Source organism: Mesorhizobium bavaricum (assembly GCF_056781655.1).
This window is the reverse complement of sequence record NZ_CM165566.1, coordinates 6,568,690-6,799,375: the sequence shown is the minus strand read 5'-3', so window position 1 is coordinate 6,799,375 and position 230,686 is coordinate 6,568,690. Positions and strand designations below refer to the sequence as shown.

184 protein-coding genes, 3 tRNA genes and 6 pseudogenes (2 of these 193 running past the window's edge) are annotated in these 230,686 nt (G+C 61.5%); 119 read left to right on the top strand and 74 right to left on the bottom strand.

Annotated features, from left to right (window positions below; all coding sequences use genetic code 11):
* Together AC1RZR_RS32785 and AC1RZR_RS32780 are read left to right on the top strand one after the other, a co-directional pair.
* Window positions 1-1,269, top strand: the 3' portion of a protein-coding gene (locus AC1RZR_RS32785) for a type I secretion system permease/ATPase (protein WP_481827235.1). It extends 501 nt beyond the left edge of the window; the window shows 1,269 of its 1,770 coding nt (coding positions 502-1,770); the start codon falls outside the window, past its left edge; it ends in the stop codon at window positions 1,267-1,269.
* Complete coding sequence (locus AC1RZR_RS32780; RefSeq protein WP_481827234.1) at window positions 1,256-2,602, top strand: HlyD family type I secretion periplasmic adaptor subunit; 1,347 nt, start codon at window positions 1,256-1,258, stop codon at window positions 2,600-2,602. Before AC1RZR_RS32785 ends, AC1RZR_RS32780 begins: the two co-directional genes overlap by 14 nt.
* A 465-nt stretch (window positions 2,603-3,067) precedes the next feature.
* Here the strand turns inward: AC1RZR_RS32780 and AC1RZR_RS32775 are convergent, their stop codons facing one another.
* From AC1RZR_RS32775 to AC1RZR_RS32765, 3 genes are all read right to left on the bottom strand, one after another.
* A complete protein-coding gene (locus tag AC1RZR_RS32775; RefSeq protein ID WP_481827233.1) occupies window positions 3,068-20,065 on the bottom strand; it encodes an Ig-like domain-containing protein in 16,998 nt (5,665 codons plus the stop codon).
* Between the two features lie 870 nt (window positions 20,066-20,935).
* Window positions 20,936-22,279 (bottom strand): alpha/beta fold hydrolase, encoded by a 1,344-nt coding sequence (locus AC1RZR_RS32770; protein WP_481827232.1) that lies wholly within the window; start codon window positions 22,277-22,279, stop codon window positions 20,936-20,938.
* Window positions 22,280-22,511: 232 nt separating this feature from the next.
* Window positions 22,512-27,326, bottom strand: coding sequence for an nSTAND1 domain-containing NTPase (locus tag AC1RZR_RS32765; RefSeq protein ID WP_481827231.1), 4,815 nt, complete (start codon window positions 27,324-27,326; stop codon window positions 22,512-22,514).
* 181 nt (window positions 27,327-27,507) lie between these two features.
* Here AC1RZR_RS32765 and AC1RZR_RS32760 point away from each other — a divergent pair, with 181 nt between their 5' ends.
* A complete protein-coding gene (locus AC1RZR_RS32760) occupies window positions 27,508-28,368 on the top strand; it encodes a DUF1194 domain-containing protein (RefSeq protein WP_481827230.1) in 861 nt (286 codons plus the stop codon).
* Window positions 28,369-29,061: 693 nt separating this feature from the next.
* On the opposite strand, the gene AC1RZR_RS32755 is transcribed toward AC1RZR_RS32760, so the two are convergent.
* Window positions 29,062-29,244, bottom strand: a complete 183-nt coding sequence (locus AC1RZR_RS32755; protein ID WP_481827229.1) for a hypothetical protein — start codon at window positions 29,242-29,244, stop codon at window positions 29,062-29,064.
* Between the two features lie 88 nt (window positions 29,245-29,332).
* Between AC1RZR_RS32755 and AC1RZR_RS32750 the strand changes: the two genes are divergently transcribed.
* The 9 genes from AC1RZR_RS32750 (at window position 29,333) to AC1RZR_RS32710 (ending at window position 35,364) form a co-directional block, all read left to right on the top strand.
* Complete coding sequence (locus AC1RZR_RS32750; RefSeq protein WP_481827228.1) at window positions 29,333-29,713, top strand: ATP-dependent DNA ligase; 381 nt, start codon at window positions 29,333-29,335, stop codon at window positions 29,711-29,713.
* Window positions 29,700-29,930 (top strand): hypothetical protein, encoded by a 231-nt coding sequence (locus AC1RZR_RS32745; RefSeq protein WP_481827227.1) that lies wholly within the window; start codon window positions 29,700-29,702, stop codon window positions 29,928-29,930. Before AC1RZR_RS32750 ends, AC1RZR_RS32745 begins: the two co-directional genes overlap by 14 nt.
* A 120-nt stretch (window positions 29,931-30,050) precedes the next feature.
* On the top strand, window positions 30,051-30,275 hold the full coding sequence (locus AC1RZR_RS32740; RefSeq protein ID WP_477279711.1) for a hypothetical protein: 225 nt from the start codon (window positions 30,051-30,053) through the stop codon (window positions 30,273-30,275).
* A gap of 193 nt (window positions 30,276-30,468) precedes the next feature.
* Window positions 30,469-30,921 carry a hypothetical protein gene (locus tag AC1RZR_RS32735; RefSeq protein WP_481827226.1) on the top strand — a complete coding sequence of 151 codons (453 nt, stop codon included), beginning with the start codon at window positions 30,469-30,471 and terminating at the stop codon, window positions 30,919-30,921.
* 600 nt (window positions 30,922-31,521) lie between these two features.
* Window positions 31,522-31,989 (top strand): hypothetical protein, encoded by a 468-nt coding sequence (locus AC1RZR_RS32730; protein ID WP_481827225.1) that lies wholly within the window; start codon window positions 31,522-31,524, stop codon window positions 31,987-31,989.
* Between the two features lie 4 nt (window positions 31,990-31,993).
* Window positions 31,994-32,167, top strand: coding sequence for a hypothetical protein (locus AC1RZR_RS32725; protein ID WP_481827224.1), 174 nt, complete (start codon window positions 31,994-31,996; stop codon window positions 32,165-32,167).
* A 104-nt stretch (window positions 32,168-32,271) separates the two neighbouring features.
* Entirely contained in the window at window positions 32,272-32,739 is a 468-nt protein-coding gene (locus AC1RZR_RS32720) for a BA14K family protein (RefSeq protein ID WP_481827223.1), read from the top strand.
* A 1,570-nt stretch (window positions 32,740-34,309) separates the two neighbouring features.
* A complete protein-coding gene (locus tag AC1RZR_RS32715; RefSeq protein WP_481827222.1) occupies window positions 34,310-35,167 on the top strand; it encodes an ATP-dependent DNA ligase in 858 nt (285 codons plus the stop codon).
* The gene (locus tag AC1RZR_RS32710; RefSeq protein WP_481827221.1) at window positions 35,164-35,364 is read left to right on the top strand and encodes a hypothetical protein; all 201 of its coding nucleotides are present in this window, start codon (window positions 35,164-35,166) and stop codon (window positions 35,362-35,364) included. Before AC1RZR_RS32715 ends, AC1RZR_RS32710 begins: the two co-directional genes overlap by 4 nt.
* Window positions 35,365-35,397: 33 nt before the next feature.
* Here AC1RZR_RS32710 and AC1RZR_RS32705 read toward each other — a convergent pair whose 3' ends face one another.
* Window positions 35,398-35,622, bottom strand: a complete 225-nt coding sequence (locus tag AC1RZR_RS32705) for a polymerase (protein WP_481827220.1) — start codon at window positions 35,620-35,622, stop codon at window positions 35,398-35,400.
* A gap of 446 nt (window positions 35,623-36,068) precedes the next feature.
* Window positions 36,069-36,269 carry a hypothetical protein gene (locus tag AC1RZR_RS32700; protein WP_481827219.1) on the bottom strand — a complete coding sequence of 67 codons (201 nt, stop codon included), beginning with the start codon at window positions 36,267-36,269 and terminating at the stop codon, window positions 36,069-36,071.
* 59 nt (window positions 36,270-36,328) lie between these two features.
* Between AC1RZR_RS32700 and AC1RZR_RS32695 the strand changes: the two genes are divergently transcribed.
* The 3 genes from AC1RZR_RS32695 to AC1RZR_RS32685 all read left to right on the top strand — a co-directional run bounded on the left by AC1RZR_RS32695 (window position 36,329) and on the right by AC1RZR_RS32685 (window position 37,968).
* A complete protein-coding gene (locus AC1RZR_RS32695; RefSeq protein WP_481827218.1) occupies window positions 36,329-36,622 on the top strand; it encodes a hypothetical protein in 294 nt (97 codons plus the stop codon).
* A gap of 171 nt (window positions 36,623-36,793) precedes the next feature.
* Entirely contained in the window at window positions 36,794-37,603 is an 810-nt protein-coding gene (locus AC1RZR_RS32690) for an alpha/beta hydrolase (protein ID WP_481827217.1), read from the top strand.
* A 176-nt stretch (window positions 37,604-37,779) separates the two neighbouring features.
* Window positions 37,780-37,968: a hypothetical protein gene (locus tag AC1RZR_RS32685; RefSeq protein WP_481827216.1), complete on the top strand. Its 189-nt coding sequence runs from the start codon at window positions 37,780-37,782 to the stop codon at window positions 37,966-37,968.
* Window positions 37,969-39,067: 1,099 nt separating this feature from the next.
* Here the strand turns inward: AC1RZR_RS32685 and AC1RZR_RS32680 are convergent.
* A complete protein-coding gene (locus AC1RZR_RS32680; RefSeq protein ID WP_481827215.1) occupies window positions 39,068-39,256 on the bottom strand; it encodes a hypothetical protein in 189 nt (62 codons plus the stop codon).
* A 585-nt stretch (window positions 39,257-39,841) separates the two neighbouring features.
* Here AC1RZR_RS32680 and AC1RZR_RS32675 point away from each other — a divergent pair.
* From AC1RZR_RS32675 to AC1RZR_RS32660, 4 genes are all read left to right on the top strand, one after another.
* On the top strand, window positions 39,842-40,003 hold the full coding sequence (locus AC1RZR_RS32675; RefSeq protein ID WP_481827214.1) for a hypothetical protein: 162 nt from the start codon (window positions 39,842-39,844) through the stop codon (window positions 40,001-40,003).
* A gap of 541 nt (window positions 40,004-40,544) precedes the next feature.
* Window positions 40,545-40,874, top strand: coding sequence for a hypothetical protein (locus tag AC1RZR_RS32670; protein WP_481827213.1), 330 nt, complete (start codon window positions 40,545-40,547; stop codon window positions 40,872-40,874).
* A gap of 461 nt (window positions 40,875-41,335) precedes the next feature.
* Window positions 41,336-41,653 carry a hypothetical protein gene (locus AC1RZR_RS32665; protein ID WP_481827212.1) on the top strand — a complete coding sequence of 106 codons (318 nt, stop codon included), beginning with the start codon at window positions 41,336-41,338 and terminating at the stop codon, window positions 41,651-41,653.
* Between the two features lie 101 nt (window positions 41,654-41,754).
* Window positions 41,755-43,284, top strand: a complete 1,530-nt coding sequence (locus AC1RZR_RS32660) for a sensor histidine kinase (protein WP_481827211.1) — start codon at window positions 41,755-41,757, stop codon at window positions 43,282-43,284.
* 12 nt (window positions 43,285-43,296) lie between these two features.
* On the opposite strand, the pseudogene AC1RZR_RS32655 reads toward AC1RZR_RS32660, so the two are convergent.
* From AC1RZR_RS32655 to AC1RZR_RS32645, 3 genes and pseudogenes are all read right to left on the bottom strand, one after another.
* Window positions 43,297-43,778 (bottom strand): annotated as a pseudogene (locus AC1RZR_RS32655) (homoserine dehydrogenase); the annotation flags it as partial.
* A gap of 357 nt (window positions 43,779-44,135) precedes the next feature.
* Window positions 44,136-45,173: a sensor histidine kinase gene (locus AC1RZR_RS32650; RefSeq protein ID WP_481829173.1), complete on the bottom strand. Its 1,038-nt coding sequence runs from the start codon at window positions 45,171-45,173 to the stop codon at window positions 44,136-44,138.
* Window positions 45,173-46,660: an ATPase domain-containing protein gene (locus AC1RZR_RS32645; RefSeq protein WP_481827210.1), complete on the bottom strand. Its 1,488-nt coding sequence runs from the start codon at window positions 46,658-46,660 to the stop codon at window positions 45,173-45,175. The genes AC1RZR_RS32650 and AC1RZR_RS32645 overlap by 1 nt, the downstream gene beginning before the upstream one ends.
* A 301-nt stretch (window positions 46,661-46,961) precedes the next feature.
* On the opposite strand from AC1RZR_RS32645, the gene ligD reads away from it, so the two are divergent.
* Together ligD and AC1RZR_RS32635 are read left to right on the top strand one after the other, a co-directional pair.
* The gene (gene ligD / locus AC1RZR_RS32640) at window positions 46,962-49,607 is read left to right on the top strand and encodes a DNA ligase D (RefSeq protein ID WP_481827209.1); all 2,646 of its coding nucleotides are present in this window, start codon (window positions 46,962-46,964) and stop codon (window positions 49,605-49,607) included.
* On the top strand, window positions 49,604-50,638 hold the full coding sequence (locus tag AC1RZR_RS32635; protein WP_481827208.1) for an ATP-dependent DNA ligase: 1,035 nt from the start codon (window positions 49,604-49,606) through the stop codon (window positions 50,636-50,638). Before ligD ends, AC1RZR_RS32635 begins: the two co-directional genes overlap by 4 nt.
* Before the next feature lie 136 nt (window positions 50,639-50,774).
* Here AC1RZR_RS32635 and AC1RZR_RS32630 read toward each other — a convergent pair whose 3' ends face one another.
* Complete coding sequence (locus AC1RZR_RS32630) at window positions 50,775-51,224, bottom strand: GFA family protein (RefSeq protein WP_481827207.1); 450 nt, start codon at window positions 51,222-51,224, stop codon at window positions 50,775-50,777.
* 527 nt (window positions 51,225-51,751) lie between these two features.
* Window positions 51,752-51,955, bottom strand: coding sequence for a CsbD family protein (locus AC1RZR_RS32625; RefSeq protein WP_091586081.1), 204 nt, complete (start codon window positions 51,953-51,955; stop codon window positions 51,752-51,754).
* Window positions 51,956-52,249: 294 nt separating this feature from the next.
* Between AC1RZR_RS32625 and AC1RZR_RS32620 the strand changes: the two genes are divergently transcribed.
* On the top strand, window positions 52,250-52,543 hold the full coding sequence (locus tag AC1RZR_RS32620) for a hypothetical protein (RefSeq protein ID WP_481827206.1): 294 nt from the start codon (window positions 52,250-52,252) through the stop codon (window positions 52,541-52,543).
* Window positions 52,544-53,026: 483 nt separating this feature from the next.
* On the opposite strand, the gene AC1RZR_RS32615 is transcribed toward AC1RZR_RS32620, so the two are convergent.
* Complete coding sequence (locus AC1RZR_RS32615) at window positions 53,027-53,251, bottom strand: hypothetical protein (protein ID WP_481827205.1); 225 nt, start codon at window positions 53,249-53,251, stop codon at window positions 53,027-53,029.
* Window positions 53,252-53,451: 200 nt separating this feature from the next.
* Here AC1RZR_RS32615 and AC1RZR_RS32610 point away from each other — a divergent pair, with 200 nt between their 5' ends.
* The 3 genes from AC1RZR_RS32610 (at window position 53,452) to AC1RZR_RS32600 (ending at window position 57,330) form a co-directional block, all read left to right on the top strand.
* On the top strand, window positions 53,452-54,687 hold the full coding sequence (locus AC1RZR_RS32610; protein ID WP_481827204.1) for a putative DNA modification/repair radical SAM protein: 1,236 nt from the start codon (window positions 53,452-53,454) through the stop codon (window positions 54,685-54,687).
* Window positions 54,688-54,689: 2 nt separating this feature from the next.
* Window positions 54,690-56,156, top strand: coding sequence for a UdgX family uracil-DNA binding protein (locus tag AC1RZR_RS32605; protein ID WP_481827203.1), 1,467 nt, complete (start codon window positions 54,690-54,692; stop codon window positions 56,154-56,156).
* Window positions 56,157-56,466: 310 nt separating this feature from the next.
* Complete coding sequence (locus AC1RZR_RS32600) at window positions 56,467-57,330, top strand: PRC-barrel domain-containing protein (RefSeq protein WP_481827202.1); 864 nt, start codon at window positions 56,467-56,469, stop codon at window positions 57,328-57,330.
* 174 nt (window positions 57,331-57,504) lie between these two features.
* On the opposite strand, the gene AC1RZR_RS32595 is transcribed toward AC1RZR_RS32600, so the two are convergent.
* The 6 genes and pseudogenes from AC1RZR_RS32595 to AC1RZR_RS32570 form a co-directional block, all read right to left on the bottom strand.
* Window positions 57,505-58,656, bottom strand: coding sequence for a sugar ABC transporter substrate-binding protein (locus tag AC1RZR_RS32595; RefSeq protein WP_481827201.1), 1,152 nt, complete (start codon window positions 58,654-58,656; stop codon window positions 57,505-57,507).
* A 99-nt stretch (window positions 58,657-58,755) separates the two neighbouring features.
* Entirely contained in the window at window positions 58,756-59,793 is a 1,038-nt protein-coding gene (locus tag AC1RZR_RS32590) for a sensor histidine kinase (RefSeq protein ID WP_481827200.1), read from the bottom strand.
* A 5-nt stretch (window positions 59,794-59,798) separates the two neighbouring features.
* Window positions 59,799-60,245, bottom strand: a complete 447-nt coding sequence (locus AC1RZR_RS32585) for a response regulator (RefSeq protein WP_481827199.1) — start codon at window positions 60,243-60,245, stop codon at window positions 59,799-59,801.
* Window positions 60,242-61,756: a sensor histidine kinase gene (locus AC1RZR_RS32580; RefSeq protein ID WP_481827198.1), complete on the bottom strand. Its 1,515-nt coding sequence runs from the start codon at window positions 61,754-61,756 to the stop codon at window positions 60,242-60,244. The genes AC1RZR_RS32585 and AC1RZR_RS32580 overlap by 4 nt, the downstream gene beginning before the upstream one ends.
* 272 nt (window positions 61,757-62,028) lie before the next feature.
* Window positions 62,029-62,622, bottom strand: a complete 594-nt coding sequence (locus AC1RZR_RS32575) for a BA14K family protein (protein ID WP_481827197.1) — start codon at window positions 62,620-62,622, stop codon at window positions 62,029-62,031.
* A 127-nt stretch (window positions 62,623-62,749) separates the two neighbouring features.
* Window positions 62,750-62,971, bottom strand: a pseudogene (locus AC1RZR_RS32570) (DUF72 domain-containing protein); the annotation flags it as partial.
* Between the two features lie 560 nt (window positions 62,972-63,531).
* Between AC1RZR_RS32570 and AC1RZR_RS32565 the strand changes: the two are divergent.
* Window positions 63,532-64,149, top strand: coding sequence for a DUF2062 domain-containing protein (locus AC1RZR_RS32565; protein ID WP_481829172.1), 618 nt, complete (start codon window positions 63,532-63,534; stop codon window positions 64,147-64,149).
* A 291-nt stretch (window positions 64,150-64,440) separates the two neighbouring features.
* On the opposite strand, the pseudogene AC1RZR_RS32560 reads toward AC1RZR_RS32565, so the two are convergent.
* Window positions 64,441-64,563: pseudogene (locus AC1RZR_RS32560) on the bottom strand (DUF3604 domain-containing protein); the annotation flags it as partial.
* Window positions 64,564-65,032: 469 nt separating this feature from the next.
* Between AC1RZR_RS32560 and AC1RZR_RS32555 the strand changes: the two are divergent.
* Window positions 65,033-65,260: a hypothetical protein gene (locus AC1RZR_RS32555; RefSeq protein WP_481827196.1), complete on the top strand. Its 228-nt coding sequence runs from the start codon at window positions 65,033-65,035 to the stop codon at window positions 65,258-65,260.
* Window positions 65,257-65,415: a hypothetical protein gene (locus AC1RZR_RS32550; RefSeq protein WP_481827195.1), complete on the top strand. Its 159-nt coding sequence runs from the start codon at window positions 65,257-65,259 to the stop codon at window positions 65,413-65,415. The genes AC1RZR_RS32555 and AC1RZR_RS32550 overlap by 4 nt, the downstream gene beginning before the upstream one ends.
* Window positions 65,416-65,627: 212 nt before the next feature.
* Here AC1RZR_RS32550 and AC1RZR_RS32545 read toward each other — a convergent pair whose 3' ends face one another.
* The gene (locus AC1RZR_RS32545; protein ID WP_481827194.1) at window positions 65,628-65,768 is read right to left on the bottom strand and encodes a hypothetical protein; all 141 of its coding nucleotides are present in this window, start codon (window positions 65,766-65,768) and stop codon (window positions 65,628-65,630) included.
* A 650-nt stretch (window positions 65,769-66,418) separates the two neighbouring features.
* On the opposite strand from AC1RZR_RS32545, the gene AC1RZR_RS32540 reads away from it, so the two are divergent.
* Window positions 66,419-66,640, top strand: coding sequence for a DUF768 domain-containing protein (locus tag AC1RZR_RS32540; RefSeq protein WP_481827193.1), 222 nt, complete (start codon window positions 66,419-66,421; stop codon window positions 66,638-66,640).
* Between the two features lie 16 nt (window positions 66,641-66,656).
* Here the strand turns inward: AC1RZR_RS32540 and AC1RZR_RS32535 are convergent, their stop codons facing one another.
* A complete protein-coding gene (locus AC1RZR_RS32535) occupies window positions 66,657-66,878 on the bottom strand; it encodes a hypothetical protein (RefSeq protein ID WP_481827192.1) in 222 nt (73 codons plus the stop codon).
* A gap of 435 nt (window positions 66,879-67,313) precedes the next feature.
* Between AC1RZR_RS32535 and AC1RZR_RS32530 the strand changes: the two genes are divergently transcribed.
* Window positions 67,314-67,580 (top strand): hypothetical protein, encoded by a 267-nt coding sequence (locus AC1RZR_RS32530; protein ID WP_481827191.1) that lies wholly within the window; start codon window positions 67,314-67,316, stop codon window positions 67,578-67,580.
* 302 nt (window positions 67,581-67,882) lie between these two features.
* Here AC1RZR_RS32530 and AC1RZR_RS32525 read toward each other — a convergent pair whose 3' ends face one another.
* Window positions 67,883-68,146 carry a YMGG-like glycine zipper-containing protein gene (locus AC1RZR_RS32525; protein WP_481827190.1) on the bottom strand — a complete coding sequence of 88 codons (264 nt, stop codon included), beginning with the start codon at window positions 68,144-68,146 and terminating at the stop codon, window positions 67,883-67,885.
* 186 nt (window positions 68,147-68,332) lie between these two features.
* Window positions 68,333-68,584, bottom strand: coding sequence for a GlsB/YeaQ/YmgE family stress response membrane protein (locus AC1RZR_RS32520; RefSeq protein WP_481827189.1), 252 nt, complete (start codon window positions 68,582-68,584; stop codon window positions 68,333-68,335).
* A 249-nt stretch (window positions 68,585-68,833) separates the two neighbouring features.
* On the opposite strand from AC1RZR_RS32520, the gene AC1RZR_RS32515 reads away from it, so the two are divergent.
* The 3 genes from AC1RZR_RS32515 (at window position 68,834) to AC1RZR_RS32505 (ending at window position 69,716) form a co-directional block, all read left to right on the top strand.
* Window positions 68,834-69,040, top strand: coding sequence for a hypothetical protein (locus tag AC1RZR_RS32515; protein WP_481827188.1), 207 nt, complete (start codon window positions 68,834-68,836; stop codon window positions 69,038-69,040).
* A 12-nt stretch (window positions 69,041-69,052) separates the two neighbouring features.
* Entirely contained in the window at window positions 69,053-69,316 is a 264-nt protein-coding gene (locus AC1RZR_RS32510; protein ID WP_481827187.1) for a hypothetical protein, read from the top strand.
* 79 nt (window positions 69,317-69,395) lie between these two features.
* Window positions 69,396-69,716: a hypothetical protein gene (locus AC1RZR_RS32505; RefSeq protein ID WP_481827186.1), complete on the top strand. Its 321-nt coding sequence runs from the start codon at window positions 69,396-69,398 to the stop codon at window positions 69,714-69,716.
* A 365-nt stretch (window positions 69,717-70,081) separates the two neighbouring features.
* On the opposite strand, the gene AC1RZR_RS32500 is transcribed toward AC1RZR_RS32505, so the two are convergent.
* The gene (locus AC1RZR_RS32500) at window positions 70,082-70,993 is read right to left on the bottom strand and encodes a DUF72 domain-containing protein (protein ID WP_481827185.1); all 912 of its coding nucleotides are present in this window, start codon (window positions 70,991-70,993) and stop codon (window positions 70,082-70,084) included.
* Between the two features lie 106 nt (window positions 70,994-71,099).
* On the bottom strand, window positions 71,100-71,576 hold the full coding sequence (locus AC1RZR_RS32495) for a YidB family protein (protein WP_481827184.1): 477 nt from the start codon (window positions 71,574-71,576) through the stop codon (window positions 71,100-71,102).
* A gap of 496 nt (window positions 71,577-72,072) precedes the next feature.
* Here AC1RZR_RS32495 and AC1RZR_RS32490 point away from each other — a divergent pair.
* The 3 genes from AC1RZR_RS32490 (at window position 72,073) to AC1RZR_RS32480 (ending at window position 76,372) form a co-directional block, all read left to right on the top strand.
* A tRNA-Thr gene (locus AC1RZR_RS32490) sits at window positions 72,073-72,147 on the top strand.
* A gap of 1,453 nt (window positions 72,148-73,600) precedes the next feature.
* Window positions 73,601-75,823, top strand: a complete 2,223-nt coding sequence (locus tag AC1RZR_RS32485) for an alpha/beta fold hydrolase (protein ID WP_481827183.1) — start codon at window positions 73,601-73,603, stop codon at window positions 75,821-75,823.
* 255 nt (window positions 75,824-76,078) lie between these two features.
* Window positions 76,079-76,372: a GYD domain-containing protein gene (locus AC1RZR_RS32480; RefSeq protein ID WP_481827182.1), complete on the top strand. Its 294-nt coding sequence runs from the start codon at window positions 76,079-76,081 to the stop codon at window positions 76,370-76,372.
* 106 nt (window positions 76,373-76,478) lie between these two features.
* On the opposite strand, the gene AC1RZR_RS32475 is transcribed toward AC1RZR_RS32480, so the two are convergent.
* Window positions 76,479-77,513, bottom strand: a complete 1,035-nt coding sequence (locus tag AC1RZR_RS32475; RefSeq protein ID WP_481827181.1) for a LysR family transcriptional regulator — start codon at window positions 77,511-77,513, stop codon at window positions 76,479-76,481.
* Window positions 77,514-77,779: 266 nt separating this feature from the next.
* On the opposite strand from AC1RZR_RS32475, the gene AC1RZR_RS32470 reads away from it, so the two are divergent.
* On the top strand, window positions 77,780-79,186 hold the full coding sequence (locus AC1RZR_RS32470; protein WP_481829171.1) for a pyridoxal phosphate-dependent decarboxylase family protein: 1,407 nt from the start codon (window positions 77,780-77,782) through the stop codon (window positions 79,184-79,186).
* A gap of 85 nt (window positions 79,187-79,271) precedes the next feature.
* Here the strand turns inward: AC1RZR_RS32470 and otnC are convergent, their stop codons facing one another.
* The 3 genes from otnC to AC1RZR_RS32455 are packed head-to-tail and all read right to left on the bottom strand — an operon-like array spanning window position 79,272 to window position 81,879.
* Window positions 79,272-79,910: a 3-oxo-tetronate 4-phosphate decarboxylase gene (gene otnC, locus AC1RZR_RS32465; protein WP_481827180.1), complete on the bottom strand. Its 639-nt coding sequence runs from the start codon at window positions 79,908-79,910 to the stop codon at window positions 79,272-79,274.
* Window positions 79,907-81,160: a 3-oxo-tetronate kinase gene (gene otnK, locus AC1RZR_RS32460; protein WP_481827179.1), complete on the bottom strand. Its 1,254-nt coding sequence runs from the start codon at window positions 81,158-81,160 to the stop codon at window positions 79,907-79,909. Before otnK ends, otnC begins: the two co-directional genes overlap by 4 nt.
* Complete coding sequence (locus AC1RZR_RS32455; RefSeq protein ID WP_477271474.1) at window positions 81,157-81,879, bottom strand: FCD domain-containing protein; 723 nt, start codon at window positions 81,877-81,879, stop codon at window positions 81,157-81,159. The genes otnK and AC1RZR_RS32455 overlap by 4 nt, the downstream gene beginning before the upstream one ends.
* Window positions 81,880-82,080: 201 nt before the next feature.
* On the opposite strand from AC1RZR_RS32455, the gene AC1RZR_RS32450 reads away from it, so the two are divergent.
* The 11 genes from AC1RZR_RS32450 to AC1RZR_RS32400 all read left to right on the top strand — a co-directional run bounded on the left by AC1RZR_RS32450 (window position 82,081) and on the right by AC1RZR_RS32400 (window position 94,018).
* Window positions 82,081-83,019, top strand: a complete 939-nt coding sequence (locus tag AC1RZR_RS32450) for a ketopantoate reductase family protein (RefSeq protein WP_481827178.1) — start codon at window positions 82,081-82,083, stop codon at window positions 83,017-83,019.
* A 4-nt stretch (window positions 83,020-83,023) separates the two neighbouring features.
* Window positions 83,024-84,556, top strand: coding sequence for a sugar ABC transporter ATP-binding protein (locus AC1RZR_RS32445; RefSeq protein ID WP_481827177.1), 1,533 nt, complete (start codon window positions 83,024-83,026; stop codon window positions 84,554-84,556).
* A complete protein-coding gene (locus tag AC1RZR_RS32440) occupies window positions 84,553-85,569 on the top strand; it encodes an ABC transporter permease (protein WP_379093582.1) in 1,017 nt (338 codons plus the stop codon). The genes AC1RZR_RS32445 and AC1RZR_RS32440 overlap by 4 nt, the downstream gene beginning before the upstream one ends.
* An 87-nt stretch (window positions 85,570-85,656) precedes the next feature.
* A complete protein-coding gene (locus AC1RZR_RS32435; RefSeq protein ID WP_184872170.1) occupies window positions 85,657-86,676 on the top strand; it encodes a substrate-binding domain-containing protein in 1,020 nt (339 codons plus the stop codon).
* A gap of 129 nt (window positions 86,677-86,805) precedes the next feature.
* Window positions 86,806-88,002, top strand: a complete 1,197-nt coding sequence (locus AC1RZR_RS32430; protein ID WP_481827176.1) for a cytochrome P450 — start codon at window positions 86,806-86,808, stop codon at window positions 88,000-88,002.
* Window positions 88,003-88,004: 2 nt separating this feature from the next.
* A complete protein-coding gene (locus tag AC1RZR_RS32425; protein WP_481827175.1) occupies window positions 88,005-88,820 on the top strand; it encodes an MBL fold metallo-hydrolase in 816 nt (271 codons plus the stop codon).
* Between the two features lie 4 nt (window positions 88,821-88,824).
* Window positions 88,825-89,841 carry a zinc-binding alcohol dehydrogenase family protein gene (locus tag AC1RZR_RS32420; RefSeq protein ID WP_481827174.1) on the top strand — a complete coding sequence of 339 codons (1,017 nt, stop codon included), beginning with the start codon at window positions 88,825-88,827 and terminating at the stop codon, window positions 89,839-89,841.
* On the top strand, window positions 89,842-90,696 hold the full coding sequence (locus AC1RZR_RS32415; protein ID WP_477271461.1) for a fumarylacetoacetate hydrolase family protein: 855 nt from the start codon (window positions 89,842-89,844) through the stop codon (window positions 90,694-90,696). It begins immediately after the preceding gene.
* 3 nt (window positions 90,697-90,699) lie between these two features.
* Window positions 90,700-91,779 carry a Gfo/Idh/MocA family protein gene (locus AC1RZR_RS32410; protein WP_481827173.1) on the top strand — a complete coding sequence of 360 codons (1,080 nt, stop codon included), beginning with the start codon at window positions 90,700-90,702 and terminating at the stop codon, window positions 91,777-91,779.
* Window positions 91,776-92,150, top strand: coding sequence for a putative quinol monooxygenase (locus AC1RZR_RS32405; RefSeq protein ID WP_481827172.1), 375 nt, complete (start codon window positions 91,776-91,778; stop codon window positions 92,148-92,150). Before AC1RZR_RS32410 ends, AC1RZR_RS32405 begins: the two co-directional genes overlap by 4 nt.
* On the top strand, window positions 92,147-94,018 hold the full coding sequence (locus tag AC1RZR_RS32400) for a D-apionate lactonase family protein (protein ID WP_481827171.1): 1,872 nt from the start codon (window positions 92,147-92,149) through the stop codon (window positions 94,016-94,018). Before AC1RZR_RS32405 ends, AC1RZR_RS32400 begins: the two co-directional genes overlap by 4 nt.
* Before the next feature lie 166 nt (window positions 94,019-94,184).
* Here the strand turns inward: AC1RZR_RS32400 and AC1RZR_RS32395 are convergent, their stop codons facing one another.
* Window positions 94,185-94,958: an SDR family NAD(P)-dependent oxidoreductase gene (locus AC1RZR_RS32395; RefSeq protein ID WP_481827170.1), complete on the bottom strand. Its 774-nt coding sequence runs from the start codon at window positions 94,956-94,958 to the stop codon at window positions 94,185-94,187.
* 278 nt (window positions 94,959-95,236) lie between these two features.
* Between AC1RZR_RS32395 and metH the strand changes: the two genes are divergently transcribed.
* From metH to AC1RZR_RS32380, 3 genes are all read left to right on the top strand, one after another.
* On the top strand, window positions 95,237-99,046 hold the full coding sequence (metH, locus tag AC1RZR_RS32390) for a methionine synthase (RefSeq protein ID WP_481827169.1): 3,810 nt from the start codon (window positions 95,237-95,239) through the stop codon (window positions 99,044-99,046).
* Window positions 99,047-99,224: 178 nt separating this feature from the next.
* On the top strand, window positions 99,225-100,619 hold the full coding sequence (locus AC1RZR_RS32385; protein WP_481827168.1) for a multicopper oxidase family protein: 1,395 nt from the start codon (window positions 99,225-99,227) through the stop codon (window positions 100,617-100,619).
* Window positions 100,620-100,771: 152 nt separating this feature from the next.
* Window positions 100,772-102,088, top strand: a complete 1,317-nt coding sequence (locus AC1RZR_RS32380; protein ID WP_481827167.1) for an NAD(P)H-dependent oxidoreductase — start codon at window positions 100,772-100,774, stop codon at window positions 102,086-102,088.
* Between the two features lie 4 nt (window positions 102,089-102,092).
* Here AC1RZR_RS32380 and proC read toward each other — a convergent pair whose 3' ends face one another.
* The 3 genes from proC to AC1RZR_RS32365 form a co-directional block, all read right to left on the bottom strand.
* Window positions 102,093-102,908, bottom strand: coding sequence for a pyrroline-5-carboxylate reductase (gene proC, locus AC1RZR_RS32375; protein ID WP_477271443.1), 816 nt, complete (start codon window positions 102,906-102,908; stop codon window positions 102,093-102,095).
* 132 nt (window positions 102,909-103,040) lie between these two features.
* Window positions 103,041-104,369 (bottom strand): O-antigen ligase family protein, encoded by a 1,329-nt coding sequence (locus AC1RZR_RS32370; RefSeq protein WP_481827166.1) that lies wholly within the window; start codon window positions 104,367-104,369, stop codon window positions 103,041-103,043.
* The gene (locus AC1RZR_RS32365; RefSeq protein WP_477271439.1) at window positions 104,338-105,336 is read right to left on the bottom strand and encodes a glycosyltransferase family 2 protein; all 999 of its coding nucleotides are present in this window, start codon (window positions 105,334-105,336) and stop codon (window positions 104,338-104,340) included. Before AC1RZR_RS32365 ends, AC1RZR_RS32370 begins: the two co-directional genes overlap by 32 nt.
* Before the next feature lie 172 nt (window positions 105,337-105,508).
* On the opposite strand from AC1RZR_RS32365, the gene AC1RZR_RS32360 reads away from it, so the two are divergent.
* Genes AC1RZR_RS32360 through AC1RZR_RS32350 form a run of 3 tightly spaced genes read left to right on the top strand, consistent with a single transcriptional unit; the run spans window position 105,509 to window position 108,392 of the window.
* Window positions 105,509-106,681 (top strand): glycosyltransferase, encoded by a 1,173-nt coding sequence (locus AC1RZR_RS32360; RefSeq protein ID WP_481827165.1) that lies wholly within the window; start codon window positions 105,509-105,511, stop codon window positions 106,679-106,681.
* Window positions 106,678-107,472 (top strand): WecB/TagA/CpsF family glycosyltransferase, encoded by a 795-nt coding sequence (locus AC1RZR_RS32355; protein WP_481827164.1) that lies wholly within the window; start codon window positions 106,678-106,680, stop codon window positions 107,470-107,472. Before AC1RZR_RS32360 ends, AC1RZR_RS32355 begins: the two co-directional genes overlap by 4 nt.
* Complete coding sequence (locus tag AC1RZR_RS32350; RefSeq protein ID WP_481827163.1) at window positions 107,469-108,392, top strand: DUF6492 family protein; 924 nt, start codon at window positions 107,469-107,471, stop codon at window positions 108,390-108,392. Before AC1RZR_RS32355 ends, AC1RZR_RS32350 begins: the two co-directional genes overlap by 4 nt.
* Window positions 108,393-108,415: 23 nt before the next feature.
* Here AC1RZR_RS32350 and AC1RZR_RS32345 read toward each other — a convergent pair whose 3' ends face one another.
* A complete protein-coding gene (locus AC1RZR_RS32345; RefSeq protein WP_481827162.1) occupies window positions 108,416-109,711 on the bottom strand; it encodes a lipopolysaccharide biosynthesis protein in 1,296 nt (431 codons plus the stop codon).
* A gap of 198 nt (window positions 109,712-109,909) precedes the next feature.
* Here AC1RZR_RS32345 and AC1RZR_RS32340 point away from each other — a divergent pair, with 198 nt between their 5' ends.
* From AC1RZR_RS32340 to AC1RZR_RS32325, 4 genes are all read left to right on the top strand, one after another.
* Window positions 109,910-112,591, top strand: coding sequence for a Wzz/FepE/Etk N-terminal domain-containing protein (locus AC1RZR_RS32340; protein WP_481827161.1), 2,682 nt, complete (start codon window positions 109,910-109,912; stop codon window positions 112,589-112,591).
* A 249-nt stretch (window positions 112,592-112,840) separates the two neighbouring features.
* On the top strand, window positions 112,841-113,740 hold the full coding sequence (gene folD / locus AC1RZR_RS32335; RefSeq protein ID WP_481827160.1) for a bifunctional methylenetetrahydrofolate dehydrogenase/methenyltetrahydrofolate cyclohydrolase FolD: 900 nt from the start codon (window positions 112,841-112,843) through the stop codon (window positions 113,738-113,740).
* Window positions 113,741-113,796: 56 nt separating this feature from the next.
* Complete coding sequence (locus AC1RZR_RS32330; protein ID WP_013530232.1) at window positions 113,797-114,759, top strand: GlxA family transcriptional regulator; 963 nt, start codon at window positions 113,797-113,799, stop codon at window positions 114,757-114,759.
* Between the two features lie 125 nt (window positions 114,760-114,884).
* A complete protein-coding gene (locus AC1RZR_RS32325; protein ID WP_481827159.1) occupies window positions 114,885-116,543 on the top strand; it encodes a vWA domain-containing protein in 1,659 nt (552 codons plus the stop codon).
* Window positions 116,544-116,612: 69 nt separating this feature from the next.
* Here AC1RZR_RS32325 and edd read toward each other — a convergent pair whose 3' ends face one another.
* The 3 genes from edd to zwf form a co-directional block, all read right to left on the bottom strand.
* Window positions 116,613-118,436: a phosphogluconate dehydratase gene (gene edd / locus AC1RZR_RS32320; protein WP_481827158.1), complete on the bottom strand. Its 1,824-nt coding sequence runs from the start codon at window positions 118,434-118,436 to the stop codon at window positions 116,613-116,615.
* A 73-nt stretch (window positions 118,437-118,509) separates the two neighbouring features.
* A complete protein-coding gene (gene pgl, locus AC1RZR_RS32315) occupies window positions 118,510-119,226 on the bottom strand; it encodes a 6-phosphogluconolactonase (RefSeq protein WP_481827157.1) in 717 nt (238 codons plus the stop codon).
* On the bottom strand, window positions 119,208-120,677 hold the full coding sequence (gene zwf, locus AC1RZR_RS32310; protein WP_477271420.1) for a glucose-6-phosphate dehydrogenase: 1,470 nt from the start codon (window positions 120,675-120,677) through the stop codon (window positions 119,208-119,210). The genes pgl and zwf overlap by 19 nt, the downstream gene beginning before the upstream one ends.
* 296 nt (window positions 120,678-120,973) lie before the next feature.
* On the opposite strand from zwf, the gene AC1RZR_RS32305 reads away from it, so the two are divergent.
* Window positions 120,974-121,720: an SDR family oxidoreductase gene (locus tag AC1RZR_RS32305; RefSeq protein WP_477271418.1), complete on the top strand. Its 747-nt coding sequence runs from the start codon at window positions 120,974-120,976 to the stop codon at window positions 121,718-121,720.
* A 107-nt stretch (window positions 121,721-121,827) separates the two neighbouring features.
* Here AC1RZR_RS32305 and AC1RZR_RS32300 read toward each other — a convergent pair whose 3' ends face one another.
* The 3 genes from AC1RZR_RS32300 to AC1RZR_RS32290 all read right to left on the bottom strand — a co-directional run bounded on the left by AC1RZR_RS32300 (window position 121,828) and on the right by AC1RZR_RS32290 (window position 125,891).
* Entirely contained in the window at window positions 121,828-122,694 is an 867-nt protein-coding gene (locus AC1RZR_RS32300; protein WP_481827156.1) for an SH3 domain-containing protein, read from the bottom strand.
* A gap of 371 nt (window positions 122,695-123,065) precedes the next feature.
* Window positions 123,066-124,352, bottom strand: a complete 1,287-nt coding sequence (locus AC1RZR_RS32295; protein WP_481827155.1) for an NAD(P)/FAD-dependent oxidoreductase — start codon at window positions 124,350-124,352, stop codon at window positions 123,066-123,068.
* Between the two features lie 105 nt (window positions 124,353-124,457).
* Window positions 124,458-125,891 (bottom strand): glutamine synthetase family protein, encoded by a 1,434-nt coding sequence (locus AC1RZR_RS32290; RefSeq protein WP_481827154.1) that lies wholly within the window; start codon window positions 125,889-125,891, stop codon window positions 124,458-124,460.
* A 183-nt stretch (window positions 125,892-126,074) separates the two neighbouring features.
* Here AC1RZR_RS32290 and AC1RZR_RS32285 point away from each other — a divergent pair, with 183 nt between their 5' ends.
* Window positions 126,075-126,791: an HAD family hydrolase gene (locus AC1RZR_RS32285; RefSeq protein WP_481827153.1), complete on the top strand. Its 717-nt coding sequence runs from the start codon at window positions 126,075-126,077 to the stop codon at window positions 126,789-126,791.
* Window positions 126,792-126,820: 29 nt separating this feature from the next.
* On the opposite strand, the gene AC1RZR_RS32280 is transcribed toward AC1RZR_RS32285, so the two are convergent.
* The 3 genes from AC1RZR_RS32280 to aceA all read right to left on the bottom strand — a co-directional run bounded on the left by AC1RZR_RS32280 (window position 126,821) and on the right by aceA (window position 129,095).
* On the bottom strand, window positions 126,821-127,228 hold the full coding sequence (locus AC1RZR_RS32280; protein ID WP_481827152.1) for a response regulator: 408 nt from the start codon (window positions 127,226-127,228) through the stop codon (window positions 126,821-126,823).
* 276 nt (window positions 127,229-127,504) lie between these two features.
* Complete coding sequence (locus AC1RZR_RS32275) at window positions 127,505-127,747, bottom strand: SMc00767 family acetate metabolism repressor (protein ID WP_111546723.1); 243 nt, start codon at window positions 127,745-127,747, stop codon at window positions 127,505-127,507.
* Window positions 127,748-127,805: 58 nt separating this feature from the next.
* Window positions 127,806-129,095 (bottom strand): isocitrate lyase, encoded by a 1,290-nt coding sequence (aceA, locus tag AC1RZR_RS32270; RefSeq protein WP_481827151.1) that lies wholly within the window; start codon window positions 129,093-129,095, stop codon window positions 127,806-127,808.
* Between the two features lie 237 nt (window positions 129,096-129,332).
* Here aceA and AC1RZR_RS32265 point away from each other — a divergent pair, with 237 nt between their 5' ends.
* The 6 genes from AC1RZR_RS32265 to AC1RZR_RS32240 all read left to right on the top strand — a co-directional run bounded on the left by AC1RZR_RS32265 (window position 129,333) and on the right by AC1RZR_RS32240 (window position 136,344).
* Window positions 129,333-130,775: a helix-turn-helix domain-containing protein gene (locus AC1RZR_RS32265; RefSeq protein ID WP_481827150.1), complete on the top strand. Its 1,443-nt coding sequence runs from the start codon at window positions 129,333-129,335 to the stop codon at window positions 130,773-130,775.
* A 150-nt stretch (window positions 130,776-130,925) separates the two neighbouring features.
* Window positions 130,926-131,879 carry a DMT family transporter gene (locus tag AC1RZR_RS32260; protein WP_481827149.1) on the top strand — a complete coding sequence of 318 codons (954 nt, stop codon included), beginning with the start codon at window positions 130,926-130,928 and terminating at the stop codon, window positions 131,877-131,879.
* Between the two features lie 350 nt (window positions 131,880-132,229).
* Window positions 132,230-133,327 (top strand): polyamine ABC transporter substrate-binding protein, encoded by a 1,098-nt coding sequence (locus AC1RZR_RS32255; RefSeq protein ID WP_477271398.1) that lies wholly within the window; start codon window positions 132,230-132,232, stop codon window positions 133,325-133,327.
* An 81-nt stretch (window positions 133,328-133,408) separates the two neighbouring features.
* Complete coding sequence (locus AC1RZR_RS32250; RefSeq protein ID WP_481827148.1) at window positions 133,409-134,548, top strand: ABC transporter ATP-binding protein; 1,140 nt, start codon at window positions 133,409-133,411, stop codon at window positions 134,546-134,548.
* Window positions 134,549-134,557: 9 nt separating this feature from the next.
* Window positions 134,558-135,529, top strand: coding sequence for an ABC transporter permease subunit (locus AC1RZR_RS32245; protein WP_477271394.1), 972 nt, complete (start codon window positions 134,558-134,560; stop codon window positions 135,527-135,529).
* On the top strand, window positions 135,526-136,344 hold the full coding sequence (locus tag AC1RZR_RS32240; RefSeq protein ID WP_481827147.1) for an ABC transporter permease: 819 nt from the start codon (window positions 135,526-135,528) through the stop codon (window positions 136,342-136,344). Before AC1RZR_RS32245 ends, AC1RZR_RS32240 begins: the two co-directional genes overlap by 4 nt.
* A gap of 75 nt (window positions 136,345-136,419) precedes the next feature.
* Here the strand turns inward: AC1RZR_RS32240 and AC1RZR_RS32235 are convergent, their stop codons facing one another.
* On the bottom strand, window positions 136,420-138,273 hold the full coding sequence (locus tag AC1RZR_RS32235; RefSeq protein WP_481827146.1) for an AsmA family protein: 1,854 nt from the start codon (window positions 138,271-138,273) through the stop codon (window positions 136,420-136,422).
* A gap of 200 nt (window positions 138,274-138,473) precedes the next feature.
* Here AC1RZR_RS32235 and AC1RZR_RS32230 point away from each other — a divergent pair, with 200 nt between their 5' ends.
* Window positions 138,474-140,432 carry an acetoacetate--CoA ligase gene (locus tag AC1RZR_RS32230; RefSeq protein ID WP_481827145.1) on the top strand — a complete coding sequence of 653 codons (1,959 nt, stop codon included), beginning with the start codon at window positions 138,474-138,476 and terminating at the stop codon, window positions 140,430-140,432.
* A 367-nt stretch (window positions 140,433-140,799) separates the two neighbouring features.
* On the opposite strand, the gene AC1RZR_RS32225 is transcribed toward AC1RZR_RS32230, so the two are convergent.
* Complete coding sequence (locus AC1RZR_RS32225; protein WP_481827144.1) at window positions 140,800-144,678, bottom strand: PAS domain S-box protein; 3,879 nt, start codon at window positions 144,676-144,678, stop codon at window positions 140,800-140,802.
* A 249-nt stretch (window positions 144,679-144,927) separates the two neighbouring features.
* Here AC1RZR_RS32225 and AC1RZR_RS32220 point away from each other — a divergent pair, with 249 nt between their 5' ends.
* Both AC1RZR_RS32220 and AC1RZR_RS32215 read left to right on the top strand, forming a co-directional pair.
* Window positions 144,928-145,386 carry a phasin gene (locus AC1RZR_RS32220; protein ID WP_477271384.1) on the top strand — a complete coding sequence of 153 codons (459 nt, stop codon included), beginning with the start codon at window positions 144,928-144,930 and terminating at the stop codon, window positions 145,384-145,386.
* 347 nt (window positions 145,387-145,733) lie between these two features.
* Window positions 145,734-145,810: transfer RNA gene (locus tag AC1RZR_RS32215), tRNA-His, on the top strand.
* Between the two features lie 335 nt (window positions 145,811-146,145).
* On the opposite strand, the gene AC1RZR_RS32210 is transcribed toward AC1RZR_RS32215, so the two are convergent.
* From AC1RZR_RS32210 to AC1RZR_RS32175, 8 genes are all read right to left on the bottom strand, one after another.
* On the bottom strand, window positions 146,146-147,246 hold the full coding sequence (locus tag AC1RZR_RS32210; protein ID WP_481827143.1) for a class II histone deacetylase: 1,101 nt from the start codon (window positions 147,244-147,246) through the stop codon (window positions 146,146-146,148).
* An 8-nt stretch (window positions 147,247-147,254) separates the two neighbouring features.
* Window positions 147,255-148,838: a GMC family oxidoreductase gene (locus tag AC1RZR_RS32205; RefSeq protein ID WP_481827142.1), complete on the bottom strand. Its 1,584-nt coding sequence runs from the start codon at window positions 148,836-148,838 to the stop codon at window positions 147,255-147,257.
* Between the two features lie 11 nt (window positions 148,839-148,849).
* Window positions 148,850-149,917: a branched-chain amino acid ABC transporter permease gene (locus AC1RZR_RS32200; protein ID WP_481827141.1), complete on the bottom strand. Its 1,068-nt coding sequence runs from the start codon at window positions 149,915-149,917 to the stop codon at window positions 148,850-148,852.
* A gap of 26 nt (window positions 149,918-149,943) precedes the next feature.
* Entirely contained in the window at window positions 149,944-150,831 is an 888-nt protein-coding gene (locus AC1RZR_RS32195; RefSeq protein WP_481827140.1) for a branched-chain amino acid ABC transporter permease, read from the bottom strand.
* Window positions 150,832-150,835: 4 nt separating this feature from the next.
* A complete protein-coding gene (locus AC1RZR_RS32190) occupies window positions 150,836-151,558 on the bottom strand; it encodes an ABC transporter ATP-binding protein (protein WP_477271370.1) in 723 nt (240 codons plus the stop codon).
* Window positions 151,555-152,373: an ABC transporter ATP-binding protein gene (locus AC1RZR_RS32185; RefSeq protein WP_477271368.1), complete on the bottom strand. Its 819-nt coding sequence runs from the start codon at window positions 152,371-152,373 to the stop codon at window positions 151,555-151,557. Before AC1RZR_RS32185 ends, AC1RZR_RS32190 begins: the two co-directional genes overlap by 4 nt.
* A gap of 68 nt (window positions 152,374-152,441) precedes the next feature.
* A complete protein-coding gene (locus AC1RZR_RS32180) occupies window positions 152,442-153,740 on the bottom strand; it encodes an ABC transporter substrate-binding protein (RefSeq protein ID WP_477271366.1) in 1,299 nt (432 codons plus the stop codon).
* 54 nt (window positions 153,741-153,794) lie between these two features.
* The gene (locus AC1RZR_RS32175; protein ID WP_481827139.1) at window positions 153,795-155,228 is read right to left on the bottom strand and encodes an amidase; all 1,434 of its coding nucleotides are present in this window, start codon (window positions 155,226-155,228) and stop codon (window positions 153,795-153,797) included.
* A 131-nt stretch (window positions 155,229-155,359) separates the two neighbouring features.
* Here AC1RZR_RS32175 and AC1RZR_RS32170 point away from each other — a divergent pair, with 131 nt between their 5' ends.
* Window positions 155,360-156,328: a LysR family transcriptional regulator gene (locus AC1RZR_RS32170; protein ID WP_481827138.1), complete on the top strand. Its 969-nt coding sequence runs from the start codon at window positions 155,360-155,362 to the stop codon at window positions 156,326-156,328.
* A gap of 209 nt (window positions 156,329-156,537) precedes the next feature.
* Here AC1RZR_RS32170 and AC1RZR_RS32165 read toward each other — a convergent pair whose 3' ends face one another.
* Window positions 156,538-157,752, bottom strand: a complete 1,215-nt coding sequence (locus AC1RZR_RS32165) for a LacI family DNA-binding transcriptional regulator (protein ID WP_481827137.1) — start codon at window positions 157,750-157,752, stop codon at window positions 156,538-156,540.
* Between AC1RZR_RS32165 and AC1RZR_RS32160 the strand changes: the two genes are divergently transcribed.
* The 11 genes from AC1RZR_RS32160 to AC1RZR_RS32110 all read left to right on the top strand — a co-directional run bounded on the left by AC1RZR_RS32160 (window position 157,739) and on the right by AC1RZR_RS32110 (window position 169,481).
* Complete coding sequence (locus AC1RZR_RS32160; protein ID WP_477271358.1) at window positions 157,739-158,956, top strand: CaiB/BaiF CoA transferase family protein; 1,218 nt, start codon at window positions 157,739-157,741, stop codon at window positions 158,954-158,956. The two genes, AC1RZR_RS32165 and AC1RZR_RS32160, sit on opposite strands and share 14 nt — an antisense overlap.
* On the top strand, window positions 158,956-159,786 hold the full coding sequence (locus AC1RZR_RS32155) for a 3-ketoacyl-ACP reductase (RefSeq protein WP_477271356.1): 831 nt from the start codon (window positions 158,956-158,958) through the stop codon (window positions 159,784-159,786). Before AC1RZR_RS32160 ends, AC1RZR_RS32155 begins: the two co-directional genes overlap by 1 nt.
* 51 nt (window positions 159,787-159,837) lie before the next feature.
* Entirely contained in the window at window positions 159,838-161,331 is a 1,494-nt protein-coding gene (locus AC1RZR_RS32150) for a sugar ABC transporter ATP-binding protein (protein ID WP_481827136.1), read from the top strand.
* An 8-nt stretch (window positions 161,332-161,339) separates the two neighbouring features.
* Window positions 161,340-162,809 carry an aldehyde dehydrogenase family protein gene (locus AC1RZR_RS32145; protein ID WP_481827135.1) on the top strand — a complete coding sequence of 490 codons (1,470 nt, stop codon included), beginning with the start codon at window positions 161,340-161,342 and terminating at the stop codon, window positions 162,807-162,809.
* An 8-nt stretch (window positions 162,810-162,817) separates the two neighbouring features.
* Window positions 162,818-163,660: a Cof-type HAD-IIB family hydrolase gene (locus AC1RZR_RS32140; RefSeq protein ID WP_477271350.1), complete on the top strand. Its 843-nt coding sequence runs from the start codon at window positions 162,818-162,820 to the stop codon at window positions 163,658-163,660.
* A complete protein-coding gene (locus AC1RZR_RS32135; protein ID WP_436251445.1) occupies window positions 163,648-164,643 on the top strand; it encodes an ABC transporter permease in 996 nt (331 codons plus the stop codon). The genes AC1RZR_RS32140 and AC1RZR_RS32135 overlap by 13 nt, the downstream gene beginning before the upstream one ends.
* Before the next feature lie 83 nt (window positions 164,644-164,726).
* Window positions 164,727-165,674 carry a substrate-binding domain-containing protein gene (locus tag AC1RZR_RS32130; RefSeq protein ID WP_477271347.1) on the top strand — a complete coding sequence of 316 codons (948 nt, stop codon included), beginning with the start codon at window positions 164,727-164,729 and terminating at the stop codon, window positions 165,672-165,674.
* A gap of 66 nt (window positions 165,675-165,740) precedes the next feature.
* The gene (locus AC1RZR_RS32125; protein WP_481827134.1) at window positions 165,741-166,703 is read left to right on the top strand and encodes a dihydrodipicolinate synthase family protein; all 963 of its coding nucleotides are present in this window, start codon (window positions 165,741-165,743) and stop codon (window positions 166,701-166,703) included.
* A gap of 3 nt (window positions 166,704-166,706) precedes the next feature.
* Window positions 166,707-167,483 (top strand): enoyl-CoA hydratase-related protein, encoded by a 777-nt coding sequence (locus AC1RZR_RS32120; protein ID WP_481827133.1) that lies wholly within the window; start codon window positions 166,707-166,709, stop codon window positions 167,481-167,483.
* 77 nt (window positions 167,484-167,560) lie between these two features.
* Window positions 167,561-169,174, top strand: coding sequence for a GMC family oxidoreductase (locus AC1RZR_RS32115; protein WP_481827132.1), 1,614 nt, complete (start codon window positions 167,561-167,563; stop codon window positions 169,172-169,174).
* Window positions 169,175-169,193: 19 nt separating this feature from the next.
* On the top strand, window positions 169,194-169,481 hold the full coding sequence (locus AC1RZR_RS32110; RefSeq protein ID WP_477271339.1) for a hypothetical protein: 288 nt from the start codon (window positions 169,194-169,196) through the stop codon (window positions 169,479-169,481).
* 308 nt (window positions 169,482-169,789) lie between these two features.
* Here AC1RZR_RS32110 and AC1RZR_RS32105 read toward each other — a convergent pair.
* Window positions 169,790-170,052: pseudogene (locus tag AC1RZR_RS32105) on the bottom strand (3-keto-5-aminohexanoate cleavage protein); the annotation flags it as partial.
* A gap of 589 nt (window positions 170,053-170,641) precedes the next feature.
* Entirely contained in the window at window positions 170,642-171,670 is a 1,029-nt protein-coding gene (locus tag AC1RZR_RS32100; RefSeq protein WP_481827131.1) for a LacI family DNA-binding transcriptional regulator, read from the bottom strand.
* A gap of 339 nt (window positions 171,671-172,009) precedes the next feature.
* Here AC1RZR_RS32100 and AC1RZR_RS32095 point away from each other — a divergent pair, with 339 nt between their 5' ends.
* The 9 genes from AC1RZR_RS32095 (at window position 172,010) to AC1RZR_RS32055 (ending at window position 179,987) form a co-directional block, all read left to right on the top strand.
* Window positions 172,010-172,975, top strand: coding sequence for a substrate-binding domain-containing protein (locus AC1RZR_RS32095; protein ID WP_477271335.1), 966 nt, complete (start codon window positions 172,010-172,012; stop codon window positions 172,973-172,975).
* A gap of 98 nt (window positions 172,976-173,073) precedes the next feature.
* Window positions 173,074-174,129, top strand: coding sequence for an ABC transporter permease (locus AC1RZR_RS32090; protein WP_481827130.1), 1,056 nt, complete (start codon window positions 173,074-173,076; stop codon window positions 174,127-174,129).
* An 11-nt stretch (window positions 174,130-174,140) separates the two neighbouring features.
* Window positions 174,141-174,965 (top strand): ATP-binding cassette domain-containing protein, encoded by an 825-nt coding sequence (locus AC1RZR_RS32085; RefSeq protein WP_481827129.1) that lies wholly within the window; start codon window positions 174,141-174,143, stop codon window positions 174,963-174,965.
* An 89-nt stretch (window positions 174,966-175,054) separates the two neighbouring features.
* A complete protein-coding gene (locus AC1RZR_RS32080; protein ID WP_481827128.1) occupies window positions 175,055-176,056 on the top strand; it encodes a Gfo/Idh/MocA family oxidoreductase in 1,002 nt (333 codons plus the stop codon).
* Entirely contained in the window at window positions 176,053-177,012 is a 960-nt protein-coding gene (locus AC1RZR_RS32075; protein WP_477271327.1) for a sugar phosphate isomerase/epimerase family protein, read from the top strand. Before AC1RZR_RS32080 ends, AC1RZR_RS32075 begins: the two co-directional genes overlap by 4 nt.
* Window position 177,013: 1 nt before the next feature.
* The gene (locus AC1RZR_RS32070; RefSeq protein WP_481827127.1) at window positions 177,014-177,787 is read left to right on the top strand and encodes a TIM barrel protein; all 774 of its coding nucleotides are present in this window, start codon (window positions 177,014-177,016) and stop codon (window positions 177,785-177,787) included.
* 37 nt (window positions 177,788-177,824) lie between these two features.
* On the top strand, window positions 177,825-178,826 hold the full coding sequence (gene iolG, locus AC1RZR_RS32065) for an inositol 2-dehydrogenase (RefSeq protein WP_481829170.1): 1,002 nt from the start codon (window positions 177,825-177,827) through the stop codon (window positions 178,824-178,826).
* Between the two features lie 416 nt (window positions 178,827-179,242).
* Window positions 179,243-179,542: a MurR/RpiR family transcriptional regulator gene (locus AC1RZR_RS32060; protein ID WP_477271323.1), complete on the top strand. Its 300-nt coding sequence runs from the start codon at window positions 179,243-179,245 to the stop codon at window positions 179,540-179,542.
* 250 nt (window positions 179,543-179,792) lie between these two features.
* Window positions 179,793-179,987 carry a hypothetical protein gene (locus AC1RZR_RS32055; protein WP_477271321.1) on the top strand — a complete coding sequence of 65 codons (195 nt, stop codon included), beginning with the start codon at window positions 179,793-179,795 and terminating at the stop codon, window positions 179,985-179,987.
* Window positions 179,988-180,429: 442 nt separating this feature from the next.
* Here AC1RZR_RS32055 and AC1RZR_RS32050 read toward each other — a convergent pair whose 3' ends face one another.
* Window positions 180,430-181,251 (bottom strand): helix-turn-helix domain-containing protein, encoded by an 822-nt coding sequence (locus tag AC1RZR_RS32050; protein ID WP_481827126.1) that lies wholly within the window; start codon window positions 181,249-181,251, stop codon window positions 180,430-180,432.
* 104 nt (window positions 181,252-181,355) lie between these two features.
* Here AC1RZR_RS32050 and AC1RZR_RS32045 point away from each other — a divergent pair, with 104 nt between their 5' ends.
* On the top strand, window positions 181,356-182,918 hold the full coding sequence (locus AC1RZR_RS32045; RefSeq protein WP_481827125.1) for an ABC transporter substrate-binding protein: 1,563 nt from the start codon (window positions 181,356-181,358) through the stop codon (window positions 182,916-182,918).
* Between the two features lie 76 nt (window positions 182,919-182,994).
* On the top strand, window positions 182,995-184,986 hold the full coding sequence (locus AC1RZR_RS32040) for a CocE/NonD family hydrolase (protein ID WP_481829169.1): 1,992 nt from the start codon (window positions 182,995-182,997) through the stop codon (window positions 184,984-184,986).
* Between the two features lie 265 nt (window positions 184,987-185,251).
* Here AC1RZR_RS32040 and AC1RZR_RS32035 read toward each other — a convergent pair whose 3' ends face one another.
* The gene (locus tag AC1RZR_RS32035; protein WP_481827124.1) at window positions 185,252-185,992 is read right to left on the bottom strand and encodes an SDR family NAD(P)-dependent oxidoreductase; all 741 of its coding nucleotides are present in this window, start codon (window positions 185,990-185,992) and stop codon (window positions 185,252-185,254) included.
* Window positions 185,993-186,394: 402 nt separating this feature from the next.
* Entirely contained in the window at window positions 186,395-187,288 is an 894-nt protein-coding gene (locus AC1RZR_RS32030) for a LysR family transcriptional regulator (protein WP_481827123.1), read from the bottom strand.
* A 154-nt stretch (window positions 187,289-187,442) separates the two neighbouring features.
* Here AC1RZR_RS32030 and AC1RZR_RS32025 point away from each other — a divergent pair, with 154 nt between their 5' ends.
* Window positions 187,443-188,096, top strand: a complete 654-nt coding sequence (locus AC1RZR_RS32025; RefSeq protein WP_481827122.1) for a hydrolase — start codon at window positions 187,443-187,445, stop codon at window positions 188,094-188,096.
* Window positions 188,097-188,283: 187 nt separating this feature from the next.
* On the opposite strand, the pseudogene AC1RZR_RS32020 reads toward AC1RZR_RS32025, so the two are convergent.
* Together AC1RZR_RS32020 and AC1RZR_RS32015 are read right to left on the bottom strand one after the other, a co-directional pair.
* Window positions 188,284-188,458: pseudogene (locus AC1RZR_RS32020) on the bottom strand (transposase); the annotation flags it as partial.
* 95 nt (window positions 188,459-188,553) lie between these two features.
* Window positions 188,554-188,841 (bottom strand): hypothetical protein, encoded by a 288-nt coding sequence (locus AC1RZR_RS32015; RefSeq protein WP_477271302.1) that lies wholly within the window; start codon window positions 188,839-188,841, stop codon window positions 188,554-188,556.
* Between the two features lie 519 nt (window positions 188,842-189,360).
* Here AC1RZR_RS32015 and AC1RZR_RS32010 point away from each other — a divergent pair.
* Window positions 189,361-189,642 (top strand): hypothetical protein, encoded by a 282-nt coding sequence (locus AC1RZR_RS32010; RefSeq protein ID WP_477271300.1) that lies wholly within the window; start codon window positions 189,361-189,363, stop codon window positions 189,640-189,642.
* 49 nt (window positions 189,643-189,691) lie between these two features.
* Here the strand turns inward: AC1RZR_RS32010 and AC1RZR_RS32005 are convergent, their stop codons facing one another.
* On the bottom strand, window positions 189,692-190,096 hold the full coding sequence (locus tag AC1RZR_RS32005; RefSeq protein ID WP_477271298.1) for an MAPEG family protein: 405 nt from the start codon (window positions 190,094-190,096) through the stop codon (window positions 189,692-189,694).
* Between the two features lie 479 nt (window positions 190,097-190,575).
* Here AC1RZR_RS32005 and AC1RZR_RS32000 point away from each other — a divergent pair, with 479 nt between their 5' ends.
* Entirely contained in the window at window positions 190,576-191,967 is a 1,392-nt protein-coding gene (locus tag AC1RZR_RS32000; RefSeq protein WP_477271296.1) for an FAD-binding oxidoreductase, read from the top strand.
* 291 nt (window positions 191,968-192,258) lie between these two features.
* Here the strand turns inward: AC1RZR_RS32000 and AC1RZR_RS31995 are convergent, their stop codons facing one another.
* Complete coding sequence (locus AC1RZR_RS31995) at window positions 192,259-194,244, bottom strand: BTAD domain-containing putative transcriptional regulator (protein ID WP_481827121.1); 1,986 nt, start codon at window positions 194,242-194,244, stop codon at window positions 192,259-192,261.
* Window positions 194,245-194,399: 155 nt separating this feature from the next.
* On the opposite strand from AC1RZR_RS31995, the gene AC1RZR_RS31990 reads away from it, so the two are divergent.
* The 17 genes from AC1RZR_RS31990 to AC1RZR_RS31910 all read left to right on the top strand — a co-directional run bounded on the left by AC1RZR_RS31990 (window position 194,400) and on the right by AC1RZR_RS31910 (window position 213,390).
* A complete protein-coding gene (locus AC1RZR_RS31990) occupies window positions 194,400-195,335 on the top strand; it encodes a DMT family transporter (RefSeq protein WP_481827120.1) in 936 nt (311 codons plus the stop codon).
* A gap of 1 nt (window position 195,336) precedes the next feature.
* On the top strand, window positions 195,337-196,239 hold the full coding sequence (locus AC1RZR_RS31985) for a DUF1194 domain-containing protein (protein ID WP_481827119.1): 903 nt from the start codon (window positions 195,337-195,339) through the stop codon (window positions 196,237-196,239).
* A gap of 371 nt (window positions 196,240-196,610) precedes the next feature.
* Window positions 196,611-198,599 carry an ABC transporter ATP-binding protein/permease gene (locus AC1RZR_RS31980; protein WP_481827118.1) on the top strand — a complete coding sequence of 663 codons (1,989 nt, stop codon included), beginning with the start codon at window positions 196,611-196,613 and terminating at the stop codon, window positions 198,597-198,599.
* A gap of 129 nt (window positions 198,600-198,728) precedes the next feature.
* Window positions 198,729-200,813, top strand: coding sequence for a sensor histidine kinase (locus AC1RZR_RS31975; protein ID WP_481827117.1), 2,085 nt, complete (start codon window positions 198,729-198,731; stop codon window positions 200,811-200,813).
* A gap of 339 nt (window positions 200,814-201,152) precedes the next feature.
* Window positions 201,153-201,863, top strand: coding sequence for a GntR family transcriptional regulator (locus tag AC1RZR_RS31970; protein ID WP_477272074.1), 711 nt, complete (start codon window positions 201,153-201,155; stop codon window positions 201,861-201,863).
* A complete protein-coding gene (locus AC1RZR_RS31965) occupies window positions 201,860-202,771 on the top strand; it encodes a dihydrodipicolinate synthase family protein (protein WP_481827116.1) in 912 nt (303 codons plus the stop codon). Before AC1RZR_RS31970 ends, AC1RZR_RS31965 begins: the two co-directional genes overlap by 4 nt.
* The gene (locus AC1RZR_RS31960) at window positions 202,764-204,281 is read left to right on the top strand and encodes an aldehyde dehydrogenase (RefSeq protein ID WP_481827115.1); all 1,518 of its coding nucleotides are present in this window, start codon (window positions 202,764-202,766) and stop codon (window positions 204,279-204,281) included. The genes AC1RZR_RS31965 and AC1RZR_RS31960 overlap by 8 nt, the downstream gene beginning before the upstream one ends.
* Window positions 204,278-205,609 carry an NAD(P)/FAD-dependent oxidoreductase gene (locus AC1RZR_RS31955; protein ID WP_481827114.1) on the top strand — a complete coding sequence of 444 codons (1,332 nt, stop codon included), beginning with the start codon at window positions 204,278-204,280 and terminating at the stop codon, window positions 205,607-205,609. Before AC1RZR_RS31960 ends, AC1RZR_RS31955 begins: the two co-directional genes overlap by 4 nt.
* Before the next feature lie 82 nt (window positions 205,610-205,691).
* Complete coding sequence (locus AC1RZR_RS31950) at window positions 205,692-206,543, top strand: glycine betaine ABC transporter substrate-binding protein (RefSeq protein ID WP_477271278.1); 852 nt, start codon at window positions 205,692-205,694, stop codon at window positions 206,541-206,543.
* Window positions 206,544-206,633: 90 nt separating this feature from the next.
* Entirely contained in the window at window positions 206,634-207,713 is a 1,080-nt protein-coding gene (locus AC1RZR_RS31945) for a quaternary amine ABC transporter ATP-binding protein (RefSeq protein ID WP_481827113.1), read from the top strand.
* Window positions 207,714-207,729: 16 nt separating this feature from the next.
* Window positions 207,730-208,584: an ABC transporter permease gene (locus AC1RZR_RS31940; RefSeq protein WP_481827112.1), complete on the top strand. Its 855-nt coding sequence runs from the start codon at window positions 207,730-207,732 to the stop codon at window positions 208,582-208,584.
* Window positions 208,574-209,434 (top strand): ABC transporter permease, encoded by an 861-nt coding sequence (locus AC1RZR_RS31935; RefSeq protein WP_481827111.1) that lies wholly within the window; start codon window positions 208,574-208,576, stop codon window positions 209,432-209,434. Before AC1RZR_RS31940 ends, AC1RZR_RS31935 begins: the two co-directional genes overlap by 11 nt.
* 17 nt (window positions 209,435-209,451) lie before the next feature.
* On the top strand, window positions 209,452-210,450 hold the full coding sequence (locus tag AC1RZR_RS31930) for a 4-hydroxyproline epimerase (RefSeq protein WP_481827110.1): 999 nt from the start codon (window positions 209,452-209,454) through the stop codon (window positions 210,448-210,450).
* A gap of 166 nt (window positions 210,451-210,616) precedes the next feature.
* Window positions 210,617-211,657: a proline racemase family protein gene (locus AC1RZR_RS31925; protein WP_481827109.1), complete on the top strand. Its 1,041-nt coding sequence runs from the start codon at window positions 210,617-210,619 to the stop codon at window positions 211,655-211,657.
* Entirely contained in the window at window positions 211,658-211,927 is a 270-nt protein-coding gene (locus tag AC1RZR_RS31920) for a hypothetical protein (RefSeq protein ID WP_481827108.1), read from the top strand. It abuts the gene before it with no gap.
* Window positions 211,928-211,997: 70 nt separating this feature from the next.
* Window positions 211,998-212,987, top strand: a complete 990-nt coding sequence (locus tag AC1RZR_RS31915) for a GlxA family transcriptional regulator (RefSeq protein ID WP_477271264.1) — start codon at window positions 211,998-212,000, stop codon at window positions 212,985-212,987.
* 329 nt (window positions 212,988-213,316) lie between these two features.
* Window positions 213,317-213,390, top strand: a tRNA-OTHER gene (locus AC1RZR_RS31910).
* Window positions 213,391-213,713: 323 nt separating this feature from the next.
* On the opposite strand, the gene AC1RZR_RS31905 is transcribed toward AC1RZR_RS31910, so the two are convergent.
* From AC1RZR_RS31905 to AC1RZR_RS31895, 3 genes are all read right to left on the bottom strand, one after another.
* Window positions 213,714-214,904 carry an ROK family transcriptional regulator gene (locus AC1RZR_RS31905; RefSeq protein WP_477271262.1) on the bottom strand — a complete coding sequence of 397 codons (1,191 nt, stop codon included), beginning with the start codon at window positions 214,902-214,904 and terminating at the stop codon, window positions 213,714-213,716.
* Between the two features lie 166 nt (window positions 214,905-215,070).
* On the bottom strand, window positions 215,071-216,102 hold the full coding sequence (locus AC1RZR_RS31900; protein WP_477271260.1) for an SIS domain-containing protein: 1,032 nt from the start codon (window positions 216,100-216,102) through the stop codon (window positions 215,071-215,073).
* Between the two features lie 13 nt (window positions 216,103-216,115).
* Window positions 216,116-217,036, bottom strand: a complete 921-nt coding sequence (locus AC1RZR_RS31895) for a BadF/BadG/BcrA/BcrD ATPase family protein (protein ID WP_477271258.1) — start codon at window positions 217,034-217,036, stop codon at window positions 216,116-216,118.
* Between the two features lie 148 nt (window positions 217,037-217,184).
* Here AC1RZR_RS31895 and AC1RZR_RS31890 point away from each other — a divergent pair, with 148 nt between their 5' ends.
* The 5 genes from AC1RZR_RS31890 (at window position 217,185) to AC1RZR_RS31870 (ending at window position 222,358) form a co-directional block, all read left to right on the top strand.
* Complete coding sequence (locus AC1RZR_RS31890) at window positions 217,185-218,435, top strand: sugar ABC transporter substrate-binding protein (RefSeq protein WP_481827107.1); 1,251 nt, start codon at window positions 217,185-217,187, stop codon at window positions 218,433-218,435.
* A gap of 1 nt (window position 218,436) precedes the next feature.
* On the top strand, window positions 218,437-219,372 hold the full coding sequence (locus AC1RZR_RS31885) for a carbohydrate ABC transporter permease (protein ID WP_477271254.1): 936 nt from the start codon (window positions 218,437-218,439) through the stop codon (window positions 219,370-219,372).
* A gap of 43 nt (window positions 219,373-219,415) precedes the next feature.
* Window positions 219,416-220,246 carry a carbohydrate ABC transporter permease gene (locus tag AC1RZR_RS31880; RefSeq protein WP_481827106.1) on the top strand — a complete coding sequence of 277 codons (831 nt, stop codon included), beginning with the start codon at window positions 219,416-219,418 and terminating at the stop codon, window positions 220,244-220,246.
* A 78-nt stretch (window positions 220,247-220,324) separates the two neighbouring features.
* Entirely contained in the window at window positions 220,325-221,257 is a 933-nt protein-coding gene (gene kce / locus AC1RZR_RS31875; RefSeq protein WP_477271250.1) for a 3,5-dioxohexanoate:acetyl-CoA acetone transferase, read from the top strand.
* Between the two features lie 45 nt (window positions 221,258-221,302).
* Window positions 221,303-222,358, top strand: coding sequence for an ABC transporter ATP-binding protein (locus AC1RZR_RS31870; RefSeq protein WP_477271248.1), 1,056 nt, complete (start codon window positions 221,303-221,305; stop codon window positions 222,356-222,358).
* A 172-nt stretch (window positions 222,359-222,530) separates the two neighbouring features.
* On the opposite strand, the gene AC1RZR_RS31865 is transcribed toward AC1RZR_RS31870, so the two are convergent.
* Together AC1RZR_RS31865 and AC1RZR_RS31860 are read right to left on the bottom strand one after the other, a co-directional pair.
* The gene (locus AC1RZR_RS31865; protein WP_481827105.1) at window positions 222,531-222,983 is read right to left on the bottom strand and encodes a LysR substrate-binding domain-containing protein; all 453 of its coding nucleotides are present in this window, start codon (window positions 222,981-222,983) and stop codon (window positions 222,531-222,533) included.
* Window positions 222,984-223,132: 149 nt separating this feature from the next.
* Window positions 223,133-223,219 (bottom strand): annotated as a pseudogene (locus AC1RZR_RS31860) (helix-turn-helix domain-containing protein); the annotation flags it as partial.
* Window positions 223,220-223,368: 149 nt separating this feature from the next.
* Between AC1RZR_RS31860 and AC1RZR_RS31855 the strand changes: the two are divergent.
* Window positions 223,369-223,803, top strand: a complete 435-nt coding sequence (locus tag AC1RZR_RS31855) for a DUF4260 domain-containing protein (protein WP_481827104.1) — start codon at window positions 223,369-223,371, stop codon at window positions 223,801-223,803.
* 140 nt (window positions 223,804-223,943) lie between these two features.
* Here the strand turns inward: AC1RZR_RS31855 and AC1RZR_RS31850 are convergent, their stop codons facing one another.
* Window positions 223,944-224,603 carry a MarR family winged helix-turn-helix transcriptional regulator gene (locus tag AC1RZR_RS31850; RefSeq protein WP_477271242.1) on the bottom strand — a complete coding sequence of 220 codons (660 nt, stop codon included), beginning with the start codon at window positions 224,601-224,603 and terminating at the stop codon, window positions 223,944-223,946.
* Window positions 224,604-224,719: 116 nt separating this feature from the next.
* Between AC1RZR_RS31850 and AC1RZR_RS31845 the strand changes: the two genes are divergently transcribed.
* Window positions 224,720-226,249 (top strand): MDR family MFS transporter, encoded by a 1,530-nt coding sequence (locus AC1RZR_RS31845; RefSeq protein WP_481827103.1) that lies wholly within the window; start codon window positions 224,720-224,722, stop codon window positions 226,247-226,249.
* A gap of 189 nt (window positions 226,250-226,438) precedes the next feature.
* On the opposite strand, the gene dhaL (AC1RZR_RS31840) is transcribed toward AC1RZR_RS31845, so the two are convergent.
* From dhaL (AC1RZR_RS31840) to AC1RZR_RS31825, 4 genes are all read right to left on the bottom strand, one after another.
* Window positions 226,439-227,092: a dihydroxyacetone kinase subunit DhaL gene (gene dhaL / locus AC1RZR_RS31840; protein ID WP_477271238.1), complete on the bottom strand. Its 654-nt coding sequence runs from the start codon at window positions 227,090-227,092 to the stop codon at window positions 226,439-226,441.
* A gap of 60 nt (window positions 227,093-227,152) precedes the next feature.
* Window positions 227,153-229,249, bottom strand: a complete 2,097-nt coding sequence (locus AC1RZR_RS31835) for a bifunctional sugar-binding transcriptional regulator/dihydroxyacetone kinase subunit DhaK (protein WP_481827102.1) — start codon at window positions 229,247-229,249, stop codon at window positions 227,153-227,155.
* Window positions 229,250-229,481: 232 nt separating this feature from the next.
* Complete coding sequence (dhaL, locus tag AC1RZR_RS31830; RefSeq protein WP_481827101.1) at window positions 229,482-230,135, bottom strand: dihydroxyacetone kinase subunit DhaL; 654 nt, start codon at window positions 230,133-230,135, stop codon at window positions 229,482-229,484.
* 11 nt (window positions 230,136-230,146) lie between these two features.
* Window positions 230,147-230,686 carry the 3' portion of a dihydroxyacetone kinase subunit DhaK gene (locus AC1RZR_RS31825; RefSeq protein WP_481827100.1) on the bottom strand. The gene runs 453 nt beyond the window's last position, so 540 of the gene's 993 nt are visible here — the last part of the coding sequence; the start codon falls outside the window, past its right edge; the stop codon is at window positions 230,147-230,149.

The window sequence follows — 230,686 nt, the reverse complement described above, 5'->3', positions numbered from 1 at the left end:
GCCAGTTCGCGACCTGGCAAGGAGGCGGCGGAGAATCTTGGCGCCTCAATGAATTCGGCGCAGGCCTTCGCGCGAAACTTCGAAACGGTCCGTGCACTCGGCATGGTATCCAACGCCATTGAGTTCTGGGGGACCCGTTTCTCCGGCTCTCTGCAGGCCTCGGATGGGCTTGCTCGCACCAACGCATTTTATGGCGGTGTGTCTCGCACCACACGATCGGTGCTGCAAATCGCGATATTGGGTGTCGGCGCTTATCTGGTTCTGCACAACGAGATGACCGCCGGTATGATATTTGCGTCGTCGATGATTTCGGCGCGCGCTCTCCAGCCGCTTGATCAGATCATTGGAAGTTGGCGCCAAATCATCGACGCCAATCTCGCATGGAAGCGGCTTTCAAGTGTCCAATCGCGGTCCGGACCAAAGGAAAATGTTGCATTGCCAACACCTGCAGGGGCGTTGAGCGCAGATCAAATTGTCTACTATCTTCCAGGGTCTGCCGACGGCGCTCTGCCGCTGATAAAGCGCTTGACCTTTGATGTGCCCGCCGGCGAAACAGTTGCGATCGTTGGGCCAAGCCAGGCCGGCAAGTCGACTCTGGCGCGCCTCATAGTCGGTGCCATTGAGCCCCGCTCCGGGGTGATCCGTCTCGATGGCGGGGATATTCGAAACTGGGATCCGGAGGAACTCGGCCGTCATATTGGCTATCTTCCGCAGGATGTGGAACTTTTCCCAGGGACCATCGGCCAGAACATCGCACGTTTTGAGCCAAATGCGCCTGATGAGAAATTGGTTCAAGCAGCCCAGCAGGCGCAGGTGCATGAGCTTATCCTGGGTCAGAGGGACGGATATTCGACGGTGATCGGCCCGACCGGCGTTCGCCTCTCGGGTGGCGAGCGTCAGCGCATTGGGCTCGCACGCGCTTTTTATGGCGATCCCAAGGTCCTGGTTCTCGACGAGCCCAATGCGAATCTTGATTCCGACGGCGAAGCCGCACTCGAGCGGGCGATCATCCAGGCGCGTTCACGAAAAACGACCGTGCTCGTCATAACCCACCGTCCCTCCCTCGCTTCCAAATGCGATCGCATACTCATGCTGCGCAATGGCCAGGTCGAGATCTACGGTTTGACCAAGGACGTGCTCGACCAACTTGCCCAGCGACGGGGCCAAGCGGCGGCGGCCGCGGCCACTCAGGCGCGTGACAACGAAGGAGTGGTGCCTTTCCCATCAGCGGCTCGCGTGGAGGTAAAGGTCGTAAATGACGGTTCCTAGCCAACCCATTCAGACGGGCGCCAAGACGTATCGCTGGCAGCGCAACATCGATACACGCACGGATCGGATCACGCTGGCGGGATATGCAAGTGTGGCCGTTTTCGTGCTCGGCTTCGGGTTCTGGGCAGCCACTGCACCAATTGCCGGAGCAACGATCGCGCCGGGTGTGGTCGCAGCAGCAGGGCAGAATGTCATGATTCAGCACCTCGAAGGAGGTGTTGTCGGCAGCATTAGAGTTCGCGAGGGTGACAGGGTCTTGAGAGGCCAGGCCCTGATCGTGCTCGATCCGACGGTGGCGCAGTCCCAGCTCAACCGCGTTCTCAAGCAGTGGGTTGCACAAAAAGCTGAAATGTCTCGGCTCGAAGCGGAGCGCGACGGCCTCGATAAAATTGTTTTGTCCAGTGACCTCGGAGCCTATTCAGGCGCCTCCGAATATAGCGGTGTCTTCGGAGAACAAAACAAGGAATTTCAGGCGCGGTTGGCGCGTTATGGCGCGGAACAGGAGATTCTGAAACAAAGGGTGGCAGCCCTTCAGGACGCCGTTGTCGGGTTAAAGGCTCAGAAGAAGGCAGCGGAAAATCAGCTTGCGATCGTCAACGAGGAGACGGAAAGAAAAAAAGAGCTTCTGAAAAAAGGACTCACGAATCGTTCCGAATATACTGATCTCCTGCGCAGCACTGCCGAGCTGGTGGGCCAGGCGGGATCTCTGGAAGCGCAGATCGCTAGTTCGGCGACCCAGACGGTGGAAGCGCGTCAGCAGATTGAAAGGCTTACAACCAGCCGGGTCGAGGATGCCGTCACGGAACTGAACAAAGCCCGGGCACAGGTCGCGGACCTCGAGGAACAAATCAACGCTGCTCGATCGGTCCTGGACCGGACGATCATCCGGGCACCGGTGGACGGGATCATCGTTCGATCGCTCTACAATTCCGAAGGCAGCGTCATCCGACCAGGCGAGGTCGCTATGGAGCTTCTGCCGACCACGAACGAGCTGATCATCGAGGCAAAGATCAAGCCTGAAGACATCGACTCTATCCGGATAGGGCAGGACGCGAATATGATGTTCACAGCGCTCAATGCGCGCACGACGCCGAAAGTGCCCGGAAAGGTGTTCTACATTTCGGCGGACCGGCTGATAACACCCAGCACGGGACTGCCTTACTTCACCGTCCGGCTGAAAATGGCCGACAAGCTGCCACCGCAGGTCAAGCCCGAGCAGATCTATCCAGGCATGCCGGTCGAAACATTCATTTCAACCGGCGAACGCACGTTTCTGGCCTATCTTACTAAGCCGCTGGTGGATTCGTTCCAACGTGCCTTCCGGGAGCGATAGACCGGCCCCTCGTCTCGTACATCGGCCGCACTGTAAGCGGGGGTGCCCGCCCATCATTCATCGGTCAAATAGTCAGACGAAGTGGACGTCGTGTCCGCTTGGATGATTGGGCAACCACGTCCCGGACAGTTTCGTCATCGGCTGCTTTGGTAGAAGCGTTATCCAAACCGGCGATGAGCCAGACCAATGACATCGTTGCGGTCAGTCTTGCCCGATATGCCCTGCTGGCTCTCGATGCAGGCGACGGGCAAGCCACGTTCACGCAAGCAGGAGTATAGCATCGGAACCATGCGACCCGTTTCGAACACGATCCTCCGGCAATCGGGCGCCATCGCCAGCGAAGCAGTGGTCGCCTCAGCCGTCGAAATATCATCGCTTCGTGATGGCTGCTCCCTTGCAGTCGAGCACGCAGACATGCGTCTCTCCATTGAGCACGGCGTATCGTCGTCACGGCGCTTCAGACCTTTAGGTCAACCCGAAATCGCTTGCCGAGAGCAAGGGGTGGTTGTTGAGCGTTGCGAACTGGATCGCGGCGCCGGCACCGTTGCCGTCCGGATCGTAGTACAGCGCGCCTGACGCCTGGTCGTAGACTATGTAGTCGTTGGCGTCGTGCGCGGCGCCTCCGACGAAGAAGAAGTCCGCGTTGAGCGGCCCAACAGCAGCCAACTTCGTAAAGACTGCGTTCTCGAGCTGGAAGCTATCATTGCCATGGGTGAAGTCGGTCACGATGTCGAGATTGGTTGCGCCGTTGGGGGCCGTGTTGAAGACAAATATGTCGTTGCCAGTTCCGCCGGTCAGGGTGTCGTTGCCGGGTCCGCCATTGATCGTGTCATTGCCGCTACCACCGTCCAGTAGTATATCGTTTCCTGTGCCGCCGAGAAGGAAATCCTGGCCGGCACCGCCGAGCAGGGTGTCTGCGCCGGCTCCGCCTGCTAGGCTGTCGTTGCCATCGGCGCCGGTCAAGGTGTTGTTGCCGGAATTACCGACGATGATGTTGGCGTCGCTGTTGCCGGTGCCGGAAATATTACCGCTCCCGGTCAGCACGAGGTTTTCAACGTTGTTGGCAAGCGTGTAGGTGACCGACGCGCGTACCTCGTCGGTTCCGCCGTTGTTTGATTCCATGGTCTGGTCGCCGGCATTGTCGACTACGAATACGTCATTGCCATTGCCGCCATCCATGGCGTCGGCGCCGGCGCCGCCATCGAGCAGATCGTGGCCGTTTTTGCCGTTCAAAGTATCATTGCCGCCTAAACCGCGCAGCCAGTCGTTGCCGTTGCCTCCGTTTAGCGAATTTGCACTGCCGTTGCCGTCGACCGGCGCCGACAGATCGTTGTCGTTAGTTACCGACACGGTTATGGCTTGCGTCGTACTTCCCGCGGAATTGCTGGCCTGCACGACGAGATTGTACTGATTGCTGGCGCTATCGTCATGCGAACTCTCGAAATCCGGAGCAAGCTTGAACGTGACGATGCCGGTGCTGGCGTTGATGTTGAACATCCAGTCGTCAGCGCCACCCGCCAGCGAATAAGTTGGCGACGGCGTTGCAGTGGCGTTGACGTCAACTACGGTCCCGGTGCCATTTTCCAGGAAACTGACACTCGACGCCGACGTGAATATCGGCGCGGCCACGATATTGACAGCCAGGGAACCCGAGGCTGCGCTGATGTTGCCAGCGGCATCGGAGGCTTTGGCCGTGATCGAACGGACGCCGTTGGGCAAGGTCGAGGTGGTGATCTGGTATGAGCCGCCAGCCACCACGGCCGACCCAACCGCACTGGTCCCGTCATAGAGCGTCACGGTGGTGCCGTTGACGCCGGTCCCGGTGAATGTCGGCGTGTTGTCGGTCGTTAGATTGTCGGTGTCCGAAGTGCCAGTATCGGAGCTGCTGGCCAGGTCGGGGACGCCCGGCGTGGCAGGCGCAGTGGTGTCGATAGTGACGTGGAACGCCGTCGACGCTCCGCCCTGGTTGCCGGCTACATCCATCGCCTTGGCGGTCAGCGTATGACCGCCCTCGCCAAGCGCGGAGGTGGTGATCGTGTAGTTTCCCCCGGTCGCCACACCGGTGCCGAGCACCGTGGTGCCGTTGGTATCGTAGATAGTGACGGTGCTGCCGGCCTCTGCCGTACCGCTTAGCGTTAGCGTCGTGTCGTTTGAGCTGCCATTGTCCGAAACCGGCCCGGTCACCGGTGCTACGTTGTCGTTCACCGTGGCGATCGTCGGCGCACCCGGCACCGTCGTATCGACTGTTATCGAGAGTGCATTGGACGTCGAGGCCACACTCTGGTTGCCGGCTACGTCAGTCTGCACCGCCCGCACATTGTGCGTACCCTGCGCAAGGGAAATGTCCAGGCTGAACGTTCCGCTGCTCACCGTTGTAGCGCCCAGACTCTCACCACCATCGACTACGCCGTTATTGTTGACGTCATCGAAAAGCGTGACCGTCGCACCATTTTCGCCGGAGCCACTGATGGTCAGTCCGGAGGCATTCTTAGTGATGTTGTCAGTGGAGCTCGGGCCGGTATCGTCGGCCGCCGCCAGGTCGAGGCCCGTCGGCGTGGCAGGCGCAGTGGTGTCGATAGTGACGTGGAACGCCGTCGACGCTCCGCCCTGGTTGCCGGCTACATCCGTCGCCTTGGCGGTCAGTGTATGAGCGCCCAGGCCAAGCGCGGAGGTGGTGATCGTGTAGTTTCCCCCGGTCGCCACACCGGTGCCGAGCACCGTGGTGCCGTTGGTATCGTAGATAGTGACGGTGCTGCCGGCCTCTGCCGTACCGCTTAGCGTTAGCGTCGTGTCGTTTGAGCTGCCATTGTCCGAAACCGGCCCGGTCACCGGTGCTACGTTGTCGTTCACCGTGGCGATCGTCGGCGCACCCGGCACCGTCGTATCGACTGTTATCGAGAGTGCATTGGACGTCGAGGCCACACTCTGGTTGCCGGCTACGTCAGTCTGCACCGCCCGCACATTGTGCGTACCCTGCGCAAGGGAAATGTCCAGGCTGAACGTTCCGCTGCTCACCGTTGTAGCGCCCAGACTCTCACCACCATCGACTACGCCGTTATTGTTGACGTCATCGAAAAGCGTGACCGTCGCACCATTTTCGCCGGAGCCACTGATGGTCAGTCCAGAGCCATTCTTAGTGATGTTGTCAGTGGAGCTCGGGCCGGTATCGTCGGCCGCCGCCAGGTCGAGGCCCGTCGGCGTGGCAGGCGCAGTGGTGTCGATGGTGACGTGGAACGCCGTCGACGCGGTGCTCTGATTCCCGGCACTGTCAGTTGCTTCGGCCGTCAGTGTATGCGGGCCATCCGTCAGTGTGGAGGTGGTGAGCGTATAGGCACCGCCGGTAGCTACAGTAGTGCCGATCACGGTCGTTCCGTTCGTGTCGTAGATCGTGACGGTGCTGCCGGATTCTGCCGCGCCGCTGATTGTCAAGGTCGGGTCATTGGAGCTGCCATTGTCGGAGACAGATCCGGTTACGAGGGGCACGTTATCGCTGACCGAAGTAATCGACGCCGAAGGCGCAACGGTGTCGACGCTGTAGGCCTGGTCGTCGCTCGCCGAGGCGCTGTTGCCGGCCGCATCGGTGGTGGTGACGCTGGCATGCACGCTGCTGTCGGCATCGGCCGCCAGGTCGGAGCCGGCGACGTCGATGCTGAAGCCGCCGCTCGCCGCCGCGCCGGTATAGGTGGCGCCGTTGATCGTCAGGGTGACGGTGTCGCCGTCCTGGACATCGCCGCCGACCGTGCCGGTCACCGCAACCGTGCCGCCGGCTTCCGCCGCGTTGACGACGTTGTCCGCCGTGATGGCATCGAGGCTGATGGAGGCCGCAACCGTGGTGTCGACGCTGTAGGCCTGGTCGTCGCTCGCCGAGGCGCTGTTGCCGGCCGCATCGGTGGTGGTGACGCTGGCATGCACGCTGCTGTCGGCATCGGCCGCCAGGTCGGAGCCGGCGACGTCGATGCTGAAGCCGCCGCTCGCCGCCGCGCCGGTATAGGTGGCGCCGTTGATTGTCAGGGTGACGGTGTCGCCGTCCTGGACATCGCCGCCGACCGTACCGGTCACCGCAACCGTGCCGCCGGCTTCCGCCGCGTTGACGACGTTGTCCGCCGTGATGGCATCGAGGCTGATGGAGGCCGCAACCGTGGTGTCGACGCTGTAGGCCTGGTCGTCGCTCGCCGAGGCGCTGTTGCCGGCCGCATCGGTGGTGGTGACGCTGGCATGCACGCTGCTGTCGGCATCGGCCGCCAGGTCGGAGCCGGCGACGTCGATGCTGAAGCCGCCGCTCGCCGCCGCGCCGGTATAGGTGGCGCCGTTGATCGTCAGGGTGACGGTGTCGCCGTCCTGGACATCGCCGCCGACCGTGCCGGTCACCGCAACCGTGCCGCCGGCTTCCGCCGCGTTGACGACGTTGTCCGCCGTGATGGCATCGAGGCTGATGGAGGCCGCAACCGTGGTGTCGACGCTGTAGGCCTGGTCGTCGCTCGCCGAGGCGCTGTTGCCGGCCGCATCGGTGGTGGTGACGCTGGCATGCACGCTGCTGTCGGCATCGGCCGCCAGGTCGGAGCCGGCGACGTCGATGCTGAAGCCGCCGCTCGCCGCCGCGCCGGTATAGGTGGCGCCGTTGATCGTCAGGGTGACGGTGTCGCCGTCCTGGACATCGCCGCCGACCGTGCCGGTCACCGCAACCGTGCCGCCGGCTTCCGCCGCGTTGACGACGTTGTCCGCCGTGATGGCATCGAGGCTGATGGAGGCCGCAACCGTGGTGTCGACGCTGTAGGCCTGGTCGTCGCTCGCCGAGGCGCTGTTGCCGGCCGCATCGGTGGTGGTGACGCTGGCATGCACGCTGCTGTCGGCATCGGCCGCCAGGTCGGAGCCGGCGACGTCGATGCTGAAGCCGCCGCTCGCCGCCGCGCCGGTATAGGTGGCGCCGTTGATCGTCAGGGTGACGGTGTCGCCGTCCTGGACATCGCCGCCGACCGTGCCGGTCACCGCAACCGTGCCGCCGGCTTCCGCCGCGTTGACGACGTTGTCCGCCGTGATGGCATCGAGGCTAATGGAGGCCGCAACCGTGGTGTCGACGCTGTAGGCCTGGTCGTCGCTCGCCGAGGCGCTGTTGCCGGCCGCATCGGTGGTGGTGACGCTGGCATGCACGCTGCTGTCGGCATCGGCCGCCAGGTCGGAGCCGGCGACGTCGATGCTGAAGCCGCCGCTCGCCGCCGCGCCGGTATAGGTGGCGCCGTTGATCGTCAGGGTGACGGTGTCGCCGTCCTGGACATCGCCGCCGACCGTGCCGGTCACCGCAACCGTGCCGCCGGCTTCCGCCGCGTTGACGACGTTGTCCGCCGTGATGGCATCGAGGCTGATGGAGGCCGCAACCGTGGTGTCGACGCTGTAGGCCTGGTCGTCGCTCGCCGAGGCGCTGTTGCCGGCCGCATCGGTGGTGGTGACGCTGGCATGCACGCTGCTGTCGGCATCGGCCGCCAGGTCGGAGCCGGCGACGTCGATGCTGAAGCCGCCGCTCGCCGCCGCGCCGGTATAGGTGGCGCCGTTGATCGTCAGGGTGACGGTGTCGCCGTCCTGGACATCGCCGCCGACCGTGCCGGTCACCGCAACCGTGCCGCCGGCTTCCGCCGCGTTGACGACGTTGTCCGCCGTGATGGCATCGAGGCTGATGGAGGCCGCAACCGTGGTGTCGACGCTGTAGGCCTGGTCGTCGCTCGCCGAGGCGCTGTTGCCGGCCGCATCGGTGGTGGTGACGCTGGCATGCACGCTGCTGTCGGCATCGGCCGCCAGGTCGGAGCCGGCGACGTCGATGCTGAAGCCGCCGCTCGCCGCCGCGCCGGTATAGGTGGCGCCGTTGATCGTCAGGGTGACGGTGTCGCCGTCCTGGACATCGCCGCCGACCGTGCCGGTCACCGCAACCGTGCCGCCGGCTTCCGCCGCGTTGACGACGTTGTCCGCCGTGATGGCATCGAGGCTGATGGAGGCCGCAACCGTGGTGTCGACGCTGTAGGCCTGGTCGTCGCTCGCCGAGGCGCTGTTGCCGGCCGCATCGGTGGTGGTGACGCTGGCATGCACGCTGCTGTCGGCATCGGCCGCCAGGTCGGAGCCGGCGACGTCGATGCTGAAGCCGCCGCTCGCCGCCGCGCCGGTATAGGTGGCGCCGTTGATCGTCAGGGTGACGGTGTCGCCGTCCTGGACATCGCCGCCGACCGTGCCGGTCACCGCAACCGTGCCGCCGGCTTCCGCCGCGTTGACGACGTTGTCCGCCGTGATGGCATCGAGGCTGATGGAGGCCGCAACCGTGGTGTCGACGCTGTAGGCCTGGTCGTCGCTCGCCGAGGCGCTGTTGCCGGCCGCATCGGTGGTGGTGACGCTGGCATGCACGCTGCTGTCGGCATCGGCCGCCAGGTCGGAGCCGGCGACGTCGATGCTGAAGCCGCCGCTCGCCGCCGCGCCGGTATAGGTGGCGCCGTTGATCGTCAGGGTGACGGTGTCGCCGTCCTGGACATCGCCGCCGACCGTGCCGGTCACCGCAACCGTGCCGCCGGCTTCCGCCGCGTTGACGACGTTGTCCGCCGTGATGGCATCGAGGCTGATGGAGGCCGCAACCGTGGTGTCGACGCTGTAGGCCTGGTCGTCGCTCGCCGAGGCGCTGTTGCCGGCCGCATCGGTGGTGGTGACGCTGGCATGCACGCTGCTGTCGGCATCGGCCGCCAGGTCGGAGCCGGCGACGTCGATGCTGAAGCCGCCGCTCGCCGCCGCGCCGGTATAGGTGGCGCCGTTGATTGTCAGGGTGACGGTGTCGCCGTCCTGGACATCGCCGCCGACCGTGCCGGTCACCGCAACCGTGCCGCCGGCTTCCGCCGCGTTGACGACGTTGTCCGCCGTGATGGCATCGAGGCTGATGGAGGCCGCAACCGTGGTGTCGACGCTGTAGGCCTGGTCGTCGCTCGCCGAGGCGCTGTTGCCGGCCGCATCGGTGGTGGTGACGCTGGCATGCACGCTGCTGTCGGCATCGGCCGCCAGGTCGGAGCCGGCGACGTCGATGCTGAAGCCGCCGCTCGCCGCCGCGCCGGTATAGGTGGCGCCGTTGATCGTCAGGGTGACGGTGTCGCCGTCCTGGACATCGCCGCCGACCGTGCCGGTCACCGCAACCGTGCCGCCGGCTTCCGCCGCGTTGACGACGTTGTCCGCCGTGATGGCATCGAGGCTGATGGAGGCCGCAACCGTGGTGTCGACGCTGTAGGCCTGGTCGTCGCTCGCCGAGGCGCTGTTGCCGGCCGCATCGGTGGTGGTGACGCTGGCATGCACGCTGCTGTCGGCATCGGCCGCCAGGTCGGAGCCGGCGACGTCGATGCTGAAGCCGCCGCTCGCCGCCGCGCCGGTATAGGTGGCGCCGTTGATCGTCAGGGTGACGGTGTCGCCGTCCTGGACATCGCCGCCGACCGTACCGGTCACCGCAACCGTGCCGCCGGCTTCCGCCGCGTTGACGACGTTGTCCGCCGTGATGGCATCGAGGCTGATGGAGGCCGCAACCGTGGTGTCGACGCTGTAGGCCTGGTCGTCGCTCGCCGAGGCGCTGTTGCCGGCCGCATCGGTGGTGGTGACGCTGGCATGCACGCTGCTGTCGGCATCGGCCGCCAGGTCGGAGCCGGCGACGTCGATGCTGAAGCCGCCGCTCGCCGCCGCGCCGGTATAGGTGGCGCCGTTGATCGTCAGGGTGACGGTGTCGCCGTCCTGGACATCGCCGCCGACCGTGCCGGTCACCGCAACCGTGCCGCCGGCTTCCGCCGCGTTGACGACGTTGTCCGCCGTGATGGCATCGAGGCTGATGGAGGCCGCAACCGTGGTGTCGACGCTGTAGGCCTGGTCGTCGCTCGCCGAGGCGCTGTTGCCGGCCGCATCGGTGGTGGTGACGCTGGCATGCACGCTGCTGTCGGCATCGGCCGCCAGGTCGGAGCCGGCGACGTCGATGCTGAAGCCGCCGCTCGCCGCCGCGCCGGTATAGGTGGCGCCGTTGATTGTCAGGGTGACGGTGTCGCCGTCCTGGACATCGCCGCCGACCGTGCCGGTCACCGCAACCGTGCCGCCGGCTTCCGCCGCGTTGACGACGTTGTCCGCCGTGATGGCATCGAGGCTGATGGAGGCCGCAACCGTGGTGTCGACGCTGTAGGCCTGGTCGTCGCTCGCCGAGGCGCTGTTGCCGGCCGCATCGGTGGTGGTGACGCTGGCATGCACGCTGCTGTCGGCATCGGCCGCCAGGTCGGAGCCGGCGACGTCGATGCTGAAGCCGCCGCTCGCCGCCGCGCCGGTATAGGTGGCGCCGTTGATCGTCAGGGTGACGGTGTCGCCGTCCTGGACATCGCCGCCGACCGTGCCGGTCACCGCAACCGTGCCGCCGGCTTCCGCCGCGTTGACGACGTTGTCCGCCGTGATGGCATCGAGGCTGATGGAGGCCGCAACCGTGGTGTCGACGCTGTAGGCCTGGTCGTCGCTCGCCGAGGCGCTGTTGCCGGCCGCATCGGTGGTGGTGACGCTGGCATGCACGCTGCTGTCGGCATCGGCCGCCAGGTCGGAGCCGGCGACGTCGATGCTGAAGCCGCCGCTCGCCGCCGCGCCGGTATAGGTGGCGCCGTTGATCGTCAGGGTGACGGTGTCGCCGTCCTGGACATCGCCGCCGACCGTACCGGTCACCGCAACCGTGCCGCCGGCTTCCGCCGCGTTGACGACGTTGTCCGCCGTGATGGCATCGAGGCTGATGGAGGCCGCAACCGTGGTGTCGACGCTGTAGGCCTGGTCGTCGCTCGCCGAGGCGCTGTTGCCGGCCGCATCGGTGGTGGTGACGCTGGCATGCACGCTGCTGTCGGCATCGGCCGCCAGGTCGGAGCCGGCGACGTCGATGCTGAAGCCGCCGCTCGCCGCCGCGCCGGTATAGGTGGCGCCGTTGATCGTCAGGGTGACGGTGTCGCCGTCCTGGACATCGCCGCCGACCGTGCCGGTCACCGCAACCGTGCCGCCGGCTTCCGCCGCGTTGACGACGTTGTCCGCCGTGATGGCATCGAGGCTGATGGAGGCCGCAACCGTGGTGTCGACGCTGTAGGCCTGGTCGTCGCTCGCCGAGGCGCTGTTGCCGGCCGCATCGGTGGTGGTGACGCTGGCATGCACGCTGCTGTCGGCATCGGCCGCCAGGTCGGAGCCGGCGACGTCGATGCTGAAGCCGCCGCTCGCCGCCGCGCCGGTATAGGTGGCGCCGTTGATCGTCAGGGTGACGGTGTCGCCGTCCTGGACATCGCCGCCGACCGTACCGGTCACCGCAACCGTGCCGCCGGCTTCCGCCGCGTTGACGACGTTGTCCGCCGTGATGGCATCGAGGCTGATGGAGGCCGCAACCGTGGTGTCGACGCTGTAGGCCTGGTCGTCGCTCGCCGAGGCGCTGTTGCCGGCCGCATCGGTGGTGGTGACGCTGGCATGCACGCTGCTGTCGGCATCGGCCGCCAGGTCGGAGCCGGCGACGTCGATGCTGAAGCCGCCGCTCGCCGCCGCGCCGGTATAGGTGGCGCCGTTGATCGTCAGGGTGACGGTGTCGCCGTCCTGGACATCGCCGCCGACCGTGCCGGTCACCGCAACCGTGCCGCCGGCTTCCGCCGCGTTGACGACGTTGTCCGCCGTGATGGCATCGAGGCTGATGGAGGCCGCAACCGTGGTGTCGACGCTGTAGGCCTGGTCGTCGCTCGCCGAGGCGCTGTTGCCGGCCGCATCGGTGGTGGTGACGCTGGCATGCACGCTGCTGTCGGCATCGGCCGCCAGGTCGGAGCCGGCGACGTCGATGCTGAAGCCGCCGCTCGCCGCCGCGCCGGTATAGGTGGCGCCGTTGATCGTCAGGGTGACGGTGTCGCCGTCCTGGACATCGCCGCCGACCGTGCCGGTCACCGCAACCGTGCCGCCGGCTTCCGCCGCGTTGACGACGTTGTCCGCCGTGATGGCATCGAGGCTGATGGAGGCCGCAACCGTGGTGTCGACGCTGTAGGCCTGGTCGTCGCTCGCCGAGGCGCTGTTGCCGGCCGCATCGGTGGTGGTGACGCTGGCATGCACGCTGCTGTCGGCATCGGCCGCCAGGTCGGAGCCGGCGACGTCGATGCTGAAGCCGCCGCTCGCCGCCGCGCCGGTATAGGTGGCGCCGTTGATCGTCAGGGTGACGGTGTCGCCGTCCTGGACATCGCCGCCGACCGTACCGGTCACCGCAACCGTGCCGCCGGCTTCCGCCGCGTTGACGACGTTGTCCGCCGTGATGGCATCGAGGCTGATGGAGGCCGCAACCGTGGTGTCGACGCTGTAGGCCTGGTCGTCGCTCGCCGAGGCGCTGTTGCCGGCCGCATCGGTGGTGGTGACGCTGGCATGCACGCTGCTGTCGGCATCGGCCGCCAGGTCGGAGCCGGCGACGTCGATGCTGAAGCCGCCGCTCGCCGCCGCGCCGGTATAGGTGGCGCCGTTGATCGTCAGGGTGACGGTGTCGCCGTCCTGGACATCGCCGCCGACCGTGCCGGTCACCGCAACCGTGCCGCCGGCTTCCGCCGCGTTGACGACGTTGTCCGCCGTGATGGCATCGAGGCTGATGGAGGCCGCAACCGTGGTGTCGACGCTGTAGGCCTGGTCGTCGCTCGCCGAGGCGCTGTTGCCGGCCGCATCGGTGGTGGTGACGCTGGCATGCACGCTGCTGTCGGCATCGGCCGCCAGGTCGGAGCCGGCGACGTCGATGCTGAAGCCGCCGCTCGCCGCCGCGCCGGTATAGGTGGCGCCGTTGATCGTCAGGGTGACGGTGTCGCCGTCCTGGACATCGCCGCCGACCGTGCCGGTCACCGCAACCGTGCCGCCGGCTTCCGCCGCGTTGACGACGTTGTCCGCCGTGATGGCATCGAGGCTGATGGAGGCCGCAACCGTGGTGTCGATCGTCACCGACAGATTGCTCGAAGCCGCACTTAAATTGCCCGCCGCGTCTGTCGCAGTCGCCGTGATGCTGTGAGTCCCTTGGCTCAGTCCCGAGGTCGTGATGTTGTAGTTGCCGCTGGTCGCAAGGCCCGACCCAACAACCACGCCGTCGCTGAAGATTGTGACGGTACTGCCGGACTCAGCCACACCGGTAAATATCGGCGTCGTGACGTTTGTGACATTGTCCGTGCTCGACGAACCGGAATCGGCGGCGGCAAGCAGATCAGGCGTTGACGGCGCAGACGGAGCGGTCGTGTCGATCGTCACCGTGAACGGGCCCGAGGCGTTACTGAAGTTGCCGGCTGTGTCGGTGATCCGCGCCGTTAGGGCGTAAGTGGTGCCGTCGGTCAGCGCCACAGTCTCCAAGCTAACGGAACCAGCAGTGATCTCAGCAGCAGTGAGGACGTGGACGTCGCTTAGCGCGTTAAAGTTGGCGTTCGTGTGAAGTTGGATGGTGTCGCCGGCGACTGCGTTGGTGCCGCTCAGGCTCACCGTCACCGTCAAGTTGATGTCGTTGGTCCGGGCGCCGCTCGTTAGACTGCCGGTCACCGGCGACACATCATCCGTCACCGAGGTGATCACCGGCGCTTCGGGAGCAGTCGTGTCTTCGGTAACCGTGAACGAGTTGGTGGAGACGACGCTCTGGTTGCCGGCAGTGTCAGTGATGCGGGACGTTATTGTATAGGTCGTGCCGTCGGTCAGCGTCCCGGTCTGGACATTGGCAAAGCCGTTCGTGATGTCGGTTGCGGTGATTGTGTACGAAGTGCCAAGTTGGCTGCCCGTCCCGGTCCCGTTGTAGAGCTGCACCGTGTTGCCCACCACCGCACCGGTGCCTGTCAGGCTTACCCTCACCGTCAGATCGGTATCGTTGGTGCTCGCCCCGCTCGGCAGCGGCGACACGTCATCCGTCACCGAGGTGATCGACGGCGCAGACGGCGCCACGGTATCAACCGCCTCGATATCTCCGGGGCCGCCCGGATCGGTAGGCGCTCCGGCGGTCGTGGCCACATTGCCTTGCGTGTCCCTGACCGTCGCTCCGCCGGCCGTCAGATTGTACGACGTCACCGTGATGTCGGAAGTGTCCTCGCCGGAGGCGGCCGTGTAGTGGAAGGTGAGAGTGTTGGTTCCAGAGCCGCCGGTGAGAGTGGCGATCGTGCCGTTGTTCAGAGTCAGTGTCGGCGTTCCGGTGACGTTCACGGCCTCGCTGAACGTGACGACCAGGTCGACCGACTCGCCCGCCTTAAGCGTTCCGTCGTGAGTGCCAAAGGCAACGGACGAAACTGTTGGAGCAGTAAGATCGAGCTGACCCGCTGTAAGGGTCCCGGTTGAGAACTGGAAGTTCTCAACATTGGTCACACTATCCGTGCCGTCCAGAGAGCCGCCACGGTTGTCGACAACCGTATAGGTCGACCCGGAAAGTGAGATCGTGTAGTCGGCGCGTGCGCCACTGAAGACTGCCGTATCGCCTGTTCCGGCCCCGCCATCGATCGTGTCATTGCCTGCACCGCCGGAGAGCGTGTCGTTTGCAGCCCCGCCGGTCAGGATGTTCGCACCGCTGTCGCCGCTGACGCTGACCGCCGCGCTCGAGCCGCTTGCATCCACGTTCTCGAAGCCGGTGATGTTCGCCGTGTCGCCAGAACTCTGGTCCGCCGACGACAGGTCAATCGTCGCCGCGCCGACAACCAACAGGGTGTCGCTATCCGCCCCGCCGGCGACCGAACCGTCAGAGCCGTCATAGGTGATGGTGTCGTTGCCTGCGCCGCCGCTCAGAGTGTCGGCATTTGCACCGCCATCAATAGTGTCGTTTGACGCGCCTGCCGATATCGCGTCGGCTCGCGAGCTTCCCGTGATGAAATCGGCGCCCGCCGTCCCATTGATGTTAATCGTGTCGTCACTTCCCCAGCCGGTAAATGTCCACCCGTTCGCCGTAAAATTACTTGCATTTACTACGTTTATATTACGGGCTCCGCCCAAATCCTGAACGGCCAGATTTCCGGGAAACTGATCGGCGCCAAACGTTACCGTGGAAGGACCAGAATTATAAAAGCGCAATCCCTCTATGCCGGAAATTGTGGCAACAGTGAAATCCACGTTAATGGGACCCCAAATCAAGATGGTATCGGTGCCTGATGATCCAGTGTCGTTGATTGTCTCCCCAGCCACCACATCGCCACCAGATGGCAGATAATAGGAGTCGCTGCCATCGCGTCCATCCAGTGTGTCGGCGCCGCCAGCTCCCTGAATCGTATCGTCGCCAGAGCCCCCTGTAATCGCATCGGCGCCAGTGAGGCTGCCCGCGATAAATAGCCCCTCTGTTTGATTACTAACGTTGATCGTGACACCAGTAGCGGCAAAATACGCAGTAACATTCTCGATATTGGCTATCTGGTTATTTGTGGCACTATTGAGATCATTTGACGTTGCTGTCAGGCGAATATAATCGCCGCCCAGTCCGCCGTTGACCGTATCGGCGCCAGCGAAACCAACGAATTCGTCACCATTGCTGCCTCCGGTCAGGACGTTCGCCCCGCTGTCACCGGTGAGGCTAACACTCCCGCTTGAGCCGCTTGCATCCACATTCTCGAAGCCGGTGACAATCGCTGTGTCGCCGGAACTCTGGTCCGCCGACGACAGGTCGATCGTCGCCGCGCCGTTGACCACAAGCGTGTCGGTATTCAACCCCCCAGCGATCGACACGTCCGAGCCGTCGTAGGTGATGCTGTCGTTGCCCGACCCGCCATTCAGCGTGTCGGCGCCTGCGCCGCCGACAATCGTGTCGGCGCCAGACCCGCCGGTCAGAACGTTCGCGCCGCTGTCACCGGTGAGGCTGACCGCCGCGCTCGAGCCGCTGGCATCCACATTTTCGAAGCCGGTGACATTCGCCGTGTCGCCGGAACTCTGGTCCGCCGACGACAGGTTGATCGTCGCCGCCCCGTTGACCACGAGCGTGTCGATATCCGTCCCGCCGGCGATCGAAACGTCCGAACCGTCATACGTGATGCTATCGTTGCCGGCTGCGCCGCTCAGCGTGTCGGCCCCTGCACCGCCGGTGATCGTGTCGGCCCCTGCACCGCCGCTGATCGTATCGGCCTGCCCGCTACCAGTGATGATGAAGGCTTCGGTCTGGCCGCTTAGCGTGATCGTCACTCCGGCAAGAGCGGTGGAGGCCGAGATAACTTCCACGCCGCTTATGGAGGTGTCTCCAAGCGTATTCAGTTTGCTAGAAGTTGACGTCAGATTAATGGTATCGCCGGAGCCCGCGCCGAGGCCGATCGCAGTCAGTGCTATTGCGTCTAGCTGGGCCCCGGTAAGCGTAATCGTGTCCGTGCCGGCGGTTCCCTCCAGACCGCTCGAAACAACGTTTGTGACAGTCGGGAGGCCAAGAGCCGAAATGTCGCCTGCGGCGACAACATGCAGGCGATTAATACCACCGCCAAGGTCTATGGAGTTAAACCCCGCCCATTGTGTTGCAGTCAGGAAAACCGACTCACTGTTGCCGCTGCCTGTCAGCGTCTCCACGCCCGAAACTGTGCCTAAAGAGAAATCAACCACGGTTCCGGTGAACGAGATTATGTCGCGCGATCCGCTGCCAGTGTCAGCTCCACCTTCGATCGAATCGCCTGCTCCGAAACTGCTATCGCCGACAAGAATTAAATCATCGCCTGCTCCACCATCGACCGTATCTGCCCCGCCATTCGCCGAGATGATATCGTTACCCGCTCCAGTGCTGATCACGTCGGCTCCGGCACCACCGATTATGGTATCGTTGCCACCAAGATTTGTGCCATCCACGATGATGCGACTTGCGCTGGTTAGGGAGGAGGCCTGAATATTTATTCCAGCGCTCATTACTAATGACGAGTTTATCAATAAGTCGCCTTTGACCCCATCACCGTTTGCGTCAGCCGTTCCAAGCACTTGGTCGTTCTGAAATCTGATGTCAAACCCAGGTGAGTTGTCCGCTAGCGATAGTACATCAATATTTCTGATGGTGTAGACGGCGCCGCCTCCAAAATTAGAGTATAAACCGGCCGATGTTAGCTTAACTGTGTCAATAGTTGTTGCTTCATCTGTGCCATCTATAGTAACGGAACCACCTAGGTTGTCACCATTCGCTAAGAATGTATCGGCCCCAAGCCCGCCGTTAAGTAAATTACTGCTCGTGCCATTACCTTGGGCAATAATGTCGTCGCCGGCTCCGCCATCGATGTTGTCAACGCCGGAACCAGTCGTAATTATGTCGGCGTATTGGCTGCCCGTAATTGTGAAGCCTTCGGTCTGGCCTGAAAGGTCAACTGTTACACCCTCTGTAGCCGCAGAGAACGAAATCGCCTCCACGCCCTGAATCGACGCATTGGTCGCCCCAAGGGTATTTAGATCAGCAGAAGTGGACGTTAGGGCTATGGTATCACTGGCGCCATTGCCAAGGTTAATTATACCCGTCCCAGCGATGATCGTATCGAGCTGAAAGCCCTTCAGTGTGATCGTATCGGAGTTACCGGTCCCGACAAGATTGCCGATCTCGACAGTCGATCCCACAACAGGGCCTGCAATTGCCGATATGTCGCCCGACGCGACTACGTTCAGAACGTCTGCCGAGCCGCCAGCAAGGTCAATCGAGCGGAATCCCGTCCATTGCGTGGTCGTAACTGTGACGTTGTCGTTGCCGCCACTCCCGGTGAGCGTTTCGACACCGGACACAGAGCCAGCAGAAAAGTCGGCGGTCGTTCCGCTGCTCGTCAGAACGATCTGATCACACGGGCCGATGCCGGAGTCGACTCCCCCATTGATCACCTCGCCGGCGACGAATTCTCCATTGGCTATGTTGATGGTGTCGTCGCCGGCCCCGGAACTGATCGTGTCAGCGCCGGCGCCCGCGCTAATAGTATCTGCGCCCGCGCCCCCTGTGATCGTATCGTTGCCAGTGAAACCATTGCCGTCGACGGTGATGCGGTTGACACCGGTGAGGCCAGCGGCGCTGATCGTTACGAAACTGCCGCTGCCGTTGATTAGCAGGTCACCACCGACACCATCACCATTGGCATCTGCGGTGGAGACTTGGCTGTCTGCAACAGTGAGGTTCCAGTTCGCCACGTTCTGGTTCAGCGTGATCCGGTCGATGTTGCTGATAGTGGTGAAGGTGGAGAGATTGTAAGTGGCCGCAAAATCGAGGCGCAGCGTGTCCTGTGTGCCCGCTTCCGCCGTGCCGTTGATTGTCTCGCCAGCCGCGAGATGGGCAGTGGCGCTAACGACGAATGTATCTGCCCCCGTACCGCCGGTGAGCACATCAGCACCAGCACCACCGGTGATCGTGTCATTGCCGACGCCGCCGTTAATGATGTCCACCTGAGAACTGCCGACAAGTGTGTCCGCGCCTGAGGTCCCGTTGATGGTGATCGTGTCGGCGCCGCTGGTCCAAGTCGTGAAGGTCCAGTTCGCTGCGGAGAAGTTCGAGGCATTGTTGATTACAATCGCTTGCGTCGAGGCGGTTCCAGTGACAGTGAGCGACGTTGAAATCAGGCCCGCACCAAACTGGGAGGCGTTGAGCGAGGCCGCAGAGGTCCCAGAGGTGTTGTTGAAACTCAGGCCTTCATAATTGTGGAAGCCATGGGTCGCATCAGTGCCCGCAGCGCTGAAGTCGATGTTGGCGCCGGTCGTGGAACTGATGATGATAGTATCGGCGGCGTTGCCCCCGTCGAAGAAATCGGCCGCCTGAATCTGGTTGGTAGCAGTCACTGTCAGCGTGTCGGTGCTGCTGGTCTGCGTTATGTTATCGGTCCCGGTAGTGGCGTTGTTGTTGGGCAGCACGCCAGGATACGACGCAATGCCAGCTACGGTCATCGGCGATACGTTGGCGGTGATTCCAGTGTGCGCATCAAGCGACCATATGCCGCCATGCTGGGCCGCCCCAATCTTTCCGACGGCTGCAGCGACCAGTGTCTTTGCACTTTTCGCTAGTGCCGCAATGAAGGCCGCGCCGGTCTCGCCCTTGCCGGTCTCGCAGCTCCACAACAACAGTCCGCCGCGTTCCCCGATCACATCTCCGACCTCAGCGAGGTCGGCTGTATGGTCATTGAGCGTTTCCAGTGACAGAGCCCCCGCCCCGAAGCTCACCTCGCCTGGACGGCCATGCGCAATGACGTGGATCGCGTCGAGTCCTTGCCTGCCCGCGACCGCGCGCGCCATCTGCCGCGGCGCCGGTTCATCGTTGGTCAGCACAAAAGCCCCGACCTCGGGCCGAAGTCCTTGCAGCAGAGTGCTCAGGTCGGAAATGTTCGGATCGACGAAGGCAAGTTCCCGAACCGGCTGCCTATTGATGACTATTGAGTGCGCGACATCGAGGGTCGATGGCAATGGCGTTAGAACATAGCCTGTGACCGAACCCTCTTGGTCCGATCCGCTCAACACGATCGTGGAAAGTTGATCCTCGAAACCACCTACGGTGATTTTGTCGGCCTTCGGAAATTTGTTCGCCATAACACACCCCTGATGATCACCATGGGGCCTACTCGGCGCTGACGGTAGCTCGGAGTTTGCACGTGCCTAGGCATCCAGTTCCCGCCTAGGCACAACACGTCCACCCAGTTTGAATGGCAATTGGCCACTCAAACATTCTCCTCTCCGAAGCTACACCGTTGAGTAGCTTCCCCAACTTTTTCCCTCATATTAGCAATAGCTGAATAGGCGTGCTGAGTCCAATATTCCAGTTCAGAGCTTTCAATCTGACCGAAACGCAAATCAAACCAATATGATGGTCAAAATCGGCAATTAACCCACCTCAACGCAAGGCAAACGGCACAATCCTTCATTGTCTCGATAGAGAATTGGCTGCAATGCGATGTGCACACCCTCGGACCTAGCAAGAACATATAATCGTCGACCTGGCCGGTGAACTCCTACCCTTCAAAAGAATGAACGCATCATTTAGGATCAAGCATCAAGCCATCGACCCTCGCCGAATTGGGTAGTCGCGCGAATACCACGTCGCGCAAGCTTGCCCAGACTGAATGTCAGCTTTGAAGCATAGACATTAGCTCAATTCGAGTTTGGATCTTGCGCGATAACGCAGGAGCTGAAATTTCTCGGGCGCGTTTGTCCCAACGTAAGAATGCAATGCGCATCCTAAAGCGATCCGGACAAGCGGCCGCAGCCGGACCCTTTGCATACGTCCAATTCCGGATCCTTTCTTTGCCCTTGCTCCAGTACGGGATGAAAGCGCGCCGGCACCTACTGCAGCGGCCCGACCGAGAGCTGGCTGAGATCACTTCCTCGAACTGCCGACACATTTGGTGCCTCACTGTATGCTTCGGTGCACGGCGGTCCGGATGGATGGTGTCTGTTGCGAAGCTACGCGGCCGGATTGTGCATCGCCAGGAAGACAGCCGTTTCCTCGAAAAACTGGTCGTAGGCTGACGTGCCTTCAATGAGCACGTGGTTATTTCCCGGCAGTTCGACGAACATCGCCCCCGGAATGAGTTTTGCCATCAGGCGGCCCTCCTCGATCGGCACGACGCGATCGCCCACGCAATGCAGCACGATCGTTGGCACACGGACCCTCTTTGCCAGCTCTGTCACCTCAACTTTGCTGTTCATTTGCCAAAGTCGCATCGCCGCCTCGGGGCTCGTGGCAATGCGCTGTAGTTCGTCAAAGCTCGCCATAATCTCATGTGGGGCGTCGGGGATGAACGTCGAAGTGAAGAAATGCCTGAAAACAGGATTCGGCGAGCCCCAGCCGTCGCGGATCATCATCGTCCCGGCTTCATACAGCTTCCTTTGGTCGAGACCCGGTCGCTTTAGCCGACCTCGGACAAAACCACCCAGCAGGACGAGACATGTCACTTGCTCCGGATGCTCCACAGCATAGCGCACGGAAAAGGCGCAGGCTTGCGAGATGCCGAGAAGCGCGAACCGATCCACCTGTGAAGCAGTCGCGACTGTGGACATGTCACCGGCCATTGCATCTTCCGATATAGTCTCAACCTCCCAGTCCGAGAGGCCGTTTCCGCGCTGATCGAACCGCACGAGATGGCAAAACTTGGCGAGCTTCGCGAGCATCGGACGCCAAATTGGACTGTGCCATTCGTACTCAAGATGGTTCAGCCAATTCGGACCCTTCAGCACCGGCGCTCCCTGGCCAATGCTGGCCCAAGCCAGCTGCACGCCGTCCGACGCCGTCGCGAACTGTACCCTCTGATGCAGCGCCGCCTCGACAGGTCGAGTCGTCTGTAGCGCCGCGTCGGCGCACACGCCGCCCGGCTTGGCGAGCCCCTCTAGCCGCGAGGCCACGTTTACGCCGTCGCCGAAGACGTCTCCGTCCTCGAAGATGAGGTCACCGAGATTGATCCCGACGCGGTAAAGGATTTGGGTGTTCTCAGGCTCACCGCTGTTCCGCTCCGCCATCGATCGTTGGATTTCGATAGCACTTTCAACCGCCTCGACGACGCTCGCAAACTCGACGAGCAGGCCGTCGCCCGTGGTCTTGACGATATTGCCCCGATGCGCCGCGATGCTGGGCCTGACGACCTCACCAATATGTGCCTTCATGCGCGCAAGCGTGCCGGCTTCGTCCACCTCCATCATCCGGCTATAGCCGGAAACATCCGCGGCAAGGATCGCCGCAAGCTTCCGCTCGAAAGGGTTGGCCACCATGCCGTAGCGTACGGGTCGAGCAGCCCTTTTGTCGAGCTGCATTCCTAGCCACGCGCTTCGATGTGCCGCAGCGTTCAGATGCCAGGACCGTACGAGATCGATCGAGCTTCAAACTCATGGTCAGATGTCCGTTCATGGGGCACGACCAAGACATTGTCACCCGCGATGTCTGCTCCGGGCGCGGCGGGGTTTGCCTCTTTGGCGGGCATCGCGGCGCTAAGTTGCCCGTTCCGGCGGCCGGCTCAAACGGCAAATCTGACCCCCGTTGCCCACATCAGCCCGGACAAGTACCAGCTGCAGGGTCTGCAGGAAGGAAGAAGCTTCGCCGCTCGCAAGGGGTGAGTTCGCGAGGCACGGTGCGCCGGGCGAAGTCAATGAGGTCCTTGGGTTTTTGGAAGACGCGAACGATACGAACCCTTTCTTCGCCGGAGACAATTGCGACCCGCGTGCCGTCGGAACTGAAGGCTGCGCGTGGAAGGCCCGGTCGAACGGTCGCTTCGTCCTGGCTGGCAAGGACGGCAATCTGGCGCCCCGATTGCGTCGCCCATAGCCTGACCGTGCGATCTTCGGACGAAGCGGTCACGACATACAAGCCACTGGGACTGAACTGGGCGCTGTCCACCGCGCCGCCGTGGCCCCTAAGAACGGCCCTTTCCAGTCCGCCAGAGACGCTCCAGATCCGGGCGGTTCCATCGCGTGAGGCAGTCAGCAGCGATTGACCGTCGGGGCTGAAGGCGACCACCGTCACCTCGTCGGTATGTCCCTCTAGCGTTACGACGTTTGCTCCGTCCATGGTCGACCAAATTCGGCCCGTGTGGTCGAGTGAGCCCGTGGCGACCAGTTGACCGTTCGGGTTGAAGGCCGCTGCCGTGATGCGATCGCGATGCCCCACAAGAGGCTTGAGCTCAGCCCCGTCCGCCTTCAGGAGGTAGCCCGCATTGTCTTCCTTGGCCGCGAAGATCAGACGTCCGTCGGGGCTGAGAATGGCCTGCGGCAGATTGCTGCTTGTATTGATGACGGCCAGCTCGGTGCCCGTCGCCGCGTCCCACAGCTGGGCGGTACCGTCGATCGATGCGGAAACAAGCAATTTGCCATCGCGACCAAACTGGATCTGGATCAGCCCGCCATGTGATTGGAACCGGGCGGTCTCGAATCCCCTGGCCACCTCCCAAATTCGGACCTGGCCCTCAAGAGATGCCGTCGCGACGCGCCTTCCATCGGGACTGAACGTCGCGCGTTGAACGATCTCACGGGTATCGAGCCGCATGATCTCGCGCCCGCTTACAACATCCCATAGATGCACCGCGCTGTCGCCGCCACCCGTCAGCAGGTGGACATTGTCAGGACTGAAGACCGCGAAGGTCGGCCGATATTCATGAGAGAGCGTGGTCGTCAGGGCGCCGTCGACATCCCACAGCCGAGCGGTGCCATCGTGTGAAGCCGTGAGAAGAATGTTGCTGTCAACCGGGCTGAATTCCAGATGCTCTACCAAAGAATCATGACCAGCGATCGTCGTGACCTGCGAGGCTCGTTCAACGTCCCAGATGCGGATCGGCCCATTGACGGAAGCGGTCGCCAGGAAGCGGTCGTCCGGGGTGAACGCACCGTTCATCTCCTCATCGCGTTGGTCCGCACCGATATCGGCGAGCCTCAAACCCGAAACCTCCTGGCCGAGCAGGCCATGCGGCGTCCCCGACGCTCCATCCCAAATCCGGGCAGCGCCATCGAGTGATACCGTGGCAATTCGCTGACCCCCGTGACTGAAAATCACGCCGTTCAATTGCATGTCGCTTTTGTGGCCGGCCAACTTTGCGATCTCCGTTCCTGTCGACACATCGTAAAGGCAGGAAGTACCGCCGTACGAAAGCGGTGCCCACGCGCCAGCCAGCAGCCGGCTTCCGTCGGGACTGAATGCCAGGCTGTAGGGCAGGAAGTTCATTCGGATTGACCGTGTCAGTGCGCCATCTGCGGTATTCCAGATCGATACAACATGCTTGTGTGCCGTCGCGAAGCTGCGACCGTCCGGACTGAAGTCAGCCCGTGCATATCCATCGCTGCCTACACTCAGGACTTTCTTCCCTGTCCGGACGTCCCAGAGCACTGCATCGCTGTTTTCCCCCGCCGTTAGCACCTGGTTGCCATTCGGGCTGAAGATTGCCGTTGGATAATTGCCTACCGGCTGCAGGATGGAGAGCTGTTCTCCCGAGATGGCGTTCCAGAGGCGCGCAGTGCCGTCTCTCGCGGCCGTTACGATCCGGCTCCCTTCAGGGCTGAATTCAGCCCGCTCCACGGCCCCTTCATGACCTTTTAGAACTGCAGTTTCGACACCGCTGGAGATGTCCCAGACGCCTGCAGTTTTATCGTAGGATGCAGTGACGATGCGATCGCCCGTCGGATTGAACGCCGCATCCGCCACGCCGGCGCCATGCCGGAAGATTTTGATCTGGTGGTGCGCCAGCAGGGCCTTGTAGAGGGCTGCCTCCGCTTCAAAGAGATATGGCCGCTCGGATTGGTCTTTCGAGGAAAGTGCTTCGAGCGCCAAGAGGATCGCAGCCTCGGTGTTGCCTGTCGCCGTGGACTGCTGCGACAGAAACGAGAGCGAAAGAGACTGATTGCGCAGCGCCTGGTCGCGTTGCCAGCTTGCTTCCTCCTGCGCCTTGAAGGCGACCAGTGCGCCTGCGCCCGCCAGGAGAGCGAGCACCATCGCCACAATCGCGGCATTGCGCGTACGTCGGGCAAGCCGGTTTGCCGCGGCAGCCGCGAGGCTCCGGCGCTCGGCCTCGCGCTCCAGCCGCTCGCGTTTTGCCTCTTCGGCGGCCTCGATCAGCGCCAGTTCTGCGTGCCGGTCCTTCTCCTCTTTCTGCTGATGGGCACGCACGGACGCCTCGATGTATTCAAGGACGTCATCGTCGACCTCCTCCCGCCTTGACAGCAGCAGCTCCTCGCCCTCCGCGAGGCGTTTGCCGGACGGAAGGAGAAGCTCCCGATTCCTGCTCTCCAGGTGCCATCGGTGGGCGTCGGCCCTTAGGCGTTCGCGTGTCTCGAGGAAGTTTCGGTTTGCATTCACAATGTCACTGGCGCGCGGCCAACGGCTCAACAGTGCCTCATGGGCAACGCGGACGAGGACATGCCCTCCGGCGTCCTCATCGCTGACGAGGAGCCGTGCGTCGATCAGGGCCCTGACGAGGGCCGATCGCGCGGGGGTGCCTGCAACTTCGGTGAGCAAGGCCGGACGTGCCGTCACCGTTTCATCGCCCGGATTTGCCGTGGTGAGGGCGCGCAGCACCGCGGGCAAGGCCTCCTGGATCTCGGGCGCGAGCAAGTCTACGACTTCATCGGCGCGGCGCGCGATTGCGCCTTCGAGCCCGCCGAGCGCGCGATAATGCGCAAAGGTGAGAACTCGTCGCTCGCGACCGGCCTCGTACAACGCGTCGAGTACGAACTCGAGAAGCGGCAATGATCCGGGATCGGCAGCTGCTGCCTCCTGCAGCACATCATCGAGCCGCCCCAACTCGGCACTCTCCCCGAAGCCGAGCCCGGCAACGCCGGCCGGTTCGCGGATGATCTGCCCGATCTCTGGGCCAGTCGGCGGCAGGAGTTCGTAGCTGGCGAGCCCGTCCTTGAGCGCCGAGAAACCCGGGACCTCACCACAGCGGTGAAAGAAGTCCGAACGGATCGCCGCGATCACCCAGACCAGTCCGCTCGCGGCCAGCGCCGCCATGAGCCGCACAAGGGCCTCGCGCGTCGCCGGCTCCCTCTCCGTCGTGAACAGCTCCTCCAGCTGATCGATGGCGACAAGCAATCTGATCTGCGGACGGGCCGGCCCGGCGGCCTTGCCAAGAGCCTGTCGAACCATCGCCAGTGCCTTATCCGGCGCGCTCCTGCAGAGCCGGGCAAACTCCGCCGCTGTTACTTCGCAGGCCAGCTCCGGCACGGCAGCCTCGCGAAGCAGTGCCGCGGCCAGCACAGCGAATGCATCCGGTCCTTCGGAGAGGCGGATCAGGCAGCGGCGCCACAAGGATATGCCCGCCACGGCTCCAGGCCGGGTCAATGACGGCAGCAGGCCAGCGCGCAGGAGGGAAGACTTGCCGCAACCGCTCATTCCGTAGATGAGCAGGAATGCCGTGCCGCTGGCTGCCTGCTGCTCCAGTCTTGCAGTGCAGGCAGCAATCGCCCGCGCTCGGCCGAAGAAGAGGTCGGCATCTTCGAATTCGAATGCATCGAGACCGCGAAATGGCGACCTGACCGGTTCCTCCGAAGCAAGGGGGATGCGGTAGATGCGCAAGGCGCGTGCGACGTTCTTCAGCTTGTGCTCGCCGAGATCGACGAACTCGAGTTGCGAGAGTCGGTCTTGAGCCTGCGCGTGGACCGCCTCCGTGACGCAAATCCCGCCCGGTCGTGACAATTTTTGCAGATGAGCGGCAACCTCGACGGCCTCACCCGCGAGGTGGTGGCCCTCGGCAACGACATAGCCCAGGTGAACGCCGATCCCGAAGCGCAGGCGCTTCGTCGCGGGAACTTCGCAGTTTCGCCTATCGACGTCATGCTGGATCTCACTCGCACACCGCATCGCCTCGACAGGGCCGGTGAACTCGGCCACCACGCTCTCTTCGGCGCTCCAGAACACGCGACCCGCATGTTGCACCAGCAGCCGATCGATGATCTGCCTATACTCCCGGAAAGTTGCAGCAGGGATCCGCTCATCCTTGCCTGTTGGCCGGCCCTCGGCGGCCACTTCGGCGGCCAGAATGGTGGCCATTCTCGGTCCGGCATTTGAGGGAAGGACCAGCCTGTAACCGCGCCTCGGCACTGTCTGCACGACGGCCTGCCCATTGTCGTCGAGCGCCGCACGGATCTCGTGAATGCATTGCACCAGGCTGTCATCGGTCACGGCTACACCGTTCCAGACCACCTTCATCAGGTCGTCCTTGGTGATGACGCGATCAGCGTTCTCCAGAAGGTGACGAAGCACCGCGAAGGTCTGGTGGCGAAGTGCGATTGTCCTGTTGGACTTGTCGCGCAAGGTCTCGCTGCTCAGATCGGCGGTAACGCCGTTGAGTACGAACGTCGTCGGGGGCGAGCTATCCAAGCCGGTTCCCTCAAGCACGAAGCCGCAGTCCAATTCTTCGATCTTAGCACGGTTTCGCGCTGCGAAGAGTGCTCACCATCCAGACCGGCGGGGAGCTCAGATTTCGGCGAATGATCGGAAGCCGTTCGTGACCCGGGAGACGCCTCGGACCGACAATTGCATTGTCAGCGAGAGGTTCGCCATGGACTACTTGGTGCAGATTGCTCGAAGTGCAGGTGCAAGACCGGTGCTACGGCTCACGGGCGGTTGCCTGCTCACTCTGTTCTTCGCGATGGCGTCACAGGCTCACTCGACCGACCGTCCCGCGGGCGACCTGGCCGTAGTCGATCTGCAATTGATCCTTGCCGTGGACGTCTCGCCTTCGATGAGCAAAGTTGAGCAAAGAGTGCAACGCGACGGCTACGCCGCTGCCTTCCGCCACGCGGACATCGCGAGGGCAATCAAGTCGGGAGAGCGCGGCAGAATCGCAGTGCTTTATCTGGAGTGGGCGGGGCCAGGTCAGCAAACAGTCATTATGCCTTGGACAATTGTCGAAAGCCTCGACGACGCTCTGACTTTGGCAGACAGCCTCGCGGCGCTGCCGTTGACTGAAGGCCGCGGAACGTCGATTTCCGGCGCATTGTCGGCCGCGAACGATCTGTTCGCGAAGAGTGGCTTGCGCAGCCCGCGCAGGGTTATTGACGTATCCGGCGACGGACCCAACAATGCCGGAGCGCTCCTTGAGCCCATCCGGCAGATTCTTCTCGCGGAAGGCGTGACGATCAACGGGCTGCCTATCGCACTGCCCCGCATTGGCAGGGCCGACGGGTTTGCGATGTACGACCGTTCCAACCTGCAATCCTATTTCGAGCGCTGCGTCATTGGCGGACCAGACGCATTTGCAATCGGCGTCACCGAAACCGCTATGTTCGCCACCGCAGTCCGCCGAAAGCTGGTGCGTGAAATCTCCATGAACATGGGTCAGGTGATCTACGCCGCCTACACCGCGCGCTCAGACCGCACTGTCGATTGCAACGTGATCGCTCAGTTGCCGGGCCGGTAACGATAGGCGATGCGGTGACCGCGATGTGGAGGGCGGGCAGCAACGGAATGCCTTTCGCGCACCGCTGCCCACCACGATCGTCCTGTCACCATCATAAGTGTTGCGCATCGGGTCGAGTTGGAAGCCTTCCATTCGGGGCGCGAAGCGGATCCTGCGTTCGGGCGCTTTGGCTGCTCGGATTGCAAGGCCGCTGGCCGTGACCGCCGGCCGGTGTTCTTCACAGTCATTCCCGACTACGAGGCCATCCAAGCGAAGCGCAATCGCGACTGGAAGCCGACCTTTGGTCCAAGGTAGGCGGGGTTGACGGAACATTAGCGACTTCTAAATATTCGCGCTTGCGGCCGGCGGGGCCTGCACAAAGCGTTTTGTACCCCTCGGCCTTCACCAACTACCGCCGAAAGTCTCCTCGCGCGTCCTTGCCCATTCCACGCCATGAACTGATAGGTTTTCGGTGATCCCCGGGGCAGCTAGGCCGGCCAGCAACCAACCCTCTTCGCCGCTCGTTGACCCTATGCTGGTTGATCCCAGCGCACTCCATGACCCTTGCCCGCTGCCGAAAGGTGGCGGGCTTTTTTGCGGGAGGGCTGGAACCTGTTGCAGAAGGTGAAGTTTTGATCTTGCTTGGTCCCCTCAACCAGGCAGATAGTCGACAAAGGCCCGTCACGGCTTCCTCCGTGGCGGGCTTTTTGCGTTTCAGGCGTCCAGTTCCAGAGGTTCGTGCCCAGACTGATTGTGCCAGATGACTTGCCTCAAATCGCGCCGGTCGACCCACTGGTCGCACGCCCGGCAGAGGTAGAAGTGGTCGCGATCCTGGGCGGGCTGGTCGCCACGGCGTCGGCCGACGATCGGCGGCCCGAGTTGCGAAAGCGTCGTCATGGCCGATCGAATACCGAACGGCGGTAAAAGTTTCCGGAACTATTCTAGCTCAATCTTATTGAATGGCGGCGGGTGGGAGTGTGCGTGCGTGCGTGGCGACCTTGGGCGGCTGAAATTCATCAAGCCACAGGACCCGAAGCTGGTGCTCGAGGCGCCGGTCAGCGACGACTGGCTACACGAGATCAAGTTTGACGGTTTTCGCCTGCAGATGATCCTCGATTGGGCAGGTGACCGCGCCTTCACCAAGAACGGCCACGATTGGTCGAAGCGGTTCTGGCTGGCGGTCGACGCGGCCGAGAAACTGCCGGCGAAGTCCTTCATCATCGATGGCGAGATGATAGCGCCGGATCCGGACGGCAGACCGAACTTCCACCAGATGCCCTCGCGCATGGCATGGAACACCGAGCTGCTGCTGCGCCACGTCTCGGTGCAGGATTTCCGAGAGGATGACGACAATGGCCGTGGCTAAGAAGGATCAGGAGCGCGTCGCATACGCGTGGATGTATGGCGCCCAAGCGCAAAAGGATGGCAAGGAGCGTGTGGTGCCCGAATACTGGAAAGAACTCGCCGACGCATGGCTACAGGGCTTCGACGGCGTGTCTATCACTGGCACAGCCAAGGCCCACCCTGTCAGTTCGGAGATGGAAGCCGAAGTTGACGAGACCGCGGTGAGCACGCCGGAGTGAGGTTTCGAAAGCTACGGTTTCGTCCTCGGCAGGCTATAGCGTGGGGAGCCGGTCAACATCTAAAATTGCGCGATGGAGCGGTAGTCGTCCAGGGGCTGCGCAAATAAAGGAGATGGCACAATGACCTTTTACCGTGTGACCACCAGCATCGAGCTGGAAGCCGACGACGCAAAACAGGCCGCCATGCGAGCCCACAGCATGATGCACGACACCGCCCCGACCGAGTTCGTGGTTGAAGACGAAAAGTCAGTCTCCGAACAGATCACCCTGACGGAGGAGGACGCTGCCGAGGCGCGCGCCTTGGCCCTGGAGGGCAAGTTGTTTCCTTCTGAGGCCGGAACCTAAGCCGGCGAGCAAGCTTGTGGCGATATGAGCACAAGCCGCGTGTTGACACTGAACTACCAGACGGGCACCGAGCTTTTACCGGCGACGCTTTCAAGGAAACGACGCCAAGTATCGATCCTTTTGGACGATGGCGCGCGCTTTGCCCGTGTCATTAGAAATTGCTAAAGTGCAATCGATATCGGGAATTGTCAGATTGGATGCTGCACGCATTAGCTTCGAGGCCTGGCGACAGGCAGATTCGGTTGCTCCGCCGCCTAAATATGATCCGTTCCGGGCTGGTGTGACCGGGGCGGCTATATCCGGTGGCGTGGTTGCTGTTTTTTGTTGGCTTGTCGGCAGCAGCCATATGATCATGACGGGCGAGATCGGCGTAATCGTGATTTTGGCGTTTGCGCTGCCGTACGTCCATCTCCGGAGCGAGGACCGGAAGAACGAGGAGGCCTTTGAGAAAGAATACATCAGGCTGTTGGAACTGGAGAGGGTAAGAGAGGAACGCTTGCCTACAGGCAACCCAGAGTCTCTCCCGGCAAGGAAAGCTCGCCTGACGGTGAGAAGACCCCGCCTGCCAGTAAGAAAACCCCGCCTGGGGTTTCAGGCGTCGCGTCAACAAATCGCGTGTCGGCGATATGTTGGCTGGAGGAGCTGATTGTAGGAAAGCGCCGCAGCCAGAAAGCTTTCCCACTTGTTGGAAAACCACAATCAAGTGGCGCCGGCCTTCGATCGGTAAGGGAGGACGGAGCGGCCCGCTTCCCTGGCTGGGTATCCTGCACCGCCCGTATCGCTGCCGTGCCGCTCTCGATCCTGATCGCGGTGGCGATGGTTATTCGGCTGGTTTGGATGAGCACGCACGGCACCGACTTCCTGCTAAAGTGGATTTCGAATAACGTCCCCGAAACGGGTCGGACATCATCTCCGTCGCTGAGCTCACCCAGAAGCTTTTCGCCGACGCCAAGGCGATCGGCATCGGCACCGATATCGAGGAAGACACCGGTAGCGTCTACGAGGCGATCCTTGACGCCATCGTGTGCTGCACCAAGCCCCCGGCTTCTCGGACTGACTGGGACCGCGCTTCGGGCGCGCGAGGAACGGAACATTAGCGGCTTCTAATGGTTATTAGTCAGCAGGGGCCAACCAACACCCCAAGCAAGACCCGTGATCCCTGGGGACGGCCCGCCGCTGCCGTGAATGGAGCGGCGGGTTTTTGGCTCGCGGCAAGACCATATGACGCAACGCTAAATCAATCCCTATGGCACGCTTTCTGCTGAGCCTCGTTCCGATCCTATTTTGCATCACGCTTCTTCAGGCTCAAGCGTGGCAGCCGTTCGGCGTCAGGCAGCTTGGCTTCACATTCGATGTTCCCCCGGGTTTTGTGCTGACACAGCGTTCCGACCAAGGAGCGGCTTTTCGGGGCCAAAACGATGCCTTCCTCGCAGTGTGGGGCGCCAGACTCGGCAACGCCAGTTTTCGCGCCGAGATCGAGCATCGCATGATCGAGGACGAAAAGGCTGGGTGGAAGCTGACCTATCGGCGCGTCACCCCGAGGTGGGCGAGTTACTCGGGCATCAAGAATGGCCAGATTCGATATGTCCGCGCTATCGCGGTCTGCAACGACCGTGCCGCGCTCTTCACCATGGATTACAGCAGGTCGGAAAAAATCCCGTATGACCCGGTTGTTGTACAGATGGTGCGATCCCTGAAAGCGGAAGGTTGCTAAGCATATGAGCAACGCGGCATCAACTTCCTGGCAATGGATCGCCAACAACGTTCCTATGACAGCGAATTCCGAAGTCATCTCGGTCGACGAACTCACCCACGAGCTAGTTGTCGACGTCGGTCGGGATAAGCGGCAAGAAATCGATGAAGAATCCGACAATCTTCGATGCCCTGCATGAGCCTGGGTTGCCGGAATAGTCGTTCATCCACGATCGGGAACCATACTCATCTTGGGATGTTTGGATGCAATAGGGACGTAAACCACCCTTTGGAGGAGAAGATCATGAACAGGATCGTATCGAGTATGCTGGCGGCCACACTGTCAGTGTCTTTCGCCGCGACGGAGATCTTGCCGGTCAATGCACAGCCAACCTATGTGCCGCAAGGCCAAGGCCTCTCGTCGGATGTCCAGACTGTCCAGTACGAGCCGTGGAGGAAACGCAATTCCAATCGCAATTTTGCCCGCAACCGCAGTTTTGCCCGCGACGATGGCATGAACTGGCGTGGTCATCGCGGTTATCGTGAATATCGTCGCGGTTATCGCCGGCACGGCGACTACTGGTTCCCGCTGGCGGCCTTCGCAACTGGCGCGCTGATCACCGGTGCCATCGTCAACAATCAGAACCGTGTCTATCGCGGCGGCGATGCGCATGTGCAGTGGTGCTATGATCGCTATCGCAGCTATCGCGCGTCGGACGACACCTTCCAACCAAACTATGGGCCACGCAAGCTGTGCAATTCGCCTTACTGAGGATAGGCCCGTCTTTGACAGCCCCGCTTCGGCGGGGCTTTTTTGTGCCGACGTTGCCTCGCCAACTGCCATCATTTTGGATTTTACCTGGGTGGGGGCGGAGCTGCGATCATTATCGACCCCTACAGGCAGTTCACGAGGTGCCTCTGAAATCCATCAAGGACATAACCGGCAGGGATGCCTCTTTCATCAGGTGGAACCTGACCGGCCCGGCGCAAAATCAGGGAGGAAATGGTGCCCACATATCGAGTTGAATGATGGTCGCGCAGCTCGTGATACGTCAGGCGGCCGGTCACTGTACGCCGGAGGGAGGATGACTGGATCCGTGTAACTGAGCCGCATGGCAGACAACGCAGTTTCGCCTAGGTGATTCGTGACTAGGCGGCGCACGAAGGCTAGGCACGCACAGCAACCGGTGGAATGAAAATGGCCATTGGAGGCGCCGAAAACGCCGCAGACGACCCGTTGAGCCAGTAGCAGCTACGCTCTCGGCTGCCCCTCCGCCCGTCCTGGTGGCAACCAGCCCCTCCGCCGCTCGTTGACCTATGCTGGTTGATCCCAGCGCACTTCAACTTACCCGCCCGTATCCCCATTCGGGGCGGGGGTTTTTTCCTGACCGTTGGAACATTATCGCGCCGACGACGTTCGGCTGGATCACTGTCCCCCAGTGATGTCCCCAAGTTGGCCCGCTGCCGAAAGGTGGCGGGCTTTTTATCTTAGATGCAACTCATGTTTCCCGCTCAAGTTACTCCCCGGCCAGCATAACGTCGCCGGCTGGTATCGAAGGAAGCCCGTCACTTTGGCCCACACGGTGGCGGGCTTTTTATTTGATCAGGGAACCAACCTCCAGCCGCGCCGTTTGTGTCGGGCGCTGCCGGAAACTTGCACACAGGCCCTTCCGGCCCTGCATTTGCCCGCTGCTTTCTCCGAGGCAGCGGGCTTTGCTTTTTGGCGCTAATGACACCCATCTATTGGGCCATTTCCCTGCCGGGCGCTGCTGCCCTACATCCTGATCGAGACATACGACAACAGGTAAAATGATCGCCACGGTCGCCGTCACGAGCACGACCCATAAGCCTAAGCTGCTCATGCTTCCTCACTTCCTGCGGCGCGCCGTTGGGCAGGGTGTTGGGATGCAAGGGACGCCGGCCCAGGCGGAAAAAGGTCCGCAAGCACAAGCTAATATGATCGCGACTTAGACGCCTATGGTGTGATCGCGGAACAATCATCCGGACAGGCAGATACGCGTTCGTTTCCAGGTTAAGCGGCCAGTGGGATCGCCGTGGCAGGCTAATCCCTGTTCCATCAAAGTCTAACGATCATGAAGCCTCACTAGAAAGCATGTGCGCTAACAGTTGGTTCAGCCATTAGTGGCATTTTAGAGAGGATGGTAGCGGCTCCGACACAGTGCGGCGGTACTGGGGCGCCGGAGCCGCCTGCGCAGTCGGGGTAGGGGGTAGGGGTTTGACCGCGCTGTCCCAGAATAGGACGGCGCGGTCAACGTTTCGTTAAAATTCTCCGGAACTAATTAAGCTCATGCTAATTGAATCGCGTTTTTGCGAGTGTGTGCATGCGTTTGAAGTTCGTCGCGCCGTTGATGCCAACCCTGGTAGAGAAGCCTCCCGAGGGTGACGGCTGGATTCACGAGGTCAAGTTCGACGGCTACCGCTCGCAGCTCATCATCGACGAAGACCGCACCAGGATCTACACCCGCAACGGCCATGACTGGACAGCTAAGTATCGTGACTTGGTGAAGGAGGCGGCAAACCTTGGCGCCGAAACCGCCATCGTCGATGGCGAGATCATCGTGCTCAACGACGCCGGCCTCTCGGACTTCGGCGAGCTCCGCAAGGCGATCACGCGTCGGCAGCACGATCTCTATTTCGTCGCCTTCGATCTGCTTCACGTCAACGGCCATGATCTACGCGACATGGCGCTGGAGGAGCGGCGAGAGATCCTGTCGAGCATGATAGAGCCAGGCGGGCGCATCCAGTTCAGCGAGCCCCTGCCGGGAGAAGCCAGGGCGATCTTTCATCTGGTCGACCAGGCCGGACTCGAGGGGATGGTTTCCAAGCGGCGTGACAGCAAATATCGAAGCGGCCCATCGACCAACTGGCTAAAGGCGAAGTGCTATTCCATCGATGAATACGAGTTGCTCGGCGTCGAGCGGGAGCCGGGCAAGCCAGCCTTCGCGCTGTTGGCGGAGCGCGGAACCGCCCGCTATGTCGGCTCGGCTTTTATCACACTCAACCGCGAGATGCGCGAACGGCTTTGGACACGCGTCCAGACCCTCGCAGGGACGGCGCCTAAGGGCATGAAGCGGTCGGCGACGCAATGGGTCAAGCCGGGGCTGATCGGCCGCGTAAAGCATCTACGCGGCGAGGGAGACTTGCGGCACGCTTCGCTGCAGGATTTTCGAGAGGAATGAGCAAGCGCGGCAGCGATTTCCTCTACAGTTGGATGTCGGACCATTTACCGGACGATCCGATTGCCGATCCGGTGCTGCTGGTAATCGACATGGCTGTTGACGCAAAACGGGCGGCGGAAACCCAAGGCATTCCCGGCCAAGAGATCGATGAGGAAATTGGCGTAGTGGTCGAAGCCATTATGCAGGGGTTGCGCTAGCTGAAATGCCGGTCTCTGTCCCTGCCGCTATTGTCATTCAGGTCGCGGCAGCGCCAGATTGACATCAAAAGTCTCTAGCAAATTGGAACGAGAGCCGGCAGCCACTGAGGTCGTTGTGATGGCATCGACTGGCATGAGCATGACCATCCGGGCTTTGGTCTCGGGCCAAAGCGGTCGGCCAAATAGAATCAACGCGATCATCAGCAGGCGCGCTAGGGCGGCGGTGAAGAGATTCGCGATGATCTGACCTAACTGCATGGTATGTCTCCGCCAATGAAGTGCCCGCCATATCGCCCAATATGGCGAGCCCCCCTGTCAACCGACGAGGAGGGGACTTGGTTCGCCGGTTTCCTGTTAATGAGCGGGAAATCCTTCTGTTGCGGGGTTGGGACCTTTGCGCCTCATCATTGGGCTTTACTCGCAAATGCGCGGTCTAGGAAAACACGGTTCAGATCATCGGAAGAAAACACCAAACCCGTTGTCGGCTAATCGCTGGCCCTAGAACGAACGGCCGGCGCGCATCATGGCGCGAGCGATGGCCAGTTGCGCTTCCGTCCTGGCGTTCTCCTTCGGGGTCATGTTGTCGGCGGCAATGAGCCGCTTCAGCGATCGCAGAATCTCGCCTCGCGTCCACCGACTTCCAGCATGCAAACGACAATGGCCTGAGCGATCGGGATAGTCGTCCTTATGTTTTGGCGGGTTGATCATCTTGCTCCCTGCAAATGGCGGTCGCCGTACTCCGTATGCTCAAGACAATACCAGTGCGACGGTTGCCCTGGCTTGGCGAAGCCGAACGGCGCGCCTTTCCCGCATCCCACAAAGTCGCAGATATGATTTTCGATCCGCGCGCGCTCACGCGGCACAGGTGTCATCCCTTCGGCAAGTCTCATCGGTTCATCACTCATTGCTAAAAGATTCCACAGGCCGTCTTGACGATCAAGGAAAATGTTCCTTCTTTGTTCTCATGACGCACGAACCGATCGACACGCTGGGCAAGGCGACCCGGCACAACATGCTCGTCAAGGCGGAATGCAGCTGCGGCAATGTCCGCTACTGCCGATCAGTCGATTTGATGATGGTGTATGGCGGTGGGGTCGATCCCGTTGCGTTGAAGTTCGACTGCAGCCGCTGCAAGCCGCAGATCAAGATCACGCTGCTCGAGGTGCACCCCGAACATTTGCCGAAGCGCCTGATGATCCACAAGCCGATGAAGGTCGACGGCAAGATCATTTGGTACACCGAGCGGTTCCGTGGATGAGGGGCGGCCGCCAATGACCATGAAATATCCGTTTGTAGAGGACACGCTCGGCAAGAAACTGCAGATCGGATCCGGGCTTTCGGCGGCGGTCACGACCTCCGCCAATTGTCTGGCCCTATCTCGATAGTGGGTGCATATTGCTTGCAAACTGTCTTTGAGGGAGGGAACCAAATGTTTAAGCAGCATCGCTTCGCAAAACGCGTGCTCGCAAGCCTCGTACTTTCCCTCGGCTGTTGTCTAAGTGGTTTTTTGCAATCAAGTGTTGTCGCAGCAACCCAAGTAAAGCCACTCGGTGTCGTCATCCTGCATGGCGGTGGGGGTAGCCCGAAGGAGGTCGCGGCGCTTGGCAACGCCCTGACGAAAGCTGGGTATTTGGTCCAGCGCCCTGAGACGTGCTGGTCGCTAAAGCGCTTCTACGACAAGGTCTACAATGAGTGTTTGGAAGAAATTGACGGTGCCATTGCGAAGTTAAAAAAGGCAGGGGCGACTTCGTTCGTGGTGGCCGGGTATAGCATGGGTGGCGTCGCTGCGATCGCTTATGGCGCGACCCATGACGACCTGAAAGGGGTAATTGCTATAGCGCCGGCTCACTTCCCGGACTATTTCTCCAAACGCGCGGAAGCCCAAGACAGCATTGCCCTCGCTCAGTCGATGGTGAAGGCGGGTCATGCTGACGAGAAGGCCGAGTTCACCGAATTCGGGAAGGATTGGATGAAGCTAAAGCTGACCGCTCGGATCTACCTAAGTTTCAACGGACCTGATTCGCCGGGATTTGGGCAGGTAAATGCGGCCAAGCTCCGTGCCCCGTTGTTGTGGGTGGCCGGCTCCGCCGACCCATCACAGAAGGACGGACCGGAGTTTGCATTCTCAAAAGCTCCGGAAAATCTTCTTAACAAGTACGTCAAGGTGGAGGCCGACCACCTGGGCACCCTCAAGGTGTCCAAAGATGTCGTGGTATCCTGGCTCAAGGATCTGCCATAGAAAATTTGGCCTTCGGGTACTTGGCAGCCTTCTGTACCATTTCCCATCGCCGCTGCGCAACGATGAGGACGCGTGGTCGTTCAGGGATGTTCCCGGCTGGCAAAGATTGGTTAATTTCGTAAAGTGGGCGCTCCCCTGCGATGTCGTGATAACGATGCGCGATCATGGAGTGCGGCATGGCCAAGAGTTTGAGGCAGGCGTATCTCGATGCGCAGGGCGAGTTGAAGCGCGCTGGCATCAGCGATGAAACGCGCTTGCTACTGCGGAAGTACCACGCTGTGATCGAGTACCACAATCTTTACGAAGAGGTACTGCCGTTCACGTTCGATCTGGATGAGAACGGCAACGATATGCCGCCCAACTAACGAGCGCCCAGGAAGCGGGCTTGACGGAACATAGGCGACTTCTAAAAGTTTCTCGCTTGCGGTAGGCGGTGCCCTCCATCGCCTGCCGAAGATCGGGCCTCCGATCGGCCCGCGCTTTGGCCGAGAGCGCGGGCTTTTTGCATAATGCGCGGGAACTCGCTGGCATTTCCACCGTTTCTCCAAATGGCTGTCATCCTCACAGGCGCGCTGCTTACCATCGCTGGTGTTGTGTACATGGCGGTTGCAGTACTAAGGCGCGGTCGCCTCTGCGATCCGATACGCCTTCCGACATCGGCAGATCGCCCGACTCCAAATCTTGCAACCCCAGGTCCGTCACTTGAGCCGCGTCATCGCGGCCTCCAAGAACCCCGACCGCACCGGCCATTTCCTACAAGGTGGGTAGCGCTGGCAATGCCTTGCGTCTTTGTGCCCATGGACCTTGGGCACTCAGTCTCAATTGAGAGATTGCTAATATTCGATAGGATACCTTCAGGGCGGGTTTCTAGCATTGGCCGGTGCAGTTGGGTGTCTCGGGTTAACATTGCACCGGCCATTCCCCTATGGCTGGGTAGCGCCACCTGTTGCGCTGTTCATCCGATAGAATGGGAGGCCCGGTGAACTATCTGACCGGAACATAAACCCCGAGAGCGACTGCCACCTGCATCTCCAGCAAAATCGTCGCAAACATAACCAGGAAAAACAAGCGGATAAGAAGTGACCGCTTGACCTTGTCTCTGAGACAAGAGCACGCATACGATAGTAGCGATGCCCGCAGCGGCCGTGAAGACTAGATCAACTACGACTCCTCGCGAAAGCATAGTTTCCCCTTCCCCAGTAGGAACCTCATTCATAACGCGAACGGCCCGCCTTTTGGAAGGGCAGGCCTGCTACAAGTCCTGTAGCCATTCTCCTACGGCTGGGTAGCGCCTACAGGCGGCTTGACGGCCAAAGCATCAATCAGCTTCGGCGGTGCGTCCAAGCCTTCCATAGCCCTGTGCAGAGCCACGGTTGCGACTGCTAGGCGATCTTCCGGCTTGCCGTTGTCGTTGGCAATGTCGGCTGGCACTGGCGGCTCCATGAGGCGAGTATGCTCCGCTGGCTACTTCCGCACAATCCATTCGAGCAACTCGGGTTCAATGTCGGCGCTACCCATAAACTCGGTGATCAAAAGCGTGGCTTTCGCCCGCCATTGGTCCTCTGGAATGTTCTGTTCGAGGACGGATTTTATGAAGGCGCTGCGAATGATATCGCAGTCGAAAGCCGATACCGAAACACCTAGCTTGTCCATAGTGCAACCTCCCAACCAAAGGCTGAAGACAGAATGGTGACTGGAGATTCATAATACGTCCAACTGCGGTTTCAATAGCATCCGATTGTACGTTTTTTACCAAGGCGCATCGGCCCGCTTCAATACGTCAAAGTTAAATGCGGCGCAGTTGCAGCCTTGCTAACTACAGTGACGGCGGGGGGTGCTCGGGAGGAGCGCCCATGGAAATACGAGACCTCGTTGCAAAGATGTCCGCTACGCTGCTGAAGCGCCGCACCGACACCCTATCGGTGTCCAATAGACCGATCCGCGTATCTTTGGCCGACATCCCGCTCAAGCCGCAACAGAGGCCAGTGTATCGGCCATCGCCTCCAGTTCGGCCGGCCAGCAACATGTAACTCGAATGTTGTCCGGAATGTCCGGCGCCTGTAGGTCCGGCTTTTTGGAGCAAGCGGGCTCGACGGAACATTAGCGATCTCTAAAAGTTTCTCGCTTGCGGCAGGCGATGCTCACCCGCTCCCCTGCCGAAGATCGGGATCCGCACCACCTGATCGGCCCGCGTTTTGGTCCTCCAAGGCGCGGGCTTTCATAAGATGAGAGGAAGCGATGGACCAGCCCGTCACAACCTACATTGTCAGCGTCTTCGAGAAGCCGAATTGGCGCACGGTGCTTACGACCCAGGACAGGGAGAAGGCGTGGGCCACGGCAAATGAGATCGGCGACAACGTGAGGGTCGAGGAAATCACGCCGAAGGTGAAGACGCGCTAGCGCACTCTGCGCAGTCGGCGACATATCCGATGATAGGTGGGCGAGCTTTGAAGGTCTCGGGCTGCATGGGTGAACAGCAGCACGATAGACAGAACCACCACGGCAGATGCAAACCCCGTCACGAAAGCCATCTAGCCGAACGTCGGTGGCGCAGGGATGTTCCCGAGGGAACGTACAACGTCAAGCCTTCCGAAGCCTCACCCCGGCGCCGCCGCCAGATTGGCAGCCCATGACGCCCGGCCACAGGGCAGCGGCAGAGCGCGCTTGGCAGGAATGGCGGGGCACAGGACAGCGGCCAGCGGAAACGCGCGCTGGCGAGGCTTCTACCCAGGCATTTAGGGCTAAGGTCTTAGACCATGGCGCAAAGGTCTGATGCGCCGGAACAGGGTGGAACAATAGCGCACTTTAAAGGTTCGACCTGCGCCGGGTCTCCAACGCCCGGAGCCAACTAGCGCCTGCCGCTGCCGTGAAGGAGCGGCAGGCTTTTTCGGAAAGTTCGCTGGCTTCGCCCGGCGCACAGAGCAGATAACGGGGTAAAGCAATGCGGATGCTGGTCAGGCCTGCCAAACGGGAAGGAACTTCTCGAACCATCTTCCATCGATCGCTGATTGATGGCGATGTCAAATCTGGAACAGGCGGCCCGGTTATATCGATTGAAGCCGAGGGCATTTACTCGGATGATTCAAAATACCGATACCTGATTGAATTTACGCTTGGTGAACTTGAGGCACTTATCGGAAGCAGCGGCCCGGCACTTGGGGCGGGCGGGCCAGTAAGCACCGGGCCTAACCGGCAGGGGCATCAGGAGGGCGGCGCCGGCGAAATGTCGGCATCGATCTTGCACCTCAACCGTCGCAGTAGGGAGGGGTAGCGGCAATGCCGAGCGGGGTTTCAAATCCGGTTACCGTGACAATCGACGGGGTTAAGAAGAAATTCCCGTCGCTCACAGATTTGGCGCTCCAAGTAGGTTCAAATCCGAGTGCGGTGGTTACTTGGCGTAGTCGCAACCCCGACCGGCCAATTCAGGACTGGGTGGATAAGCAGCTCATACGCAAAGTCACCAAGGCTAACGATGTTGGGTGATCCCTCGCAAGGGTACGCTTGACGATTTTAGCAAGGCTGACAGTATTCCCGGCGGATTGGTTGAAGCTAAGCAGCCGTCCCCCGCTTCCGACACGCCGCGCGCCATCGGCTTCTCGGCTTCTTTCGCTCCGATAAGAGTATAATGTAACCGGCCCTGCTTAGGATCATGATTCCATCTTCCAGTGGGGTGGGGACATTGTACGGTGTCGACGGGTGGCGTGGCGCCGGGTGCAAGAGGAGGGCTTTGAAGTGGACATCGTGATTCGCGAACTGGTGGGCCTTGAAGAGATCGCGACCATCTATCCGCTCTATCAGCAAACCGGGTCCATGCCGGAGGGCTTGTTTCACGAGCGCTTGGCCTGCCATCAGGCGAATTGCTGCCTTACGCGGACCGCAGGGTACGTCAGTCGGGCTGCATTGCGCCTCACATCGGTCGCTCAGCATTGCTCAACCGCTGCCTGGAAGCAGACGAACCAGCTGGAGCCTCGCTGGAGGCAGACCATCCGCTGTTATGTATCGAAGCGCTTACGCGAATGCAGCCTCGTGGCAATCCGATGTGTGTTGTGAGAGCCTGCCTCAGCGAGTAATGTGGATCGCCCTCAGCATCGCCACGGCAAGCTGATGGTTGGAAGATGCTTCGCGCTTTCGCCTGCAAGGGAGGATGCGTGTTGAACGACCTTCTAGACACTGCGCCGATAGGTGATTCCCCGTCGAATACCAATTTCCTGTCAGGTGGCGGGGAGATGGGCTCGCTCACCCGAGCTTACGACTGGAACAAGACCGGCCTCGGGCCACCTCAAGGTTGGCCCCAGAGTTTGCGTACAACCGTCAAGCTGATGCTCCAGTCGCGTCACCCCATGTTCATCTGGTGGGGGCCCGACCTCATCCAATTCTACAATGATGCCTACCGTGCGACACTAGGGCCTGAACGGCATCCGAGCGCCCTGGGAGACCGTGGCAAGGATTGTTGGGCTGAAATCTGGCACATCATCGGTCCTCAAATTGAATTCGTTATGGCCGGAAAAGGGTCGACTTGGGACGAGGACGCCTTGGTCCCGGTGACCCGCCACGGCAAGCGCGAGGATGTCTGGTGGACGTATAGTTACGGGCCGATTGATGTCGATGGCGAGGTCGGTGGGGTCCTGGTCATCTGCAACGACGTTACTGAGAGGCATCTGGCAAAGGAGGCGTTGGAAGATCACACTCGCTACCTTGAGCAACTCTTTGAGCAAGCGCCCGGTTTCATAGCGGTGCTCCAGGGTCCGAACCATATCTTCGAAATCGCCAACGCTGCCTACAAGCGCCTGGTGGGGGATCGAACATTCGTCGGGAAAACTGTGCGCGAAGTGATCCCGGAGATGGAGGGCCAAGGCTTTTTCGAATTGCTTGATGAGGTCTATCGAACAGGCGTCGCTCATGTCGGCAGACGGGTACCAGTCATCTTTGCTGGAGACGCCGAAGCGCTTACCAAGACAAGAGTGGTCGACTTTGTCTATCAGCCGATCAGCCTGACCACCGGGGAGAGCACGGGCATCTTCTGCGAGGGGATCGACGTCACTGACCACGTCCAGGCCGAAGAGCATCTACGACTGATGAATCAGGAATTGAAGCACCGAGTTAAGAACACGCTGGCAATGGTCAGCGCAATCGCCGGGCAGACGCTTCGTGGAACTCCTTCCGCATCTGCGCTGGCGACCTTCCACGGACGTTTGGCCGCCTTCGGAAAAGCCCACGACACTTTGACGGCCGACACCTGGGCTACGGCGTCAGTAAGAAATGTTGTCCACGACGCACTTGAAGCGCACCGGACCGGACAAGGGAGGTTTATCATATCCGGCCCCAACATCACCTTGGGCTCGAAACAGGCGTTGTCGCTCTCCCTTGCTACCTATGAGTTGGCGACGAACGCTGCCAAGTATGGGGCGCTTTCCAGCACCCGGGGCACGGTTCACGTTTCTTGGCGGGAGCAGCGTGAGGGAGATGCCGTCGTGTTTCATTTCGAGTGGAGAGAGGCAGACGGCCCGCCGGTCACCGCACCGATGAAGAAGGGTTTTGGGACTCGCTTAATTAATCGCGTGCTATCGGCAGATTTCGGGGCGCGCGTCGAGATCGACTATGCACCCGGCGGGCTGATCTGCCGCCTTGTTGCTCCAACTCAGAATTTGAACCAAGACCACCCTGCTTTTGCGGGCGAGTGATCCGGATAGACGCACGATGCGGGCGGCGGTCAGTGGCACTTCCAGCGAGGTCAGATGATAGGGCCGGAACAGGCTGTAATAGGGGCCGTGGCCGATATGCAGATCGTCCATGCGCTCGACAATGCGCGGATGCGTCGCCTCGACGATGACGAAGACACCGGGGGCGACGCCCTTGCCGACCGTGTAGTCGACGACGCCTTTCTTCAACAAGAGCCCGCCATCCTCGCGCGGAATGAGCACCTTGACGAGGTCATCGCGGTCGGCCTTGGGGCCGTGCATGCCGGGCACGTCGGGCACCAGCCCGGTGCGTTGGCGATGGCGCACATCTCGACCATGGTTTTCGAGCCGTCGACGAACTCGACCAGCATGCGCGGGTTCATGTTGCGGCGGATCGCTTCCGCGCGATAGTCGTCGGGCACGGCATCGTGGTTGAGCGGGTTGTTCTTGCCCTTGCCGGCCGAGACGATGGTTAGCCCAAGTGCCGACGCAAACTCCGTCGCACTGGTATTGTCTTGAGCATAGGCAGTACGGCGACCGCCATTTGCAGGGAGCAAGATGATCAACCCACCAAAACATAAGGACGACTATCTCGATCGCTAAATCCACTGCCAGGAGGCAATGTCCCGGCTTTCAGGCCATGGTCGATTGCATGCTGGAAGTCGGTTGGACGCGAGGCGGAAGCGCAGCTGGCCATCGCTCGCGCCCTGATGCGGCCGGGTTGACCATGTGGAAGCTCTCGCTTTGTTGCAGAAGCATATAGGAGATCGAGAGGCCGTCTTTTCAGAGCTGATGTCTCGGCTGTAGCGCTAGCATTGTTGCGGTCACGCCCGCGGGCTTTTCAGCTTGCGACGTCAGTAAATAGGCACGAGGCGCGTGTCGCGCAGCGGCAGGGCCATGGTGAACTGCAAGCCGTCACGATGAAAGTTCAATTCGACCTTGGCGTTACACTGCACGGCCACAACTTTTTCCAGCAGCGTCGTGCCAAAACCGCGGCGCATGGGGAGCTCAACCTTCGGCCCATCCCTTTCCCGCCAGTCAAGATTTACTATCTGCACATCGGCGAACGTGCCGACCGACCAGCAGACATCTAGGCGGCCTTGAGGCCGCGACAACGCGCCGAACTTCGACGAATTGGAGGCCAACTCGTGGAAGGCCATCCCGACGGGAATTGCGATGTCAGCAACAAGCGCGACGTTTGGTCCCTCCAGAACGATACGCGGCCTGTCGCGCGTCTCGTAGTGGCCAAGCTCGCTTTCAAGCAGTTTATGCAGGGATGCAGTCTGCCAATAATCGTCGGTAAGCATTGAATGGGTGTCGGCCAACGAAACGAGCCTGGCTGAAAAATCCCGCACGAAATCTTCGAGGTTGCCGCTCGACTTGGCCGTCGCGCCCATCATGGCGCGCACGTTGGCCAGGGTGTTCTTGACGCGGTGATGCAGCTCACGGATGAGCAATTTCTGTCGGTCGGCGACTTCCTGCTTCTGTTCGATGTAGGACTGGACCTCGCGCTGGCGGGCACGGGCACGCAAGGCGGAGCGCACTGAGTTGGCGAGGCTCGAAGCCAAAAATGGCCGTTCGAGCACGATTAGATAGCGGTCCAGAAAGGCGAGCCGCGTGTCAATCTCGGTCCCCCTCATGGTCAAAAGCACGATTGGAAAATCCGACCATGCCGGCTGGTTTTCAAGCCAGGCTGCGAACCGGCTTCGATCGGAACTGACCAGGGCTTCCTCTGCCACGACAAGGCATTGTGCCTCGTCCAGAAGAGGCACAGTGTCCTCCAGGCTGTCGCAAACCCGCGAGGCAATCTGGTTCGTCGCCAGAATGGAGGCCGCGATCTTCGCATCGCGGCCGAGTGGCGCCAGCACGAGCACTGCGGGGCTCGACGACATCACCATGCCTTGTCTCTCAGAAGATCGCCTTGCTTGCCCTCAAATTCTGGAGATCCCATGAGAATGCCACGGAACTGTTCCAGTGGCTCGCCCACCACCACTCCGGTAGCGCTGATCTTAAACTCGCGAATTGTCTCTTCGTGCGGGCCGACGCGTTTCTTGACAACCGAAATGGCGCGTCTCAACCGACCTGCGTTTTCGAAGAAGCGCAGCAGCATGATGGAATCACAGAGATAGGTCATATCGACCGGCGCAGCCATTTGACCATACAGCCCGTGATTGGCCAGAAGCAGGATCGTCACTACAGCCTTCTGGTTGAGATAGGTGAGGATCTCGTGCATCTGCAGCACCAAATGCTGTTCTTCCGACATGGCATTGAGGTAGCCGGTGAGGCTGTCGATCACGACGATCCTGGCATTGGAGCCTTCCACAGCCGCTTGGATGCGCGAAGACAATTCGCCTGGCGAAAGCTCCGCCGGATTGACCGGCTCAAGCATCAGCATGCCCTCATCGGCAAATGGCTGCAGATCCATGCCGAGCCCTGCGGCCCGCGCCAGAAAAATGCGCTTTGTCTCGTCAAACAATAGCACCAGTACACGCTCGCCACGCGTGAGTGCGGCATGGCAGTAGGTGCAGGCAATGGTGGACTTGCCCACGCCGCTCGGCCCCATCAGCAAGGTGCTGGTCCCGCGTTCCAAGCCGCCGCCAAGCAGGGTGTCGATCTGGTTGTTGCTTATGGCCGGGGAACTATGTTCCGCCATCTCATGCTCGGCTGAAACCAGCCGCGGAAAGGCGGTAACGCCGCCTGGGCGAATGACGAAATCGTGAAAGCCACCCCGGATCTGGACGCCGCGCATCTTGATCACCCGCAGCCGCCGACGCTCTCCACCATAGATGGGCGACAGCTGCTCCATCCGAATGACGCCGTGGCTGATCGAATGCAAATTGAGGTCGTCCTGCTCGGCCGTCAGGTCGTCGAGCATAAGCACTGTCACATTGTTGAGCATGAAAAAGCTCTTCAGTGCCAATACCTGACGCCGGTATCGCAGCGATCCTTGCGACAAAAGCCGGATTTCAGAGAGCGAGTCGAACACCACACGATCGGGTTTGATGCGATCGATCTCGGCCAGGGCAGATTGGACGGTTTCACCGAGTTCCAGCTCGGAGGAATGAACCAATGTCTGAAGCTGTGCCGGATCGAGGCTAAGCTCCGGAGGCACAAGTTCAAGAATTTGTACGCCCTGCAGGTCCCAGCCGTGACGGTCCGCAACCGAGAGCAGTTCGCGCTTGCTTTCTGATAGAGTGATGTAGAGGCATGTCTCGCCGTTCTTTGCTCCCTCAATCAGGAACTGGAGGCCAAGGGTGGTTTTCCCAGAACCTGGTTTCCCCTCAATGAGATGGGATCGGTTCTTGGCGTAGCCGCCACGAAGGATGTAGTCGAGACCGCTTACTCCAGAAGCAATCGCTGACGCATCGTCGTTGTCCACTTGATCCCCCAATGGCGATTTCGAGACCCAGTAACGGAGGCCACGTTCTAATGGTTCCACACCCTTCGGTTGTGGCTCTCCGTCTCCATGGCACATATCCTTACATTGCGGCCTGAATGAAAACGTCGCCAGATCGTAGGGGTTCCCGTTGAATTTCGGCACGCACCACGCCCCCCTTGACGACCGTGGCGCGAGACATAAGCGGCGAATGGGCGGCTTGCCGCCGCCGTCGTGGTGTTCGCGAACCAAATCTCGTTCACCGCGTTGAGTCGCGCGTTGCGTCATCAGACGGGGTATTTCCATGACAAAAGGCGAGCTTTCCAGCTATCGAGCCAAGCGCGATTTCACGAAGACCAAAGAACCGAGCGGCGAGCGCTCCATCGCGACATCGAACCGGCTTCGGTTTGTGATCCAGAAACATGCTGCCACGCGGCTTCATTATGATTTGCGTCTCGAGCTCGACGGTGTCTTCAAGTCTTGGGCCGTCACCAAAGGTCCGTCACTGGACCCTCAGGACAAGCGCCTGGCAGTCGAAGTTGAGGACCATCCGCTGGACTATGGCGACTTCGAAGGCACGATCCCCAAGGGACAGTATGGCGGCGGCACCGTGCAACTGTGGGATCGCGGATACTGGGAGCCGGAAGGCTCGCTGTCTCCTGAACAGGCCTTGGAAAAAGGCGATCTGAAATTCACGCTCGACGGCAAGCGCCTGCACGGAAGCTTTGTCCTGGTTCGCATGAAGCATGACCGCAATGGCGGCAAGCGGAACAATTGGTTGCTGATCAAACATCGAGACAAATACGCGACTGATGGCAATGGCGACGCGGTGCTGGCACAGGACCGATCGGTTGCCTCCGGGCGCAGCATGGAGAAGATCGCTGCGGGAAAGGGTGCCGGGCCGAAGCCATTTATGATCCAAGGCTCGGCGGTGGCCGATGCGGATGCGGTGTGGGACAGCAATCGCGGCCTTGCTGCCGAGGAACGCGCCACGAGAGAGGCAAAGGCATCTCCACGATCCAAAAAGGCGCCCACTTCCGGGGCGAAGATGCCCGACTTCATTTCACCACAGCTCTGCGCAACACTTTCGCGTCCGCCGGCAGGGGCGAACTGGGTTCACGAAATCAAGTTCGATGGTTATCGGGTGCAATTGCGGGTCGAAGACAACGCCGTCACCCTGAAGACCCGCAAAGGCCTCGACTGGACGCAGAAGTTTGGCGCCATCGCAAAGGAGGCGGCCAGGCTTCCTAATGTCATCGTCGATGGCGAGATCGTTGCGCTCGGAGAAAACGGGGCGCCCGATTTTGCCGCCCTGCAAGCTGCATTGTCGGAGCGCAGGACGAAGGACCTGATCTTCTTTGCCTTTGATCTGCTGTTTGCGAACGGTGTCGATCTGCGAAAGCTGCCACTCTCTGAACGCAAGGAGCGGCTGAGCGCGCTGCTTGGTGAAGCCGAACGTGGCCAGGAGGATCTCATTCGCTATGTCGAGCACTTCACCAACGGCGGCGATGCGGTGCTGCGCTCCGCCTGCCGGCTTTCGCTTGAAGGCATTGTCTCCAAAAAATCTGATGCAGCCTATGTGTCGGGAAGGACCGACACCTGGGCAAAATCTAAATGCCGCGCTGGCCATGAGGTCGTCATTGGTGGCTGGTCGACAACCAATGGCAGGTTCCGATCGCTGCTGGTCGGTGTCAATCGCGGAGAGCATTTCGCCTATATTGGTCGCGTCGGGACTGGATACAGCGAGGCGAAGGTGAAGCAGTTGCTTCCAAGGCTGAAGGAGATGCAGACGGACAAGTCGCCGTTTACCGGCGATGGCGCACCGAAGAAAGATTCGACCGTCTTTTGGACCAGGCCGGAACTCGTTGCGGAAATCGAATTCGCAGGCTGGACTGGTGGGGGCAATGTAAGGCAAGCGGCCTTTAAGGGTTTGCGCGAGGACAAGCCCGCAGAAGACGTTGAAGCCGATAGACCGGCTAATCCTCGTGACACGCAGATTGCCGAACCAGCCAAATCGACGGGCCGGACGGCGAAAAACCCGGTCATCATGGGCGTGATCATCTCCAAACCGGACAAACCGCTCTGGCCGAATGCTGGGGATGGAGGCCAGCCGGTCACGAAACTCGACCTAGCGGAATACTTTGAAACCGTTGGGCCTTGGATGATCAACCACCTCAAAGGTCGACCATGTTCGCTCGTGCGAGCGCCGGACGGCTTTGCCGGCGAGCAGTTTTTCCAGCGCCACGCAATGCCCGGCACGTCAAATCTGTTGGAGGTCGTGAAGGTCTTCGGCGACCACAAGCCCTATCTGCAGATTGACCGTGTTGAAGGATTGGCAGCGATCGCCCAGATTGGGGGCCTGGAGCTGCACCCCTGGAACTGCCAGCCCGATCACCCTGAAGTACCGGGTCGACTTGTCTTCGACCTCGATCCAGGTCCGGAAGTCGCCTTTGCCGATGTGGTTGTGGCCGCCAAGGAAATGCGCGACCGTCTTGAGGATCTGGGGCTGGTGAGCTTTTGCAAGACCACCGGCGGCAAGGGGCTGCACGTTGTCACGCCGCTGGCCAGCCAGCGCAGCAAAACGACATGGCCGGAGGCCAAGGCCTTCGCAAAGGCCATTTGCATGCAAATGGCAGCGGACCGCCCCGACCTCTACCTCCTCAACATGGCCAAGAAGTTGCGAACGTCCCGGATCTTTCTCGACTATCTCCGAAATGATCGTATGGCGACAGCCGTGGCCCCGCTGTCACCGCGGGCCAGAGAGGGCGCGACGGTATCCATGCCACTGACATGGGGGCAGGTCAGAGCCGACCTGGATCCCAAGAAATATACCGTACGCACAGTGCCGGGCCTCTTGAAGAAGACCGTCGCGTGGGCGGACTACGATGATGGCGCACGGTCGATCAGCACTGCCATAAAACGTTTCGGTTCAGCAAAGCTTGCCGCATGAAATCGAACGATTTGAAATCGTCCTTTCCGCTTCCCTTGGACATCGCGCCGATGGAGGCAAAGCCATCCGATAGATTGCCGAGCGACCCCGGCCAATGGCAGTACGAACCAAAATGGGACGGGTTTCGATGCCTGGCGTTTAAAGCCGGCGATGCGGTAGACTTGCGGGCAAAATCGGGCAAGCCGCTTGGCCGATATTTCCCCGAAGTCGTCTCGATGTTGCGTGACCTGAAAGCCAGAGAATTCGTCCTCGATGGTGAGATCGTCATTGAAGTCGCTGGCTCGCTTTCGTTTGACGCGCTGCAGATGCGGCTGCATCCGGCGGCGAGCAGGATTCGAAAACTGTCGATCGAAACCCCTGCCAAATTGATCCTTTTTGACATGCTGGCCAGTGGCGACGCCAGCCTGATGCAACAACCTCTATCTGCACGGCGCAAAGCGCTGGAAGCGTTCGCGCAGTCAGCTGGCTGCGCCGATCTTGAGCTCTCGCGCTGTACGCAAGACTTGGCGACCGCAACGAAGTGGCTTGGCGACTCTGGTCAGGGTTCAACGGACGGCGTCGTCGCCAAACCTCTCGATGATGAATATCGGCCTGGCGAGCGCGTCATGGTCAAGGTCAAACGCTTACGCACCGCGGATTGCGTAGTCGGAGGGTTCCGCTATCTGTCGAAGTCGCGCGAGGTCGGTTCATTGCTGCTGGGTCTCTACAACGGCCACGGACAACTGGATCATGTGGGTTTCACATCGACGATCGCCGAGGAAGACCGATCAAATCTGACACGACGACTCGAAGCTTTGCGGTCACCTCCGGGCTTCACTGGCAAGGCGCCGGGCGGTCCTAGCCGTTGGAGCACGGAAAGGAGCGGCGAGTGGGAGCCATTGCGGCCCGAACTAGTGGCGGAAGTTCGCTTCGATCACGTCACCGGCGATCGCTTCCGGCATGGCACCAGGTTCTTGCGATGGCGCCCTGACAAGAATCCGAGGCAATGCACGTTCGAACAGATACTTGAAACAGTGAGCCCGCGCCCTTGATACGCTCGATACAGTGGTTCACGCGTCGTCATGGGATCGCGAGACACTCTGCTGCTACTCACATACTTGCAGTCCAGACGAACTCGTAAACGGCTTCGACATAGATGTTCGAGGCGCGGTCACGCGTGGCGCCAGGTCAAGCATCCGGTTGCTGCGGCGGTGCATGAATGTCAGGTTCAATTGGCGGCGCGGCAATGGCACGCGGTTCGCGATCATGTTCAAACTGCTCGGCCCATCGCAAATCCATGAGCCAGGGCTCGCGCCGACCGATCCAGAGTTCATAGCCGGGGATAATGTCGGTAGGAGCAAGATCCAGCGCACCAAGCATTAACTCCGCCTCGCCATCCCGCAAAGAGGCAACGCGAGATCCGCAACTGGGGCAAAAGCTCCGACCTTCAAACGTCCTGAGTTCGCCAGTTCCCCCATAAGCAGATCGCGGCCAAACACCGAAGAAATTGAACCCGCTGCCGCTTGCGCGGCGACAATCCTGACAATGGCACAGGCCAACGCGAAGCGGAGCGCCTTTGACCGAGAACCGGACTGCGCCACAAAGGCAACCACCCTTGTGAGTATCATCGCCGCTCATGTCAGGACTCTTTTTGGCGGGTCACGGTTCTCATCGGGGTTAGGGACTGGCAACTCGTCTGGCAAAAGATCTGGATCGGGTTCACGCACGTCTGGCGTCCAGGTCGGCGCATCAACCGCCGGTTCTTCGCTTGGCTCTGGCTTGGGCGGCATGGCTACGCTCCGGCTTTGTCGGTCGGGCGAGGGGTTTTGCCGGCCACAGATGCCTCAAATAAACACGCGGATGGAAGACGTCGACGCGCGATGCCAAGGCCGATGAGGAAGCCGGTTCCGAGAGCGCTCGGTTTCTGTTTGGCCAGGGCCTGCAGTTGGTAGCGAATGAGATCGAGCCCACCCGACGGAAGCAGTCCGCCTAGATACGCGACGTGATCCGCGACTGTCACAAGGATCCGAGACAAACCATAGATCGAAATGATGCCTTAGCGGCCTAAGCCAGCACTGCCCGCAGCTGCCGTGAGCGGAGCTGCGGGCGATCTAGGGGATCAGGCCTGACTCATACCTAGGCACCCAACACGACCCGGTTCGAACTTACCACCCCTGCCGTCCATACCAGTCATCAATATCACGACGGGCTCGATCCTTTTCGATGCCGTAGCGTTCCTGAATCTTTCCTTCGAGTTGATCGCGTTTGCCAGCGATGCGATCGAGGTCATCATCAGTGAGTTTGCCCCACTGTTCCTTGACCTTACCCTTGACCTGCTTCCAGTTTCCTTCGACGCGGTTCCAGTCCATGATACAAACCTCCTTCGTTTCACAGAAGGCGGAACGTCGTCGGGCGAGGGATGTTCCAGATGTCTTTTCCGTTCGGACTTCTCCAGAGCCGAGAAACTGGCACTCGTCCCAAGTCGGGCCAAGCCACCTAGCAACCAACCCGTCCGCTGCTCGTTGACCTTGTGCTGGTTGATCCAAGCGCACTCCAGACCCTGCCCGCCCGTAGGGCCCTTTTCCACGGGGAACTACATTCCATTCGGGAGCTTGTTGATTCAGGTCGAATCTATAGCGACCTCTCAACCCGGAGGAATTTTCATGAATACGAAGATGCTTACGATGAGCGCCGTGGCGCTAGCGATGATGACGGCCTCGGCACTTGCTGGTTCTAGCACAGGAACCTCGGCGCTCGATGACCCGGCGAAGATGTCGCCGTTCTTCACCGATGCCGGCATGAAGACCATGAAGTCAGAGGCGGAATTCAAGACCGCCTGGATGGCCATGAAGGAAGAAGACCGCGCATCCATGATGAAGGAATGCGGCGACGAGGCCATTGCCAAAGCGCACGACAATTTCTGCAAGATGACCAAGCAGCTCGGCGGTGCCAACTAGCCGCAGCTCGGCGGTGCGAACTAGCCGCAGCTCGGCGGTGCGAACTAGCCGCAGCTAATGAACCACGTTTCCACACCGGCCAGTTGAAGTCCCGACCTGGCTATTTCTGGGCCCGTCACCTGATCCACGGTGGCGGGCTTTTTTATCCCCAATCGGAACAGCTCGAGTCCCTGGCGGCGTCCTCTCTTGGGTAGCACCGCTGACCAAGGGCAAACTTGGTCGGCCCGTCACGACTTCCTAAGTGGCGGGCTTCGCCAACTAAGGCTTTGAATTCGTAGACGAGCGAACGTTACCTTGTGCGCCGCGTCGGAAGTAGCTTGTCCTTCCGCCGTCCCACTTCCCTTTGACTTGGCCATTGGCTTCAACGACCGTGCCACACCCTGCGCTGTCCTTCCGAGTTACGCGCTGCCCGAGCTGCAATATGGCAGAAGCCGGAACGTCTATCTTTGGATGTTTACCCATCGCTGGCAGCTCGCTGATGGCCTAGCGATCAACGTTGGTCGGATTTGGATTGCCGGACTGGTTTGATTGCGGCGGCGCTTTTGCCGATGAAGCGATTCTACGCCTCGTTTCTTCAGCCGCTAAGCCGACGAGCGAATCGATATCTATCAAGACATCAATATGGCCGCTGGCCGCGACCGCCTTGCGAATTTTACCCAGCATGGAGAGCGTAAAATTAAGTACTTCTTTAAGCTCGGTGGGGTCCATGGCGCTCTCTCATCTTTAGATGGTCGAGAGGCCGGTCCGTTTAACGGGTCGCTCTTGATGGGTACCGTAATCGCATTTCAAGTCGATGAACAGGCAATTTGTCGGAAACGTACCAACGCGCTAAGGCGCCGTCGATCACTTTTTCACGGACTACGTCAAATGCAATAGCGCGACAGCTGCATAGAACATATCGTGAACTTATGGTAGCAGTTCCTGTGCGCGATAAGCTTGCAATCCTGGCCGACGCCGCCAAATACGACGCCTCTTGCGCCTCGTCGGGTTCGGCCAAGCGCGATTCACTGAAATCCGGTGGCATCGGCTCCACCGAAGGCATGGGCATCTGCCATTCCTACGCGCCGGATGGCCGCTGCATTTCGCTGCTGAAAATCCTGCTCACCAATTTCTGCATCTACGATTGCAGCTATTGTATCAACCGCTCATCCTCGAATGTGCGCCGCGCACGCTTCAGCATCGACGAAGTGGTGAAGCTGACCCTGGATTTCTACCGACGCAACTACATCGAGGGATTGTTCCTGTCGTCGGGCGTCATCCGCTCGCCGGACGAGACCATGGGCGAGATGGTTGAGGTGGCACGGCGGCTGCGGCTGGAGGAAAAGTTTTCAGGCTACATTCATCTGAAAACCATCCCCGAAAGCTCGGCTGAACTGGTCGAGAAGGCGGGGCTCTATGCCGACCGCTTGTCGATCAATGTCGAGCTGCCGACCGACGAAGGGGTGAAAAGACTGGCGCCGGAGAAGAAGCCGGAAACGATCAGGCTGTCGATGGCCAGACTGCGCCAGAAGATGGAGGAGAAAGCCGAACCGACGTTACGGACCAAAAAGCGCGAACGTTTTGCGCCAGGCGGCCAGTCGACGCAGATGATCATCGGCGCCGACACGACCTCCGATGACGGTATATTGCACACCAGCGCGCGGCTCTATGGTAGCTACCATTTGCGGCGCGTCTACTATTCCGCCTTCAGCCCGATCCCGGATTCGTCGTCGTCGCTGCCGCTGCAGAAGCCGCCCTTGATGCGCGAACACCGGCTTTACCAGGCCGATTGGCTGATGCGCTTCTATGGGTTTTCGCAGCCGGAAATCCTGGCCGGCAGCAGCGACGGCATGCTCGACCTCGCCATCGACCCGAAACTGGCCTGGGCGCTGCGCAACAGGGGGCAGTTTCCGGTCGACGTCAACCGCGCCGACCGCGAAGCCCTGCTGCGCGTTCCCGGCCTCGGCACCAAGGTGATCGCGAAAATCCTGGAGACCCGCCGCCACCGAGCGCTGCGGCTCGAAGATGTCGGGCGCCTGTGTCAATCGATTGCCAAGCTGCGGCCATTCATCATCGCCGAAGGCTGGTCCCCGGGCGGACTGACCGACAAGGCCGGGCTGCGCGACACCATCGTGCGCTCCTGCGAACAGCTGTCGCTGTTTTGACCATGCAGTCGGTTCAGCTCAACCTCGCTCGAAACAGCGTGCAGCTAAGCGGCGAGACCGATTTTGCCGGCTGGCGCGATGCGGCACGGCGGTTGGCGCTGAACGAGGTCAGGCCCGAGGACATCAGCTGGCAGGTCGAGCTCGGTCGGGCTCTGTACGACAATAGATTGCCCGCTATTCCCGCCGGTGCCCGGCTCGACGTTCCACGCGCGTTCATCGACCATGCCGAAACGGCCTTCTGCCATTCCAACCCCACCCGGTTCGCTTTTCTCTATCGGTTGCTCTGGCGACTGCGCACCGAGCCCAAACTGCTGGCCATAGCATCGGATGCCGACACCAGGCGCCTCGAAACCATGGTGAAAGCGGTACGCCGCGACGTCCACAAGATGCGCGCCTTCGTGCGGTTTCGGAAGATCGGCGGTGGCAACGAGGAGCGCTATGTCGCCTGGTTCGAGCCGGACCATTTCATCGTCGAGCGCAACGCGGCTTTCTTTGTCAAACGATTCACCGGCATGCGCTGGACCATTTTGACACCACATGCGTCCGCCGATTGGGATGGCGAAAGGTTGGCCATCGGCCGGGGCGCTGCCCAGGGCGAAGTGCCGGCTGAAGACGATACCGAGCAGCTGTGGCTGACCTATTTCGCGAACATCTTCAATCCGGCGCGGCTCAAGGTGAAAGCCATGCAGAAGGAGATGCCGAAGAAATATTGGCGGAACCTTCCCGAGGCGTCGCTCATTCCAGAACTGATCGCGGGAGCGGGCAAGGCCACCATGGATATGATTGCCAGAATGCCGACAACGCCGGCGCCACACCACGCGAAGGTGCAGGCAAGGCATTGGCCGAAGCGTGAGCCTGCCGAAGTGATGGAGAACGGGGCGAGTACTGTTTCCGAACTGCGCGAAGTGGCGAAGGGTTGCAGGCGCTGTCCGCTATGGCGCGAAGCGACGCAGACGGTGTTCGGCGAAGGGCCTGACAACGCGACGGTGGTTTTCGTCGGCGAACAGCCGGGCGATCAGGAAGATCTCACTGGCAAACCTTTCGTCGGGCCGGCCGGCAAGGTGTTCGAAGCGATACTGGACGATGCCGGGGTCGACCGGCAGAAGGTCTACGTCACCAACGCGGTCAAGCATTTCAAGTTCGAGCCGCGCGGCAAGCGTCGCATCCACTCCAAGCCGAATGCCGGCGAGGTCCAAGCCTGCCGCTGGTGGATCGACCGGGAATTCGAGATGATCAAGCCCGACCTTGCCGTGGCGCTCGGTGCAACGGCGGCTTTGTCCCTGCTCGGCAAGGCGATACCGGTGACAAAGATGCGCGGCCAGGTGATCGAGCGCGAGGATGGCCTGCGCGTGTTCATCACGATCCACCCTTCCTTCATCCTGCGCATTCAGGAGCCGGCCGCCAAGGAAGCAGAACGAGAGCGGTTCCTAGACGACTTGAAGCAGGTGAAGAAGCTAATGACGGTTTGAAACTCTTTTGGTGCCGGCGGCGGCGGGCTCGGCGACATCAACTGCCGTGCAGCCCGGAACAATTGCGAGATCGCGCTGGTGCGGGGCTCACGCTGCATTTCGTAGGCTGGCAAACCCCTACTGACGGCGAAAGCAATCACAGCCCCTGATGACTCAAACTGAACGACCATCTCAGGCGCCACGCAAAATCCTAAAGGGAACTTCGCATCATGCGGCAAGTTGTCAGGTCGCAAGATGCCGCGTTCAGCCTCCCTGCAACGGTTTAGCCAAACGCGGCGTGCATCAATGCGAACGCACAAGGAAACGTACCATGATCAGCAAACTTTTGGCTACCACAGCAATAGCCACGCTTCTGACATCTGGACTATGGGTCAGCGGCGCTATGGCCGAAGACGCCTCCAAACCTGCCAGTGCTCTGCAGACTTCTGCAACGCCAGCGGCCGTTGCTGATGGCAGTCTCGTGACCAAAATCATCGGCGCCGATGTATACGACAGCGCCGCGGACAATGCCCAGAAGATCGGCGATGTAAGAGACGTAGTGCTCTCCAAGGACGGCAAAGCCAAGTACATCGTGATCGGCGTTGGAGGGTTTTTGGGAATCGGCGAAAAAAACGTCGCCTATGATTTTAGCAAGGCCGAATGGGTGGAGAAGAAGGGTGAGCGCTGGCTGGTGGCAAAGACAACCAAGGAAGACCTGCAAGCGCAGCCCGATTTTGACTTGAAAGTCTACGACGCCGCATCGGCATCGAACACCAACGGTGTCGCCGCCACCGCGCCTAGCGAGCCGGCCCCGGCCACGACAGATAAGACGCAAACGGCTGCTATCGACAAGTCATCGCTGACCGAGATGCCGATGGACAAAATTAGCACTAAGGATTTCATCGGGACCACCGTCTATGGTGCGGACGATGCAAAAGTCGGTGAGATCGGAGACGTGGTCCTGGGCGGCGACAAGAAGGTGGATGCCGTCGTTGTCGAGGTCGGCGGATTCCTAGGCATGGGCGAAAAGCAAGTTGCTGTAGGCTTGGAAAAATTGAAGTTCCTGTCCGACAAGGACGGGAATCGGTATCTCTACACGAATTTCACCAAGGCCCAGCTTGAAGCGCAGACCGCTTATGACAAAGGCACCTATGCACAGAACCGCGACAAACAGCGGATAATTGTTGCTCAGTAAACTCCAGGGTGGCCCCGCTTGGTCGGCGCGGGCCACCCTCCCATTTGGATAACATCGAGCGCCACGCCGGCGTGCCGAAACGGCGGTCTCTTGGGCTGTGCCGATATCGACGGTGCTAGCGTTGTCGGGCAGCGACGACTTGGCGGCATCCGAATTTTGAAAGACCTGCCTGGATTATCTGGCCTCAGACGACCAAGGGAAATTCACGTACTGGTCGCGGCTATCGTAGCAAATGTTGCCGTACATCCGTAAATATTCGTCTCTGCGGGCCGGATCGGCGTATACTGAACCAGGATCGGTGAGATCATGCTGGTATTCGCCAAGATTCTGCGCATTGATCATGTGCGGCAGGATATCCATTGCCTGAGGTATTTGTTTTCCCTCGAGCCAGTCCGCCGCATGCTGGCCCATCGCGTAGCCGAACACCGGCGAATTCAAGCTGATTGTCGTCTTGTAAGGACCGCCCTTCTTTATCTCGGCAATTGCCTCCGGCTCGCCGTCAATCCCCCCGATAAACTGGTCCGGCCTGTCCTTGCCGGCCTCCCGCAACGCCTGCAAGGCGCCTAGCACGACACCGTCTGCGCCCAGCACTACGTCGACATGCGGATGTGCTTGAAGAACCGTGCGCATCGTCGCCAAACCACCCTCCTTGCTCACAGGACTGGGGGAGATATCAGCCACGATGCGCACGTCCGGCAACGTATCGAGCGCATCGCGGATGGCCACGAAACGCGGCGTGAGAAATTGCAGGCTGTCTTGGGTCAGCAGCACAACATCGGCCCGCCCCCCGAGTTTTTCCTGGATATACGCGACGGCTGCGTCGCCCAGTTCCTTACCGGTCAAATACTGTGGCGCGTTGAGCAGCGAGGTCGCTGGCGGAGCGACGACAGTGCTGACGTAGGTCCCCGACCACATCGCCCTTTGCAGGCTTGTAGCCAATGCAGCCGGGTCAACGGGAGAGACGACGATGCCGCCAACCCGATCGGCTCGCAGCGTCTCGACGTCATTGATCATCTTGGCACTGTCATTGGCGGCGAGCACGACACGATACTCCAGGCCACTGTCCTTTGCCGCCTGCGCCAGGCCATGATCAATCCCCTCGATAAACTCGCGCTCATTGTCCTTGGCAAACGCCAGAATGGGCTTCAGGTCAACGGGCTTCGAGCAGCGCGGCGCGGCAGGATCATAAGACTTCAAGACCTTCGGCGTGGTGATGCCCGGCGGCCCATCCACCGCGGCGGCAAAGGTCGTAGCGAGAAGAATCGCGGCGACCACCAAAAGCGGTTCGACGCGCCGCTTGGCAAGCTCACGGAATAGCGGATCCATCGAATCTCCTCGCCGACAATGGCGGCGGTGCATCGTTGCATGGCCGAGACCAAATTCAAAAGTGCTAATATAAAGGCGCTGGCTGTCGCCAGTCGCAGTTTACTGCAAGGCGAAAGTCAGCGTCACAGCCGTTCCGGGATTGCGTCCCTCATAAGCCACATCGGCGTTGATGCTTTTCGCCATAGCCTTGACGATGCGTGTACCCAACCCGGTGCCCTTGACAGTGTTGTCGCTGCTACCCACGCCGTCGTCCTCAACGGTAAGCAGCGCACGCCCTTCGCCGTCTTCGCGTAGCCGCACACGGACCTCGCCAGATTTGTCAGGATATGCATATTTGAACGCGTTGGTGACCAGTTCGGTGACAATGACCCCGAGATTGATCGTGGCATCGGTGCCGAGTGTCAAAGGCGCCAGATCGCTGATCAGGGTAGCGCCATGGCCCTGTCCCCGCATCGATCCGCTAAGGTTTTCCAGCAAGCCGCCAAGGTATTCATCAAGCTCGACGATGCCTACGGAGCGGGAGGTATAGAGGCGCTTGTGCACCGAAGATATGGCGAAGATCCTCGCTTGAGTTTCGGCAAGCGCATCCTTCGCGCCCCGGTCGGTCAAGACATTGGCCTGCAGGCTCACCAGCGACGAGACCATTGCAAGGCTGTTGGCGACGCGGTGATTGACCTCGGCAAGCAAGAGCTCGGCGCGGTCGCGCGCCACCCGAACCTCAGCCTCGGCCGCCTCCTTCTCGGCAACCAGTCGTCCCTTGGCAACCGCCTGTTCGAGGGCGGAAGCCAGTAGGGATATGAAGTCCTCCCCGATTGTCTTCGGCACGAAATCGCTGGCGCCGGCCTTAAGCGCGGCAACGGCTACACTCATCTCGGACGAACCGGTCACATAGACAGTGGGGGGCGCGCCGGTGCGGGAGGCCAGCCTCGCCAGGAATTCGAGGCCCGTACCTCTTCCCAGATAATGATCGAGCGCGAGAACGTCAAACCCGCCTTCGTCGAGGCGGGCCAAAGCTTCGTCCGGGCCGGACGCATGCTCGACGAGGAAACCCAGCCGGCCGAGCTTTTTCTGCACCAGACGCGTAAGCGCGTCGTCGTCGTCGATGTACAGGACCTTGGTCGGCGCGTCTTCCGTCATCGAATTCAGGCTGTTTCCGGTACTTGGATGACCGTGAACAGAAGGCCCAGCTGACGGATGGCGTTGGCGAAGCCTTCATAGTTTACCGGCTTGGTTATGTATACATTGGCGCCGAGGTCGTAGCACCGCTGGATCTCGCGGCTGTCGTCCGTCGTTGTCAGAACTACCACCGGAATTCGTTTCAGGTGCGTGTTGGCCTTGATACGCTGCAGGATATCGATGCCGGTCATATCCGGAAGGTTCAGGTCCAGTAGGACGAGAAGATGCCGGCCTACGCTTACCTCGCCGGATCCGTCGGGTCCAAGCAGATAGGCCAGCGCCGTGGAACCGTCGGCGAAACCTTCGATGTCGTTGTTCACCCCCGCACGGCGGATGTTTTTTTCGATGAGTCGGGCATGGCCCTCGTCATCCTCGATCATGACGATCGTTACAGGTTTGCCGGCCTGTCTCATCGAAACGCTCTTTCAGTAAAATTGGCGCTGAGCGGGAGCTCTATCCTGAAAGTCGTGCCAACGTCGAGCGCTGATTTTACGCTGATGTCGCCGCCGAGCCTACGCACGACGGATCGCACATGTGCTAGGCCGATGCCTTCGCCGGGCTGGTCCTGCGGGCCTGATCGACGGAAGAGCTCAAATATGCGCTCCGCGTCCTGGTCGGCGATGCCGCGGCCATTATCCTCGAACTCGATGGCGACGCGGTTGCCGGGGATTTTTTTGGCACCGACATTGATGCGAAGCGGCCGCTCACGCGAGCGGTATTTGATGGCGTTGTCGAGAAGGTTGGCGAAAGTCTGCTCAAGCGAAAGGCGGTCCGTCTCGATCTTGGCGACGCTGAGATCGACATTGATCTCACCGCCAGCCTCCTTGACCTGATGTTGGAAGCTGGAGGTGTTGCTTTCGATTAGTTCGGCGAGTTGGATGGTTTCAGCCCGCAGCGGCCTGCGGCCCTCGCGGGAGAGCTGAAGGATGGCATTGATAAGCCCGTCCATCTTGCGGGTTGAAGAGCGGATGAAGCTGATGGCTTCCGGCAGGTCCTCCGCGGCTGCCATCCTGGCATTGGCAACAACCGGATCGGACGCGTCTGAGCCGATGCCGGACTTTTCGATGAGCGTCTGCATGCTAGCGACGCCCGCTTCAACTTCGCTGGTGAAACCCATGATGTTGACCAGAGGGGCGCGAAGGTCATGGGTGACGATATAGGCGAAGCGCTGGACCTCCTCATTGGCCCGCACGAGGTCGGCGGTACGCTCCCGGACCCGGCCTTCCAGGCCGCTGTTCAGGGCTTCGAGATCCCGCTGGGCCGAACTGAGCTCGCGCGTGTGGCGTAAGACTGAAGCCCAGGCGAACCCGACAACGATCACGATCGCTATGCCGCCAGCGATGGTGATCAATCGCAGCCACGCGAAATAGGACCGCTGCTCCGCCACACGTGCGGTCAGCCGGTCGTCAGCGGCGAGGATGATGCCGTTGAAGAAGACGTTGGCCTCGTCCATCAGGGCCTTGCCACGGTTGGAACCGATGATCGCCGCCACAGCGTCGTCCTTCCGCTGGCGCTTCAGAGCGACCGTTTTGTCCATCTCGGCAAATTTTTCGCTGATGATATTCTTCAGCCGGTCGAGCGAGGTGGCCGCGCCAGGATCTTCGGTAAGCAGCCGCTGCAGCTTTTCGAACCGGCGCAGCGCAAGCGATTTCGCCGTATCGTACGGCGCGAGATAGATTTCATTGCCGTTGTAGACGAAACCGCGCTGACTGGATTCTGCGGCGAGCAGTGAATTTCGGACATCGACGGCGGTGGCTCGCGTGTCGCGCGCGGCAATCACCTCATCGAAACTTGTGCGCGAGCGCTCGGCGAGCAGGTAAGTGGCAGCGACGATGCCTATCAGCACGATTAAGCCCAGCGCCAGCAGCGCGCTGGAAGCGCGGAGGATGACCCCGCCGGTTGGGCTACTCTCGCTTAAGTTCATAAGTGACTTGTCGCCCCAGTGAATGACAAGCCCTCGAAAGCCACGGTGAGACGGGGCGAGGACAACTGATCAGTCGCGGTTGCTTTCGATTTTGTCATTTGATCAACACAGACGCATGTTTCGGTCCGAGAAGGTCGGTTCGGGTTGGCAACGCACTTCAGGAAAGCACCGCGCCAAAGCCCTATGTTTTTGAAATTATTTGCGGTCCAGACAGGATTCCGACCCGTGACCATCGGTTTAGACGACCGATAGTCACCGTTCGTCAAGCTCGCTTATTGGCACTGCCTACGTGGGCCGCCGGAATAGGGCTGGTAGGTGTTATCTTCGGGCCGATAGGAGCGGTAACGGCTGAAGCAATAGTCAATGTGGTCGGGCGAAAGCTGGGGGTGGACCTCGTCCGTTGAAGCGTAGCCATCCATCGAAGCGTAGTTTGCCTCAACGTAGCCGACGGCATCGGACGGCTGCGGGGTGGCGACGTCGGCATAGGGCGAGATGCAACGGCGCTGTTGCCCGCTATAGGACGTGTAGCTGTTGTCGCTCGGATGGTATGATTGGTAGCGGCTCGCGCACCACTCGACATGAGCGGCTGGCAGTTCGGCGGAGGTCTGCTCCTGGTCCGTCGAAGGCTGGACGGCTGAAGTAACGATGGCGTCGGGTGCCGCTTTCGCGACGGCGGCGGCGTCGGGTGCCTCAGCCTGCACAGCCGGAATGCGCTCGAAGGACTGTGCCGCCGGCTTCACGGGCCGCGCGTCCCTAGTCCACAGATCAGCGACACTGATACTGGGTGTTGCATGCCGCACCGGCTTTGCCGCGAGAAGCCATGTGGCGAAGGCAAGGCCGCTGGTGAAGACCGCAAGCGTCAGCAAGAATCCTCCAGCTATTCCCAACAAGGCTTTCACGCTGCGCTCCTCGCCCTTCCATCCAAAGAGAATGCGGCGCGCTGGATCTGGTTCCAAGAAAGTGCGCTGGCGGGAAAGTGCCGAGTGAAGGGCTTTACATCAGCAGCCGAAATAGGATTGTTGCCTCTAGGTGGCCGATGGACCAAGGTTGGTCCTCCAGCAAACGTCGCATCGCCAGGGCATTCTTCGGCGCAAAGCCTTCATAGTCGTTACTGAAATAGACCCACGCTCTCTTTGCGCCGCTGACGCGAATTTTGTCGGCCCATTTGGATAGCTCGTCGCCGGTGTAATCATGACGGTACCAGCCCCGTGGAGCCGCACGTAGGCGCGAGCTGCCCTTCTACAGCGATCCGATGATCGTCGAGCACGAAATCGCGAACCTCGCGAGCCTCGGGCTGCCGCAGAAGTGATCTTGTTTGCGGGTCAAATTCCACACCCCTTGCAGTCCTCCAGAGCGTTCATACCTAACTCAGGTCAGCGTCAAACTCACGGGGCGCTCTCAGCGTGACATTGCGTGCAGCAATCGAAGAAGGGAACATTGCGGATCCGGACAGGTGTATGATGCATTGGACGTTGTCACGGGCATCGGCTGCACGCCGTCGGGCCGTGGGTCATCGCGCGAGGAGCCGAAAAACGGGGGCGACGACGTAGGGGCGGGGTTGGCGGAATGCCGATACTCAGACGCTTTACCCGTCCAACTCGGTCAAAAATATGCTGAGCTCTCAGCCTGGTTGCTTCCGGCTGCAGCCCGACTATCCGCGCTCCCGCTTTGGTCTCCCGGCTGATCAGCAAATTCGGAACAAAGCAGCACAGACTGCGTTTTTTCAGAGGCGAGATCAATCCATTCAACCGATCGCGTCTGAAGTGGGCAAGAGAGTGCTCTTTAGACGCCGAAATCCTGATGGTCTCTTCGAGCGCTTACGCACTTATATGTGGCCGCGCCGCTCTTTCTCGCGATCGCTTCAGTATTTTTCAAAGCGCATTCTCCGGCTGAACGCCAGTCCACATGCAGTCGCGGCTGGGGTGGCGGCTGGGGTTTTCGCGTCGTTCTTTCCATTAGGGTCCCATTTCGCCATTGCCGCCATCGTGTGCTGGCTGATCGCAGGAAACATGGTGGCGGCAGGGTTAGGAACGTTTGTTTTTGGCAATCCGCTGACCCTCCCATTTGTTGTGGGAGCGTCCTGGGAGACCGGCAAGATCATGTTGCACGGCCACATGCAAAGCCACGAACGACCAGTCCATTTGAGTGAGATGTTGCAGACCCTTTCAATTTCGCAATTGTGGGCACCGGTCTTGAAGCCCATGCTGTTTGGCGCGGTGCCACTCGGCCTGATTTTAGGCCTGTTGTTCTATGGCATCACCCGCTATGGCATGACAGCCTTCCGCGAACAGAGGCGCAAGCGACTGGCCGAAAAGGGGATCCTGCTCCATCAGCAGGAAGACATCGCGTTATCACCCTCTCTGCCGGATCGACATCGCCGTTCTGGCGTGTGAATTGCGGCGGTCTTTTTTTGTTTCGGTTGGACTTGGACGCAGCTATTCCCGCTGCTGCCAAAGACCCTCATTCTTGGTCGCGCCGCGTTCTACGACCTTACGCTCCTCATTGAGCGCAAGGCGCGTCGGGGCACAAGCCTTTGTTTCAGCGCAGCCACCTTGAACCCGCAAAGGCGATGCTTGGTTTGAACGTGGGCGCGAACCAGTAAACGACGTCCTGACCAGCGGGGTGGCTCGCGTCGTCGCATAGTCCGCCTGCCGCAACATCAACTGCATGAGCTTGAGACCTGCTTAGCCGGCCGGGGTATACCAGATCGGCGACGTGTAGGCCCGCTCCTGTGTCGTCATGGTCACGCCCGGCGACATCTTGATGCCAAAGTATTTCGCATCATAGGCGGGCCAGCGCGGCGGCGGCCGGGCGCTGCTGCCCTACATCCTGATCGAGACATACGACAACAGGTACAGGATCGCCACGGTCGCCGTCACGAGCACGACCCATAAGCCTAAGCTGCTCATGCTTCTTCACTTCCTGCGGCGCGCCGTTGGGCAGGATGTTGGGATGGAGGGACGCCGGCCCAGGCGGGAACAGGTCCGCAAGCACAAGCTAATATAATCTAGATGCAGACGCCTATGGTGTGATCGCGGAACGAGGCATGAAGCGGCCGGCGACACAATGGGTCAAGCCGGGGCTGATCGGGCGCAAGCGCAATCGCGACTGGAGCGGACTTTCGAAACGCCGCCGGCCTGAGGGAACATTAGCCGCCTCCGCAGGTTGGTGCGTGCAGCAGGCAGTGCCCTGCATCGCTTGCTGAAGATCGGTCCACCTGATCGGCCCGCGCTCTCCGCCAGAGGCGCGGGCTTTCCTCTTTGAGAAAGCCCACACATGTCCCTGTCCGTTGAAACACCGATATTGCCAGAGGGTAACCCAGACCGCGCGGTCAACTGTGAAGTAGCATTGGAAGCCGCATTCTCGGCCTTGGTGACCGCCTCAGAGGCTGAAGGGTGGACCGCTCAAGAAACGGCTACAACTTTGCTTAAAATCGCCACGGAACACGCCCAGCAGATCGCCGATACTGCCGCCGTAACTACTTCTAACCAGGCGAAGACATGACCGAGAAGCCGGTAACCACCTACATCGTCAGCGTATTCGAGAAGCCGCATTGGCGCGCGCTCCTGACCACGACGGACATAAACAAGGCTCTGGCCAAGGCAAAGGAAATCGGCGACCAGGTGCGGATCGTGCGGCGCATTCAAGACTGGGGATGACAAAGAAGCACAGGGCGGGCCCGACACCGTTGGCTTTGGGAACTCCGAGACGCCGGGCCCTTGGACGGGAGAGACGGGTGAGGCCCCCCAAGTCCCGTCTATAATGTGCTCCTAATATAGGCCGGTGGCAATTTCACTTTCGCGCAGCCTCACCCCGGCCGGGAGCATCGCCAAATCGACCAAGCTCGACATCCAGGCACTGTTTCGAAGCGCTAGCGGATCAGCAGGAAGGCGCCCATGCCGGCCATCAAGAGGCAAGCGGCCATGCCCACCATGTCGCGCTGCCTGTAGCGCCAGACGGCGCCAGCGAGCATCGATGCGGTGATGGCTGCTATGTAGAGAGCTATTGCCAAAGCCGCGTCACCACCGCTCCCGCTGCGCTTGCGCCCATATCAGATAAGCCTAATGTAATTCATGATCTGGTCATTGAGGGGGAGCGCCGGCGCATTCGGGTTGGGCGCTAGCATAGCAGCGGCCTGCGCTTTCGGAACTCCTTTGGCATCGGCACATGGTGATTGGTACGAAAAACAGTGCTGCCATGACGAGCACTGCGAACCGATGGCAGACGGTGCCGTTCGCGAAACAAGCAAGGGCTTCAAGGTGCCATCAGGCGAATTGCTGCCTTACGCGGACCGCAGGGTACGTCAGTCGCACGACACGCGTTTTCATTGGTGCCATGCCCAAAAAGTAACGGCGGGCCGGCATAGTGATTTCCCCTCTGGCAACCCTGACATTACGATCTGCCTGTACGCACCGCCTAAGTCATTCTGACATTCCCTGACGAGCGTCAGGGGAGCATTTCGAGGGAATATTAGCGACCCCTAAAAGTTTCTCGCTTGCGGCAAGCAATGCTCACCCCCATTCCCCTACCGAAGATCGGGTTACGCACCACCTGATCGGACCGCGTTCTCCGCCAGAGGCGCGGGCTTTCAATGAGGAAGAAATGACGAAAGCCAGCGGTTACTTCCGCGGAACCTAATCGGTTCGGCGAGCTTGTGGCCTGATGAGCACACGCGGCAACAACTTCCTCCACAAGTGGATTTCAAACAATATTCCCGCCACGGACGGTGCGGACATCATCTCGGTCGCCGAGCTGACGCAGAAGCTGTTCGCCGACGCCAAGGCGGTCGGCATCGGCAGCACCGAGATCGAGGAAGACACCGGCAGCGTCTACGAGGCGATCCTAGACGCTATCGTGCATAGCGACGCCGGCATGGCTGGCTGAGGTCGCCAAGCTGGCCCTAGATCGCCTTTATGCGCTTTTCATTCTCGAAGACGTGGCGACCTGCTTGCGTCAATTCGAAATGGTCAGCGTGGGGACCAAGAACGCGCCGGATAGTTCCGGCCTTTAAACCCCGCTGGATCGCCGGCATATACGGCCAGTAATAGCCGGGCTGCTCTCCAACCTTTTCGATGAATCGCATATAGTCGTATTCGGCTTTTTTGTCTTTTCGGGTGAGCATCTGATCCCTACCGTGAATGAGAAGAAGCGTTCATTCAAGGCCGCCGGCGCGCGCCGGCGAACGGCGCGTGTCAGCGACCGGTGGTAAAGTGGAAGGCGTGCGCCTGGTGCGTCATGGTTTACCCGATAATTGACCCGGCGTGCCCTGTCCAGAGGCAAAAACCGTTGCGGCGGCTCGCATCCTGGTCAATGCCAGGGCGGGCAAGGGCTTCCGACTGACACAGGACACGGCCCACTTTGTCCGTGCACGGGCACGAGGAGCCCGGACAAAGGCTCCAGTGCAGCAAACGCTCCGGCGGAAGTGCTGGAACCGAACAATGCGTGCTGGCCCGGCACTTGAACTCGGAACCGCTCCCGTACCGGGACGTTGACCAGACAAGCCGGGATACATCCCGGCGGCTGTTGAGGCGGCGCATACAGCGCAAGGTCGATGCGGATGATCGAACCAAACCGATTGATTGGCCACGTGATTGGCCGGTCGTTTGATCCAACCGCAACAGAACGTGAGCTGTTCGGGAAAGCGTCGGGCGAAGTCCAGGAAGTGGCCTCCGACTTTGTCAGTCAGCATTTGCATGGCGCCAAGCTTGTGGCGGCCCAGGCGTTCGGTTTCGCGAGATACTCCGCTGCATTCCTGGCGATAATGGCGGCGGTTGGCGATCATTTCGGTCGCTCTGAGGGCACCGACGACCCGCCCACTCAGTGATTAGCGGCGCGTGGCAACACATGCGCCGGTATCGTGCCCCGGCGGCTTGTGCGCCCGAGCAATAGGGGCGATCCGCCAGCATGAAGCTTTGGCGGGTCATTGCGCCTTTTCAGCGCTTCACCCTCAACGCGACTTCGTGTTGGAGTTGTACTGTCGGGTTGCCGCGTAATCGATAGTGAAGGTTCGTGGCGGCAGAGCTGACAAGGAAGAACCAGACACCAAGCAGACTTTTCGGCTTACTGAGCATGTGATTGTCCTAGCCATGGAGGGCGCGTGATCTGCAGAGATCACGCGCCTGAATGTCAATAGCCGTCCGGGCACCGTGCAATGTAAACGCGGCCATGACGATCGCGATACCTGCATTGGCCTGACTCGCTGGCGTGCCCGATCACCGCACCGGCTATCGCGCCGACTGCACCGCCAACGACCGCCCCTTGCACCGGATCGCCAGCCACAGCGGCGCCAACTGCAGCACCTCCCAAGCCGCCAACGGCGGCGCCTTGTTCAGTGCGGGAGCATGCCCCGAGCGGAATGAGCAGGCTCAAAATGAGCAGGGTCTTTTTCATTGTTTCTCTCCTGAGGCCTCGATTAGCCGTGGAGTAAATGCGCCACGGAGTTTTTCGATCCATCGACCCCTGGTGCTCTAAGGAAGACTATCACCACGCTAAAAACTGAAGTTGCCAGGGCGTTGCGACGCCGAACATGTCGTACGGGCGAAGGCCACAGCTTAAGCAAGGTTCAAGGTCTTCGCCTCAGCGCTTTATTAGTCGGGCGACTGCAATCAAGATACACGCGCCGATAAAGCCGGCGACCAGATAACCAAGCCATCCGCTCAGAGATATGCCAAGGATCCCGAGAATGATGTTGGCGACAATGGCGCCCACGATCCCCAATACGATGTTCATGAGCACGCCCATGTTGCTTTTCATGAACATCTCGGCGAGCCATCCGGCGATACCGCCGATGACGATCGCCGCAATCCAACCCACGCCAGGATTCTCCATAGTTTTCCCCTTTGCTCGAACCGCAGTTGGTTCGGCGGGAAACGTCTCACAACCCAACAAAGTTCCGCGACATCAATTGCCGTGCAGCCCGGAACACGACATCAAGTGCCGTGCAGCCCGGACGATTGAGAGATCGCGCTGTCGAGGGCTCACGCTGGCGGGAGTGATTGGCCAATACGTCGCAGGAACCAAAGCGATCAACGGAGGTTGGTCCATTGAAGGGACCTCGCACCGAAAGGATTCGGAACGATGGTCGACGTGCTTGATTTTGAACTGGCGAAAGCTCGCCTGCGCGTGCAGCGTGCTGAGAGTTCTCTCGACCGCGCCAACGAATTGTTGAACGACGAAAACTCCGGCGTGTGTCTCAGTCTGGCCATTTGCGGCCGCATTAGATCCGAGCAGCAGCGGGTCGCCGAGGCCAAACAGCGCTTGGCGGCGCTCAATCCGACGCGTTAGTGAGGTTGTCCGATGATCGCAACTTTCAACTTCGGAAATGCCAAAAACAGTAGCCTGTTTCGCGAAGCTCGGCTGGCGATGCTCACCTACACTGCAATCCATCACATCGACGTTGCCGATGCGGCAGCGGCGAAGCTTGAGGAGGCGGTGGCCGAATTTGCCAAGGCCAGTCGTCGTCAATGCGTCACCGACGAGATGATCGCATCTCGGACCGCCTTCCTTCATCATTTGGAATCTGGGCACCTCTCGGCATGTGACGCTGGGCGCCATAGATAGGACGGCACATGAGCCGGAACAAAAATCCGGCACGGAGGTTTATTCGCGAAGGGCATCTTAAATTCTTGGAGGTCTGACAATGAAAACCACCCTCATTCTGGGCGCGCTGGCGCTTTGCTTGGCCGCGCCGACGGTCGCTTCGGCGGACTCGTTCGTCATCAACACCCATCGTCATCATCGTCATCATCATTGGAACAACCACAACAACGACCGTGTGGTCATCTATCGGGACGGACAGCGTCTCCATCACCGCCACCATGGCGAGCAGGCATTTTACGACAATGGCGAGCGCGCCTGGCGCCGGCACCATCGCCGCGATCACGTAGTGGTCACGACCGGGTCGATCGAACGCCGTCATCACCGCCGCGTCATCATCCAGGACGACAACAACGATTATTGATCTTAGCCTATGACCCGGCTGCTCGATCGCGAGAGCCGGGTCATCTCGGCGACCAAGAGCTTCTGATGCCAGTAGGAAGAGGCGGCGACGGCCTTTATATGAGCGCTCGCTGCTCGTCTTTCCAAATCCGGTCCGCCTCGCGCCTCTGTTCGGCCGATCTCATCGGCCCTCACAGGGAATGGACACTCGAGATCCGGATCGCGGCTGTTGTCTTTGGCGTGCCTGGGATGGCGCGCTCCCCTAGCGCTGTAGCGTGCCGAGCAGCGTGTGGTTGGTTCCGCGACGTCGCGGATGCGGCCCACCCTCTTGATCATTGGGAAGACGGTCACTTGGCAGGGGATTTCAGGCGCAGCCGCTGCTATTAGCTAGGTCGATAGCCAAGGGTGGTCCTCTAGCAGGCGTCGCATCGCTAGGGCATTCTTCGGCGCAAAGCCTTCATAGTCGTTATTGAAATAGACCCACGCTCTCTTTGCGCCGCTGGTTCGGATTTTGTCGGCCCATTTGGTTAGCTCGTCGCCGGTGTAATCATGCCGGTACCAGCGCTCTGGCCCGTGGAGCCGCATGTACACTTCATCGGCCGTCCGCACCAGGACGTCCGGAAGTCGGGGGCCGCTGCATGAGCAAAAGATTGTGCCCGTCTCCCGAAAGGCCGAGTAAACAGTTTCGTTCCACCAGCTGGCGTGACGAAACTCCACCACATTGCGCCGGGCCGGGTCGAGTTGGCCGAGAATACCCTTCAGTCTCGCCTTTGTGAAATGATAGCTGGGCGGGAGCTGGAATAGAAAACAGCCCATTCGCTCACCGAGGATATCGGCAATCATTCCAAAGTCCATCACGAGGGTCTTGGTGCCTTTAAACCTCTTGATGTGGGTAATCAGCTCACAGACTTTAACTGTATAGACGAAACTGCTTTTGCCGGGTTGTCGAACCCAGCTTCTGACATTTGTTACGGTTGGCCATGAATAAAAGGATGCATTGATTTCGACAGTATCGAAACGCATCGCGTAGTGATTGAACCATTTGTCCGTGGGCAGATCCGTCGGGTAGAACTGCCCCCGCCATTTCCAGTAAAACCATCCCGAGCAGCCGACATAGGCAGAAGCTACTAAAGCCGACACGATATGCCCACGCTCTGCTGTTGGCTCGGATAAGCGGGCAACATGCATTTTTTCGGCACGTCCAACGTTTTCAATTCGCTGCTTCTCTCTGCGCAGCCTCCGCCGTTCCCGACGCTCGTCGGGCCCAAGTTCTTTCCGCTGGATGGCTCCCGTATCCATGAAATTATCCTTCCCGCCTTACTGCGGGCAGGGCCAGATGGGTCCGCTACATCTCCTAAAGTGGGTGCAGGTTCGGACCTCTGCCGATCATAGGAAGAATCCAGTCCTACGGCGTCTTAGGTCGTCCGGCCGGGGGGATGTGTGTTGGTACCGGATCGAGGAGTGAAGGCTCATCGGTCTGGGGAGGATTTGCAACCGGCAGTTCGCCTTCTGGCGTCAGCTTGTCGACTGCTTCGGGCAAGTCTTTCGTGATCCTCGCTATCAACTCATTGCGCGACAGACCGGTCTGGAGCGAAAGAGAAGTGAGCGTGTCCTCGTCGATTGCTGTCTCCACATCTTTTGGTTCAATTGGGTCGTTGGGTCCGGTACGAACCCACGAATCTACCTTCGATCCCACTCCTGCATTTCTGAAGCGGTCGAGGATGTCCCCAAGCGCCGTCCCAGACACACCCTTGGACAGCTGATCCATGAGCCCGCCTTGCGGATTGTTGGGATCGCCGCGGATCAAGTCTCCGATCTTGTCGCGGTTTTGGTAGGCCAGAACGCCAAGCATTGCGACAGCCAGTCTTCCCAGATTTGCCATTGGTTTCCTCCCTTGGGTCACAAAGGAGAAGGTTCCATGCTCGCAAAGGTTCCGCCCAGTTCGATTCCAGGCATGACGCGAGGCGTGGTCGCCCGCCTAATGAGTAAACAGTTTCCCACCTATTGCGGTATCGCGATGACTGCCCCTTAAACAGCGGGCATGGATTCACATGGCCTCTCTCAATCGCTGGATCTCCAGTTCCGCTAGGGGAAGGACTATCGCGCGCGAGCTGGCTTGACGGAATGTTCGCGGCAGGCGCGCACGGAGGCTTCCGTGAGGCTGGGGGCTAGTACGGGCTTTATTTCACTTCGCATCCAGATTGGCACCGACGTGGTTGCAAAAACGGTGTAGCTCTCCCTCGGACGGTGTCTTCTGGGCGATGTTCCGTGCCCGTACGGTGCCACACTGGTTACATCGAGCCAAAACCGCGCAGGGTATTGAAGGTGGCTTCAACGCCTTGCAATTCAAGGCGTCTGCGGCTATTGAGGCGTCCGTTGCTGCGGTAGCTCAGTGGTAGAGCACTCCCTTGGTAAGGGAGAGGTCGAGAGTTCAATCCTCTCTCGCAGCACCAGCCTATCCCCTTGAAATCGCTGAAGTGGTTGGCAGGCAACGACCGGCTTGCCCGCCCAATCGGGTCAGGCCCCGACCGTCAATCGAACATACTCCGTCAGGCTGTCGGCCCGCTGGCAGGGGCCTCCTGCTCCAGCAATCAGCCATCTTCCCGAAGCCTTTGAAACGAGACGTTTCGGAGATATTTCTCACGCGCAGATGGCTAACCGAGCGGACAGGTGGTTGTTACGCATCCGGTGCTCTTCGACACTAGGAGTCTCGACGTCGTCGGGAATGGCCCCGACTTCTCGAAACAGTTTGTCCAGGCTGACGCCGAAAGAACCGTCAAGGCTGGCTTGCGATCACCAGAATTCCTGGCAGCCCTGTGGTCAAAACAGAAAACGAGAGAGTTCCAACTTCAAATCGCCCTCGCAAGGCGTGTCTCAGCACGCTCTGCAGGGGGACACAAGCGTCGTCAGATGTGACGTCGTCGCGTCACACAGAGGTGTGGATACGGTCAGCGAGCGGATTCGTTGCAACTATTATTTGTGCTTCTCGACGAAAGTTTTGCATGCAGGTGACAGCTGATCGATCATGCTTTGAAGATCACATTTGCCGATCGGTGTCATTGGGCAAAGCCGTTTGTAGTCGGGTCTGCATTCTTTGCCCTGGAAGTTTTTGAAGGCTTTTGCCTCGGCGGCGACGGTGTCCAAAAGTATTCCCGAGCATGTTATCGCCAGCCCTAACCACAGATACCTGCCCATAGCCCTCTCCACTTGTTGCGTCGCAATCTCGATCAAATAAATTAGAATATGCTAATGGAAAGCGCACTGCAAGCCGGCAACTCGCGGGATCTAGAGCCAGTTCACGCGCCCTCCTTTTGCATACCTCCCATCGTCGGCTGTCAGGAACGGCAATGGTGCAGTGGAGGCAAGTGGCAGCTTCCATTCCCAGGCTCGCAACAGCGATGCCAGGTCTTCGCGGGATCTTCGGCAAATGACGGGGCTCGTAACGCAGGAGTGGCGAACGCTAGCCACTGCCGCCAACCTGCCTGCTATTCCGTTGCACGCCCTCTCGCAGGCACAATCGAGCCGATCATTCCAACGATTGGGTTATCGACGGTGACAACCTTTCAATTTCTCGGCTGCTCCGACGGGAGCGACCAAGCGCCTGAGAAAATCTCTCCCGGCATCTGCTATCAGCACACAAGTGCGGATCGTTCTCGTCCGGAGATCGAACGAGCGCGCCGTTGATTCTCGGCCGGCCCGCTGCTTCTCAAGGTAGCGCGCGAGCGCGATATCGTGGCGAAACGGCGCAGCCGCGTAGCGCGGCCGCGGGCTCTGCCCGGGATCATCATGCCAAATAGGCCACTCGTTGGGGTGTTGCATAGCATCCTCCTGAGACAAGGGCTGCCTCATCCGGACAATCTCCTCCACCGCCCGTGAGAAATGCGTTGGAACCGGTGTGATGGATTCGTGAAAAGCGTCACGCCGGCAAAATCGCGGTTGAAACAAAGGCGGGTAGGGGAAATGATTGCCGGTGGAGCTATGGCTGTGGCGGATTCGATGGCGCACCTTCATCTCTGTCTGCTCGGTGGTTTCGATTTTGCCAGCGATGTAGCGACGGTTCCGCTCCTCAGCCGCAAGGCGCGTGCCATGATGGCTTACCTCGCCCTGCAGTCCGGACACGCGCAGTCGCGCGAGAAGCTCGCTTCCCTTTTGTGGGGTTGCAACAGTGAGTCCCAGGCCCGGACGAACCTGCGGCAGGCCTTGTCTGCCGTCAGGAAGGCGACGCACGCATCCGGGGGCGGGAGGTTCCTCACCGAGGGCGACACCATCAGCCTCAATCTCGACGATCTCGATTTCGATGTCGCGCGGTTCGAGGCGTTGGCCGCTGATTCCGCCCCCGAGCAGCTCGAGCAGGCGCTTAACGTCTATCGTGGCGACCTCCTCGAAGGCTTCGGTCTGAAGGAGGAGCCGTTCGAAGATTGGCTTAGGTTAGAGCGCGAGCGATTGAGGGCAATCGTCATCGCGGTGCTGGAGAAGCTGGTCGTCCACCATTCCGCAGCAGGCGATCTTGCATCATCCGTTCGGGCGGCGACGCGCTTGTTGGCTTTAGAACCGCTACGGGAAGACATCCACCGCGCGCTGATGCGAGCCTATGTAGCCCAGGGCCGCGTCAACCTGGCCCTGAAACAATATGAGCGCTGCCGCGATGCCCTGCAGCGGCAGCTCGACGTGCGACCCGAGCCCGAAACCCGGAAGCTGTATGACGACCTTCGAGCGCGCCGCATGACGTCGGATGCGGCTTTACCACAACCCAGAGGTTCAACTTCGCCACAGACGCGATCCCTAGCCGATGAGCGTCCGGATTTCTCAGATCAGTCCGTCAGGCCCTCAACGCACTACGTCAAATCGGCCGGGATCAACATCGCTTATCAGGTGACCGGCGACGGCCCGATCGACCTGATATATGTGCCTGGATGGGTCTCCAACCTCGACCTTGCCTGGTCGTCACCGCGGCTGGCGCACGTGCTCCGGCGCCTCGGCAGCTTTTGCCGCCTGATCCGCATGGACAAGCGCGGCACCGGGCTGTCAGACCGCAATGTCGGTCTGCCGACGATGGAAGAGCGGATGGAAGACGTGCGGGCGGTGCTGGATGCGGTCGGCTCGAAACGCACGGTCCTGTTCGGCAGTTCCGAGGGCGGCCCCATGTGCATTCTGTTCGCGGCGACGTATCCCGAGCGCACGGCGGCACTCGTGCTCAACGGAGCCTATGCCAGCGGCAGATGGTCGAAGGATTACCCTTGGGCGAAAACAAGCGTGCAGGTGGAAGAAGATCTGGCCGTCGTCGAGAGGGAGTGGGGAGAGCCGGCGGACATGAGCAACGCGGCGCCTAGTCTGATGAGCGACAGTTTCGAGAGAGAATGGTTCGCCGCTTACCTCAGGAATTCAGCCTCTCCCGCCGACGCGATAGCACTGTGGCGCTGGGGGACCGAAATCGACGTTCGCGACATTCTGCCGGCCATTCACGTTCCGACACTGATCGTGCAGGCGACGGGCGACCGCTGGGTAAAGCGGGAAGAAGGACGCTACCTGGCAACGCATATTGAAGGCGCCAGATATACTGAGCTTGCCGGTCGGGATCACGTGATCTGGGGCGAGAATTCCGATCGCCTCGTCGATGAGATCCAGGCATTCGTCACCGGCGCCTTGCCGGCAGCGCCGGGCGAGGGGGTTCTGGTATCGGTGCTGTCCCTGGAGATAGGCGGGCCGCATTCTGATGCCGGCGCAGATCTGATTGAGCGACACTCCGAAGCGATCCGCCGCGAAGTGCTCTTTGCCGAAGGAAGACAAATCAAGCGCTCCGCAAGCGGATTTCTCGCCGTTTTCCAACGGCCGACCCGGTCGATCCAGTGCGCGATCGCGATCCGTCAACGCCTGAGACCATCCGGTCTTGAGGTCCGCTCGGCAGTCCATACGGGCGAATGTGAAGTGCGCGGTGATGATTTCACCGGCGTCGCGATCGAGCTGTCATCGCGGCTGCTCGATCATGCGCGCCCAGGCGAGATCATTGCCTCGCGGACGGTTCGTGATCTCGTGGTTGGCTCCGGCCTGATGTTTGAAGAGCGCGGTGCCACGGAAATTGCCGGGCTTGCAGGGAGCTTGCAGCTTTTTTCCGTTGGTGGGCCAGCCTGACGGCGATGGACCCGATGACCGGCCTGACACGGGCGCACGGCATAGAGCTCGCGCATCAAGATCGTGCCCACGGAATAGGCCTCCTCGGGGAAACTCGACGAATTCCACTTTGGTCTTTGTTTGATTTGAAACGACAACGGCGCTCGATAGCCTCTTTGCCGCAAGTGGTTCGCGCAGGTGACTCGTGGTATCGTAGTTTCGGGAGACGGCGGACGCGCCGTGAGTGCCCGCCCGCTCCCACTGTGGGAGGAACCAATGGCTTATTACGTATTGCTGTCGAGTTTCACAGATCAAGGTATCAAGAGCATAAAGGATACTCAGAAGCGTGCTGAGGCCTTCAAGGCGACGGCCAGCAAAAGCGGCATCAAGGTTCACACCCTGTTGTGGACGCTTGGTCAATATGATGTTGTGGCGATTGCCGAAGCCGACGACGACATTGCTGCGACCGCACTAGCCCTATCAATAGCATCGCTAGGCAACATCAGAACTCAGACATTGAGGGCGTTCGACGCGGCAGACATGGCCAAGATAATGGCAAAAATGGCCTGACCGCCACGGTGCCATGCGCGGTCGATCGAAGCCGGCTACCGAGTGGAACGGCGTTGAAGCGAAAACCCTGGCGCAAGCCCGGGGTTTTTGAGGAACGTTCAACGAACTATTCTGGTCTAATCGCAATCGTAGCCGGCTGCATAGCAGCAACCAGAATTGCGGTCTTGTGGCTTACCCGTGGCGCTTTTGATAGATGCGTAGTCGCCAGTTCGGCAGTTGGGACGGGATCGGCGTAGTGCGTCTGCACCGCCTCGCAAACCTGCTCGAACATCCATGTCAGGCCGGCATCCGTCATCACCGCTTTCTGGGCGATAACGCAGATCGGGACGTGGCCAGTGTTCAACGGAAGGTCGGTGCTGACCAGGCCGAAGCGCGGTCCCTGCCTCGCCGCCAGGACGGCTGGCACGGCGGCGATGAGGTCGGACTCCGCGACCGCCGCCAGCGCCATGGTGTAATTGGGCACCGTCAGCACCACACGTCTCGCTAGGCCGCACGCTTCCAGAGCTTCGTCGACCAGCCCCTTCCTGTCGCCGGTGAACGACACCACCACATGGCGCATGGTGCAGTAGCGTTCTAGCGTCGGTTGCTCGGCGAAGGGATGACCGGTGTGCATCACGACCACGAAACGCTCCTTGAGCATCGCGCGCCGGGTGAAGCGCGCCGGCACGTCGTCCAGAGGCGCGACGGCGATATCCACCAGGCCGGCGTCGATCTCGGCAAGAACCGGCCGCCAGGTCCGCTCGATGGGCCCACCCTTGCGATAGGGCAGCATTTGCAGCACCGCGAGGTCGATATTGGGCGCGGCCGTGGCCAGCTTCTCGACAAGTGGCGGCAGGAACACCGCCGAAAGCGCGTCGGCGGCGCTGATGGTAAAGCGCCGGTTCGATGTCTCGGGGTGGAACGGCTCGATCGCCACCACCATTCGCCGCACCTGCGCCAAGATATTGGCGATAGGCTCGGCCACCTGCAGCGCGCGCGGCGTCGGCACGACCCCCTTCGGCGTCTTCAGGAAGAGCGGATCGTTGAGCAGCTTGCGGAGCCGGCGCAGCCCGTGGCTGATCGCCGACGGCGACAGCCTAAGGCGATCGCCAGCCCGTCCGACATGGCGCTCCTGGAGTACCACCTCGAACAGTTTCAGCAAATTGAGATCGGCGCGCGATAGGTCGATTTCATTCAGCATGATGATGAATTGATATCATTGGATTCATCAGAGCCCAAGCACGATACTGGCGTCTCAAAGGTTTTCTGGATCCGTGGGCGTGTCGATGCACCTACGCGCCCGTGTCGCGCAAATACAAACATCGACTGGCTATAGGAGATATCCTCATGACACTGGACGCCCTGATCGTCGACCCGATGTTGCAGGCCCTGGAGAGCCGGCGGCCCTCCGCAATGGAGAATGGCGGCATGGGCGAGGCTTCCACAGGCGAGCTCTTCCAGCGGGCAGCCGATCACGCCACCCGCTTTCGCGACGCCATCGCCTCGGGGCCGCAACGGCCGCTGGTGTCTTATCGGCAGGCCTTGGACAGTTTCCGCGAGCCGCTTCCCGAAGGGGGCAGCGCTGGGCTCGGTGTGGTTGACGAGCTTGTCGCGAAGGCTGAGCCCGGCCTGCACAAGATGACAGGTCCGCGCTTCTTCGCCTGGGTCTGCGGCAATTCCCATTCGGTCGGCGTTTGTGCCGATTGGCTGACCAGCACTTGGGGTCAGAACACCGGCAATCACCACGCCACGCCGTCGGCCTCGGCCGTCGAGACGATCGCCGGCGGCTGGCTGCTCGAGCTGCTCGACCTGCCGCGCGAAAGCTCCATCGGCTTCGTTACCGGGGCGACTATGGCCAATTTCGTCTGCCTGGCAGCGGCGCGCGGCGCAGTCCTGCGGCAGATCGGCTGGGATGTCGAGGCGCAGGGGCTGTTCGGCGCGCCGCCGATCACGGTGCTGATTGGCGACGACGCCCATGCCACGGTGTTCTCGGCGCTGCAGTTCCTGGGCCTTGGCCATGACCGCGTCGTGCGTGTGAAGACAGACGACAATGGCCGCATTGTGGTGGCCGATTTTGCCGTGGCAGCCGCCCAAGTCTCCGGCCCTTGCATCGTCATCCTGCAGGCCGGGCAGATCAACACCGGCGCCTTCGACGATTTTGCGGGCATCGTTCCCATCGCCCGGCGGATCGGTGCCTGGGTGCATGTCGACGGTGCCTTTGGTCTCTGGGCGCGTGCCTGCCCCGAACGCAGCCATCTGGCCGAGGGCGCGGATGCCGCAGACTCATGGGCATGCGACGGCCACAAATGGCTGCAGACACCCTATGATTGCGGCTACGCCATCGTGCGCGACGAACAGGCCCATCGCCGTGCCATGACGATCGCGGCTAGCTATCTGCCGCCAACTTTCGAGGACGAGCGCGACCCGAGCCATTACGTGCCCGAACTGTCACGACGGGCGCGCGGCTTCGCCACCTGGGCGATGATCAAGCATCTCGGTCGCGACGGCATTGCTGCGATGGTCGCTCGCCATTGCAAAGTGGCGGAAGCGATGGCGGAAAAGCTGCGCGCTGACAACGCCATTGCCGTGCCCAACGACGTGGTGCTGAATCAGTTCGTCGTGCGTTTCGGCGCCGACCGACCGGACGAGGAGGCCGACCGGCTGACGCTGCAGACGATTGCCCGACTGCAGGCCGACGGCATCTGTTTTGCCGGCGGCGCCAAATGGCACGGCCGCCAGGTCATGCGGGTGTCGGTGATTTCCTGGTCGATCGACGACATGCAAGGCGAAATTGCCGCCGACGCCATGATCGCGGCGTGGCGGGCGATAAGGTAGGCGAGGGCTGTCGGCTGGCTCTGTATTCGAGGAAATGCTGATATGATCGGGCCTGACAGCTTCGAATAAGGGCCACCGTTGACATTCACTTTTGTCGACGTTGCTCCAACTCGGCGACTGTCCGCCCATCCAGTCGCCTGACAGGCAGATGTTTGGTCAGAAGCGCCAGCTTCGCTGTTTCCTCTAGTTCCTCCGCGGCAAAGACAGCGTCGCGGAAACTGCGTCCGGAAACCACCGGACCGTGATTGGCCAGAAGGACGGCCGCATGGTTATGAGCCTTGGCGAGCACCAGCGGCCTGACGTCGGCCGACCCCGGATGAGTGTAGGGCAGGAGGGGCACGCGACCGACGCGCATCACCACATAAGGCGTGATCGGTGGGATTGCGTCGTCGGGGTCTGTGTCTTCAAGGCAGGACAATGCCGTGGCATAAGTCGAGTGAAGATGCACGACAGCCGCCGCCTGTGGCCGCGCTTCATAAAACGCCATGTGGAGGGGTATCTCCTTGGTCGGGGGATCACCGGACACGGCCACGCCTTGGGTGTCCAGCTTCGACAGTCTGCTGGGTTCGAGATAACCCAGGCAGGAATTGGTCGGCGTGACAAGGAAACCATCGGCAAGCCGAGCCGACAGATTGCCGGACGAGCCGGCGGTGTAGCCGCGCATGAACAGGGACTCGCCCCAGCGGCAAAATTCTTCGCGAAGCTGCTGTTCTTCAAGTGTCATGGGGCGCCACCTTTCAGCATATTGAGCGCACGTTCGAAAAAATCGTCGGCGCCGAAATTGCCCGATTTCAGCGCCAAGGCCAGCCTCGGCTCGCCGTCGAGGACGAGCACCGGCACGCCGGTGTCGATCTCCGGACCGACTTCAAGCGCCGACGCGCCGAAAGCAGAGGCGACCGCGCCGGAGGTTTCGCCACCCGCAACCACGAGCCGCTGAAAGCCGGCAGCCACCGCCTTGGCGGCGAGTTCGGCGAAAACTGTCTCGAACAATCCTGCCAACCGTTCGCGGCCATGTCGGCTCTGTGCCGCGGACACTTCGGAAGGCTCCGCAGTCGAATAGACGAGCGGGCCGGCATCCTTGTGGCTGACCAGAAAATCCAGTCCGCTTGCGATGGCAGCGTCCGGATCGAGCACATCGGCGGCATCGAGTTGCATCGAAGGATGCCCGTTCCGATAGGCGGCAATCTGCCGGCGTGTCGCAGAAGAGCAGCTGCCGGAGAGGATGAAGCCAGGCCTGTTGTTCCCCGCGAACCGCTGCCGATCGCCGCTCACCGGGTGGAGACCAAAATTGCTGGGCAGGCCCATGGCGATACCCGAGCCGCCGGTGACCAGTCGATGGGTCTTGGCTATCTTGCCCAGCGCGATGAGATCGTCGTCCGTGATCGCGTCGGCGACGATAAGTCTTTCGCCGTTGCGTTTTGCAAGATTAAAGGCGGCTTCAGCACCGCCCGAACGCAAACTTTCCAGCGGAAGATGGCCGACCTTGAGTCGCGTCTGGCGCGATAGCCACCGCCTTATATCGGGGTCGGTCATCGGCGTCAGCGGATGGTTTTCCATGCCGGACTCGCTGAGCAGGTGGTCGCCGACGAAGAGGTGGCCGTTGTAGAGCGTGCGGCGGTTGGCGGGAAAGGCAGGGCAAACCAGTGCCAGCGGCGCGTCCAGTTCCTCCAGCAGGGCTTGAGCAACCGGACCTATGTTGCCTTGCGGTGTGGAATCGAAGGTCGAGCAATATTTGAAGACGATCTGCTCGGCGCCGTTGGCAACCAGCCAGCGGCAGGCCGCCAGCGACTGCGCTACCGCATCGCCGGCCTCGATAGAACGCGTCTTCAATGCAATGACCGCGGCGTCGATCTCGTCCGCAAGCTGTCCGGTCGGTGTGCCGACATACTGGACAGTCCGAGCGCCGGCCTTGGCGAGCGTGTTGGCGATGTCACCGGAACCGGTGAAATCGTCGCCGATGACGCCGATCTTCATTCGGCGTGGTCGCTTGCCCGCTGGCGCCAGAACATCGTCGTCAGCTGATCCAGATGCTCCCGCATCGCCTGTTCGGCACGATCGGGATCGCGCGCGACGATCCCATCGTAAATGGCGCGATGCGCCTCGTACGCCGTCTGCTCCTGACCGTCGGCGGCCAGCGTCACGATGCGCTGTTCCTTGAGCCATTCGGAAATCTGGTCGTGCAGGGCGACGAAGACGAGGTTGCGGGCAATACGGGCGAGTTCGAAGTGAAAGGCGATGTCGGTGCTGGTGAAACGGTCACGGTCGCCGATCGCCAGCCGATTGGCTTCGAGCGCATCACGCAACGAGGCCAGATCTTCTGACGTCGCCGTCCGGGCGGCTTCCCGGGCGAGGCCAACCTCGAAGAACATGCGCGCGCCCTGAAAGGAACGCTGGCCCAATTCCGTCGACAGCATCTGCCTGACCGCAGGTGCCATGCCGGTGAAAATATGGCTGGCGGTCGGCATCAAGACTTTGGCGCGAGCACCATTGGTGAGTTCGACGAGGCCGGCCTTCTGCAGCGAGATCAGTGCTTCACGAATGGCAGGGCGGCCGACACCGAAGCGCGACTGCAGGTCACGCTCGGGCGGCAACTGGTCTCCGGGCTTGAGTTTGCCGGAGAGGATCTGTCCCTCGAGATGTGTTGCCACGTGCTCGAAGAGTTTCTTTCGTTCTATGACAAGAGGGTCGACCATAGACCTTTCATACCATCATGCTTGACAACCATGCAACAGCTTGCAATGCTGAAAACACAAGATTGAAAAAAAGCGGGAAGACAAGGCCGGGCTCCATGAGCATCGGCTAGCACCGGTTTGGGCGCCCTCAAGGCAGCTCCGCCCCCTGCAAATCAACTTGCTTTTGAGGCGGCGATTGCGATCGCCAAGGGAGGAAGATGCATGAAAATCGCCATTCTAGGCGGCGGCGGAGCTATGGGCGGGATATTCGGTGGATATCTGGCCCGCGCCGGCAATGACGTCACGCTGATCGACGTCTCCAAGGCGGCGGTGACGGCGATCAACGACATCGGGCTGACCATCGAGGAGAAGGATGGCTCGCAGCCAGTGATAAAGGTGCCTGCAAGCGACAATCCGGCAAGCGTCGGGCCGGTCGATCTGATCATCAATTTCGTCAAATGTTATCATACCGAAGCCGCCGTTCGGGCTGCAGCACCGATGATCGCCAGGGATACCGCCGTGCTCAGCCTGCAGAATGGCTGGGGCAATGCACCACGCATTGCGTCGATCGTCGGCGAAGACCGCGTGCTGGTTGGCCTGACCTACCATGGCGGCACGTTGCTGGCGCCCGGCCGCGTCAAGCATCCCGGCTCCGGCATGACCTATATCGGCGAGCTTACCGGCAAGCCGACCGAGCGCCTCGGCAGGGTGATCGAGACTTTCCGTGCGGCGCAGATCGAGACGACACAATCCGACAGGATCTTGGACGAGGTCTGGAAGAAACTGGCGCTGAATGCCTGCACACTGCCGGTCGCCGGGCTGTTGCATTTGATGTCGCACGAACTCGTCGCCTTCGATGGCGCCAAACTGCTGATGGCTGCTATCCTCAAAGAGGTCGTGGCGGTAGCAAACGCCCAGGGCATCGCGCTCGACTATGACGAACGCTGGGCTGCGATCACCGGCCTGCTCGAGAAGGCGATCGGCGGCAAGGCTTCGATGCTGCAGGATGTCGAAGCCAAACGGCAGACTGAAATCGAGGTCATCAACGGTGCCATTGTCGATGCAGGCAAGCAGACCGGTGTGGCCACGCCTGTCAACGAAACGATGGTCTGGATGATCCAGGCCAAGCAGGCCCACTACCTCCAGGTTAAGGCTCAATAGGGCCATGGCGCCGCGGCTCGAAATCAAAGGCCTTTCCAAGTTCTTCCCCGGTGTGCGGGCGCTGGACGACGTATCGATGAGCGTCGAGGGCGGTGAGATCCGTGCATTGCTCGGCGAAAACGGCGCCGGCAAGTCGACCCTCGGCAAGATCGTCGCCGGTGTCTATTCACGCAACCAGGGCAGCATCCTTGTCGATGGCGCCGAAATCGCCGACTTCGACGAGAAAGCGGCGGGCGATCTCGGCATCGGCATCGTGCATCAGGAAGGCTCGCTCGTTCCGCAGCTTTCTGTTGCCGAGAACATCTTCGCCGGCCGGCAGCCGACGCAATGGCTGGGCCAGGTGGATGTCCGAGCCATGCGCGATCGTGCAAGGGTGCTTATCGCACAGCTTGGCGTCGCCATCGATCCGGCACTGAAGGTGTCGACCCTTTCGCCGGCGCAGGCCCAGATCGTCGAGATCGCCAAGGCGCTGTCTCGCGACCTCAGGATTTTGATCCTCGACGAGCCGACCGCCGCATTGACCCTTACCGAAACCGAGAAACTGTTCGATGTGGTGCGCCGGCTGGCGAGCAACGGCGTTTCGGTGATCTACGTTTCGCACCGCCTTGCCGAGATTTTCGCGCTTTGCCATTCGGTGACCGTGCTCAAGGATGGCAGGCTTGCCGGAACACGCATGGTCAGCGAGACCTCGACCGACGAACTGATCCGTCTGATGGTCGGACGCGACGTGCATTTTTCGCGTGCGGCGGCAGGGCGCAAGATCGGCGACATCGTGCTCGAGGCCGAAAGCGTCGACGCACCGCCTCTGGTGCGCTCGGCATCGATCACCGTGCGCGCTGGCGAGGTCGTCTGCCTTGCCGGGCTGATCGGGTCCGGTCGCAGCGAATTCTGCGAGGCGATCTTTGGCGCACGCCGACGGCGTGGCGGCTCGATCTGGATTGGCGGCAAGCCTATCGATCCGAGAGGTCCGTGGGACGGCAAGCACGCCGGCATCGGCATGGTTCCGGAAGACCGCAAGGCGGCGGGTCTGTTCCTCGGCATGGACATCGTCAACAATGTTGCCGCGACGGTTCTTTCCAAGGTTTCCTCGGGCGCCAATTTCTCCAACCGCAAGGCCGAGGCTCTGGCCAAGAATTTTGTCAACGAGCTGCGCATCGCGACGCCGAGCGTGCGCCAGATCGTCGGCAATCTCTCCGGCGGCAATCAGCAGAAAGTGCTTCTGGCCAAATGGCTGGCGATGGAGCCGCGCCTGCTGATCGTCGACGAACCGACACGCGGCGTCGACGTCGGGGCACGATCGGAAATTTACCGGCTTCTACGGGCGCTCGCCGACAAGGGCGTCGCGCTGCTCGTTGTGTCCTCGGACCTGCCGGAGGTGCTGGCGCTTGCCGACCGCATTGTCGTGATGGCGGAAGGCAGGACGGTTGGCGAATTGCCAGGCGACGGGGCAAGCGAGGAACAGGTGCTGCGGCTGGCTACCAGATACACGGCTTCGGTTGCTGAAGTCCGCAAGGAAGCAGGAATGGCAGAGGCATGACGATGCAGATCACGCAACCGATGGCCGAGAATGCCGAACACCGGCGCGAAAACCTTTTCGTGCGTATCGTGCGGCGCCTCGCCGATTCGAGGGAATTGACGCTCTTCGTGCTCGTTATCGCGCTCGCGCTGGCGATGAGCATCGTCTATCCGAACAATTTCCCCACCGCCTCCAACATGAGGGCCGTGCTGCTCAATCTCGCACCGGTCGGCATTCTTGTCTGCGGCATGATGCTGCTGATGATCGGCGGCACGTTCGATCTGTCGGTCGGCTCGACTCTCGCTTTCTCCGGCGTCTGGGCCGCGGTCGTCGCCGGATGGTGGGGCTGGCCGGCGGAGGTTGCTGTTCTGGTCGGCATCCTGGTTGGCGCACTGTGCGGTCTGGTCAACGGTTTGATCGTTACCCGCATCGGCATCAACGCGCTGATCGCAACCCTGGGCACACTCACCATCTATCGCAGCCTGACCTACGTCACCGCCGGCACTGGCGTCACGCCGATCACCGACGCTTTCGCCGAATATGGCCGCGCCGCCGACCCGTTGCTCAGGATCCAGTCGCCGTTCTGGGCGATGCTGGTGCTCGTGCTTGTCGGCGGCTGGCTGGTGGCCCGGACGCGCTTCTTCCGGCAGTTTTATTTCATCGGCGGCAATCCTCGCGCAGCCCAGCTTTCGGGCATTCGCGTCGACCGGCTCATCCTGATCGGCTTCGTCATCATGGGAGCGCTGGCGGGTCTTGCCGGCGTGCTGGGCGCGGCGCGTCTCAACAGTGCGGTCGTCAACGCCGGCGTCGGCATCGAACTCAAGGTCATCACCGCCACCGTGCTCGGAGGCGCGAGCCTGAAAGGCGGCGAAGGCACGATCCTCGGCGGCATTCTCGGCGTGCTTTTCATCGCATTGATCGAGAACGCCATGATCATCAATGCGATCGGCGTGTTCTGGCAAGGGCTGGTGGTGGGTCTGGTCCTGCTGTTCGCCGTCTCGCTCGATCGTTTCAAGACCAGCAGCCGCGCCTGATTTCAGGCGAGGACGGGAGGGAGGCATTCGGACAACCGGATGACATACAGGAACTGAAAATACAAAAAACATCAGGAGGAAACGAGCATGAAATCGATAGTGAGAACGATACTTTCCGGCGCAGCGCTTGCTGCCACCGCATTGCTCTACACCTTTCCGGCCAGCGCACAGGAATCATCCTTCGGGCCGGCCGACGCGAAGGAGACCTATTACTGGATCTCCAACAAGGCCAACCTGCCGCTGTTCGTGCAGTATGACTATGTTGGCATGAAGCGGATCGCCGAAGAGCTCGGCGTCAAGGTGATCGTCGCCGGGCCGACCGATTTCGACGTGCCAGGCTTCATCTCTGCTGTCGACCAGGTCTGCGCGCAGAAGCCGAGCGGCGTCTCCGTCGTCGGCGGCTGGGATCCGTCGCTGACCGAATCGGTCAAGAAATGCATGGAGCAAGGCGTGCCGACGGTCGTCGATGACGGCGATCTGCCGGACTCCGGCCGTCTCGCCTATATCGGCACGAACTGGACGCAGGTCGGTGTCGCCCAGGCCAAGAAGCTGATGGAAATGCTGCCGAAGGGTGGCAAGGTCGCCTCGATGTCGATCATCAACGCCGGCAACATGCGCGAAGCGGTGGCCGGCTTCAAAGCCTATGTCGAAGCCAATGGCGGTGGCAAATACACGATCGTCGCCAATGAGGATGACGGTGGCGACGCACAGAAGGCGGCGCAGGTGACGGCGGCGATTCTGGCTGCCCATCCAGACATCGCCGGCCTCGCCGGTTTTGATTCCGAATCTGGTGCCGGCATCGTCACGGCACTGCGTGAAGCCGGCAAGAATCCCGGTGACATCAAGGTGACCGCGATGGAGCAGACGCCGGACTTCTTCAAATCGGCAAAGGAAGGCTGGGTCGACGGCATCGTCGTGCAGAATCGCGAGCTCTTCATCTATTACGCGGTCAAGCTGCTGCACGACTACAACACCAACACGTTGAAGTCGGCCGGCCTCTCGTCGAAAGACGGCGGCCGTCCGATCCCGGACTCGCTCGATACCGGCGTCATCCTGATCACCAAGGACAATGTCGACAAGGTGCTGACCGCTCTGAATGTGAAGTAGGCTGAACGCAGACATCGCGGAGTCTTGGATCAAGGCTCAAGCAGCGTCCGGCGGCGTTATCTCCCCGCCGCCGGACGGCCAATTCAAACGTCATCTGGCAAGACCGAAACCATGTCGAACACCGCAGCAATGAGCGAACCGCAGATTCCGGAGGATGTGGACATCCACGATCCGGCGTTCGTCCGCGACCCGTTCACCGCATATGACCGGCTGCGCCTGGAGTGTCCGATCGCCCGCTCCAACAAGCATGGCGGCTTCTGGCTTATGACCCGCTACGAGGATGTGCGGGCCGGCGCCATCAACTGGCGCGACTATACGTCGAGCGTCGCAGGCGTTACCGCTATTCCGGTCATCACCCCACGCACCGCACCGATGCTGCCGATCGAGATCGATCCGCCGCGTCATTCTCGCTACCGCGCCCTCGTCAATCCGGTGTTCACGCCGGAACGGGTCGCGGAAATCACGCCGCGTATCGGGAAGCTCGCTGCCTCGATGCTCGAACACATGGCGGAGAAAGAAAGCGCCGATGCCGTGGCTGAATTCTGCGTGCCGGTCGCGATCGCTTCGCTTGCCGCCTTCACCGACGTGCCGCTGGCTGATTCCGAAAGTTGGGTCGGCTGGATCACCAAAATGTTCGACGTCAGCGATCCCGTCGCCGGCGCGGCTGCGAGCCGCGATCTCGTTGCCTATATTGACGGGCTGATAGCGGCGCGCCGGGCCGCCCCGACGGGCGACTTCATCAGCATGCTGATGGCCGCCGAGATCGAGGGCGAAAGTCTCGACGACGGCCAGATACGATCCTTCATGACGGTGGTTTTCGGCGCCGGTTTCGAGACCACCGCCGACGGCCTCTCGGTGATGCTGCACTGGCTCGCCGAACACCCGGCCGATCTGGCGCGGCTTGCCGCCGAGCCGGCACTAGTACCGACGGCAGTCGAGGAATTCCTGCGTTTTTCCTCGCCAATCCAGATTTTCGGCCGCAACGCCGCGCGTGATCTGTTTGTGCATGAACGCCGGCTGCGGGCCGGCGACATCGTCGCACTGGGCTTCGGCTCAGCCAACCGCGATCCGACCGTATTCGACGGGCCAGACGAATTGCGGCTGGATCGAAAGCCGAACAGGCATCTCACCTTTGGCGCAGGGCCACATCTCTGCGCCGGCGCCGGCGTCGCTCGCATGGAATTCGCGGTGACGTTGGAGGCTCTGATCGAGGCCGGAATTCGCCTTGCCCTCGATCCTGCGGTAGCGCCACGCTGGAAGACCAGAGGCGATCGGCGCGGTTTTGCTAGCCTGCCCTTGCTCATTGATAGAAAGAAGGCGCATTGACCATGGCTTTCCCCACCACTCGCATGCGTTTTCACGGCGTTGCCGCCTACGAAATCCTGACACGCGAGGGATTGCGCATCTTGTGCGATCCGTTCCTGGATCAGAATCCGGGCGCGGCAACAAAGTCCACCGAATTCGATCGTGTCGATCTTGTCATCGTCAGTCATGCCGCCTTCGACCATCTTGGCGATACCGACAAGATCGCCGCCAAATATGGCTGTCCGGTCGTCTGCGGAGGCGAAGTGAAGGCCTGGCTGATGGACCGGGGCATTCCGGCCAACCAGATCCGCGCCACCACCTGGGGCATCCGGGTCAAGGTGGCGGGCATCGAGATCCAGCCGCTCGAATGCCATCATTGGTCGCAGATCAGGCTGAAGGACAACTCCTTCATTTCGGGCGTGCCAATGGCCTTCATTGTCTATGCCGACGACAATCTGCGCTTCTACCACTATGGCGACACCGCCATCTTCTCCGACCTCAAGCTCCAGGCCGAGCTCTACAAGCCGAATGTCGGCTGCATCGGCATCGCCAATCCACAGGAGATCCTGCATCTCAACCCGATGCCGGGCGAAATGCTGACCGGCGAGATGAGCCCGTATGAAGGCGTGCTTGCCACGCAATGGCTTGGCCTCGAGACGGTGCTGCCCTGTCACTACATCAAACTCGATGGCGACAAGGACGTCGCCGAATATATGAGGCACCATCGCGAAGCCAAGGCGCGCGGCGAAGCGATTGCCGACCCCTATTTGCTGCATGCCGGCGACTGGATCGAATTCGACCGCGACGGCAAGGTCGTGCGACCAGCCAAGGCGGCCTGACGACATGCGCGCGGCGATCTTCGACGCACCCCTTTCGATCCGCATGGCCGAAGCACCGAAGCCGGAGCCACGAATGGGAGAGGTGCTGGTTCGCATCAAAGCTGCCGGCCTGTGCGCCGGCGACCTCTACATCTACACCGGCAAGAACCCCTACGTGACCTATCCCCGTATCGGCTGTCACGAGATCGCCGGCGTCGTCGAAGCCTATGGTCCCGATACCACCGGCCCAGCAATCGGCACACGTGTCGTCGTCGATCCGTTCATCGGCTGCGGGCATTGTTACCCATGCAGGATCGGCAAACGCAACTGCTGCGCCAACCTCACCATTGTCGGCGTTCATCGCGAGGGCGGCTTCGCCGATTTCGTGACGGCGCCGGCGCAGAACCTCAACCTTGTGCCGGAGACGCTCACCGACTTCGAGGCGGCTTTCGCAGAACCGGTGGCCATCGGCGTCCAGGGCTGTCGCCGCGGCATGGTCACTTCTGAAGATAATTTGCTGGTGCTTGGCGCCGGGCCGATCGGGCTAGCGATCGTCGAAGTGGCTCGCGCCGCAGGCGCAAAGGTCTACGCCACCGATCTCTCGGCCGAGCGCTTGTCCACAGCCGCCGACCTCGGCGCCATACCGGTCGCCGGTGGCGCCGGCCTTCTGGAACGTGTGCACGAAATCACCAATGGCGAGGGAATGCCGGTGGTGATGGAAGCGACGGGAGCCGCGCCGGCGATGGAACAGACCATCGATCTCGTCGCCGCCGGTGGACGCATCGTCATCCTCGGCCTGGTCAAGAAGGGTCAGGGGATCACCTTCCCCGGCCTGGACTTCACCCGCAAGGAAGTGACGATCCTCGGCTCGCGTGCATCGGTCGACTGTTTTCCCGAGGCCTTGGCCCTGCTCGCCTCCGGCAAGATCCACTACCCGAAGATCGCAAGTTCTTTCGCACTCGGCGAGGCGCCCGACGTCTTCCAGAAACTCGCAGAAAATCCAATGGCCCTGCACAAGGCCGTATTCATTCCGGAGGACTAGATGAAGCTCGTTACTTTCTCCCATCGCAAGGGAGGCCATGTCCATCATGCCGGCGTGCTCGACGGCGATCAGGTCGCGTGCCTGACAGAGGCCGGCATCGCCGGCAGCGTGATGGAGATCGTGCTGGGCGGCAAAAAGATGCTGGAACAAATCCGTGGTGGCGTCGCCAAGGCGCCGCGCTATGCGTTGACCGAGGTGACGATCGAAGCGCCGATCCGGCCGAGCAAGGTTCTCTGCTCCGGCATCAACTACAAGGGCCACGCCGAGGAAAACCCCAACGCGAAGATGCCGACCGAGCCATTCTTTTTCACCAAGCTGCCGACCTCGGTAGTCGGGCCCGACGTGCCGGTCGAAAAGCCGGTCAGGACCGAGCAGATGGACTACGAGGTGGAGTTCTCCGCAGTCATCGGACGAAAGCTGCACAAGGCTGGGGAAGCCGACGTGATGCCGGCGATCTTCGGCTACACGCTGCTCAACGACATTTCGGCGCGCGATGTGCAGTTCAAGGACAATCAGATCACCATCGGCAAGAACTTTGCCGGCTTCTCTCCGATCGGTCCCTGCATCGTGACGGCTGACGCGATGCCGCATCCCGACAATGTCGCACTGAAGACGCGGCTAAATGGCAAGACGCTTCAGGACGGCAGCACCTCGGACTGGCTGTTTTCACTGCCGCTGCTGATTTCCTTCCTGTCGCAATATATTCCGCTCGAACCCGGCGACATCGTATCGACGGGAACCCCGGCCGGTGTCGGAATCTTCCAGAAGCCGCCGATCTTCATGAAGGCTGGCGATGTCGTCGAGATCGAAGCCGAGGGCATCGGCATCCTCAGAACCCCGATCGTTGCGGGGTAAGAAATGGCGTCGGGGGCGATCCGCATTGGAGTGATCGGCTGTGGCTTCTACGCGCAGAACCATCTGCATGCGTGGAAGGATCTTGCGAGCGAAGGCGCAGTGCTTGCCGCCGTCTGCGATGTCGATGCTGGCAAGGCCGAAGCAGCCGGCCGTGCTTTCGACGTTCCGTTTTACACGGACGCCGCCGCTTTGCTTGCGGTCGAGAGGCTTGATGCGGTCGATATCGTCACCCGCCACGACACGCACAGGGCGCTCTGCGAACTGGCGATAGCGAAAGGCGTCGCCACCATCGTGCAAAAACCGTTCGCTCCGACCTGGGAAGACTGCGTTGCCATCGTCGAGGCAGCCGGCAAGGCAGGCGTTTGGCTAGCGGTTCACGAGAACTTTCGCTACCAGACGCCGATGCGGCATGTGCGTCGCGTCATCGACAGCGGCGCCATCGGCACGCCGAGCTGGGCTCGGATAATGTTTCGCACCGGCTTCGATGTCTATCGCACGCAGCCCTATTTCTATGACGAGGAGCGCTTGGCGATCGCCGATGTCGGCATCCACGTGCTCGACCTCGCACGCTTCTTCCTGGGCGAGGTCGAGCGCATCTTTTGTGAAACCCAGCGTCGCAATCCCAAGGTGCGAGCCGAGGACACTGCGACGATGCTCCTGCGCCATCGCAGCGGCGCCGCCAGCGTCGTCGAATGCACATACGAGGCGCGACGCGACCCCGATCCGTTCCCCGAAACGCTGGTCGAGATCGAGGGCGACAGCGGGTCAATCATTGTTCTCCCGGGCTCGCGCATGCGGGTTACCAGCAATGGGACGACGACCGAGGAAGGCATTGGCTCACCGCTGCGCTCGTGGACCAGCGATCGCTGGCACGTCGCGCAAGAGGGCGCGTTCGTTGCCTGCCGCCATTTTCTCGATTGTCTCAAGCGCGGCGTTCCCGCCGAGACGTCGGGAAGCGACAACCTCAGGACTTACGCTCTGGTGGACGCCGCATACTGCGCGGCGGAGAAACACCGGGCGTTCGTTCCGACGCTGTGGGAGGGAAGTCTCAGCGTCGCCTCAAAGGGCCGGAGGGCGCAATGACGACGGGGCGGGAAAAGACGCCAGGAGGACGGGGGAAGGGAAGGGCGGGCGCCGCCTTTGCGATCACCGTGGCATTCGAACTTCTTGAGGGCGCATTTCCGGAATTCCATCGGCTGGTTGCCGAGAACGCGGCGCTCTCCGTCAAACTCGAGGCGGATTGCCTTCGCTTCGACGTGCTGACACCGGCGGACCCGGCAACTGCCACTCATGTCTTCCTCTATGAGATATACACGGATCGCGCTGCCTTCGACCTGCACCTCGCCTCGGAGCATTTCCGTCAGTTCGACCAACGCTCGCGCGACCTTGTCATCAGCAAGACGGTTCTCGCCTATTCGGTCCAAGAGAACGCGAAGATCAGGGAACCGACTTGACCGGCAGCGTCAGCGATTTCGATCTGTTCGGCACGGACCAGCCCGTTGCCGAGCGCCGGATCCTCACCGCGGGACCACTGTCAGCCACCCTCGAAGACGGCAACCTGCGCACTATCTGCTTCGCCGGTGTGGAAGCGGTGCGCGCGATCAACTATCTGGCGCGCGACGCGTCCTGGGGAACCTACAAGGCCGGGCTTTCAAACCTTCTGACCGTGGAAGGCGAGGCTGAGTTCGAGGTCAGCTATGAAGGACTTTGCGTTGGTCCACAGGTGAGCTTTTCTTATCGGATGAAAATTGTCGGCAAAGCCACAGGCATGCTGATCCTTGAGGCGGAAGGCGTTGCCCTCACCGACTTCCCGACCAATCGCACCGGATTCGTCGTCCTGCATCCATCGCAAGCTGCAGGCGCACCGCTGACCATCCGACACAGCGGCGGCGAGATCGAGGAGACGAGATTCCCGGAGACGATCAGCCCGGACCAGCCGGCCTTTGACATATCCGCGCTGACCCACGAGCCGGAGCCTGGAATGATCTGCACCGTCGCCATGGAAGGCGACGCTTTCGAGATGGAGGACCAGCGCAACTGGACCGACGCCTCGTTCAAGACATATGTCCGCCCGCTGTCGAAACCCCGCCCTTATGTTATCGCCAAGGGTTCGAAGGACATCCAGCGGGTCGTTGTCTCCATCGAGGCCAAGTCATCGGCGTCTCGACCCCGAGTCGCCGACAGGGCAACACTGACGCTAGGTGGACCTGCTGGACGGATGCCGTCCATGGCACTGTTTCTTGACCCAGATGATCTGCCCGCAGCCGTGGCCGCAGCATCCCAGCTTGGCCCGGCACAGGCAGTCATTGTCCGCTTTGACAGCGGGCGCGGGCATGGTGAGCACATGCTGCGCAAAGCGGCCGGCTTTTCCGCTTCGATAGGTGCGCGGCTGGCAATCGAGGCGGTCTTTGATACCATCGACCCTGGAGCCGAGGCGAAGTCCGTCGTCAATGCAATCCGTTTGTCCGGTGTCGATCCGAGCGCCATCCTGGTTTCACCAAGGCGCGAATTCAAGACACGGGCGTCAAACATGGTGCCTACAGGCGAGCGGCCGGTCGGCGATGTGGTGGCTGCGCTTAAGGACACGGCTACCGAGGCTGCCATCGGAGCCGGGACGCCTTCCTTCTTCACGGAATTCAATCGCAACCCGCCGGCAGGTGATGCAGATTTCGTCTTCTTCGGCAACGCCGCCATCGTTCATGCGGCCGACGATCTATCGGTAATGGAAACGTTGAGCGTCTATCCGTCCGTCATCGCCACGGCGCGACGGTTAAGTCCACAAAAACCGGTCTGGCTTGGACCATGCACGATCGGCATGCGCCACAATCCCTACGGGCAGAGTGTGGCAGCAAATCCTGCCCGAGCGCGAATACCCGCTGCAAGCGAGGACCCTCGACATGGCGCATTGTTCGGGGCGGCTTTCACGGTCGGTGTCGCGGCACAGGCTGCTGCAGCGGGTGTTGATCGTCTCATAATCGCGTCCCCAACCGGTTCGTTCGGCTTGCTCGGCCCGGCCGGAATTCGTCTTCCCCTCCAGGCGGTCCACGCCGAGCTTGCGACAGCGGCTGGCGCCGAGCGCTACGAGGTTTTGGTCGATCATCCGGGTATTGCCGCCATTGCATATCGTTTCGGTGAATACATCCGCGTCATGGTTGCAAATCTCACACCGGTAGCTGTCAACGTTTCGGTCCCGCCCGGGACCCAGTTGGTTGGCGTCATTGACAAGAATGCGAACCTGACGAAGCCACTTCATAACCAACCAACATTGGAACCATACCGGTCCGTGGTGGTCCAACGCCAACCAACCGGTAAGGCAACGTAGCTGGCTGAACAGGCCTATTCGGCGACGGCTTCTTCGCTCATTCCGCCGGGCATCACAATGTCTCAAAATGATCAGTAAGCCATTGAAACTATTAACATCGTATAGAGTTCAATCCGCTCTCGCAGCACCAGTCCAATCTCCCAGATTTTGAATGGCACGACGCTCGCTACGCCACCGACCACCCGCCATCGACCAGTATGTTCGCCCCCGTGATCATCGACGCCGCCGGCGAGGCCAGGAACACCACGGTTCCTGCAACGTCGATCGGGTCGCCGATGCGGCCGAGCGGGATGTGGCCGAGCACATGGGCGTGAAAGTCGGGCTCTGCGAGGGAGGGCCGCGTGCCGTCGGTCCAGATGAAGGTCGGCGCCACGCTGTTGACGGCGATCTTGTGCTGCGCCCATTCGGCCGCCAGGCAGCGTGTCAGATGGTTGATCGCCGCCTTGCTCATGCAGTAGATCGCCTCGCCCTTCAGCGTCACCGTGCCGGCCTGCGAGCTGATGTTGATGATGCGCCCGGATTTCTGGGCGATCATCAATCGCCCGACCGCCTGGGTGGTGAAGAACGTGCCCTTGAGATTGACGTTCACCGTCAGGTCGAAATCTTCCTCGGTGACGTTTTCGGCCAGGTTTTCCGGCCCGAGCCCGACATTGTTGACCAGCACGTCGATGCGGCCGAAGGCGGCGCGCGCCTCGGCGACAGCGGCCCGCACCGTTGCGAGATCGGTCAAATCCATCTGCACGGCCAACGCCCGCCGGCCCATGCGTTCCATCTCGGCGACAAGCTCCGCCCCGTCGGCCTTGCCGCGCACGCCAACGATCATGTCGGCGCCGGAGCCGGCACAGGCCAGCGCGCAAGCCCGGCCAATGCCGCGCGAGGCGCCGGTGACCAGCACCACCTTGCCGGCCAGATCGAATTTCGGCGTGAATTCCGTTGTCATCGCTATCTCCCCTGAAACGCTCAATCTCAGTGTTTGAGCATGATCTTTTCCGAAAACCGCATTCCACTTTTCGGGATCATGCTCCAGGCCGAAACCATCGCGGATGGTGACGGGCCTCTTTGCCGAACACTATCCGGTCGCCGCCTGAAAGCCAGCCGGCATCTGGGCTCACGAGTTGACTGTCAGCCAGACACGTGACACGGTCGATCGTTTGGCGTATATTGACATAAAGATATCCTTATGTGACATGAATAGGCTTGTCGCCAAAGGGATAAAAAATGTCGCAGAATTCTGCATCGCTGGACGCATTGTTCGGCCCCGTCGCGGCAAAGCCCGACGGTTCGGAAGTGCTTGCGGCGCTGACCGCGGCGGCGCGCGAGCGCATTCTCATCCTCGACGGCGCCATGGGCACGCAGATCCAGGGCCTCGGTTTCGACGAGGGCCAGTTTCGCGGCGAGGCCTTTGCCGGCTGCGCCTGCCACCAGCAAGGCAACAACGACCTTTTGATCCTGACCCAGCCCGGGGCGATCGAGGAGATCCACTATCAGTACGCCATGGCAGGCGCGGATATCCTCGAGACCAACACCTTCTCCTCGACCTCGATCGCCCAGGCCGATTACGGCATGGAGGATGCCGTCTATGCGCTGAACCGCGACGGCGCGCGGCTGGTACGGCGCGCCGCAGTGAGGGCGCAGCAACAGGACGGTAAACGCCGTTTCGTCGCCGGCGCACTTGGGCCGACCAACCGCACCGCGTCGATGTCGCCCGACGTCAACAATCCCGGTTACCGCGCCGTGACCTTCGACGATCTGCGCCTCGCCTATGGCGAGCAGTTGCGCGGATTGATCGATGGCGGCGCCGACATCATCCTGATCGAGACCATCTTCGACACGCTGAACGCCAAGGCGGCGATCTTCGCCTGCAACGAGATCTTCATCGAGAAAGGCGTGCACCTGCCGGTGATGATCTCCGGCACCATCACCGATCTGTCCGGCCGCACGCTGTCGGGCCAGACGCCGACCGCCTTCTGGCACTCGGTGCGCCATGCCAGCCCGTTCACCATCGGCCTCAATTGCGCGCTCGGCGCCAAGGCCATGCGCGCGCATCTGGACGAGATTTCAAGCGTCGCCAACACTTTCACCTGCGCCTATCCGAATGCCGGCCTGCCCAATGAATTCGGCCAGTATGACGAGAGCCCGGAGTTCATGGCCGCGCAGATCGAGGATTTCGCCCGCGAAGGGCTGGTCAATGTCGTCGGCGGCTGCTGCGGCTCGACGCCGGATCACATTCGGGCGATTGCCGAGGCGGTGCGGAAATATCCGCCGCGCGCCATTCCGGACATCGAGCCGAAGATGCGCCTGTCCGGGCTGGAGCCGTTCACGCTGACCGACGAGATCCCCTTCGTCAATGTCGGCGAGCGCACCAATGTCACGGGATCGGCCAAGTTCCGAAAACTGATCACGGCGGGCGACTATGTCTCAGCGCTCGACGTTGCGCGTGATCAGGTCGCCAACGGCGCCCAGATCATCGACATCAACATGGATGAGGGGCTGATCGATTCGAAGAAGGCGATGGTCGAGTATCTCAACCTGATCGCCGCCGAGCCGGACATCGCCCGCGTCCCGGTGATGGTCGACAGCTCGAAATGGGAGATCATCGAGGCCGGCCTGAAATGCGTGCAGGGCAAGCCGCTGGTCAACTCCATTTCGATGAAGGAGGGCGAGGAGGCGTTCCTGCATCATGCGAGGCTGGTGCGCGCCTATGGCGCGGCCGTGGTCGTCATGGCCTTCGACGAGGACGGCCAGGCCGACACCAAGGCGCGCAAGGTCGAGATCTGTACCCGCGCCTACAAGCTCCTGACCGAGCAAGCCGGCTTTCCGCCGGAAGACATCGTCTTCGACCCCAACGTCTTCGCCATCGCCACCGGGATCGAGGAGCACGACAATTACGGCGTCGACTTCATCGAGGCGACGGGTGAGATCACCGCGACACTGCCGCATGTCCATATCTCAGGCGGCGTGTCGAACCTGTCCTTCTCGTTCCGTGGCAACGAGCCGGTGCGCGAGGCCATGCATGCCGTGTTCCTCTACCACGCCATCCAGCGCGGTATGGACATGGGCATCGTCAATGCCGGCCAGCTTGCGGTCTACGACACGATCGAGCCGGAATTGCGCGAGGCCTGCGAGGATGTCGTGCTCAACCGCGTGCCCAAGGCCGGCGGTACCGCCACCGAACGCATGCTGGAGATTGCCGAACGCTTCAGGGGCACGGCCGGCCAGGAGGCCAGGGAGCGCGATCTCGCCTGGCGCGAATTGCCGGTCGAACAGCGGATCAGCCACGCGCTGGTCAACGGCATCACCGAATTCATCGACGCCGATACGGAGGAAGCCCGGCTGGCGGCTGAGCGCCCGCTGCATGTCATCGAAGGCCCGCTGATGGCCGGCATGAATGTCGTCGGCGACCTGTTCGGCGCGGGAAAGATGTTCCTGCCGCAAGTGGTGAAGTCGGCCCGCGTGATGAAGCAGGCGGTGGCGGGATTGCTGCCGCACATGGAGGCCGAGAAGGTGGCGAACGCCGCCAACGGCATCGACAATGGCGAACGCCAGACGGCCGGCAAGATCCTGATGGCGACGGTGAAGGGCGATGTCCACGACATCGGCAAGAACATCGTCGGCGTCGTGCTCGCCTGCAACAATTACGAGATCATCGATCTCGGCGTCATGGTGCCGGCGGCCAAGATTCTGCAGACGGCGCGCGAACGGAAGGTTGACATCATCGGCCTGTCCGGCCTGATCACGCCGTCGCTCGACGAGATGGCGCACATGGCCGCCGAGATGGAGCGCGAAGGCTTCGACATTCCGCTGTTGATCGGCGGCGCGACGACCAGCCGCGTACACACGGCGGTAAAGATCCATCCGCGCTACACCAGGGGCCAGACCGTCTATGTTAACGACGCCAGCCGGGCGGTCGGCGTTGTGTCCTCCCTGCTGTCGAACGAGACCAGGGACGGCTATGTCGACGCCGTGCGGGTCGAGTACAAGAAGGTCGCCGACGCGCATGCCCGCTCCGAAGCCGACAAGCAGCGGCTGCCGCTGGCCAGGGCGAGGGCCAACGCGCACCGGATCGACTGGTCTGCTTATCAACCGCCGAGGCCGTCTTTCAGCGGCGTCAAGGTCTTCGAAAACTGGGACCTTGCGGAACTCGCGCGCTACATCGACTGGACGCCATTCTTCCAGACCTGGGAGTTGAAGGGGCGTTATCCAAAAGTCCTCGAAGACGAGGCGCAGGGACCAGCGGCGCGCCAACTGTTCGAGGATGCGCAGGCGATGCTGAAGAAAATCATCGCCGAGAAATGGTTCGCGCCACGCGGCGTCATCGGCTTCTGGCCGGCCAATGCCGTCGGTGACGATATCAGGCTGTTTACGGACGAGGCGCGATCGCAGGAATTGGCGACGTTCTTCACCTTGCGCCAGCAACTGACCAAGCGCGACGGCAAGGCCAATGTCGCGCTGTCGGATTTCGTGGCCCCGTCGGACGGCGGCAGGCCCGATTATATCGGCGGCTTCATCGTCACCGCCGGCATCGAGGAGGTGGCGATCGCCGAGCGCTTCGAGCGGGCGAACGACGATTATTCGTCGATCATGGTCAAGGCGCTGGCCGACCGTTTCGCCGAGGCTTTTGCCGAGCGCATGCATGAGAAGGTGCGCAAGGAATTCTGGGGCTACGCGCCCGACGAAGCGCTGGCGCCAGACGAACTGATCGGCGAACCCTATCGTGGCATCCGCCCGGCGCCCGGCTATCCCGCCCAGCCCGACCATACCGAGAAGGCGACACTGTTCCGGCTGCTCGACGGCGAGGGCAATGCGGGGGTCAGCCTGACGGAAAGCTATGCGATGTGGCCGGGCTCGTCGGTGTCCGGTATCTATTTGTCGCATCCCGAAAGCTATTATTTTGGCGTCGCCAAGGTCGAGCGCGACCAGGTCGAGGATTATGCGCGCCGCAAGGCGATGCCATTGGCCGAGGTCGAGCGCTGGCTCGGACCGATTCTCAATTATGTTCCCGTGCCCCATGCCGAGGCGGCTGAATAGCGGCAGCAAGCCCTGTCGTCTTTTCGTTCTGACAGTGCCGCTTGAACGGGACTGAGGCGCAGGTGTTTTGACCGTGGTTCACACCATGCCATCAACAGAATTTGCGCGGTTTGCCGACTTGTGATCCATGGCCTGACGGGTACACCTTCGGGCAGTCGTCTTTCCAGTTGGAGCGCCAATGACCGTACTCACCCGCCGCAGGCTTTTGAAAACGGCAGCGATCGCCGGCGCCAGCGGGGTTGGGCTGTCAGCCCTGGGCAGGTTCGGCGGCTGGGCCGCCGCCAAGTCAGAGCCTGTGGTGCTGCAGACGGCCAAGATCGAGGCGAAGCTGATGGATGTCGGCCGGACCAGGGATGTGCTGACCTATGGTGATGCCGGAATGCCGCCGGTGCTCAGAATGAGAAAAGGCGAGCCCTTCGCCGCGCGTCTCATCAACGCCATCGACGATCCGACAACGATCCACTGGCACGGCATTCGCGTGCCGAACAAGATGGACGGCGTGCCGTTTCTGGTCCAGCCCTACGTCTATACCGGCGATCATTTCGATTACGCCTTCACGCCGCCCGACGCCGGCACCTTCTGGTACCACCCGCATTGCAACACGCTGGAGCAGATGGGCCACGGCATGACAGGCGTGATCGTGGTCGAAAACCCCGGCGATCCGAAATTCGATGCCGAAATGGTCATCAATCTGCGCGACTGGCGCCTCGGCGACGACGGCCAGTTCATCAGCCTGTTTCGGCCACGCGATGCCGCAAGAACCGGCACATACGGCACCGTGCGCACCGCCAACTGGCTCGATCAGCCGCAATATGACGCGCCGGCCGGCGGGCTGGTGCGGTTGCGCATCGCCATTACCGACGTCACGCGAATCTATGCCTTTCGCGTCGACGGCGCCGAAGCGATCGTCATGGCGCTGGACGGTAATCCGGTGCCGCAGCGTTTTTCACCCGATGCCCTGCTGCTTGGACCCGGCCAGCGCATGGAACTCGCCATCCGCATGCCCGACGACGAAGGTACGATTGTCAGCCTGCGGGACGTCAGGGGCACCAAGCCCAAAATCCTGGCGACCCTGCGCGCGACTGGAAGCTCGCTCAAGCGGGACATGCGTGATGTTGCACCCCTCGAGGCCAATCCGGTGGCGGAGGTGGATCTGACCAGCGCCCAGCACATTTCCCTGTCGCTCAGCGCCACGGCGGAAAGCATCCCGAGCGATGGCATCTGCGGTTCGCTTGGCTACAGTTTCTGGGCAATCAACAAGGTGCCGTGGCCAGGCGACACGCCCGATCCGACAGCGCCACTGGCCGAACTGAAACTCGGCAGAAGCTATGTCATCGACATGGAAAACCTGACGCCGCAATCCCATCCGATGCATCTGCACGGCATGAGCTTCAAGGTGTTGTCGTCATCGACGCGCCAGGTTCAGCCTCTGATTTCGGACACCTATTTCATCCAGCCCAACGAAAAAGTGAGCCTGGGCTTCGTCGCCGACAATCCAGGCGACTGGCTGCTGCACTGCCACATCATCGAGCACCAGAAATCGGGAATGACGAGCTATGTCAGGGTAGTCTGAAGCCGCGTCGATCGACGTGTCTTCCTCTGTTCCCCATCGTCATGCCAGCTTTGACCGACGAGAAATTGCCGCCGGCTTGCGGTTTCGTTGGCAAAAGGGGGTGCTTCCCTGCTATTGCCGCCTCCAATTCGGAAATCATGGGACAACCCTGCATGACCAATGTTGCCCTGACCGGGCTTGCCCGCGATCTTGCCAGCCGTGCCGCCGAAGGTCGCCCGGTGCGCATCGGCGTCATCGGCTCGGGCGAGATGGGCACCGATCTGGTCACGCAAGGCATGCTGATGCCGGGCATTTCGGTTTGCGCCATCTCGACACGCCGCCCGCACACCGCACGCGAGGCAATCCGCATCGCCTATGGCGATGAAGCCATGGCGGTCGAAGCCGATACCGCCTCGAAAGTCACCCGCGCCATCGAGGGCGGCAAGATCGCCATCACCTCCAACGAGATGCTGGTGAGCAACCCGCTGATCGACGTCGTCATCGACGCCACCGGCAAGCCTGGTGTCGCCGCCGATTTCGACCTGATGGCGATGGAGCACGGCAAGCATCTGGTGATGATGAACGTCGAGGCCGACGTCACCATCGGCTGCTACCTCAAGCAGCAGGCGGACCGGCTTGGCGTCGTTTATTCGGTCGGCGCAGGTGACGAGCCGTCAAGCTGCATGGAACTGATCGAGTTTGCGTCGGCGCTCGGGCTAACCATCGTCTCGGCCGGCAAGGGCAAGAACAACCCGCTCAACCACGAAGCCGTGCCCGACGACTATCGCGCGGAAGCGATCCGCCGCAACATGAACCCGCGCATGCTGGTCGAGTTCGTCGACGGTTCGAAAACCATGGTCGAGATGTGCGCCATCGCCAACGCCACCGGGCTGGTGCCCGACGTGCCCGGCATGCACGGCCCCAAGGCCGACCGCGACGACCTCGTCAAAGTGCTTATTCCGCGCGAGGATGGTGGGCTCTTGTTGAAGAAAGGCGTCGTCGACTACACGGTCGGCAAGGGCGTCGCCCCCGGTGTCTTCGTCATCGTCGAGGCGACGCACCCGCGCATTATCGAGCGCATGGACGATCTGCATATCGGCCACGGCCCCTATTACAGCCTGTTCCGGCCCTATCATCTGACCTCGCTGGAAGTGCCGCTGACCGCCGCCCGCATCGTGCTTTTCGGCAAGGCCGACATGGTGCCGCTGCCGCGGCCAGTGGCCGAGGTGTGCGCCGTTGCCAAGCGCGATCTCGCCGCCGGCGAGACCTTCGATGCGATCGGCGAGACCTGCTACCGCTCCTGGACCATGACCGTCGGCGAAGCCCGCGCCCAGGGCGCGGTGCCGGTCGGCCTGCTCGAGGGCGGCAAGGTGTTGAAACCGGTCCGGAAAGGCGAACTGCTGACCGCCGCCAATGCCGCGCCCGACCAGACGACAAGGCTGTTCGCCTTGCGCCGGCTTCAGGACGAGATGCTGTACGGGACGAACTGAGGACTTACTTCCCCAGTTCGATCGACCGCAGCCGCGCCGCCTCCACCGCCTGGGTAAGCAGATTGGTCAGCCGGTCTTCGCCCATCAGCACGCCAAGGGCCGCTGCCGTCGTGCCGTTGGGGCTGGTCACCTGCTGGCGCAGCACGCCCGGCTCCTCGCCGCTTTCGGCGGCGAGCGAGGCAGCACCGTAGACAGTCTGCATGGCGAGCAGCTTGGCGGTCGCCGTCGGCAAGCCGGCTTTCTCGGCTGCCACGGTCAGTGCTTCGATGAAATGGAAGATGTAGGCCGGCCCCGAACCGGACACGGCGGTCACCGCATCCATCAGGCCTTCGTCATCGATGGTTGCCACTTCACCGCTCGCCGACAAAAGGTCGGCGACGAAACGCTTGGTCTCATCCGAGACCAGCTTGTTGGAAAACACCACCATCATGCCCTTGCCGATGGCAGCCGGCGTGTTGGGCATGCAGCGTACGACCGGTGCGCGACTGCCCAGGATCGCCTCGAAGGTGGCGGCCGGTGTCCCGGCTGCGATGCTGACGAAGGTGGTACGGCCGTCGCCGAAGCGCTTGTAAGCGGCTGTCACATCACGGATCACCTGCGGCTTTACCGCGATGACGACGAGATCCGGCACGGCGTCGGCCGGAATATCGCTGGCATCCGCAGCCGTGCCGCAGCCCAGCGCCGCGGCTCGATTGCGCAGGTCGGCATTGGGCTCAACCACGAAAACCGCCGATGGGTGAAGCTTGCCGGATTTCAGCCAGCCCGAGAGCATGGCGTAACCCATATTGCCGCAGCCGGCGAGAACAAGCCTGATCGTCATGGAACCCTCCGCAGGAAGGCCTTCACATAGACGCTCGCGGTTCAGTGGGGAAGCCCCGTCAGGACGGACCGGAAGATCGCGACCGCGATTGGGATCGCACACCGCGATCGGGATCACGCACTGTGATCGGGATCACGCATCATGATCGGGATCGCGCACCGCCATCGGCCGCAGCGATACTTGCCTCAGGCCGAGCACGCCGAGCACGAAGAACAGCCAGACCGGGTCGCCGCGATGGAAGAAGAAGCTTTCGAGGAAGGCGTTCAGCGCGGTGAACAGCACCACCATCATGAAAAAGTCGCCGAGGTAGATGTTTTCCTTGCGCAGCGGGATGCGCATGTAGTCGCGCAACGGCGCGACGAGGAAGGTGTAGACCGCTACGCAAAGTGCCGGAATGCCCATCAGCACGGCGATGTCGAGATAGCCGTCATGGCCGTGCACGATGGTTCTGATGTCCCAGGGCCGGTCGAACGGCTGGTCCTGGTTGAGCAGCAGCGGCGTTCCCCAGAAGCTTTCATAGCCGTAGCCGGTCCATGGCTTCTTCGCCAGCATGCTGCCGGCGAACTCCCACAGCGTCGTGCGCCCGGTATAGGTCATGTCGGGAAAGTAGATCGCCGCCAGATGTTTCACCGGCGGCAGGAAGACGATGCCCAGCGTACCGACTGCCGTGGCGATGATTGCCAGCGCAAACAGGATCGGCGTGCCGAGCCGCATGCCCATCAGGCTCGGCAGCACGACGATCAGGATCGAGAACGGCACCAGGCCGGCCGTCGTCTTGGAGCCGGTGTGCAGCATGAAGATCATCGCCGCGCAGAATATCCCCGCTCCCCAAAGCCGCTGCCCGCGCCGGTAGAGGTAGAGGCCAGCGAAGCTGAAACAGGCCATGATTGGCCCGGCGATGTTTTTGTGGGTGAACACGCCGCGCCACAGGCCGGCATGTTCGGGCTCCTGTGAGTTTGCGGTGTGCATCGCCTCGTGCGGAAAGACGATGAGGCCGAAATAGGAAAGGCCCATGACCACGACGGCGGTGAAGATGATGACCCTTGAGAAGGCTTCGGCGTCGCGCGGCAAGACCAGGATCGTCGCCATCGTCAAAATGCCGATCAGCGTGAAAGAGGCGGCGCGCATCGCCGAGGGCGGGTCGGTTGCCATCACCACCGACAGGAAAAAGAAGCCCAGCATCAGGACCCAGGACGGGCTAAGCAGCGAGCGCACGATGCGCGGATCGGCGAAAGCCATCAGTGAGAAGATCGACATGGCGCCGAGCGAGCTGAAGCCAAGCTGGTTGACGATGTCGCCGCCTGCGCCGGTCAGTTCGGCGCCGGCCGGCTGGAACGGGCGAAAGGAGACCATGATGATGGTGAAAAGCAGTGCCGCGATCGCGGTCGCCACGCCTTCGCGCGTGAACGCGGCGCTGAGCGGCGCGCGCTCAGTTTTTCTCAGGCTGGCGGTACTGCTCATTGGCATATCCGAATTCGGCAAGCACGCGGCCCAGCGCCACATGGACGGGGTAGATGGCGATCGCCGGCGATCCTGTCCGCGCCAGCCGGATCATGCCGCGAAACGGTGAGGCGGCAAGCAGCGCCAGGCTCTTCAGCAACACCATGGCGCCGGCCAGCGGCGTGCCGGCGCGCTTCTTCTTTTCGACAAGTGTCGAGATCACGCCGTTGCGCAGGCTGCGGGCACGGATCCAGTCGGCCTCGACGCGCCGGGCTGGGACGGTCTCATGCACTTGTCCCTCGGCGCACCAGCCAAGCACAAAGCCCCTCTGCGCGGACCGGCTGAGAAAGTCGGAATCACCGCCGCCCATGAAATTGAATTTCAGATCGAGAAAGGGCGGCCCCATGGCGATAAGGACGTTGCGTCCGACCAGAAGATTGCCGGACGAATAGAGCGCCGGCACGCGCCCGGTCTCCCGGTAGGGCGGCGCGAACACCGGATGTTCGGCCCACCTCGCATGGGCCGGGTCGGCAAAGTCAGGCACCTGGGGGCCGCCGACGATATCGGCGCCGAGCGTTTCGGCTGCCCCGCACATCCGTTCCAGCCACTGCGGATCGGCGATCTCGTCATCATCGATGACCAGCAGATGCCTGAAATTCGGGAATTGCAGGATGGCCGTCTGCCAGCCGGCGTTGTAGGCGCTGCAATTGCCACGCTCATGCGCGATGATGACTATGCCGGACATCTCGCCGCGCTCGAACAGCGGCAGCGCCGCCTTGGCGCCGGCACGCGCCTCGGCTTCATTCTCCATGACGATGACGGCAAAGCACCTGGCGGTTTGCTGGGCGCGCAGCGACGCCAGCGTTTCCAGCACCTGCTCGGGCCGCTTGAAGGTCGGCAAGGTGACGACCGCTTCGACAGCCTCTGCCGCAAGCCGGGGCGAGCGTCCCGCGATCGATACCGAACTGTCCGATGGCAAAGGGATCATCCGTGTCCAGCCACATGGTGAGTTGGGCTCTGGTAGCACCACGGTGATAAGGTTTCGTTAATCACCTTGCACGGAGAAGCCGGCCAGGCACGGGTTTTCGCTCGTTGACTGTGCTCGCTTAATCAAGGGTTCACCGCACTTTGCTACCGGCTACACCCACAGGATAGGTGAGATGCATCTGCTGTTTGCCACATCGATCGTGCCCGACGGCGCTCTCGCCTCGGGCTATGAGATCGCCAACGCTGCAATCATCGCTGCCTTGCGGCGTGCCGGCGCGCGCGTCACCGTCATCGGCTTCACCTGGCCGGGAAAACCCGCGGCCGATCCCGAAAACACGGTGGTGCTGGGCGCGATCGATGTGCGCACGGACAATGCCTCTGCGCGGCAAAAGCTGGCCTGGGTCGGCAAGGCGCTGCCATCGCGCCTCACCTTCGCGTCGGTCAAGTTGCGCGCCGTCTCCGACAGCGATGTTCTCGCTGCTGTCAAAAGCGTCGGTCCGGTCGACGGCTATGTGATGAATTCCGTGCAGTTCGCCGGCGCCTTCGAAAAGCTGTTCACTGAGCGGCCTTCGATCTTCGTCGCCCACAATGTCGAGCATCTTTCGGCGCAGGAGAACGCGGGTGCCGCCGGCAGCCTCTTCCAGCGCCTGTTGTTCCGCCGCGAGGCACGGTTGCTCAGGACCATGGAGGAGCGTCTCTGCCGTCGGGCACGCTTCGTCTTCACCCTGGCAGAGGAGGACCGCTGGGCACTCGGTGTCGCCTCCAACGACCGCTCGGCGGTGCTGCCATTGGTGACCGGCGCCCAGGCGTCCGAACCCAAAGGCCAGCGCCGCATCGACTGCGACGCGGCGCTGGTCGGCACCTGGACCTGGCAGCCGAACCGCATCGGCCTCGACTGGTTCCTGGGCAAGGTGGTGCCGCATCTGCGGCCCGGTTTCCGCATCCGCATCGCCGGCAGCATGCCTTCGGGCATCACCTCCAAGCATCCGGGCGTCGAATTTGTCGGCCGTGTGCCCGATGCCCAGGCCTTTGTGCGCAGTGCAGCCGTCATCCCGCTGATCAGCACCGCCGGCAGCGGCGTCCAGTTGAAGACCATCGAAACCTTCGAGCTCGGTCTGCCGTCCGTCGCCACCACCCGCTCGCTGCGCGGCATCGACCATCGCCCGGCCAATTGCATCGTCACCGACGATCCCGCCGCCTTCGCCAGCGCCCTTGAGGCATCGGCGGCCGACATTCGGGATGTTGACGGCAGCGCATTCCGTCGTTCGCAGCTCAAGGCGCTCGATGCCGCCATCCGGCTCGGCCTCGAAAAACTCGGACCGGTCAGGCAGGAGGCGTTTGCATGAACATGCACTCCACCCGCGCCGCGTCGGGGCGCGACACCTTGAGAACGATCCTCGGCATCCCGGTGCTCGCGATCCGTTGGGACGAGGCGATGGCCCTGCTGACGCGGTTGACCAGAGAGCGCCGTTTTACCAAGGTCACTTTCCTCAACGCCCACAATGCCAACATGGCCTGCACGGATCCGCTCTTCGCCGAGGCGCTGGATGACTTTCTCATCCTACCTGATGGCATCGGTGTCGATCTCGCGGCGAAAGTTCTCTACGGCTCGCCTTTTCCGGACAATCTCAATGGTACCGATTTCGTGCCTGCCTTCCTGCAGGCCTCGACCCTGCCGCTGACCGTGGCTCTGCTCGGGGCCACGCGCGTCAATGCCGAAGCGGCGTCGAAGAAACTGGCGGCGATTGCCGTCCAACATAGGTTCGTAGTCATCCACGACGGCTTTTTCTCCGCCGCGCAGGAGCCGGAGATCGTCGAACGGATTGCAACCCTGCGGCCGGACGTGCTGCTCGTCGCCATGGGCGTGCCGCGCCAGGAATTGTGGATCGCGCGCCACATCGACGCGCGCCACTGCACGCTGCCGATCGCCGTTGGTGCATTGCTCGATTTCCTGAGCGGCGCGGTGCCGCGGGCACCCTTGTGGATGCGCCAGCTGCGCCTGGAATGGTTGTTTCGATTGGCTGTCGAACCGGGCCGCCTGTGGCGCCGCTACGTCGTCGGCAATCCACTGTTCCTGCTGCGCGTCGTCAGGCAGAGATTCTCGCGCGCATCCGAAGCTGCCGGAGACATCCATTGAACAGCCGGTTCGTTCCGGGTGCCGCTGTCGAGGCAAGCCCGCTTCGGCAGATACCGACGGCGGCAATAGTGACGGCAAGCTATGCGCCCGATTTCGAACGCTGCCGCCTGCTGTGCGAAACGCTCGACCGCCACGTCTCAGGCGCGGCGCACCACTACATCCTGGTCGAACATCGCGATATCAACCTTTTCCGTCAGTTGGAAACCGGCCATCGTAGCGTCGTCGACGAGCGGGAATTGCTGCCGCGCTGGCTGCATGCCTTCGATGATCCGCTCAGCCTGTTTCGCCGGCGCGTCTGGCTCAGCCGGAAGACCCAGCCGCTGCGCGGCTGGCACGTACAGCAGCTGCGCCGTATCGCGATTGCCGCGCATGCCCGGGAAGACGTGCTGATCTTCTGCGATTCCGACGTCGCCTTCGTCAAACCATTCGACTGCCGCGCCTTCTGGCGCGACGGCAAGGCGCGGCTGTTCCGCCGCGATGGGGTGCTTGCAGACGAAGGTCATGACGAGCATCGCATCTGGTCGCGCAACGCGGGTGCGGCACTCGGCATCGATCCGTCCCGGACATCGATCCATGACTATATCTCGACGCTGATCGCGTGGCGGCGAGACACCGTGCGGGCCATGTGCGACGAAATCGAGAAAGTCCATGCACGCGGCTGGGTCGAGGTCGTCGGCTCGGCGCGCAAATTCTCCGAGTGCATGATCTACGGCCGCTACGTCGACGATCTGCTGGAGGGCGCCGGCCATTTCCACGGTTCGGAGGAGTTCTGTCGCGTCCACTGGACCGGCGAAGCGCTGTCGGACGACGAGTTTCGCCGCTTCATTGGCGCCATGGCGCCGGAGCAGGTGGCGATCGGCATGCAGTCGTTCATCGGCACCGATATCGGCCGCATCCGCCGCCTGATCGGGCTTGGCTAAGCATAGTCCCAAAAGTGGGAGCTCTAAACTGGCTTCGCCGGCTTGCGCATCGCCGAATAGGTGAGCAGCGTCGAGGCGAGATACAGAAGCAGGAAGACGACGTTGAGCGACAGCACCAGGTTCGGCGTGTCGAGGATGGTCGTCAGCACATAGGTCAGCAACACCGCCTTCAGCCCGGCGAGCAGCCCGAGATTGAGCGCCCGCACCAGCGTCTGGCCACGTGCGAACAGCAGCTCGGCCTGGTATTCGACCAGATTGCGCAGTCCCGGAACGCAGATCGCCAGCGCCACCAGCGGGGCGGCCTCGGCGACGTTCTTGCCGAGCGCGTTGGGGAAGAAATGCAGCACGATGCCAAGCGTCAGCAGCGCAAGCGTCGAGACCACGAACACGCCGCCCTCGATGCCGCTCTTGACCGCCAGCCGTGACAGCAGTTCGGGGGCCCGCATCATGCGCTGCACCAGCATCATCGAGAAGGTGCGGATCGGAATGGCCGTCAGGTCGACCAGCCGCATGATGATGGCGTAGATACCGGCCAGATGCGGCCCGCCGATCGCCAGCACGAGTAGCTTGTCGAACTCCATCTGCAGGTAGAACAGCACCTCGGCGCCGGCCACGTAGATGGAGTCGGCCAGCCGCCGCAGATAAAGCTCGATGCGCAGCCGCAACCGCTGGCGCGGGTAGAAAAAGCCGAATGCAATCAGCAGCGAGGCGGCATTGGCGCCGATATAGAACCACGACCATATCCAGACGCTATGTTGCGCCCAGAACATGAACAGCGCCGCCCCAAGCGCCCGCAGCGCCGTCGCCATGATGGCAAGCAGGGCTGCGCGGCCGAACTTGCCCAGACCGTTGTTGACGATCAGCGCCACCTCCACAGGCCGCCACAACAGCGCCTCGGCAAAGACGATTGCCGCAAACACCGACAGCGGCACGGTGTCGGCGAAGAAGATCAGGTAGACGCCGAACGAGGCCGCGGCCAGCAGGGGCAGCGACAGCACGCCGAGCAGCAGGAAGCCGGCGGTGAAGGTGCCGATCAGATTGGGGCGGATGGTGGCCGTGCGATAGAGCGCCGAGATGAAACCGAAGGCGAGGATGCGCGACAGCATGACGCCGGCCGCCGATGCGGTGGCGAACATGCCGAACTCGGAAATGGACAGCGTGTTGGCCAGCGCGATGAAATAGGCGAGTGAAAACACCAGTCGTCCGCCGGCGCCGCTGATCGCCGAGAAATAGTCGCGCAGCAGCCCCCGTCGTTCGGCCAAAAAAGTGCCGATCCGGGCGAAGGGCCGCCTTTGCGATATGTCACTGGCTTGCGTCATGTCTTTTGGGAAGGTTAGGTCGGAAAACTTAACGTGCCGTTCTGAGGCTTGAGGTGGGTCGAAAAATAGCTGCCAGCAGAGAGGGAAACCGCGGCTTCGGCGTGCGAAAATTAACCTTTTGTTTTCCATGCCTGTTTAGCGTGGCTTAACGAATGGCGAAGCGCCGTTTGCAGGCCGCCAAGGGTAAAGCTCCAGACGATGGTCGACAGGGAAAACCGTGAAGACTGGAAGCGCGAGCGTTCGCTGCTGGCGCTCGGCCAGGCTGTGCGCGGCGACGACGAACCCGACGCGTCGCTGGTCTCGATCGGGGATCGGGCAGACCGGTCGTGGCGCGAGGATGCCGCCGCGCGCCATCGTCTCGCCCGGTCACGGCGCGAGCCGCGGCCGAACCCTTCGCAGCGCGAGGCGCTGTCGAACCTGAAGCCGTCGGACGCGGTCGGAACGGACGGGTATCAGGCTGGCCATGGTCCTGCTTCTGCGCAGGTGCCGCCGCAGCGCGGTTCATCCGCCGACGATAATTCAGCAACCAGATCGGCATCATCGGGCTACGCGCAAACCACGTCGCGGACAACGTCTGTTGCCGCCGAGCCCGCAGGCACGTATCGCCCCGATCGCACATCCGAACCTTACCGTTCAGGCGATGCGCGGGCGTCCCACAACGACGGCGTGGACAGCCAGCAATGGAAGCCGCTGATCGATCCGATGCAGGTCGTCCGCGGTGTTGCCAGGTCGAAGCTGTTGATCGTGACGACGACGATACTGGGTGCCGGACTAGGCATCGCCATCGCGCTGTCGACGCCGAAGAAATACGAGGCCACCACCGAACTGATCGTCGATCCGCGCGACCTGAAGCTCACCGATCGCGACCTCACCCAGTCGGTCGTCGCCTCCGACGCCACGCTGGCCATCGTCGAAAACCAGGTCCGGGTGCTGACGTCCGGTACTGTTCTGAACAAGGTCGTCGACAAGCTCAATCTCGTCAACGACCCGGAATTCAATGGGCAAGGCAGCGGCGGCCTCGGCGTCATGTCGCTCGTCCGCTCAATCCTGTCGCGGCACGACGGGCCGGGCGGTGTCGACGACACCCGCCGCCGTGCACTCGCTGTCGGCAACCTGGCCGAAAGCCTTTCGGTCGAGCGCGGCGGCAAGACCTTCGTCATCACCGTCAGCGCCACCACGCAGAATGGCGAGAAATCGGCTCTCATCGCCAACACGATGACGGATGTCTTCCTGCAGACCTTCGGCCAGATCCAGTCCGATACCGCCGGCCGCGCCACCGACGAACTGACGGCCCGGCTGGATGAACTGCGCAAGGGCGTCGAGGCGGCTGAGCGCAAGGTCGAGGATTTCAGGGCCACGCACGACCTCGTCGACGCGCAGGGCCACCTCATCAGCGACGACGAGATGTTGAAACTCAACGAGCAGCTGTCGGTTGCCCGCGCCCGCACCCTGGAGCTCAATGCCCGGGCGGCCTCGGCGCGTTCGGTCGACGTCAACTCGGTTCTCACCGGTACCTTGCCCGAGGAGATCAACTCCAACACGATGAGCGATCTGCGTTCGCAGTATGCATCGCTCAAGCAGGAGGCTGACCGCGCCGCCATCCGGTTTGGACCGCGTCACCCCGAACTCCAGGCGCTCAATGCCCAGCTTGCCGGTGCACGCGACCGCATCGCCGGGGAGCTGCACCGCATCGGCTCGTCGCTGCAGGTCGACCTCAAGCGCGCGGTCCAGCTCGAACAAGATCTCGCCTCTCGTCTGGCGCAGCTGAAGGTGCGCAGCGGCGACGTCAACAGCGATCTGGTGTCGATGCGCGAACTGGAGCGCGAGGCCGCAGCCAAGAGGTCGGTCTATGAACAATATCTGCTGCGCGCCAAGGAGACCGGCGAGCAGAAGGACATCAACACCGCCAACATCAATGTGATCTCGAAGGCCTTCGCGCCGCTTGAGCCGAACGGACCGTCGCGGGTCGTGGTGGCGCTTGCCGGGCTGTTGCTGGGCTTTGCCTCCGGTATTGGCCTCGGTGTCATGCGTGGCGCCTATGAGAGTTTGCGTGAGACCGCGACTTCGCGCTCGCGCCGCGACCCCATTACGGACGAACGCCGGGTGCCTTATGAAGACAAGGCATTTCAGGCAGCACCCCCGCCGGCACCACAACCACCGGCACCGCAGCCCGCGGCACCGCCACCCCCTGCGCCGCCACCGCCGGCATCACCCCCGCCTGTTCAGCAGGCTGAGATCACGCAGGACGAAGGCCCCGGTCGGATCAGTGCGCTGCTGTCGATGCTGCGCAAGGCCATGTCCCGCAAGCCGTCCCCGGAGGACACTGCCGATACCGATGAGTGGGTTTCACCCCTCGCTGACGTGAGATCAACGGAAGATTCGCGCTCCGTCTATTCCCAGTCGGCGGCCGCCTTTGCGCCTCGGCAGCCGGCTGCGGCAGCCTATCCGCCGCCGCCTTACCAGCCGGGCGCCCATGGCCCCTATCCGCAACCGATGGCGCAGCCGCCATTGCCTCCTCACATGGTGCAGCAGCGGCCGTATTCGGGCCCACAGGCCTATCCCTACGCGCAGCCGATGGGCTATCCGCAGGCGCAGCCCTGGCAGGTGCCCCAGCAGCCGGGCTATCCCTATCCGCAGCCCGCGCCCCATGCCGGACAGATGCCTTATCCGCCTCTGCCCGCTTCTCCGGTCTATCCGCAGCAGCCCACCTCGCCGCAGCAGTCAGTGCAGCCCTATGAGCCGCCATCGGCGGAGGCGCCGCGCGCCGCGGGCGATGTCGAACAGCAGGCTCCAATCGACGAAATCCGCGCCAGCCTGCGCGAATTCCGCGAAGCGGTCCGCGAACTCACCGAGACCCGCGCGCGCCGCCGTTACTTCTGAGCCACAAAATACTCCCCGGTGCCGAACAAAAACATGCCGGTTTCGCGTAAACGGCATGGGACGGCGCTTTGGCGGGATTGCGTGTTGGAATTTTCGTGAAAATGCCGCGTTGCATGTTGTCGAATGCACGCTCTCGGGCTTGATCCGGGTGCGCGGATTTCGCGGCAGGTGTCAGACAAGGATTCAAGGCGACGCATTCATGTTTTCGGATGCGGCCGCCTTGGGCGGAACGGTGTTGAAGGGTGGTCCATGGCCGAAGTGATTGATGGTAAGAGCGTCGCCGAAGACGTGGTGCGGACGGTCAAGACCCTGACGGCCGAACTGGTTGCGAAAGGCAACGCCAAGCCCGGTCTTGCAGTGGTCATCGTCGGCGAGGATCCGGCCAGCCAGGTCTATGTCGCTTCCAAGTCTCGCACCGCCAAGGAATGTGGCTTTCATTCCGTCCAGCACACGCTGCCGGCTGAAACTTCCGAACCGGCATTGCTGAAGATCATCGGCGACCTCAACGCCGATCCGGCCATCAACGGCATCCTGGTGCAGCTTCCGCTGCCTGCCCATATCGATGCCGGCAAGATCATCCAGACCATCGCGCCGGAAAAGGATGTCGACGGCTTTCATTTCATCAATGTCGGCAAGCTCGGCACCGGCGAACTCGAGACCGCCTTCGTGCCTTGCACGCCGGCGGGCTCGATGCTTCTGATTGAACGCGTGCGCGGCAAGGACCTGTCCGGTCTCAACGCGGTCGTCGTCGGCCGCTCCAACATCGTCGGCAAGCCGATGGCCAACCTCCTGCTTGCCGCCAACTGCACCGTCACCATCGCCCACAGCCGCACCAGGGACCTGCCGGCGCTCGCCCGCACCGCCGATATTCTTGTCGCGGCCGTCGGCCGGCCGGAGATGATCAGGGGTGATTGGGTGAAGCCCGGCGCCACCGTCATTGATGTCGGGATCAACCGCATCCCGGCGCCGGAAAAGGGCGAAGGCAAGTCGCGCCTCGTCGGCGATGTCGCCTATGCCGAAGCGGCCAAGGCCGCTGGCGCCATAACGCCGGTTCCCGGGGGTGTCGGCCCGATGACCATTGCCATGTTGATGGCCAATACGTTAGCCTCAGCCTACCTTGCGGCCGGATTGAAACGGCCGTCCTTCTGACCCACCAGAAAGCCGCAGCTTTGCCGAACCCAACTGTTCCTGTAGAACGGCCGGTCATGACTGACCCCGTTCAAGGTGGCCGGCAGTTCGCTTTCCTGCTGGTCGACAAGTTCTCCATGTTCTCGCTGGCCGCGGCGATCGATACGTTCCGGTCGGCGAACCGGTTGCTTGGCCGCGACTTCTACGGCTGGACCACGGTGTCGGCCGATGGCGATCCGGTGATGGCCTCCAATGGCCTGCCGCTCAAGATCGACTATGCCGTTGCCGACCTGCCGCCGGTCGACATCCTCTTCGTCTCGGTCGGATTGACGACGGAATTTCCCGGCAAGAGCAAGGTGCTGGCGGCGCTGCGCAGCTGGGGCCGGCGCGGCAACGCGCTCGGCGCGCTATCGGTCGGGTCCTACCTGCTTGCCGAGGCCGGCCAGCTCGAAGGCTATCGCTGCACCATCCATTGGGAAAACCGCGCCGGCTTCGTCGAGCGGTTCCCCGACATCAACTGCACCGGCAACGTCTTCGAGATAGATCGCAAGCGCTACACATGCGCCGGTGGCACCACCTCTATCGACCTGATGCTGGAGATCGTGCGTGGCGATTTCGGCTCCAACCTCGCCAATGGCGTCGCCAACCAGTTCCAGCACGAACGCATCCGCTCGGCCGGCGACCGCCAGCGTGTCGGACCTGAACGCGACCTCACCGGCAAGTCGGAGAAGCTCCGGCGCATCGTCGAGCTGATGGCCGACCACCTCGATGAGCCGCTGTCGGCGGTGCAGTTGGCCAAATCCGCCGGCCTGTCGGTGCGTCAGGTCGAGCGCCTGTTCCTGCGCCATCTCAGCGTCACGCCTGGCCGCTATTACATGCGGCTGCGGCTGGAGCGGGCGCGCGAATTGCTGCGCCAGACCAACATGCCGATCCTCGATGTTGCGATCGCCACGGGCTTCACCTCGCATTCCTATTTTGCCCAGAGCTACCGGCTGCAGTTCGGCCGGCCGCCTTCTGAAGAGCGGCGCACGACCTACTGAGCGGATTTTCGCTTCCGCTCAGAAGTTTGACATTCCGCCGCCCCACACCCGCACCCGGACTTGTGTCGTGGCGTCGCGTCAAATAGCTTTCCCGCCCGGACCGGGGCGGACTTGAGGAGATTTCGATGGCGGGACTAGCACGGAGCGTCGCTGCGGCGATCCTCCTTTTGTCGATGACCACATTCGGCTTTGCCGCAAACAAGGTCATCATCATTCTCGATGCCTCCGGCTCGATGTGGGCGCAGATCGACGGCAAGCCCAAGCTCGAAATCGCCCGGGAATCGCTGAGAACCGTGCTTCAATCGGTCCCCGCCGATGAGGAAATCGGCTTCATGGCATATGGCCATCGCGAAAAAGGCAGCTGCGACGACATCCAGTTGATCGTGCCGCCACAGGCAGGCTCGGCAAGCGCCATCTCGGCCGCCGCCGACAGCCTGAAATTCCTCGGCAAGACGCCGCTGACCGCCGCCGTCAAGCAGGCGGCCGAGGCGTTGAAATACACCGAGGACAAGGCGACCGTCGTCCTCATCACCGACGGGCTCGAAACCTGCAGCGGCGATCCTTGCGCGCTAGGTAAGGAGCTCGAAGCGTCCGGCGTCGATTTCACCGCCGACGTCGTCGGCTTCGGCCTGACCGCCGACGAGGGCAGGCAGATCGCCTGCCTTGCCGACAACACCGGCGGCAAATACATCCAGGCTTCCGACGAGAAGGCGTTGCAGGAGGCGCTTGTCGAGACCGTGGCGGCGCCAGCGCCGGCTCCGGAACCCGCTCCCGCCCCGACGCCTGCGCCCGAACCCGCGAAACCGGAATTCAATTTGCTGCCGACAGCGGTGCTTGCCGAAGGCGGCGACCCCGTCACCGACGGCAACGCCTGGGAAATTTACAAGGCGAAATCCGACGGTACGCGCGGTGACTACATCAGCACCGAATACGGCGCCTACAAGGGCAATCTGGAACCGGGCGATTATATCGTCGTGGCAAGTGACGGCCAGGCCAAGACTGAGCAGAAGATCAAGATTGAGGCAGGCCAGGTCTACAAGCCTCTCTTCAACTTGAATGCCGGCACGCTCATCATCCATCCGCGACCGAGCGAGGGGGCAGATGTCGTCGATGGCGCGGCTGTCGTCATCGACTATCCCGGTGCTGACATGCCCGCCACCTTTTATGGGACCACGAAAGCCGTGTTGCCGGCCGGCGACGAGAAAGTGACTGTCACGATCGGGCAGGGCGTGGTTGCCGAGACGATTCCGCTGGCTGCCGGCAAGACCGTGGAAAAGGACATGATTGCCGGCGTGGGCCATGTCGTTGCCAATGCCTATTATGCTGCGGGCGGCGACAAGGCGGACGGTTCAGGCATCGGCTTCAAGGTGCTCAAGGCGAAAAAGAAGATCGACGGAACAAGGGACGAGGTGACCTATGCCTACGGACCCGACAGCAAGTTCGATCTGCCGCCCGATGACTATGTGTTGATTGCAACGGTTGATCTTGCCGTCGTAGAGCAGCCGTTCACCGTCAAGGCCGGCGAATTTCAGGATCTGAAGATCGCAATGAATGCCGGCGTGCTGGCGATCACCGCGCCCGGAGCCTCGAAGATCGAGATTTTCGAGACCAAAAAGGACATCAACGGCAACCGCAAGTCGCTTGGCTATGCATTCGACCAGAAGTATCAGGCGGCGATCCCGGCAGGCGACTACGCCGTCGTCTCTGAGAAATCGGACAACAGCTCGAAGGAAGGCTCCGTGACGGTCAAGGCCGGCGAGCGAGCTGAGCTGACTGTGCAATAGGATCGTATGTACGACCGCGGAAGGGTGGGCCATGGACCACCCTTTCTCTCGAACGTCGCAGAACTGCCGTCACGCCGTTCCAAACGCGCTGGCGCCATGGTCGGCACGGCCGACCAGTTGCCGGAAGCCAGCAAAAAGCTCGCGGCCGAAACCGAACTCGTTGCCGATGAGGTCGGCGTCGGCCGTCCGGCGCAGTGCGAAGTCTCCGGCCGGCACCAGCACTTCCAGCGTTCCGGCTTCGGCGTCGAGCCGGATGATGTCGCCATCATGGATCCTGGCGATCGGTCCGTCCTCGACTGCTTCCGGCGTGACATGGATTGCCGCCGGCACCTTGCCGGAGGCACCCGACATGCGGCCATCGGTGACCAGCGCAACGCGCTGGCCACGGTCCTGCAGGATGCCGAGCACGGTGGTCAGCTTGTGCAGTTCCGGCATGCCGTTGGCCTTCGGTCCCTGGAAGCGGATGACGGCGATGAAATCACCGGTCAGCGTGCCTGCCTTGAACGCCTCGTTCAATCCTTGCTGGCTGTCGAAGACCTTGGCCGGCGCCTCGATGAGGCGCCGCTCCGGCTTCACCGCCGAGGTCTTGATGACAGCATGGCCGAGATTGCCCGAGAGCACTTTCAGACCGCCGGTTGCCTGGAACGCCTTGTTGAACGGTGCCAGCACCTTCTCGTCGCCGCTTTCGCGCGGCGAGGCCTCGCGCACCACGCCGCCATCGGCGCCAAGCTTTGCCTCGACCGCGTAAGGGCGCAATCCTTCGCCCCACACCGTCTGCACATCCTCGTGCAGGATGCCTTCGTCGAGCAACTCGCGGATCAGGAAGCCGAGCCCGCCAGCCGCGTGGAAGTGGTTCACGTCGGCGAGGCCGTTCGGATAGACCCGCGCCAGCAGCGGCACCGCTTCCGAAAGGTCGGAAATGTCCTGCCAGGTGATGGCGATGCCGGCCGCCGCCGCCATGGCGATCAGGTGGATGGTGTGATTGGTCGAGCCGCCGGTGGCGTGCAGGCCGACGACACCGTTGACGATCGACCGCTCGTCGATCATCCGGCCGACCGGCGTATAGGCATTGCCGAGCGCGGTGATCGCCAGCGCCCGTTTCGTCGCCTCGCGGGTCAAGGCCTCGCGCAGCGGCGTGCCCGGATTGACGAAGGAAGCGCCAGGCGTGTGCAGGCCCATGATCTCCATCAGCATCTGGTTGGAGTTCGCCGTGCCGTAGAAGGTGCAGGTTCCTGGCCCGTGATAGGATTTGGACTCGGCCTCGAGCAGTTCGGCGCGCCCGGCCTTGCCCTCGGCATAAAGCTGGCGGACCTTGGCCTTTTCGTCGTTGGGCAGGCCGGTGGTCATCGGCCCGGCCGGAATGAACACCGCCGGCAGATGGCCGAAGGTCAGTGCGGCGATCACCAGTCCCGGCACGATCTTGTCGCAGACGCCGAGATAGACGGCGGCGTCGAACATGTTGTGCGACAGGCCGATCGCGGCGGCCATGGCGATCACATCGCGTGAAAACAGCGACAGCTCCATGCCGGGCTGGCCTTGCGTGACGCCATCGCACATTGCCGGTACCCCACCGGCCACCTGGGCGATGCCGCCAGCCTCGTGCGCCGCGTCCTTGATCAGCGCCGGAAAGGTCTCGAACGGCTGATGCGCCGACAGCATGTCGTTGTAGGAGGTGATGATGCCGAGGTTCGGCACCTTGTCTGCACCCAGCGCCAGCTTTTCCCAGGGGCTGCACACCGCAAAGCCGTGCGCGAGGTTGCCGCACGACAGCACGGCCCGGTTGGCGGTACGGTTCGACGCCTCGGCGATACGGCCGAGATAGCGCTCGCGGCCCGGTCTGGAACGCTGGCGGATGCGTTCGGTGATGGCTTCGATATCGCGTCTGGCGGTCATGGTGTCGGTCCTTTCAGGCGAGGTCCCGGAACACCCTCCGGCTGTCTGCCGGGACCCTCGGCACGTTCACAGATCAGGGCGCCCAGAAAACCTTTACGGGCTTCGGTGCGGCGTCGAGCACGGCGCGGATTGGCTTTCTCGGTCCAGGTGCAACCGCGCTGTCGAAGGCGGTGCGCTTGTCTTCGCCTTCGATGTGCAGCGCGATGAAACCGGCATCGACGATGCGCGCCAGCGACAGGGTCAGCCGAGGCTCGCCGGCACTGACCGCGTGCACCGGCAGCACGATCCTGTCGGAGGACGGGTCGAGCAGCTTTGCCAGGTCGTCGGCATCGGGAAAGAACGAGGCGGTGTGGCCGTCCGGCCCCATGCCGAGCACGACGACATCAAGCGGCCAGGGCAATGACTGGAGCGCCGCGTTGTCGGACGCCGCGGCATCCTGGATGTCGACGGCTTCGTGATAGAGCGGCACGAAGCGTGCCGCGCTGGCTGCGTTCTGCAAGAGATTGGCGGCCACCAGCCCGGCGTTGGAACGCGGCGAGGAGGCCGGCACGAAACGCTCGTCGACCAGCGTCACAATCACCTTGTCCCAGGCGATGGGTAACGCCGAAAGGGCGGCGAAGAATTTTGCCGGGGTGGTTCCACCGGAGACGGCGAGAAGCCCTATGCCGCGCTCGGCGATAGCCTTTGTCAGGCGGTCGGCGACATGACCGGCAAGGGCGGCCGCCAATTCCTGGCGACCGGCGAAGCTATTCCAGCTGTAGGCGGCGCTGTTCAGTTGCTCTCGTGCCATGTCCGCCCGTCACGTTCGATCAATGCAATGGAGGCCGAAGGTCCCCAGGTGCCCGCAGTGTAGCCCTGCGCTTCCTGCCTGGCGCTCTCCCAGGCGTTCTGGATCGGGTCGATCCATTTCCACGCCGCCTCGACTTCGTCGCGGCGCATGAACAGGGTCTGGTTGCCACGGATGACATCCATGATCAGTCGTTCGTAGGCGTCCGGCGCTCGGCCGTCGAAGGATTGCGCGAAGCTCATGTCGAGCGAGATCTGGCGCAGCCGCATGCCGCCCGGACCCGGATCCTTGATCATGATGTATTGCTTGACGCCTTCGTCCGGCTGCAGCCGGATGACCAGCTGGTTGGCGAAGATCGGTCCGGCGCTGTCGCCGAAGATCGAATGCGGGATCGGCTTGAATTCGATGACGATTTCCGAAACCCGCGTTGCCAGCCGCTTGCCGGTTCTGAGGTAGAACGGAACGCCTGCCCAGCGCCAGGTGCCGATCTCGGCCTTGATGGCGACGAAGGTCTCGGTGTTGCTGTCGTGGGCAAGCTCCTCGACATACCCCTTTACAGCTCCGCTGGCCGAGGCGCCGGCACGGTATTGTCCGCGCACCGTATGTTTCGGTGCTTCGTTGCCGTTGATGCGCTTCAGTGCTCGCAGCACCTTCAGCTTCTCGTCGCGCACGGCGTCGGCGTCCATCGACGACGGGGCTTCCATGGCGACGAGGCACAACAGCTGCAGCATATGGTTCTGCACCATGTCGCGCAGCGCACCGGCCTTGTCGTAATAGGTGACGCGGTCCTCCAGTCCCACGGTCTCGGCCACGGTGATCTGCACATGGTCGATATGGGCGGAGTTCCACAGCGGCTCGTAGAGCGCGTTGGCGAAGCGCAGCGCCATCAGGTTCTGCACCGTCTCCTTGCCGAGATAGTGGTCGATGCGGAAGATCTGGCTTTCGTGGAAATCGTCGCCGACCAGGTCGTTGAGTGCTCGCGCCGAGGCAAGGTCGCGGCCGATCGGCTTCTCCAGCACGATGCGCGAGTTCGGCGTGATCAGCTTGTGCTCTTTCAGCTTGTGCGAGATATCGCCGAACAGCGCCGGCGCTACTGCCAGGTAGAAAGCGCGGATGCGGTCGCTGTCGCCGATCGCCTTTTTCAGCTTGTCGAAGCCGGCGCCGGTCGTGGCATCGGCCGAGACATACGAAAGGCGGGCAAGGAAGGTCTTCAGTTCCTTGGCGTCGATATCCGCAGCCTTGACGTGGTCGGAGATCGCCTGTTTGGCGAAGGCCTGGAATTCCTCGTCGGTCATCTTCGAGCGCGACGTGCCGATGATGCGCGTCGGCTCGGAGAATTGATGGTCGCGCTGGCGATAGTAGAGCGACGGCAGAAGCTTGCGTTCCGACAGATCGCCGGTGCCGCCGAAAATGATGAAGTCGAAAGGATCGACGGGGATGATCTGGCTGGTCATGGTCTGTCCGCTCTGACGCCGGTCGCTGTGACGCGGCTGATATAATCTAATCGATTTAAATTTTCCAGTGCCATGGTGTCACATCTGAGTGTTGCGCCTGCCTCTTGACAGCCCGATACCTCGGAGGCTTGTCGACAGGCGCGGCTCCGGAAGCCTTCGCAGTTGCAGCATAGTGCGGGATCGAAGCGAAAGCCAAAGGAGAAATCGGCGATGACCGCACATCTTTCGACCAACCCGGTTAGAAGTCGTGCCGCAGGCACACCGGTAGATCGTCACCAATCATGAGCGGGAAAAGCATGCGTCTGGAAAACAAGGTTGCCGTCATCACTGGTGCGGCGGCGGGCTTTGGCGAGGGCATCGCCAGGCGCTTTGCGCAGGAAGGCGCCAGGGTCGTCGTCGCCGACCTCAACGCCAAGGGCGCCGAGCGTGTCGCCGGCGAAATCGGCAAGGCGGCGATCTGGACCCAGACCGATGTTTCACTGCGCTCCGAATTCGACGAGATGGTCTACGCCGCGAAGAGCGCCTTCGGCCGCATCGACATCATGGTCAACAATGCCGGTTACACACATCGCAACGGCGACATGCTCAACGTCGACGAGGAAACGTTCGACCTGATAACCGCCGTCAACATGAAGGCGATCTATCACGCCGCACGCGCCGTGGTGCCGATCATGGATCGGCAGGGCGGCGGCGTCATCCTGACCACCGCCTCCACCGCGGGTCTGCGGCCACGGCCCGGCCTCACCTGGTACAATGCGTCGAAGGGCTGGGCGATCACCGCCACCAAATCGATGGCGGTCGAACTGGCGCCGAAGAACATCCGCGTCAACTGCCTCTGCCCGGTCGCCGGCGAGACCGGCATGCTGGAGAAGTTCATGGGAGCCGACACGCCCGAAATCCGCGAGAAGTTCCGCGCTTCGATCCCGCTTGGCCGGCTTTCGACACCACTCGATATCGCCAACGCCGCACTCTGGCTGGCATCGGACGAAGCCGCCTTCATCACCGGTGTGGCACTGGAAGTGGACGGCGGACGCTGCATCTGAAAGCGTCAACGCATGACCGCGAAAATCGGTACCGATTTTCGGAAAGGATCATGCGCAAAACAAGTGCCCGAAGGCGGCGGCATTTCGGCGGCGGGTCGTGACTGGCGTCAGGCGCCGGTCTTGATGTAGGTCTTGTAGATCCAGCCGGTCTTGCCGTTGTAGGTGATCTGGCACCACTTCTTGCAGCTCATCACCTGCACCGAGGTTTTGGCTGGCACCGTGGCGATGGCGGCCGCATTTTTCTTGGGGCCGCTGCGCATGGTCACGGCCCGCAGGATCCGTCCGGTTCCGGCGGCCGCGACTTTGCCTGGTTTCGCCTTGGCCTGGCTGCCGTCGCCTTCCGCCGCTTCGGGCTGCTCTGATGACACTTGCGGCTGCCCCGCCGGGATGGCGGCGGTTTTCGCGCCATCGGGATGGTCGCCCGCCGGCGGAGTGGGTGCGGCAACCTTGGCAAGTTCGGTGGCGGCATCGGTATCGGCTGCCGGCTGCGCGAATGCCACCGCGGCTTTGTCCGGCGCTTGTCCAACCTGGTTCGTCCCCTGGCTGGGAGCAGGCGTGCCGGCAGCGGATGCGGCTTTCGTCTGCGAACTGGTCCAGCGGGGATCATTGGCTGGCAGTGCCGGTATGGTGGCTTCCGCGGCCGCCACGGTCGGTGAAATCTTGTCCGATTTGCGCGCCGCCTGCGGCACTGCTGCTGCAGCCACAACCGCTCCCACCGGGGCGATTTTGGTCGTCTTCACCGGAATGGTTGGAATGGTCTGCTCGGGGCTCGCTGCCACTTGCCTGTCATTGGCCGGCAATGCCAGCCACAGCGCCACCGCGGCGACACCAAGCAGTGCGGCGGTGCCGATCGCGGCGATCACCAGATGCGAATTCGAGCGGACTTCCTGCCAGAAGGACGGCCGCATGTCATATCCGAACTGCATGGCAAAGCGCCGACGTTCCGGTGTACCGAAACTGAAGGGCTCTCTCACTCTTGCCACCTCCATAAGCGGGCCGATGTTCTTTCGATCGAATGCCAAGAAACCTGGCCCCAGATCTGCATCGGTCCCAAGAAACCAAAGCGGGCAAGCCCGCAGAATTCCCCGTCAGTCACCCACAACCGGCATCTTTATATCGGTAATTGTGGCATCACTACGCCCTTGCGAGGGATTCTGCTCCTTTGCGGGGGATTCTGCAATGTGCCGTGACGGCAACAAATATTACAACAATATTACATAGATGAGAGCGATCCTGTCCGTCTGGAGCACGATCCCGAAAGTGGCGGCCGGTTTTCGCTGGAGATCATGCTCTAAAAAACAGATCGAGCCCGTCCCGATTCCATCGCGACGAAGCAGTTTCTAGACTAGATCCTGTCCCGCAGCGCAAACCAGTTGAGCGCCAGGAACAGCAGCGGCGCGCGAAAGCGCCGGCCGCCGGGGAACGCCGGGATTTTCAGGTCCTCGATCAGCTTCAGCCGGTCGCGGTTGCCGGCGACGGTTTCGGCATAGAGCTTACCAAAGAAGTTCGACAGCATGACGCCGTGGCCGGAATAACCGCCGGCTGAGATCACATTGGGCATCACTTCGCGTACGAACGGCTTTCTCGGGACGGTGATGCCGACATAGCCGCCCCAGCCATGCGTGATCTCGACATCCCTGAGTGCCGGATAGAGTTCTGCGATCTGCCGGCGGATGTGGATGTGGATGTCCTTTGGATCGTTGACGCCATAGACTTCGCGTCCGCCGAACAGCAGTCGCCCGTCCTTCGATCTGCGGAAATAGCGCACGACGAAGCGGGAATCGTCGACCGCTTCACCTCCCGGCAGCACGGTTGAGTCCGCGCCCAGCGGCACCGTTGCGCCGATGAACGAACCGATCGGCATGATGTGCGCGGCACTCACCGGCTCGAGCGTGCCGCCATAGGCGTTTACCGCGATCAGGCATTTCTGCGCTGTCACCGTGCCTCTCGGTGTCGAAACCTTGACCTTGCCGCCACTGGAAATGATGCCGGTCGATGGCGTCTCTTCGAACAGTAGCGCGCCCGCCTGTGCCGCCACCCGCGCCGTGCCGATCACCAGCTTCATCGGGTGGATGTGGCCGGTGCCGGTGTCGCGGGTGCCGCCGAAATAGGCGGTCGAGCCCAGCCGCTCCGCCGTCTCCTTGGCATCCATGAAGGAAATATGCGGATAGGAAAAACGGCTCGCCATGATCTCGACATGGGCCTTGTAGTCGTCGACATAGCGCGGCTTGTGCGCCACCGAGAGCTGGCCCGGCATGTAATCGATATCGATCCGGTGGGCGGCGGCGAATTCAAGGAGATGCGCCTTTGCCTCTTCGGCAAGGTCGAACAGCGCCTTGGCGCGTGAGAAGCCATACTCCGCTTCGAGGTCCTCGACCCAGGCGCGTTGGCCGGTGCCGAGCTGGCCGCCATTGCGCCCAGAGGCGCCATCACCGAAGCGATGCGCCTCGATCAGCACGACATTGGTCCCTGCCTTGGCAAGGTGAGCAGCGGCCGACAGGCCGGTGAAACCGCCGCCGATGATAACGACATCGCATGTCCGGTCACCGTCCAGTGCCGGGTATTCCGGCCGTGGGCCGGCAGTGTCCTCATACCAGGAACGGCCGGGAGAGATTGGGGATTGGTAGGGCATGGTGGAGCAAAAGACTCGGGGATTTGGAAGGAGAAAGCGAATAGCGAGTAGGGAGTAGTAGGGAATCGGGAGGCGGCCGATATTGCTCGCTATTCGCTCCTGACGTCACACATTCAGCAGCAGATATTCCCGCTCCCAAGGACTGATCACTTCCATGAACGTCTCGAATTCCGCTCGCTTGATCGCCGCATAGGTGGCGGCGAAGGACTTGCCCAGATGCGCGCAGAGTTCTTCATCGCCCTCGAACAGGTCGACGGCTTCGAGCAGGCCGCGCGGCAGGTCGATCTCGTCGGCGTTGGCTGTGGTCAGGACCGGCGGCTCGGCCTTGACCTTGTTGGTGATGCCGATCAGCCCGCACGCAAGCGATGCCGCCAGCGCCAGATAAGGGTTGGCGTCCGAGGACGGGATGCGGTTTTCGACGCGCCGTGCCGCCGGATCCGAGCGTGGCACGCGGAACGCCGTGGTGCGGTTGTCGTAGCCCCATTTGTTGTTGACCGGAGCCGACGCCGCTTGTGTCAGCCGGCGGTAGGAATTGACATAGGGCGCGAACATCACCAGCGCATTCGGCACATGCTTCTGCATGCCGCCGATGAAATGGAAGAAGGCTTCGGTTTCCGAGCCGTCAGCAGCCGAAAAGATGTTCTGTCCGGTCTTCTTGTCGATGATCGATTGATGGATATGCATGGCCGAGCCCGGCTGCCCCTGGATGGGCTTGGCCATGAAGGTGGCGTAGATCTCATGCTTCAACGCCGCCTCGCGAATGGTACGTTTGAACATGAACACTTGGTCGGCCAGTTCGATCGGGTCGCCGTGGCGCAGATTGATTTCGAGCTGGCCAGCGCCTTCCTCGTGGATCAGCGTATCGATCTCCAGCCCCTGGCTCTCGGAGAAATGGTAGATGTCGTCGATCAGTTCGTCGAATTCGTTGACGCCGGCGATCGAATAGCCGGCGCCGCCGCCGATCGCGCGTCCCGAACGGCCGACGGGCGGCGTCAGCGGATAGTCCGGATCGGGATTCTTGCGCACCAGATAGAATTCGATCTCGGGCGCCACCACCGGCTTCAGGCCGAGCTTGTCATAGGCGGCCACGACGCGCTTCAACACATTGCGCGGCGTGAACTCAACCGAACGTCCGTCCTGGTGGACGAGGTCGCAGATGACCGCGGCCGTCGGGTCTTCTTCCCACGGCACCACCGTCAGCGTCGACAAATCCGGCATCAGTTTGAGGTCGCCGTCGTCTTCGGGATAGTGGAAGCCGTTGCCATCCTCGGGATAGCCGCCGGAAATCGTCGTCATGAAGACAGCCGACGGCAGCGCCAGAGAGGTATTGGAGGTGAATTTCTTCGACGGCATCATCTTGCCGCGCGCGACACCGGCCTGATCGGGCGTGATGCACTCGATGTCCTCGATGCCGCGCCATTCCAGCCAGGCGCTGACTTCTTTCCAGTTCTTGACGCCACGTTGGTTTTTCACGAAGGCAGGCGTGCGCGCCCGTCCTCCGCGGCTCGACGGACGGACTTCCTTTTTTGCAGGCGGCATCAATCACCAGATTGGGTTACGGATTGTGGAGTATAGCCGTGCCCCACTGTGGAAGGGAAGGGGAGCCACATCGGGCATTGGCCGACACAGTTGAAAATCAGGCCAATCGGCTTAGTTTCGGCGGCCCCAATCCCAATCGAGACTCCAATCCCAATCGAGACCCAACCATAGTCGAGACATTGAATGCGGCACGATAGCAAACTGACGACGATCGGCTTCGATGCCGACGACACGCTTTGGCAGAACGAGCAGTTCTTCCGCCTGACGGAGAAGCGCTTTGCCGCCATGCTTGCCGATCATGGCCAAGCCGAGCACATCTCGGCACGATTGCTGGAGGCCGAAAGACGCAACCTTGCCGTCTATGGCTTCGGCATCAAGGGATTTACGTTGTCGATGATCGAAACGGCGATCGAGGTCACGCAAGGCCGCGTGCCGGCCTCGGTCATATCAGAGATTCTCGATGCCGGCCGCGAGATGCTGAGCCATCCGATCGAGACCCTGCCGCATGCGCGCGAGACTGTCGAGAAGCTTGCCGGCGCATTCCGCCTTGTGCTGATCACCAAGGGCGATCTCTTCGACCAGGAGCGCAAACTGGCAGAGTCAGGCCTCGGGGATCTGTTCGACGCGGTCGAGATCGTCAGCGACAAGAATGCCGCCACCTATGCCCGCCTGTTCAGCCGCCACGGCGACGGTCCGGCGAAAAGCATGATGGTCGGCAATTCGCTGAAGTCGGACGTGGTGCCGGCCATCGAGGCTGGCGGTTGGGGTGTCCATGTGCCGCATGAACTGACCTGGGTGCTGGAGCATGTCGAGGCTCCGGTAGCAGAGTCGCGGTTCCGCCAGATATCCGATCTCGGACAGCTGCCCGAACTAATCGAAAGCATCACCAACCCAGCCTGACCGCAGGCTCAGCGGTTGATATCGCGGGCTCAGCGGTTGATCAGGCGATCGATCACCGGCTGCAGCCGTTCGGGTGTGATCGGCTTGGCGACCACCACGTCGATGATGCTCGACAGGCCCAGGCTTTCCCGCGTGCCATTCTTGGTTGAAAGCAGGATCACCGGCGGCAGCGATTTGCCCGAGGCCCGCCGCAACGCGTCGATGCTGGACATCAGATTGTCGCAGTCCTTGTTATCGGCGCCACCATCAAGGACAACGGCACCGGGAATGAGGGACCGCAAGATCTTTGCCGCCGTATCGGGAGTTTCCGAGATTGGCTTGAGCCCGGACCGCTCGACGATCTTCGAAATCACCACGCGATTGATTGGCGATCTCCCGACGACAAGCACTTGCGACGGATCACGGATCGTCTCGGCGCGCGATTCGCGGGTCACCATATTCAGATGTCTTGGAGTCGCGCCTTCACGGTTCACTGGGCACACAAGTCGGCCAAGAAGCTCGCCCCTATTTCAATGCAGAGTTGAATCTCGGGGGCAATTGGCGTGAGATCGTCGCCCATGTCAAGTTGAAATAAAACGCCCCGAAATCATCCCCGGGAGCAGTGAATTTCAAGCAACGCTACTGTACTGAGCTGTCCATGGGCACATTTCATAAAAAGAAAATTCACCTGCGCAGAGACTGCGCAGGTGAAGGGTCGGTTGAGCGGATTTCGATCAGCCGTGGCTCTGCTGCGTGACGATCACCGGGATCAGCAGATCGCCCCAGTTGCCGTCGCCGCCGTGATGTCGTGCCGAGCGCACGAGTTCCACCGAGACACCGGCCTCGACCGCCTTCATCACCGACTGGTTGAGGCGGTGCAGATCGTTGGCCAGCATGCGGATCGTCGCTTGCTGGTCGACGGTCATCGTCGTGGACTGTTCTTCGGCGCGTTCCTTGACACGGCTTATCGATGCCATTGGTCTTCTCCTTGTGTCTCAAGCCCGGTTGGGCGTTTCCTCTGTATTCTTCGGTTTGCTATTCGGCGGCCGGCTTGAATTGCGCATGCTCGGTCGATTCATGCATGGCGGTGGTCGACGACTTGCCGCCGGTGATCGCCATTGACACGGCATCGAAATAGCCGGTGCCGACCTCACGCTGGTGCTTGGTCGCGGTGTAGCCATTGGCCTCGGCTGCGAACTCCGCCTCCTGCAACTCGGAATAGGCCGCCATCTGCCGTGCCTTGTAGCCGCGAGCCAGTTCGAACATGCCATAGTTGAGCTGGTGGAAGCCGGCGAGCGTGATGAACTGGAACTTGTAGCCCATGGCACCGAGTTCCTTCTGGAACCTCGCGATCGTTGCGTCGTCGAGGTTCTTCCTCCAGTTGAACGATGGCGAACAATTGTAGGCGAGCAGCTTGCCGGGGTGATGCTTGCGCACGCCCTCGGCGAATTTCTTGGCCTGCGCCAGATCCGGCTTCGAGGTCTCGCACCAGATCAGATCCGCGTAAGGCGCATAGGCGATGGCGCGGGCGATGCAGGGCTCGATGCCGTTCCTGACGTGATAGAAGCCCTCCACGGTGCGCCCGGCGCCGTAGTCGACGAAAGGCTGGTCGCGTTCGTCGATATCGGAGGTCAGCAGCTTTGCCGCTTCCGCATCGGTGCGTGCGACGACCAGGGTCGACGTGCCCATCACGTCCGCCGCCAGGCGCGCGGCGTTGAGGTTGCGGATGTGCGCCGCGGTCGGGATCAGCACCTTGCCGCCGAGATGGCCGCACTTCTTTTCCGACGCCAGCTGATCCTCGTAGTGGACGCCGGCGGCCCCCGCTTCGATGAAGGCCTTCATGATCTCGAAGGCGTTGAGCGGGCCGCCGAAGCCGGCTTCCGCATCGGCGACGATCGGCGCGAACCAGGTCTCGACCGAAAGCCCGTTGCCTTCGGATGTCTCGATCTGGTCGGCACGCTGCAGCGTGCGGTTGATGCGCTTGACCAGTTCGGGCGCCGCATTGGCCGGATAAAGCGACTGGTCCGGATACATCGCGCCAGCGGTGTTGGCGTCGGCGGCAACCTGCCAGCCCGACAGGTAGATCGCCTTCAGCCCGGCGCGCACTTGCTGCATCGCCTGGTTGCCGGACATGGCGCCGAGCGCGTTGACGAAGTCCTCCTCATGGATGAGCTTCCACAACCGGTTGGCGCCCATTTCGGCGAGGCTCTGGCGGATCTGCACCGAACCGCGCAGCCGCTTCACATCCTCCGGAGAGTAGGGCCGGTCGATGCCGTCGAAGCGGCCTTCCGGCGCCGATGGGACGATGTTGTAAAAATCAGTCATTGGTCACTCCGAAGGGATTGCTGAACTGTGCCCGGTGCCAATCATCTGCACGCCGGAATATGACTGAATTTACATTGCGGTGCGAAATGAGCCAGAAGAATCCAGGTTATTGGCCGAATATAAGGGAAAACCTGTGTTGCGTTTGACAGGGAGTCATTGTAAATTTGTCACGATTGTAAAAAAATGGTTCGGAGCGATTGCCGAGAAAATTATGTAAATTCTTGTCAAGGATAGTCGATGGCTGACCAGAAGATTTTTGCCGGGCCGCGCATCCGCCGCATCCGCAACGCCAAGGGCCTGACCCAGACGGCGATGGCCGAGGGGCTGGGTATCTCGCCGTCCTATCTCAACCTGATCGAGCGCAACCAGCGGCCGCTGACGGTGCAGCTGATCCTCAAGCTGGCATCCGTCTACAAGGTCGATCCGCACGAATTGCAGGGCGAGGCAAGGGGGTCGGTCGCTGCCTTGAAGGAAGTGTTCACCGATCCTCTCTTGGTCGGCGAGTTGCCGGGAGATCAGGAACTGATCGAGCTTGCCGAGGCGGCGCCCAACGCGTCCGCGGCGGTGATAAAACTGTTCCGCGCCTATCGCGAGCAGGCCGAGCGCCTTTCCGACCTCAACGAGCTCCTGGCGCGCGAAGGTCGGGCGACCGCGCTTTCCGGCGCCCGCCTGCCGATCGACGAGGTGCATGAGATATTCGAGCGCAGGCCGAACCATTTCGCTGCGCTCGAGGACGAGGCCGCGGCGTTCACCTCTGTGCTCGATCCCGGCGACGATCTGTTCGGCGCGTTGAAGGCCTGGCTGAAGCGCGAATACGGCATTGTGGTCAAGGTGCTGCCGGTCGCCACCATGCCGAACTGGCGCCGCCGTTATGATCGCCACTCGCAGCGCCTGTTCCTGTCGGAACGGCTGTCGCCGTTCGACCAGTTGCGCGAAGTGGCGATGGAGGCTTGCCTGATCCGCATGACAGTCGCGGTCGCTGGCGAGATCCAGGCGCTCAAATTGACCACGGACGAGGCCCGCCGTCTCGCCCGTTTCGAACTCGGCCGCTATGCCGCGCATGCGCTGATGATGCCCTACCAGGCCTTTCATGCGGCCGCCGTGCGCGCACGCTATGATATCGACGTTCTGCGTTCGCGCTTCGGCGTCTCTTTCGAACAGGCGGCGAACCGGCTGACCATGCTGCAGCGGCAGGGCGCACTCGGCGTGCCGTTTTTCATGCTGGAGGTCGACAATGCCGGCAACCGCTTCCGCAAGGCCGGCAGCCAGGGCTTTCCGCAAAGCCGCTTTGGCGGCGGCTGCCCCAAGCTGCCCGTGCATGTCGCCTTCTCCCAGCCCGGCCAGATCTTCGTCGAAGCGGTGGAAATGCCCGACGGCGCCGAGTTCCTGTGTATCGCCCGCACGCTGGAAGGACCGCAAGGCGCCTTCTCGGAGCGTCCGCGCCGCACGGCGCTGCTGCTTGGTTGCGACATCGGCTTTCGCGACGACATCGTCTATGGCGCGGCCCTTCCGGGCGCGGCAACCGCCACGAAGGCCGGCACCGTCACGGCGACGCCGGTCGGGCCTGCCTGCCGGCTTTGCGAACGCGCCGGCTGTCTGGCGCGCGCCGAGCCGCCAGTGACGCGTCCGCTCGGCCTCGACGAGATGGTGACGGGCCTGAGCGCCTTCGACTTCCAGTGACGCCGTGCCCCCGTGACGGCGGGCAGGGTGCCACAATTGTCGTCGGTCTCTGGCTCACCCCCGGCCTTCGCCTTTGCGCTACGCGAACGGAGTATCTTTTTGTCGTCCCTTGCGCATCGTCCCGTCCAGAAAAGCCCGACAGTCGCGCCCATGATCGACACAGCATCATCGCCGAGCGTTGTTTTATCGACCATCTCGCCGCGCGAGGAACGCGTCGGCATGCTCTTGGTGTTCCTTTCGGCGCTGATGTGGAGTTTCGGCGGCACCATTGCCCGCTTCATCACCGTCGGCGACAGCTGGACGGTTATTTTCTGGCGCTCCGTCTGGGCTGCGGCCTTCCTGATCTGCTTCATGGTCTGGCGCGACGGCTGGCGCGGCATGCTGAAAATGTTCCGCGACATGGGGCTGCCCGGCCTTGCCGTCGGGGCCTGCTTCGCCACCGCATCGACAGCGTTCGTCGTCGCGCTTGCCTACACCACCGTCGCCAACATCTTGTTGATGCAGGCAGGCGTGCCGCTTCTGGCGGCGCTGTTTGCCTGGGCGTTGTTTCGCGAACGGGTGACTGTCGCGACCTGGCTGGCGATTGCCGCCGTCATCACCGGCGTCGCCATCATGGTGTCGGAATCGCTTGATGGCGCCGTCTCGCCGATAGGCGACGGGCTGGCGCTCTTGATTGCGGTCATGTTCTCGATAGCCACTGTCATCACCCGGCGGTTTTCAGGCGTGCGCATGACGCCGGCAACCTGCCTCGGCACCATGCTTGCGGCGGGCTTTGCCGCCTCGCAGGCATCGACATTCGCCGTGTCGGCCAGTGACATGGGCTTTCTCTTCGCTTTCGGCGTGGTCAATCTCGGCCTTGGCCTTGCCTTCTTCGCCACCGGCGCGCGGCTGATCCCGGCGGCCGTCGCGGCACTGCTCGGCACGTTCGAGCCGATCCTGGGACCCATATGGGTCTGGCTCGTCCATTCCGAGGTGCCGTCTGGACGCACCATTGTTGGTGGCGCGGTGGTGGTTACGGCACTGCTCGTCCATATCGGGCTCGAATTCAAGCGCCAGACACGGCCCGAGCGCGCAGGGGTTACCGGGGTGCCATCGCCTAATTGATGCGGCGCGAAGCTTTGCCATTGACAAATTCGCTGCCGCGCGGGCAGGCTGAGACTACGGCAACAACAAGACAGGCGTATCTTGCCAAGTCTCCCTGCCGGTCAGATCGAGACCGGACCACATCGTCGTATCTCTGCCCGCGCCACGGCGAAAGCCTCTGACGGCACAGGCACGCCTCCCAGGTCTCGCAAGAGACACAGAGCAACCATCTGCCGCTCATCGAACCATCCCCACGGCGTCGACAGTTCGCGCTTGTCGCCCCCTGGAAAGCTCAATAGTCTGAAACAAATGCCCGGCCGCGCGGGGTCCGCGACGAGCCGGCGAAGGAACACTCACCAAAGGAGAATAGCATGATCCGCAAAGCGCTATGGCTTTCGGCGACCTCGGTATTTCTGACGCTTTTCACCGCCGGCGGCCACGCCGAGGATCGCGTCGTCAACGTCTTCAACTGGTCGGACTATATCGACAGTTCGATCATCGATGATTTCACCAAGCAAACCGGCATCAAGGTCGTCTATGACACCTTCGATTCCAACGAAATTCTGGAAACCAAGCTGCTTGCCGGTGGCAGCGGCTATGACGTCGTCGTGCCCAGCGGCAACTTCCTCGCCCGCCAGATCCAGGCCGGCGTGTTCCAGAAGCTCGACAAGTCGAAGCTGCCGAACATTTCCAACATGTGGGACACGGTGACCGAGCGAACCGCCAAATACGACCCCGGCAACGAATATTCGATCAACTACATGTGGGGCACGGTTGGTATTGGCTACAACATCAAGAAAGTTCAGGCGGCACTCGGCACAGACAAGATTGACAGCTGGGATGTGTTCTTCAATCCAGACAGCCTGGCCAAGTTGAAGGATTGTGGCGTCTATGTGCTGGATTCACCGGCCGACATCATTCCGGCGGCGCTGAAATATCTCGGCCTCGACCCGAACAGCACGTCGCCTGACGAGATCGCCAAGGCCGAGGAAGCCCTGCTCAAGGTCCGGCCTTATATCAGGAAGTTCCACTCCTCAGAATACATCAACGCACTCGCCAATGGCGACATCTGCCTGGCCGTGGGCTGGTCGGGTGACGTGTTCCAGGCCCGCAACCGCGCGGTCGAGGCCAAGCAGGGCGTGGAAATCGGCTATTCCGTACCGAAGGAAGGCGCGCAGATGTGGTTCGACCAGATGGCGATCCCCGCGGATGCGCCGCATGTCGCCGAGGCGCTCGAGTTCCTCAACTACATGATGAAGCCGGAAGTGATCGCCAAATCGTCGAACTATGTGCTCTACGCCAACGGCAACAAGGCTTCGCAGCAGTTCGTCGACAAGGCCCTGTTGGATGATCCTTCCGTCTATCCCGATGCCGAGACGATAAAGAAGCTCTACACGGTCGCTCCCTACGATCCCAAGACTCAGCGCCTGATCACACGCAGCTGGACCAAGATCGTCACCGGCCAATAAGCAATCTGATCGGTCCCGGCAGCCACCTGCCGGGACCAATTCTTTCTGGGGCAAGAAGCAAGAAACAGGACGGAGTGGGACATGAAATCGCTTGGCAGCATCCGCAGGGATTTCGCGCCATGGAACGACCCGAACGCCAAGCCATACATCCAGTTCGACAACGTCACCAAGAAGTTCGGCGACTTCACCGCCGTCAACAATCTGTCGCTGACCATCTTCGAGCGCGAGTTTTTTGCCCTGCTCGGCGCCTCGGGCTGCGGAAAATCGACACTGCTCAGAATGCTCGCCGGTTTCGAGGAGCCGACGGCCGGGCGCATCCTGCTCGACGGCCAGGATTTGCGCGGCATTCCGCCCTATCGCCGCCCGGTCAACATGATGTTCCAGTCCTATGCCCTGTTCCCGCATATGACGGTCGAGAACAACATCGCCTTCGGCCTCAAGCAGGACGGCATGCCGAAGCCCGAGATCGCGTCACGCGTCGCCGAGATGCTGAAGCTGGTCAAGCTCGAACAGTTCGCCAAGCGCAAGCCGCATCAATTGTCGGGTGGCCAGCGCCAGCGCGTCGCGCTCGCCCGCTCGGTCGCCAAGCGGCCGAAGGTGCTGCTGCTCGACGAGCCGCTCGGCGCGCTGGACAAGAAGCTGCGCGAGGAGACGCAGTTCGAACTGATGGACCTGCAGCAGAATCTTGGCCTGACCTTCGTCGTCGTCACGCACGATCAGGAAGAAGCGATGACCATGGCCGACCGTATCGCCATCATCGACAAGGGTGAGGTGATGCAGGTGGCGACGCCAGCCGAAGTCTACGAGGCGCCGGGATCGCGCTTCGTCGCCGGCTTCGTCGGCAATGTGAACATGTTCGAGGGCAAGATCGCGCGCGGCGAGGCCGGTGCCGCCAGCATCGATGCCGGCAACGGCATCACAATCCGCACCGACAATGCCGGGGCTGCGAGTGCGGGAACGGCCGTCACCTTCGCCATCAGGCCGGAAAAGATCAAGGTGTCGTCGAGGAAGCCGGCCGAGGCCGTCAATGCCATCGAAGGCGAAGTCTATGACATCGCCTATCTCGGCGACATGACGGTCTACCACGTCAAGCTCGACGACGGCCAGGTTGTGCGGGCTAGCACCATGAACGCGGCCCGTATCACCGAGGATCCGCTCAGCTGGAACGACCGCGCCTGGGTTTCCTTCCGGCCCGACGCCGGCGTCGTGCTGACGCGGTAAGGGGCGGTCATGTCGAACGCTGCCGTCACCGCCGCATCAACCCCGGCAACAAATGCCGACAAGACCATCCTGGCCAGGCTGGGAGCGGCTTTCGTTGGCCGTTTGGTCATCATCATTCCCTATGTCTGGCTGCTTTTTTTCTTCCTCGTTCCCTTCATCATCGTCTTCAAGATTTCGCTGTCGCAGACAGCAATTGCCATGCCGCCCTACACGCCGGTGCTAGGCTTCAAAGACGGCATCTCCGGGTTCTTTGCCGGCTTTGGCGCGCTCAATTTCGACAACTACGCTTGGTTGACGCAGGATGCCCTCTACTTCAACGCCTATGTCACCAGCGTCATCGTTGCCGCGATCTCGACAGTGCTGACGCTGATCGTCGGCTACCCGATCGCCTATGGCATGGCGCGGGCGCCAGCAACGATCCGCCCGACATTGCTGATGCTGGTGATCCTGCCGTTCTGGACTTCGTTCCTGATCCGGGTCTACGCCTGGATCGGCATTCTCAAGCCCGAGGGGCTGCTCAATCAGCTGTTGCTTGCGACTGGTGTCATCAGCCAGCCGCTGATCATCCTCAACACCTACACGGCAATCTTCATCGGCATCGTCTATTCCTACCTGCCGTTCATGGTGCTGCCGCTCTATTCGTCGCTGGAAAAGATGGACTATTCGCTGATTGAGGCGGCCAAGGATCTTGGCTGCCCGCCAACCAGCGCGTTCTGGAAGATCACCTTTCCACTGTCGCTGCCCGGCGTCATCGCCGGCTGTCTGCTGGTGTTCATCCCCGCGGTTGGCGAGTTCGTCATTCCCGACCTGCTCGGTGGATCGCAGACGCTGATGATCGGCAAGACGCTGTGGAACGAGTTCTTCGCCAATCGTGACTGGCCGGTGTCGTCGGCCGTGGCCGTCATCCTTCTGCTGCTGCTGACCGTGCCGATCATGTTCTTCCAGCAGGCCCAGGCGCGCGCCCAGGAGCAAGACAGATGAACGCCACCTGGAGCCGCTTCAACGTCACCTCGATCGTGCTGGGCTTTGCCTTCCTGTATCTGCCGATCGTCCTGCTCATTGTCTTCTCCTTCAACGAGTCGAAACTGGTTACCGTCTGGGGCGGTTTCTCGACCAAATGGTACGTTTCGCTGTTCCACAATCAGGGCCTGATGGACGCCACCTGGGTCACGGCCCGCGTCGGCGTCATTTCGGCCACGGTGGCGACCGTGCTCGGCACGCTGGCGGCGCTCACCCTGACCCGTTACACGCGGTTCAGGGGCAGGTTGCTGTTTTCAGGCATGGTCTTCGCGCCGCTGGTCATGCCGGAAGTCATTACCGGCCTGTCGCTGCTGCTGCTCTTTGTCGCCATCGGTCTCGACCGCGGCTTCCTGACCGTCACGCTTGCGCACATCACGCTCACCATGTGCTTCGTCGCCGTCGTCGTGCAGTCGCGTCTGGTCAGCTTCGACCGGTCGCTGGAAGAAGCTGCGATGGATCTTGGCGCGACGCCGGTGAAGACCTTCTTCCAGATCACGCTGCCGGTCATCATGCCGGCAATCGTGTCCGGCTGGATGCTGGCCTTTACGCTTTCGCTCGACGATCTGGTCATCGCCAGTTTCACCTCCGGGCCTGGCGCCACCACGCTGCCGATGAAGATCTACAGCCAGGTTCGCCTCGGCGTGACGCCGGAGATCAACGCCGCCTGTACCATCCTGATCGCGGTTGTTGCGGTTGGCGTCATCATCGCGTCACTTGCCAACAAGCGGCGTGAGGTGCAGCGCCAGCTCGACGAGCAGGCCGCACAACGCGGGTAGAGCAGTCCGAAATTGCCCCAAGGAAAGGGATGGAGCGGTTCGGCGTTTCCGTGAAACGTTGAGCCGCCCTAAGGTCTATTCCCCCGAAACGCCGCGGCTAATCGGGGAAATGAACGGCGTGGTCCATGTCCCGCCGACAAAGAACGATGACTGGTTGGGGCCTTGCTGGCCATTGGTCTGCGCCGCTGCCTGGTCCGCCTGAATGACACCGCCGGACAAGGCCAGTCCTCGCCCGGCGTAGGACGCGATACCGGATAGCCAGATCTTGTACTTCGCCGAATTGGCTTCGGCCTTGTCGATCCGCGCCACGCCTTTCGAAATGCTGGCCTTGATCTCGGCACCGTCGATCGGCAGCGTTCCGTCGGAAACGTCGTCGAGCGCGAAGAAGCCGCCCTGTTCGGTACGCTTGAGGAAGGCCGGCAGGTTGAGCTTGCTCAACGCACCCGGTCCGAAGGTCGCGGAGACCGAGCCGTCGGCATTGTCGAAGATGGAATCCCAGGTCCGGCCTGGTCCCTTGAGGATCACCGAGACGGTCCCCGTGCCGACCGGCACCAGCCGGGTCATCCCTGCCGCCGTGCCGAAAGCACCGCCGTCGATGTCGGACGCCAGCAGTCGGATCTCGACCTGCGAGCCTTCCGGCTTGCGGTCGAAGCGAAGGCTGCTCTGGATGTTGCCGCCAAAAGCCGAGGCATCGGAGATATCGAAGACGGAAAGGCCATCCTTGACCTGGGCCGTGGCGGCGACGTCGGCGAGCTGGATAGGGCCCGCCGTGGCGTGCGCTGCCGACAGCCTGAGATCGAGGTTGATCCTGTCGGCGAAACTTGTGTCGATGTCGCCGGGTCCCGCCCCTCCGGTCGGCGCCAGCGGCGTGAAGGCCGACAGAAACGATCTGAGGTCGAGTGTGTCGAAGGCGAGCGTGCCGGAGATCACCGGCTGTGCCTCGCCAAGCGTTAGGTCCAGCGCGCCCATTCCCGGATTGTTGTCCAAGGCAAGTGCGGTGTTGTCGAACTTGACGCGCCCGGCCGTCGCCGTGATCTTGCTCGAAATGCTGACAGAGCCGATCGCGGCACCTGGAGCGACACCGGCCTGCGACCATTCCAGGACGCGCCGCAGCGAAGGTGCCGAGAACTTCGCCTGGCCGTCGAAATAAGCGTTTTCGGACATGCTGGCCGTGCCGTCGAACGAGAAGGTGGCGGGTGCCGCCTTGAAGGACAGCGTGAGCGGCGCCGTACCGCCGGCAAACAGCACAAGCGGTTTCGGCGAGGCGACGTCCAGCGCAACGCTTTCGCCGCGCCAGATCCCTGTTGCCGACAGCGTCGCATTGCTGTTCATCGCCGCCCAGGTCGCCTGGCCGGACATGCTGCTCAGGATCTCGACGTCCTTGCCGTCGATGGACGCCACCATGCGGCCATCACGGAACTCCACGGTGCCGAAGGTGTCGGCCGGCAGCTTGTCGAGATCGGGCTTGGCGGGGTCGGCATTGACCACGCCGCGGGCCGTGTCGATGGAACGCGTGATGCGCCCGCCGGTCGGGACGGCGGGCAGGAAAAAGCCGGTCGCGGTGCGCTGAACCCGGATCGTCGGCCGCACCAGCCGCGCCGTCGAAAACTCCACGTCGCCGCGCAAGGCCGCCATGGCGGACAGATCGACCTCGACCCGTTCGGCCTCGACCACCGGCGGCGCCTCGGTGTCGGTCCATTGCGAAAGCGTCACATCGGTCAGGATCGCCCGGAATTTCGGCCAGACCTCGATGCGCGGCGAGCCGTCGATGGCAACCCGGAAGCCGCTCCACGCGCTCATTTCCCAGGCGATGCGGTCGCGCACGATGCGGGTGGAGGCGATCAGGGGCAGGGCGGCAACGACCAGCGCGATGACGATCACGGCAGCGCCGATCGCCCATATCCCGCGCCGGATCAAAGATGATGGCATATCGCTCCGTGTGTTTCCATTCCGACAAAAATCGCCCGACGGGTGTAACTCCATTCGTCACTACGACTTAGGGCTGACGCATTTCAAGTCTTTATGGCCCGGCGATGGCATTTGCGCACATCTGGTCGCATCGACCGAACAAAATCTTGCTCTGCTGCGCTGCGATATGCATAAGCGGTGGCGACCGTGGAGGAACGATCATGGCTGCCGAAGTACCGCTCTGGACCCCGACACAAGACCAGATTGATGCAGCACCCTTGACCGCTTTCATGAGGGCCGCGGCAGTGAAAGCCGACGGTGCGGTTTCTTCGTATTCGGAGCTTCATCGCTGGTCTGTCGAGGACCGCGAGGGGTTCTGGAGCCTGGTCTGGGATTTCTGCGGCATCGTCGGCGACAAGGGCGGGCCCGTGCTTGTCGATGGCGACAAGATGCCAGGCGCCTCCTTCTTCCCCGAAGCGACGCTGAACTTCGCCGAGAATCTTCTGAGGAAGACCGGCTCTGGCGAGGCCATCGTGTTTCGCGGCGAGGATAAGGTCGAGCGCCGGCTGTCGTGGAACCAATTGCATGCGCTGACTTCGCGCCTGCAGCAGCTCTTCCTGTCGCTCAAGGTCAAAAAAGGCGACCGCATCGCGGCCATGATGCCCAACATGCCGGAGACCGTTGCCGCCATGCTGGCTGCCGCCTCGATCGGTGCGGTCTGGTCGTCCTGCTCTCCCGATTTCGGTGAGCAGGGCGTGCTCGACCGTTTCGGCCAGATCGAGCCGGTCGTCTTCATCGCGCCCGATGGCTACTGGTACAATGGCAAGGCGATCGAGGTCGCCGACAAGATCGCGGCGGTTGCGGCCAAGCTTGGCACTGTCCGCAAGGTTCTGGTCGTCGACTATCTCGGCACCTCGAGCGATGTCGCTGACACCATCGACACGGCGGTGGCGCTGGAGGAGGCGCTGGCGCCCTTCGCCGTCAAGCCCGTCAGCTTCGAGCGGTTGCCGTTTTCGCATCCGCTCTACATCCTGTTCTCGTCGGGAACGACCGGCATTCCCAAATGCATCGTCCATTCGGCCGGCGGTACGCTGATCCAGCATGTCAAGGAACATCGGCTGCATGCCGGTCTCAGCGACGGCGACCGTTTCTTCTACTTCACCACCTGCGGCTGGATGATGTGGAACTGGCTTGTTTCGGGGCTCGCTTCAGGTGCGACGCTGCTGCTTTATGACGGCTCGCCCTTCTACCCCGATGGCAATGTCCTGTTCGATTTCGCCGATGCCGAGAGGATGAATTTTTTCGGCACCTCGGCCAAATTCATCGATTCCGTGCGCAAAGCCGGTCTCAAGCCGATCCGCAGCCATGATCTGTCGAGCGTGCGGGCGATCTCGTCCACCGGGTCGCCGCTGTCGCCGGAGGACTTTCGCTTTGTCTATGACGGCATCAAAAAGGATGTCCATCTGGCCTCGGTCTCCGGCGGCACCGATATCGTCTCCTGCTTCGTGCTCGGCGTGCCGATTGAACCGGTCTGGACCGGCGAGATCCAGGGCCCCGGCCTCGGCCTCGCTGTCGATGTCTGGGACGACGATGGCAGACCGGTTCGGCAGGAGAAGGGCGAACTGGTCTGCACAAAGGCGTTTCCAGCGATGCCGATCGGCTTCTGGAATGATCCCAAGGGCAAGAAGTACCAGGCAGCCTATTTCGAGCGCTTCGACAATATCTGGTGTCATGGCGATTTCGCCGAATGGACCATGCATGGCGGCATGATCATCCATGGCCGTTCCGACGCGACGCTCAATCCGGGCGGCGTGCGAATCGGTACGGCGGAGATCTACAACCAGGTCGAACAGATGCCGGAAATCCTGGAGGCGCTGTGCATCGGCCAGGATTTCGACAATGACGTGCGCGTCGTGCTGTTCGTGCGGCTGGCCGCGGGCGTGCAGCTCGGCGAGGATCTCGAAAAGCGCATACGGGCGAAAATCCGCAGCGGCGCGAGCCCGCGACATGTGCCGGCAAAGATCGTTGCTGTCACCGACATCCCGCGCACCAAGTCCGGCAAGATCACCGAGCTTGCGGTGCGCGACGTCGTCCACGGTCGCGCCATCAAGAACAAGGAGGCGCTCGCCAACCCCGAGGCGCTGGAGCTGTTCAAGAACCTGCCGCAACTGGCCGAGTGACCCAGTGCATGTCGCCCAAAAGTGGCCCCGGTTCTGGGACAACGACATGCACAAAAACAAAGACCTAAAGCGCGTCGCATGAAGCGGGTTCAACGCGACCAGCTTGGGCCGCATGGTTAACCAAATATGTCGCGAGAATTTACCTAGATTTCATGAGTGGTACACATTCGTAAATTTTTTGGCAGCTCGGTAAGGAGTTGTTAAGGCCCGGCGTCGATAGTCGCACGTAACTTGAGGGAGAAATCCCGTTCCTCAGCCCCCGAGGATCTGAATTCGCTCAAGCCCCGTTGTGACAGCAATCCCATCTCTTAAGGCGTCCTTTTGGGCGCCTTTTTTCTTTGCCCGCTCGAGCTTTCCTGGAATTGCTCTATTCCGCGAGCACGCGGGTCGACGGAAAAGCGACCTCGACCAGAGTTCCTTCTCCCGGTGTCGAGTTGATGGTGAACCGGGCGCGGTTAGCCTCCACCATCGCCTTGGTCAACGGCAGTCCAAGGCCCGTGCCGTCGCCACGTCCGCGCTTCAGCGCGTTGATCTGCTTGAACGGCTTCAGCGCCTGTTCGATCTCGGTCTGGCTCATGCCGATGCCGGTGTCGCGCACCCGCATGACGACGTCGCCCGATGTCTCATAGGCGGTCGAGACGATCACCTGGCCGCCGGCCTGGGTGTAGCGAACGGCATTCGACAGGATGTTGAGCGCGATCTGGCGCACGCTGCGCAGGTCGGCCACCACTTCCGGCAGCCGCGAAGCGAAACTCGAGCGGATGATGACGCGTTCGCGGTTGGCCTGCGGCTGCATCATCGCCACGGTCTCGGCCAGCGTGTCGTTGAGCGACACCGCCTCGTAGGCCATCTCCTGCTGGCCGGCCTCGATTTTCGAGATGTCGAGCAGGTCGTTGACGAGGTCGAGCACATGGTTGCCCGAGCGGTTGATGTCGCGCAGATAGTCGCGGTAGCGGTCATTGGCCACCGGCCCGAATTTCTCGTCGACCATCAGTTCGGAAAAGCCGATGATGGCATTGAGCGGCGTGCGGATTTCGTGGCTGATGCGGGCGAGGAAATCGGTCTTCTGCGAGGACGCGCGCTCTGCCACCGCGCGCGCCTGGGTGAGGTCCTCCTCGGCCCGCTTCCACTGTGTGATGTCGCGCACGACGGCACAGAAGCCGCTGTCATTGGGAAGCCGGCCGATGGTCATGAACAACGGGATGAAGCGCCCCTGCGCCTCGCGCCCGATCACTTCGCGGCCGTCATTCATGACGCTCGCCACGCCGGGCTCGGACAGTCCGTTGAGATAGTCGCGCGCCGCGCGCTGGCTTTCGATCGCAAACAACGAGGCGAACGGCTTGCCGGTCACTTCGTCGCTGTCGAAGCCGAACAGCGCTTCGGCCGGCCGGCTGATCGAGCGGATGGTGCCGTCACGGCCGATCAGCACGACGCCGTCGGTGGCGGTGTCGATGATGGTGCGCATCTCGGCGATGCGTGCCTTGAGCTCGGGAATGTCGGGCTGCGTCTGGTCGTCGCCAACCATATGCACGGCCGCCGGCGCCTCATCCTCGCCGGCGCGGCGCACGACCAGCATCAGCGCCTTGCCGTCGCGCCAGGGGACAGAGCGCAAAATGGCCTCGATCGGAAATTCCTGTCCATCATGCGTCTTCAGCCGCAACGCATGATCGGTGCCGTCGGAGGCGCCGTCGTCGGCGTAGGGATCGGCAAACAGCGCGCCGAGGCCGCCGGCATCCGCCAGGTCGTCGAGCGCCTCATAGCCGGTCAGGTTGAGGAATTCCTCGTTCGCATAATGCAACTGGTCGCCGGAATGGATGAGCAGCGGCACCGGCAGCTTGCTGAGAAGCGAGGTATCGGGAGCCTTGTGCTCATCGCCGGCCGAAAAGGCCGACGGCACGAATCCTTCGGCCTTGAGTGGCGGCACTTGCAGGCGTTGGCGCTCGACGCGTGTCCCGGCGGCGTCGGTTGTGCTGGCGGGTTGCTCGGCGGACGCAACCGCCTGCTCGTCAGGTGCGGCGGCTTCCTCGTCGGGCTGCGCCCAATCTTCGCTTTCCTCGGCATCGCGAAAATCGGCCGATGTCATGCTGTCGTCATCGACGGTGTCATGTGTCGTATCAGCGGCGACGGGCTCAGTGCCTTCTGGTTCCGTGGCTACCGATTCGGAAACCGGCGCCTCGTCACTGTTGTCCGCGACCGGGCCGCGTTCGTCATCGCGATCGGCATAGGCGAGCAACGAGCCTTTCGCATTAGGCAGTGCATCGGAGGGCTCCCCATGAGCCGCGTCGCCCGGGTGACCGCCGTCAAGCCGCGCCAGATCCGCCTCGTCCTCGGCATCGGTCTCGGATGGCTCGGCCAACGCCGTTTCGGTCTCCGGCTCTGCCGCGGGGATTTCGCCAGCAGGCGTCGGCTCCCCGTGCGCGGCAGCAACGGGTGCTGACGGAATCTTGCCGACTGCCGGGACCTGCGTGGTAGGCACCTCCGCCACAGCTTCAGCAGGTGTCTCCGTCGCCTGTTTCCTGGGCTTCTCGGCCTCCGGCGGCTCGGCCGGGGAACTGTCCTTCTTCAGCCGCTCGCCGATCTCACGGAACGCGCTGCGCTCCAGCGTCGACAGGCCCTTGTCGTTGGCTGGCTGGCGATGTTCAGCCAGCCGGATCACCTTGTCGGCAAAGCGCCGCTCCGGTTTCGGCACGATGGTCAGCGCCGGCACCTCGCCCTGGAACGGGTCCGACGCCTTCGGTTCCTCGGGATTGGATTCTTCGGCCTTCGACTGTTCGGGCGCGGGTTCGATGGCTTGCGGCTCCTGCACCGCTGGCGCCTCGCCGTTGGGCACCAGCGCCATGCCGATCGCTTCCGGATCGACGACCGCATCACTGGCGCGGGCAACGCCAAAGCCACGGAAGCCTTCAAAGGCGCGGCTGCGGCCATAGACCGGTAATGCCGCCAGGTCGACAGGTGTCTTCAGATCGGTGCCGGCGATCGGCCACAGCACGGAGCGGCCGGACCATGTGTCGCGCCGCTCCAGCAGGCCTGCGATCTCGCCGGAGGGGTCGAGGCCGAAGGTGGCCGCGACATCCCTGAAGCGCCGGCCGATCACATCGGCGGCCGGCTTGCCGACGATGTCGGCAAATTCCGGGGACAGCGCGCTGAACTTGCCCTCGGCATCGGTGCGCCAGACGAAGCGCAGTGGCGCCGCCGTGCGGTCGATCGATCGCGCGACCGGGTGGTCGACGGGGACGGCGGCCTTGCTATCGTGCTGCGTCGGATCTTCCGCCGCATCCTCCTCGCCGGCGTGGAAGTACCAGTGATCGTGCTGCGCCAGCGTACCGCCTGTAGTCCCCGGGTCGCTATCCGCCGTCTCCGCGGGCTGCCCGGCTGTGTCGGCACTCTCAGGCGCCGCCGGCATCGAAATGGTCTCGGCGGCTTCCGCAACGCCCGGTTCGTCCACGGCCGGGAGTTCGATGTCGTTTGCCGGTCTGTTGTCCTGGTCCGGTTCCGGCTGGGCAATCATGCTTTCCGCAGCTGCCGTTTCTACCCTTGCCGGCGCCTGCGCTTCCGCGACTCTGTCATCGGCAGGGGCCGAGTCGTCGAGTTGGTCCTCGTCGATCACCACCAGCAGATGCCGTTCCTCGGTCAATCTTGCCAGCCCTGCCGGATAGGAGGCTGTGCCGCCGGGGACGAGGCGCTTGACGATGCGGTCGCTCTCGGCTGCCACGTCGGCGACCAGCGCGGCCAGCGTCTCCGGCAAGATGCCCAGTGCCGAGAATCCTTCCGAGGCCGCCTCGATGTTACCGCTGGCATCGACAAAGGCGATGAAATGGCCGTCTTCGGTAAGGCCGCTGATGGCGCGAGCGGCGATTTCGCCGGCACTGCGCGAGCCCGTCTGCGCCGCTGGAACTGCCAGCATGATGGCTTTTTCTGCGTCCGGCATGCTCACGGCACTTGCCAGGAAGCCGACGGCGCGGCTGGTCATGCCGGTTGCCAGCCGCACCGTTATGGCGCGGTCGCGGCCGATCTCGGGAAAACCGCTGGTCGCCATGATCTGGCGTCTGGCGATCAAGGGCAGTTGCGCCGAAGCGCCGATGATGGCCTCGATGTCGGGATAACCGAACGCGGCGGCTCCCGGCCCATTGGCCCAGATCACCTGCTCCAGATCCGCCGACAGGATCGCGATCGCGTCGCCGGCGGCAAAGCGCTGGCGGACTGCGTCGAGCACGGCGACGTCGAGGAAGGAATATTCGGACGGCATGCGCTTGGCGAACCCTCACGGAGCGGCGAATTTGCAGTTAACGCTTTGTTAATAAAAGCCGGCGGCGCGAAGGTCCACAAGCCAGAACGTGCAAAGGCTGGATTTTGAGCTCTTGGTTAACGGCCCAAAAGAAATTTATGGTGCACCGCAACAAAGATGTTGCAATGCACAAAATTTGCCTTTATATTGCCATCATACATGAACGAGACGGCTTTCTGTCAAAGCCGCTGACGCTGAAAAGGATGGAAAATGTCCAGGACCAAAACTGCCGACACGATCGAAAACGTTGAGTTCCCGAGCTTCGACGCTTCCAAGGCCACCGACCAGATGCGCGCTTTCGCCGAAAAGGGCGTCGAGCAGTCGAAGGAAGCCTATGCCAAGCTGAAGACCGGTGCCGAGGAGACCCAGAAGGCTCTGGAGTCGACCTACGAGACCGCCAAGACCGTTTCCAGCGACCTGTCGCTAAAGACCATTTCCGCTCTCCGCGCCAATGCCGAGGCAGGCTTCTCGCATCTCGAAGCCCTGATCGGCGCCAAGTCGCTGTCGGAAGTCATCGAACTGCAGACTTCCTTCCTGCGCAAGCGCGTCGAGACGACCGTCGAGCAGGCCAAGGACTTCCAGGCCGTCGCCTCCAAGGCAGCCGAGGACGTCTCCAAGCCGATCAAGACCGCCTTTGAGAAGGCGATGAAGGAAATCAAGGTTGCCTAACATTTACGCATGATCTGAGGATGCAACAAAAGGTCGCATTTTCTTAAAAACGATCAGGGGTATGATGGTAGCCATCAAGGAATACCCGGTGGGCGGAACCTCCTCCCTCTGCTCCCCGGGGTGACCAGCCAGCACCTCCTCCCGCTGGCTCGTAACAGGAAAAGGCCGGCACCTCCTCCCGCCGGCCTTTTTCTTTGCCCGGTGAAAAGTCGATGCCGTTGTGGGGAAGCGACCTTTGCCTAGCAAAAGTCTTGAATTAAGATCCATTAGCCCGTAAGGACGCATCGCCGAACGACAGAGCTGGCCATGGAGAGAGAACTTTCCACTTGGTCCGGCTCGGTAAACGTGCCGTTGTAGCTCAGATGGTTAGAGCGCCGGATTGTGGATCCGGAGGTCGCTGGTTCGATCCCAGCCAACGGTACCATCAGCTTTCCCGCTAAAACATTGAATTTATTATAGAATTTCCGGCGCGTAGTGATCAGCCTTGCGGCTACTTCCTGTTTTGTGTCGCGTGGGCGAGTATCGCCTCACGGCTTCGCTTTTCCGCAAGGCCATGAATGCAGCATGCCTTATGCGTAGGCGGACTTTCCTGGTGCAGTGAAGGCCTGCGTTCGGCTCGGGCTGTAATCTGGGGCTGCGACCTGAATATGGGAAACACTCTTTGCTCGTCGGGGGTTGGTAGCGGGAGCCCGCATGTGTGAGATTGGGCGCCGGTGTGTCTTGAGATCGTCTCATTGGCAGATCGTCCTAATCAGAATTCTAGGCGATGCCGCCCAAAAGTTCCTCCGCCCTGGAAACAGCGGCCGCCTGATGCGGCTGTAAGGGCTGGCCGGCGTAGCTTTCGAAGACCGGCAGGAACGGGTCGTCGATATGCGTCCTGATTCCGGACAGTTGCTCCATCACCGCCAGGCCGCAATAGGGAACGTAGGAGGCCGAATAGCCGCCTTCATGCGACATCATCACGCGCCCGCCGCAGAGGTCGTCCGCCGCCTGCATCAGCATCCGCGTCATGTCGCGGTAGCTGCCGCTATGCAGCATCATGCGCCCCAGCGGATCGGCCGCCGAGGCATCGAAGCCCGACGGCACGACGATGAGATCAGGCTTGTAGCGATTGAGCGCCGGTAGCACGACGCGTTCGAAGACGGACATATATGCGCCGTGGCCGCAGCCGGCGGGCAGCGGCACGTTGATGTTGTAGCCTTCGCCCTTGCCCTCGCCGCGCTCCTTGTGAAGACCGCTGTCATGCGGATAGAGCCCGTCCTGATGGATCGAGATGGTCAGCACCGACGGGTCCGAATAGAATGCGGACTGGGTGCCGTTGCCGTGATGAACATCCCAGTCGACGCTGGCGACCCGCTCGAAGCCATGTTTGGCACGGTTCTTCAGGATAGCGACCGGAACGTTGCCGAACAGGCAAAAGCCCATGCCTTGCGCGCGCTCGGCATGATGGCCCGGCGGCCGTACCAGCGCATAGCCATTTTCGACATCGCGGCTCAACACCGCATCCATCACCGCCGCCGTGCCACCGGCGGCCAGACAGGCGATCTCGTAGCTGCCATGGCCGAAGGGGGTGAGATAGCTCGCATCGCCGCCGCGCCCATCACTGAGCAGCTTGATGCGGCTGATGTAGTCGCGGTCGTGAAACAGGGCGAGGTCGTCCTCGCTCACCGCGACGGAGGCGATCCTTGACAGTTTTTCGGTCAGGCCTGAAACCTCCATCAGATTGCGGAAGCGGCGTTTCGTGTCGGCATTCTCCGCATGCTCGCCCGGCTCGATGGTCAGGCTCGGCTGAAAGAACTGCGCGGCGTTGCCGGTCTCGTGCCAGAGATACAGCTCGTGAAAATTCCATCCCGTCGTCATCTCGTGCCTCATCCCGCCAGGATCATCGACGCGGCGCGTTCGGCGATCATGATCGTCGGCGCGTTGGTGTTGCCCGAGACCATTTTCGGAAAGACCGAGGCGTCGGCGATGCAAAGCCCGTCCAACCCATGAACCTTCATCGACGCGGGATCGACGACGGCCATCGGATCGGTGCCCATGCGGCAGGTGCTGGTCGGGTGATAGAGTGTCGTGCAGTGGCCGCGAATGTAGTCGGCGATCTCGGCGTCGCTCTCGCATTCGGCGCTCGGCGTGATTTCGCCGACGAGCATTTCGGCAAGCGGCGATTGCGCCGCGATGCGGCGGCTGATGCGGATGCCTTCGACCAGCGTGGCGATGTCCGAACCATCCTCGTCGCTGATGAAGTAACGCGGGTCGATCGCCGGATACTCGATCGGATTGGCTGAGCGCAGGCGGATCTCGCCGCGGCTGTCTGGCCGTTGCAGCGTGGTGTGCAGCGTGATGCCGGGCCTGGACGAAAGGAACCGAACATAATCGCGATGCGGGCTGATGGCGCCGTAAAGCTGCAGGTCCGGCTCGATATCGGGCCGGCTCTTGACAAACCCTCCCGCCGCCACCCAGGGCGAGGAGCGCGGACCGCTGCGCGACGTCTGCCATTCCTCGAAGTCGCGCTGTAGCGTCTCATCGGTCCAGGCACCGACGCCGATCCTGTCCTTGGTATAGAAGGTGATCGGAATGTTGATGTGGTCCTGCAGGTCCTTGCCGACGCCGGGCAGGTCGTGGACGGGCGCTACGCCGACGCGTGTGAGTTCGTCGGCCGGGCCGATGCCCGAAAGCAGCAGCAACTGGCAGGTGCCGATCGAGCCCGAAGACAGCACCACCTCTGTGTCGGCGTAGGCGGTCTCCGGTTCGCCATTGACGAGATAGCGGATGCCCTTGACCCGGCCCTTCTCGACGATCAGGCCGGTCGCCAGCACACCGGTCCTGATCACCAGGTTGGGGCGTTCCCGCGCCGGGCGCAGATAGGCCTTGCCGGTGCCCCAGCGCTCGCCGTTCTTGATGGTGAATTGGAAGAGGCCGACACCTTCCTGCTCGACGCCGTTGAAATCGCGGTTGTGTTTGTAGCCGGCGGCCTTGCAGGCCTCGATCCAGGCAAGCTCGTTGGCATCGACATGCGCGACATTGCCGATATGTAGCGGCCCGTTGGCGCCGTGCAGCGGGTCGTTGCCGAGTTCGGCATTGCTTTCGCTGGCCTTGAACACGGGCAGCACGTCTTCCCAGGCCCAGCCGGGGCAGCCCATGGCGGCCCAGCCATCGTAGTCGGACGGCAGGCCGCGAATATAGATCATGGCATTCAGTGCGCCGGAACCGCCGATCATCTTGCCGCGCGGCCAGAACACCCGCCTGCCGCGGCAACCGGCCTGCGGCTCGGTATAGTAGCCCCAATCCACGGCTGTGTTGAACATGGTCGGCCAGTCCGAGGGCACGTCCGAGGCGAGCGGCGCCTCGCGTCCTGCCTCCAGCAGCAACACCTTGCGGGCAGGATCGGCACTGAGGCGATTTGCCAGCACGCAGCCGGCCGAGCCGGCACCCACTATGATCGTATTGAACATCGTTAAGTCTCTCACTTTCCGGCCGGGGCCGGGCTTTGCACAATGTTGCTCACTGCTGGCTTGCTGTCTGGGCTGGCGCGACGGCGCGCGAGCCAGTGGACGAGATCGCCAAAACGGCCGACCAGCCCCTTGGGCATCAGCACCACCGACAGCGCAATGATCAGGCCAAGGCCGAGCGTGCGGAACTCGCCGCTCTCCCGCATCAGTTCGTCGGCCAGCACCAGCACCACCGTCCCGACCAGCGGTCCCCAGAACGTGCCGACGCCGCCGACCACGACGATGGCGATGATGAACATCAGTTGCGACATCGACAGCACACCGGGACCGATCGCCTGGAAATGCGCGGCATAGAAACCGCCGGCCAGTCCGGTGAAGAAGGCGGAGATGCCGAACACCAGAAGCTGCGCCTGGAAGCGGTTAACGCCGCGCGCCACCGCATAGCCCGGATTGTCCTTCAGCGCCCGGAAGGCAAGGCCGATCGGGCTTTTGACGATCGCGTAGGTGAAGACCATCGTCAGCGCGAACAGCACCGCGATGATGGCGTAATTGCCGACCAGCCACTGCGCCCTGAGCAAGGCCCTGGTGCCGAGATCGCCGAAGCGGGCAAAGCCGACGGCGCCGCCGGTGAACTGGCGGCAGACGGAGCCGACCATGACGAAGCATTCGGTGTCGGTGACGATCAGCAGATACATCGTCTGGGCGATGGCAAGCGTCAGCAACGCCACATAGACGCCGGTCAGGCGAAGGCAGGCCAGGCCGACGACGAGCGAGAACAGCACGGCGCCCAGCGCGCCAGGCACAAGTGCTGCCCAAACGTTCCAGCCGAAATAGAAGCAGAGCATCGCCGTCGCATAGCCGCCGAAGGCGAAGATCGCCATTTGTGCCAGCGAGAAGATGCCGGAGAAGCCGAACAGGAGGTTCCACTGCGAGGCGATCGTCGCATAGAACAGCGCCAGCACGATCTGGCCGAGGATGTAGCGGCTGTCGACCATGAACGGCAGCGCGATCGCCGCCGCGATCAGCATCAGGCTGATGGCAAGATCAGTCCTGGCCGCGCGGGACATGGAGGAACGGGACATGGGACGTGTCTCTGTCATGATGCCGCTCACATGCGCCGGATTTCGGCGTGGCCGAAAAGGCCGGACGGCCGCCAGATCAGCACGGCAATGACGACGAACAGCAGCGATGGAAAGCCCCACCTGGCGCCCAAGGCGTACTGGACGAAGGATTCGAGCAACGCCAGCCCAAGTGCTGCTGCTATGGCGCCCGGCAGATTGCCGAGACCGGCGACCACGCACATGATGAAGGCCTTCAGCATCGGGTCGTTCCCGAGTGGCGGCGACAGTTGCGTCATCGACGAGACCATGACGCCACAGATGCCGGCGAGCGCGCCCGACAGCATCAGCACCTGCAGGTAGACGCGGTTGACGGCGACGCCCATGAGCTGCGCCGCGTCGCGGTTTTGCGCCGTCGCCCGAATCGCGCGGCCCATCCGCGTGCGGCCGAGCGCCGCCGAGACGACCACCATCATGACGACCACCACCGCGATGATCAGAAGGTTTTGCCAGGGCAGCGTCAGCGGCCCCAGGCGCAAGGCGCCGGCAATCGAAACCGGCTGCTTCAGCGGCTGCCCGCCATAGGTCAGGAGGATGGCATTCTCGAGGGCGATGCCGATGCCGACCGTGGCGATCATGACGTTGGCTTCGAATGTCGATTTGTCGTTCTGCAGGAGATTGCGAACGATCGCGAAATAGAGGATGGCGCCGGCCAAAGCACCCGCGACGATGGCGCCGGCGAAGCCGATCGCGATCGGCAGGCCGAGCGAGGTGATCACCGTGAAGGCGACATAGCCGCCAAGCGTCAGCATCGCCGCATGGGCCATGTTGAGCATGCCCATCGACCCCCAGACCAGCGACAGCCCGACTGTCGCCAGCGCATAGAGCGCGCCCGAGGTGAAGCCGGCGACGAGAATGGCCATGAGAACGTCGGTCATGGCGTCAGCCTCCGAGATAGGTTGCGAGGAGTTCGTCGCGCGCCATCAGTTCGGCGGGCTTGCCCGACCAGACGATGGCGCCGTCGTCGAGCAGATGCAGGCGGTCGGCGAGATCCTCGACCCGGGCCGGGTTCTCCTCCACCAGCAGGATCGTGCGTCCAGCCTTGCTCAGTTGCGAAATGACGCCGTAGACCTGATCGATGATAAGTGGCGCGAGGCCGAGCGACGGCTCGTCGATCAAAAGGATGCGCCCGCCCATCATCAGGCCGCGGCCGATGCCGACCATGCGCCGTTCGCCGCCCGACAAGCTCGAGGCGATCTGGTTGCGACGGTCGGCAAGCTTCGGCAGAAGCGCGTAGACCTCGTCCAGACGGCGCGCGATCTCGGCCTTGTCCGGCGCCAGATAGGCGCCCATCAAAAGGTTTTCGAGCACGCTCATCTGCGCGAACAGCATGTCGCCCTGCGGCACGTGGGCGACGCCCAGCATCGCGGTCTCATGCGGCTTGCCCAAGAGGCGCTGGCCGTCAATGCTGATTTGCCCGCCGCGCAGCGGCACCAGGCCGGAGATGGTCTTGAGCAATGTCGATTTGCCATGGCCGTTCGGGCCGACGACGGTGACGAATTCACCGGCACGGACGGTCAGCGAAATGCCCTTGAGCACGTCGAGCCCGTCATAGCCCGACACGATGCCGTCGAGCTGCAGGACGGGCGGTTTTGCGGCCGTCATTGCGCCCCCTCGACCGGATTCGTTGCGGCCTTGTCGTCGAAGAATTTCTTCAGCCGTTTCTGCGTGCCCTGGCCGAGATAGGTTTCGACGACGGTCTGGTCCTCGGCGACTTTGTCCGGCCGGCCTTCGAAGATCACCTTGCCATGGTGCATGATGATCACGCGGCTGGAGAGCGCCAGGAGAAAGCGCATGACATGCTCGATCAGGACGATGGTCAGTCCCTGGTCGCGCAGCTTCAGCACCATCGCCATGATCTGGTCGATCTCTGCGACGTTGAGCCCGCCGACCGGCTCGTCGAGGAAGAGCATTTTCGGCCGGGTGGCGATGGCGCCGGCAATCATCAGCAGCTTGCGGTCGAGCACCGGCAGCCGCGCCACGGTCTCGTCGGCCTTGGCCGCAAGCCCGACGAAGTCCAGCGCCTCGATCGTTGCCTGCCGGACATCCTCGCCGAGGCGGAAGCCGGCCAGCCTTCGCCGCTGCCGGCCGAAATAGGCGGCGATCTCGATGTTTTCGCGAACGGTCAAGCTGTCGAAGGCGGCATTGAGCTGGAAGGTGCGGGCCATGCCGAGTTGGCAGATGCGGTCGGCCGGAAGTGCCGAAATGTCGGTGTCGCCGAAATGCACCCGGCCGCCACTGGCCGGCGTGATCCCGGTCACCACGTCGAAGAAGGTCGTCTTGCCGGCGCCGTTTGGCCCGCCAATGCCGACGATCTCGCCCGCATTGACCACCATCGACACGCCGTCGACGGCGGCCAGCGAGCCGAACCGTTTGACCACACCGTCACAAACCAGCATCGGACCAGCGGCCTCAGTCATATTTCTCACCCAATGGCCGGTCGGGCACAGGGCCCGGCCGGTGTCGTTGGTTTCTTTTTCGCGTCCGGTCACTTGATCCATGGCGGCAGGATGAAGCTGTCCGTGGCATAGAGCGCCGGCGCGATCAGCTTCGGATCGGTCTTGTAATCCTGATGCTGCAGGAACTGGTGCGGCATGCCAAGCGACGGATCGGCCACCTGCGTCGGATAGCAGAAGGCCGATTGGCCCGCCGGATCGGCCCGATAGGTGCCGTTGACCCCGCGATAGACCAGGCGCTTCATCGCATTGGCCACCTTTGTGGTCTGCTCCTTGTTCATCGGTTCGCCTGGACCACCGGCGATTGCCGCGGCAAGCGCCCACATCCACAGGCCGTCATAGGTCTGCGATCCCGTGATGTAGGCCGAGTTCGGACCGAATTTGGCCCGGTAGCTCTCGCGGAACGGCTTGGAGAAATCGTCCGGCAGGCAGCCGATCACCGTCGAATAGACGACGCCGTTGACCGCCTCGCCGCCGATCTCGCGGAAAGCCGGCAGCGATGGTCCGTACTGCATGTAGATCAGGCTGTTTATCGGCTCGGCGAGGAACTGGACCATGAACTGCGCCAGGTCCTGCGGCAGGAAGTGCGTGACCAGGATCGCCGCCGGCGGGTCCTGGCGGAGTTTCGCCAGCGTCGGTCCCCACTGGTTGGTCGGGAACGGAACGGTTTCGAACAGGCTAACCTCGAAGCCGTATTCGGCGGCCTTGTCGCGGATCGCGTTGGCGATGACGATCGAATATTCGTTGGCCGAGGGGATGATGGCGATCTTCTTGTTGGGCGCCTTCCATTTGCCGTCCGCGGCAAGCGTCTTGAGGAAGTTCAGGCAGCCCGGTCCATACCAGAACTCCGGCGGATCGCCCTGGAAGGAGCTGTAATAGCGGGCAGGGTCGGTCTTGAACTTCTCATTGTGCGAAATCAGCGTGTTGTAGTGCATCATGATGACGTCGTTGTCGGCGGCGACGTCCATCTCGATCATGTTGGTGCCGAGATTGTAGCCATTGATGATGACCGGCGCCTCGAAGCGGTCGATCAGGCGCTGCATCGACTGGCTGACGAGGTCGGCGCCCATTTCCTTGGTGTCTTCGATGTGGATCTCGACAGGCCGGCCGAGAATGCCGCCCGCCGCATTGATCTCCCCGGCGGCAAGTTCGAGACCGTTCTTGAACTCGATGCCGTCGGCCGCGGCGATGCCGGACATCGGCAGGGCCGAGCCGACCGGGATGGGCTTGGCGTCCTGGGCGATCGCCGCAGTGTTCATGTCGGCAAGAAGCGCGGCACCGGCCGCACCCGCGCCGACCACGCCCTGCAGCATTGCACGTCTGTTCATCATGGCAAAGTTCCCCTTTTTGGCGTTGGTTAGAGTCTTTTCTTCATGCGAAATCTTTCACACCAGATCTTTCTGGCGAAACGCGTGGGTCATGGGCACGAAAGCGGCTTCCAGGTCGGCTGCCGCCGAAAGCACGCGGGCATCGTCGCCGCGCGCGCCGATGATCTGGAAGCCAACGGGCAGGCCCGCCTCGGTCATGCCGCAAGGGATGACGCAGGCCGGTTGCTGGCTGAGATTGATCGGGTAGCTGAACGCTGCCCATTCGGTCCAGCGCGACAGGCCGCTGCCTAAGGGCACTTCAAGTCCGACCTCGAAGGCCGGCACCGATGTTCCCGGCGAAACGATGAAATCATAGGCGTCGAGCAGCCGGTCCATGGCGGCGCCGAATTCGGCGCGCTCCAACTGCGCGGCGACGAGCGTCTGGACGCCGAACGTCGCCCCCGCTTGCGCGATCTCCAGGAAGCCCGGATCGATGCCCGCCCGTTCGCTCGGCGGAACCAGCGCCAGCCGCGCCGCGGCGCCGGTGAACCAGTGATGCTGGAAAAGATCGAGAAGATCGCCACCCGGAAGATCAATCGGCTCGACCGTCGCGCCGAACGCATCGAGATACGTCAAGGCATGAGAGACGGCGGCGGCGATCCCGGAATCCAGCGCTCCTGACGGCGGCTTCGACCAGTAGCCGATCCGGGCGCCCTGCAAAGTGTCTTCGATCCGGCCAAGCGGCGCCAGCGTTCCCACGCCCTGCTGCCAGTCGCTGATATCGCGGCCGGACATGGCGTCGGCCATGACGGAAAGATCGGGCGCTGTCCGCGCCATCGGTCCGATATGGGCGACGGTTCCGAACGCGCTGGACGGATAGGCCGGCACGCGGCCGAAGGTCGGCTTCAATCCGGCGATGCCGGTGAACGAGGCCGGGATGCGGATCGAGCCGCCGCCATCGGTGCCGAGATGGAAGACGCCAGCGCCGGTGGCGGCGGCCACCGCCGCTCCGCCGGAGGAACCGCCGGGCGTCTTTTGCGCATTCCAGGGATTGCGCGTGATGCCGCAGAGGCCGCTGTCGGTGATCGCCTTCCAGCCGAATTCGGGCGTCGTCGTCTGCCCGATGAACGCTGCGCCCGCTCTGCGCAGCAGGGCAACGGCGGGGGCATCCTTGTCATAGGCGGCGGAAGTCGTCGTCCTGCTGCCGTAACGCACGCTCCAGCCCTCGGCCCAGACGATGTCCTTCAGCGTCGTCGGTATGCCGTCGGCCGCCGACAGCGGCTCGCCTGCCCGCCAGCGTTTCTCGGAAGCACCTGCGGCCTCGAGCGCACCCTTGCGGTCGATCATGGTGAAAGCGTTGAAAAGCGGATTGATCGCTTCGGCGCGAGCCAGCGCCGCCAGCGTCACCTCGACGGGCGACAGCGATCCAGCGCGGTAGGCGGCGTTAAGCTCCGCAGCACCCAGGCGGCACAGCTCATCGGCGTCGGCAATGGGAGACAGCCCATTCGGCATACAGTTCGAACCCCTCACTCCATGGCCGCTCTTCCGGCAGCCTTGTCAGCCCGGGCAATCTGGCGGGTTTTTTCATCACCATAAAATGTATTGTTGTGGGGAATATTCGCTATTTAATGTAACAAAGAGCCATGAACCTGACCATCCGGCAGTTGCGCTATGTCTGCGAAGTCGCCAGCCTTGGCAGCGTGCTGGCGGCCTCCAGATCGCTCTACATCTCGCAATCCTCCATCCTCGCGGCGATCACTCTGGCCGAGGCCGGGATGGGGGCACGCATTTTCGACAGGCGGCCGGCGCGCGGTGTCTCCATCACGCCGGCCGGCCAACGCTTCGTCGCCGCCGCCCGCATCATGCTGGCGGCGGAAACGGAGTTCAACCGGTCGATCGGCGACCTCAACGGGCGCGTGCCGAAGGTCCTGCGCATCGGCTGCTTCGAGCCGTTCGGCGCGCTGTTCATGCCGGAGATGCTGCGCAGCTACCTCGACAGCGTCGGCGATGTCGAGATCGACCTTGTCGAGGCCGACCAGGTCCAGTTGCAGGAACGGCTTGTCGCCGGCCAGATCGATCTGGCCATTCTCTACGACATCGGTCCAATTGGCATCGACAGCGTCACCCGCATCTGCAAGGTACCGGCGCATGCCGTGCTCAATGCGGACGATCCCCTTGCCGCGCGCGACGGCATCTGGCTGGCGGAACTGGCGGCACGGCCGCTGGTGCTGCTCGACCTGCCGCACACGGCGACTTATCTCCTGACCCTGTTCGACGTGCTGGCGAAACGGCCGGAGGTGCGCTTTCGTACGCGCTCTTACGAAACGGTGCGCTCGGCCGTCGCATCCGGCTTCGGCATGGCCGTCCTCAACATGCGGCCGATCGGTCGCGCCACCGCCGATGGCGAGGAGATCGTTCGAAGACCAATCCTCGATGAGCTGCCGCCACCGACGCTGATCGTCGCCGACATGTACGGTTCGGCAAAGCCACTCTTCGTGCGTGTCTTCATCGACATGTTCCATCGCTTTTTCAGCGTGGTGGGACCGTCGGGCTTTTCGGTGACGACTCCGGAGCGCGAACCTTTTCTGCTGGTCGCCAGGGAGGATGGCTGAGCGGCCCTGGTGTTGCGAACGTTACAGGGCTAGCGTTGCAACCTTAGCGCTCATTTTTCAAAGCCGCTATTTTGCTCTTCGACCGAACTATCGACTCTCCGACCAGTGAACTCGGATCTTGGTCTACCGTCCATGAGTTGCTGTCGATGGAAACGGGCAGTCTCCGCAGTGCTTTCGCATCATGTTCCAGACGGTCTTAAGCGATCATATTAGCGTCTGACGACGGCAGTGCTTTCCCTGACAATCAGTCTGATGGCGAGCTCGCGTTGTCTAAGATGCAGTCGCTGCGAGGGTGAAGCGAGGATATAGTCGGCAGCAATGCGCCCCATATCGCGTGCAGGTACTTCCAGCGTTGTCAGTTCGGGTGAGGTCAGCTCAGCGATCTCCAGATTGTCGAAACCGAATATCGAAACCTCTTCGGGCACAGCGACACCTGCGGTATGGCAATATTTTATCGCACCGGCGGCCAGGATATCGCTGCCGCAAAATACAGCCGTGGGTCTAGCTGTGGTATCCATCAGGCGTTTCATGCAGGTGCGGCCGTCGTCCAGTCGGTAGGCTCCCTCGACAACCGGAACGATGCCACGGTCGATGCCTGACCGTTCAAGTTCATTCAAGAAGCCGTCGCGTCGGCCTGCCGCGCGATCATTGTCCTGAGTGATGCCGGCGATCATCCCGAATTTTGTGTGGCCGAGGTCGAGCAGGTAACGTGCGGCCGTTCGCCCTGCCTTTTCGTTGTCGAACCCCACCGCCGCACCCGCCTCGGTCGCTTTCGACGTGTAGGTGTAAACGTAATTGATGCGCTTCTGCTCGAACATGGCCAGAGTGGCTGGCCGGTGCGTTGACCCGACAAGCACCACAGATTCGACCCCGCGCTCGACCAGCAGACGTGCCTGCTCGTATTCATGATCGATGTCGTAGCCGGAGGTGTTGATGATGAGCGAAACGTCTTTTTCGGAAAGCCGCGCCTGAAGTCCATCGACCATCGTGGCATAGATAGCGTGGTCCAATGTGGGGATGATCGCGCCGACCAACCTTGTTCGGGTCGACCGCAGCGCCCTGGCGGAACCATTTGGCACATAGCCGAGATCGCGCGCCGCTCGGACAACACGATCCCGCACGACCTCGTTCACGTTGGGGTTGCCATTGAGCACGCGGGAGACGGTGGCCGGCGAACAGTTCGCAAGCCTGGCCACGTCAATCAACTTTGCGCCGCCATCCTCGATATCCATTGAGCCTCGAATCCGACGGTTTCCGAGAAACCGTTTTCCAGATGACACATTTTTTTTCAGAAGGCTACACCATCTCTTTTTGACAAAGCCTTTCAAATTAGGCTTGACAGCTATGAGAAAAGGCGTGAAAACGATTTCACAGATGCGCAACTCATAGCGCAGAGCCAAGGGAAGAGAAATGCTCAGCGGCATCAAAGTTGTCAGCTTCTGCCATTTTCTGCAGGGTCCTGCAGGTGCCCAATATCTCGCTGACATGGGTGCGGATGTCATCAAGGTTGAACCCATCGACGGAGCTCATGAACGCCGCTGGTCGGGGGCGGACGTCTATGTGGAAGGGATCAGCGGCTTCTATCTCTGCGCCAACCGCAACAAGCGCTCCATCGGAATTGATCTGAAGAGCACCGAAGGCAAGCAAGTCGCCCGGCGCCTGATCGCCGGCGCCGATGTGGTGATGGAGAATTTCCGGCCGGGTGTATTCACCAAACTTGGCTTTGACGAGGAAACGCTCCGCGACATCAACCCCAATCTGATTTTCGCTTCGGCGAGCGGTTTTGGCGCAACCGGGCCGATGGCGATGAACCCCGGCCAGGATCTTCTCGCCCAGGCGCGCTCGGGTCTGATGAGTGTCACGGGAACTCCAGAACGTGGCCCCACGCCGGTCGGTGCGGCGATCGTCGACCAACATGGCGGTGCACTTCTGGCGATGGGCATTCTGGGTGCATTGGTGCGCCGCTTGCGGGATGGCAAGGGGACTCGCGTTGAGGCAAGCCTTATCAACTCGGCAATCGACCTGCAGGGCGAGGCGCTGGTCAATTACTTCGCCGGCGGCTTCAGCCGCGAGGTGCTGAACCGCGAGGCGAATCTGGCGACGTGGTTCCATGCCGCGCCCTACGGTGTCTATCCTGCCTCAGACGGCCATGTGGTGGTGTCGCTTTGCGATTCTTCCGTGCTGGCCGAAGCGCTCGACAGCGACGGTCTGCGCGAGGTAGTCGGTGTCGACCGATACGTCGAACGCGACGACTATGCTCGCCGGCTGGCCAGTGCCACGGCCCGGTTCGCGGTGGCCGAACTCGCCGAACGCTTTGACCGCCATGGCATCTGGTGGGCGCCCATCAATTACTATGACGATCTGCTGGGCGACGCGCAGCTCAGCCACGCGCAAGTGTTCCGGCAGGTGAACGTGCGTGGCCGAACGATCCACCTGGTCAACCATCCCAACCGCTACGACGGCGAGGTGCCGGCGCTGCGATACCTCGCTTTGGAGATCGGCGAGCACACGCACGAGATCCTGGACGAGCTTGGCTATGCCGATGACGAGGTGCAGCGCCTGCTGGCGTCAAAGGCCGTGGTCGCTTCGCGTGAAAAGGGTGATGGCATGGCAAGGAAGGCGTCGTGATGCTGGACCAAGCCTCTTCCACCGCAAGCGCCTCCGGGATGCCTGAAAAGCCGGCATCCCTCAACCGCGGACTTGCCATTGTGACGGGCGGCCGTCGCGGCATCGGGCGGGCCATCTGTTGTGAACTCGCGCAGGCGGGTTTCGATATCGCTGTAGTCGACATAGTCGACGATGAGAATGCCAGCGAGACCGTCAACCTTGCCCGCACGCACGGACGAAATGCCGCCTTTTATCGCAAGGACATATCCAAGACCTCGGACAATGCGGCGTTCATAGAGCGCATCGAAGCCGATCTGGGGGGGACCACTTGCCTGGTCAACAACGCCGGCGTCCAGGTTTCCGTGCGCGGCGATCTTCTCGATGTTACCGAGGAGAGTTTCGACCGGCTCGTCGGCATCAATCTGCGCGGCACGTTCTTCTTCACCCAGGCCGTAGCTCGCGCGATGATTTCCCGGCCCCAAGCCCGGCTCGAACGGTCGGTGGTGACGATCACCTCTGCCAACGCGGGGTTAGTCTCTCCGGAAAAGGGGCCGTACTGCATATCCAAGGCCGGACTGTCGATGGCTTCCCAGCAATTCGCCATTCGTCTGGCGGATGCAGGCATCCGGGTCCACGAGATTCGCCCAGGCCTGATCCAGACCGATATGACCGCCGACGTCTACGATAAGTATTCGGGGCAGGTCGAGGCCGGACAGGTCTCGGCGATCAGGCGGTGGGGGCAGCCGGAAGACATCGCCCGCGGGGTGGCGACGCTGGCCGTCGGCGGGATGCCATTCAGCACCGGAGATATCTACCACATCGGCGGCGGCATGCAGATGCATCGCCTGTGAGCTTTTTTTGAGGAGCCGAGAAAACGATTTCTCGGCTTGGGAGACGACGTGATGAAGGACCCAGTTCTCGAAATGCGCGGCATCCACAAGCGCTTTCCGGGTGTCTATGCGCTGAACAATGTCAGCTTCGCCGTCCGCAAGGGAAGCGTGCACGGCGTCATCGGTGAAAACGGCGCGGGCAAGTCGACATTGATGCGCGTCCTGTCTGGCGCGTTCCTGGCCAACGAGGGTGAAGTGGCCATCGACGGAGATGTGGTGGCTGCGCCTACGCCTGAGCGGATGCTCGAGCTCGGAATCGCGGTCATCTATCAGGAACTCGCCCAGGCTCCGCATCTCACGGTGGCTGAAAACATCTTTATCGGTCGCCTGCCGATAACGCGTCTGGGCACGATCGACTGGCGCCGGGCGAAAGACGCAGCTCAGGATGTGCTCGACAGGCTTGGCTTCCGTGTCGATCCGGCAGCGCGCATAGACACGATCAGCGTCGCGCAGCGCCAGATGGTGGAGATCGCCAAGGCGATTGCCCGCGAGGCTCGCATCGTGGTGCTCGATGAGCCGTCCGCTGTTCTGGGCGACGCCGAGCTTGAGCATCTTTTCAAGACGATCAGGCGGCTGAGCAGCGAGCACGGCGTTTCGTTCATCTACATCACCCATCGCCTGAAGGAACTCTATGAAATCTGTGACGAGGTCACCGTGCTGCGGGACGGCCAGGTCGTCGCCTCGATGCCGCTTGGCCAGACGACCACAGCCGATCTCATCCGGCATATGGTTGGGCGCGAACTCAAAGACGTGTTTCCACCGCGCTCCCTGCCCGGCGACGAGATTCGTTTAGACGTACGCAACCTGTCGCGGGCCGGCGTGCTGAAGGATATCTCCTTCAATGTCAGGCGCGGCGAGATTGTCGGCATTTGCGGCCTTGCCGGTGCGGGCCGGACCGAGGTGTTGCGCGCCATCGCCGGCGCCGATGCGCTCGAGGGCGGCGAAATCAGGATCGACGGCCAATTGGTCGCCATCGACGGACCGCGTCGCGCACTTGCGCACGGCGTCGGCCTGCTGCCGGAGGATCGCAAGACCGAGGGGCTCTTCCTCGACCAGTCGGTCGCATTCAACGTCACCGTATCCCAGATGGCGCCGTTGACCCGCGGCGGCCTGATCAGTGGCTGGCGCGAACACGAGGCTGTCGCCCGGTTCATCCAACAGATGCGCATCAAGACGCCGAGCCCCAGCACCAGGGTCCGCACGCTGTCGGGCGGCAATCAGCAGAAATGCGGCATCGCCCGTCAACTGCATGCGGGGACGGAAATCCTTCTGGTCGACGAACCGACGCGCGGCGTCGACGTGGCAGCCAAGCGCGAAATCTACGACCTGCTCGCCGAACTGACATCGAAGCGCGGTGCAAGTGTCGTGATGGTCTCGTCGGAATTGCCGGAAATCCTTGGCCTCTGCAATCGCATCATCGTCATGCGCGAAGGGGCCATTTCGGCGGTTCTAGAGGGCGAGGGCGCGACCGAGGAAACAATCATGGCGCATGCGGTTTGGCAGTGAGGAACGACATGAGCACGCGCAGCTATCAACAATTCATCGGCGGGCGGTTTGTCGACGGTTCAGGCCCCGGCTCAATCGAGCGCCGGTCGCCGGCCACAGGTGACCTGGTCGCCCGCTATTGCGATGGCACGCCCGAAGATGTCGATCTTGCCGTCGAGGCGGCGCGCATCGCATTTGAGGAAGGGCCGTGGCCGCGTATGAGCGGCATGGAGCGCGCCGAGGTCCTGAACCGTCTTGCCGATTTGATCCGCACCAACCGCGATCGGCTGGTCAGTATTGAGGTCGAGGAAGTCGGCAAGCCAGTTCGTTTTGCACGCGGCGATATTGACGGTGCAGCCGACCTGACACGCTATGCAGCTTCGCTGGCCATGCAAATGGCGGGCCTGACCTACACAAACATCGGCGATGGCAAGACGGCGCTGATCAGCCGCGAAGCAGTGGGCGTCGTGGCGCTGGTCACGCCATGGAATTTCCCGGCGCTGATCCTGTCGCAGAAAGTCCCGTTTGCTCTCGCTGCCGGCTGCACTGTGGTGCTGAAGCCATCGGAGTTCACGTCAGGCTCAGCCTTCGAGATCGCCGCGCTTGCGGCGGAAGCGGGCGTGCCGGCTGGCGCCTTCAATGTCGTTAGCGGCTATGGCGCCACCGCCGGCGACCACCTGACCGGGCATCCGGGCATCGACTTCGTTTCCTTCACCGGTTCGACGCGCACCGGCAGCCGTGTCGTCGGCAACACGTCTCGTCATCTGGTCAAATCCTCGGTCGAACTGGGCGGCAAGTCGGCCAATATCGTCTTTGCCGATGCGGATCTGGAAGCCGCGGCGGATGGCGCGTTGATGGGCGTGTTCTTCAACAATGGCGAGTGCTGCGTTTCGGGGTCACGGCTGTTCGTACAGTCGTCCATCGCTGACGATTTCATCGCCAAGGTGGTGGCGCGCTCCCGCAAGATGAAGGTCGGCGATCCGTTCGACGACGACACGGATGTCGGCGCACTGATCGACCACAATCATCTGGCCAAGGTGACCGGCTTTGTCAAAAGCGGGATCGAGGAAGGTGCCCAACTGGTACTCGGCGGCGATGTAGCGGCAGGAGCGGTCGGTCATTTTCACGAAGCGACCATTTTCGACCGGGTCGAGCCGCATATGACCATCTTCCGCGAAGAGATCTTCGGCCCGGTGCTCAGCATCACACGGTTCGATACGGTGGATGACGCGGTGCGGTTGGCCAATGACACTGCCTATGGCCTGTCCAACTACATCTGGTCGAAGAATATCGACACGGTCCTGACCGTCGCCAAGCGGTTGAAAAGCGGCTGGGTGCAGGCCAACACAATCATCGACGGCGCCCCGCAGCTGCCGCTCACCGGGGTGAAGGGATCGGGTTTCGGCTACGAGATGGGCCAGGCCGGCTTTGAAGAGTTCACCCAACTCAAGACGCTTCTCATTCAGACCGGGGCGCGCGCTCCGGTGTTTCCGGTCTGAGGCGGGTCATGACCATTCCGCGCCTTATCGTCACCGATGTCGACCGCACCTTGCTGACGCACGACCATGTGCTTCCGCAGCGTGTCGCCGACGCTCTGCACGTGGCACGAGCGGCCGGCATCATGATTGTTCTGGCAACGGCGCGCTCACCGCTCGGGCTAAAGCCCTATGCGGAGAACCTTGGGATTGCGGGCCTCGCTATCTGCTTCAACGGTGGCTGGATCGGTAATGTCTCGACCGGCGTTGCGCTGTCCGAGCAGCGGATTGGCCGCACCGATGCGCTTCAGACCATGGCCACGGCGCAAGCGGCGGGCGTTCGGCCAATGTGGTTTACCGGCCACGCCATTTACGCACTTGCCGAAGACCCGATCATCGTACGCGAAGCCGGCGTGACCAACGCGCCTTTGATCGTGGCGAAGGCGCTGGAAGACCTGCCGGGGGAACCGGGCAAGATCATGTGTGTCGCCGCGCAGCCCACAGACCGTGAAGCCTTTGGAGCTCTCCGCGTGCAGCTTGCCGGGTGCCTGTCGGTATCGGGATCGCATCCACGTCTGCTCGAGATCGGTCCGCTCGGCATCTCCAAAAAGACCGCCATCGCGACCGTTGCGGCTGAGCTCGGAATGGCCGCGCAGGACTGCGCCGCCGCCGGCGACGCCGAGAATGATCTCGAGATGCTGGCCTGGGCCGGAACGGCGGTCACGGTCGAAAACGCGGTCCCGGAAGCCAAGCGGCTCGCGCATTTCGTTGGACCGTCCTGCGACGAGGGCGGGCTGGCCGATGCGGTGGCCTGGCTGCTGCAACGGCAATCGACCCTCGCAATGGCAGACGGGAGGAAGGAATGGCTGAGATGACAACGGGACAAGGATTGGCGTCGATCCGGCCGGGGTCGGTGGGTCGGTTGCGAGGCTGGGCGCAAAGCCTTGGCCTGCTCTGGGTCCTGATCGTGTTGTGCGCTTTCGCGGTGTATCTGTCGCCGAGCTTCATCCAGACCGGCAACATGTTGAATGTCGGCCGCCAGGTGGCGCTGTTTGGCATCGTCAGCGTCGGCATGACCTTCGTCATACTGACACGCGGCATCGATCTCTCCGTTGGATCCATCGTCGGCGTCGTCGCGGTTGCCACAGCGCTGATGCTCTCATCTGGCGTTCCAATCCCGTTGGCGATGATCGCGGCGCTGGGGATGGGAGCCGTGTTCGGCGCCATCAACGGAGCTGGCGTCGTTTTCTTCGGCATGCCGCCCTTCATCATGACCCTCGGCACGCTGGTGATGGGGCGCGGCATTGCCATGACCATCGCCAACGGCGAGCCGAAGACGCTTGGCGATGCTTCGGATGCTTTCTCCTATCTGGGCAGCGGTTTTCTCTTCGGCATTCCCGTACCGATCTGGATCTTCGTTGCCATAGCCGCCGCGGCTTTCGTCGTCCTGCGACACACGCCTTTCGGTCGCCAGATCTACGCGGTCGGTTCAAACACCGAGGCGGCGCGGCTTGCCGGCATCAACGTGCCGCGCGTGCTGATGTCGGTCTACGCCATCTCAGGAGTGCTGTCGGCGCTGACCGCCCTGGTTTTTGTCTCGCGGCTGACCGTTGGTGAGCCCACCGCTGGCACCAATCTCGAACTCGAGGCCATCTCGATCGTCGTCATCGGCGGCACCAGCCTGTTTGGCGGCGAAGGTGGCGTCATCGGCACCGTGATCGGCGCCGCAATCATTGCCGTCATGGCTAATATATTGAATTTGCTAGGTATATCGCCATTCACGCAGCAGATCGTGAAGGGCGCCATCATCATCGCTGCGGTGATGTTCGAGGTCTACCGTCACAAAAGACGGTCCTGACATCCATGCGCGGCGGCACTTACCAGACGGGCAGGCCATCGCGCTTTGGAGCCTGAAATGAAAAACAATGGAGGAGTGAAAAAATGACCAGTCGCAGACATTTCCTACGCACCACTGCCCTTGCCGCCACCCTGGTACTGGGCGTCATGATGCCGGGTGCGGTCTTGGCTCAGGACAAGATCAAGATCGGCTTCAGCCAAGGCACCATGAACCATCCTTGGCGCGTCGCCATGGTTGAGGGCAACAAGAAGTACGCGGCCGAGCATTATCCGGATGTCGATCTTATCGTGACTGACGGCAACAACGATGCTTCCAAGCAGGTGGCAGACGTCGAAAGCCTGATCGCGCAAGGCATCAAAGTACTGATGATCTCTCCGCTGACGGAGCAGGCACTGACGCCGGTCGTCAAGGAGGCAATGGACGCGGGGATCAAGGTTGTGACTCTCGACCGCAAGGTCAACACGCCCGTCACCGTCCATGTCGGCGGCGAGAACCTGCCGCTCGGCGTCGGCGCGGGCGAGTTCCTTGCGAAGAAACTGAATGGCAAAGGCAACATCATCGAGTTGCAGGGGACGGCGGGGGCATCGGCCACCATCGATCGCAACAAGGGGTTTGCGGAAGCAATCGCAAAGCACCCGGACATGAAGGTGGTCGCATCGCAGAACTGTGACTACACCCGCGACAAGGCGGTGAAGTTCATGGAAGACATGGTGCAGCGGTTTGGTCCCGGCCAGATCCAGGCGGTGTACGCGCACAATGACGAGATGGCACTCGGCGCGATCCAGGTGCTGGAGGCCGCCGGCCGGCTCAATGAAGTGGCGGTGGTCGGTATCGACGGCCAGGAGACTGCTTTCGAGGCGGTCAAACAGGGCAAGCTCGCCGCAACCTTCGTTTATCCATTCGTGGCGCCGGAAGGGATCGAGACCGCCTACAAGGTGGCGAAGGGTGAAGAGGTCCCGGAGACGATCACCTTGCCAACGGTCTCAGTGACCCCGGACAACATCGCCGACATGATCGGCAAGGGCTTCTAAGTCCTCCCTGGACAACGGGACGCCGCACTGGCGCGGCGTCCCGAAATTTCAGATAGGAACTGGATGATGAGCGATAAGAAACCGTTTGCTGCCCATGGCGTCATTCCCGCCTGCCTGATGCCGTTCACCGCCGATCTGGCTGTCGATGAGAGCGCCTACCGCAAGCACCTCGCTGACGTCTCCTCGGTCGAAGGTATTTCCGGCATCACCATCAATGGTCATGCGGCAGAAGTGCACGCGCTCACCATCGACGAGCAATACCGCGCGATCGTGGTAACCAAGGATGTGTTGCAGGATCAGGTTCCGACCATTGTCGGTGTCTACACAAACTCCAGCCTCGAGGCCGCGCGCATCGCTGCTTATGCCGCGCGGGAGGGTGCCGACGCGCTGCTGGTTTTCCCGCCGGACTTCATGACGCTCGGTGGGCACCTGCGGCCAGAGATGATCGTCGAGCATCTGAAGCGCATCTCCGATGCCTCCAACCTTCCCATCATCCTGTTCCAGTATCCGCTGGCGTCGAACCTTGCCTACCCGCTACAGACATTGCTCGACCTCTGCCGTCGTTTTCCCTCGATCGTCGCGATCAAGGACCAGTGCGGCGATGGCAATTTGCATGAACGCCAGATCCGCGAATTGAAAGCTCTCGACCGTCCGGTCAACACCCTCACCACCCACAGCGCCTGGCTACTCGGCTCGCTGGCGCTTGGTTGCGACGGGCTCTTGTCGGGCGCCGGCAGCGTCATCGCCAGCCTTCAGGTTGCGCTGTACCGCGCCGTGCAGGCAAACGATCTCAAGACTGCCAAGGCGATCAATGACCGCATCTATCCGACGGTACGGGCCTTCTATGACGCGCCGCTTCTCGACATGCACAATCGCATGAAAGAGGCGCTGGTGCTGCTCGGGCGACTGGACGAAGCTCATGTCCGGCCCCCATTGTTGAAGCCAGGCCCTGCCGAGATCGAGAAGATCCGGGGGCTGCTGGCCGAGGCTGGTCTGCGTTCGGAGACGCTTTACAGGAAGGTCGCCTGATCGATGATGGACCGCCTCGTTCAGGCAGTGGAACCGGCGCCCGGCATCAGACTGCTGACGCTCAACCGGCCGGACAAGCTGAACGCGTTGTCCAAAGCGCTGCTAGGCGAATTGAGCCAACTGCTTGCTGGCTATGACGCCGACACAGAAGTCGGCTGCGTGGTGCTGACGGGTGCCGGTCGCGCGTTTGCGGCGGGCGCCGACATCTCTGACATGCTGGAACGCGGCGTCGCCTCCTACACCGATCCGGAGCGCCTGGCATGCTGGCGCGCCATAGAGGGCTTCTCCAAGCCGATTATCGCCGCCGTGAATGGCTATGCGCTCGGCGGCGGGCTGGAGCTTGCGCTTCTGTGCGACATCATCATTGCCTCGCAGGCAGCTCAATTCGCGACTCCTGAAATCAAGATCGGCTCGTTTCCCGGCGATGGCGGCACCCAGCGTCTGCCACGCCTCGTCGGCAAATCCTTTGCCATGCAGATGGTCCTGACCGGCGAAATGGTCAATGCGACCCTCGCCGAGCGCAAAGGATTGGTCAGCGAAGTCATGGCGGCCGACAGGCTCCTGCCACGGGCGCTGGAGATCGCCGCTGCGATCGCCGCCAAGTCGGTTGCCATCACGCCCTATGCCAAGAAGGCCGTTCTGGCGGCATTCGAAACCGAACTGCAAGGCGGGCTCGAGATTGAGCACCGGCTGACCGTCGAGGCATTCGGCAAGGAGGACCGGATTGAAGGCCTGCGAGCCTTTGCCGAGAAACGGGCGCCGGCCTTCAGGGGCAAATAGGACTGAGGGAGCAAGGTCCGCCCGGGTTTCGTTGCGCGGACGGAGAAGGTGCCTTCGGGCGCGAGTGGAGGCAGAATATGTGGGATTACATTATTGTCGGCGCGGGCTCGGCCGGTTGTGTGCTGGCAAACCGCCTGTCCGAGGATCCTGACGTCAATGTCCTGCTGCTGGAGGCTGGCAGCCGGGATTGGAATCCGATGATCCATATTCCTGGCGGCATCGGCAAGCTGTTCGGACCGGGCGTCAACTGGCGGTTCCACACGGTGCCGCAGAAGAACCTCGACAACCGCTCCATCTGGTATCCGCAAGGCAAGACGCTTGGTGGCTCGAGCTCGATCAACGCGATGATCTACATCCGATGCCAAAAGGAGGACTACGACAATTGGGCAGCACGCGGAAACGACGGCTGGGCTTATGAGGATGTTTTGCCCTATTTCCGTAAATCCGAGGACAATGACCGGCTCGCCAATCGCTATCACGGGCAGGGCGGTCCGCTCGCAGTTTCGGATCAGGTCGGCCCGCACCCATTGACCCGGGCCTTTGTCCGCGCCGTGCAACAATATGGCCTGCCGTTCAATCCAGACTTCAACGGCGACACCATGTACGGCGCCGGCTTCTACCAGGTCACCTGTCGCGATGGCCGCCGCCGCTCGTCCGCCGTCTCCTATCTGCATCCCGTCAGCAGACGGCCCAATTTGACGGTCAGGACACATGCCCGGGTTACAAGGATCGTTGTCGAGAACGGCCGCGCCGTCGGCGTCGAGCTTTCCGAGGGCAAATCGCGGGAGGTGCTGCGGGCCGAAAGCGAGGTGATCGTATCGGCAGGAGCCATCAACTCGCCCCGCCTGCTGATGCTGTCCGGTATCGGACCTGCCGACGAGTTGAAAGCTCTTGGGATCGCGCCAATCGCCGATCTCAGCGGTGTCGGTCGGAACCTCCAGGACCATCTCTGCACCAACGTCCATGTGACGCTCAAGGATCCGATCAGCTATGACGGCCAGGATCGCTATCCCAAGGCGCTCCTGCACGGCATTCGCTGGTTGCTCTATCGCAATGGCCCTGCCGCCTCGGTCATCGTCGAGGGCGGCGGCTTCTTCCAGAGCGAGGGAGCGAAGCGGCCCGACCTTCAGATTCACATCGCGCCAGCGATGGTGGTGCGCGGCGGCCAGACGCGGCTCGACGGACATGGTTTTACCATCAACTCGACATTCCTTCGGCCACGTAGCATCGGCTCGGTGAACCTGCGCTCATCGAACCCCGCCGACGAGCCGCTGGTCGACCCCAACTATCTATCCGATCCCTACGATCGCGGCATGGCGCTGAAATCTGTGCGGATCATCCGCGATGTGCTGGCGCAGAGCGAAATCGCCAAGTTCATCAAGGTCGAAAGATTGCCTGGGCCGAACGCCAGAACCGACGAGGATCTGATGGCCTATATCAGGCAATATGCCTGCTGCGACTATCACCCTGTTGGCACCTGCAAGATGGGCGTCGACGAAACCGCAGTCGTGGATCCCGACCTGCGCGTGCGCGGACTCGACGGTCTGCGGGTGATCGACTCATCGATCATGCCGGTCCTGATCAGCGGCAACACCAATGGGCCAACGATGATGATCGGCGAAAAGGGCGCAGATCTGGTCAAGGGGGTCCGGTCTGCACATGCCCGCCACGTGATCACAGCAGTAGCGTAAGTCTTCGGAGACCAGGCCGATGCAATTTCTTGTTTTGTCTCGCCGCCGAACGGACCAGTTCAGCAACGCGGATTTCGAACGGCTGGTGCCCAGCGAGGGTGCACAAGCCCGCCATCTCTATAGCATCGGCTTCACGCGCCAGATCTGGCATCGCGGCGACATGCCCGGCGCTTGCCAGGTGGTCGAGGCAATGGGTGAAGTTCACAAGAAGCTGGGGACGCTGCCGCTGGCGAGGGCAGGGATGCTCGATTTCGAAATCGTCCCACTGAAGCCCTACGCTGGTTTCGGTCTGGCTGAGCATGACTAAGCCGAAAGGTGCCTACTGGGCGCTAAGCAGTTGCATCCCCCGAGGGTGACTCGTGCTATCATGGCGTGCTCACAATGTCAGCATGGATGTCCACCTGATAGTCTAGCCCCCCTTTTACCCAGTGCCGAAGCCCATCATTCACGACGCGAAGGGCAGCTTCGCGGCGCATGTCGGCCGTTGAGCAGGTCTAGCCGCATCCCAAAAGCCCAGAGGCGAGGCGGCACGTTTGCACCAGTAGCGAAGCGGAGCCAAGGCAGCTTTTGACCCAAGTGGAAATTTCGCTTTTCGGTGACGTCGAACGGCAAGATCCTTGGCATGCCTATAGGCCGCAGTGTTCGCTTCTGGGCGGCAATGCGGAACGGCGCATTGGCCGCCCATAGCCGCGATAGTCGCGACGCTCGACGATCTCGCAGAAGAAACCTTCGCTGTAGGTCTGGCTGTAGAGCTGGAAATAGTCGCCGCCCTAATCGCAATCGAACAGGATGTTTCGGGCTCGCAACCGGTTGGTGAATTCAGGTTCGAGCCCGAGGCGAGCTTCGAGATCGTCGTAGTAGTTCGGGGAAATCTCCAACCGCCCAGATCGCCTTCGCGGTATTGCCCCGACCCCGGCGGAAGGTCGAGTGCGTCTAGATAGAAATCCCCTGTCCCCTCCTATCTATCTAGCCAGCGACCTCGGAACGACTGAACGGCCTCTCTGCTACTTTGGCGGTGCCGCCTTTTCCCGCGGCAGTTCGCGTGTGGGTATGCAGACGACGAGGATCGATTTGTCTCAGCGATCCAACTCGCCGCTTGGATAGTGGATTGCTTTGCCGATCTTGGCAACGATCGCCCGATCCGCATGCAACGCTAGTTGCGAAGAGTTCCTTCGCTTACCTGTCCCGCGATAGCGAGCGATGACTTCTTCAGGGGTGACGTAGTTCGGGTCAGGCATGGGCGTTATAGATAGCAGAGGTGTGCAACAGCTTGTTGCACCCGCGACCCCGTCGGATCGAGACCTGTGGCGAATGCCGGCGCCGTCACTGCGGACTTCTCGTCGTGACCCGAAGTTGCCATTGAAGGGTTCAGGCGATGATAACTGCTTTGCGCCTCAAAGCGGACGTGAAGAGGTAGGTGCATCCCAGCCTGCCGTTTGGATGGCCAACTTAAGAGCCAAGTCGTCATCAAACGCTCTCCGGGCTGTACATATCGAATGGAAACGTGATCCTAAATACCCCGTTATCAGGACCTGCGTTCTTCGCCTTCACCAGGGTTGCAATAGTCTCTGATGCAAAACGCTCTATGGGGTGTGACAGGATCAGCGAAATCGTACCGTCTATCAAAGCAGCCCGCGTATCTTCAAAGAGTTCATAGCCTACGGTAACGAAGTCTTCCCGTTTTGGAGTAGCCCTGAGTGCGGCTATAGCACCTGTAACACCACCCCCTGAGATGAATAGTCCGCACATATCCGGATGGTCTGTCAGCAGCTTTTCGACATGTTCACGGGCAACCACGGCTGACTCGTAAGTTGGCAACGGTTCGAGCAGCGTGAATCCCGAATTATGTTCACGGAAGTAAGAACGAAACCCGCTTTCGTTCATTTCCTGGTTTCGCAATCGGTGGCTGCCCACAAGAATGCCTATTTTCCCCGGCTCTCTCACCATGCGGTCAAACGCCCATGCAGCGGTGCGTCCTACTTTCCAATTATCGAGCCCCACAAAGCTGATGCCTCCCTTGGACGTGAGGGGGCCGATAAGTGAAACGACCGGGACGCCGCTTTCAAGAACTGCGTCAATCGCGTCAGCAACGGCAGGATGCTGCGGCGCTACAATCGCAAGTGCTTCGCACCGCCCTCCGAGCGACTGAATATGTGCCGCGACTTTCTCCGGCGTGAGGTCTTCCATGTACTCGACCGTCAGATCGATATTGCAGGCAGGATGAACTTTCGCAGCTTGCGCAATTGAATCGCCGAGTAGGCGATAGAAGCGTCTCTCCCGTCGCTGCAGCAAAACCCCAACACGGAGAATCACCTCTTGTGCCTTCGCCGCCTGCTTGATGGTGCCAAGTCCATAGAAGCCGATTTCCTCAGCGGCTGCCAAAACGCGTGTGCGTGTATTGCTCCGGACCGATTCAGGTTCGGACAGTACTCGATTGACCGTTGACACGGATACACCTGCAGCTTTTGCCAAGTCTGGAATGGTTGGTCTCTTCATGTCAAAAATTCCATTACTCTGGTTTCGGCATCTCAAAAAATATCATCCATACAAGTTTTCGAAATGATTTGAGACGAAAATTCTGAAGCGATAGTAATCCAGATTGACCTGAACGATGTCAACGTAGCATTCATTACGCGTTGGCGGTGCTCAGCGATCTAGGAGCCGTCAGCGCTTTGGGGGGAGGCCCAGCGCACAATTTGGACGAGGAGGCTCAACGTCGTTGTGTTGAGATCGCGGACCTGCGCGTGTCTACCGGGATCGGCCGCACGGCCAAAAAAAGGCAAAAAAGTATGTCGAGCCGCAGCCATGCGGCTTTAACCTGAGGAGGAATTCGACATGTCGTTCACCAAGAAAATCGCTACCGCAGCCATGGCATTCATGCTGGCATCCAGCGCTCAAGCGGGTGACACGGATATCGCCGTCATCGTGGGTTCGGCCCAAGATGGCTTCTGGAACATGGTCAAGAAGGGCGTCGATGATGCTTCGCTGATGGTCAAGGCTAATGGCGGCACCGTCAATTTCATGCAGACCCAAAACTATGACAACTTCGGGCCGGACCTCGCTTCGCTAATCGAACAGGCAGTAGCCCAGGGTGCTAAAGGCATTGCTATCCCGAACTGGCTTCCAGAATCCGAAACCCCTGCCCTCAAGGCTGCGCGGGAGAAGGGCGTGGTGATCATCTCTTTCAACGCTGGCCAGAGTGAGATGGATAATTACGGCTCGCTAAACTATTTCGGGTCGGACGAATATCTGGCAGGGGTTGAGGGTGGGAAGTATCTCGCTTCTCATGGCGCAAAGAAAATCCTTTGCCACATCCAGAACCCAGGTGCCGTAAATCTCGAGACCCGCTGCAAGGGCGTTCAAGACGGTGCGAAGAAAGCTGGCGCAGACACCTTCATCCTCCGTGTTCCTGCTAACCTTGACCAGGACATGAATGGTACCTCTGAAGCAATCAAATCCGAGCTGATCGCCGATCCGTCCATCGACGCCGTCATCACGCTCGCCGCATGGGCTGCAGACGCTGCCGCTAGCTCCATCGAACAGCAGAGCAAGACCGGCAAGATTGAGCTTGGCACCTTTGATATGTCGGCCTCGGTTCTGGATCGCATTTCAAAGGGCACCCAGACCTTCGCAATCGACCAGCAGCCTTATCTGCAGGGGTTCCTCGCAACCTCCATGCTGTTTGCAAACCTGAAGTTCGGCACTGCGATTGCGACGAAGCCGGTTCTGACTGGCCCCGCGATTGTCGACAAGACCAATGTTGCTTCGGCAATCGAAGGCGTCAAACTCGGCGCACGTTGAGGCTGGCCCGAGGCTGAGACCTGGCCGCTAACCTGGCCGGGTCTCATCCATGCTCCCTCTATGCAACTTCGTCTGCGGCAACTGAGGATTTTGCTTCCATGACCGCCACAAACCTGAGAACCAGCACCGTTGAAACACCCGCCATCGAGAGTGAATCGGCCATTTCATCCATCAAGGCCTTTTTTCGCACCCCTGCCGCTGGTGCTTTCATGGGTTTCGTGGCTGTATTCATCCTTTTTGCGATGTTCGGATATAGCCGCAACTTTTTGTCCGTGGCTGGTGTAACTACGTGGGTGAACTTCGCGTCACTCATAGGAATGATTGCAATTCCGGTCGGGTTCCTGATGATTGCCGGTGAACTCGATATTTCAACCGGTGCTGTACTTCCCGCCTCCACGATGACAGTTGCTATTGTCTGCGAGCACTATCAGATGCCTGTGCTTGTCGGTGTAGCTGCAGCGCTTGCCATCGGTGCACTGATCGGCTTCATCAATGGATACATCGTAACCCACACGCGCGTGCCGTCGTTCATAGTGACATTGGCGACGCTCTTTGCAGTGGCAGGCCTCACGCTCTACCTGTCGATCTTCTTCATCAACAACACCAATTCCTTCTATCATGCGCCAGATTGGGCTAAATCGCTCTTCGGCGGGAAGGTATATGGCTTCAATTCTTCCGTCTTCTGGTGGGGTGGGCTTGTCGCAGCATTCGTCTTCTTTCTGCACTACTCTCCCAAGGGAAGCTGGGTCTTTGCTCTTGGTGGAGACCAAGAAAGCGCGAGAAACGCAGGTATTCCTGTAGCCAGGATGAAGATTGCACTCTTCATGCTGTGTTCCATGTCGGCGACCTTTGCTGGCGTCCTTCAGGTGATGACATTCAGCTCCGCAACGTCTCAGGCCAATTTTGGCCTAATCTTCAACACCATTATCGCCGTGGTCGTAGGTGGCGTTCTCCTCACGGGTGGTTTTGGTACTGTAATGGGCATTGTCTTCGGGGTGCTCACCCTTTCCATTGTTACCCAAGCTATTGGTTTCACAGAGATCGACAGAAACCTGTCTTTCCTAATTATCGGTGTCATGCTTTTGATCGCTGTCCTGCTCAATGACACGTTTCGTCACTTGGCCACCAGCTGGTCGACGTTCAAGAAGAAATAGGGAGAGCGGCAATGTCCGATAAGAAACCCGTTCTCGAGTTTCGAAGCGTCGACAAATCGTTTGGCCATATTGATGTTCTGAACGATATCAGCCTCAAGGTCGGTGAAGGTGAAGTGCTCTGCCTGCTCGGCGACAACGGCGCGGGTAAGTCGACGCTCATCAAAACGCTGTCTGGTGTCTATCAGCCGACGCGTGGCGAAATTCTGATGGATGGTCAGCCCGCACTGTTCTCCAGTCCCCGTGAGGCTCAGGAACGCGGGATAGCTACGGTTCACCAATTCGGTGGGACATATCCATTGATGTCCATAGCACGTAACTTTTTCATGGGTTCGGAGCCGACAAAGGGTTGGGGACCGTTCAAATATTTCGACCGCAAAACCGCCGCTCGAGTGGCAGTTGCAGAGATTCAGAAAATGGGGATCACACGCATCACCGACGGTAATCGTTTGGTCGGTGGCCTGTCCGGAGGGGAACGCCAGTCGCTCGCGATTGCCCGTGCTGTCTATTTCGGAGCTCGTGTTCTCATTCTTGACGAGCCGACGGCAGCCCTCGGCGTCAAGCAGGCTGCTCACGTACTGCGTATCGTCAATGAAGCTAAGCGTCGTGGCCTGGCGGTTATTTTCATCACCCATCAGGTGATGCATGCCATGGCAGTGGGCGATCACTTCGCAGTGCTCATTCGTGGTGCAATTGCAGCTGACTTCCGCAAGGGGGAAAAGACACGCGAGCAGATCGCTGATCTGATGGCCGGTGGTGAATCCATGGCGAGTCTCGAAGCCTCTATTGAAGGCTATATGGAGACCCATGACGGTCTTCCGCCACCCCCCGCTCACTGAGTGAATATGGGCATAGCCGCCAGGTAGCGGAATTTGTTGAATGGAAAGCGGTTGGGCTTTGTACCAACCGAACGCAAGGAGTTTGTCCAATGGTGCGTGTAGCAGTCATTGGTGCAGGGCTGATGGGCGCTGACCACGCCAGGATCGTCGTGGAGGAAATGCCGGGCGCGTGCCTTCAGGTGGTCTGCGACATGGATGAAGTCCGCGCTCGCAAGGTGGCCGATGCCCATGGTGCGGCAGACGTTGCAAGTAATCCGGAAGGCGTGATTGCCCGTGCCGATGTGGATGCGGTGATCGTCGCGAGCCCGGACTTCACTCATGCGCCTCTGTCACTCGCCTGCATCAGCGCGGGCAAGAAGGTGCTCTGCGAAAAGCCCCTATCGCAGTCCTCGGCCGAATGCCTCTCGATCATGCAGGCCGAACAGGAAGTTGGTCAAAAGTTCGTCCAGCTCGGCTTCATGCGGCGCTACGACCAGTCCTATGTCGAGATGAAAGAGGCAATTGAAAATGGCACGCTCGGCCGAGTCCTGATGATGCACAACTTCCACCGCAATGTGGAAACGCCAGCCTCCGACTTCACCGGTGCCATGGCAATCACCAATTCCGCCCCGCATGAGTTCGACGTCGTGCGCCATGTACTTGGCACCGAATATGCCTGGATCTCTGCCTTCCAGCCGAAGCGCTCTGATCGACGCGTCGCGCCGGTCTTGATGGTCCTCGAAACCGTCGATGGCCAGCTCGTCAACATCGAGATCAACAACAACGCTGCGTACGGCTACGACGTTCGTGCCGAGCTCGTGGGCGAGCAGGCGAGTATTTCCATGAGCCATGTCGCTTATACCCATCTCGAACGCTCGCTTGGCGTCCACACCGGCTACGATGCCGATTGGCGGACCCGCTATTTCGATGCCTATCGCCGCCAGAACCGCGCCTTCCTACGCTTCGTCGACACAGACGCGTTTCCCGAAATCGCATCAAGCTGCTGGGATGGCTATGCCGCTGCAGTTGCCGCCGAGGCAGGCGTAACGGCACTCGCTTCCGGGCAGAAGCAGGTCGTCACCATGATTTCCAAGCCGGAGTTCTACGAATGAAACTGGGTTTTGTATCTGACAGCCTCGGCGGCATGCCGCTCGACGACCTTCTCGACAACGCTGCACGCATGGCCGTCTCCGGTATTGAGGTCAACACCTGCGGCTGGTCGACCGCACCGCATTTCGATCTCAAATCCATGCTGGGTAACCCGGTCGCGCAGAAGGACTTCCTCAAGGGCTTTTCAGATCGTGGGCTTGATGTGATCAGCCTCAATGCTAATGGCAATCCGCTTCACCCGTCCGATCCGGCTCAGGGCGAAGGTCTGAAGAACACCATCCGGGTCGCAGGCGAGATGGGCATCAAGACGGTCTGCACCATGTCTGGCCTGCCTGCGGGCAATCCGTCCGATACCATGCCAAACTGGGTCGTCTCTTCCTGGCCTCCGGAAACGCAAGCTATCCTCAAATACCAGTGGGAAGAAAAACTCTTCCCGTTCTGGACCGAGATCGTGGCGCTGGCAAATGAATGCGGTGTGGGAAAGATTGCGCTCGAACTGCATGGCAACCAGTGCGTCTACAATGTGCCGTCGCTCCTGAAACTCCGTCAAGAAGTCGGCCCCGTCGTTGGCGCGAACCTCGATCCCTCGCACCTCTTCTGGATGGGAGCCGATCCGCTGATAGCAGCCGAGGCATTGGGGGAGGCCGTCTATCACGTCCATGCCAAGGACACATTCCTGAACGCGCCCAAACAGGCAGTGACCAGCCTCCTCGAAAACGGCAACCTGACCGACATTCCAGCCCGCTCCTGGTCATACATCACACTCGGCTTCGGCCACAGTGAGAAGTGGTGGCGACAGTTTTGCTATCGCCTGAAGATGGCTGGCTACGACGGCTGGCTTTCAATCGAGCATGAGGACGTGCTTCTCAACTCACTTGAGGGCCTCGAAAATTCCGTGGCCCTTCTCAAGGGCGTCATGCCGGTTGCATCGGCCGATTTCAAACTTCAGGAAATCTAAGATGAGCTTCCAACTTGCCGCTTGCGCCGAAATGCTCTGGCGCGACAAACCAATCGAATGGCGGGCAAGCCGCCTGAAAGAAATGGGCTTCGGCGTCGGCCTTTGGAACTGGCCCGCCTGGAATCTTGATGCGCTTGAAAAAACCGGTGCCACCTTCACTATCATGAATGGCTATCTCGAAGGTCGCCTCACCGATGCAGAAGGTTGTGAGATGCTTTTGGCGTCTGCCACGGAAACGGCGAAGGTCGGCAAGCGACTCGGTGTCCACCGCCTCAATCTGCATGGCACAGGGCTTGGCGACATGGGCATTCCGATCCCGAAGATCGGTGCCTCCGCGCCGGGCAAGGAACAGCGGGCTCGCGATACACTCAACCGCATCTGCGATCTGGCAGAAGCCGAGGGTCAGGTCTTCACGTTAGAAAACCTCAACCCAATCGATCATCCCGGCTGCCCCTTCGGCTCGACGGCAGACGTGCTTGCGCTCGTTGCAGCCGTCAACCGCCCGCAACTGCGAATTAACCTCGATCTCTACCATACCCAGATCGGTGAAGGTGATCTTATCCGCTGGTGTGAAGCCTGCCTGCCCTGGATCGGGGAAGTTCAGGTGGCTGATAATCCCGGCCGTTGCGAGCCGGGCACGGGCGAAGTGAACTGGCATGGCGTCGCAAAAGCCCTGAAATCCATGGACTACGCGGGGCCGGTCGGTATGGAAGCCTTTGCCTCCGGTGATCCGGAAGCTGCACTCGAAGCCTTCCGCACCGCTTTCACTATCTGAGGTTGTTTTCCTGAGAGGATCATCCGTGTCATCCACCATCCTGAACGTCGGCCTTTTAGGCGCAGGCCGTATTGCTGGCGTCCATGCCACCGCCATTTCCACCAATCCCGGCAGCCGCCTTGCGGCTGTCTCCGACATCAATCAGGCCGCCGCTGAGAAGATCGCGGCCCAGTATGGCGCCGAAGCCCGCTCGACCGATGCGATCCTCAATGATCCCGCCATCAATGCCGTGCTGATTGCCACCTCCACCGATACCCATTCCGACTTGATCGAGCGGGCGGCGGCAGCGGGCAAGGCCGTGCTTTGTGAAAAGCCTGTCGACCTCAGCCTTGCAAGGGCACAGGCTTGTCAGAAGGTGGCCGCCGCTACCGGCAAGCCGGTGATGATAGGCTTCAACCGCCGTTTCGATCCCAACTTTTCGGCTCTCAAGGCAGCAGCCGACCGTGGTGAAATCGGCAAGACGGAACTGCTCTCGATCACCTCTTTCGACCCCGCGCCGCCGCCGATCGCCTATATCAAGGTTTCGGGTGGTCTTTTCCGCGACATGATGATCCATGATTTCGACATGGCTAATTTCATTATGGGGACAGCGCCGGTCTCCGTCTCGGCGGTGGGTACATCGATTGTCGATCCGGAAATTGGCGCGACAGGCGACGTCGATACCGCCGTCGTGACCCTTGCCTATGCGGATGGCCGAATCGCCGTCATCAAGAACAGCCGCCGAGCCGTCTATGGTTATGACCAGCGGCTGGAGCTTCTCGGCTCCGAAGGGCTGCTACAGGCGCAGAACATGTTGGAAAACACCTTGGTCAAGTCCACGACTTCCGGAGTCACGGGCGCAAAGCCCACCTATTTCTTCCTCGAACGCTACATGCCCGCCTATGCGGCGGAATGGGCAGCATTTGTCAACGCTGTGAAGACAGGCTCGGCTCTGCCGGTCAACCTTAATGATGGTGTCGCAGCACTCGCCATGGCGGAAGCTGCAACCCAGTCTGCAAAGAACGGATTCCCCGTGAAATTGGCAGAGGTTCTTGGCTGACCGTTCAGAGAAGCAAAATCCTCCTCCTGTCCGATCTAGACTAGCGGCGCCCCGAACTTCGGATCATGCCGCCGCATACTTACTGATTTACCGGAGGATGGTGCACGCGAAGGACTTGATCAACGAGCTGCTGCAATAACAGGTACCGGCCGCAGGATATCAGCTTCAACGATGGTGCGGACGGGAATGTTCGCCATCCGAAGGGACGGTTTCGTAGACTTCGATCCGGTCGTCCGCCTTGTGCGGATTGTGCCGGATGGCTCGTCGTCGAAGCGGGCGTGACCCCGCGATCGCGCCTCCGAGAGAGTACATAGCGCAGGCCTGTGTTCCATCCAGGCAAAGTTCAGGGGTTAGATGTCAACCTCCGACGGCCCTTCCCAATAAGTCATAGCCGAACATGCATCGGAAGCACAATCATGAGCACGGAAAAAACCATTCGAAACCCGACGAACATCGCCGAGCTAAAGGATATGATTGTAGCAACCAGGCTTAGCCTCCCAGAGCGACAGGAGCGCGTCGCACGCACGGCTCTCGCCCATCCGGAAATTGTAGCATTCGGCACCGCGCAATCGCTTGCGGACCGATGCGGAGTGTCGCCCTCAACCGTGGTCAGAGTGGCCACTGCTCTCGGGTTCGATAACTTCAGGGAGTTCCGACAGGTTTTCCGTCAGCACATCCGGGAGATTTCGATACGAGCCGCGGACACCCTATGCTGACAGGAAAGCCGCAATAACCGCCACAATGAAATGAGTTCCATAGATCATCGTTATCCAACGTGAACCTAACCGATGATCGGTCCTTGGTTTGACCGCCTTTCAAGGCGGGCATCGCTCACTTTCGCAGTGGTACCCAATCGGAAATAGAAGATTAGCTCGCTGAACATCGGCTTTGCGCCCTCCTTCCCCGCCGGGAACGGGCATCCCAGCCCGAGTAAGAGGCGGCCTGCTGGCGATTCGACCCCCCTTCGTGGATGACGCGCTCGCGGTCAATCTGCGTGGAACTTTCTCTCTGACCCAGAGCATCGCACGCCGGATGGTAGAATCAAAAGCCGACGACGGCCGGACCCGGTCGATCGTCGTGATCTCGTCGGTCAGCGCGGCGATGGCGTTTGTCGAACGCGAGACCGTTGCTTGTCCGAAGCAGCGCTGCCGGTGCTCGTAAACCTGTTCGCAATAGGGCTCGCACTACATGGCGTCGGCGTATAGGAGGTGCGTCCCAGCATCATCCGTACACCCAAGACGGCAGGGGCCACCTCTGACGCGCTGATAGAGGATGGTCTGAACGCAGATGGGGAGGGGCCGAGGATGTCTCCCGGATCGTGCGCAGGCTAGTCGGTGGCGATTTTGTGTTTGCGACCGGCTCGGTTGTCCACGCCGATGGCGGGCTTTCTCTATCGCGACTTTGAGTTCCATACAGCGGATATCTACTCGCTACCAACTGACCAAGAGCTTTAGAAATTCCGGTTGTAAAACGACTGGGTCTCCGGTTTGCCTTGACAACAAAGGTCAGCCGGGATTCCGGTAATTTTCGGATCGGCCGCTCGACATCATGCGGGGCTGCGCTCAGGATCCGGCTCACGCGATGAGCCGCACCCTGTCGTGGCTCAGGGAGGCGCACGGCGATCCGCTCTTGGTGCCTGCACAGGCGCGGCGGCAATCGGCTGGGCCTCGGTCAGGTAGGACAGCACGGCCGGGGGTAGCGCTGTGGAATTGGGCGAATAGATGCCGCAACGCGATATAAGACTTCTCTTGCTGACGCGTTTCCCCAGATAATGCCAGACAGTGCGGGTGGCGTAGGGCAGATTGTTGGCTCGCCACGATATGCCCATAGTGACGCCCCGCAGGTAACGCCGCTGGTACGTTTCGAACGGCATGAGGATCGTCTGTCCAAAGGTAGGGGCCTCGCCGCGCGTCAGTTCCGTCAGGAAGATGCGCTCGTGGCGATACGCCGCCAGCCCGATGTACCGTGAACGCTGCACGATGCCGTTTTCGGTATCTTCGATGCGCTCAAGCGTGGAAACCAGAACTTGTCCGCCATTCTCGCGCAGGTGAGCGCAGGCACAGACGATCCGGTCAGGCCAGGACAGCGACGTGTGCCATGCCTGGTAGAATCCGAGATAGGGTTCGAGTGCATGCAGGTCGCCCGGAAAGGCATCCGCTAGCGGGCCTTTAAGGTCGCCCTGTCGGTGCCGCTCACCCAATTTGCTGCGGAACATACCCGGAGGAAGGTCGAAATCGGCTGGTTCGAGGCCAAAGGCTGACGCGATCGTCAGGAGATTATGGGCGGAAGGAAGGGCTCCCGCATTGAGGTAGCGGTTGAACTGCTGCCGGTTGATACCGATGGTGCGGCATAAATCGGATACCGATCTGTGCGTGCTGCAGGCGAGTTTTAGGTTGCTGCTGAAATTGGCCCATGGGTTGCCCATGGAGACAGTATAAACTCGCTTAAAAACGCTTCAAGCGACGAAATTGCGTTGCCGCGGGCTCTGCCTAGTATCGGCCACAAGCCTTCACTCCAAAGGGGAACCCAATGAGCGCTTCCAGCAGGTTATCGAGTCTCTCACGCCGTGATCTTCTTCAAGCGGGGGTGGCTCTGGGCCTTGTCGCAGCCGCAGGCTCGCTGGCGTCACCGGCCGTGGCGCAAACGCCAGTGCGGGGCGGACAATTGCGGCTGGGGCTCGATGGCGGCGCCTCCGCCGATACGCTCGACCCGGCCCTGGCGTCCTCCAGCGTCAATTTCGTGATCGCGCATTGCTGGGGCGATACGCTGGTCGAATCCGATCCCAAGACGGGCGCGGCGGTCCCCTCGCTGGCCGAATCCTGGTCTCCGTCGGCCGACGCCAAGGAGTGGACCTTCAAGATACGCAAGGACGTTCGTTTCCACGATGGCAAGGCATTTACTGTTAGCGATGCAGTCGAGACGTTGCGCCGCCACGCCGGAAAGAAATCGCAATCGGGCGCACTCGGTCTGCTGTCGGGGATAGACCGCATCGAGGAACGGGCGGGCGACATGGTGGTGACGCTGAAGGAGGCCAACGCTGACTTGCCGCTGATATTTACGGACTACCATCTTCAGATCCAGCCAGGCGGTGGCGTGGAAAAGCCGGCGGCAGCGATCGGCACTGGCCCCTACAAGCTGGTTGCGTTCGAGCCGGGCATTCGCGCCGCTTTCGAAAAAAACACCGACGACTGGCGCCAGGATCGGGGCTACGTCGACAGCGTCCTTATTACCGTGATGAACGACCTGACCGCGCGGACCAGCGCCTTGCGGTCCGGTCAGGTCGATTTCATCAGCACCGTCGGACCCAAGATCGTGCCGTTGCTGAAGCGGGTTCCGGGCGTCGAGATCCTGCGCACCTCCGGCAAGGGGTTCTATTCCTTCCTGATGCATTGCGACACCGCGCCCTTCGACAACAATGATCTGCGTCTGGCGCTCAAATATGCGATAGACCGCGAGGCTATTCTCAAGCGGGTTCTGGGCGGGTTCGGCACCATTGGCAATGATTACCCTATCAACGCCAACTATGCGCTCGCGCCCACCGATATAGAGCAGCGCAATTACGATCCCGACAAAGCTGCATTCCACTTCAAGAAGTCTGGCGTTCAGGATCCAATCCTGCTGCGCACTTCCGAGGCGGCGTTTCCCGGCGCGGTCGACGCGGCCCAGCTTTTCCAATTGAGCGCGGAAAAGGCTGGCATCAAGATCAATGTGCAGCGCGAGCCGAGTGACGGCTACTGGTCGGAAGTCTGGAACGTCAAGCCGTTCTGCACCTCCTTTTGGGGTGGTCGTCCGACGCAGGATGCGCGCTATTCCACTTCCTACGTTTCCAACGCGGAGTGGAACGACACCCGCTTCAGGCGGCCCGACTTCGACAATATGGTGGTGCAGGCGCGCGGTGAACTGGACGAGACCAAGCGGCGCGTACTCTACCGTGACATGGCGCTCATGGTGCGAGATGAGGGCGGCTTGATACTGCCGGTATTCAACGACTTCATCAACGCCTGCACAAGCCATCTCAAGGGTTTTGTTCCCGATATTGGCAATGACTTTTCCAATGGCCGCATTGCCAGCCGGGTCTGGCTGGAGGCTTGAATCCTGGAATTGATCGCGACTTTCCGGCGGCGGGATAGTGTGCTTGCCACCGAGTGGAGCTTTCGTGGTTGATCGCATGACGAACAGGAATTTCCGTGTCATTGAAAATGAGTGGATCGTCCTGAAAGACGGCACCCGGCTCGCCGCGCGCATCTGGATGCCCGAAACGGTTCCTGGCGGGGTGCCGGCGGTGCTCGAATTCCTGCCTTATCGCAAACGCAACGGCACCGCCGCCCGTGACGAGTCCACCTATCCGGTCTTCGCGGCGGCTGGCATCGCGGGCGTGCGTGTCGACATTCGCGGTTGCGGAGAATCCGACGGCGTGATCGACGGCGAATATACCGCGCGCGAGCTTGCCGACGCCGTCGAGATTATCGAATGGATCGCTGCGCGGGACTGGTCGAACGGCAATGTCGGCATGATGGGAATTTCCTGGGGCGGGTTCAACGCGCTTCAGGTTGCGGCCTTGAAGCCACCTGCTCTCAAGGCCGTGATTTCCCTGTCGTCCACCGTCGACCGCTACAATGACGACATCCACTACAAGAATGGAGCGCATCTATCGGCGCAACTGTCATGGGCGGCGACGATGACTGCCTTCCAGTCGCGGTCCCCCGATCCCGATCTCGTCGGAGAACGCTGGCGCGACATGTGGCTTGAGCGTCTGGAAGGCGAGCCGTTCTTCATGGAGGAGTGGCTGTCCCACCAACGCCGCGACGACTTCTGGCGCCACGGGTCGATCTGCGAGGATTTTGACGGGTTTTCCGTTCCCGCACTGGTAATTGCCGGATGGGCCGACGGCTACCGCAACACGCCCTTGAAGGCGGTTGCCGGGATGCCGGAGATGGCCTGGGGCCTGATCGGTCCATGGGTTCACAAGTATCCGCATTTTGCTGATCCGAAGCCCCGCGCCGATTTTCATGCCGAGGCAATTTCATGGTGGCGGCATTGGCTGTGTGCAGAAGACAACAAGGTGGAGGATACGCCGAGGCTGCGTGCTTATATCCTGGACGGGCCGCGACCCGGCCGCCGGCGCGAGACCGACCCGGGCTATTGGGTTGCCATGGACAGATGGGACGTTCCCGACACACTCGTCCTTAGCCTGGACGCGTCGGGCAGGCTCGCTCGGTGCAATTCATCGCATGCTGAAGGAAATACCCTCCTGAACTCTCCTCAGGATACGGGCACCGCTGCGGGAGAGTTTTTCGCGCTGAAGCCGGATTCGGAAATGGCCGGCGACCAGCGTATCGACGATGCTGGATCACTCATTTTCGACAGCGCCGTCCTTGCCGAAGAATGCGTCGTCTTTGGTCAACCACTCGTAAAACTGTCGCTTTCCAGCGATGCCGACTTGGCCAACCTTGCCGTCAGGATCGTTGACGTCCATCCCGATGGTGTGGCGACGCGCGTCAGCTACGGTGTGCTCAACCTCGCGCATCGCAACGGCAATGCCAAACCACAGCCCCTGAAGCCGGGCGAGACGGTCGAAATCGAGTTGGTACTCGATGCGTGCGGCTACCGTTTTGCGCCCGGCCACCGTCTGCGTCTGTCGTTGTCCAGCGCCTATTGGCCGACGATCCTGCCGCCGCCCTGCGACGCAACGCTGACGATCGATCTTACCACGCTGCGATTGGGAGTGCCGCTGCTTGGCGAGCATCGCAGGGTCGAAATCGCGCAGCCATTCAATCCCGATCCTCTGCCCCGTTACGAGGTCCTGACGGAAGGATCATCGGGCCGCTCTGTTGAACGCGATCTGCAAAATGGCGTGACGCGCTACCGGGTGCGCGAGGATACAGGTCTTAGCCGCCATCCGGGCAACGGCTTGTGCACGCGCGACATCCGGCAGGAGGTATGGTCGATAGCTCCTGATGACCCGCTGTCGCTGACGGCAGAGATCCGCTGGACGTGCTGTGCCGAACGGGAAGGCTGGAGAACGCAAAGCCAATACATCACCCGTCTCTCTTGCACGACGACCGAATGGGTGATTATGGAGCGGGTTGAAGCACTGGCTGACGGTCACAAGGTATTCGAGCGCGAGCGCAGCGCCCGAATACCGCGTGACCATATGTAAGGGTGAGCTACATGTAGGTGTGAGCTACGCCCGCGTCTCAACCGGCAGCAGGCCAAACTTGCGAACCTTCACGGGAATTTCTCCTTCTAGCTGGTGTGGTTGAGCGGTTAGCTTGAAATCCTCTCAACACAGAGTCCACAGGGCTGCCTCCTTCACGTCGTCCTCGACCCGACTCTGCCAAGGCCGGGGCTTAGCGCGAATGGCGATGGGGCGCTCGATGCATTGCCGAGCACGCAATTGGCCCGCTTGCGAACATCAAGTCCGCTCAGGCGGTTGCGCCACCGTCGGCGGTCAGGATGGAGCCCGTGATCATGCTCGCGGCGGGACTTGCCAGAAAGACCACAGCGTTCGCGATTTCGCGCGGCTCGGCGTAGCGTCCCAGTGGCGTCAGGCTTCGCTGGAAATCGGCAGCCTCCCCATCCGCCGGATTTGCATCCGTATTGGTCGCTCCGGGCTGCACGAGATTCACGGTGATGCCGTTCGGACCGAGTTCACGCGAAAGACCGCGGGTGAAGGAGGTAAGTGCCGCTTTGGACATCGCGTAAACCGTTATGCCGGGGAATGGGACCCGCTCTCCCAGGGCCGAACCAATCGTGATGATGCGTCCCCCTTCGGTGAGATGCGGGATAACTGCTGTCGCAAACAGCACGGGCGCTCGCACGTTGACGTCCATCACGGCCTGATAGTCGTTCACGTCGATCTCGGCGATCGTTCCGGTGTGGCCGATAGCCGCGCTGTTGACGAGGATATCGAGTCCACCGAGCGCCGAGACGGCTTGGCTCACTGAGCGCTTGATGGCCTCCGGGGCGGCGCTGTCGGCTTGGATGGCGACTGCGCGACGCCCCATGCTTTCGATGGACTTGACTACCGCATCAGACTTCTCGGCGGAGCGCCAGTAAGTAAATGCAACGTCGGCGCCGTTCTCCGCCAGTGCTAACGCGATCGCGGCCCCGATGCCCCGCGATCCTCCAGTCACCAATGCACGTTTCCCACTCAGATCGATCATGTGTCCATCCTTTTCTACCAACTTTGTTCAGGCATCCAATTGGTTCGCGTAGGATGCGACACCCGCTCGACGGCCTGATCCGGGATTTGGTGTTCGGCATCGGTCCCGATTAGTGTCGAAAAGTGCCAAACCGTGTTGCGGGGGGAGGAACGCTGCCCCATGGCTCACAAGGCAGCCATGGCAATCATTCTCAGGAGCGATGGCCGCTTCGTCCTGGAGCCTAGGAAGCCACCGGCCCGGTAGGGCCCAGGCAAAGCCAGGCTGTCTGGATCCCGAACAGCCTGTTCGCACCGCCTCGGGCGGCCGCTGATGTGCGCTCCGGATGGGCGGCACCGCGCCCGCCCCGGTGCTGTCCCGGTGACGGAAATCGGTTCCTTGACAGGGCCTTGAACGGTTCGCGTTCTAGGGGTCGAGACCCCAAACTTCCGGGTTGCTTTTGAAATACTCAGTCAGCATTTCGGTGAGCACCCGCACTTTCCGCGCGGGATGCTGACCCGGCGGGCGTACGACATACGCGGCCCCCGGAGGTACCGGATAGCGTGTCATGATCGGAACCAATGCACCGGAGGCCACATATTCATATGTGATGCAATCTGGGAGCCAGGCGATGCCGAGGCCTGCGGCAGCAGCAGCGGCAAGTGCCGTGGCGCTGTCGGCCTTGAACTTGCCCTGCGGCTGGACCGTAACAATCTTGCTGCCATCCATGAACTGCCAGGGTTCCGTTCCCTGCATGAGGGCCTGGTGGGTGACGAGTTCATCCAGAGTCTCCGGTGACCCATGCGCTTTGATGTAACCCGGGCTTGCGACAAGCTTTCCATGGATCGGCCCAACGCGCTTCGCGATCAAGTTGGAGTCCTGAAGGTAGGCGCTCCGGATCGCGCAATCGAAACCCTCCGCTATGAGATCGACAAAGCGATCGCTGTAGGAGGTATGGATTTGAAGCTTCGGGTGCAGACGCGCCATTTCCGCGATCACCGGGGCGAAGTGGGTTGGGCCGAAAGTAAGCGGCATGGCAACCCTCAGCCGGCCGCGAAGGTCGCCGGTCGGGAGGATCGTTTCCCTGGCGGTGTCGATCTCGGCGCTGGCCCGGGCCGCATGGTCCCTGAACGTGATCCCCGCCTCGGTGAGAGCGGCGCCGCGGGTCGTTCGTGCAAGAAGCTGGACGCCAAGTTCCGCTTCAATCCGAAAGAGCCGCCGACTGACGATTGACTTGGAGACGCCGAGCCTGCGCGCGGCTGACGATATGCCCCCTGCATCGGCCACTGCGACGAATGTCTGTAGATCTTCGATGTCCATTCTGGCGTTCCTTGTTTCGCGACACAGCTCGCCCGACTATGCCACTACCGCATCACCAACAGGAACAGCAAATTGTGCCCAGGCAACGTCGCCCGCCGGCGCATGTCTCCCGTGAACCCATTGCCGTCCATGGCGGCAGAGAAAGGAAGTCCTGATGACCCTTCGTAACGGCCTCGATTCGCTTCTTCGTCCTGAAGACTCGTTACTCGTTCTGATCGACCACCAGCCTTACCAGCTCGCAAACCTGAACAGCCACGATCCCCATATGGTGGTCAACAACACGACCGCGCTGGCGAAGCTAGCAAAAGCCTTCAATGTTCCGACCATTCTCACCAGCGTGATCGCGGCGCGCGGTGGACTTCTCTTTAAGCAGATCACCGACGTATTTCCGAACCAGGAAGTCATCGATCGCACCTGGGTGAACACCTGGCAGGACGAGAATGTGGTGAACGTCGTCAAGGCGACCGGCCGCAGGCAGCTGATCATCGCCGGCCTGTGGACCGAGGTCTGCGTCGCAATGCCCGTGATCCAGGCCGCCGGCGAAGGCTGGGACGTGACCGTGATCACCGACGCGTCGGGCGGGATTTCGAAGGAGTCTCACGAAGTTGCCATCCAGCGAATGATCGCGGCCGGCGCGAACGTGATGACGGTGATGGCGCTCGCTGGCGAATGGCAACGCGATTGGGCGCGCACCGAGCATGTCGAGGAGTTGACCGAGATTCTCATCCAGCACTTCGGCGGCAGCGGCATCGCGTATCTTTGGGAGCAGCAACTGCTCAACACGCCGGTGCCGAGCCCTGCGGGCTAAGCTTGCTCGGGGGATGACGAGGATGTCGAGCAATCCGCTGCAGTGACCGCGCTGACCCTCGTCATCCCCTTCCTGCAGCACCGCCGTCCGAGCGCTGAATACTGCAACAGCTCATTCGGCGGACGCGCGCGAGCAACAAGCTGGACGCCATTGGCGGCGACAGCGCTGTTGCCCGCATAGATGCCGAACGGCCCCAGACACCAGCCCTCCGCCAGCGGACGAAGCGGTTGTAGCATGTGGTGTACGACCAAACGCCTCGGGCAGATCACGCCAGGGTGCTCCTGATCGCAAGACCCAGAAAATGCTATTGAGGCGCGTCGGTCGTTCACCCGAGGAAAGCCACGCGGCTTGTTCGGCAGCATTGGCTTGATGGCAACCCATCTCGCCTCGGCGGCGACCAGCCCTACATCATACTGCAGGCGATCGACGCCACGGGTGCCAAGGGCTGTCCCTGACTCTATGTTCCCTTCACGATTCTCGGTTTAGTCGGTCGGCGGGATTGATCCGCGCTCTCGAGGGCCAAAGCCAATCGCTTTTCGTCTTCTATGGCGCGATCGACTGCCTCAATTTCCTCTTGGAGCGCCTTCAGTTCGGCTCCGTAGCTGGAGCCGTCGCTGTCCCCGATCTGAAAGCCACTTGCCCGCATTGCGTCGCGAGTATGGTGCACGTTGCGGACTCCTTCGCGTCGAGTCGCGACCAGGATTTCCCTGAACTCTCCAAGACGTTCAACGTGATTGCGAGTCATTGAGTTCTCCTATTTTCGTCGTCATCGTCGCCGGCGGCGATTCAAAACGGCTAAAACTTACGGCGCAGAAGGCTAAGAGACTACAATAGATACTCTCGACAAAGCATGAGTGCGGAAGCTCAAATTTGAACGTCTTGCAATAACGTGGAGCGCGGCAGGCGGAAATTGGTTTGGGACCCAACCGATCACCCACCTGATGCTAGACGCTCCGGCCGAGCGCGTCTGCCGCTCGGCGCTTGTTGGAGGCGCAAACAGACCTGCCCGATGTTTCATGCGCGAACGCCTGAGATGCGAGCGCCGCCATTAACCATCGATTAACTATCCGGTCGCCTTTGATTCAATTTTGCAGCATACTGATTTGGGTAGCGAGGCTGCTCAAGGAGACTGGAACAAGAGGGTAATTCTCCTGTTCGCGCACGTGTACTTTCACTCGCGACAAGTTGAAATTGAAAAAGAAGCGACGGAACACCGTCGTCTCATAGGGAGGCGCCAGCATCATGTTTGATGAGGAGCGCCAGAATGAAGATCGAAGATGCAGTTGCGGCGGTGACGTCAGAAGCGAGCGCGCTCACATCTTGCCTCGGCCAGCCCGTTCTCGCCTACCACGTCACGGAAATCATGAGAGAGGCAGACCTGGCACACGCCCGCGAGATGCAACTCGCGCTGGTGCGACGAAGCATCGAAGCTCTTGTGGATGACGGCCTGGAAGGCGTCGCCGCCGAACATTTTGCATCCCAGTTCGACGGCCGCATCGGCTTGACCTGGAAACTCCTGCACGCATCCGATGGCGTGGCGCATTGATCAAGACCAGACGGTCTTGGTCGACGTGGTTCTGAAGTCGCGGCACTCGTCAGATCAACAGCATCCAGGACCAATACGCACCGATCACCATTTGCACGGCGAACGCGGTGAATCTGAGGCTGACCGCGAGCTGGGTCGTGGAGACGAGGTGGATCATCGACTGCATTATCCGTGCGCCTAACAGCGTGTAGGCCAGGGGATTCGTGATATCTGTTTTTGCAATGATGATCGCGACGCCTAGCAGACCTCCGAAGATTGGAAGCCCTTCAATGCAGTTGGCGTGGGCGCGGGCCAACCGCTGCATGAAGGGGGTGAGTGCTGCGTTATCTGGCGTGAAGCCGTTTGCCGCGACTTGCCCAGAGATCACCAGGTAGGTCCGGATGACTTCCATCACGATCAGCAGGGCCAGTGCCCACGAGATGAATCCAGTCAATGCATAAGCACTCGCCGACATGTGCCGCCCCCGTTGTTCGCCCTTTGGGCCGCTCGATCACAATGCGATCATGACCCCTAATGCGCAACACGGGTAGGTGATCCTATCTACTGACTTCCGTTTTCCACCAAGCATCGCCGTGCATGACTGCTCAGATGGCGGCCGAGACCGGAACCGGGGCGGCCACCGTGTTCAGATTTCAGTTCCCTCTGCGACGGTCAGTGCATCTTCTATGTCCACGCCGAGGTATCGAACGGTGTTTTCAATCTTGGTGTGTGCTTTGTGAGATCACAATCAAGGAGCTCCAAGAGACACCTGCGCTCAACGACTGGGGTAACCGACGACCGCGCGAGGCCGCGCACGAGATACAGCGGCGCGTCTGCGACGGTATCGCCACTGATCGGATCGAGGTGTTTTCGGCATCACAAGCCCGCCAGCTGGTGTTATGCTACTTTTTGCCCCGAGGCTTGAGCTTAGGCGATGAGGTTGAGGAGGAGGATATGGCAGAGACGGAGCTTCAAAACCGCAGTGGAATGCCGATTGGCGCCGATCTTATCGATGAGTTCGCTTCCGGGTTGGCTGGACGCTTAATCCGGCCCGCTGATGCCGACTACGACGAGGCACGTCGTATTTGGAACGCGGCAATCGACCGACACCCGGGAGTGATCGCACGCTGCCTTGGTGTTGCCGATGTAATCCAGGCGGTGAAATTCGCGTCTAGAAATGACCTTCTGGTCGCGGTGCGTGGGGGCGGTCACAATGTCGCCGGGCGGGCTCTATGCGACAACGGCATCGTTATCGACCTCTCCGCCATGCGTGGCGTGCTTGTTGATCCCAAGACGCGGACTGTGCGGGTGCAGGGCGGCTCCACGCTTGGTGATCTCGATCGCGAAACGCATCTGCATGGGCTTGCGGTGCCGGTCGGCGTCGTCTCGAAGACCGGCGTTGCCGGTCTGACACTCGGCGGCGGCGTAGGCTGGCTGGTGCGCAAGCACGGGCTCAGTTGCGACAATGTGATCTCGTTTGAACTGGTGACGGCGGAGGGACACCTGCTGACGGCCAACGCAGAAGAACACCCCGACCTCTTTTGGGCCTTGCGCGGCGGAGGCGGCAATTTCGGCATCGTCACCTGCTTCACCTTCCGAGCGCAGCAAATATCTTCGGTGCTCGGCGGCTTGATTGTTCACGCCCGCGACAAGTCCGGCGAGGTGCTGCGCTTCTATCGCGACTTCATGGCCACGGCACCGGAGGAACTGACTGCCTACGCGGCCATGCTGACGACGCCGGACGGCATGCCGGCGGTCGGCATAATCTCATGCTGGTGCGGCGAGGGGGAAGAAGGCGCACGTGTGCTGGCGCCGCTGCGAGCCTTCGGTCCGCCGCTGCTCGACGCCATCCAGCCAATGCCCTTCCCGTCGATGCAGAAGCTGCTGGACGGCGCTTTCCCGAACGGTACCCACAATTACTGGAAGGCGAGCTTCGTTCCCCAGCTTACCGACACGATCATCGATCTGCTTGTCGAGCATGGAAATCGGATGGAGTCGCCTCTTTCGGCCTGCATCGTGGAGTTCTACGGCGGCGCGCCAGGCCGCATCGGTCGCGCGGACTCCGCCTTCGCCCAGCGGAACGCAGAATACAACATCGGGATGACTGCACAGTGGGCGGATCCGGCCGAAAGTGAAAGGCATATTGCCTGGGTGCGGGCCATGTTTGATGCGTTCGAGCCGCATTCGAGCGGCATGCACCTTCTGAACTTTCAGAGCGAGCCCGCGGACCAGATGATCCGCGCCTCCTTCGGCGACAACTACAGTCGGCTTGCCGAGGTAAAGCGGAAATATGACCCGACGAACTTTTTTAGCGTCAACCAAAACATCTCGGCCGCGACACACTAGGCGCTTTGCCGCCCGGCAGCCTGTGGCCGCCGGTCGGTCCGCTTCAAGTCGAATGGATCAGGAAAGCAGCCGTTCTGCCGAGACCCTGATGCCTACCGAAGCTTTCGCCTGAGCGACCATGCGAACGTCGCATGATGCAGGCGGCCTGTCGCTGCTCAAGGATGCCAGCGAAAAGCTCAGCGTTTCGGCGCGGGCTTACCACCGGTGCTGAAGTGGCCCGGAAGCTGGCCGATCTCGACCCTAGCGAACCGTCGGACCGCATCCATCTCGATCTGTCTCTTCGTGATCGAATCAGGAACTCGGAAGGCCAGCCCTCGACAGCATTTCAAGGAATCTCGCGTGATGATGATCCTTCACATAGCGTGGCACAAAGCTGGGGCAAACATTATCCAGGTTGAGATGTGGAAGTTGTGACAGGCAATGATGGACGGCCCGTGAGGCTTCGTCGTTGTTTCCGGTTGCCGCGGCGGCCGCAGCCCAATAGAGGGCGCCGCGAACGAATCCCGGCTTTGTCCTGACCACCCTGCGGGCGACTTCGAGCGCCCGCCAATCGTCTCCGCCCGCGAACAGTGCAACAACCAAGGCATGGTGACGCCAGAAGTCGATTACGTCATGCGTTCCGAGCCGGATTGCCTCGTTGGCCTCACGCACTGCTTCGCTGACCTCTCCGCGCAACGCAAAGAGCATCGAAATATCGCCGTGGCCGGTCGGATAGCTTGGGTTGAGGCTGATCGCATGTTGGCATTCGGCGATCGCCTCGTCGATGCGGCCGGAACTTTCGAGAGCGAATGACAGGATGCAGCGGGCAATTTCGTCGTCAGGCACCGCCCGTACCGCTGCTTCCGCAAGCTCGACCGCACGCTCGATCTGGCCCGGCTCCCGGGGCAGCGAGCCAAACGCCACGCCCATGGAAATTACGATCGAGAGCGTCCGCTTCGCACGAGCGTTGTCGGGACCTATCGAGACAGCCTTCTCGGCAAGCTCTATCCCGACCGATAGCGAGTCCCGGGTCATCTCAAAATACTTCATGAGAGCCTCGTTCACCAACCTGCGCACTTCAGGAGGACCAGGCGGGCTCTTGTCGCGGACTTTCCAATTGGTCAGTTGAAGGTCGAGGATCACTGCCAGGACAACAGACTGTGCGATCCTGTCCTGGAATTCCAGCGCGTGCTCGGAGTGGCCGTCGAACTTCTGGGCCCAGACGTTGTGGCCGCCAGCGGCATCGACAAGCTGGACGTTCACCCTCAGCCCATTGCCGGATCTCTGGACGCTGCCGCTGAGCATATATCGCGCCCGGCGCATTCCCGGCGTTTTGGCTTCATCGCCTGGGCCGTTCTTCTCCATGGACGGAAGCGCAGAGAGCACGACATAGTCGGCCACCTCGGAAAGGGCTGTGGTGATGTCCTGGACGAGTCCCTTGGCGAAAAAGTCGTCGCCTTGCTTTCCGGTCAGATTGATGAAGTCGGCAACGCTGATGGACGGGCGCCCGAGACGCTGGCCGGCCGGAATACCACTTGCCGACTGCATATTTGACGCCGTGTCGGCAGCAGACAGCATGGATTGCCAAAGCGCTCGCGTCTCCGGGCCGGCTTCGACCCCAAACTCCTTCTTCAGCATGCTTTTGCAAGCCTCGTATGTCCTGATCGCCCTGTCGCGTTGGCCACATGCGAGGAGCAATTCCATCTTGAGCCGATAGGATTCTTCCCGCGTCGGTTCCATGGCCAGAACGCGATCAACCAGGATGACCCCGGTTTCCGCGTCGACGAGGCGTGCCAATTTCTCGAAAGCCTCGAGTGCGCGGCTCAGCAGCCTGTCGCGTTCGGATGCGACCCAGTCATCGAACCCATTGCTTCCCAGATAATGCCCGTCGAGGAATGGCCCGGTATAGTTCGCCAGAGCCTTTTCGAGTTCCGACACGGAACGAGCCGAGAGGCCTGCTTCGAACTCCGCCACGTCAACCCGAACCGCGTCCGGCGCAAGGCCAATCAACTCCCCGCGGGAATGGATGAGATCCACACCTGCTCGCGACAGATCCCGGCGCAAGACGCTGAGGGTTTGCCGCAGGCTATTGCGCGAGTGTTCGCTATCGCTGTCACCCCAAAACAGATCAGCCAGTCTCTCCCGGGTCGCCACCATGCCCGGACACCGGGCGAGATAAGCAATGATCGCGGGACCCCGTTTCCCTGTCAGCCGGAGCGGATCCGCCTTTTCATTTTCGATCCGGAAACCGCCGAAGAGCGAGATTCTATTTGCAGCGCTGCTATTCTTATTTTGCATTCGCTCTCCCAGCCTGACGAAATTCTAACTCAAAACTAACGCTTCGCAAACTGTAGCGCCCCGCCCTCAAGCGCTGTCGTGACGCAAGGTCAATTAGGCTTCGCTAAACTATGGCGACCGAGCCAGCAACAGGCTTTGGCTCGAGGGGGTGGCGGGTGTCCAAGACTAGAGCCAATTTGCTGCTGCTGTTTGCAGCTGCTTTATGGGGCCTCGGCAATGTCGCGCAAAAGACAGTGCTTGCTCATCTCGACGCACTGAGTGCCGTCGGCCTGCGCTGCCTGATCGGTGGGCTGCTTGTACTGCCCTTTGTCTTGATCGAAAGGCGACTGCCTGCCGGGCCGGGTTATTTCTCCAGTCTGGCCAGGGTGGGTGTGCTGTTTGCCATCTCCATCACGCTTCAGCAGCTTTGCTATCTCGGCGCCACGGTCACGAATGCAAGCTTCCTGGTGAGCACGGCAACGGTGATGACACCACTGGCCGCCTGGCTGCTCATCGGCGAACGTCCGACAGCGGCCCTTGCCATCGCCGCCGGGTTGACCGTGCTCGGTGCCCTGCTTTTGTCCGGTGGGATGGCCGGTCTCAGCGGCGGCGATCTCACCGCCATCCTGTCGGCTGCCTGCTATGCGCTCTGGATGGTCGAGCTTGGCCGGCACATGCAGGCCCACGCGCGACCGTTCACGGCCGCGGCGACCCAGTTCCTCGGCGCCGCCGCTTTCGCCCTGCCGCTCGGGGCACTGCAAGGCAACCTGTCGCTGGCCGGTGCATTTGCTGCCGGCCCGGAACTGGCAGTCCTCGGCGTGTTCTCCACCGCTATCGCTTTCGGCATACAGATTGCCGCCCAGCGCTTCACTCCCGCCAGTCATGCCGCCGTGATCGTCAGTGCCGAAAGCGTCTTCGGGGCGCTGGGCGCGGCGATCTTCCTCGGCGAACGGAACTCACCGGCAGGCGCATTGGGTGCCGCGATCATTCTCGGTGCGATCCTGTCCGTCGCACTGTCGAACCGAACGCCGCGGGACCAAGGCCCCTCGCCAAATTTCCACATGTTGAAAATGGCAGCTTTGAAAACGACCGGTTGTCGAGATGGAGAATGAGATGTTCGGAAGTGCGCATCAGGACGTAGGTGCCTTGTCTGCAGCGGTCTCCTTCCGCGAGCAGGCGCGGGCGGTACGCGGGGACTTTCTGAAGCCGTTGAAACGATCTGCCGGAGGGTCGGCAAAGCAGGCCAGCTCATACTTGAGACTGGCGGGAACGCTTGCCGCTTCGGTGTTTTGGGGGCTGCAGGCACACGCGGCCAACGTCGATGTTGCCATCGTATTCGCGGTCGATTTCTCGTCCTCGATTGATCCGGAGATTGCCGACCTGCAGCGCGAGGGACATGCTGCGGCGCTCACTTCGCCAGAGATCATTGCGGCCATCACGCGGAACTACGTTGGCTGCATCAGCGTGGCCTACTTTGAATGGTCGAGTCCCGGGCACACACGCATTGTGCTGCCGTGGACAAATATCTGCGGGCTGGAAGATGCCAAGGCGGCTGCGTCGGTGATCAGCAAGAAAGGAGATACGGGCCATATTCGCAGAGGGCGAAGCGGAACATCCGTTTCCGCGGCCATCGACGTCGGATGCCTACTGCTCGACCAGTTCCCTGGAAACGCGGCCAAGAAAGTAATCGACATCTCTTCCAATGGTGAGAACAACGACGGACTTCCTGTTCAGCCGAGCAGGCTCAACGCCGTTGCCAAGGGATACACAATCAATGCAATCGCCATTCCAGCAAAAGATGAGAATCCTGAACAACCATTGGCATCCTATTTCGCCCAATCGGTCATTGGCGGTTCGCAAGCCTTCGTCATAACCCCGAAGGGCCCAAGCGACTATACTATGGCCCTTCGCCGGAAGCTGGTGACGGAAGTCAGCATAAACGTCGACCCACAACCTCCCGCCATCGGCGGTTGGGCGCTCTTCAAGCCAGTGATCCCAAACCTTGCGGAGAACTAAGCCTAAACCGCTTGTCCGGGGCTGGGCGGTACTGGGTCGTCTTCTCGACTTGGCTGCGAAAAGCCCTGTCGCCGAAATCCATATTCTCGATGACGATGTTTCGCGGCACAACGCCTTCCGCGCACCCGGCGCAGCGTCACTCGAGGAATTGGCCCGGCGGCCTTTGAAAGTCGAATGCTTGACGGCGATCTGCACGCGGCTTCATCGGCCCTAAATGGCGCGATGCAGCAGACCAGCGGCGAGTTGTCGGCAAATAAAGCCAGTTGTTCGAGAACGAACATAGCGAGCCTGTTACGAATAACCAGCCTTGGCGCCTGCGGCCTCATGCTGATGTCATGAAACCTTTTGATTTCTAAGCCGTTGTCGGCCGCATGTCTCCTAGATCCAAACCGAAACCGACCAACGGTGCCAAACCACGCAGTACCAGGGCGTCGCGTCGGCAGGAGGGGCCTGCCGTGGAAGTCGCGTCCGAGGTGGTCAGCAAGGCCGCGCCGCCGCCGGAAGCTATCGAACCAGATCCACAGCTGACGCCCGAAGAGGCCGAGCAGACGCGCAAGAAATACCTCCTGACGCGCTTCTGGATCAGCGCGCGTGGTTATTGGAGCCGGCATGGCGACCGGCTCGCTTGGCCGTGCACGATCGGCCTGTTGGCCCTGATCGTCATCAACGTCGGTTTCCAGTATGGGATCAACGTCTGGAACCGCGCGATTTTCGACGCCATCGAGAACCGCGACGCCCACACCGTTTATTTCCTCAGCGTCGCTTTCCTGCCGCTCGTGGCCGGAAACGCAAGTCTCGTCGTGGCACAGGTCTTCCTTCGCATGACGATTCAACGTCGCTGGCGCTCCTGGCTTACAACTTCGGTCATCGGCCGCTGGCTGGCCAACGGCCGCTATTATCAGTTGAACTTGGTCAGCGGCGACCACCAGAATCCCGAAGCCCGCATCGCTGAGGATTTGCGGATTGCGACGGAGTCGCCCGTCGATTTCATTGCCGGTGTCATTTCCGCATTCCTGTCGGCTTCAACCTTCATAGTCGTGCTGTGGACGATCGGCGGTGCGCTCACCCTGCCGATGGGAGGCTCGAGCGTCACCATTCCCGGCTTCCTCGTTGTAACCGCGGTGATCTATGCCGCCATCACCTCCACTTCGATGGTGGTCATTGGCCGCCACTTCGTCGAACTCTCGGAGGCGAAAAACCAGACCGAAGCCGAATTCCGCTACACGCTAACGCGCGTGCGCGAAAACGGCGAGAGCATTGCATTGCTCGGCGGCGAGGAAGAGGAGCGCAGTGGCATCGACAAGACCTTCGCCCATGTCCTCAAGCAATGGGCGTTGCTGACGGGCCAGCACATGCGCACCGCTCTGGTGTCGCAGGGGTCGAGTCTGTTTGCTCCGGTTGTGCCGGTCTTGCTTTGCGCTCCGAAGTTTCTCGAAGGCAGTATGACCCTTGGACAGGTCATGCAGGCTGCCTCCGCTTTCGCCATCGTGCAGGGCGCGTTTGGATGGCTGGTCGACAACTACCCGCGCCTTGCCGACTGGAACGCTTCCGCGCGACGCATCGCCTCGCTGATGATGTCGCTCGATGGACTCGAGCGCGCCGAGCAGAGCGACGCCTTGGGGCGCATCACCCTCGGCGAAACTGAAGGCGAGGCAATACTTAGCCTGAACGATCTCTCCGTATCGCTTGACGATGGCAGTGCCGTGGTCAGGGAAACCGAGGTCGCGATCGAACCGGGTGAGCGGGTGCTGGTCGCCGGCGAATCCGGTTCAGGCAAGAGCACGCTGGTGCGGGCGATCGCGGGCCTGTGGCCGTGGGGTGGCGGCAGCGTCAATTTCCACCCTGACAAGCGAATGTTCATGTTGCCGCAACGTCCTTACATCCCCTCGGGGACGCTTCGCCGTGCGACCGCCTATCCCGGTGCAGCCGACAACTGGACGCTGAAAGAAATCAGGGCCGCGCTTGACAAGGTGGGACTCGGTCATCTGAGCGACAAGATCGAGGAAGACGCGCCATGGGACCAGACCCTGTCGGGTGGCGAAAAGCAGCGGCTCGCATTTGCGCGCCTCCTCTTGCACGCCCCAGATATCATCGTGCTCGATGAAGCGACGGCAGCACTCGATGAGAAGAGTCAGGACAAGATGATGGAGACCGTCATCCAAGAATTGCCGACGGCCACCATCATAAGTGTTGCGCACCGGGTCGAGTTGGAAGCCTTCCATAGCCGAAAGATCACCTTGGAGCGGCGCAAGGGTGGCGCAAAGCTGGTGAGCGATGTCGATCTTGTCCCGCGCAAGGGCGGACGAAAGTTGCTTGCGAGCCTTCTCAGACGGCGGCGCACCTACCAAAAATCTGGATGAGCCGGAGCAAATACGCGCTGCCGCAGACCAAAAAGCCTGCCCGGTCGGGATACGGCTTGCAAACATAGCCTCTGTTTTCCGCCGCTGCGTTCGCTTGAACTAACGCTTGCTGTCCGCAGGCTTGCGATTATGGTTGGCGAAGTTTCTGAGGCGGCAGGGGAACAGCATTTGCCTCGTCGATCGGCTCGATCTCACCTGCTTGGCCTGATCGCGGCCGCGGTGATACCCGTCTGGCTCTTCGCGGCCTATCAACTGGTCCAATATGCTGTGCATGAGCGGTCCCGCTTCGAACAGGACGCACGCCAAACCGCCCGGCAGGTTTCGCTCGTCGTCGAGGGTGAACTGGCCAATCTCCAAACGACTCTCAACGGCCTGTCGAAATCGCCTGCTCTATCCAATGGCGATCTGGAGGCTTTCCGCGGCGAGGCGCTCAGCCTGGTCGAAGGGACGGACCGGATCATCGTCTTGCGCGATTTAGGTCGCAATCAACTGTTGAATACAGCGATCGGATACGGCGCAGATTTGCCGCCGGTCGAACCGATTCCGGCAGGGGATATGGAGAAACTCAGAGCGTCTGGACTGTTGGTCAGCGATGTCTTTGCCGGCAGGGATTCCAAAAACCACCGCATCGCCGTTGCCATACGGGTGCCGGCTCCGACGGGCGAAGACCTGGTCCTTTCGATTTCTATCCCAACCGCGCACATCCGCGATGTGATGATGCCTGCTGTGCCTGAAGGCTGGACGGTCGGTGTTGGAGATCGCGACGGAAGTTACGTGGCTCGTTCCAGGTCGCATCAGGAGATGACCGGCAAGCCCGGATTGCCGGAATATCTAGAAAAAATCGTTGGCCGCTCCGGCAGCTTCACATCCCGCAACTTCGAGGGCACCACGCTGCTGGCAGGCTACTACCGATCCTCCTATTCCGATTGGTTCTATACCGCCAATGTGCCGCTTTCGGAGGTACAGGCGCCGCTGTGGCGCTCGCTCGCGGCAATTTGCGGTATCGGCCTCCTGGCGCTTCTTGTGTCGACCGCCCTCGGATACGTCGTTGGAAAGCGCTTCACTGGAGCGACCACCGACCTTGCCGCCCGCGCTGAGGCGCTTGGGCAGGGCCGCACAGTTGAGCCCATGTCCACCACGGTTGCCGAATTCGGTGCCATTGCGCAGGCGCTGGTAGCTGCAGAGGGCGCCATCGCCGAGCGCCGGTATGAGTTGGAGACCGTACTGGAGACGGTGCCGGCGGCAGTCTGGTTCACCTATGACCCTAAAGCCCTTCAGGTCATTCGCAATCGCTTCGCGGCGGAACTCATGGGTTTGCCGACCGACGCCCGCAAATCGTTTGGCGCGCCCGACCTCGTGATCAATACCGTGGCGGTCAAGGACGGCCATACCGTGAGCCGGGAGGACCGGCCTCTAAGTCGGGCAATGCGCGGAGAACTGACCGACAACGAAGAATTCGCCTATACGCTTCCGTCGGGCGTGGAGCGCTTTCTGCTCTCGAGCGCGCGTCCGATCCGCAGCCCAGGCGGCAGCATAATTGGTGCCGTGCAGATCAGCCTCGACATAACCGACCGCAAACGCGGCGAAGAGCATCGCAAACTGCTGGTCAACGAACTGAACCACCGCGTCAAGAACACGCTTTCGGTGGTCCAGGCCATTGCCAACCAGACGATCCGCAACGCAACCACATTGCCCGAGGCAGGACGGACCCTGTCCAGCCGGCTGATCTCGCTGGCGAAGGCACACGATATCCTGACGCAGAAGAACTGGAGCGGCGCCGATCTCCATGATCTGATCGCAGCATCGATCAAGCCACATGCTCCGATCGCACGTTTTCAAATCAGCGGAGAGAAGGTTTGGCTTCCGCCCAACGTCGCCCTTTCATGTGCTCTCGGGCTTCATGAACTTACGACGAATGCAATCAAATATGGGGCGCTGTCGAATGCGAACGGCAGGGTTTCGATCTCTTGGAAGCTTGATGGTCAAAAACACCAACGCCGACTTGAACTCGAATGGCGAGAGACCGGGGGCCCAACCGTTGGTCCTGTCGAGCGCAAGGGATTTGGCACCCAGCTTCTGGAGCGCATATTCGACTCCGATTCCGGGGGCCGAGTGGTGCTGACTTTCGAAAGGTCAGGACTGGTCTGCCTTTTTCGGGTGAACCTGTCTGAACCGAATGAGGCCGAAGCACATTTCCCAGGCAGCGAGACTTAAATATTGCGGTTCCGTTTCTTGCCGTTGGGCTACTTAGCGGAATCCTGAGAAACGGTTTCGCTTGTTCCGGATCGGCGATGCCGTGGCCAGCCGGAACATTCACGCAGCTTATCTACGACACGCATCGTCTGATCATCAACGCCTGACTTGGGCAGCGGACTCGACCGCGAGTCGTCGCGGCCCCTCTAAATCGGCGGCCCCTCCAAATCGATTGTACTCTTTCTGTACATCAGTTGTGTACGTAGATTATACAATCAGTTGACTCGCACGTCGGTTTGTGCAAATTCCTTGCCGTCGACGCGGTCGAACCGTTGTCGCGAAACTCAGACGGAGGTCTCGATGAAGAGCGGGAAGAACGGTCTGTACGACGATCTGAAGCGGCAGATCCTGACGATGGAACTCGACCCCGATCAGGATCTCGATGAGGTGAGCCTCAGCGAGCGCTACGGCCTATCTCGAACGCCTGTGCGGGAGATTTTTCGCCGGCTCGAGGGGGAGGGCTATATCGATATCCGTGCCAATCGCGGCGCACGCGTTGTCCCCATGAACCATCAGACGCTCAGGCACTTCTTCCTGGTCGCGCCGATGATCTATGCCGCGATCGGCCGCCTGGCGGTCCAGAATTTCAAGCCGAAGCAACTTGCAGACCTCACGGACACGCAGGAGCGGTTCCGTACGGCAAGCGTCACCGGCGACGCATTCGCCATGGTTCTCGAGAACAATCGCTTCCATGAGATCATCGGCGAGATGTCGGGCAACGCCTACCTGCAGCCGAGCCTTGGCCGACTGCTGATCGACCACGCTCGCATCGGCCACACTTTCTTCCGGCCCCGTACTGATGACATGCACCGGCGTCTGCGGCTCGCTGCGGACCACCATGATGGCTTCATCGCCGCCATCGGCTCGCATGACGAGGACACGGTCGTCGACCTCGTATTTGAGCACTGGGAACTGTCGCGCGAGAACATGGAGATGTTTATCGCCCCGCAAGGATTGAAGGCGGACGCGCTGGTCGGAATGCCCGCCGCATCGACGGAGGAGCCGTCTTGAAGTTCGAAGGTATCTACACCCCCGCTATCACACCTCTCGACCCGAAGGGGCAGATAGACCGTGACGCCTTCGCGGCTGTTCTGGAGTCGCTCATCGAAGCCGGGGTGCACGGCATCATCGTTGGCGGATCGACGGGTGAATACTACGCCCAGAGTGCCGAGGAGCGATTTGATCTCGCCGCCTATGCCAAGGAGGTGATTGGTACCCGGATTCCGCTCATCATTGGAACGGGCGCCATCAGGACCGAAGACTCGGTCGAATACGCCAAGGCGGCAAAGGAAATCGGAGCCGACGCTATCCTTGTGTCGTCGCCGCCATACGCCTTGCCTACGGAACGTGAGAATGCGGTTCACGCGCTCACGGTCGACCGCGCCGCGAACCTTCCGATCATGCTCTACAACTACCCCGCCCGCATGGGGGTGACGATGAGGGAGGACTACTTCTCCCGCGTCGGCAAATCCAGGAACGTCGTCGCCATCAAGGAGAGCTCCGGCGAGATGGGCAACCTCCATTTGCTGGCGCGGAAATTCCCGCATATCGCGCTTTCTTGCGGCTGGGATGACCAGGCGCTCGAATTCTTTGCATGGGGCGCCAGGAGCTGGGTTTGCGCCGGCTCCAATTTTCTGCCGCGCGAACACGTCGCACTTTACGAGGCCTGCGTCCTCGAAAAGAACTTCGACAAGGGCCGCGCCATCATGACGGCGATGCTGCCGCTCATGGATTTCCTCGAATGCGGGAAGTTCGTGCAGTCGATCAAGCATGGCTGTGAGCTGATCGGCCTCAAGGCCGGCCCTGTGCGGGCGCCGCTGCGCCCTCTCAACTCGGAAGAAAAGCGGGGTCTCCAGACCGTCGTCGCCACCTTGAAGCGCACGGTCGCCCAGATCACGTCGGGAGCAAACCATGCATGAACCTTTGACCGCCGCAGAATACAAGGCGATTGCCGCAGGCCTTCAATTTCCGACCAATGCCTTCATCGACGGCGCGTTCCGTCCGGCGAATTCCGGCAAGACATTCAAGACGACCAATCCGGCGACGGGCGACACGCTTGCCGAGATCGCGGCATGCGATGCCACCGATGTCGATTTCGCCGTGGCCAAGGCCAGGCAAGCCTTCGACGACGGACGCTGGCATCTCCGCTCGCCCGGCGAGCGCAAGGCCGTGCTGATCAAGTTCGCCAAGCTCATGGAGGACAACCGCCACGAGCTTGCGGTCATGGAGAGCCTCGACAGCGGCAAGCCGGTCCGCGAATGCCAGACCGTCGATGTTCCGGATACGATCCACACCGTCCGCTGGCACGCCGAACTGATCGACAAGCTCTATGACAGCGTCGCTCCCGTGGGTTCGAACGCGCTGACGATGGTCGTGCGCGAACCGGTCGGCGTCGTCGGCTGCGTCCTGCCCTGGAACTTTCCGCTGCTGATGCTGGCCTGGAAAATCGGTCCAGCACTTGCCGCGGGATGCTCGGTGCTCGTGAAGCCCGCACAGGAGACGACGCTGACGACGCTTCGGGTCGCCGAACTGGCGCATGAGGCGGGTATCCCGGCGGGCGTCTTCAATGTTGTCACGGGCGGCGGCAAGGAGGTCGGCGAACCGATCGGCATGCATATGGACGTCGACATGGTCGCGTTCACCGGATCGACACCGACAGGTCGCCGCTTCCTGCACTACGCAGCGGACTCCAACCTCAAGCGCGTCGTCCTCGAATGCGGCGGCAAGAACCCGGCGGTGGTTCTCGACGATGCCGAAGATCTCGACCTCGTCGCCGAGCAGGTGGTCAACGGCGCGTTCTGGAACATGGGCGAGAACTGTTCGGCGACGTCGCGGCTCATCGTTCACGCCAGCATCAAGGACGAGTTGCTGCAGCGCATCGGCGCCTACATGCGCGATTGGAAGACGGGCGATCCGCTCGATCCGGAAAATCGCATCGGCGCACTCGTCAGCAAGAGCCATTTCGAGAAGGTAAAATCCTTCCTCGGTGACGTGAAGACCGAAAAGCTCGCCATCGCCCATGGCGGGGCCACGCACAAGGGCATCTATATCGAGCCGACCGTCGTCGACGGAGTTACGCCCGCAAGCCGCCTGTTTCGGGAGGAGATTTTCGGACCGATCCTTTCGGTCACGACGTTCAATTCGCTTGCCGAAGCCGTGGCGCTCGCCAATGACACGAACTATGGCCTGACCGCATCCGTCTACACCGGCAGCCTGCGCAGGGCGATCAAGCTTGCGCGCGAAATCCGAGCCGGCGTCGTAACCGTCAACTGCTTTGGCGAAGGCGACGCGACGACGCCGTTCGGCGGCTACAAGGAGTCCGGCTTCGGGGGCCGCGACAAGTCGGTTTTCGCGCATGACAACTACTGCGAATTGAAGACGGTCTGGATCGACGTCTCGGATCGTTCGGTCGACGAGACCGTCAGATGAACGAAATCGTCGTCAAGCGGCTTCCGGCGGAATCCGGAACCTCGGGCTGGGAGGCGCTCAGCGGACGCTGCTTCCCCGTCCGGACGCTCGACGGCAACGTGTCGGCCGACTGGCTGATCATCGGTGCGGGCTTCGCCGGCCTCTCCGCGGCGCGGCGGCTGTCTCAGTTGCGGCCCGGCGAGAGGATCGTCCTGCTGGAGGCGGGGGAGATCGCCAAGGGCACCGCGGGCCGGAACTCCGGCTACATGATCGATGTCCCGCACAATATCTCGTCGGGCGAGTATTCTGTCGCCGACGGGGCCGCGACAAAGACGGAGATCGCCCAGAACCGTTTTGCGATCTCCTTCGCCGCCGACGCTGCGGCCGAGTATGACATGTCGGTGCGGACCTTCGATCCGTCGGGCAAGATCAATGCTGCCGCGACAGAGCGCGGGATAAGACTCAACGCAAATTATGGCCGCTCGCTCGCTAGCATCGGCGAGGAGCACCGCTTTGTGGATGCGGCCGAGATGCGGGAGATCACCGGATCGTCCTACTATCTGGGAGGTCTCTACACGCCAGGCGCGGTGGTGATCCAGCCCGCCGACTATATTCGCGGCTTGGCAGCCGGGCTGGCATCGAAGGTCGACATATTCGAGCACTCGCCGGTGCTCAGACTTGAGCGTGTCGGCGGGGCGTGGAAGGCCATATCGCATCGAGGCAGCATCACCGCGCCGAAAGTCATCCTCGGCGTCAACGGCCACATCGAGGACTTCGGTCATTTCCGCGGCCGCTTGATGCACATCTTCACTTACGCATCGATGACCGCGCCCTTCACCGAAAGATCGACGGGCAAGGACAGGTGGGCGTTGCTTCCGGCCGATCCAATGGGCGCGACCGTCAGGAAGATTAGCTCCGATGGAAGCTCGCGGATCGTGATCCGGACCCGGTTCACCTACGACTGGGCCGTCCAGGTCGGTGAGAAGCGCCTGGCCGGGATCGCCGCCGAGCAGCGGACTTCGCTGGACGCCAGGTTTCCCGACCTCAGGGACGTGCCTTTCGAGCATGTCTGGGCCGGACGGCTTTGCCTCAGCCGCAACCATGTGCCCGCCTTCGGCGAGATCGAAGAAGGCCTCTATTCGGCGTGCTGCGAGAACGGCCTCGGGACCGTGAAAAGCACGCTCGCGGGCGTCATGGCCGCCGATCTGGCGACCGGCACCCGCTCGCACATGCTCGACGAATTCTCGGATCAGCCGGAGCCCAAGAGGCTCCCTCCGGAGCCGCTTGCATGGCTTGGCGTGAATACCGTGATCCGATTGCAGGAATTGCGTGCAGGCCGCGAGGGATGACCCTCGCCGCGCAATGTGAAGACCGAGCCGACCGCAAAAGTCTTCAAAGAGAATGGGAACAAAAGACAAAGGAGTGAGTAAAATGAAGACGTTGTGGAAAGCGCTCTGCGCTGCCGCGATGGTCGGTATGACCATGCTGTCCGCTCAGGCGGAAGAAAAGACCATTACCATGGGCACGATGTCCTGGGAGGACCTCACCCCCATCACGGGCATCACCAAGAAAGTGCTCGAAGACTCCGGCTACACCGTGAAGGTGGTGGACTTTTCCGAGTGGGGCATCGCCTACGCCGCACTTACCAAGGGCGACATCCAGCTCCTGGCCTCGCAGACGGACTACGTCGCCCAGGACTACTGGGACAAGAACAAGAAGAAGCTCGAGAAGATCTCCCCGGTTTCGCATGGCCTGTTCCAGGGCGTGGCGGTACCGAAATACGTGAGCATCGACTCCATGGACCAGCTCAACGACAACGCCGACAAGTTCGGCGGCAAGATCGTCGGCATCGAGCCCGGTTCGGGTCTGATGCGCGATACGGCAAACTCGGTGAAGGCATACGACCTGAAACTGCAACTCGTTGAGGGCAGCACCGCTGCCATGACCGCAGCGCTCAAGTCGGCCGTCGACCGCAAGGAATGGATCGCCGTCACCATCTGGGAGCCCTCCTGGATGATGCAGAAATATGACGTCAAGTTCCTCAAGGACCCGAAGGCCGTCTTCCCGCCGCCGCAGAGCTATTACTGGATCGGCAAGAAGGGCTTCTCCGCCGACAATCCACATGCACGCGAAGTGATCGCCAGCGTCTACGTGCCGCTTGCCGACATCACCGCGATCAACTCTGCCGTCAACGAGGGCAAGACCATGGACGAGGCCATCAAGGCCTGGACCGACAGCCATGCCGACCTCCTGAAGCGCTGGGAAAACATCAAGACCCAGTAGTCGTCGAAACGGCGGGCCGCCGACATCGGCGGCCCGTTCGGAGCAACGAAAACATGAAGGCCGCCGCCAAACCGGCCCGTGGGGAACGCGATGAACACTGCGATGAACGACTCCAGCGAAGTGCTGGTCGACTGCCAGTCGGTATGGAAGATATTCGGCGCCCGCGCCCAGGCGGCGGTCAAGGCCATCTCCGAACGTGGACTGTCCAAGAAACAGGTGCTGCAGGACTTCGACTGCGTGGTCGGCGTCTCCGACGCCAGCCTGCAGGTCCGCCGCGGCGAGATCTTCTGCATCATGGGGCTGTCGGGGAGCGGCAAGTCGACGTTGATCCGCCTCCTCAACCGCCTGATCGAACCAAGCCTCGGCAAGATCACGGTAAAAGGAAAGGAGATCGCGAAGCTCAATCCGGCGGAGCTGCGCGAAATGCGCTCCCGCAACATCGGCATGGTGTTTCAGAGCGTGGCGCTGCTCCCCAACCGGACGGTTCTCGAGAACGCCGGCTTCGGTCTCGAGGTACGCGGCGTCGCGACAGACGAGCGCAACAGGACCGCCCGCGCGGCCCTCGAAAAAGTTGGACTTGGCGACTGGACTTCGCGCTATCCGAAAGAACTGTCCGGCGGCATGCAGCAGCGTGTCGGTCTCGCCCGGGCGCTGGCGGCAGACCCGGAGATCATCCTCATGGACGAGCCGTTTAGCGCCCTCGATCCGCTCATCCGGCGCCAGTTGCAGGACGAATTCCGACAGCTGACGAAGTCGCTGGGCAAGTCCGCCGTTTTCATCACCCATGATCTTGAGGAAGCCATCCGCATCGGCGACCGCATCGCCATCATGAAGGACGGTGTCATTGTCCAGGTCGGAACGGCGGAGGAGATCGTAACCAGGCCCGCCGACGACTACGTCTCAGATTTCGTGGCGGGCATCTCCAGGATCCACCTGGTCAAGGCACACTCCGTCATGCGTCCGGTTGCCGAATTCAAGGCGGCAGAGCCGAATTGCGACGTGAACGCGCTTCTTCGCACCTCGCCGGAGGCCGATATCGCCGCGCTCATCGATCTCACCATGCAGTCCGATCGCGACGCGATATCGGTCGTCGAGAACGGAGCCGTCATCGGTGTCGTGACCATTCGTGGCTTGCTCCGGGGCGTCGCCGGCACGCCAACCGCCGCCTAGGCTCGGGAGAAGCGAAATGGACATCTCGACCATCACGGATACTTTTGACAGCTGGACGGACAATGCACTTGGCTGGATCAGCGACAACGGCGAGTGGCTGTTTGACTCTGTCAGGGCCGTGCTCGAAGGCACCTATGACGGCGTCCTCTGGCTTCTTCAGCTCGCACCGTTTTACGTCATCGCGATCATTGCCGCCCTGCTTGGATGGCGCTTGATCAACGCCTTCGCGGGCATCCTGGCGGGGCTTGCCATGATCTTCTGCGCCGTCATGGGGCTTTGGAGCGAAACCATGAGCACATTGGCCCTGGTGATCACTGCCACGATCCTCGCTCTTCTTTTCGGCATCCCCATTGGAATAGTGGCTGGCTTCGTCAGGGCGTTTGACCGCTTTCTCGAGCCGATACTCGACCTGATCCAAACCATGCCGCCCTACATCTATCTTCTTCCGGCAATCGCGCTGCTCGGCTACGGGGCTGCGACAGCACTCGTTGCAACCTTCATCGTCGCGATGCCTCCCGCCATCCGGCTCACCTCTCTTGGCATCCGGATGACGCCGCACGAATTCATAGAGCTTGGCCAGGCAAGCGGCCTGACACCCTGGCAGATGTTTACCAAGATCAGGCTCCCTTTCGCCATCCCAAGCATCATGGTCGGGATCAACCAATGCCTGATGATGGCATTCGGCATGGTCGTTATTGCAGGTATCGTCGGGTCTGGCGGCCTGGGAGAGACGATCTATTCGGCGGTGCGCACGCTCGACATCGCCACGTCGATCAACGCCGCTATTGCGATCGTCATCCTGACCATGGTGCTCGACAGGCTCACGCAGAGCGTGGCGCGGCGCGCCAAGGAGACGCATGATGAATCCTGATCTGCTCCAGTTTTCGCCGGGCGCTTACCTCGCCCCTGCCGTTGATTGGCTGAACAAGAACTTCCATCCGTTCTTCGACGCCGTGACCAAGCTGATCGAGGCGGTGCTGGGCGCCATCGAAACCGCCCTGCTTTACCCGCCGCCCTACGCGACCATCGTCTTGGCTATCCTTCTCGCTACGTTCTTCGTCAGCGTCAGAGTCTCGGTGGTGACGGCCATCGCGCTCACGTTCTGCCTGCTGGCGGGTTTCTGGACCGCGTCGATGCAGACGCTGGCGCTGGTGACGGTGGCGGTGATCATTTCCGTGGCGGTCGCCTTCCCACTTGGCGTTCTGGCATCACGCTACCGCAAGTTCGAGGCCGCGATCCGACCCGTTCTGGACATCATGCAGACGGTGCCGCCATGGGTCTATCTCATTCCCGCCGTGATGATCTTCAGCCTCGGCCGCGTTCCGGCGATCATCGCGACGATCGTCTACGGCATACCGCCGATGCTGCGCCTGACAACGCTCGCCTTCAACCAGGTGCCGAAAGACCTACTGGAGCTCGGGCAGGCCACCGGCGCCTCGCCGCGGTCGATCCTTTTCAAGATCGAGATCCCTTCAGCCACCCCGACGCTCCTGGTCGGTCTCAACCAGTGCATTCTCTTGTCGTTGGCCATGGTCGTCCTGGCCGGCCTCGTCGGAGCCGGAGGTCTTGGAGCCGAGGTGACGCGTGGATTGACGCGGATGGAGATGGGCCTGGGCCTCAGAGCCGGCCTATCGATCGTCGCCGTCGCCATCCTTCTCGACCGGGTTTCCAGAGGCGTTCTGCAGCGCAGCCAGAGGCCTGGCGCAGCGAAGGCCGCCTGAACCGAAAAGGAATTCCCATGCGCCGCAGTTTCTTCTGCATCGATTCTCACACCTGCGGCAATCCAGTCCGTCTGGTCGCGGGAGGCGGTCCCTTGCTGCCCCATATCCCGATCGCCGAACGACGCGAGCTGTTCGTCCGCGATCATGACTGGATCCGACAGGCATTGATGTTCGAGCCGCGCGGGCACGACATCATGTCAGGCGCGATCATCTATCCTGCCTACCGTGAGGACTGTGACTTCGCCGTGATCTTCATCGAAGTCAGCGGCTGCCTGCCAATGTGCGGCGCCGGCACGATTGGCCTCGTGACGGCAGCAATCGAGGAGGGCCTGGTAACGCCCCGGATTCCCGGCAAGCTGTCGATCGAGACTTCGGCCGGCAGGGTTGATATCGAATACGAGAAGCCCGGCGAGTTCGTGGACTCCGTGCGGATGTTCAACGTTGCCAGCTATCTGCATGCCGCCGACGTCGCCGTCGACGTGCCTGGTCTCGGTCGGCTCGTCGTCGACATCGCCTATGGCGGCAACTACTACGCCGTCGTCGAGCCGCAGGAGTCATGGGAAGGCCTGGACGGCATGTCGGCGAGCGCCATCGTCGACCTCAGCCGTAGTCTTCGCGAAGCGCTCAAACCTGTCTGCGATCCAGTTCATCCCGAAGATGACAGGATACGCGGCGTGGACCACGCCATCTGGTGCGACACGCCCTCAAGCAGCAAGGCCGACGGCCGCGGCGCGGTGTTTTACGGCGACAAGGCGATCGACCGTTCGCCGGGCGGCACCGGGACTTCGGCGCGCCTGGCGCAACTCTACGGGAAGGGACGACTGAAGGTCGGCGACACGTTCCGCCAGGAAAGCCTGATTGGCACCGTCTTCGAGGGCCGCATCGAGGCAGAGGCCGAGATAGGCCCCTTCAAGGGCATCAAGCCCAGTGTCGGCGGCTGGGCGCGGGTCATCGGCCACAACACGATATTCGTCGACGATCGCGACCCGTTGGCCCACGGCTTCCAGATCAAGTAGGCGGAACCAGATGCATGGATAGCGTCGCGCGCGTGGCTGAACACGATCGTGTTGGACAACGATGATCCTTTCCCAGAAGGTTTCACCGTGGGAGACATCTGGGCCTGAACTTCGGGACTCGCTGCTCGTTTCGCCGTGAAGGCATTGCAAACGACAAGGAAAAACAATGCGTACGAAAGCCTCTATTCGTGTCGTCGGCTGTCATGCCGAAGGCGAGATCGGCGACGTCATCGTCGGCGGCGTGCTGCCGCCTGCCGGCCGCACGATGATGGAAAAGATGATCACCATGGAACGTGATCACGATCATATAAGGCGGATGCTGATCTGCGAGCCGCGCGGCAGCGTTGCCCGGCACGTCAATCTCCTGGTTCCACCGACCCGCGAGGATTGCGTCGCAGGGGCCATCATCATGGAGCCGACGGAATATCCTCCGATGTCCGGTTCCAACACGATCTGTGTCGCCACGGTGCTGCTCGAGACCGGCATGGTGCCGATGCAGGAGCCTGAGACACGCTTCAATCTCGACATGCCGGGTGGCGTCATCGAAGTGCGCGCCGAATGCCGCGACGGCAAATGCCTGTCGATCACCTTCCGCAACGCGCCTGCCTTTGTCGATCGCCTCGATGCCAACATCGAGGTCGAAGGGCTGGGAACGCTCACGGTCGACGTCGCCTATGGCGGCATGTTCTATGCGATCGTCGATGCCAAGGCGCTCGGCTTCTCGGTCGCCCCCGACGAGGCTCGTGAACTGGCGGTGGCGGGCGAGAAGGTCCGGCGGGCGGCGCGCGAACAGCTCGATGTCGTCCACCCGGAATTCGACCATGTGCGCGGCGTGTCGATCGTGCAGTTCGCCATGCCGTTCCAGGGTCCCGGCAACGTCACCCGCAACACCTGCATCGTCTCGCCGGGCCGCTCGGACCGCAGCCCGACCGGAACCGGCACATCGGCCCGCATGGCCGTCCTGCAGGCTCGCGGCTTGATGAATGTTGGCGACGTGTTGATCCATGAATCGATCATCGGCTCGCGCTTCACCGGCAGGATCGTTGAACTCACGCAGATCGGGGGCCGCAAGGCAATCGTTCCGGAGATCACCGGCCGGGCCTGGATCACGGGCGAGCACAGCTACTATCTCGATCCAACCGATCCGTATCCCCAAGGCTATGTGCTGTCGGATACATGGGGCACCTCCACCTCGGTGAAGCAGTAGGTGGGTCGACGGCAGGGCTGTGAGACGACGGCAAAGGGTAAGGTGTTTGTAGATTGCCGGCAGACGACGATTGCTTGCATCGGCGAGTTGATGCAGCCGATCGCTACGGGCGCGATCAAACGTGTTGATGTGCGCGGAGATCTTTATGACCTTGTCCCTTCGGCGGCATTGGTGCGACAAACGGCATCAGAGATCACGGTCTTTAAAAATGGGGGTGGTGCGCATCTTGATCCCATGATTGCGTCTGACGTCGCCAATGCCGTCGAATAAGGCGTACTCGGGAGACCTATCGCGCTTTGCGCCCAGCGCTGCCGGCAAATAGCCAGAGGTTCGAGCCGACATGAAATCAGTCAATGACGTTCCGGAGATCGACCGGTTGAAGATCGGCTTTGTTCTCGCTCGCTCCTTCACCCTCTCCGCATTCGCCCTGTTCGTCGACACGCTTAGATTGGCAAGCGACGAGACCGACAAATCCGGCAGGGTTTTCGCCGATTGGCAACTCCTGGCGAGCAATCGAAACCTGATCACCTCCAGTTGCGGAGTCCAGGTCGCGCCGACATCGGATTTCGTGGATCCGGGTGAGTTCAACTATATCGTCGTCGTGGGCGGGCTGCTGAACAGCGAGTTCCCGGTCGACAGCGAGACAGTCAGCTACCTCAAGAGAGCAGCCGCTGCGAAAGTTCCGTTGATCGGAGTCTGCACCGGAACGTTCATCCTGGCCGAGGCCGGCCTGATGAAGTACCATCAGACTTGCGTCAGCTGGCTGCACTTTCAGGCTTTCCGCGAGCGCTTCCCCGACCACGCGGTCAGGGCGGACCGTCTGTTCAATCTTGATCGCACAAGGGGATCATGTGCCGGCGGCAGCAGCGCTGCGGATATGGCGGCGTCAATCGTCAGACGCCATATCAGCAGGGAGGCGGAGACAAACGCACTCGAAGTGCTGCAGATCGAGAAGGCGCGCTCGGCGTCCGACATCCAGCCGCGCAGACCGCTTTCCATCGAGAGCCACGATCCCAGGCTGAAGGCGGCGCTGATCATCATGGAGAACCATGTCGAGAACAGAATCTCCATTCCGAAATTGGCGGCCTTGGTCGGACTGTCCCGAAGGCAACTCGAGCGCCTCTTCATGGAGAAGACAAACAGTTCTCCAGCGGTTGTTTACACAAGGGTGCGTCTGGAGCGGGCGAAGCACCTCCTGATGCAGACCAGGGCTCCGATGATCGAGATCGCCATCGAAGTCGGGTTTGAAAACGCCTCGCATTTCTCGAGGCTCTTCCGTCAGGCCTATGGCCAACCGCCCAGCAAGTTCAGATCGGCAGTTTCAAACTGACTTGCTGGTAGTATGCAGATTTGAGGCTTAGGTTCAGAATCAGCCAACTCTACCATCGGCTTCTTCAATAAATGCATTGACTGACAGGGCAGGGTGCCAAATCGCCCCCGTTCGGCAATGGTTCTCTTGGAATATTCGCCCGTTTTAGGGGGTTGGGCGAAAGGACATAGTTGAATATTGGATGGGTCCCGACTCTGAGAAGGCATCGCCGTCCTTCCTGATACTTATGGGCAGTCCGCCGCACCTTGCTCTACGTCCAATGCATGTGGCAGTTACCCCAATCTCTAAATTGTTCGACCGACCCTGGTTCAATTAGCGTGCGGAGATTAGCGCTCGTAGCTCAATCTAGGACAGAGCGGGACCTCTCGGGTAGATGCAGGTTCGAGCCCTGCCGAGTGCACCAAAGTCCCAAGCCCCCACCGCGAGGCAGCGGGCCAATGTGTCGCCAAAATAGTGAGACCCTGGTCGTCCTTTACGAGCCGCAATTCATCGTCGCGGATGCAATCCGGCAAGGCTTGCTGGAAGAGATAAAGCTCGATCAACCGGCCGCGGACCTCGGCGGCATACATCTGATCTACCCGCCCGACCGCTCCCCTCCCGAAGGTCCGGGCCATGATCGATTTCCTGATTCGCGGCATTCACTCCGCGACCGCCGTGGGGCCTTGATTGACGCCGCCGCAGATTGCGCAATCGTCCTTCATGCGGTGTCGACGGTCTGTCCGAAGCCTATGCGGCTGGCAGCGGCGGTAAGACCACGGCCGGATGGCGATCCTCGCGCAAGAGAAGCCCAAGGCTGTAATCCAGCGCGAGCTTGGTGGCGCCAAGCGCCGTTCCGCTATCCTCGAGCGAGCTGACCGCGATCCTCGTGGGCCAGGCAAGTTCGCTGGCGACGCGCTCGACCTCGGCCGTCATCAACGCATTTCGTCCGACGCCGCCGCCAAGCACGATCAATCCCGGATCGAGCACACCTATGCACCCGGCGGCCAGCCGGCCGATGTCGGCGGCGTGGCGCGCCACCGACAGGAGGGCAGGCGGCGATCCGGCTATTGCTCGCTCAAACAACTCCTTGGCTGAGTCGGGCGGCTCGCCCTGATCGGCCGGCCAGTCTTGCCGGCAACGGGAAACGAGCGCTTTCGAGCCAAGATAATGCTCCAGCCCTTCGCGGGAAGGCGTCTCGCTCGCAGACCAGGGAAAAGGCATGCGGCCGACTTCCCCTGCGGCACCACCAGCTCCGCGGAACAGGCGGCCTTCGGTGATGAACCCAAGACCGACCCGCACGCCGACTTGCAGAAAGGCAAATGTCTGATGGCCTTGGGCGGCGCCAAAATGCATTTCGCCGATGGCTGCGCAGTTGACATTGTTTTCGAGGATGATCGGCACCTTGAAATGGCGCCGAAGCTCTCGAAGAACAGCATCGGGACCGTTCACGTGGTCCATGCCAAGACGGCTGGGGGATACGATGCGCGGCACGGCAACGGCGATGCTGCGCAGCACGCGGAAGCTCTTTCCAACCTTTGCAAGGATCGACCTCGTCACCGACAGGATCACGGCGCCGACAACGTCCGGATATGTCGTTCCCGCCTCCGGGATCGTCTCTTCCAGCGCGGCCAGCGGTTGGGCATCCATCGAATAGGCAACGGCACGCACCTGTGCTGCGCCCACGTCTATGCCGATCACGCATCCGGCGCCTGGGCCGATGCCGTAGATAGTGGCCGTACGCCCGATGGCGCCGCGCTCGATCCCGCGCGAGGCAACGAGCCCCAGGGCGCTGAGTTCCGACACGGCTGCCGACATGGTCGGCTTCGACAGGTCGAGCATGGCGCCAAGCTTGGGGCGCGTGACCGGTCCATGTGAAGCGAGCACGCGCAGGACGGCGCGGGCACTTTCAGTCAGACTGGGAATTTCTGGTGAAGCCATAAGCGGTGTTCAACCCACCCTGAAAACGCCGGTGCGTCTAGTCGCAATTCGACGTTGAAATCACGAATCAACAAAGCCGAGTTCATTGTGCGGTGTTTTGACAATTTCTGCGAACGTGTCCGGCCAAGCGTCGACCGCGCCGGATGCCAGCCATCCTTGTGAGACTCTAGAGCTCGGTCGGCGACCACGGCTTCAGCTTGGTGTCGGCCTGGCGGTAGCGGAATGTTATGTCGGTCAGGCCGGCTTCGTCCTGCATCACGCCAACGATCGCCTGCAGGGCGATGATCTCCAGAATGCCGTCTGCCATGGCATTGCCAAGCGTCGGAATGGAGATGACAACGAGCTTGTCCAGCGGCGCGATGTCCGTTCGGTGCGTGATAAGAACAGAAGGACAGCCGAAGGCGGCGACATCGCGAGCGATCTGCACTTCGCGACCATCGCCGAAAACAATGAGGCCAGTGGTCGGATCCTGGGATTCCATCGGACCGTGCAGGTAGTTCAGCGTATCCCAACCGGATGCGGGAATCCGAACCGCCTCGCGGATCAATATGGCCGCCTCGCCGGCATTCGCAAAGCCGATGCCTGCTCCGACGATATCGATCGAGGTTCGGCCTGAGAGCAAGCCTGCAGCCTGTCCGGCAGGAGTGTCTATACCATCCAGCACGGTGGCGGCCATTGGCGGCAGCCGCTTCCAGGCGAAGGGCGGCTTGCTGCCGGCAATCCTGTCGATCAGCATGCCCAGTGCCAGCAATGTGCCGGTGTAGCCTGTCGAACTGGCGCCGTTGTCGGCACCCGATGCCGTGGCGATTGCCGCGCCGGTTATGGCGGTCAACGGATTGTCGCTGCCGCGACAGATGGCGAGACGAGGATAGGCTCTGGCCTCCTCCATGACATCGGCGATCTCACGGCTTTGCCCCGATGCCGAGAGTGCGATGAAAGCCTCGGCAGCGGCACCGGTCCTGCCGTAAAGTTCCGTCGGCGAATAGGCGGAGGCCTTGGTGCCAGAAGCACGCAGATAGGTCGCGCCCGCCAACGCCGCCTGATAACTGGCGCCGATGCCGGCAAAGCCAATCGTCTTGCCGCTGAAATCGGCAAGGGCCAGGGCCTCGAGTGCGCCGGCAACCGCCCGCACACCTGCTTCAAGACTCTCGGCCTGTCGCGCGACAGCTGCCCGGTAGCCGATACGCTTCATCATCATTCATACTCCACGGTTATGCGTCGCTCTGCGAGGCCCGGCCGCTAGCCGCGACGAGGCGTCTGGCGATCGCCACGGCGCCGATCACCGGCGGCTCGCGCAACAGCACCACCTGACTGCTGGGCGAAATCGATGCCATCGCCTCGACAAAGGCCTCCATCAGCATGGGCTGCTCGGCGATGACGCCACCTCCGGCGACGACCAGCGCCGCGTTCGCGCCGCGTTCAATCAGCACTTCGACGAGTGCGGCAAGCCCCGCTCCACCTTCCCTGATGACACGGGTCGCCAGCGGCGAGCCCGCGACCGCCGCGTCGAAGACGGCATTGGCATAGCGGCCCCATACTGCGGCGCCCCGCGTCTCGTTGAGCAGAATGCCAAGCTTGGTCTGGTCGTCCGTGTCGAGTTCGCGCATCAGCGCGCCAATCAGCGGGTCGCCATCCTGGCCGCGATCGAGCACGCCGCGTATCGCCTTGGCTGCCTCGCGCACCAGCGCCGCCGCACTGCCTTCATCACCGAGGATCCATCCCCAACCCCCTGCAGCCAGCATCTTGCCCTCGGCTGTCCGCGCCACTGCGATCGATCCCGTCCCCGCAACAACTCCGACGCCGTCCACAAAGCCGGCGGCAGGAACCATCAGTTCCGCGTCGTTTACCACTTGTACCTTGCCGCTCGTCTGCTGCGACAACAGCGCCTGAAAACGCCGGCATTGTTCATCCGTGTCGCAGCCATGGGCGCCGACGGCCATGGCGTCGGGGGCCGAGCCGCCGCACAGATCGATGACAATACCGGCAAGCTTCACCGCATCGGCCTCCATCTGGCGAACCCGCCAGCCATCGGTGATGATCGTCTCGTCAACCACCGTCAGGCTGCCGCGGCTTGCCATGATGCGCGTCTTGGTGCCGCCGATATCCACGCCGGCCAACAGTTTCTGATTCACGGACACTCATCCTGCAGGCTGGCGAGGCAGGTCGCCTTCGCGCAAATCGCATTAGTTAGGAAACTTTACAAACTATCTTCCCAGACGGCAAGAACTATGATTTGATAATCGTCGTGAAAAGCGCATCAAGCGCATGGGAGATTGCAACATGAGCAGGAGAAGGATTGGTCTCGCCCTGGCGGCGGCGTCTTTCGCATGGGGACTCGCGGCAGGCGTGGCGCATGCCACCGACATCTCGTTCTGGACCTGGCGCCAGGAAGACAAGGCAGCCTACAATGAACTTTTCGCCGATTTCACCAAAGCCAACCCGGACATCCATGTGAAGTTCGAGTCGTTCCCGGACGAGAATTATCCGACCATCGTCTCGACGGCTCTGGCCGCCGGCAAGGGCGGCGACGTCATCCACACCCACGCCTATGGCTGGCTTGAGCAGTTCGTGAAAGCCGGCTATTTCGAGCCGCAGGACATGACCACCGTGCCCTCGCTCGCCAACCAGCCCGCCGATGCGCTGGTGGCCGGCACCTACCGCGCCGACAAGAAGGTCTATTCTCTGCCCTTCGCCTCACAGACACTTGGCCTGTTCATCAACAAGGATGTCTTCGCCAAGGCCGGGCTGAACCCGCCGACCACCTGGGACGAGTTCATCGCGGTCAGCAAGGCGCTGAAGGAAAAGGGCATTTATCCCTTGGCCAACGGCATGGGCACCAGTTGGTTCAACGAGATGTTCGTGGCCATCTTCACCAACCCCTTCCTCGGCCCGGACTTTGTCAGCGACCTGACCAGCGGCAAGACCACCTTCAAGGACCCGCGTTATGTCGCGGCACTCGGCAAGCTGCTCGAACTGCGCGACTACATGCCTGACGGCTTCGAAGGCATCGACTACGAAACCGCCGACCAGCTGTTCATCAGCGGCAAGGCAGCGATGCTGGCGGGCGGCAGCTTCGACATCGCCACCTACAGGACGCAGAATCCGGCCATCAACATGGACTTCGTCGCCCCGCCCATGGCCAAGGCCGGCGACACGCCTCAGGTGACCAAGTTCTTCGACGGCGGCTATGCGGTCAACGCCAAGTCGCCCAACAAGGAGGCGGCGTTCAAGCTGGTCAACTGGATGGGCACCAAGGAGTTTGGCGACAAGTTTTCGGCCCTGCTCGGTAACATTTCGCCGATCAAGGGCGTCGTCATCAAGGACGAGCTTCTGTCGCATGTCGCCAAGTTGAACGAGACCGCAATGCCGCATATCAATGTCGTCTACTTCCGTTTCGAGAAGCCGACGGGATCGGAGTTGCTGCAAGGCGACATCACCAAGATGATGTCGGGTTCGATCACCCCGGACCAACTGGCCGCCGACCTGACCGACGGCCTCGCCAAGTGGTACAAGCCTTTCCAGGGCAAGTGAGATGACCAACGGCCGGCGTCACACCGCAAAAGCCTTTCCGTGGCGCCGGTCGCTCTGGATCGCATCTCTGCTGACACCGGCTCTGGTGGTCATGGTGCTTTTCGTGCTCTGGCCGTTGCTCTCGGCCTTCCGCTTCGCCTTCTATGAGTTCAACGGCCTGAGGCCCTCAGGCTTCATCGGGTTCGCGAACTTCCGCGAGGTGCTGTTCGAAACACCTTACAGCGACTGGACCTACAATGCGCTGAAGCACAATGTCATCGCCTTCGTGGCGCTGATGGTGTTCGAGAATGGCACCGCCTTCCTGCTCGCCTACGCACTGTTGAAGGCCTTGCCCGGGCATCGTGTCCACCAGGTCATCGTCTTCCTGCCGGTGGTGCTGTCGGCGGTCATCGTCGGCTTCCTGTGGAAGCTGTTCCTGCATCCGCTGTTCGGCCTGGTCAACCAGATCCTGGGACTGGTCGGCTTCAGCGCCATTCCCTGGCTCGGCAATGAGCACACAGCGCTCGGCAGTATCCTGTTCGCCAATATCTGGCACTGGCTGGGTTTCCCCACTTTGGTGCTTCTGGCAGGCATGCAGCGGGTCAGCAAGGAAGTGCTGGAGGCTGCCCGCCTCGACGGCGCCGGCGATTATGTGCTGATGCGCAAGATCGTCTGGCCGCTGATCGCGCCGAGCGTCACCATCGTCACCATCCTGACCTTCATAGGCAGCTTCAACTGGTTCGAGATTCCCTATGTCATGACCGGACTGACCGGCTCGCCGGGCGGCTCGACCGACGTGCTTGGCCTCTATTTCTACCGCACCGCCTTCGGCAGCACCACCACCGGCATCCAGGATTTCGGCCAGGGCAGCGCGCTGGCGGTGCTGATGTTCCTGTTGGTCGCCGGGGTCACAGCGCTGGCGTTGCGCTATCTGCGCCGCCGCGAGATCGAGCTATGAGCGCCGCCGTGACCACAACCCACGCTTCCGCCGAGGCTGGATCATGACGGCCAAGGGCGACCTGCTCAAGAACGGCGTCATCCAGCTGTTGCTGGCGATCAATGCCGTCATCATGATCTATCCGCTGTTCGTCATGTTGATGTCTTCGTTCAAGACCAATGCCGAGATCTTTTCCTCGCCGCTGGCGCTGCCGACGCATTTCTCGACCGCCAACATGGACAAGGTGTGGACGCAGACCAATTTCGTGCGCTACCTCGCCAATTCGGTCGGCATCACCACGGCATCGGTTGCGCTGATCCTCCTGTTCAGCACGCTTGCCGCCTATGCCATAGCCCGCTACCAGTTCCGCTTTAGTGCGCTGGTGCTGATGTTCTTCCTCAGCGGCATGACCGTGCCGTTGAAGCTGGCGATCATTCCGCTATTCATCCAGCTGGATTCGCTGGGCCTGGTCGACAGCTATCTCGGCCTCGTCCTCGTTTATGTCGCCATGGGCATTCCGTCTGCCGTCTTCATCATGACCGGTTTCCTGCGCACCTTGCCGCGCGAGCTGGAAGAATCCGCACGCATGGACGGCGCCAGTGAATTTCGCATCATGCGCTCGATCATGTTGCCGCTGGCGCGGCCGGCGTTGGTCATCGTGGCAATCCAGAACGCCGTGCCGATCTGGAACGACTTCTTCTTCCCGCTGGTGCTGATCACTTCCGACAATCTGAAGACCCTGCCGCAGGGCCTGACCGTGTTCGTCGGCGAGTTCACCACCGACTGGGGCGTGCTGTTCACCGGACTGACGCTGGCTGCACTGCCGATCACACTGGTCTATATCGTGCTGTCGAAGCAGTTCATTTCCGGCATCACGCAAGGCGCGGTCAAATAGGCATGACCTTAAAAGCGGCAGCCGGTCGTTGCGGTGATGCCTGACCAGAATTCAGACGCGCAATCGAGGACTTGCTGAATGGCAAACCAGAACAAGATCATCATCTCCTGTGCGGTAACAGGCTCGATCCACACGCCGTCGATGTCGCCGCATCTGCCCGTGACGGCTCAGGAAATCGCCACGGCGGCGATCGAGGCGGCGGAGGCCGGTGCCGCCATCGTCCATCTTCATGCGCGCAATCCCGTCGACGGCCGGCCCGATCAGTCGACGGAGGCATTCGCGCCCTTCCTTCAGGTGATCAAGCAGCGTTCCGCGTGCGTGGTGAACATCACCACCGGCGGCGCCGCAACGATGAGCGTCGAGGAGCGGGTCAAGCCGGCCAAGGTCTTTGCGCCGGAAGTCGCCTCGCTCAATATGGGCTCGATGAATTTCGCTCTGTTCCCGATGCTTGAGCGGTTCAAGACTTTCCAGCACGATTGGGAGCAGCCCTATCTCGAGGGCTCGCGCGACCGCATCTTCCGCAACACTTTTGGCGACATCGAGCACATATTGCGCACCTGCGCCGACAACGGCACTCGTTTCGAGATCGAGTGCTACGACATCGGCCATCTCTACACGCTCGCCCATTTCGTCGAGCGCGGCCTGGTCAAGGCGCCCTTCTTCGTTCAGAGCGTGTTCGGCATCCTGGGCGGCATCGGCACCCACCCCGAAGATGTGGCGCATATGAAGCGCACGGCCGACCGCCTTTTCGGCGACGACTACCGTTGGTCGGTGCTGGGCGCCGGACGCAGCCAGTTGCCCATCGCCACGCAGGCCATCGCGCTCGGCGGCAATGTGCGCGTCGGGCTGGAGGACTCGCTGTGGATCGGCAAGGGACAGCTGGCGAAATCCAACGCCGAACAGGTGCGCAAGGTACGCCAGATCATCGAAGGGCTCGGCGCCTCTGTCGCTACGCCTGATGAGGCGCGGCAAATTCTCCAGCTCAAGGGCGGCGACAAGGTCTCCTTCTGACGAATGCTTGCTGACACGAACGGAAGCGATGGAGCGTCTGACAACATGAGTGCAGTTACGATCACCGGCGTTGAGAAGGCTTATGGAAAGGCACGTGTCATTCATGGCGTGTCGGTGGAAATAACGTCGGGCGAGTTCGTTATTCTCGTCGGGCCTTCCGGCTGCGGCAAGTCGACCTTGCTCAGAATGATCGCCGGCCTGGAGGACATCAGTGGGGGCGAGATCGCGCTCGATGGCAAGGTCATCAACGACGTCGCTCCGAAGTCGCGCGACATAGCCATGGTGTTTCAGAACTACGCGCTCTACCCGCACATGACTGTGCGGGAGAATATGACCTTCGCACTGACCCTGAAGAAGACGGACAGGCGCGAGATCGAGAACAAGATCACTCGGGCGTCGACGATCCTCGGACTGCAGGATCTCCTCGACCGCTATCCGCGCCAGCTTTCCGGCGGCCAGCGCCAGCGTGTCGCCATGGGCCGCGCCATCGTGCGCGACCCCAAGGTCTTCCTGTTCGACGAACCGCTCTCCAATCTCGACGCCAAGCTGCGCGTGCAGATGCGCTCGGAGATCAAGGCACTACACCGGCGCCTGGGAACGACGATCGTTTACGTCACCCATGACCAGGTCGAAGCCATGACCATGGCCGACAAGATCGTCGTCATGAATGGCGGCGTCGTCGAGCAGTTCGGTGCGCCGCTCGACCTTTATGACCGCCCAGCCAATCTGTTCGTCGCCCAGTTCATCGGTTCCCCTTCGATGAACATCCTGGAGGGCCATGCGGCATCGGACGGCTTCGTGGCCGCAGATGGAATGGTCTTTCCGCTGCAACAGGCAGGACACACCGGGACGGCGGTGTCCTACGGCATCAGGCCGGAACATCTCAGGCTCTCGGACAGCGGCGTGCCGGCCGTGGTCGAGGTGGTTGAGCCGACCGGATCGGAAACCCTTGTCGTCACGACCGCCGGCCGAAACACGTTAAGCGCATTGGTGCGCGAACGCGCCCATGTGGTTCCCGGCCAACGGGTTTTCCTGGCGCCTGATCTGGCCCAGATTCATCTCTTCGATCAGCATGGAAACCGCGTCGTATCGTCCATATAGCTCTTCGACGGCCGTTGCATTCCGGGGCACCGTGCATAAATCGCCAGGCCCTTCGACAGGGCGTCGAACACCAGCCGGACCCTGTGAACCGCCTTCAGATCTTCATGCATGACGACCCAGGCCTCCATATCCGCACGCAGCCAAGGCAGTACGCGGCGCAAGGGCGGGTTGGTCAATCCGGCCAGCGGGACTTGAGATGGCCCCACGCCAAACCCGGCGCGGACAGCCGCCAATTGCGCCAGCCCACTCGCCACGAAATGTCTTTTCTGGTTAGCCTCGCGTCCTGCCGTTCGAGCGCGGCAATAAGCACTTGGCCACGATCATCGCCGATCAGGCGGTGGTTCGCCAGCAGGCTCTCAAAGCTGTCTGGCAGCGGATATTCGGCCAGGTAGCTCTCGCTGGCGAACAGACCAAGTTCGATCGTGCATGCCCGCCTGGCGATCAACGCGGACTCGCGTGGTCGAAACATGCGGATCGCTACGTCGGCGTCGCGTTGCAACATATCTTCAGCGCGATCGGTCGGCGATATCTCATAGCGAATGGCCGGATGTGCACGGGCCAACCGAGCGAGAATAGGAGGCAGCACCTCCACGCTGACAACCTCGCTGCGGGTAATGCGGACCACCCCGCTTTCGTCGTGCTCCTGGCCCGAGATCGAGCGGCGAGAGCATTGGCGGTAGCTGCCATTGTCTCGGCGAAAGGGTAGGCCGCGTGAGCTGTCTCGGTTGGCACCAGACCTGCCTTGGATCTGGTGAACAAGACGCAGCCCAAGGCAGCTTCGAGCTCGGCAATCTGCTTCCTGACCGTGGGCTGCGCAGTACCAAGCGCACGCGCGGCAGCGGACAGGCTTCCATGATGCATCACGGACAGAAAGGTCGCGTACAAAGCCCAGTTTGCAGAAGCCGTCATAGTCACTTTTTTCGAAGCGCTGGTTATGTTGCGACGATAGACTCGAAGGCGAATGCTGGGCAATGTCCTCGCGTCATTGACTTTTCTTGAGGTATTTAACTGTGACCAGTAGCGCCATTCTGCCGGGCTCGCGCTCTTCCTCATCACCGTTCGCCGTCACGGGCGTTCCACGGGTTCTGCTTCGTCTTGAGGGATTGGCGGCTATCGGTGCGGCTGTTTGGGCATATCAGCTGTCCGGCGGCAGCTGGGGCTGGTTTGCCGTATTGCTTCTGGTCCCCGACCTTTCGATGTTTGCTTATCTCGCCGGCCCACGCGCCGGTGCAATCGCTTACAACGCGGTCCATACCTATATCGGGCCTGGTCTGCTGGCCGCGCTGGCCTGGGTGACCCATGCATCCTGGTTCGCCAGCCTGGCACTGATCTGGATTGCGCATATCGGTATTGATCGTGCGCTGGGCTATGGCCTCAAATATGCGACTGCGTTTTCCGACACCCATCTAGGCCGCATCGGCCGGGCGCCAAACAGCATCACGTGACGGACACCGCCACTACAGCGCAGCCAACGCGGCATGCATAGCCGATCTGCTTCGCATCCGGCATCGCCACACTATGGTCGACCAAGGGGAGCACCTGAACCCCTGGGCGTCAGGCGCCCGGGATCGTCCAGTGCTGGCGCCTATTTCGCCTCGGGCAGTTTCACCACGGGTTCCGTCCCGTCCATCATCTGCTTGACGGCATCGGCCGACCTGCTCATCCTCGCTTCGTCCGTGGCCCAACCCGCGAAGCGTTCCAGCAAGGTGGCGAACGTCACCAGTTCCTGCTCATCCCACTGCGCCAGTGACTCGGCGAAAATCCGCCATTTGGTCTGACGTACCGCCGTCACCAGGCGCTCGCCCCTGGCGGTGAGTTTGAGGCAGATGCGCCGGGCATCGAGTTGCGATGCGACGCGCAAGGCGTAGCCGCGCTCGACGATGTCCGCGGAGATACGGCTGGCGCGGGAGGGATCGATCCCCAGGCGCTCGGCGATGATGCCGACCGTCACCTCGTCCTGCTGGGTGTTGCCGACGGCCGAATTGAGCGCGATAGCACTGATCACATCGAGATGGCTCACTTCCAGCGAGGGGTCGATGCGGGCCAGGATCAAACGACCGAAGTCCCGGCGCTGGATTGAGCGGCGCACCTTGTTCATCACCGCATCGATGGCAGCGACGGCCTCGGCTGCCGCTTCGGACAGGCCAGCGCTGCGCGCCAGATTCGCAAGGTTCTGATCGCCGTGTGTTTGACACAAAGCGGAAAATCGGTCGGAATTGCCTGGTCCAGTATCGTTGCTGCTCATATCCCGCGCGCTAGCAAAAATATATGCGACTGTCAATTATATGCTATGGGCATGTATTTGTCATTGACATATATATGCCGCAGGCACATAAATTGCGGGCAAGTACGGAGACACTTATGACCGTCGATACGACCCTTCCGGATGCATCGTCCGCAGACGCCGGAGCCAAACCCGATCTCGCGACACTCATCGTCTATTTCGGCGCGCTGATCGCCATGTTCATGGCCACCATCGACATGCAGATCGTCGTCACTGCCTTGCCCACTATTGCCGGCGAACTGGGCAATCTGCACCTGTTCGGCTGGGTCGGCGCCGCCTACCTGCTGTCGACCGCGGCGGTCGCGCCGTTCTACGGCAAGCTCGGTGACATGTATGGCCGCAAGAACGTGGTGTTGACGGCGATCGGTCTGTTCCTGCTGGGTTCGCTGGTCTGCGGCATGGCATGGTCGATGGAGAGCCTGATCGCCGCGCGCGTCCTGCAGGGTATCGGCGGCGGCGGCCTGATGGTCTCGGCCTTCGCCATGATCGGCGAGCTGTTCGGGCCGCGCGACCGCGCCAAATATCAAGGCTACAGTTCGGCGGTGTTCGCGCTGTCGTCGGTGCTCGGCCCGTTGGCCGGAGGTTACATCACCAGCCTGTTCGGCTGGCGCTGGGTGTTTCTGGTCAATCTGCCGATAGGTATCATCGTGCTGGCGGTGCTGGCGTTCGCCATGCGCAGCCGGTTCAACGAGAAGAAGCATCACATCGACTATCTCGGAGGCTTGCTGCTGGCCATCGGCACCACCGCCATCGTCTATTGGGGCTATCATGTGCTCAACCCCGCGGGGCCGGACCTGCTCACCTTCGTGTTGCCGGTACTCGCGCTTGCCGCCATCGCCTCGTTCATCATGGTTGAGCGGCGGGCCGAGGAGCCGATCGTGCCCTTGCGGCTGTTCGCCATTTCGACGGTCCGCATCGTCTCGGGCGTGTCGTTGGTCGCCGGATCGGTGACGCTGGGCATGTTCTTCTATTTCGCGCTCTACATGCAGACGCTGACCGGACTGAGCCCGGCCGAAGTCGGCTTCCTGTTCCTGCCGGCTTCCATCACCTCGATGATCATCTCGATCGTGGCCGGGTGGGTGATTGCCGCAACCGGCCGCTACAAATGGATGCCGGTTGTGGCGATGGGTATTGGCGGGCTGCTGATGCTGAGCTTTGTCCTTGTCAATTCGCACACGCCGATCTGGGTTCTGGCGGCGATGATGGGTCTGTTCGGCATCAGCATGGGTCTGCAGTTCCAGGTGCTGATCGTGGCGATCCAGGCCGCGGCGCCGCTGCAGGACATCGGCGCGGTGACTTCGCTGATCACGCAGGCGCGGACCATCGGAGCATCGCTGGGACTGGCGCTGAACGGCGCGGTCATGACCTGGGCCCTGAACAGGCAGACCGCCGAGCTCCCCGCCGATGCCGCCGCGCTGCTGTCGGACGGGCTGACCGGACTGAGCCCGCACCTCGCGTCGAGCCTGCCGGCTGCGATCCGCGAAGTGGTGCTGGGCCACTACTCGAGTGCCTTCAACACGATGTTCATCTGGGTGGCGGCGCTCTACTTCGTCGCCATGGCGCTGACGCTTCTGCTCGAGGACATCCAGATTCCGAAGCGGGGCTGAGCCCCGAGCTTTCCATAAAGCTGGCGGTCCCTTTTGCGGGGCCGCTGCCGATTCGGGGCTCAGACTGGATCGACGACGACCGCGAGACGTGGCTTCTTCGATGGCTTCGACCGCACGTCGACACGCTATTCGGCTGGGTCACTCCAACACATGGCCTCGACCAACAAAACCCGGCGGCAGGATCGCAGGTTACTTCGCACCGTCTTCGCCAAAGGTGTCTTTCATCGCGCGCAGGATAATCACAGCCGAGGCCGCGCCTGGGTCCATGTGTCCAAGGGATCGCTCGCCGAGCCTGGCCGCCCTGCCGCGCGCAGCGACCATGGATCGTGTCGAATTCGCGCCGGCTTCCGCGGCCTCGAGGACGCTGTTCCACATTTCCAGGCTTCCGGCAGCGCGGGCACGTGCACCGACAGCTGCTTCCGTTGCGGGAATCCAGGCATCCAGCATCGTCTTGTCGCCACGCTGCCCTTTACCGCGCTCCCTGATGCCGGTCGTCATCGCCTCGACGATCGCCGCCTGGCCGGCGGCTGAAAGGCGTTCATCCTGTTTGAGGGCCTGTGCCGCTCTTCGGAACGCTGTCGCATAAAGCGGCCCCGTGGAGGCGCCGACGGCATCGAGAAAGGCCGACGCGGCGGCGGTGAAAACGTCCGATGGAAGCATGTGGTCGAGATCGAGCTTGGCCAGCTCCGCGTTTACCGCCATGAAGCCGAGAGACATGGTGATGCCATGGTCGGCATCGCCGATGGCGCCATCCAGATCCGAGAGACGGTCCTTGCCCGCCTCGATCGCAATGGAGATGCGATAGAACATCCTGCTCAGGCGTCGCGCCGCGTTTTCCGACATCGTGTTCCTCCCAGTTCAAGCAGGATGCGGCCCATCGTCGATCGGCGCATACTTCTAATCTCAGCCGACCCGCAGGACGGCCGTATCGCAAGGGTGATGCAACAGGTCCGTCAACTCGTTGTCGAGGTGCAACACCGTTATCGACGCACCGACCATGTCGAGCGAGGTGCAATAATGCCCCACCCAGTTCGCCTCGATCTTGATGTCCTTCGCGCTCAGCCGCTGCGCGACACGTCTAAACAGGATGTAAAGTTCCATCAGCGGCGTCGCGCCAAATGAATTGATCAGCACCGCGACACGGTCGCCCGATGCCGGTTTCATTTCCGAAAAGATGCGGTCCATCACCCGGTCTGTAATCTCATCGGCGCTCATCATTTTCTCGCGAATGACACCGCGCTCGCCATGGATGCCCATGCCGATCTCCATATCGTCGGGGCCGATCTCGAAATTGTGGCGGCGGGTCTGCGGGAGAGAGCAGGGCTCCAATGCAACGCCAATCGTGAATGTCCGCGCGTTGGCCTTGCGTGTCACTGCCTCGCAGGCATCAAGCGACAACCCGCGGTCGCAGGCGGCTCCGGCGATCTTGAACATGAAGAAGTTCCCAGCGACGCCACGGCGGCCCTCCCTGTCCTCCAGCGGAGACGAGGCGATGTCGTCCGTCGTCACGACCGTGCGAACCTCGATGTTGTCTTCCGCCGCCATCTCGGCCGCCATTTCGAAGTTCATCACGTCGCCGGCATAGTTGCCGTAGACGAAGAGCACGCCTTGCCCGCCGGATGCGGCCTTGGCGCACTGAAAGATCGGGCCGGGAGGCGGTGACGAGAAGATGTTGCCGACCGCCACGGCATCGGCGAGCCCCTTTCCGACATAGCCGAGAAAGCAGGGTTCGTGCCCCGTGCCGCCGCCGACCACCAGCCCCACCTTGCCAGGCCTCGGCCCTGTGCGGGCAACGAGCGCACGATGCGAACCGTTGATAGGCTTGATATAGGCGGCATGGGCCTTCAACACGCCGTCAAGCATCTCCTCCACGACATCGTCGGGGTCGTTGAGGAACTTCTTGATATGGGTCCGGAAGTTGCTGGGCAAAGCCACGGTGTTGTCGAACCTTGGGCGTTGCGAGAGCTTCTGGTCGAGCTCCGTCACGCCGTCGGCATTCAGGATGCCGCGGCCCGTGGCAGCGTCGGTGATGAGCACGTTGACGTAGCCGCCGCGCAGCGCGGCAAGGATTGCCGGCACCTTGTCGAAACCGCCGGCGACCGCGATGCGCAGGCCGATGGCCTTTAGCCTGTCGAGCGATATTCCGATCGTACGGTCGTCGAGCGGGCCGGCCACGGGATTGCCCTGTCCGTCGATGAAGCGACCGGCAACGACACCCACGGCATCCTTGGCGAGGTACTGTTGCAGTGAGACCGATTCGAAGAAGCCGCTGGTGTGGATCGTTGAATTTGGACGCAGCGAAGAGATGCCGAAAAGCGCTTTGTTGGCTTTGGCAAGCGCCTCGAACTGGCTTTCTATCAGCGTCTCGCGCAGCAGCATGTCGCGAACCTCGGCGGTCGAAACGACTGCTGGTGCGGTGATGTTGATCAGCTTCCCGTCCACGGCGCCGGCGATGGCGGCCGCGCAGAGTTCCGGCGTATACGCAAAACTCGCACGGGTGCCTCCGGTCGCCTGAACGACAGTGACGTCCTGGAGGCCGGGCACGGAGGCCTGCTCGCCGATCGACAGCACCGTTCTTCCCCAGGCAACCGCAAGCGTGTCCCCGGATTTCAGGAGCTTGGCGAGTGCCTGCGCCGCGGCGCCGCCAAGACGATCGATCAACGGACGCGCATTGTCGTCGCTTGGCACGACCAGACAGTCATGCAACCCGAAGTGACGCTTGAGTTCCTGTGCGATGGAGAGCGAGCTCAGCCGGGATGGCTCGAGGGAAATGTTGACGATGCCGCGGGCGCGGGCATCGGCCAGATAGCTGTTCACCGTCGCCCGCGAAATGCCCATGATGTCGGCGATATCGCCCTGCGTCATGCGATCTTCGTAGTACAGCCAACAGGCCCAGACATAAGGGTCGTCACCGTAGCGCAACGGGATGGGTTCAGTGCCGGCCTCTGCTCCCGTCCGCATCGTTCCGTTCTTCCGTGCCGATGATGCCTTGACGATCATGCTGCCTGGTTTCCCCGAATCCAAAATCGCAGCCAAGATGAGCGCAAACGGGCGAACTCTCAATCTTGCTCCGGATCATGCACCAGAGCGATGGGGCTCTGGCTTTTGTTTGAGCATGATCTTGTCCGAAAACCGGATTCCACTTTTCGGGATCATGCTCTGGCTTGCTCCCGGCTGGGAGATCAGCCGGGAGCCATTGCTCGGGAGGAGCATACTTCAAAATTCAACGCACCTAGGCCGCAGGCAGCTGCATTTTCTGCTTGGCACCTAGCGCCAGGGCTTTCAGGATCAACGCGCAGGATGTGGCGCCGGCGTCGAGGACGCCAAGCGAGCGTTCACCCAGACGGCTGGCCCGGCCGATCCTTGCCACAAGGTCCTTTGTGCCATCCCGACCCTTCTCGGCCGCGACAACCAGCGCATCCAGGGCTTCCGGGAACGGCTTTCCGTCGGCGTCGGCGCTGTTGAAGGCGTCGATGGCCGGGACGAGCGTATCGAGAAGCGTCTTGTCGCCAACCTTGGCCGACCCGATGGCCTGGATGCCGTCGAGACCACTGGTGAGCATGGCGCTGAAAGTCTTCGCATCGATCGACGATGATTTTTCGATCGTTTCGGCGAACTGCGTGAACATGACGCCATACAGCGGCCCCATGGAACCACCGATCTCGGTCATCAGCACGGTGCCTAGCGTATCGAAGGCCGTGGCCAGCGACATGTCGTTGCCCCTGATCCTCTCCGCGGCCATGCCGAAGCCCTTGGCCATGTTGACGCCGTGGTCGCCGTCACCGATCTTGCCGTCGATCTCGCTCAGATAGGAGCGATTTTCGATGATCCGGTCAGCCACCGAAAGAACGATGTCGCCAGTGGAAGCGTTGTCAAAGTGCTGCATTCACTTGTCTCCTAGAACCTTGCGGGACAATCGACGTCCACATCCAGCAGCCTTTTCAATTCGGCGTCGAGCGCCATGACCGTGAGTGTGGCGCCGACCATCTCCAGCGAGGTGAAATAGTTGCCGATATAGGTCTTGTGGATGCTCAGCCCGCGTCCGGTGATCTCCTGTTCGATCGTGTCGTTGAGGATGTAGAGTTCGTTGACCGGCGTTGCGCCGAGGCCGGACACGAGGACCGCAACTTCTGTTCCGGCCGCAAGGTCATGATCATCGAGGACGATCTTAACCATATCCCGTGCAATCTCGGCCGCGGGCTTCAGCGGCTCGATCCTGACACCCGGCTCACCGTGATGCCCGATGCCGACTTCCATCGTGCCCGGCTCGATCGAGAAGTTTGGGTGCCCCACGGCGGGCAGCGTGCAAGGGCCAAGGCCAACACCAATCGAGCGGCAGTTGTCGATCGCCGTTTGCGCCGTCGCCCGGACATCCGCCAGATCGGCACCTTCGGCGGCCTTGGCTCCGGCGCATTTCCACATGAAGATCTCGCCGGC

Coding starts and splice junctions, on each gene's coding strand:
- AC1RZR_RS32780 (WP_481827234.1), top strand. CDS start 1,256: ATGACGGTTCCTAGCCAACCCATTCAGACGGGCGCCAAGACGTATCGC.
- AC1RZR_RS32775 (WP_481827233.1), bottom strand. CDS start 20,065: ATGGCGAACAAATTTCCGAAGGCCGACAAAATCACCGTAGGTGGTTTC.
- AC1RZR_RS32770 (WP_481827232.1), bottom strand. CDS start 22,279: ATGCAGCTCGACAAAAGGGCTGCTCGACCCGTACGCTACGGCATGGTG.
- AC1RZR_RS32760 (WP_481827230.1), top strand. CDS start 27,508: ATGGACTACTTGGTGCAGATTGCTCGAAGTGCAGGTGCAAGACCGGTG.
- AC1RZR_RS32755 (WP_481827229.1), bottom strand. CDS start 29,244: ATGACGACGCTTTCGCAACTCGGGCCGCCGATCGTCGGCCGACGCCGT.
- AC1RZR_RS32745 (WP_481827227.1), top strand. CDS start 29,700: ATGGCCGTGGCTAAGAAGGATCAGGAGCGCGTCGCATACGCGTGGATG.
- AC1RZR_RS32740 (WP_477279711.1), top strand. CDS start 30,051: ATGACCTTTTACCGTGTGACCACCAGCATCGAGCTGGAAGCCGACGAC.
- AC1RZR_RS32730 (WP_481827225.1), top strand. CDS start 31,522: ATGGCACGCTTTCTGCTGAGCCTCGTTCCGATCCTATTTTGCATCACG.
- AC1RZR_RS32725 (WP_481827224.1), top strand. CDS start 31,994: ATGAGCAACGCGGCATCAACTTCCTGGCAATGGATCGCCAACAACGTT.
- AC1RZR_RS32720 (WP_481827223.1), top strand. CDS start 32,272: ATGAACAGGATCGTATCGAGTATGCTGGCGGCCACACTGTCAGTGTCT.
- AC1RZR_RS32715 (WP_481827222.1), top strand. CDS start 34,310: ATGCGTTTGAAGTTCGTCGCGCCGTTGATGCCAACCCTGGTAGAGAAG.
- AC1RZR_RS32710 (WP_481827221.1), top strand. CDS start 35,164: ATGAGCAAGCGCGGCAGCGATTTCCTCTACAGTTGGATGTCGGACCAT.
- AC1RZR_RS32705 (WP_481827220.1), bottom strand. CDS start 35,622: ATGCAGTTAGGTCAGATCATCGCGAATCTCTTCACCGCCGCCCTAGCG.
- AC1RZR_RS32700 (WP_481827219.1), bottom strand. CDS start 36,269: ATGAGTGATGAACCGATGAGACTTGCCGAAGGGATGACACCTGTGCCG.
- AC1RZR_RS32695 (WP_481827218.1), top strand. CDS start 36,329: ATGACGCACGAACCGATCGACACGCTGGGCAAGGCGACCCGGCACAAC.
- AC1RZR_RS32690 (WP_481827217.1), top strand. CDS start 36,794: ATGTTTAAGCAGCATCGCTTCGCAAAACGCGTGCTCGCAAGCCTCGTA.
- AC1RZR_RS32685 (WP_481827216.1), top strand. CDS start 37,780: ATGGCCAAGAGTTTGAGGCAGGCGTATCTCGATGCGCAGGGCGAGTTG.
- AC1RZR_RS32680 (WP_481827215.1), bottom strand. CDS start 39,256: ATGGACAAGCTAGGTGTTTCGGTATCGGCTTTCGACTGCGATATCATT.
- AC1RZR_RS32675 (WP_481827214.1), top strand. CDS start 39,842: ATGGACCAGCCCGTCACAACCTACATTGTCAGCGTCTTCGAGAAGCCG.
- AC1RZR_RS32670 (WP_481827213.1), top strand. CDS start 40,545: ATGCGGATGCTGGTCAGGCCTGCCAAACGGGAAGGAACTTCTCGAACC.
- AC1RZR_RS32650 (WP_481829173.1), bottom strand. CDS start 45,173: ATGTCGTCGAGCCCCGCAGTGCTCGTGCTGGCGCCACTCGGCCGCGAT.
- ligD (WP_481827209.1), top strand. CDS start 46,962: ATGACAAAAGGCGAGCTTTCCAGCTATCGAGCCAAGCGCGATTTCACG.
- AC1RZR_RS32635 (WP_481827208.1), top strand. CDS start 49,604: ATGAAATCGAACGATTTGAAATCGTCCTTTCCGCTTCCCTTGGACATC.
- AC1RZR_RS32630 (WP_481827207.1), bottom strand. CDS start 51,224: ATGAGCGGCGATGATACTCACAAGGGTGGTTGCCTTTGTGGCGCAGTC.
- AC1RZR_RS32625 (WP_091586081.1), bottom strand. CDS start 51,955: ATGGACTGGAACCGCGTCGAAGGAAACTGGAAGCAGGTCAAGGGTAAG.
- AC1RZR_RS32620 (WP_481827206.1), top strand. CDS start 52,250: ATGAATACGAAGATGCTTACGATGAGCGCCGTGGCGCTAGCGATGATG.
- AC1RZR_RS32615 (WP_481827205.1), bottom strand. CDS start 53,251: ATGGACCCCACCGAGCTTAAAGAAGTACTTAATTTTACGCTCTCCATG.
- AC1RZR_RS32610 (WP_481827204.1), top strand. CDS start 53,452: ATGGTAGCAGTTCCTGTGCGCGATAAGCTTGCAATCCTGGCCGACGCC.
- AC1RZR_RS32605 (WP_481827203.1), top strand. CDS start 54,690: ATGCAGTCGGTTCAGCTCAACCTCGCTCGAAACAGCGTGCAGCTAAGC.
- AC1RZR_RS32600 (WP_481827202.1), top strand. CDS start 56,467: ATGATCAGCAAACTTTTGGCTACCACAGCAATAGCCACGCTTCTGACA.
- AC1RZR_RS32595 (WP_481827201.1), bottom strand. CDS start 58,656: ATGGATCCGCTATTCCGTGAGCTTGCCAAGCGGCGCGTCGAACCGCTT.
- AC1RZR_RS32590 (WP_481827200.1), bottom strand. CDS start 59,793: ATGACGGAAGACGCGCCGACCAAGGTCCTGTACATCGACGACGACGAC.
- AC1RZR_RS32585 (WP_481827199.1), bottom strand. CDS start 60,245: ATGAGACAGGCCGGCAAACCTGTAACGATCGTCATGATCGAGGATGAC.
- AC1RZR_RS32580 (WP_481827198.1), bottom strand. CDS start 61,756: ATGAACTTAAGCGAGAGTAGCCCAACCGGCGGGGTCATCCTCCGCGCT.
- AC1RZR_RS32555 (WP_481827196.1), top strand. CDS start 65,033: ATGTCCCTGTCCGTTGAAACACCGATATTGCCAGAGGGTAACCCAGAC.
- AC1RZR_RS32550 (WP_481827195.1), top strand. CDS start 65,257: ATGACCGAGAAGCCGGTAACCACCTACATCGTCAGCGTATTCGAGAAG.
- AC1RZR_RS32540 (WP_481827193.1), top strand. CDS start 66,419: ATGAGCACACGCGGCAACAACTTCCTCCACAAGTGGATTTCAAACAAT.
- AC1RZR_RS32535 (WP_481827192.1), bottom strand. CDS start 66,878: ATGCTCACCCGAAAAGACAAAAAAGCCGAATACGACTATATGCGATTC.
- AC1RZR_RS32530 (WP_481827191.1), top strand. CDS start 67,314: ATGATCGAACCAAACCGATTGATTGGCCACGTGATTGGCCGGTCGTTT.
- AC1RZR_RS32525 (WP_481827190.1), bottom strand. CDS start 68,146: ATGAAAAAGACCCTGCTCATTTTGAGCCTGCTCATTCCGCTCGGGGCA.
- AC1RZR_RS32520 (WP_481827189.1), bottom strand. CDS start 68,584: ATGGAGAATCCTGGCGTGGGTTGGATTGCGGCGATCGTCATCGGCGGT.
- AC1RZR_RS32515 (WP_481827188.1), top strand. CDS start 68,834: ATGGTCGACGTGCTTGATTTTGAACTGGCGAAAGCTCGCCTGCGCGTG.
- AC1RZR_RS32510 (WP_481827187.1), top strand. CDS start 69,053: ATGATCGCAACTTTCAACTTCGGAAATGCCAAAAACAGTAGCCTGTTT.
- AC1RZR_RS32505 (WP_481827186.1), top strand. CDS start 69,396: ATGAAAACCACCCTCATTCTGGGCGCGCTGGCGCTTTGCTTGGCCGCG.
- AC1RZR_RS32500 (WP_481827185.1), bottom strand. CDS start 70,993: ATGGATACGGGAGCCATCCAGCGGAAAGAACTTGGGCCCGACGAGCGT.
- AC1RZR_RS32495 (WP_481827184.1), bottom strand. CDS start 71,576: ATGGCAAATCTGGGAAGACTGGCTGTCGCAATGCTTGGCGTTCTGGCC.
- AC1RZR_RS32480 (WP_481827182.1), top strand. CDS start 76,079: ATGGCTTATTACGTATTGCTGTCGAGTTTCACAGATCAAGGTATCAAG.
- AC1RZR_RS32470 (WP_481829171.1), top strand. CDS start 77,780: ATGGGCGAGGCTTCCACAGGCGAGCTCTTCCAGCGGGCAGCCGATCAC.
- otnC (WP_481827180.1), bottom strand. CDS start 79,910: ATGACACTTGAAGAACAGCAGCTTCGCGAAGAATTTTGCCGCTGGGGC.
- otnK (WP_481827179.1), bottom strand. CDS start 81,160: ATGAAGATCGGCGTCATCGGCGACGATTTCACCGGTTCCGGTGACATC.
- AC1RZR_RS32455 (WP_477271474.1), bottom strand. CDS start 81,879: ATGGTCGACCCTCTTGTCATAGAACGAAAGAAACTCTTCGAGCACGTG.
- AC1RZR_RS32450 (WP_481827178.1), top strand. CDS start 82,081: ATGAAAATCGCCATTCTAGGCGGCGGCGGAGCTATGGGCGGGATATTC.
- AC1RZR_RS32445 (WP_481827177.1), top strand. CDS start 83,024: ATGGCGCCGCGGCTCGAAATCAAAGGCCTTTCCAAGTTCTTCCCCGGT.
- AC1RZR_RS32440 (WP_379093582.1), top strand. CDS start 84,553: ATGACGATGCAGATCACGCAACCGATGGCCGAGAATGCCGAACACCGG.
- AC1RZR_RS32435 (WP_184872170.1), top strand. CDS start 85,657: ATGAAATCGATAGTGAGAACGATACTTTCCGGCGCAGCGCTTGCTGCC.
- AC1RZR_RS32430 (WP_481827176.1), top strand. CDS start 86,806: ATGAGCGAACCGCAGATTCCGGAGGATGTGGACATCCACGATCCGGCG.
- AC1RZR_RS32425 (WP_481827175.1), top strand. CDS start 88,005: ATGGCTTTCCCCACCACTCGCATGCGTTTTCACGGCGTTGCCGCCTAC.
- AC1RZR_RS32420 (WP_481827174.1), top strand. CDS start 88,825: ATGCGCGCGGCGATCTTCGACGCACCCCTTTCGATCCGCATGGCCGAA.
- AC1RZR_RS32415 (WP_477271461.1), top strand. CDS start 89,842: ATGAAGCTCGTTACTTTCTCCCATCGCAAGGGAGGCCATGTCCATCAT.
- AC1RZR_RS32410 (WP_481827173.1), top strand. CDS start 90,700: ATGGCGTCGGGGGCGATCCGCATTGGAGTGATCGGCTGTGGCTTCTAC.
- AC1RZR_RS32405 (WP_481827172.1), top strand. CDS start 91,776: ATGACGACGGGGCGGGAAAAGACGCCAGGAGGACGGGGGAAGGGAAGG.
- AC1RZR_RS32395 (WP_481827170.1), bottom strand. CDS start 94,958: ATGACAACGGAATTCACGCCGAAATTCGATCTGGCCGGCAAGGTGGTG.
- metH (WP_481827169.1), top strand. CDS start 95,237: ATGTCGCAGAATTCTGCATCGCTGGACGCATTGTTCGGCCCCGTCGCG.
- AC1RZR_RS32385 (WP_481827168.1), top strand. CDS start 99,225: ATGACCGTACTCACCCGCCGCAGGCTTTTGAAAACGGCAGCGATCGCC.
- AC1RZR_RS32380 (WP_481827167.1), top strand. CDS start 100,772: ATGACCAATGTTGCCCTGACCGGGCTTGCCCGCGATCTTGCCAGCCGT.
- proC (WP_477271443.1), bottom strand. CDS start 102,908: ATGACGATCAGGCTTGTTCTCGCCGGCTGCGGCAATATGGGTTACGCC.
- AC1RZR_RS32370 (WP_481827166.1), bottom strand. CDS start 104,369: ATGAGCAGTACCGCCAGCCTGAGAAAAACTGAGCGCGCGCCGCTCAGC.
- AC1RZR_RS32365 (WP_477271439.1), bottom strand. CDS start 105,336: ATGATCCCTTTGCCATCGGACAGTTCGGTATCGATCGCGGGACGCTCG.
- AC1RZR_RS32360 (WP_481827165.1), top strand. CDS start 105,509: ATGCATCTGCTGTTTGCCACATCGATCGTGCCCGACGGCGCTCTCGCC.
- AC1RZR_RS32355 (WP_481827164.1), top strand. CDS start 106,678: ATGAACATGCACTCCACCCGCGCCGCGTCGGGGCGCGACACCTTGAGA.
- AC1RZR_RS32345 (WP_481827162.1), bottom strand. CDS start 109,711: ATGACGCAAGCCAGTGACATATCGCAAAGGCGGCCCTTCGCCCGGATC.
- AC1RZR_RS32340 (WP_481827161.1), top strand. CDS start 109,910: ATGGTCGACAGGGAAAACCGTGAAGACTGGAAGCGCGAGCGTTCGCTG.
- folD (WP_481827160.1), top strand. CDS start 112,841: ATGGCCGAAGTGATTGATGGTAAGAGCGTCGCCGAAGACGTGGTGCGG.
- AC1RZR_RS32330 (WP_013530232.1), top strand. CDS start 113,797: ATGACTGACCCCGTTCAAGGTGGCCGGCAGTTCGCTTTCCTGCTGGTC.
- AC1RZR_RS32325 (WP_481827159.1), top strand. CDS start 114,885: ATGGCGGGACTAGCACGGAGCGTCGCTGCGGCGATCCTCCTTTTGTCG.
- edd (WP_481827158.1), bottom strand. CDS start 118,436: ATGACCGCCAGACGCGATATCGAAGCCATCACCGAACGCATCCGCCAG.
- pgl (WP_481827157.1), bottom strand. CDS start 119,226: ATGGCACGAGAGCAACTGAACAGCGCCGCCTACAGCTGGAATAGCTTC.
- zwf (WP_477271420.1), bottom strand. CDS start 120,677: ATGACCAGCCAGATCATCCCCGTCGATCCTTTCGACTTCATCATTTTC.
- AC1RZR_RS32305 (WP_477271418.1), top strand. CDS start 120,974: ATGCGTCTGGAAAACAAGGTTGCCGTCATCACTGGTGCGGCGGCGGGC.
- AC1RZR_RS32295 (WP_481827155.1), bottom strand. CDS start 124,352: ATGCCCTACCAATCCCCAATCTCTCCCGGCCGTTCCTGGTATGAGGAC.
- AC1RZR_RS32290 (WP_481827154.1), bottom strand. CDS start 125,891: ATGCCGCCTGCAAAAAAGGAAGTCCGTCCGTCGAGCCGCGGAGGACGG.
- AC1RZR_RS32285 (WP_481827153.1), top strand. CDS start 126,075: ATGCGGCACGATAGCAAACTGACGACGATCGGCTTCGATGCCGACGAC.
- AC1RZR_RS32280 (WP_481827152.1), bottom strand. CDS start 127,228: ATGGTGACCCGCGAATCGCGCGCCGAGACGATCCGTGATCCGTCGCAA.
- AC1RZR_RS32275 (WP_111546723.1), bottom strand. CDS start 127,747: ATGGCATCGATAAGCCGTGTCAAGGAACGCGCCGAAGAACAGTCCACG.
- aceA (WP_481827151.1), bottom strand. CDS start 129,095: ATGACTGATTTTTACAACATCGTCCCATCGGCGCCGGAAGGCCGCTTC.
- AC1RZR_RS32265 (WP_481827150.1), top strand. CDS start 129,333: ATGGCTGACCAGAAGATTTTTGCCGGGCCGCGCATCCGCCGCATCCGC.
- AC1RZR_RS32260 (WP_481827149.1), top strand. CDS start 130,926: ATGATCGACACAGCATCATCGCCGAGCGTTGTTTTATCGACCATCTCG.
- AC1RZR_RS32255 (WP_477271398.1), top strand. CDS start 132,230: ATGATCCGCAAAGCGCTATGGCTTTCGGCGACCTCGGTATTTCTGACG.
- AC1RZR_RS32250 (WP_481827148.1), top strand. CDS start 133,409: ATGAAATCGCTTGGCAGCATCCGCAGGGATTTCGCGCCATGGAACGAC.
- AC1RZR_RS32245 (WP_477271394.1), top strand. CDS start 134,558: ATGTCGAACGCTGCCGTCACCGCCGCATCAACCCCGGCAACAAATGCC.
- AC1RZR_RS32240 (WP_481827147.1), top strand. CDS start 135,526: ATGAACGCCACCTGGAGCCGCTTCAACGTCACCTCGATCGTGCTGGGC.
- AC1RZR_RS32235 (WP_481827146.1), bottom strand. CDS start 138,273: ATGCCATCATCTTTGATCCGGCGCGGGATATGGGCGATCGGCGCTGCC.
- AC1RZR_RS32230 (WP_481827145.1), top strand. CDS start 138,474: ATGGCTGCCGAAGTACCGCTCTGGACCCCGACACAAGACCAGATTGAT.
- AC1RZR_RS32225 (WP_481827144.1), bottom strand. CDS start 144,678: ATGCCGTCCGAATATTCCTTCCTCGACGTCGCCGTGCTCGACGCAGTC.
- AC1RZR_RS32220 (WP_477271384.1), top strand. CDS start 144,928: ATGTCCAGGACCAAAACTGCCGACACGATCGAAAACGTTGAGTTCCCG.
- AC1RZR_RS32210 (WP_481827143.1), bottom strand. CDS start 147,246: ATGACGACGGGATGGAATTTTCACGAGCTGTATCTCTGGCACGAGACC.
- AC1RZR_RS32205 (WP_481827142.1), bottom strand. CDS start 148,838: ATGTTCAATACGATCATAGTGGGTGCCGGCTCGGCCGGCTGCGTGCTG.
- AC1RZR_RS32200 (WP_481827141.1), bottom strand. CDS start 149,917: ATGTCCCGTTCCTCCATGTCCCGCGCGGCCAGGACTGATCTTGCCATC.
- AC1RZR_RS32195 (WP_481827140.1), bottom strand. CDS start 150,831: ATGACCGACGTTCTCATGGCCATTCTCGTCGCCGGCTTCACCTCGGGC.
- AC1RZR_RS32190 (WP_477271370.1), bottom strand. CDS start 151,558: ATGACGGCCGCAAAACCGCCCGTCCTGCAGCTCGACGGCATCGTGTCG.
- AC1RZR_RS32185 (WP_477271368.1), bottom strand. CDS start 152,373: ATGACTGAGGCCGCTGGTCCGATGCTGGTTTGTGACGGTGTGGTCAAA.
- AC1RZR_RS32180 (WP_477271366.1), bottom strand. CDS start 153,740: ATGATGAACAGACGTGCAATGCTGCAGGGCGTGGTCGGCGCGGGTGCG.
- AC1RZR_RS32175 (WP_481827139.1), bottom strand. CDS start 155,228: ATGCCGAATGGGCTGTCTCCCATTGCCGACGCCGATGAGCTGTGCCGC.
- AC1RZR_RS32170 (WP_481827138.1), top strand. CDS start 155,360: ATGAACCTGACCATCCGGCAGTTGCGCTATGTCTGCGAAGTCGCCAGC.
- AC1RZR_RS32160 (WP_477271358.1), top strand. CDS start 157,739: ATGCTCAGCGGCATCAAAGTTGTCAGCTTCTGCCATTTTCTGCAGGGT.
- AC1RZR_RS32165 (WP_481827137.1), bottom strand. CDS start 157,752: ATGCCGCTGAGCATTTCTCTTCCCTTGGCTCTGCGCTATGAGTTGCGC.
- AC1RZR_RS32155 (WP_477271356.1), top strand. CDS start 158,956: ATGCTGGACCAAGCCTCTTCCACCGCAAGCGCCTCCGGGATGCCTGAA.
- AC1RZR_RS32150 (WP_481827136.1), top strand. CDS start 159,838: ATGAAGGACCCAGTTCTCGAAATGCGCGGCATCCACAAGCGCTTTCCG.
- AC1RZR_RS32145 (WP_481827135.1), top strand. CDS start 161,340: ATGAGCACGCGCAGCTATCAACAATTCATCGGCGGGCGGTTTGTCGAC.
- AC1RZR_RS32140 (WP_477271350.1), top strand. CDS start 162,818: ATGACCATTCCGCGCCTTATCGTCACCGATGTCGACCGCACCTTGCTG.
- AC1RZR_RS32135 (WP_436251445.1), top strand. CDS start 163,648: ATGGCTGAGATGACAACGGGACAAGGATTGGCGTCGATCCGGCCGGGG.
- AC1RZR_RS32130 (WP_477271347.1), top strand. CDS start 164,727: ATGACCAGTCGCAGACATTTCCTACGCACCACTGCCCTTGCCGCCACC.
- AC1RZR_RS32125 (WP_481827134.1), top strand. CDS start 165,741: ATGAGCGATAAGAAACCGTTTGCTGCCCATGGCGTCATTCCCGCCTGC.
- AC1RZR_RS32120 (WP_481827133.1), top strand. CDS start 166,707: ATGATGGACCGCCTCGTTCAGGCAGTGGAACCGGCGCCCGGCATCAGA.
- AC1RZR_RS32115 (WP_481827132.1), top strand. CDS start 167,561: ATGTGGGATTACATTATTGTCGGCGCGGGCTCGGCCGGTTGTGTGCTG.
- AC1RZR_RS32110 (WP_477271339.1), top strand. CDS start 169,194: ATGCAATTTCTTGTTTTGTCTCGCCGCCGAACGGACCAGTTCAGCAAC.
- AC1RZR_RS32100 (WP_481827131.1), bottom strand. CDS start 171,670: ATGAAGAGACCAACCATTCCAGACTTGGCAAAAGCTGCAGGTGTATCC.
- AC1RZR_RS32095 (WP_477271335.1), top strand. CDS start 172,010: ATGTCGTTCACCAAGAAAATCGCTACCGCAGCCATGGCATTCATGCTG.
- AC1RZR_RS32090 (WP_481827130.1), top strand. CDS start 173,074: ATGACCGCCACAAACCTGAGAACCAGCACCGTTGAAACACCCGCCATC.
- AC1RZR_RS32085 (WP_481827129.1), top strand. CDS start 174,141: ATGTCCGATAAGAAACCCGTTCTCGAGTTTCGAAGCGTCGACAAATCG.
- AC1RZR_RS32080 (WP_481827128.1), top strand. CDS start 175,055: ATGGTGCGTGTAGCAGTCATTGGTGCAGGGCTGATGGGCGCTGACCAC.
- AC1RZR_RS32075 (WP_477271327.1), top strand. CDS start 176,053: ATGAAACTGGGTTTTGTATCTGACAGCCTCGGCGGCATGCCGCTCGAC.
- AC1RZR_RS32070 (WP_481827127.1), top strand. CDS start 177,014: ATGAGCTTCCAACTTGCCGCTTGCGCCGAAATGCTCTGGCGCGACAAA.
- AC1RZR_RS32060 (WP_477271323.1), top strand. CDS start 179,243: ATGAGCACGGAAAAAACCATTCGAAACCCGACGAACATCGCCGAGCTA.
- AC1RZR_RS32050 (WP_481827126.1), bottom strand. CDS start 181,251: ATGGGCAACCCATGGGCCAATTTCAGCAGCAACCTAAAACTCGCCTGC.
- AC1RZR_RS32045 (WP_481827125.1), top strand. CDS start 181,356: ATGAGCGCTTCCAGCAGGTTATCGAGTCTCTCACGCCGTGATCTTCTT.
- AC1RZR_RS32040 (WP_481829169.1), top strand. CDS start 182,995: ATGACGAACAGGAATTTCCGTGTCATTGAAAATGAGTGGATCGTCCTG.
- AC1RZR_RS32035 (WP_481827124.1), bottom strand. CDS start 185,992: ATGATCGATCTGAGTGGGAAACGTGCATTGGTGACTGGAGGATCGCGG.
- AC1RZR_RS32030 (WP_481827123.1), bottom strand. CDS start 187,288: ATGGACATCGAAGATCTACAGACATTCGTCGCAGTGGCCGATGCAGGG.
- AC1RZR_RS32025 (WP_481827122.1), top strand. CDS start 187,443: ATGACCCTTCGTAACGGCCTCGATTCGCTTCTTCGTCCTGAAGACTCG.
- AC1RZR_RS32015 (WP_477271302.1), bottom strand. CDS start 188,841: ATGACTCGCAATCACGTTGAACGTCTTGGAGAGTTCAGGGAAATCCTG.
- AC1RZR_RS32010 (WP_477271300.1), top strand. CDS start 189,361: ATGAAGATCGAAGATGCAGTTGCGGCGGTGACGTCAGAAGCGAGCGCG.
- AC1RZR_RS32005 (WP_477271298.1), bottom strand. CDS start 190,096: ATGTCGGCGAGTGCTTATGCATTGACTGGATTCATCTCGTGGGCACTG.
- AC1RZR_RS32000 (WP_477271296.1), top strand. CDS start 190,576: ATGGCAGAGACGGAGCTTCAAAACCGCAGTGGAATGCCGATTGGCGCC.
- AC1RZR_RS31995 (WP_481827121.1), bottom strand. CDS start 194,244: ATGCAAAATAAGAATAGCAGCGCTGCAAATAGAATCTCGCTCTTCGGC.
- AC1RZR_RS31985 (WP_481827119.1), top strand. CDS start 195,337: ATGTTCGGAAGTGCGCATCAGGACGTAGGTGCCTTGTCTGCAGCGGTC.
- AC1RZR_RS31980 (WP_481827118.1), top strand. CDS start 196,611: ATGTCTCCTAGATCCAAACCGAAACCGACCAACGGTGCCAAACCACGC.
- AC1RZR_RS31975 (WP_481827117.1), top strand. CDS start 198,729: ATGGTTGGCGAAGTTTCTGAGGCGGCAGGGGAACAGCATTTGCCTCGT.
- AC1RZR_RS31970 (WP_477272074.1), top strand. CDS start 201,153: ATGAAGAGCGGGAAGAACGGTCTGTACGACGATCTGAAGCGGCAGATC.
- AC1RZR_RS31960 (WP_481827115.1), top strand. CDS start 202,764: ATGCATGAACCTTTGACCGCCGCAGAATACAAGGCGATTGCCGCAGGC.
- AC1RZR_RS31955 (WP_481827114.1), top strand. CDS start 204,278: ATGAACGAAATCGTCGTCAAGCGGCTTCCGGCGGAATCCGGAACCTCG.
- AC1RZR_RS31950 (WP_477271278.1), top strand. CDS start 205,692: ATGAAGACGTTGTGGAAAGCGCTCTGCGCTGCCGCGATGGTCGGTATG.
- AC1RZR_RS31945 (WP_481827113.1), top strand. CDS start 206,634: ATGAACACTGCGATGAACGACTCCAGCGAAGTGCTGGTCGACTGCCAG.
- AC1RZR_RS31940 (WP_481827112.1), top strand. CDS start 207,730: ATGGACATCTCGACCATCACGGATACTTTTGACAGCTGGACGGACAAT.
- AC1RZR_RS31935 (WP_481827111.1), top strand. CDS start 208,574: ATGAATCCTGATCTGCTCCAGTTTTCGCCGGGCGCTTACCTCGCCCCT.
- AC1RZR_RS31930 (WP_481827110.1), top strand. CDS start 209,452: ATGCGCCGCAGTTTCTTCTGCATCGATTCTCACACCTGCGGCAATCCA.
- AC1RZR_RS31925 (WP_481827109.1), top strand. CDS start 210,617: ATGCGTACGAAAGCCTCTATTCGTGTCGTCGGCTGTCATGCCGAAGGC.
- AC1RZR_RS31915 (WP_477271264.1), top strand. CDS start 211,998: ATGAAATCAGTCAATGACGTTCCGGAGATCGACCGGTTGAAGATCGGC.
- AC1RZR_RS31905 (WP_477271262.1), bottom strand. CDS start 214,904: ATGGCTTCACCAGAAATTCCCAGTCTGACTGAAAGTGCCCGCGCCGTC.
- AC1RZR_RS31900 (WP_477271260.1), bottom strand. CDS start 216,102: ATGATGATGAAGCGTATCGGCTACCGGGCAGCTGTCGCGCGACAGGCC.
- AC1RZR_RS31890 (WP_481827107.1), top strand. CDS start 217,185: ATGAGCAGGAGAAGGATTGGTCTCGCCCTGGCGGCGGCGTCTTTCGCA.
- AC1RZR_RS31885 (WP_477271254.1), top strand. CDS start 218,437: ATGACCAACGGCCGGCGTCACACCGCAAAAGCCTTTCCGTGGCGCCGG.
- AC1RZR_RS31880 (WP_481827106.1), top strand. CDS start 219,416: ATGACGGCCAAGGGCGACCTGCTCAAGAACGGCGTCATCCAGCTGTTG.
- kce (WP_477271250.1), top strand. CDS start 220,325: ATGGCAAACCAGAACAAGATCATCATCTCCTGTGCGGTAACAGGCTCG.
- AC1RZR_RS31870 (WP_477271248.1), top strand. CDS start 221,303: ATGAGTGCAGTTACGATCACCGGCGTTGAGAAGGCTTATGGAAAGGCA.
- AC1RZR_RS31850 (WP_477271242.1), bottom strand. CDS start 224,603: ATGAGCAGCAACGATACTGGACCAGGCAATTCCGACCGATTTTCCGCT.
- AC1RZR_RS31845 (WP_481827103.1), top strand. CDS start 224,720: ATGACCGTCGATACGACCCTTCCGGATGCATCGTCCGCAGACGCCGGA.
- dhaL (WP_477271238.1), bottom strand. CDS start 227,092: ATGTCGGAAAACGCGGCGCGACGCCTGAGCAGGATGTTCTATCGCATC.
- AC1RZR_RS31835 (WP_481827102.1), bottom strand. CDS start 229,249: ATGATCGTCAAGGCATCATCGGCACGGAAGAACGGAACGATGCGGACG.
- dhaL (WP_481827101.1), bottom strand. CDS start 230,135: ATGCAGCACTTTGACAACGCTTCCACTGGCGACATCGTTCTTTCGGTG.